Origin of the sequence: Microbacterium sp. NPDC086615, assembly GCF_040686055.1 — a bacterium.
GTDB lineage: Bacteria > Actinomycetota > Actinomycetes > Actinomycetales > Microbacteriaceae > Microbacterium.
This window is the reverse complement of sequence record NZ_JBFBJJ010000001.1, coordinates 1-181,488: the sequence shown is the minus strand read 5'-3', so window position 1 is coordinate 181,488 and position 181,488 is coordinate 1. Positions and strand designations below refer to the sequence as shown.

172 protein-coding genes, 4 tRNA genes, 1 other RNA gene, 1 pseudogene and 1 riboswitch are annotated in these 181,488 nt (G+C 69.9%); of the genes and pseudogenes, 94 read left to right on the top strand and 84 right to left on the bottom strand.

What is annotated here, in order from left to right:
• The first annotated feature begins 367 nt into the window (after positions 1–367).
• Both AB0O24_RS00890 and AB0O24_RS00885 read left to right on the top strand, forming a co-directional pair.
• A tRNA-Leu gene (locus AB0O24_RS00890) sits at positions 368–440 on the top strand.
• A 105-nt stretch (positions 441–545) separates the two neighbouring features.
• Entirely contained in the window at positions 546–1,115 is a 570-nt protein-coding gene (locus AB0O24_RS00885) for a LemA family protein (RefSeq protein WP_058624326.1), read from the top strand.
• Positions 1,116–1,151: 36 nt separating this feature from the next.
• On the opposite strand, the gene AB0O24_RS00880 is transcribed toward AB0O24_RS00885, so the two are convergent.
• Positions 1,152–2,393 carry a crosslink repair DNA glycosylase YcaQ family protein gene (locus AB0O24_RS00880; RefSeq protein WP_363371850.1) on the bottom strand — a complete coding sequence of 414 codons (1,242 nt, stop codon included), beginning with the start codon at positions 2,391–2,393 and terminating at the stop codon, positions 1,152–1,154.
• A 70-nt stretch (positions 2,394–2,463) separates the two neighbouring features.
• Between AB0O24_RS00880 and AB0O24_RS00875 the strand changes: the two genes are divergently transcribed.
• On the top strand, positions 2,464–3,654 hold the full coding sequence (locus AB0O24_RS00875) for an AI-2E family transporter (protein WP_307385768.1): 1,191 nt from the start codon (positions 2,464–2,466) through the stop codon (positions 3,652–3,654).
• Positions 3,651–4,880: a threonine ammonia-lyase gene (ilvA, locus tag AB0O24_RS00870; protein ID WP_363371847.1), complete on the top strand. Its 1,230-nt coding sequence runs from the start codon at positions 3,651–3,653 to the stop codon at positions 4,878–4,880. The genes AB0O24_RS00875 and ilvA overlap by 4 nt, the downstream gene beginning before the upstream one ends.
• 168 nt (positions 4,881–5,048) lie before the next feature.
• Here ilvA and greA read toward each other — a convergent pair whose 3' ends face one another.
• Complete coding sequence (gene greA / locus AB0O24_RS00865; protein WP_307385769.1) at positions 5,049–5,540, bottom strand: transcription elongation factor GreA; 492 nt, start codon at positions 5,538–5,540, stop codon at positions 5,049–5,051.
• 102 nt (positions 5,541–5,642) lie between these two features.
• Positions 5,643–6,038, bottom strand: a complete 396-nt coding sequence (locus tag AB0O24_RS00860) for a DUF4307 domain-containing protein (RefSeq protein WP_058597828.1) — start codon at positions 6,036–6,038, stop codon at positions 5,643–5,645.
• Positions 6,039–6,101: 63 nt separating this feature from the next.
• Between AB0O24_RS00860 and AB0O24_RS00855 the strand changes: the two genes are divergently transcribed.
• The gene (locus AB0O24_RS00855) at positions 6,102–6,377 is read left to right on the top strand and encodes a hypothetical protein (protein WP_275797780.1); all 276 of its coding nucleotides are present in this window, start codon (positions 6,102–6,104) and stop codon (positions 6,375–6,377) included.
• A 134-nt stretch (positions 6,378–6,511) separates the two neighbouring features.
• On the opposite strand, the gene AB0O24_RS00850 is transcribed toward AB0O24_RS00855, so the two are convergent.
• Positions 6,512–7,204, bottom strand: a complete 693-nt coding sequence (locus AB0O24_RS00850) for a hemolysin III family protein (protein WP_275797801.1) — start codon at positions 7,202–7,204, stop codon at positions 6,512–6,514.
• Between the two features lie 164 nt (positions 7,205–7,368).
• Here AB0O24_RS00850 and AB0O24_RS00845 point away from each other — a divergent pair, with 164 nt between their 5' ends.
• The gene (locus tag AB0O24_RS00845) at positions 7,369–8,142 is read left to right on the top strand and encodes an isoprenyl transferase (RefSeq protein WP_363372218.1); all 774 of its coding nucleotides are present in this window, start codon (positions 7,369–7,371) and stop codon (positions 8,140–8,142) included.
• A 212-nt stretch (positions 8,143–8,354) separates the two neighbouring features.
• Entirely contained in the window at positions 8,355–9,704 is a 1,350-nt protein-coding gene (locus tag AB0O24_RS00840; protein WP_058597825.1) for a PhoH family protein, read from the top strand.
• 292 nt (positions 9,705–9,996) lie between these two features.
• On the opposite strand, the gene AB0O24_RS00835 is transcribed toward AB0O24_RS00840, so the two are convergent.
• From AB0O24_RS00835 to xseA, 7 genes are read right to left on the bottom strand one after another with little or no spacing between them, the layout of a single operon-like run.
• Entirely contained in the window at positions 9,997–10,653 is a 657-nt protein-coding gene (locus AB0O24_RS00835) for a response regulator transcription factor (protein WP_363371843.1), read from the bottom strand.
• Positions 10,650–12,065, bottom strand: coding sequence for a HAMP domain-containing sensor histidine kinase (locus tag AB0O24_RS00830; protein ID WP_363371840.1), 1,416 nt, complete (start codon positions 12,063–12,065; stop codon positions 10,650–10,652). The genes AB0O24_RS00835 and AB0O24_RS00830 overlap by 4 nt, the downstream gene beginning before the upstream one ends.
• Before the next feature lie 41 nt (positions 12,066–12,106).
• Entirely contained in the window at positions 12,107–13,501 is a 1,395-nt protein-coding gene (locus AB0O24_RS00825) for a class II fumarate hydratase (protein WP_363371837.1), read from the bottom strand.
• A gap of 32 nt (positions 13,502–13,533) precedes the next feature.
• Entirely contained in the window at positions 13,534–14,220 is a 687-nt protein-coding gene (locus AB0O24_RS00820; protein WP_307385770.1) for a carbonic anhydrase, read from the bottom strand.
• On the bottom strand, positions 14,217–14,849 hold the full coding sequence (locus AB0O24_RS00815; protein ID WP_363371834.1) for a DUF4245 family protein: 633 nt from the start codon (positions 14,847–14,849) through the stop codon (positions 14,217–14,219). Before AB0O24_RS00815 ends, AB0O24_RS00820 begins: the two co-directional genes overlap by 4 nt.
• On the bottom strand, positions 14,849–15,079 hold the full coding sequence (locus AB0O24_RS00810) for an exodeoxyribonuclease VII small subunit (RefSeq protein ID WP_013586103.1): 231 nt from the start codon (positions 15,077–15,079) through the stop codon (positions 14,849–14,851). The genes AB0O24_RS00815 and AB0O24_RS00810 overlap by 1 nt, the downstream gene beginning before the upstream one ends.
• Positions 15,080–15,089: 10 nt before the next feature.
• The gene (xseA, locus tag AB0O24_RS00805) at positions 15,090–16,421 is read right to left on the bottom strand and encodes an exodeoxyribonuclease VII large subunit (RefSeq protein ID WP_363371831.1); all 1,332 of its coding nucleotides are present in this window, start codon (positions 16,419–16,421) and stop codon (positions 15,090–15,092) included.
• Positions 16,422–16,478: 57 nt separating this feature from the next.
• Between xseA and AB0O24_RS00800 the strand changes: the two genes are divergently transcribed.
• From AB0O24_RS00800 to AB0O24_RS00780, 5 genes are read left to right on the top strand one after another with little or no spacing between them, the layout of a single operon-like run.
• On the top strand, positions 16,479–17,540 hold the full coding sequence (locus AB0O24_RS00800; RefSeq protein ID WP_363334292.1) for a 4-hydroxy-3-methylbut-2-enyl diphosphate reductase: 1,062 nt from the start codon (positions 16,479–16,481) through the stop codon (positions 17,538–17,540).
• Positions 17,537–18,079, top strand: a complete 543-nt coding sequence (locus AB0O24_RS00795) for a DUF6264 family protein (protein ID WP_363371828.1) — start codon at positions 17,537–17,539, stop codon at positions 18,077–18,079. The genes AB0O24_RS00800 and AB0O24_RS00795 overlap by 4 nt, the downstream gene beginning before the upstream one ends.
• Before the next feature lie 54 nt (positions 18,080–18,133).
• A complete protein-coding gene (locus AB0O24_RS00790; protein WP_058614930.1) occupies positions 18,134–18,640 on the top strand; it encodes a sigma-70 family RNA polymerase sigma factor in 507 nt (168 codons plus the stop codon).
• Positions 18,637–19,338, top strand: coding sequence for a zf-HC2 domain-containing protein (locus AB0O24_RS00785; protein WP_363371825.1), 702 nt, complete (start codon positions 18,637–18,639; stop codon positions 19,336–19,338). The genes AB0O24_RS00790 and AB0O24_RS00785 overlap by 4 nt, the downstream gene beginning before the upstream one ends.
• Positions 19,339–19,347: 9 nt before the next feature.
• Positions 19,348–19,893: an MOSC domain-containing protein gene (locus AB0O24_RS00780; RefSeq protein WP_307385777.1), complete on the top strand. Its 546-nt coding sequence runs from the start codon at positions 19,348–19,350 to the stop codon at positions 19,891–19,893.
• A gap of 88 nt (positions 19,894–19,981) precedes the next feature.
• Here AB0O24_RS00780 and fbaA read toward each other — a convergent pair whose 3' ends face one another.
• Positions 19,982–21,010: a class II fructose-bisphosphate aldolase gene (fbaA, locus tag AB0O24_RS00775; RefSeq protein WP_275797077.1), complete on the bottom strand. Its 1,029-nt coding sequence runs from the start codon at positions 21,008–21,010 to the stop codon at positions 19,982–19,984.
• A 176-nt stretch (positions 21,011–21,186) separates the two neighbouring features.
• Here fbaA and glpX point away from each other — a divergent pair, with 176 nt between their 5' ends.
• Together glpX and AB0O24_RS00765 are read left to right on the top strand one after the other, a co-directional pair.
• Positions 21,187–22,176 carry a class II fructose-bisphosphatase gene (gene glpX / locus AB0O24_RS00770; protein WP_307385779.1) on the top strand — a complete coding sequence of 330 codons (990 nt, stop codon included), beginning with the start codon at positions 21,187–21,189 and terminating at the stop codon, positions 22,174–22,176.
• Positions 22,177–22,432: 256 nt separating this feature from the next.
• On the top strand, positions 22,433–22,642 hold the full coding sequence (locus tag AB0O24_RS00765; protein WP_058597811.1) for a hypothetical protein: 210 nt from the start codon (positions 22,433–22,435) through the stop codon (positions 22,640–22,642).
• A gap of 34 nt (positions 22,643–22,676) precedes the next feature.
• On the opposite strand, the gene AB0O24_RS00760 is transcribed toward AB0O24_RS00765, so the two are convergent.
• The gene (locus AB0O24_RS00760) at positions 22,677–24,023 is read right to left on the bottom strand and encodes a DNA recombination protein RmuC (protein ID WP_275797101.1); all 1,347 of its coding nucleotides are present in this window, start codon (positions 24,021–24,023) and stop codon (positions 22,677–22,679) included.
• Between the two features lie 53 nt (positions 24,024–24,076).
• Positions 24,077–24,673, bottom strand: a complete 597-nt coding sequence (locus tag AB0O24_RS00755; protein ID WP_275797102.1) for a 3'-5' exonuclease — start codon at positions 24,671–24,673, stop codon at positions 24,077–24,079.
• A 213-nt stretch (positions 24,674–24,886) separates the two neighbouring features.
• On the opposite strand from AB0O24_RS00755, the gene AB0O24_RS00750 reads away from it, so the two are divergent.
• From AB0O24_RS00750 to AB0O24_RS00720, 7 genes are all read left to right on the top strand, one after another.
• Positions 24,887–25,636, top strand: a complete 750-nt coding sequence (locus AB0O24_RS00750) for a methyltransferase domain-containing protein (RefSeq protein ID WP_363371821.1) — start codon at positions 24,887–24,889, stop codon at positions 25,634–25,636.
• 40 nt (positions 25,637–25,676) lie between these two features.
• The gene (gene ychF / locus AB0O24_RS00745) at positions 25,677–26,750 is read left to right on the top strand and encodes a redox-regulated ATPase YchF (RefSeq protein WP_363371818.1); all 1,074 of its coding nucleotides are present in this window, start codon (positions 25,677–25,679) and stop codon (positions 26,748–26,750) included.
• A 42-nt stretch (positions 26,751–26,792) separates the two neighbouring features.
• Positions 26,793–27,269, top strand: a complete 477-nt coding sequence (locus tag AB0O24_RS00740) for a hypothetical protein (protein WP_363371815.1) — start codon at positions 26,793–26,795, stop codon at positions 27,267–27,269.
• An 84-nt stretch (positions 27,270–27,353) separates the two neighbouring features.
• Positions 27,354–27,635, top strand: a complete 282-nt coding sequence (locus AB0O24_RS00735) for a type II toxin-antitoxin system RelE/ParE family toxin (RefSeq protein ID WP_275797085.1) — start codon at positions 27,354–27,356, stop codon at positions 27,633–27,635.
• Entirely contained in the window at positions 27,622–27,924 is a 303-nt protein-coding gene (locus AB0O24_RS00730) for a HigA family addiction module antitoxin (RefSeq protein ID WP_275797087.1), read from the top strand. The genes AB0O24_RS00735 and AB0O24_RS00730 overlap by 14 nt, the downstream gene beginning before the upstream one ends.
• Before the next feature lie 95 nt (positions 27,925–28,019).
• Positions 28,020–28,886: a hypothetical protein gene (locus AB0O24_RS00725; RefSeq protein ID WP_363371811.1), complete on the top strand. Its 867-nt coding sequence runs from the start codon at positions 28,020–28,022 to the stop codon at positions 28,884–28,886.
• Positions 28,887–29,040: 154 nt separating this feature from the next.
• Entirely contained in the window at positions 29,041–29,400 is a 360-nt protein-coding gene (locus tag AB0O24_RS00720) for a hypothetical protein (RefSeq protein ID WP_307385789.1), read from the top strand.
• 84 nt (positions 29,401–29,484) lie between these two features.
• On the opposite strand, the gene AB0O24_RS00715 is transcribed toward AB0O24_RS00720, so the two are convergent.
• The 3 genes from AB0O24_RS00715 to AB0O24_RS00705 all read right to left on the bottom strand — a co-directional run bounded on the left by AB0O24_RS00715 (position 29,485) and on the right by AB0O24_RS00705 (position 31,041).
• On the bottom strand, positions 29,485–29,751 hold the full coding sequence (locus AB0O24_RS00715; RefSeq protein ID WP_363371808.1) for a Txe/YoeB family addiction module toxin: 267 nt from the start codon (positions 29,749–29,751) through the stop codon (positions 29,485–29,487).
• On the bottom strand, positions 29,748–29,996 hold the full coding sequence (locus AB0O24_RS00710; RefSeq protein ID WP_058597805.1) for a type II toxin-antitoxin system prevent-host-death family antitoxin: 249 nt from the start codon (positions 29,994–29,996) through the stop codon (positions 29,748–29,750). Before AB0O24_RS00710 ends, AB0O24_RS00715 begins: the two co-directional genes overlap by 4 nt.
• Before the next feature lie 85 nt (positions 29,997–30,081).
• Positions 30,082–31,041, bottom strand: a complete 960-nt coding sequence (locus AB0O24_RS00705; RefSeq protein WP_363371805.1) for an ADP-ribosylglycohydrolase family protein — start codon at positions 31,039–31,041, stop codon at positions 30,082–30,084.
• A gap of 100 nt (positions 31,042–31,141) precedes the next feature.
• Here AB0O24_RS00705 and AB0O24_RS00700 point away from each other — a divergent pair, with 100 nt between their 5' ends.
• Positions 31,142–31,882 (top strand): hypothetical protein, encoded by a 741-nt coding sequence (locus tag AB0O24_RS00700; protein ID WP_363371802.1) that lies wholly within the window; start codon positions 31,142–31,144, stop codon positions 31,880–31,882.
• A gap of 9 nt (positions 31,883–31,891) precedes the next feature.
• On the opposite strand, the gene AB0O24_RS00695 is transcribed toward AB0O24_RS00700, so the two are convergent.
• Positions 31,892–33,205 (bottom strand): serine hydrolase, encoded by a 1,314-nt coding sequence (locus tag AB0O24_RS00695; RefSeq protein ID WP_363371800.1) that lies wholly within the window; start codon positions 33,203–33,205, stop codon positions 31,892–31,894.
• Positions 33,202–33,837: a hypothetical protein gene (locus AB0O24_RS00690; RefSeq protein ID WP_363371797.1), complete on the bottom strand. Its 636-nt coding sequence runs from the start codon at positions 33,835–33,837 to the stop codon at positions 33,202–33,204. The genes AB0O24_RS00695 and AB0O24_RS00690 overlap by 4 nt, the downstream gene beginning before the upstream one ends.
• A gap of 134 nt (positions 33,838–33,971) precedes the next feature.
• On the opposite strand from AB0O24_RS00690, the gene AB0O24_RS00685 reads away from it, so the two are divergent.
• Both AB0O24_RS00685 and AB0O24_RS00680 read left to right on the top strand, forming a co-directional pair.
• Entirely contained in the window at positions 33,972–34,142 is a 171-nt protein-coding gene (locus tag AB0O24_RS00685; protein ID WP_013586135.1) for a CsbD family protein, read from the top strand.
• Positions 34,143–34,227: 85 nt separating this feature from the next.
• Positions 34,228–35,196, top strand: coding sequence for an aldose 1-epimerase family protein (locus tag AB0O24_RS00680; protein ID WP_363371794.1), 969 nt, complete (start codon positions 34,228–34,230; stop codon positions 35,194–35,196).
• A gap of 60 nt (positions 35,197–35,256) precedes the next feature.
• Here the strand turns inward: AB0O24_RS00680 and AB0O24_RS00675 are convergent, their stop codons facing one another.
• Positions 35,257–35,664: a glucose-6-phosphate dehydrogenase gene (locus AB0O24_RS00675; protein ID WP_275796941.1), complete on the bottom strand. Its 408-nt coding sequence runs from the start codon at positions 35,662–35,664 to the stop codon at positions 35,257–35,259.
• A gap of 174 nt (positions 35,665–35,838) precedes the next feature.
• On the opposite strand from AB0O24_RS00675, the gene AB0O24_RS00670 reads away from it, so the two are divergent.
• Complete coding sequence (locus AB0O24_RS00670) at positions 35,839–37,269, top strand: flotillin family protein (RefSeq protein WP_307385802.1); 1,431 nt, start codon at positions 35,839–35,841, stop codon at positions 37,267–37,269.
• A gap of 11 nt (positions 37,270–37,280) precedes the next feature.
• Positions 37,281–38,105 (top strand): DNA-formamidopyrimidine glycosylase family protein, encoded by an 825-nt coding sequence (locus AB0O24_RS00665; protein WP_307385804.1) that lies wholly within the window; start codon positions 37,281–37,283, stop codon positions 38,103–38,105.
• 73 nt (positions 38,106–38,178) lie between these two features.
• Here the strand turns inward: AB0O24_RS00665 and AB0O24_RS00660 are convergent, their stop codons facing one another.
• On the bottom strand, positions 38,179–38,727 hold the full coding sequence (locus tag AB0O24_RS00660; protein WP_058628171.1) for a type 1 glutamine amidotransferase domain-containing protein: 549 nt from the start codon (positions 38,725–38,727) through the stop codon (positions 38,179–38,181).
• Positions 38,728–38,931: 204 nt separating this feature from the next.
• On the opposite strand from AB0O24_RS00660, the gene AB0O24_RS00655 reads away from it, so the two are divergent.
• Positions 38,932–39,054 carry a hypothetical protein gene (locus AB0O24_RS00655; protein WP_363371790.1) on the top strand — a complete coding sequence of 41 codons (123 nt, stop codon included), beginning with the start codon at positions 38,932–38,934 and terminating at the stop codon, positions 39,052–39,054.
• 21 nt (positions 39,055–39,075) lie between these two features.
• Here AB0O24_RS00655 and AB0O24_RS00650 read toward each other — a convergent pair whose 3' ends face one another.
• A complete protein-coding gene (locus AB0O24_RS00650; protein WP_363371787.1) occupies positions 39,076–40,554 on the bottom strand; it encodes an MDR family MFS transporter in 1,479 nt (492 codons plus the stop codon).
• Positions 40,555–40,750: 196 nt separating this feature from the next.
• Between AB0O24_RS00650 and AB0O24_RS00645 the strand changes: the two genes are divergently transcribed.
• Positions 40,751–42,694: an ABC transporter ATP-binding protein gene (locus tag AB0O24_RS00645; protein ID WP_363371785.1), complete on the top strand. Its 1,944-nt coding sequence runs from the start codon at positions 40,751–40,753 to the stop codon at positions 42,692–42,694.
• 250 nt (positions 42,695–42,944) lie between these two features.
• Here the strand turns inward: AB0O24_RS00645 and AB0O24_RS00640 are convergent, their stop codons facing one another.
• Genes AB0O24_RS00640 through AB0O24_RS00615 form a run of 6 tightly spaced genes read right to left on the bottom strand, consistent with a single transcriptional unit; the run spans position 42,945 to position 49,380 of the window.
• Positions 42,945–43,841: a glycosyltransferase family 2 protein gene (locus AB0O24_RS00640; protein WP_363371783.1), complete on the bottom strand. Its 897-nt coding sequence runs from the start codon at positions 43,839–43,841 to the stop codon at positions 42,945–42,947.
• Positions 43,838–44,968, bottom strand: coding sequence for a cysteine desulfurase family protein (locus AB0O24_RS00635; RefSeq protein ID WP_363371780.1), 1,131 nt, complete (start codon positions 44,966–44,968; stop codon positions 43,838–43,840). Before AB0O24_RS00635 ends, AB0O24_RS00640 begins: the two co-directional genes overlap by 4 nt.
• Positions 44,965–45,822, bottom strand: a complete 858-nt coding sequence (gene nadC / locus AB0O24_RS00630) for a carboxylating nicotinate-nucleotide diphosphorylase (RefSeq protein WP_307385812.1) — start codon at positions 45,820–45,822, stop codon at positions 44,965–44,967. The genes AB0O24_RS00635 and nadC overlap by 4 nt, the downstream gene beginning before the upstream one ends.
• Positions 45,816–47,306, bottom strand: a complete 1,491-nt coding sequence (gene nadB, locus AB0O24_RS00625; protein WP_363371777.1) for an L-aspartate oxidase — start codon at positions 47,304–47,306, stop codon at positions 45,816–45,818. Before nadB ends, nadC begins: the two co-directional genes overlap by 7 nt.
• Positions 47,303–48,634: a quinolinate synthase NadA gene (gene nadA / locus AB0O24_RS00620; RefSeq protein WP_363371775.1), complete on the bottom strand. Its 1,332-nt coding sequence runs from the start codon at positions 48,632–48,634 to the stop codon at positions 47,303–47,305. The genes nadB and nadA overlap by 4 nt, the downstream gene beginning before the upstream one ends.
• An 11-nt stretch (positions 48,635–48,645) precedes the next feature.
• Entirely contained in the window at positions 48,646–49,380 is a 735-nt protein-coding gene (locus AB0O24_RS00615) for an NUDIX domain-containing protein (RefSeq protein WP_275798511.1), read from the bottom strand.
• Positions 49,381–49,488: 108 nt separating this feature from the next.
• Between AB0O24_RS00615 and AB0O24_RS00610 the strand changes: the two genes are divergently transcribed.
• The 8 genes from AB0O24_RS00610 (at position 49,489) to gcvP (ending at position 58,368) form a co-directional block, all read left to right on the top strand.
• Positions 49,489–50,664, top strand: coding sequence for a MarP family serine protease (locus AB0O24_RS00610; RefSeq protein ID WP_363371771.1), 1,176 nt, complete (start codon positions 49,489–49,491; stop codon positions 50,662–50,664).
• An 86-nt stretch (positions 50,665–50,750) separates the two neighbouring features.
• Positions 50,751–51,089 carry a hypothetical protein gene (locus AB0O24_RS00605; RefSeq protein ID WP_363371768.1) on the top strand — a complete coding sequence of 113 codons (339 nt, stop codon included), beginning with the start codon at positions 50,751–50,753 and terminating at the stop codon, positions 51,087–51,089.
• Positions 51,086–51,712, top strand: coding sequence for a hypothetical protein (locus tag AB0O24_RS00600; protein WP_363371765.1), 627 nt, complete (start codon positions 51,086–51,088; stop codon positions 51,710–51,712). Before AB0O24_RS00605 ends, AB0O24_RS00600 begins: the two co-directional genes overlap by 4 nt.
• A 159-nt stretch (positions 51,713–51,871) precedes the next feature.
• Entirely contained in the window at positions 51,872–52,810 is a 939-nt protein-coding gene (locus tag AB0O24_RS00595) for a hypothetical protein (protein ID WP_363371762.1), read from the top strand.
• Between the two features lie 62 nt (positions 52,811–52,872).
• On the top strand, positions 52,873–53,307 hold the full coding sequence (locus tag AB0O24_RS00590; RefSeq protein WP_363371760.1) for a hypothetical protein: 435 nt from the start codon (positions 52,873–52,875) through the stop codon (positions 53,305–53,307).
• A 71-nt stretch (positions 53,308–53,378) separates the two neighbouring features.
• A riboswitch (glycine riboswitch) is annotated at positions 53,379–53,473 on the top strand.
• A gap of 160 nt (positions 53,474–53,633) precedes the next feature.
• Positions 53,634–55,121, top strand: coding sequence for a glycine cleavage system aminomethyltransferase GcvT (locus tag AB0O24_RS00585; protein WP_363371757.1), 1,488 nt, complete (start codon positions 53,634–53,636; stop codon positions 55,119–55,121).
• Positions 55,118–55,492 (top strand): glycine cleavage system protein GcvH, encoded by a 375-nt coding sequence (gene gcvH / locus AB0O24_RS00580; RefSeq protein WP_363371754.1) that lies wholly within the window; start codon positions 55,118–55,120, stop codon positions 55,490–55,492. The genes AB0O24_RS00585 and gcvH overlap by 4 nt, the downstream gene beginning before the upstream one ends.
• Positions 55,489–58,368 carry an aminomethyl-transferring glycine dehydrogenase gene (gene gcvP / locus AB0O24_RS00575; RefSeq protein ID WP_363371751.1) on the top strand — a complete coding sequence of 960 codons (2,880 nt, stop codon included), beginning with the start codon at positions 55,489–55,491 and terminating at the stop codon, positions 58,366–58,368. The genes gcvH and gcvP overlap by 4 nt, the downstream gene beginning before the upstream one ends.
• Positions 58,369–58,514: 146 nt before the next feature.
• Here gcvP and AB0O24_RS00570 read toward each other — a convergent pair whose 3' ends face one another.
• On the bottom strand, positions 58,515–59,180 hold the full coding sequence (locus AB0O24_RS00570; protein ID WP_363371748.1) for a hypothetical protein: 666 nt from the start codon (positions 59,178–59,180) through the stop codon (positions 58,515–58,517).
• A 605-nt stretch (positions 59,181–59,785) separates the two neighbouring features.
• Between AB0O24_RS00570 and AB0O24_RS00565 the strand changes: the two genes are divergently transcribed.
• Positions 59,786–61,498 (top strand): ABC transporter substrate-binding protein, encoded by a 1,713-nt coding sequence (locus tag AB0O24_RS00565; protein WP_363371746.1) that lies wholly within the window; start codon positions 59,786–59,788, stop codon positions 61,496–61,498.
• Positions 61,499–61,515: 17 nt separating this feature from the next.
• Here AB0O24_RS00565 and AB0O24_RS00560 read toward each other — a convergent pair whose 3' ends face one another.
• A complete protein-coding gene (locus tag AB0O24_RS00560) occupies positions 61,516–62,355 on the bottom strand; it encodes a CPBP family intramembrane glutamic endopeptidase (RefSeq protein WP_275801311.1) in 840 nt (279 codons plus the stop codon).
• A 163-nt stretch (positions 62,356–62,518) separates the two neighbouring features.
• Between AB0O24_RS00560 and AB0O24_RS00555 the strand changes: the two genes are divergently transcribed.
• The 3 genes from AB0O24_RS00555 (at position 62,519) to AB0O24_RS00545 (ending at position 67,090) form a co-directional block, all read left to right on the top strand.
• A complete protein-coding gene (locus tag AB0O24_RS00555; RefSeq protein ID WP_275801309.1) occupies positions 62,519–64,312 on the top strand; it encodes an ABC transporter family substrate-binding protein in 1,794 nt (597 codons plus the stop codon).
• A gap of 152 nt (positions 64,313–64,464) precedes the next feature.
• A complete protein-coding gene (locus AB0O24_RS00550; RefSeq protein WP_275800014.1) occupies positions 64,465–66,009 on the top strand; it encodes an ABC transporter permease in 1,545 nt (514 codons plus the stop codon).
• Positions 66,010–66,040: 31 nt separating this feature from the next.
• The gene (locus tag AB0O24_RS00545; protein WP_275800015.1) at positions 66,041–67,090 is read left to right on the top strand and encodes an ABC transporter permease; all 1,050 of its coding nucleotides are present in this window, start codon (positions 66,041–66,043) and stop codon (positions 67,088–67,090) included.
• A 20-nt stretch (positions 67,091–67,110) separates the two neighbouring features.
• Here the strand turns inward: AB0O24_RS00545 and AB0O24_RS00540 are convergent, their stop codons facing one another.
• Complete coding sequence (locus AB0O24_RS00540; protein ID WP_363371741.1) at positions 67,111–67,713, bottom strand: PH domain-containing protein; 603 nt, start codon at positions 67,711–67,713, stop codon at positions 67,111–67,113.
• Positions 67,714–67,775: 62 nt separating this feature from the next.
• Between AB0O24_RS00540 and AB0O24_RS00535 the strand changes: the two genes are divergently transcribed.
• Entirely contained in the window at positions 67,776–69,530 is a 1,755-nt protein-coding gene (locus AB0O24_RS00535) for an ABC transporter ATP-binding protein (RefSeq protein WP_275799411.1), read from the top strand.
• A gap of 134 nt (positions 69,531–69,664) precedes the next feature.
• Complete coding sequence (gene typA / locus AB0O24_RS00530) at positions 69,665–71,578, top strand: translational GTPase TypA (RefSeq protein WP_058597994.1); 1,914 nt, start codon at positions 69,665–69,667, stop codon at positions 71,576–71,578.
• Between the two features lie 246 nt (positions 71,579–71,824).
• On the opposite strand, the gene AB0O24_RS00525 is transcribed toward typA, so the two are convergent.
• Both AB0O24_RS00525 and AB0O24_RS00520 read right to left on the bottom strand, forming a co-directional pair.
• Positions 71,825–72,187: a DUF2200 domain-containing protein gene (locus tag AB0O24_RS00525; protein ID WP_275797664.1), complete on the bottom strand. Its 363-nt coding sequence runs from the start codon at positions 72,185–72,187 to the stop codon at positions 71,825–71,827.
• A 128-nt stretch (positions 72,188–72,315) separates the two neighbouring features.
• A complete protein-coding gene (locus AB0O24_RS00520) occupies positions 72,316–72,867 on the bottom strand; it encodes a helix-turn-helix domain-containing protein (protein WP_275797662.1) in 552 nt (183 codons plus the stop codon).
• Positions 72,868–72,932: 65 nt separating this feature from the next.
• Between AB0O24_RS00520 and AB0O24_RS00515 the strand changes: the two genes are divergently transcribed.
• From AB0O24_RS00515 to dapC, 5 genes are all read left to right on the top strand, one after another.
• Positions 72,933–73,661, top strand: coding sequence for an AzlC family ABC transporter permease (locus AB0O24_RS00515; protein WP_275797660.1), 729 nt, complete (start codon positions 72,933–72,935; stop codon positions 73,659–73,661).
• Positions 73,658–73,972, top strand: coding sequence for an AzlD domain-containing protein (locus AB0O24_RS00510; protein WP_275797658.1), 315 nt, complete (start codon positions 73,658–73,660; stop codon positions 73,970–73,972). Before AB0O24_RS00515 ends, AB0O24_RS00510 begins: the two co-directional genes overlap by 4 nt.
• A gap of 47 nt (positions 73,973–74,019) precedes the next feature.
• On the top strand, positions 74,020–74,442 hold the full coding sequence (locus AB0O24_RS00505; protein ID WP_275797656.1) for a histidinol dehydrogenase: 423 nt from the start codon (positions 74,020–74,022) through the stop codon (positions 74,440–74,442).
• 67 nt (positions 74,443–74,509) lie between these two features.
• Positions 74,510–74,830 carry a ferredoxin gene (gene fdxA / locus AB0O24_RS00500; protein WP_013586172.1) on the top strand — a complete coding sequence of 107 codons (321 nt, stop codon included), beginning with the start codon at positions 74,510–74,512 and terminating at the stop codon, positions 74,828–74,830.
• 3 nt (positions 74,831–74,833) lie between these two features.
• Positions 74,834–75,937, top strand: a complete 1,104-nt coding sequence (gene dapC / locus AB0O24_RS00495; RefSeq protein ID WP_275797652.1) for a succinyldiaminopimelate transaminase — start codon at positions 74,834–74,836, stop codon at positions 75,935–75,937.
• Between the two features lies 1 nt (position 75,938).
• On the opposite strand, the gene AB0O24_RS00490 is transcribed toward dapC, so the two are convergent.
• Genes AB0O24_RS00490 through AB0O24_RS00465 form a run of 6 tightly spaced genes read right to left on the bottom strand, consistent with a single transcriptional unit; the run spans position 75,939 to position 83,191 of the window.
• The gene (locus tag AB0O24_RS00490; protein ID WP_275797650.1) at positions 75,939–77,693 is read right to left on the bottom strand and encodes an ABC transporter ATP-binding protein; all 1,755 of its coding nucleotides are present in this window, start codon (positions 77,691–77,693) and stop codon (positions 75,939–75,941) included.
• A complete protein-coding gene (locus AB0O24_RS00485; protein ID WP_275797666.1) occupies positions 77,690–79,249 on the bottom strand; it encodes an ABC transporter ATP-binding protein in 1,560 nt (519 codons plus the stop codon). The genes AB0O24_RS00490 and AB0O24_RS00485 overlap by 4 nt, the downstream gene beginning before the upstream one ends.
• Positions 79,250–79,251: 2 nt before the next feature.
• Positions 79,252–80,055, bottom strand: a complete 804-nt coding sequence (locus AB0O24_RS00480) for an ABC transporter ATP-binding protein (RefSeq protein WP_363371735.1) — start codon at positions 80,053–80,055, stop codon at positions 79,252–79,254.
• A complete protein-coding gene (locus AB0O24_RS00475) occupies positions 80,052–81,080 on the bottom strand; it encodes an iron chelate uptake ABC transporter family permease subunit (protein ID WP_363371733.1) in 1,029 nt (342 codons plus the stop codon). Before AB0O24_RS00475 ends, AB0O24_RS00480 begins: the two co-directional genes overlap by 4 nt.
• The gene (locus AB0O24_RS00470) at positions 81,077–82,129 is read right to left on the bottom strand and encodes an iron chelate uptake ABC transporter family permease subunit (RefSeq protein ID WP_363371731.1); all 1,053 of its coding nucleotides are present in this window, start codon (positions 82,127–82,129) and stop codon (positions 81,077–81,079) included. Before AB0O24_RS00470 ends, AB0O24_RS00475 begins: the two co-directional genes overlap by 4 nt.
• Before the next feature lie 6 nt (positions 82,130–82,135).
• Entirely contained in the window at positions 82,136–83,191 is a 1,056-nt protein-coding gene (locus AB0O24_RS00465) for an ABC transporter substrate-binding protein (RefSeq protein ID WP_363371728.1), read from the bottom strand.
• An 83-nt stretch (positions 83,192–83,274) separates the two neighbouring features.
• On the opposite strand from AB0O24_RS00465, the gene AB0O24_RS00460 reads away from it, so the two are divergent.
• From AB0O24_RS00460 to AB0O24_RS00430, 7 genes are all read left to right on the top strand, one after another.
• On the top strand, positions 83,275–84,111 hold the full coding sequence (locus tag AB0O24_RS00460; RefSeq protein WP_363371725.1) for an AraC family transcriptional regulator: 837 nt from the start codon (positions 83,275–83,277) through the stop codon (positions 84,109–84,111).
• Positions 84,104–84,865, top strand: coding sequence for an AraC family transcriptional regulator (locus tag AB0O24_RS00455; RefSeq protein WP_275799276.1), 762 nt, complete (start codon positions 84,104–84,106; stop codon positions 84,863–84,865). Before AB0O24_RS00460 ends, AB0O24_RS00455 begins: the two co-directional genes overlap by 8 nt.
• A gap of 107 nt (positions 84,866–84,972) precedes the next feature.
• A complete protein-coding gene (locus AB0O24_RS00450) occupies positions 84,973–85,950 on the top strand; it encodes an ABC transporter substrate-binding protein (protein ID WP_363371721.1) in 978 nt (325 codons plus the stop codon).
• Positions 85,947–86,978: an iron ABC transporter permease gene (locus AB0O24_RS00445; RefSeq protein ID WP_275799271.1), complete on the top strand. Its 1,032-nt coding sequence runs from the start codon at positions 85,947–85,949 to the stop codon at positions 86,976–86,978. The genes AB0O24_RS00450 and AB0O24_RS00445 overlap by 4 nt, the downstream gene beginning before the upstream one ends.
• Positions 86,975–87,991 (top strand): iron chelate uptake ABC transporter family permease subunit, encoded by a 1,017-nt coding sequence (locus AB0O24_RS00440; RefSeq protein WP_363371718.1) that lies wholly within the window; start codon positions 86,975–86,977, stop codon positions 87,989–87,991. Before AB0O24_RS00445 ends, AB0O24_RS00440 begins: the two co-directional genes overlap by 4 nt.
• Positions 87,988–88,824 carry a siderophore-interacting protein gene (locus tag AB0O24_RS00435; protein WP_363371715.1) on the top strand — a complete coding sequence of 279 codons (837 nt, stop codon included), beginning with the start codon at positions 87,988–87,990 and terminating at the stop codon, positions 88,822–88,824. Before AB0O24_RS00440 ends, AB0O24_RS00435 begins: the two co-directional genes overlap by 4 nt.
• Before the next feature lie 262 nt (positions 88,825–89,086).
• Positions 89,087–90,382, top strand: coding sequence for a citrate synthase (locus tag AB0O24_RS00430; protein ID WP_275799263.1), 1,296 nt, complete (start codon positions 89,087–89,089; stop codon positions 90,380–90,382).
• 175 nt (positions 90,383–90,557) lie between these two features.
• On the opposite strand, the gene dapD is transcribed toward AB0O24_RS00430, so the two are convergent.
• Positions 90,558–91,469: a 2,3,4,5-tetrahydropyridine-2,6-dicarboxylate N-succinyltransferase gene (gene dapD / locus AB0O24_RS00425; protein WP_275799261.1), complete on the bottom strand. Its 912-nt coding sequence runs from the start codon at positions 91,467–91,469 to the stop codon at positions 90,558–90,560.
• 44 nt (positions 91,470–91,513) lie between these two features.
• Between dapD and dapE the strand changes: the two genes are divergently transcribed.
• From dapE to AB0O24_RS00410, 3 genes are all read left to right on the top strand, one after another.
• Positions 91,514–92,590 carry a succinyl-diaminopimelate desuccinylase gene (gene dapE, locus AB0O24_RS00420; protein WP_275799258.1) on the top strand — a complete coding sequence of 359 codons (1,077 nt, stop codon included), beginning with the start codon at positions 91,514–91,516 and terminating at the stop codon, positions 92,588–92,590.
• Positions 92,572–93,810: a hypothetical protein gene (locus tag AB0O24_RS00415; RefSeq protein WP_363371710.1), complete on the top strand. Its 1,239-nt coding sequence runs from the start codon at positions 92,572–92,574 to the stop codon at positions 93,808–93,810. Before dapE ends, AB0O24_RS00415 begins: the two co-directional genes overlap by 19 nt.
• A gap of 93 nt (positions 93,811–93,903) precedes the next feature.
• Complete coding sequence (locus AB0O24_RS00410) at positions 93,904–94,077, top strand: DUF3117 domain-containing protein (RefSeq protein WP_013586186.1); 174 nt, start codon at positions 93,904–93,906, stop codon at positions 94,075–94,077.
• Between the two features lie 97 nt (positions 94,078–94,174).
• Here the strand turns inward: AB0O24_RS00410 and AB0O24_RS00405 are convergent, their stop codons facing one another.
• Positions 94,175–94,813 (bottom strand): class I SAM-dependent methyltransferase, encoded by a 639-nt coding sequence (locus tag AB0O24_RS00405; RefSeq protein ID WP_058598008.1) that lies wholly within the window; start codon positions 94,811–94,813, stop codon positions 94,175–94,177.
• A gap of 71 nt (positions 94,814–94,884) precedes the next feature.
• Between AB0O24_RS00405 and AB0O24_RS00400 the strand changes: the two genes are divergently transcribed.
• Positions 94,885–95,256: a twin-arginine translocase TatA/TatE family subunit gene (locus tag AB0O24_RS00400; protein WP_058613503.1), complete on the top strand. Its 372-nt coding sequence runs from the start codon at positions 94,885–94,887 to the stop codon at positions 95,254–95,256.
• Between the two features lie 27 nt (positions 95,257–95,283).
• Here the strand turns inward: AB0O24_RS00400 and AB0O24_RS00395 are convergent, their stop codons facing one another.
• The 3 genes from AB0O24_RS00395 to AB0O24_RS00385 are packed head-to-tail and all read right to left on the bottom strand — an operon-like array spanning position 95,284 to position 98,281.
• Complete coding sequence (locus AB0O24_RS00395) at positions 95,284–96,438, bottom strand: Mrp/NBP35 family ATP-binding protein (RefSeq protein WP_275799249.1); 1,155 nt, start codon at positions 96,436–96,438, stop codon at positions 95,284–95,286.
• Complete coding sequence (locus tag AB0O24_RS00390) at positions 96,435–96,962, bottom strand: DUF1003 domain-containing protein (protein WP_058613505.1); 528 nt, start codon at positions 96,960–96,962, stop codon at positions 96,435–96,437. The genes AB0O24_RS00395 and AB0O24_RS00390 overlap by 4 nt, the downstream gene beginning before the upstream one ends.
• Entirely contained in the window at positions 96,962–98,281 is a 1,320-nt protein-coding gene (locus AB0O24_RS00385; RefSeq protein ID WP_058613506.1) for a CBS domain-containing protein, read from the bottom strand. Before AB0O24_RS00385 ends, AB0O24_RS00390 begins: the two co-directional genes overlap by 1 nt.
• A 72-nt stretch (positions 98,282–98,353) precedes the next feature.
• Between AB0O24_RS00385 and AB0O24_RS00380 the strand changes: the two genes are divergently transcribed.
• The gene (locus tag AB0O24_RS00380; protein WP_363371706.1) at positions 98,354–99,109 is read left to right on the top strand and encodes a general stress protein; all 756 of its coding nucleotides are present in this window, start codon (positions 98,354–98,356) and stop codon (positions 99,107–99,109) included.
• A complete protein-coding gene (locus tag AB0O24_RS00375; RefSeq protein WP_363371704.1) occupies positions 99,106–99,777 on the top strand; it encodes an alpha/beta family hydrolase in 672 nt (223 codons plus the stop codon). Before AB0O24_RS00380 ends, AB0O24_RS00375 begins: the two co-directional genes overlap by 4 nt.
• Positions 99,778–99,780: 3 nt before the next feature.
• Here the strand turns inward: AB0O24_RS00375 and AB0O24_RS00370 are convergent, their stop codons facing one another.
• From AB0O24_RS00370 to AB0O24_RS00345, 6 genes are all read right to left on the bottom strand, one after another.
• Complete coding sequence (locus AB0O24_RS00370; RefSeq protein ID WP_307385881.1) at positions 99,781–100,266, bottom strand: hypothetical protein; 486 nt, start codon at positions 100,264–100,266, stop codon at positions 99,781–99,783.
• Positions 100,263–101,990 (bottom strand): hypothetical protein, encoded by a 1,728-nt coding sequence (locus tag AB0O24_RS00365; RefSeq protein ID WP_363371701.1) that lies wholly within the window; start codon positions 101,988–101,990, stop codon positions 100,263–100,265. Before AB0O24_RS00365 ends, AB0O24_RS00370 begins: the two co-directional genes overlap by 4 nt.
• Entirely contained in the window at positions 101,987–102,340 is a 354-nt protein-coding gene (locus tag AB0O24_RS00360) for a hypothetical protein (RefSeq protein ID WP_363371699.1), read from the bottom strand. Before AB0O24_RS00360 ends, AB0O24_RS00365 begins: the two co-directional genes overlap by 4 nt.
• An 82-nt stretch (positions 102,341–102,422) precedes the next feature.
• Positions 102,423–104,204: a gamma-glutamyltransferase gene (locus AB0O24_RS00355; protein WP_363371698.1), complete on the bottom strand. Its 1,782-nt coding sequence runs from the start codon at positions 104,202–104,204 to the stop codon at positions 102,423–102,425.
• A complete protein-coding gene (locus tag AB0O24_RS00350) occupies positions 104,201–105,658 on the bottom strand; it encodes an aminopeptidase P family protein (RefSeq protein ID WP_363371695.1) in 1,458 nt (485 codons plus the stop codon). Before AB0O24_RS00350 ends, AB0O24_RS00355 begins: the two co-directional genes overlap by 4 nt.
• 89 nt (positions 105,659–105,747) lie before the next feature.
• Positions 105,748–106,770, bottom strand: a complete 1,023-nt coding sequence (locus AB0O24_RS00345; protein ID WP_363371693.1) for an endonuclease/exonuclease/phosphatase family protein — start codon at positions 106,768–106,770, stop codon at positions 105,748–105,750.
• 141 nt (positions 106,771–106,911) lie between these two features.
• Here AB0O24_RS00345 and AB0O24_RS00340 point away from each other — a divergent pair, with 141 nt between their 5' ends.
• On the top strand, positions 106,912–107,772 hold the full coding sequence (locus AB0O24_RS00340) for a PHP domain-containing protein (protein ID WP_363371690.1): 861 nt from the start codon (positions 106,912–106,914) through the stop codon (positions 107,770–107,772).
• A 191-nt stretch (positions 107,773–107,963) separates the two neighbouring features.
• Here AB0O24_RS00340 and AB0O24_RS00335 read toward each other — a convergent pair whose 3' ends face one another.
• Positions 107,964–109,430, bottom strand: coding sequence for a DEAD/DEAH box helicase (locus tag AB0O24_RS00335; RefSeq protein WP_363371688.1), 1,467 nt, complete (start codon positions 109,428–109,430; stop codon positions 107,964–107,966).
• A 150-nt stretch (positions 109,431–109,580) separates the two neighbouring features.
• Here AB0O24_RS00335 and AB0O24_RS00330 point away from each other — a divergent pair, with 150 nt between their 5' ends.
• A complete protein-coding gene (locus AB0O24_RS00330; RefSeq protein ID WP_058596627.1) occupies positions 109,581–110,297 on the top strand; it encodes a ferritin-like fold-containing protein in 717 nt (238 codons plus the stop codon).
• Positions 110,298–110,351: 54 nt separating this feature from the next.
• Here the strand turns inward: AB0O24_RS00330 and AB0O24_RS00325 are convergent, their stop codons facing one another.
• On the bottom strand, positions 110,352–110,639 hold the full coding sequence (locus AB0O24_RS00325; RefSeq protein ID WP_363371686.1) for a hypothetical protein: 288 nt from the start codon (positions 110,637–110,639) through the stop codon (positions 110,352–110,354).
• Positions 110,640–110,649: 10 nt separating this feature from the next.
• The gene (locus AB0O24_RS00320) at positions 110,650–110,874 is read right to left on the bottom strand and encodes a DUF3107 domain-containing protein (RefSeq protein ID WP_058596625.1); all 225 of its coding nucleotides are present in this window, start codon (positions 110,872–110,874) and stop codon (positions 110,650–110,652) included.
• Positions 110,875–111,074: 200 nt separating this feature from the next.
• On the opposite strand from AB0O24_RS00320, the gene AB0O24_RS00315 reads away from it, so the two are divergent.
• On the top strand, positions 111,075–114,197 hold the full coding sequence (locus tag AB0O24_RS00315; RefSeq protein ID WP_363371683.1) for an ATP-dependent DNA helicase: 3,123 nt from the start codon (positions 111,075–111,077) through the stop codon (positions 114,195–114,197).
• Complete coding sequence (locus AB0O24_RS00310; RefSeq protein WP_363371681.1) at positions 114,194–117,481, top strand: ATP-dependent DNA helicase; 3,288 nt, start codon at positions 114,194–114,196, stop codon at positions 117,479–117,481. Before AB0O24_RS00315 ends, AB0O24_RS00310 begins: the two co-directional genes overlap by 4 nt.
• 16 nt (positions 117,482–117,497) lie before the next feature.
• Here the strand turns inward: AB0O24_RS00310 and AB0O24_RS00305 are convergent, their stop codons facing one another.
• Positions 117,498–118,925, bottom strand: a complete 1,428-nt coding sequence (locus AB0O24_RS00305; RefSeq protein ID WP_363371678.1) for an aminoglycoside phosphotransferase — start codon at positions 118,923–118,925, stop codon at positions 117,498–117,500.
• Between the two features lie 64 nt (positions 118,926–118,989).
• On the opposite strand from AB0O24_RS00305, the gene nudC reads away from it, so the two are divergent.
• Positions 118,990–119,916, top strand: coding sequence for an NAD(+) diphosphatase (nudC, locus tag AB0O24_RS00300; RefSeq protein ID WP_363371675.1), 927 nt, complete (start codon positions 118,990–118,992; stop codon positions 119,914–119,916).
• Positions 119,913–121,667 (top strand): ATP-dependent helicase, encoded by a 1,755-nt coding sequence (locus AB0O24_RS00295; RefSeq protein ID WP_307385902.1) that lies wholly within the window; start codon positions 119,913–119,915, stop codon positions 121,665–121,667. The genes nudC and AB0O24_RS00295 overlap by 4 nt, the downstream gene beginning before the upstream one ends.
• A gap of 746 nt (positions 121,668–122,413) precedes the next feature.
• Here AB0O24_RS00295 and AB0O24_RS00290 read toward each other — a convergent pair.
• Positions 122,414–123,823 (bottom strand): zinc-dependent metalloprotease, encoded by a 1,410-nt coding sequence (locus AB0O24_RS00290; RefSeq protein WP_363371672.1) that lies wholly within the window; start codon positions 123,821–123,823, stop codon positions 122,414–122,416.
• A gap of 126 nt (positions 123,824–123,949) precedes the next feature.
• Here AB0O24_RS00290 and AB0O24_RS00285 point away from each other — a divergent pair, with 126 nt between their 5' ends.
• Positions 123,950–125,089 (top strand): S16 family serine protease, encoded by a 1,140-nt coding sequence (locus tag AB0O24_RS00285; RefSeq protein ID WP_363371670.1) that lies wholly within the window; start codon positions 123,950–123,952, stop codon positions 125,087–125,089.
• A gap of 42 nt (positions 125,090–125,131) precedes the next feature.
• Positions 125,132–128,044, top strand: a complete 2,913-nt coding sequence (locus AB0O24_RS00280; protein ID WP_193754803.1) for a UPF0182 family protein — start codon at positions 125,132–125,134, stop codon at positions 128,042–128,044.
• A gap of 264 nt (positions 128,045–128,308) precedes the next feature.
• Here AB0O24_RS00280 and AB0O24_RS00275 read toward each other — a convergent pair whose 3' ends face one another.
• Genes AB0O24_RS00275 through idi form a run of 7 tightly spaced genes read right to left on the bottom strand, consistent with a single transcriptional unit; the run spans position 128,309 to position 133,896 of the window.
• Entirely contained in the window at positions 128,309–129,202 is an 894-nt protein-coding gene (locus AB0O24_RS00275; protein WP_363371667.1) for a prenyltransferase, read from the bottom strand.
• Positions 129,199–129,516 carry a lycopene cyclase domain-containing protein gene (locus AB0O24_RS00270; protein WP_363371664.1) on the bottom strand — a complete coding sequence of 106 codons (318 nt, stop codon included), beginning with the start codon at positions 129,514–129,516 and terminating at the stop codon, positions 129,199–129,201. Before AB0O24_RS00270 ends, AB0O24_RS00275 begins: the two co-directional genes overlap by 4 nt.
• A complete protein-coding gene (locus tag AB0O24_RS00265) occupies positions 129,513–129,860 on the bottom strand; it encodes a lycopene cyclase domain-containing protein (protein ID WP_363371662.1) in 348 nt (115 codons plus the stop codon). Before AB0O24_RS00265 ends, AB0O24_RS00270 begins: the two co-directional genes overlap by 4 nt.
• Before the next feature lies 1 nt (position 129,861).
• Positions 129,862–131,418, bottom strand: a complete 1,557-nt coding sequence (gene crtI / locus AB0O24_RS00260) for a phytoene desaturase family protein (RefSeq protein WP_363371659.1) — start codon at positions 131,416–131,418, stop codon at positions 129,862–129,864.
• Positions 131,415–132,284, bottom strand: coding sequence for a squalene/phytoene synthase family protein (locus AB0O24_RS00255; protein WP_275801585.1), 870 nt, complete (start codon positions 132,282–132,284; stop codon positions 131,415–131,417). Before AB0O24_RS00255 ends, crtI begins: the two co-directional genes overlap by 4 nt.
• Positions 132,281–133,348, bottom strand: coding sequence for a polyprenyl synthetase family protein (locus AB0O24_RS00250; RefSeq protein ID WP_363371655.1), 1,068 nt, complete (start codon positions 133,346–133,348; stop codon positions 132,281–132,283). The genes AB0O24_RS00255 and AB0O24_RS00250 overlap by 4 nt, the downstream gene beginning before the upstream one ends.
• A complete protein-coding gene (gene idi / locus AB0O24_RS00245; RefSeq protein ID WP_363371653.1) occupies positions 133,345–133,896 on the bottom strand; it encodes an isopentenyl-diphosphate Delta-isomerase in 552 nt (183 codons plus the stop codon). The genes AB0O24_RS00250 and idi overlap by 4 nt, the downstream gene beginning before the upstream one ends.
• 72 nt (positions 133,897–133,968) lie before the next feature.
• On the opposite strand from idi, the gene AB0O24_RS00240 reads away from it, so the two are divergent.
• Positions 133,969–134,439 (top strand): MarR family transcriptional regulator, encoded by a 471-nt coding sequence (locus AB0O24_RS00240; RefSeq protein ID WP_363371650.1) that lies wholly within the window; start codon positions 133,969–133,971, stop codon positions 134,437–134,439.
• A gap of 17 nt (positions 134,440–134,456) precedes the next feature.
• Here the strand turns inward: AB0O24_RS00240 and AB0O24_RS00235 are convergent, their stop codons facing one another.
• Positions 134,457–135,107 carry a formylglycine-generating enzyme family protein gene (locus AB0O24_RS00235; protein ID WP_363371648.1) on the bottom strand — a complete coding sequence of 217 codons (651 nt, stop codon included), beginning with the start codon at positions 135,105–135,107 and terminating at the stop codon, positions 134,457–134,459.
• Between the two features lie 209 nt (positions 135,108–135,316).
• On the opposite strand from AB0O24_RS00235, the gene AB0O24_RS00230 reads away from it, so the two are divergent.
• Entirely contained in the window at positions 135,317–135,967 is a 651-nt protein-coding gene (locus AB0O24_RS00230) for a TetR/AcrR family transcriptional regulator (protein WP_307385912.1), read from the top strand.
• Between the two features lie 49 nt (positions 135,968–136,016).
• Here the strand turns inward: AB0O24_RS00230 and AB0O24_RS00225 are convergent, their stop codons facing one another.
• Together AB0O24_RS00225 and AB0O24_RS00220 are read right to left on the bottom strand one after the other, a co-directional pair.
• On the bottom strand, positions 136,017–138,461 hold the full coding sequence (locus AB0O24_RS00225; RefSeq protein ID WP_363371644.1) for a hypothetical protein: 2,445 nt from the start codon (positions 138,459–138,461) through the stop codon (positions 136,017–136,019).
• Positions 138,462–138,610: 149 nt separating this feature from the next.
• Positions 138,611–138,684, bottom strand: a tRNA-Met gene (locus AB0O24_RS00220).
• Positions 138,685–138,767: 83 nt separating this feature from the next.
• Between AB0O24_RS00220 and AB0O24_RS00215 the strand changes: the two genes are divergently transcribed.
• The 3 genes from AB0O24_RS00215 (at position 138,768) to AB0O24_RS00205 (ending at position 140,438) form a co-directional block, all read left to right on the top strand.
• A complete protein-coding gene (locus AB0O24_RS00215) occupies positions 138,768–139,265 on the top strand; it encodes a DUF6328 family protein (RefSeq protein ID WP_363371641.1) in 498 nt (165 codons plus the stop codon).
• Positions 139,262–140,068 (top strand): carbon-nitrogen hydrolase family protein, encoded by an 807-nt coding sequence (locus AB0O24_RS00210; RefSeq protein ID WP_275798209.1) that lies wholly within the window; start codon positions 139,262–139,264, stop codon positions 140,066–140,068. The genes AB0O24_RS00215 and AB0O24_RS00210 overlap by 4 nt, the downstream gene beginning before the upstream one ends.
• A gap of 73 nt (positions 140,069–140,141) precedes the next feature.
• Positions 140,142–140,438 (top strand): helix-turn-helix transcriptional regulator, encoded by a 297-nt coding sequence (locus AB0O24_RS00205; protein WP_363371638.1) that lies wholly within the window; start codon positions 140,142–140,144, stop codon positions 140,436–140,438.
• On the opposite strand, the gene AB0O24_RS00200 is transcribed toward AB0O24_RS00205, so the two are convergent.
• The 3 genes from AB0O24_RS00200 to AB0O24_RS00190 form a co-directional block, all read right to left on the bottom strand.
• A complete protein-coding gene (locus AB0O24_RS00200; RefSeq protein ID WP_058595220.1) occupies positions 140,435–140,764 on the bottom strand; it encodes a hypothetical protein in 330 nt (109 codons plus the stop codon). The two genes, AB0O24_RS00205 and AB0O24_RS00200, sit on opposite strands and share 4 nt — an antisense overlap.
• A gap of 121 nt (positions 140,765–140,885) precedes the next feature.
• Positions 140,886–141,122 (bottom strand): hypothetical protein, encoded by a 237-nt coding sequence (locus AB0O24_RS00195; RefSeq protein ID WP_058612963.1) that lies wholly within the window; start codon positions 141,120–141,122, stop codon positions 140,886–140,888.
• Between the two features lie 135 nt (positions 141,123–141,257).
• Entirely contained in the window at positions 141,258–142,463 is a 1,206-nt protein-coding gene (locus tag AB0O24_RS00190) for an aminotransferase class I/II-fold pyridoxal phosphate-dependent enzyme (protein ID WP_307385922.1), read from the bottom strand.
• A 172-nt stretch (positions 142,464–142,635) separates the two neighbouring features.
• Here AB0O24_RS00190 and AB0O24_RS00185 point away from each other — a divergent pair, with 172 nt between their 5' ends.
• Genes AB0O24_RS00185 through AB0O24_RS00175 form a run of 3 tightly spaced genes read left to right on the top strand, consistent with a single transcriptional unit; the run spans position 142,636 to position 147,018 of the window.
• On the top strand, positions 142,636–144,249 hold the full coding sequence (locus AB0O24_RS00185; RefSeq protein WP_307385924.1) for a trypsin-like peptidase domain-containing protein: 1,614 nt from the start codon (positions 142,636–142,638) through the stop codon (positions 144,247–144,249).
• A gap of 52 nt (positions 144,250–144,301) precedes the next feature.
• Positions 144,302–145,579 (top strand): CDP-glycerol glycerophosphotransferase family protein, encoded by a 1,278-nt coding sequence (locus tag AB0O24_RS00180; protein WP_363371634.1) that lies wholly within the window; start codon positions 144,302–144,304, stop codon positions 145,577–145,579.
• Positions 145,576–147,018 carry a CDP-glycerol glycerophosphotransferase family protein gene (locus AB0O24_RS00175; protein ID WP_363371631.1) on the top strand — a complete coding sequence of 481 codons (1,443 nt, stop codon included), beginning with the start codon at positions 145,576–145,578 and terminating at the stop codon, positions 147,016–147,018. The genes AB0O24_RS00180 and AB0O24_RS00175 overlap by 4 nt, the downstream gene beginning before the upstream one ends.
• Here the strand turns inward: AB0O24_RS00175 and AB0O24_RS00170 are convergent.
• Positions 147,015–148,109 carry a glycosyltransferase family 2 protein gene (locus AB0O24_RS00170; protein ID WP_363371629.1) on the bottom strand — a complete coding sequence of 365 codons (1,095 nt, stop codon included), beginning with the start codon at positions 148,107–148,109 and terminating at the stop codon, positions 147,015–147,017. The genes AB0O24_RS00175 and AB0O24_RS00170 overlap by 4 nt on opposite strands.
• A gap of 43 nt (positions 148,110–148,152) precedes the next feature.
• On the opposite strand from AB0O24_RS00170, the gene AB0O24_RS00165 reads away from it, so the two are divergent.
• Entirely contained in the window at positions 148,153–149,400 is a 1,248-nt protein-coding gene (locus AB0O24_RS00165; protein WP_363371627.1) for a CDP-glycerol glycerophosphotransferase family protein, read from the top strand.
• A gap of 115 nt (positions 149,401–149,515) precedes the next feature.
• Here the strand turns inward: AB0O24_RS00165 and AB0O24_RS00160 are convergent, their stop codons facing one another.
• The 3 genes from AB0O24_RS00160 to AB0O24_RS00150 all read right to left on the bottom strand — a co-directional run bounded on the left by AB0O24_RS00160 (position 149,516) and on the right by AB0O24_RS00150 (position 152,619).
• Positions 149,516–150,853: a phosphotransferase gene (locus AB0O24_RS00160; protein ID WP_275798226.1), complete on the bottom strand. Its 1,338-nt coding sequence runs from the start codon at positions 150,851–150,853 to the stop codon at positions 149,516–149,518.
• A 71-nt stretch (positions 150,854–150,924) separates the two neighbouring features.
• On the bottom strand, positions 150,925–151,878 hold the full coding sequence (locus tag AB0O24_RS00155; RefSeq protein ID WP_275798228.1) for a hypothetical protein: 954 nt from the start codon (positions 151,876–151,878) through the stop codon (positions 150,925–150,927).
• A 48-nt stretch (positions 151,879–151,926) separates the two neighbouring features.
• Positions 151,927–152,619 (bottom strand): NTP transferase domain-containing protein, encoded by a 693-nt coding sequence (locus AB0O24_RS00150; protein WP_058612971.1) that lies wholly within the window; start codon positions 152,617–152,619, stop codon positions 151,927–151,929.
• A gap of 438 nt (positions 152,620–153,057) precedes the next feature.
• Here AB0O24_RS00150 and AB0O24_RS00145 point away from each other — a divergent pair, with 438 nt between their 5' ends.
• Genes AB0O24_RS00145 through AB0O24_RS00135 form a run of 3 tightly spaced genes read left to right on the top strand, consistent with a single transcriptional unit; the run spans position 153,058 to position 156,596 of the window.
• Positions 153,058–154,731, top strand: a complete 1,674-nt coding sequence (locus AB0O24_RS00145; RefSeq protein ID WP_363371623.1) for an ATP-binding cassette domain-containing protein — start codon at positions 153,058–153,060, stop codon at positions 154,729–154,731.
• An 8-nt stretch (positions 154,732–154,739) separates the two neighbouring features.
• Positions 154,740–156,269, top strand: a complete 1,530-nt coding sequence (locus AB0O24_RS00140; protein WP_345799708.1) for a hypothetical protein — start codon at positions 154,740–154,742, stop codon at positions 156,267–156,269.
• A 60-nt stretch (positions 156,270–156,329) separates the two neighbouring features.
• Entirely contained in the window at positions 156,330–156,596 is a 267-nt protein-coding gene (locus AB0O24_RS00135) for a DUF3039 domain-containing protein (RefSeq protein ID WP_043363140.1), read from the top strand.
• Between the two features lie 27 nt (positions 156,597–156,623).
• Here the strand turns inward: AB0O24_RS00135 and AB0O24_RS00130 are convergent, their stop codons facing one another.
• Positions 156,624–157,958: a nicotinate phosphoribosyltransferase gene (locus AB0O24_RS00130; protein ID WP_275798231.1), complete on the bottom strand. Its 1,335-nt coding sequence runs from the start codon at positions 157,956–157,958 to the stop codon at positions 156,624–156,626.
• Positions 157,959–158,148: 190 nt separating this feature from the next.
• Between AB0O24_RS00130 and murI the strand changes: the two genes are divergently transcribed.
• From murI to AB0O24_RS00105, 5 genes are all read left to right on the top strand, one after another.
• Positions 158,149–158,967: a glutamate racemase gene (gene murI / locus AB0O24_RS00125; protein ID WP_275798232.1), complete on the top strand. Its 819-nt coding sequence runs from the start codon at positions 158,149–158,151 to the stop codon at positions 158,965–158,967.
• 36 nt (positions 158,968–159,003) lie between these two features.
• Positions 159,004–159,729, top strand: coding sequence for a ribonuclease PH (rph, locus tag AB0O24_RS00120; protein ID WP_363371619.1), 726 nt, complete (start codon positions 159,004–159,006; stop codon positions 159,727–159,729).
• A gap of 1 nt (position 159,730) precedes the next feature.
• Entirely contained in the window at positions 159,731–160,327 is a 597-nt protein-coding gene (rdgB, locus tag AB0O24_RS00115; RefSeq protein ID WP_307385940.1) for an RdgB/HAM1 family non-canonical purine NTP pyrophosphatase, read from the top strand.
• A 17-nt stretch (positions 160,328–160,344) separates the two neighbouring features.
• Positions 160,345–161,163 carry a glycosyltransferase family 2 protein gene (locus AB0O24_RS00110; RefSeq protein WP_363371616.1) on the top strand — a complete coding sequence of 273 codons (819 nt, stop codon included), beginning with the start codon at positions 160,345–160,347 and terminating at the stop codon, positions 161,161–161,163.
• Between the two features lie 82 nt (positions 161,164–161,245).
• Positions 161,246–162,163 carry a cation diffusion facilitator family transporter gene (locus AB0O24_RS00105; RefSeq protein WP_363371614.1) on the top strand — a complete coding sequence of 306 codons (918 nt, stop codon included), beginning with the start codon at positions 161,246–161,248 and terminating at the stop codon, positions 162,161–162,163.
• Positions 162,164–162,343: 180 nt separating this feature from the next.
• Here AB0O24_RS00105 and AB0O24_RS00100 read toward each other — a convergent pair whose 3' ends face one another.
• Complete coding sequence (locus AB0O24_RS00100; RefSeq protein WP_363371611.1) at positions 162,344–164,764, bottom strand: ATP-dependent DNA ligase; 2,421 nt, start codon at positions 164,762–164,764, stop codon at positions 162,344–162,346.
• Positions 164,765–165,078: 314 nt separating this feature from the next.
• Between AB0O24_RS00100 and AB0O24_RS00095 the strand changes: the two genes are divergently transcribed.
• A complete protein-coding gene (locus AB0O24_RS00095; protein WP_275797424.1) occupies positions 165,079–165,933 on the top strand; it encodes a Ku protein in 855 nt (284 codons plus the stop codon).
• On the opposite strand, the gene AB0O24_RS00090 is transcribed toward AB0O24_RS00095, so the two are convergent.
• The 3 genes from AB0O24_RS00090 to AB0O24_RS00080 form a co-directional block, all read right to left on the bottom strand.
• Positions 165,930–166,673 (bottom strand): VTT domain-containing protein, encoded by a 744-nt coding sequence (locus AB0O24_RS00090; RefSeq protein WP_058615207.1) that lies wholly within the window; start codon positions 166,671–166,673, stop codon positions 165,930–165,932. The two genes, AB0O24_RS00095 and AB0O24_RS00090, sit on opposite strands and share 4 nt — an antisense overlap.
• Before the next feature lie 52 nt (positions 166,674–166,725).
• A tRNA-Leu gene (locus AB0O24_RS00085) sits at positions 166,726–166,807 on the bottom strand.
• A 51-nt stretch (positions 166,808–166,858) separates the two neighbouring features.
• Positions 166,859–168,469 carry an amidohydrolase gene (locus AB0O24_RS00080; RefSeq protein WP_363371606.1) on the bottom strand — a complete coding sequence of 537 codons (1,611 nt, stop codon included), beginning with the start codon at positions 168,467–168,469 and terminating at the stop codon, positions 166,859–166,861.
• A gap of 72 nt (positions 168,470–168,541) precedes the next feature.
• Here AB0O24_RS00080 and AB0O24_RS00075 point away from each other — a divergent pair.
• Positions 168,542–169,565: pseudogene (locus AB0O24_RS00075) on the top strand (NADPH:quinone reductase).
• Here the strand turns inward: AB0O24_RS00075 and AB0O24_RS00070 are convergent.
• The 3 genes from AB0O24_RS00070 to AB0O24_RS00060 form a co-directional block, all read right to left on the bottom strand.
• The gene (locus AB0O24_RS00070) at positions 169,549–170,208 is read right to left on the bottom strand and encodes a DUF1275 family protein (RefSeq protein WP_275797417.1); all 660 of its coding nucleotides are present in this window, start codon (positions 170,206–170,208) and stop codon (positions 169,549–169,551) included. The pseudogene AB0O24_RS00075 and the gene AB0O24_RS00070 overlap by 17 nt on opposite strands.
• 129 nt (positions 170,209–170,337) lie before the next feature.
• Complete coding sequence (locus tag AB0O24_RS00065; protein ID WP_363371602.1) at positions 170,338–172,137, bottom strand: M20/M25/M40 family metallo-hydrolase; 1,800 nt, start codon at positions 172,135–172,137, stop codon at positions 170,338–170,340.
• A 203-nt stretch (positions 172,138–172,340) separates the two neighbouring features.
• Positions 172,341–173,555 carry an MFS transporter gene (locus tag AB0O24_RS00060; protein ID WP_363372214.1) on the bottom strand — a complete coding sequence of 405 codons (1,215 nt, stop codon included), beginning with the start codon at positions 173,553–173,555 and terminating at the stop codon, positions 172,341–172,343.
• Between the two features lie 70 nt (positions 173,556–173,625).
• On the opposite strand from AB0O24_RS00060, the gene prfB reads away from it, so the two are divergent.
• From prfB to smpB, 4 genes are all read left to right on the top strand, one after another.
• Positions 173,626–174,738 (top strand): peptide chain release factor 2, encoded by a 1,113-nt coding sequence (gene prfB, locus AB0O24_RS00055; RefSeq protein WP_013586257.1) that lies wholly within the window; start codon positions 173,626–173,628, stop codon positions 174,736–174,738.
• 100 nt (positions 174,739–174,838) lie between these two features.
• Positions 174,839–175,855, top strand: a complete 1,017-nt coding sequence (ftsE, locus tag AB0O24_RS00050) for a cell division ATP-binding protein FtsE (protein ID WP_307385954.1) — start codon at positions 174,839–174,841, stop codon at positions 175,853–175,855.
• A complete protein-coding gene (gene ftsX / locus AB0O24_RS00045) occupies positions 175,852–176,769 on the top strand; it encodes a permease-like cell division protein FtsX (protein ID WP_058615205.1) in 918 nt (305 codons plus the stop codon). The genes ftsE and ftsX overlap by 4 nt, the downstream gene beginning before the upstream one ends.
• Positions 176,770–176,820: 51 nt before the next feature.
• On the top strand, positions 176,821–177,297 hold the full coding sequence (gene smpB, locus AB0O24_RS00040; protein ID WP_363371598.1) for an SsrA-binding protein SmpB: 477 nt from the start codon (positions 176,821–176,823) through the stop codon (positions 177,295–177,297).
• 6 nt (positions 177,298–177,303) lie between these two features.
• Here the strand turns inward: smpB and AB0O24_RS00035 are convergent, their stop codons facing one another.
• The gene (locus AB0O24_RS00035; protein WP_363371595.1) at positions 177,304–177,954 is read right to left on the bottom strand and encodes an SIMPL domain-containing protein; all 651 of its coding nucleotides are present in this window, start codon (positions 177,952–177,954) and stop codon (positions 177,304–177,306) included.
• Between the two features lie 400 nt (positions 177,955–178,354).
• Here AB0O24_RS00035 and ssrA point away from each other — a divergent pair.
• Positions 178,355–178,724: a transfer-messenger RNA gene (gene ssrA / locus AB0O24_RS00030) on the top strand.
• A gap of 74 nt (positions 178,725–178,798) precedes the next feature.
• Here ssrA and AB0O24_RS00025 read toward each other — a convergent pair.
• Positions 178,799–179,338 (bottom strand): YaeQ family protein, encoded by a 540-nt coding sequence (locus tag AB0O24_RS00025; RefSeq protein ID WP_058626347.1) that lies wholly within the window; start codon positions 179,336–179,338, stop codon positions 178,799–178,801.
• A gap of 159 nt (positions 179,339–179,497) precedes the next feature.
• Between AB0O24_RS00025 and AB0O24_RS00020 the strand changes: the two genes are divergently transcribed.
• On the top strand, positions 179,498–179,764 hold the full coding sequence (locus AB0O24_RS00020) for a hypothetical protein (protein ID WP_275799891.1): 267 nt from the start codon (positions 179,498–179,500) through the stop codon (positions 179,762–179,764).
• A gap of 4 nt (positions 179,765–179,768) precedes the next feature.
• On the opposite strand, the gene AB0O24_RS00015 is transcribed toward AB0O24_RS00020, so the two are convergent.
• Positions 179,769–180,338, bottom strand: a complete 570-nt coding sequence (locus tag AB0O24_RS00015; protein ID WP_275799893.1) for a hypothetical protein — start codon at positions 180,336–180,338, stop codon at positions 179,769–179,771.
• Entirely contained in the window at positions 180,335–181,153 is an 819-nt protein-coding gene (locus AB0O24_RS00010) for an inositol monophosphatase family protein (protein ID WP_275799895.1), read from the bottom strand. The genes AB0O24_RS00015 and AB0O24_RS00010 overlap by 4 nt, the downstream gene beginning before the upstream one ends.
• Before the next feature lie 103 nt (positions 181,154–181,256).
• On the opposite strand from AB0O24_RS00010, the gene AB0O24_RS00005 reads away from it, so the two are divergent.
• Positions 181,257–181,329, top strand: a tRNA-Lys gene (locus tag AB0O24_RS00005).
• Positions 181,330–181,488 lie beyond the last annotated feature (159 nt).

Sequence of the window (181,488 nt, the reverse complement as noted above, 5' to 3'; positions counted from 1 at the left end):
GCGGTGCCGTGGGGGTCTGGGTGGTTCCGGATGCCGCGGCACCGGTGCGGTGGCATCGGGTGCCGTCGTGCGGAGTTGATGGTCGACCCGCCGCTCGGCGCCGTCGTGTGGCGGCGTGTCGGGTGCGGACTCCGCCGGACGGTACAGCGGTGCCGTGGGGGCTCGAGTGGTTCCGGATGCCGCGACCTCGGCGCGGTGGCATCCGGTGCCGTCGTGCGGAGTTCATGGCCGACGCGCCGCCCCGGTACGCCCGCTGGCGGCGTGTCGCGACCGATGTCCGCCTGACGGCCCGCCGCGCGTATGCCCGAGCCCTGGGGCGTTCCTCTTACCGGTACCCGGAGCTACCCGCGATACGGTTGAGCCTCGGGCCCCCGTAGCCCAATGGCAGAGGCAGGCGACTTAAAATCGCTTCAGTGTGGGTTCGAGTCCCACCGGGGGTACTGGCCCTGATCCACATCCGCTGAGAGTCCCCGCCACACCCCGGTTCCCCGCCCCGGGCCACAGTTACACTGAAGGGCAATCTTCCGAACGGAGTGTGGGGACTTATGTGGGAGTGGCTCGTACCGGTCTTGGTGATCGTCGGCATCGTGGTGATCGCCGGCATCTACCTGTGGGCCACCTACAACTCGCTCGTCGCGCTGAACGTGCGCGTCGACGAGGCGTGGAGTGACATCACGGTCCAGCTCAAGCGCCGCGCCGACCTGCTCCCGAATCTCATCGAGACGGTGAAGGGGTACGCGGCCCACGAGAAGGCCGTGTTCGAGAACGTCACGCGCGCTCGTGCCGAGACGCTCGCGGCTGAGAGCCCCGCGGCCGCCGGTGTCGCCGAGGGGCACATGCAGCAGGCTCTGAAGTCGCTGTTCGCCGTCGCCGAGGCGTACCCGCAGCTTCAGGCGAGCCAGAACTTCTTGCAGCTGCAGCACTCGATCGTCGACACCGAAGACAAGATCCAGGCCTCGCGTCGCTTCTACAACGGTGGTGTCCGCGAACTCAACACGAAGATCAAGGTCTTCCCCAACAACCTGTTCGCCCGGCAGCTCGGCTTCAGCGAGCGGGAGTTCTTCGAGGTCGTCGACGGCGCGGCCATCGCCGAACCACCTCGCGTCCAGTTCTGACCGAACGCGCCCCCTCCGGATCGGAGGGGGCGCGTTTCAGGTCGAGCGCCCGTCGGGATGCTCGTGGCGCTCCGCGCTGAGCGCGCCCGCCAGGGCATCCGCGGCGTCGCCCCACCGGGAAACGGTCACGCGGTCGAGGTCCTGCCAGCGCGCAGCCGTGAGCAACTCCGTGGCGAGTCGCTCGGCGGCATCCGGGGGCGCGCCGTGCTCCCACCACGCCGACTGCACGCGCAGGGCGTTGGACGCGCGGTCGGCCTTGAGATCGACGCGACCCACGACGTCGTCGCCGATGATCACCGGGAGCGAGTAGTAGCCGAACCGGCGCTGGGGAGCCGGCGTGTAGATCTCGATGCGGTAGTCGAAATCGAACAGCCGCTCCGCGCGGTCGCGGAACCACACGACCGGATCGAAGGGCGTCAGGATCGCCGCCGCATCCACGCGGCGGGGGCGCGCGGCATCCCGATGCAGCCATGCTTTCGCGGGTCGCCCAGCCACCTGCCATCCCTCGACCTGCACGGGGATGAGCTCACCGGCGTCGACCAAGTCGTGTACGGCGGCCATCACCGCCGGCCGGTCGCGGATGCGCCAATAGTCTGCGAGGTCGGCCGCCGTCGCCACCCCGTACGCCACCGCGGCCCGCCGCACGAGCTCGGTGACGGCTACCTGGCGCGCCACGGTGGTCTCGAGCGCCGAGGGCGGAAGGACATCGGATGCCAGCGCATACCGCCGCTCGAACCCCCGTCGCCCCGCGATCGCGACGTCGCCGAAGAGCCAGAGGCGCTCGAGGCCGTTCTTGACGTCGTCCCAGCCCCACCACGACCCTCGAGAGCCACGGCGAGCATCGTGCTCGATCTCGGCCGGCCGCAGCGGGCCGCGCGCGGCGAGCTCGTCGCGCAGCCACTGCATCAGCGGCTGATTGGCTGCGGCCCAGGCATCGCTGCCGTACTTGTCGCGGAGCGCGTCGCGGCGGAACTGCAGCAACGGCCAGTCGTCGACGGAGACGAGGGATGCCACATGCGCCCAGGACTCGGTCCACTTCGGGCGGCGCGAGAAGGCGAGCTTGTCGAGCAGGGCCGTGTCGTACGCGCCGAGGCGCGCGAAGAGCGGCATGTAGTGCGAGCGTGAGAAGACGTTGACCGAGTCGATCTGCAGGATCCGCATGCGGTGCAGCGCCGCCGTGATCTGACGCGTGCCGACCGTCTCGGGGCGAGGGCGGGCGAAGCCCTGGGCGGCCAGGGCGATGCGGCGTGCGTCGGCGCGGCGGAGCGTCGTGATCATGCGTCTCACCGTAGCCACAGCCTCCGACATCACGGCGATCGCGCAGGGAGCGCGGCGGTAGGCTGACAGGATGACCGGACCCGATCCCGAGCCTCGCGGGTCGTTCCTCGACGCCCTCCGACGGCGCACGGTTTCGAGCGATCTTCAGCCTCCGATACCCCCGGCGCTCCGGCAGACCACGGCGTACGCGTGGCGGCTGCTCGTCATCGCCGCGGCCGTCGGCGTCGTCATCTGGGTCGTCATCCAGCTGAAGCTGCTCGTGATCCCTCTCCTGGTCGCGATCCTCGTCACGGCGCTCGTCTGGCCGGCGTTCTCGTTCCTGCAGCGTCACCGCTGGCCCAAGTGGCTCGCCATCGTCGTCACGGTGCTCGGGACCATCGCGATCATCTCGGGCCTCGTCTGGCTCGCTGTCTGGCAGATCTCGCGCGAGTTCGCCTCGGTCCAGAACCGCACGGTGCTCGCGGTCGAGCAGTTCCGCCAATACCTCATCGACGGCCCCCTGCATCTGAGCGCCCAGCAGATCGACGACGGGCTGACCCAGGCGGGAACTTTCCTGCAACAGCAGGCGGAACTCCTGTGGACCGGTGCCCTCGCCATCGGTACGACTCTCGGCCACGTCGGCACCGGGGTGCTGCTGACGCTCTTCATCCTGCTGTGCCTGCTCGCCGACGGTGGCGGCATCTGGCGCTGGACCACGCGCCTGTTCCCGCGCGTCGCGCGCCCGGCCGTCGACGGCGCGGGCCGGGCCGGATGGCGCACGGTCAAGAGCTACGCGCGCACGCAGCTGCTCGTCGCGACGATCGACGCGATCGGTATCGGCCTCGGCGCCTTCCTTCTCGGTGTGCCGCTGTCGATCCCGATCGGGGTGCTGGTCTTCCTCGGGGCGTTCATCCCGTTCGTCGGAGCCGTGGCCACCGGCGCCCTCGCCGTGTTCATCGCGCTCGTCTACAACGGCCCGCTCATCGCGCTGTTCATGCTCATCGTCGTCCTGGGTGTGCAGCAGGTCGAGAGTCACATCCTCCAGCCGATTCTCATGGGCTCGGCCGTGAAGGTGCACCCGCTCGCCGTCGTCCTGGTCGTCGCCGGCGGAGCCATGATCGGCGGGATCGCCGGTGCGCTGTTCGCCGTGCCCCTCGCGGCGTTCGTCAACGTGGTCGCGGTTTACCTCAGTTCCAAGGCCTGGGAGCACGAGGGCCAGCCACTGGCGTCCCGCGATCTCATCTGGCAGACCGTCCCGCGCGAGCGCGGAAGGAGATCATGAACGACACTCCCACCCTGGCCGAGTTCGAGGATGCCGCGTATGCTCTGCGCGGCATCATCACGCGGACTCCGCTCGACGAGTCGCTGCACCTCACCGAGCTGCTCGGCGTTCCCGTCAACCTCAAGCTCGAGAACCTGCAACGGACCGGCTCGTTCAAGATCCGCGGCGCCACCTACCGTCTGTCGCGTCTGACGGCGGAGGAGCGCGCGCGCGGAGTCGTCGCCGCGTCCGCCGGCAATCACGCGCAGGGCGTCGCGCTGGCGGCCCAGCAGCTCGGGATACCCGCGACGATCTTCATGCCGCTGGGCGTCCCCGTGCCGAAGCTGCTGGCCACGCGCGGGTACGGTGCCGAGGTGATCCTCGAGGGCGCCACCGTCGAGACGCCGCTGCGCCTCGCCGCCGAATTCGCCGAGCGCACGGGGGCCGTGCTGATCCACCCGTTCGACCACCGCGACATCATCGTCGGGCAGGGCACGCTCGGGCTCGAGCTCGTCGAAGACATGCCCGACCTCGAGACGATCATCGTGGGTATCGGCGGGGGAGGGCTGGCGGCCGGCGTCGCCGCGGCGGTCAAGGCCCGCGCCGCGGCGGAGGGTCGCGAGGTGCGCATCATCGGCGTGCAGGCGCACAACTCCGCCGCGTACCCGTCGTCGCTCGCCGCCGGGTACCCGATGCAGGTCGAGACGACCCCGACGATCGCCGACGGCATCGCTGTCGCGCGTCCCGGCGATCTGCCGTTCGAACTCATCCGGCAGTACATCGACGAGGTCGTCACCGTCACCGAGGACGACATCGCGCGCGCTCTGCTCGTGCTCCTCGAGCGGGCGAAGCAGGTCGTCGAGCCCGCAGGAGCCGTCGGGGTCGCCGCGATCCTCGCCGGCAAGATCCAGGCGACCGGACCGACCGTGACGATCCTGTCCGGAGGGAACATCGACCCCCTGCTGCTGCAGCGCGTCGTGGCGCACGGTCTCTCGGCATCCGGTCGATACATGTCGCTGCGGATCCCCTTGCCCGACCGTCCCGGCCAGCTCGCGCGCGTCTCGGAGCTTCTCGCGCAGGTGGGCGCGAACGTCATCGAGGTGCTCCACACGCGTCACGGACAGGGCCTGCAGATCAGCGAGGTGATCCTGCAGCTGAGCGTCGAGACCCGTGGAGCCGAGCACCGCGCGCTGGTCATCCAGACGCTCGAGGACGCCGGCTTCATCGCCACGGTCGTCCCCGACTGAGGCTACCCGGGGTTTGGGGCGCGTTCTGCCGTTTGGGGCGGGGGATTTCGCGCCCCAAATGGCAAAATCCGCCCCAAACCGGCACGCGCACCCCTGCGCGCGCCCCCGACCACGCAGACGCCGCGAGCCGCTCACCCCGAACGGGGGAGCGGCTCGCGATCGTGGGGCTTACTGACCGGAGTAGGTCTCGACCTTGAGGATCTCGACCGAGATCTCCTTGCCGTTGGGGGCGGTGTACGAACCCTTCTCGCCCTCCTTGAGGCCGATGATCGCCGCACCCAGCGGGGAGGCCTCGCTGTAGACATCGAGCTCGGAGTTCGCCGCGATCTCGCGGTTGCCGAGCAGGAACTTCTCCTCGCCGCCGGCGACGACGGCGGTCACGACGGTGCCCGACTCGACCACGCCGTGGCTCTCGGGTGCCTCGCCGACCTTCGCGTCCTTCAGGAGCTGCTGCAGCGTGCGGATACGTGCTTCCTGCTTGCCCTGCTCGTCCTTCGCGGCGTGGTAGCCACCGTTCTCTTTCAGGTCGCCCTCTTCGCGGGCGGCTTCGATGCGCTTCGCGATCTCTTCACGGCCGGTGGTCGAGAGGTGCTCGAGCTCCTGAGCCAGACGGTCGTAGGCGTCCTGGGTGAGGAACGTCACCTGAGCGTCGTGGGACACGATTACTCCTTCGTCGAGGGCGAGCGGCGTTCATCGAGTGTGCCGCCCGGGTATATGTCGAACGCCCCGGCATCGAGCCGGGGCGCGTCATCTGAGGCTATTTTACGGCACCCAGCAAGAGTTGACAAAACCCGTGGTCGCCAGCGCGAGGGTCGGAATCTCCTCCGTGAAGGCCCGGCTGTGATCTTCGGATGCCGGGTACTCGACGACCCGCCATCCGACCGTTCCGTGATCTTCGTCCTGCGCCTCGATCGCGCATGCCACGGGTTCACCGACGGGGGCCGTGAACTGGAAGGAGATCGTGACGGCGCTCGCATCCGTGACGGTGAAGCCCGTGTCGGTCGCCGTGACCGACCGCAGGGTGTTCGACACGGTGGTCCACCCCAGCAGCGCCGTGAGCGTCAGCGCGACGACGCCGACGATGCTCCACAGCACGATCCGGCGGCGGGGTGACGTGCGCCGACCGTAGCGCTCATCGAGCATCTCCTGCGTCGTCATGGTCTCTCCGGGCTTTAGGCTGGAGTTCCAGGCTACGCGCTTCCGCCCGGACCGAAGGACTCCATGCTTCCCGTGCTCGTCGCTCTCGCGACCACGCCCACCCCGGCCAACACCCCCGACGACTCCCTCGTCACGCCCGGACCGTTCGGCTTCGGCGCGATCGCGTTCATCGGTGTCGCGGTGTTCCTCCTCGTCTGGGACATGCTGCGTCGCATCCGTCGCGGGCGCTACCGCGAAGAGGTCAACGCCGAGCTCGACGCCGAGGAGCAGGCGCGCGCCGCTGCCACGACCGCCGCGCCGAACGACGACGACACCGACCCGGCCGCTCCCCGCCGCTGAGCGCGGTCTCGAGGTCGCGGCATCCGCGATCGGGGTCGTCGCAGAATCGGAGAAATCAACCGGATTCGGAGAGCTCGGGGCAGCGCAACCGACTGTGTTCCGCTCGTCCGAATCGGCGTGAGCGGGCGGGCCCCTCAGCCGCCGTGGTACGCCGGAGCGAGGGCGATCAGCAGGCACGCGGTCCAGTGGCAGAGGAACGCCAGGACCGTGCACACGTGGAAGATCTCGTGGAAACCGAAGTGCCCCGGCCACGGGTTCGGCCGCTTGAGCGCGTAGACGATCGCCCCGGCGGTGTAGAGCAGGCCGCCCACGACGACGAGCACCATCATCGCCGGATTCGCCTTGAAGAGGTCGACGATGTACATCACCGCGGCCCAGCCCAGGGCGAGGTACAGCGCCACGTACAGCCAGCGCGGGGCGTTGATCCAGAACACGCGGAACAGGATGCCGAGCAGCGCTCCGCCCCAGACGATCGACAGCAGCAGGACGGTCTGCGGGGTATCGAGGGCCAGGACCGCGAGCGGCGTGTACGTGCCCGCGATGAGCAGCAGGATGTTGGCGTGGTCGATGCGCTTGAGGACGGCCTTCGTCTTCGGCTTCCAGTGGAAGCGGTGATAGAGCGCCGAGTTGCCGAAGAGGAGGAGTGAGGATGCCGCGAACACGGCGCATGCCCATTTGGCCGGGGCACCGTGCGCGAGGACGATCAGCACGATGCCGGCCGCGATCGCCACGGGGAAAGTGCCCGCGTGTATCCATCCGCGCCAACTCGGCTTGACTTCGTCTTGGGCGCCGACGGCAGATGCCTCGAGCAGGGGAAGCTGGGGCATCTCCACACCGTCATCAGGGATCGTCGGGGTCACGGGAAAAACCCTACGCGTCCGCCCATGCCGCAGACGGAACGCGGGAAGATGCTCACCCTTTCCGCAGGTGCATGCCGCCCACACGAAGCGGCGAATCGCCCCGCGCGCGGTAGCGTAGGCGGGTGGCGCGGATGCGAAGGAACGAGGGGCGCGGCCCCCTGTACCGTCTGTACGCCTCGCGGTTGCGTCGACGGATGCCCGCGACCGTTCCGCACCACGTCGCCATGATGATCGACGGCAACCGCCGATGGGCGCGCCAGCTCGGCTACGACAGCGCGGCGCACGGCCATCGCGCGGGCGCGGCGAAGATGCACGAGTTCCTGCGGTGGTGCGACGACCTTGGCATCGGCGTCGTCTCGCTGTACCTGTTGTCCAATGACAACCTCCTCAAACGCGACAGCCGCGAGCTGGGCGACCTGCTCGAGATCATCGCCGAACTCGCCCGTGAACTGTCGCTCGAACCCGACTGGCGCGTCCAGCACGTGGGCCGGGCAGAAGGGCTCCCCTCCGAGCTCGCCGAGGTTCTGCGCGAGGTCACTGAGCGGACGCGCTCGCACACCGGCCTGCACGTCAACCTCGCGGTGGGGTACGGGGGTCGGAGCGAGATCGTGGACGCCGTGCGCAGCATCATCGCGAAGCACGACGCGTCGGGCGGTTCTCTCGAGGAGCTCGCAGCCAGTCTGACGCCCGAGCAGATCGGCGAGCATCTGTACACGGGCGGCCAGGCGGACCCCGACCTCGTCATCCGCACCTCGGGCGAGCAGCGTCTCAGCGATTTCCTCCTCTGGCAGTCCGCTCATTCCGAGTTCTACTTCGTCGAGGCGCTCGGGCCGGATCTGCGAGAGGTCGACTTCCTCCGGGCCATTCGCGATTTCTCCGCCCGGGACCGGCGTTTCGGTCAGTAAGGCTCACGGTCCGGCAACCCTCACCACGAGGGTGGGACTTGTTCACACACTTGTCATTTTGGTGGCGTGTTAACGACCCTCGGATGCCGCTGGGCATCGTACGGTGATCACATCGGGCACGGAGCCCGATCGAGTCGGCCTTCGGATTGCGACTCGTGACCCACAGGTCGACTCGTGACAGCCGGGTGAGACACCCGGGTCGGGAGTGGGTTGTGACTGCACGAGCACCATTCGACCAGCGTCACGTCGACGAGAGCAGCGTCTCCGAACAGGATCTGCGCACCTATGTTCTGGACACGTCTGTCCTTCTGAGCGATCCGCGGGCATTCTTCCGCTTCGCGGAGCATTCGGTCGTGATACCCGTGGTGGTGATCACCGAGCTCGAGGGCAAGCGCCACGACCCCGAGATCGGGTACTTCGCTCGGCAGGCGCTCCGTCATCTCGACGAGCTCCGGATCGAGCACGGTCGCCTCGACTTCCCCGTCCCCGTCGGCAACGACGGGACTCTCCGTGTGGAGCTGAACAACACCGACCAGATGGTCCTGCCCTCGGGCATGCGCACCGGCGGCAACGACAGTCGCATCCTCGCCGTCGCGATGAACATCGCGAAGGACGGCGCCGAGGTCACCGTCGTGTCGAAGGATCTGCCGATGCGCGTCAAGGCCGCGTCCCTCGGCCTGACGGCGGAGGAGTACCTGGCCGAGCAGGCGATGGACTCGGGATGGACGGGCATCGCGTCTCTCGACATCTCGGGCGACGACCTCAGCGACCTTTATGAGAGCGAAGTGGCCACGAGCGACGAGGTCGTCGGTCTGCCGGTGAACACGGGGCTGATCATCCACTCCGAGCGCGGCTCGGCGCTCGGCCGTGTCACGGGCGACGGCGAGTTCCGACTCGTCCGCGGAGACCGAGACGCCTTCGGGTTGCACGGTCGATCGGCCGAGCAGCGCATCGCCCTCGACCTGCTGCTCGACCCCGAGGTCGGCATCGTGTCGCTCGGCGGACGGGCGGGCACCGGCAAGTCGGCGCTGGCGCTGTGCGCGGCGCTCGAGTCGGTGCTCGAGCGGCAGCAGCAGAAGAAGATCATCGTGTTCCGGCCGCTGTTCGCCGTCGGCGGGCAGGAACTGGGGTATCTACCCGGCGACCAGGCCGAGAAGATGGGCCCCTGGGGGCAGGCGGTCTTCGACACGCTGGGCTCGGTCGTCTCGGGCAACGTCCTCGAGGAGGTGCTGGCTCGTGGTCTTCTGGAGGTGCTGCCTCTCACGCACATCCGCGGTCGTTCCCTCCACGACGCCTTCGTGATCGTCGACGAAGCCCAGTCTCTCGAGCGGAACGTGCTCCTCACGGTGCTGAGCCGCATCGGGCAGAACTCCCGCGTCGTGCTCACGCACGATGTGGCGCAGCGCGACAACCTGCGCGTGGGGCGCCACGACGGCGTCGCCTCGGTGATCGAGACGCTGAAGGGCCACGCGCTCTTCGGCCATGTCACCCTGACGCGTTCGGAGCGTTCGGCGATCGCCGCTCTCGTGACCGATCTTCTGGAGGCCGGCGAACTCTCCTGACGCACATACACAACGGAGGGCTCGGGCGGACCGCTCGAGCCCTCCGTCGTTTCCTAGATGAGAGCATTCTCATCCTCGGCTCCTGTGGCTTTCATATGCACACGGCAGACTGGAGCCATCGACGAGGGAACAGTCTCGTCACCGCCCCCGGCGGTTCCCCCTGAGAAATGAACACGAGATCCGCTCTCAACGGGCTGGTCGCTGCATTTCGGGTAAGTCAGCAGACCCCCGGAGCAGGATCTCCCCACAGCCCCCGGTTTCCCCCCGCCGGGGGCTTTCGGGTTGACGGCGACTACTCCCAGCGGTAGCCGGCTCCGCGCACGGTCGCGATGCGGCTGGCGCCGAACTTCGCGCGAAGGTATCTCACGTACACGTCGACGACGTTGGAGCCGGGGTCGAAGTCCATGCCCCAGACGCGGCTGAGGAGCTGCTCGCGGCTGAGGACCTGCCCCGCGTGGCGGAGGAACTCCTCGGCGAGGGCGAACTCGCGCGCGCTCAGGTCGACGTCGCGTCCGTTGATGCTCGCCCGTCGCCCGCGCACGTCGAGCGTGATGTCGCCGTGCGAGATCGAGATGGTGTGGGCCGTGAGCGGTTCGCGCAGTCTCAACCTGACGCGCGCGAGCAGCTCATCGAACTTGAAGGGCTTCGCCATGTAGTCGTTCGCTCCCGCGTCGAGACCGTCGACGGTGTCGCGTGTGCTGGTGCGCGCGGTGAGCATGATGACGGGGATCGCGGACCCCTGTCCCCGGAGGGTGCGAAGCACCTCGAAGCCGTCGAGCGTGGGCAGTCCGACATCGAGCAGCACGAGGTCGATGTCGCCGGACAGGGCGGCACTGAGGGCTTCGGCGCCGTCGTCCACGGTCGCGGTCTGATAGCCCGCCGCTTCCAATCCTTTCGCGACGAACGCGGCGATGCGCTCTTCGTCCTCGGCGATGAGGATGCGAGTCATCCGGTGGCCTCTCTCTGCATCACGACGTCTCCGGCGCGCACGGGGGTGGGGAGGTCGGCGGCGGAGTGCGACCGACCGAGGGGGAGATGCAACGTGACGGTGGCACCGCCACCGGGGGTGTCGCTCACGCTGCAGTAGCCCTCGTGGGCTTTGGCGATGGCATCCACGATCGACAGGCCGAGTCCGGAACCCTCGACCCCGCGCCGCGTCGAGATGCGGTCGAACCGGCGGAAGACGCGGTGGCGCGCAGCGGGAGGGATGCCGGGACCGTGATCGCGCACCCACAGTTCGGCGCTGCTGTCACCGACGCTGCTGCCGATCTCGATCGGCGTCCCCGGTGGGGTGTACTTCGCAGCATTGTCCGCGAGCTGCAGCCACGCTTGAACGAGGCGGTCGTGGTCGCCGTGGATCGTCCCGCGACCCCGGGACTCGATCGTCCATGTGTGGTGAGGTATCGCGCTGACGAGCTCGCCGACGCGATCCGTCAGAGCCGCGACCTGGATGACTTCGGTGGTCAGAGAACCGGCCTCGACCACAGCCAGGGCATCGATGTCGTCGACCAGACGCGAGAGGCGGTCCAGCTCGGCGATTCCGAGGTCGCGCGTCTCGGAGACATCGTGCGGGTCGGCGGGGTCCATCATCTCGAGGTGCCCGCGGACGATCGTGATCGGCGTCTTGAGCTCATGCCGCACGTCGTCGAGCAGCTGTCGCTGGGCTTCGACGGACATCGCGAGACGATCCAGCATCGAGTTGACGGAGGAGGTGAGGTCGGCGATCTCATCGTTGCCCTGCGGCGGCAGACGCGTGCCCAGATCCGCCAGGGTGATGGCATCCGTCGTGTCGCGGAGCCGCCGGAGGGGCGAGAAGAGCAGGCCGGTCACGAACCAGCCCGCGACGGCCACCGCGAGCAGGACCACGGTGCCCGCGATGGCGAACGTGGTGGTCGAGAGGGTGACCAGCTCCATCCGTTGGTCGATCGAGATCGCCTGGACGACCGAAGCCCCGTCGAGCGGGACGGCGGCGTACAGAACCGGTCCATGCTCGCTGTCGACTCGCCCGCGTAGTTCTCCGCGCGCGATCGCGTCGCTGACGGCCGAGACGAAGCGCGTGTCGTTCGAGAGGGAGAGCCCCGGCGGCGAGGGCGTGCCCGCGAGCATCGTCGTGCCCGACAGGGCGACGGTGCCGTCGGTGCGGCCGGGGATGGTCGCAGCGACGAGGTCGACGGCATCCGTTGCGCTCGACGGGGCGGTGCTCGAGAAGCCGTCCAGCTGACGTTCCGCGTTGGCGATGACGCGTTCGCTCTGGACGAGGAAGGTGACCCCTCCCGTGATGATGAGCCCCAACAGCAGAACACCGAGGATCGCGCCGAGGAGTCGCGCGCGCACCGAGACGGGTCTCGGTGCGCGGCTCATCCTTCGATTATGGCGCGCCTCGGCGTTCGATCCTGCGGAGCTCAGCCCGGGTGGGTCATCGAGAGCAGGTCGAGCTTGGCGTCCAGCACCTCTTCGGTGATCTCGCCGCGCTCGACGTACCCGAGGTCGATGACGGCCTCACGCACGGTGATGCCCTTGGCGACGGCATGCTTCGCGATCTTCGCGGCCGCCTCATAGCCGATGACCTTGTTGAGGGGCGTGACGATCGACGGGGACATACCGGCGAAGGCCTCAGCGCGAGCCACGTTGGCCTTGAGGCCGTCGATGGTCTTGTCGGCGAGCACCCGCACGGCGTTGGAGAGCAGGCGGATCGACTCGAGCAACGCCGTACCCATGACGGGGATCGCGACGTTCAGCTCGAACGAACCCGATGCGCCCGCCCAGGCGACCGTGGCGTCGTTGCCGATGACGCGTGCGCAGACCATGAGGGTGGCCTCGGGGACGACGGGGTTGACCTTGCCGGGCATGATCGACGAGCCGGGCTGCAGGTCGGGGATGTGGAGCTCGCCCAGGCCCGTGTTCGGGCCCGAACCCATCCAGCGGATGTCGTTGTTGATCTTCGTGAGCGACACCGCGATCGTGCGGAGGGCCCCGGATGCCTCGACGAGACCGTCGCGGTTGGCCTGAGCCTCGAAGTGGTCCTTGGCCTCGGTGATCGGGAGCTGCGTTTCGGCGGCGAGGATCTCGATGACCTTCTGCGGGAAGCCGAGCGGTGTGTTGATGCCGGTGCCGACGGCCGTCCCGCCCAGGGGGACCTCGCCGACGCGGGGGAGGACGGCCTCCACGCGCTCGATGCCGAGACGCATCTGGCGGGCGTAGCCGCCGAATTCCTGACCGAGCGTGACGGGCGTCGCGTCCATGAGGTGCGTGCGGCCCGACTTCACGATGCCCTTCCAGGCATCGGCCTTGGCCTCGAGGGCGACCGCGAGGTGGTCGAGCGCGGGGATGAGGTCGGTGATGAGCGCCTGGGTCACGGCGATGTGCACGGACGTCGGGAAGACGTCGTTCGACGACTGCGAGGCGTTGACGTGGTCGTTCGGGTGGACCGTCGAACCGAGGATGCGCGTCGCGAGGGTCGCGAGCACTTCGTTCATGTTCATGTTCGACGACGTGCCGCTGCCGGTCTGGTATGTGTCGACGGGGAAGTGGGCGTCGTGCACCCCGGTGACGACCTCATCCGCAGCCTGGGCGATGGCATCCGCGATCCGACCGTCGAGGGTGCCGAGATCCTTGTTCGCGAGGGCCGCGGCCTTCTTGATCCGGGCCAGTGCCGCGATCTGCGTCGATTCGAGCCCCGAGCCCGAGATCGGGAAGTTCTCGACCGCGCGCTGGGTCTGCGCCGCGTACAGGGCGTCCTTCGGCACGCGCACTTCACCCATGGTGTCGTGCTCGATGCGGTACTCGGTGTCGGTCACGTCGTCGTTCCTCCAGGTCGTTCGTTCGGTTCTCAGTTGCGGGCGTCCGCGAAGCGGGGGTCGTCGACCCGGGGGTCGTCGACATCGCCCACGATGACGACGGGGAACGCTTCCCCCTCGTCGAGTCGGTAGTTGGCCCCGACGACCGCGGTGCGGCCCTCGGCGACGGCTTCGCTGATCAGCTCGGATGCGCGGAGCAGCTCGCCGACGGTGTGGCGCAGGTGCTCACGCCCCACGAGCTCGGGGTCGACGTGGTCGGGCAGGTGTCCGTCCACAGCGGTCTGACGCTGCACGCGGCGCACCGCGGGCACGATCGGCGCGATCTGGCGCCAGATGTACGCCGGCAGGGTGGGGGCGTCGACGCCGGTGCTCTCGATCGCGGCCCCGACGGCACCGCACGCGTCGTGCGCGAGCACGACGATGAGAGGCACTTCGAGGACGCCGACGGCGTACTCGAGGCTGCCGATCACGGAGTCCGAGATGACCTGGCCGGCGTTACGGACCACGAAGAGGTCGCCGAGTCCTTCGTCGAAGATGATCTCGGCGGCCAGGCGCGAGTCGGAGCACCCGAACAGGGCGGCGGTCGGATGCTGCGAACCCGCGAGTTCGGCGCGGCGCTCGACGTCTTGACGCGGGTGCGCGGGCGCTCCGGTCACGAACCGGCGGTTGCCTTCGACCATCTGCTGCCAGACCTGGCCGGGGGTCAGGGGTGCGCTCACGGGATCTCTTTCAGCTGCTTCACCTGCGTGGACACCGACGCCGCCGCGAGTGCCGCGGTCTCGGGCGCGGCGTCACCGTAGACGAGCACGTAGTCGGGGCCGGCGGGAGTCGCCAGCGCATAGTCGATGTTGCCGGTGCCGGACGGGTTGGCCGGTCGGTAGACGTTCCAGGTGATCCCGTCGATCTCGGTGGTCTCGGTGCTCCGTGTGCCGTCGAGGACCTGAGCGACCCAGGCCTCATCGGTGTCGAAGCCCTGAGCGACACGGAGGAATCCGGACTCGCCGGACCGGACGTAGACCATCGTCCAGGCCTCGGTGCCTCCGATGCCTTCGACCGTGGCCTGGTTGACCCGCCAGCCCTCGCCGAGCGAGGGGGTCAGCACCGGGCGGCCGCGATCGGTCTCGAGGTCGGCGGCCAGCGCGGGGACATCCGGCTGGGGGCGGGGGACCGGCTCGCCGCGCGGGACCGCGGCGACGACGACGAAGACGACCGCGACGGTCACCAGCAGCGCCGCGATCAGGTTGCGGAAGGTCTTGCTCGAGCGATAGCGGCGGGACGACTCGGCCTTGCGGGCTGCGGTCTCCTCCGGAGTCTCGGGGCGGCCGAGCTCGGCGACGATGCGGGCCATCAGGCGTCCTCGCCCTCGCCGCGGGCGGCGTCGAGACGGCGCTTGGCCCCGAGCAGCCACTCTTCGCAGCGCGCGTAGAGCTGTTCGCCGCGCTCCCAGAGGGCCAGCGACTCCTCGAGCGTCGGTGCGCCCTGCTCGAGCTCGGACACGACGCGGACGAGTTCGTCGCGTGCCTGTTCGAAAGAGAGGGTCGCGACGTCCGCCGAGGGCCCGGGAGTCGTCGCGGTCATGGCATCCATCTTAGGCGGGACCCACCGACACGCCGTCGCCCGATGCCTCGCCGTCGAGCGGAGCGGCGGGCGTCTCGTCGATCTCGCCTTCCGAGCGCGCCGTCAGCGACCCACGTGCGACCGTGATGGTGAGCCCGGTTCCGGCGGGGGCTTGGCTTGCGTCGCGCACGATCGCACCGCCCTCGACCTGGGCGATCGCGTATCCGCGTGCGAGTGTCGCGAGGGGCGAGAGTGCGCGCAGGGACGCGCTCAGCTCGCGTGTCCGGCGCTGTTCGCCCTCGAGTCGACGATCGACGATGTCGCGGCCGCGGTTCGACAGCATCCACAGTTCCTGCGCCCGCGAGGTGAGCATGGCGTGCGGGGTGCGCAGCGACGGACGCGAACGGATCTGCTCGAGCTGGGCGATGTCGTGCAGCACGCGCTGCGTGAGGCGTCCGGTCAGCCGGGCGCGCAGCTGCGCGACGAGAGCCCGCTGCTCGGCGACGTCGGGAACCACGCGTTTGGCGGCGTCGGTGGGTGTGGAGGCGCGGAGGTCGGCGACCTCGTCGAGCAGGGGTCGGTCGTTCTCGTGGCCGATCGCGCTGACGACCGGCGTGGATGCCGCGGCCACCGCGCGCAACAGGCGCTCGTCGCTGAAGCCGAGAAGGGTCTGCGGATCGCCGCCCCCGCGGGCGATGATGATGACGTCGACCTCGGGGTCGGCATCCAGCGCCTTCAGCGCGGCCAGGGTCTCCGGGACGCAGCGGTCGCCCTGGACCGCGGCGTACTTCGTCCGGAAGTTCACCCGCGGCCAGCGCAGCTCGGCGTTGCGGTGCACGTCTTTCTCGGCGTCCGAGTTCTCGCCCGTGATGAGGCCGATGCAGTGGGGGAGGAAGGGCAGCTTCTTCTTGCGCACCGGGTGGAAGAGGCCCTCGGAGCGCAGCTGCACGCGTAGCCGCTCGAGTCGCTCGAGCTGTTCGCCGAGGCCGACGTGACGCATGGCGGAGATCGCGAACGAGAAGTCGCCGGTGCGGGGGAAGTAGTCCGCCTTGACGCACGCCACGACGTGGTCGCCCACCTGGAAGTCCTTGGGGAGGCGCGCGAGCGTGCTCGACCAGATACGGAACGCCACCGTGGACTCGGTGTTGAGGTCTTTCAAGCGACCGAAGACGTTGCCACCCCGACGGTTGAACGAGGTGATCTCGCCCTCGACCCACACCGAGCCCCAGCGTTCGATGAATCCGCGGATCGTGTCGTTCAGCCGCGACACCGACGTGGGGGTGTCGGTGCGCGAGTCGCGAGGGTGCACCGAGTCGGCGGGGGGTGCCTCGCCGGCTACCGTCTCGGGGTGGAACGAGGTCATGGGCTCCAGTCTGAGGGGTTCGGCCGTCGTCCAGGGGCGCCCCGGTAGAATCGAGGGGTGAGCACACCTGTCGTCCAACTGCCCGTTCCCCGGATTCCGGGTCGACGTGGGCGGCTCCAGGATATCCCGGTCAAAGGCCAGAAGAAGGTGCTGCTGGCGGCACCGCGCGGCTACTGCGCCGGTGTCGACCGCGCCGTCGTCGCCGTCGAGAAGGCCCTCGACCGCTACGGCGCCCCCGTGTACGTGCGCAAGCAGATCGTGCACAACATCCACGTGGTGACCGAGCTCGAGAAGAAGGGCGCGATCTTCGTCGAAGAGGTCGACGAGGTCCCCGAGGGCTCGCACGTCGTCTTCAGCGCGCACGGCGTGTCTCCCGCTGTGGTTTCCGCGGCGTCCGACCGCGGCCTGCAGGCCATCGACGCCACGTGCCCCCTCGTCACCAAGGTGCACCGCGAGGCCGTGCGCTTCGCGCGCGACGACTACGAAATCCTGCTGATCGGCCACGACGGCCATGAAGAGGTCGAGGGCACCGCCGGTGAGGCTCCCGAGCACGTCACCGTCGTCAACTCACCCGAGCATGCCGACACCGTCGAGGTGCGCGACCCGTCGAAGGTGGTGTGGCTCTCGCAGACGACGCTGTCGGTCGACGAGACGATGGAGACGGTTCGCCGACTCCGCCTGCGCTTCCCGCACCTGCAGGACCCGCCCTCCGACGACATCTGCTACGCCACCCAGAACCGTCAGGTCGCGATCAAGAAGGTCGCCGTCGGCGCCGACCTCGTCATCGTCGTGGGCTCCGCGAACTCCTCCAACAGCGTGCGCCTCGTCGAGGTCGCGCTCGAGCACGGCGCCAAGGCCGCTTACCGCGTCGATTACGTCGACGAGGTCAAGCAGGAGTGGCTCGACGGCGTCGAGACGGTCGGCGTCACCAGTGGCGCGTCGGTGCCCGAGGTGCTCGTGACCGAGGTGCTCGAGGAGCTCGCCGGTGCGGGTTACCGCAACGTCGAAGAAGTGCGGACCGCCGAGGAAGACCTGATCTTCTCGCTCCCGAAGGAGCTGCGTCAGGATGCCGCCGGCCAGCGCGACCAGCGGGCGCTGGGCGGCCGGGGTCGTTCGTGAGCGACGCCGACCCGCGGCCGCGTCCGCAGTTCGGGGAGTACGCGACGCCCGAGGAGCAGCAGGCTCGCATCCAGCGTCCGGAGGTGACGGAGGCGCTCGACGCGGGCGTCGCCCCGCAGCCGGCCGCTCCGGCGTCGGCCACCGGCGCACCGGCGCCGGCCCGCGGGCCCCTGGCCGACCGCGTCATCACGCTCATGCTGCTCGTCTACGGGCTGTTCTCGGTCGTCACGACGATCGTGCAGGTGCTCGACTTCCCCCACTACGCCGAGCAGGCGGCGAAGGTCCTGGGCGTCGACGCGACCTACTCGAACTTGGCCGCCGGTTTCGTCTGGGGTGCGGTGGCCGCCGTTGTCTACGGAGTCGTCTACCTCGTCACCGCGCTGCTGACCTGGCGTCGGCTCAAGCGCGGCCGCATCGCCTTCTGGATCCCTCTCGTCGGCTTCGCCGTGGCCGCGCTCGTGGGCAGCACCTGCATCGCGATCGCCGTCGTCAGCGACCCGGCCTATCTCTCCGCACTGATGGACGGCATCTCGAAATGAACCGACGGGGCCGGCATCCCGTGTTCTTCTGAGAACCCGAGAGAGGAGCCGGCCGTGGTGCGAGAAGATCACGCGCGTCTGACCGCGCTCTACGACGCCCACGCGGCCCCCGTCTGGCGGTACGTGGTCAGTCTCACGGGCGACCATGCGGGGGCGGACGACGTCGTGCAGGAGACGCTGCTGCGCGCCTGGCGGTCGCCGCGCATCATGAGCGACGATCCAGGATCGCTGCGGTCGTGGATGTTCACGGTGGCCCGTAACCTCGTCATCGACGAGGCACGCAGCGCCCGTCGGCGCCACGAGCTGGCCGTCGACGAGGTCCCGGACGCGGGGCGCGACGACGACACGGATGCCATGTTCGACGCGTTGCTCGTCGAGGAGGCGCTCTCGACCCTGACGCCCGATCACCGCGCGGTCATCGTCAGCGCGTACTACGGCGGTCGGAGCGTCGCACAGACGGCCGAGGAGCTCGGCATCCCGGCGGGGACCGTCAAGTCGCGACTGCACTACGCGGTGCGAGCGCTGCGGCTCGCCCTGCAGGAGAGGGGGGTGACGCGATGAGCGCCGATCACTCACGGATGTCCGAGTGGGACGGAGCCTACGTTCTGGGTGCCCTGTCGGCGGCGGATCGCGCGGAGTACGAGGGGCATCTCGCGATCTGCGCGGAGTGCCGGACCGCGGTCGCCGAGCTCGCGCCCACGGCGGGCCTGCTCTCGCGACTGTCGGCTGACCGCGCCCGGGCTATCGATGCGTCGAGTGGTCCGGTACCCATCGTCATGCCGCACCCCTCACTTCGGACCCGGGTCGTGCAGACCGCTCGTCGGCGTCGCGCCCGGCGGATCACGGCGTGGACACTGGCGGCATCCCTCGCCGTGGTCGCCGTGGGTGTGCCGACCGTCGTCACGATCGCCAACGCCTCCTCGTCGTCGGGGACGACTTACGCGCTCGACGAGGTCGGCGGGGCTCCGCTCGAGGCGTCGGTCAAGCTGACCCCGGTCGCGTGGGGCACCCGGATCGACCTCGTGTGCCAATACACCGGTGAGGTGCTCGACGCGCCACCCGGCGGTTGGCCCTACGCTCTGGCGGTGACCGACGACTCCGGCTCGACCTCGGTGCTCTCGACCTGGCGCGCCGGTCCCGGGGCCACGACCGAGCTCAGTGCCGGGACCGATCTCGAAGCGTCGAGCATCGGCTCGATCGAGATCCGTTCCGTCGACGGCGATCGGGTGGTCATGCGGCGAGACTTCTCGGCCCCGTAACATCGACGGATGCCACGCCTCGTCGCCGTCTGCGCCGTCCACCAGCTTCACCCGGACGCGGGGTCCGTCGGAGTGACCGCGATCGACAAGCGGGCGCTCGACGGTCCCGTTCGCCTGGGCCCGCTCGGCGTGCGCGCGGATGTCCAGGCGAGCCGCAAACACCACGGCGGGCGTGAGAAGGCGGTGTACGCCTACTCCGAGGCGGACGCCGCGTACTGGGAGGCCGAGCTGGGCCGTGATCTGCACCCGGGGTGGTTCGGTGAGAACCTCCGGGTGGAGGGCATCGACGTCAACGCGGCGCGCATCGGCGAGATCTGGCGTATCGGCGACACCGTCGAGGTCGAGGTCACCATGCCGCGCACGCCGTGCGCGACGTTCGCGCGCTGGGTCGGCGGACGCGACGCCCGAGGGTGGGTGAAGCGCTTCTCCGACGAGGGACGCCTCGGCGCTTACCTCCGGGTCCGCCGCGCGGGAGATGTCCGGGCGGGGGATGCCATCGAGGTGCTGTCGTCCCCCGAGGGGGCGCCCACGGTGCTCGAGGTTTACCGCGCCTGAGCCGGGCCCTCAGCGCCCGCGCGGGCGCGGCATCCGGGAACGACGAATGCCCCGGCCGGAGCCGGGGCATTCGCGGGAGAGAGATCGGTCAGCTCTTCGACTGGCCGTACGAACCCAGCTGCTTGGTGGCTTCGACCACGCGGACGGCCATGGCCGACTCGGCGACCTTGCCCCAGGCGCGGGGGTCGTACTGCTTCTTGTTGCCGACCTCGCCGTCGATCTTCAGCACACCCTCGTAGTTCGAGAACATGTAGCCCGCGATCGAACGGGTGAAGGCGTACTGCGTGTCGGTGTCGATGTTCATCTTGACGACGCCGTTCGCGACCGCGAGGGCGATCTCTTCGTCGCTCGAGCCGCTGCCGCCGTGGAAGACGAGGTCGAGGGGCTTGGGGCCGGTGCCGAACTTCGCGGCGATGCCCTCCTGGATCTCACCGAGCAGCTCGGGACGGAGCTTGACGCCGCCGGGCTTGTACACGCCGTGGACGTTTCCGAACGTGAGGGCCGAGATGTAGCGGCCGTTCTCGCCGAGGCCGAGGCGCTCGACGGCCTTGGTCACGTCCGCGACGGTCGTGTAAAGCGCCTCGTTGGAGCCCTCGTGCTGAACGCCGTCCTCTTCGCCGCCGACGACGCCGACCTCGATCTCGAGGATGGCGTTGATGTTCTTCATGCGGGGGAGGAGCTCGGCGGCGATGTCGATGTTCTCGTCGAGCGGAACGGCCGAGCCGTCCCACATGTGCGACTGGAAGATCGGGTTGCGGCCGGCCTTGACCTCTTCTTCGGAGGCTTCGAGCAGCGGAAGGACGAAGCCGGGCAGGGCGTCCTTGGGGCAGTGGTCGGTGTGGAGAGCGACCGTGATCGGGTAGTTCTTGGCGACCTCGGTGACGTACTTGGCGAAGGCGAGCGCGCCGGTGGCGCGGGCCTTGACCGTGTGGCCGGCGAAGTAGTCGGCGCCGCCGGTGGTGACCTGGAGGATGCCGTCAGAACCGGCCTCGGTCAGGCCCTGGAGCACCGAGTTGATGGTCTGCGAGCTCGAGACGTTGATCGCGGGGTACGCGAAGCTGCCGGCCTTGGCGCGGTCCAGCATCTCGGCGTACTGCTCAGGGGTGGCGACGGGCATTGTGCTCCTTGTGTCGTTGCGGGGACACCGTCAGCCTAGCGAAGGTGCTGGATCGTGCTGAGGCTGTCTGAAGAGGAACTGGCGGAGTATGCGCCAGTGATAAAAATCGCGATTCCTTCGTCGGCGAGCGCCGGAAATTGCCCGATTGTCACATCTCGCGTGGCTACAGTGGCCACATGGTGAGCCTGACATCCGATATGAGTCCGTTGCACCCCGATCGGAACCTGGCTCTCGAGCTGGTTCGCGCGACCGAGGCGGCATCCATCCGGGCAGTCCCCTTCATCGGTCGTGGTGACAAGGAAGCGGCGGACGGTGCGGCCGTCGACGCCATGCGCGCGTTCTTCAGCACGGTCGACTTCGACGGCACGATCGTCATCGGCGAGGGCGAGAAGGACAACGCCCCGATGCTCTACAACGGCGAGCGTGTCGGAAGCGGGCGCGGACCGCGGTGCGACGTCGCGGTCGACCCGATCGACGGCACCTCGCTCACGGCGGCGGGGCGTCAGAACGCCCTCTCGGTGATCGCCGTGTCCGACCAGGGAACGATGCTCGACGCATCGAGCGTCTTCTACATGGACAAGCTGGTCACCGGACCTGCCGGCGTCGGGGTCGTCGACATCCGGCTCCCCATCGGCGAGAACATCCGCTTGCTCGCGAAAGCCCTCGGCAAGCCCGTCGACGAGATCGTCGTGTCGGTGTTGAACCGTCCGCGTCACGAACAGCTCATCGCCGACATCCGCGCGGCCGGTGCGGGCACCCGCCTCATGAGCGACGGCGATGTCGCCGGCGGCATCAACGCGGCCCGACACAATGCCCGGACTGATATGTGCGTCGGTATCGGAGGCAGCCCGGAAGGCATCGTCACCGCGTGCGCGATCAAGGCGCTCGGTGGGCACATCCAGGGCGTGCTCGCTCCGCGCAACGACGAGGAGAAGCAGAAGGGCGTCGACGCCGGCCTCAAGGTCGACGGGACGGTCTACGAGGCCGACGACCTCGTCAAGGGCAAGAACACGATCTTCGTGGCCACCGGGGTGACGGACGGCCAGCTGGTGCAGGGCGTGCGCCGCGACGGCGACTTCATCTACACCGAGAGCGTCGTGCTCCGCGGCGCGTCGGGAACGCTTCGTCGTATTTCGTCGGAGCACCTGACGTCCAAGTGGCTCTGAATCGGTAGCGCTCCGTCTCGCTGAGCACAGCCGCCGCCCGGCCGTGCTCAGCGAGACGGCACTGACCCGGTAGTGCGTCGCGCTTGCTCGGCGGCGGAGCTCCGGCGGGAGGCGCGGCGACGGACGCGGAACGCACACCTACAGCCGGGCGTGTCGTGACGCAAGCGTGACCGGTGTCGCGGGGGTGGTCTGGCAGAATCGTGTGCAGTGTCAACGGCGACGCTGTGTTCTTCCGAGACCCGAAGGGGGATCGTCCATGGCAACTCCCACGAACCAAACCGCACCCCAGACCGGGGCGCAGGCGGTCATCGCCGACGCCGTTGACCCTGCGCGCCGCCCTGATGTGCTGCTTCGCGTCCGTCGCGACGACGGTCACGAGATCAGCGCCTGGTGGATGGTCGGCGCATTCGTCGGTGTATCCGCCGCTGTCGTCAGCCTCCTGAGTTGGGTTCCCGGCGGCTCTTGAGCCACCCCGCAGCCTCTTTGGTCATCGGTTCCGCTTAGCGCTCCTCCGCCTCGAGGCCCGCGCGGATCCGCACGTCGCCCAGATCGGCTGAGGCGACGCTTCTCTTTTCCCCGTCAGCTGCGCGGTCGGACGTCGGGCCGTCACCGATCGGTCCCGTCGCTGCGGAGTCGATGAACTCGGCGGCCGCCCAGCGACGCGGCGTCGCCTCGATCGGGGCGGGAGGGGAGACGGCGTCGAGCTTCGTTTCGTCAATCCCCGGGAATTTCCGCGCCGTCACGAGCACGCGCGACTCGAGCGATCCGGCGAACTTGTTGTAACTGTCGACCGTGCGCTCGATTGCCCGGCGGAGGTCGCCGGCGTGCCCGGCGAGGACCCCGACGCGCTCGTACAGCTCGGATCCGAGGGCGAAGAGCGCGCGCGCTTCGTCGGAGACGTCTTGCTGAGTCCACGTGAACGCGACGGTCTTCAGAACCGCCCACAGATTCACCGGTGAAGCGAGAGCCACCCGACGGGAGAACGCGTAGTCGAGAAGCGTCGGGTCTTCGTCGAGAGCCGAGGCCAGGAGCGATTCGCTCGGGATGAAGCACACCACGAACTCCGGGCTGCTCTCGAGGCCCGCCCAATAGGTCTTGCGAGCGAGAGCGTCGACGTGGCCCCGAACCGCCTTGGCGTGGCGGGTGAGCAGCGTCGCACGGCGCGCTCCCTCCTCGCCCTGCGCGGTCACCGGGATCGCGCTGGCCTGAAGATACGCGTCGAGGGGGACCTTGGCATCCACCGCCAAAGCCTTGCCACCCGGGAGCCGGACGACCATGTCGGGTCGACCCGCACCCGCGTCGGAGGTGATGGAGGCCTGCAGATCGAAATCGACGTATCGCGTGAGTCCGGCGGCCTCGACGACCCGACGCAGCTGCGTCTCTCCCCAGACGCCGCGCGTGCTCCCGGACCGCATCGCCGAAGCGAGGGCTTCTGTGGTGGCCCGCAGTGCCTCGTCGGCCTCGCGCGACATCCGCAGCTGCTCGCCGAGCGCGGAGTACTGCTCGACGCGGTCGCGCTCGAGTCCGTCGACCTTGCGCTGCATCGCCTCGAGGGTCTCGCGCACGGGGTCGAGGGCGCGCAGCACCGTCTGATCGCGACGTTCGCGTTCTTCTCGCGCGGCCTGGTCGGTGCGGGATTGCCCGACGGCCTCCCTGTAAAGGGCCATCTGATGGTCGAGTTGCGTCTGAAGTCCTGCGCGCGCGGCGTCGGCGGCGGCGACGCGGGCGAGGAGGTCGGCTCGTTCGGCGGCGGCGGTCGCGGAGGCCCGCGCGGATCCGAGGAGCCACCCACCGGCGACGCCGAGCGCGAGGGCGAGGATCACGAGAACGAGGGCGATGGCATCCATGAGGTCAGCATGCACCAGACCTCCGACATCGCCGGAAAGACGGGCCGCGAGCGTCAGGCGACGGCGCGCTCCGTCACGGGCTCGACGGCGATCTGCGACACACGGACGCCCAGGTGGGCGGCGAGGGCGTGGACATCGCCGACCCCGGCGCGGCGCGCGCAGTCGATCGTGATCTCGGCGCACGCGACCGCGTCGGCCAGCGCGTCGTGGTGGGCGAAGGGCGAGCATCCGGCTTCTTCGGCCACCAGGGGGAGGCGGTACGAGGGGAGCGTGTAGGTCTTCCGCGACATCTGCACGCTGCAGAGGTATCGATAGGGCGGACACTCGTCACCCGTCGCCGCGCACGCGCGACGCAGAACCGACATGTCGAACCCGGCGTTGTGGGCCACCAGCACGTCGGCGCCGGCGAACGCGGTGAGGCGCGCGAGCTGGGCGCTCCAGTCGGGCGCGTTCACGACATCGGCCGCCTGGATGCCGTGGATCCCCACGTTGATCGGAGCGAAGTGATCGTGTCCGGGCGGCGGTTTGATGAGCCACGCGGCGGTGGCGACGACGCGACCGTCGCGAACGCGGGCCAGACCGACCGCGCAGGCCGACGCGCCGCTGGAATTCGCCGTCTCGAAGTCGATCGCCGTGAAGTCCAGTCCCACGTGTCCACTCTGACCCGCCACGGCGACGACCCGAAGAGGCGCGCCGAGGGGCTCGGCATCCGGTGTCGGAGCCGTGCGCGACATGTCGTGCCGTCACGCGGAGTTCGTGTGCAACACGCCGGCGACACGTGTGCGACACCCCGAGGTGGTGCGACGAACTCCGCAGGACGGCACGGGGCTGCTCATGTCGGAGGCGCGGCGTAGGGTCGGAACATGAGCGCCCAGCACAAGTCGAGGTCGTTCGGACAGGCAGCAGCCGCTTACGAGTCGGGGCGGCCGGGTTACCCGCCCGAGGCGGTGGCCTGGCTGCTGGATCCCGTGCGGGAGCCGGGTCGCGCGCTCCGCGTCGCCGATGTCGGCGCCGGAACCGGCAAGCTGACTCGCACCGTGGTCGAGCTCGGCGCCGATGTGGTGGCGGTGGATCCGGATGCCGACATGCTCGCGACCCTTCGAGAGAACGCGCGCGGCGTACCCACTTTCGTCGGCACGGCCGAGCAGCTGCCACTGCCCGACTCGGGTCTCGATGCCGTCGTGATGGGCCAGGCCTGGCACTGGGTCGACGTCGAGGCGGCCTCGCGCGAGACGGCACGGGTCTTGCGCAGCGGGGGAGTGCTCGGGCTGATCTGGAACATCCGCGACGACGCTGTGGACTGGGTGCGGCGGCTCACCGAGGCCATGGGTGGCTCGAATGCCGAGGTGCTTCTCGCCACGACCGGTCCGCGCGTCGCCGAGCCGTACGAGAGCCTGGAACACCGCGAGTGGCGCTGGGAGCGACGGATCACTCTGCCCCAACTGCGCGACCTCGTCGTCTCGCGGAGCGACATCATCACGGCCGACGCCGAGCGGCGAGCAGCCATCGATGCGGCGGTCGACGGGGTGCTGGCATCCGTTCCCGGACTCGCCGACGGCGGCTCGGTTGCGCTGCCGTACGTCACCCACGCGTTCCGGGCACGACGACCGTGACGCGGGTGAGCGGGCTCCGGGCCGGGTAACCTGGACTCCCGTGGCTCTTACCATCGGAATCGTCGGCCTTCCCAACGTCGGAAAGTCGACCCTCTTCAACGCCCTGACCAAGAACTCGGTACTCGCGGCGAACTACCCGTTCGCGACCATCGAGCCGAACGTCGGGGTCGTGAACCTTCCCGATGTGCGCCTTCAGCAGCTCGCCGATGTCTTCGGCAGCGAGCGGCTCGTTCCCGCCGCGGTGTCGTTCGTCGACATCGCCGGGATCGTGCGCGGCGCGAGCGAGGGCGAGGGCCTCGGCAACCAGTTCCTCGCCAACATCCGTGAAGCGGATGCCATCGCCCAGGTCGTCCGCGGCTTCGCCGACGACGACGTGGTCCACGTCGACGGAGCGGTGAACCCCGCGAGCGACATGGAGACGATCAACGCCGAGCTGCAGCTCGCCGACCTCCAGACGCTCGAGAAGGCGATCACCCGGTACGAGAAAGAGGTCAAGGGCAAGAAGCTCGACCCCTCGGTGCTCGACGCCGCCAAGGCCGCGCAGGACGCCCTGCAGCGCGGCGTGCTGCTCTCGGCATCCGGTCTCGACCTCTCGCCGATCCGCGAGCTGGGTCTGTTGACCGCGAAGCCCTTCATCTTCGTGTTCAACGTCGACGAGGCCGTGCTCACCGATCAGGCGAAGAAGGACGAGCTCGCCGCGCTCGTCGCTCCCGCGAAGGCCGTCTTCCTGGATGCCAAGATCGAGTCCGAGCTGATCGACCTCGACCCCGAGGATGCCGCCGAGCTGCTGGCATCCACCGGCCAGGACGAGTCGGGCCTCGACCAGCTCGCGCGCATCGGCTTCGACACTCTGGGGCTGCAGACCTACCTCACCGCGGGCCCCAAGGAAGCGCGGGCGTGGACGATCCCGAAGGGCGCCAAGGCGCCTCAGGCGGCCGGCGTCATCCACACCGACTTCGAGAAGGGCTTCATCAAGGCCGAGGTCATCTCGTTCGCCGACCTGATCGAACTCGGCTCGGTCGCCGAGGCCCGGGCGAAGGGCAAGGCTCGCCTCGAGGGCAAGGACTACGTCATGCAGGACGGCGACGTGGTGGAGTTCCGCTTCAACAACTGAGTGGACCCGCGCCACGCGGGCGGAGTCGACGAGAATGGCCCAGTGAGCGATGACACTTCGCCACTGACACGTCGGCGCTGGCGTGAGGAGCACCAGCCGGCCGTCCGGCACTGGCGGCACGGATTCTTCACGAGCTTCCGGCGGAACGATCCCGTCTTCGTCGTGGCCTCGTACCTTCTCATGACAGCGGGCGCGGGAATCGGCTCAGGCGCGTTCGGCGGCGCAGGAGCGACCCGGATCACTCCTGACGAATCGGCGATCGTCATCGCCGTGAGCGCGGTTCTGATGTCGGTGGCGTTGCTGGCCGTGGCCGTCCGCCTCCCGTTCACTTCGGATCGGTCGCCGCTTTCGCTTGGCGGTACGGTCTTCGTGGGCTGCATGAGTGCGATGTCCGTGACCGTCGTCGTCGCGCGCGCCGAAGGCGTCCTGTCTTCGGCGATGTGGGCGATGTTCGGTGCCATGCTCTTGTGTGCGGTCGTCGCGGCCGTGACCCTGCCCTTTTGCTTCGTCGCCCGCTGAGCAAGCGGCCGGTAGCGCACCCAGGCAGTGAATGATCAGGTTAACGCCTCGCGTTATTAACGCTGTGCGTTATATCATGACGGGGTGATCAGGTCGTTCGGGAGCAAGGAGACCGAGCGGCTGTGGCGTCGTGAACGCGTGCCCTCGATCGATCCTCGGATCCATTCGACGGCATTGCGAAAGCTGCGTCAGGTGGGATCTGCCGAGTCGCTGGACGATCTTCGGGTTCCACCAGGAAACCGGCTCGAGGCTCTCAAGGGTGCTCGAGCGGGGCAACACAGCATCAGGATCAACGACCAGTGGCGGGTCTGCTTCGTGTGGACCGACGCTGGGCCAGAGGAGGTGGAGATCGTTGACTATCACTGACAAGATTCCTCCGGTCCACCCCGGTGAAGTTCTTCTGGAGGACTTCATCAACGGGCTGGGGATCACGCAGCACAAGCTCGCTGTCGCCATCGGGGTTCCGCCACGGCGGATCAACGAGATCGTGCACGGCGCTCGCGGGATCAGCGCGGACACCGCGCTTCGATTGTCGAGGTACTTCGGTACCTCGGCGGAGTTCTGGATCAATCTCCAGAGCTACTACGAACTCGATCGCGCCGAAGATCTCGCGGGGGAACAGATCGCCGCGATCACACCCCTCCAAGTGGCGTGACGCCGGCCGAGGGATCCGGGCGCTCGGCCCGCGTCATCGAGTGAGCGCACGCGCCTCGACGCGGAAGCCTTTTCCTCTTCAACGTCGGTGAGGCCGTGCTCGCCGATCAGGGCGGCAACCGTGTCGGTGTCGTCGCCGCCGCAGACGGCTCGTTCGATGGAATCCAGGGGTCCCGTCAGCGCGCCCTCACGAGCCCCACGGAGTACGCGGGACAGGCCTGTGTGGCGGTCCAAGCCTCAGCCGTGCCGGGCTTGACGCCCACACAGAATGCGCGCCTCGTGGACGAATGGTGTGACTTCTTCTCGGCGGGGCCGACTGGCATCCGGGATCTTTCCTTCCCCATGCGCATGCCTAAGCGCTTGTTCGCCGCTCTTGCCAGTCAAACGCAGTTGCGACGTTTGGCGGTGCTCACCGGCGTCTACGACGATCTCTGCCCCCTTGCCGCGATGACTGAACTGTGGGAACTGGAGCTCGAGTCGGCGACCTCCGTGACGTCCCTGGAGCCGGTTCGACACCTCGCGAGGCTCGAATCGCTCCGTATCGGCGGTTTGCATAGGTTGCGGGACTACTCGCCTGTGGCGGACATCACAGGGTTGCGTCAATTGGAGCTGGGCTTCGCCTACGGGCAAACCTACGCCGACTCGTACGAATTCGTCCGAGATCTCGGCTCTCTACGGATGGCGCGGCTCTGTTTGATTCCCGCCGGTCTGAGATACGAACCACTGCTTGCGCTGACTCACGTCGAGGATCTCGCCGTTTATGTGGGTGCGCGGAACCAGCGGAAGATGACTCCGACGCTCATCGACCTGGAGTGGGCGCTCCCCGGGATTCAGCGATGCAAGGCAGACATCGTCGCACGGCGGACCTATGAGTGGCGGCGCGGAGAGCGTATCGGACATTGGATCTCGGACGATGAGGGGACAGCGACTCTGGTCCGCTACGACCCGCCGAGCCTCGACTGAAGAGCGACGACGTGGTCGAAGGTGTCAGACGGCGGAGTCCGGCATAGGAACAGATCCGGCGGAGCCGACGAGATCAACGGGGCCGATTCACGAAGACCACATCGTGGAGGTCCGCTTCAACAATTGAGCAAGGGCTCGACGTAGGATCGCCGGCATGAGCGGGACCCCTCCGACCAGGCGTGTCATTCGGCTCTTCCCGGATTACGGGCGGGACTGGCCGTTGTGGGAAAACTCCACACCGACGTGGGACGTCGGATACACGACGACGCCCGCCGAGTACGGGCTTTCGAGTGCGCTGACGAGGGACCTCGCGGAGTGGAACACTCTGTGGGAGGCGAACTTCGATCCCTTCGAAGGGTGGAAGAACGAACCCGCTCGGGAGTCCTGGCGAGAATCCGGTGACCGGATCGCGACACGTCTGCAGGAGGAAGTCCGCGACTTCGCAGACGTCCAGTACGAGCCGTGGCCGCTCGGCGGCGAGCACGGTCCGTGGGGCTCGACGATCGATGGATGACGCGCGGCGTTAGTCCGTGCGCATTGGAGGTCGACGCGAGCGTCGGCGCAAACCGCCCAGGGCAGTGAGGAGGCCGGGAAGAGGTCAGTAGTGGTAACGCGCCTGCAAGATCGTGATGTGGGTGTCATTCGCGACGTAGACGAGGCGGTTCGCCTCGTCGATGCGGCGTGACCAGGCGCCGGCGAGGGCGTGTTTGAGGGCTTCGGGCTTGCCTGTTCCCTCGAACGGGTCGTCGCGGAGGATGTCGGCGATGAGCTGATTGATGCGGCGGAGGGTCTTGCGATCCTGCGTCTGCCAGTACAGGTAGTCGTCCCACCCCTCAGCTGTCCAGGCCAGCTTGCGGCCGCTCACGGCTCGACGAGGTCGTGTTCTTCGATCGCGTTGTCGCGAGCGCTTGCCAGGGCACTCAGCAGACGACGGGCGTTCTCGGGGGAGCGGAGCAGATAGCTGGTCTCGACGAGGGAGTCGTACTCGTCCTTCGACATGAGAACGGCGGAACCGCGCTTCGAGGTGATCTCGACCTCCGTGTGGTCGAGGTTGACGCGCTCGATGAGGCCGAAAAGGTCGCGGCGTGCTTCGCTCGTCGTGATGGCCATGAGTCCTCCGAAGTCGTACCAGAAATGGTACCACTCAGAGGTTTGGCGGAGGCCGCCGGGGTGAGCCGCGGAGCGCGACGACCCGCTAGCCCCACGCCGAGACGGCCGACGCCCCCACCGCGAGCCGCGCGCGCCGGGCGAGCTCTGCCGCGTCGATACCCGGCCACCCGTGCAGAACGGCCGTGTGCGAGTCGGGGAGTGCTTCCGCGCCCCAGACGGCGCCGGCGAGAGAACCGGCGATCGCCGCGACCGTGTCGGTGTCGTTTCCGCCGCGGACCGCGCGCTCGATGGCATCCAGGGGTCCGTCGGCACCGGAGACCGCGGCCAGCGCACCCTGGAACGCGCGCACGACCCAGCCGTTCGCATCCCGGAAGTCGCGCGGGTGACGGCCGGAAACCAGGGCTTCGTCGATCAGCGCCGCCCACCGGTCGCGACGGTCCTGCGGCACGACGTCGAGCTGTCCGCGCATGTCGAGTTCGCCGGTCAGGATGGCATGACGGATGGCCGCGCCCCACAGGGCGCACGCATCGACGTTGTCGTCTTCCCAGTGCGTGAGTTGCGCGACCGCCGCCGCCGCGGCGGTCAGATCGGGACGGTCGAGGTAGCCGAGGGCGACGGGACCGGTTCGCATCAGCGACCCGTTGCCGCCGCTTCGTCCTGTCTCGTCATGCACGGCGCGAGCGGCTGTGCGGATGGCATCCATCGTCGGGGGCGACGGGATACGGCCGAGGACGTGCCGGGTCTGCGCACCCACGTCGAGGGCGCTCTCAGCCCAGCCCTGCCACGCTGCGACGATGCGCTCGAGTGCGGCAGGGTCGGTGAGTCGGCGCCCCGCGGCCAGCTCGTCGAGCACCGGGATCGCCATGCTCGTGTCGTCGGTCCACTCTCCGGCTCCGTGGCCGAAGTGCCCGACGCCGAACTCGGGGGTGACCTCGTCGGGGAGTGCCGGGCCGAACTCGTACGCCGAGCCGAGAGCATCGCCGGCGGCCGACACGATGATGGTTCCGACGGCGCGATCCATCTGGGCGGGGGAGAGGTGTGCCATCGTCCCAGCGTACGAGCACCTCTGCGCGCGGGCGCTGCGTCCGAACGGACACCTTGTCCAGCCCCGCCGAGGACCCGCGCGCTTTCGTAAACCGGCGGCCGTGAATGCGCCGAACCCCCGCACCGCCTTCATCCCGCCCGGGTGGGCGACTCCCTTCGCCTCGCGGAAGCGCCTGCAGTTGCTTCCCGCGGAGATGTTCAACCGCACCTTCGAGCGCGCGCCGGACGACTGGCTGCACGTCGCACCTTTGCGGCGGCCACCGCTGATCCTCACGATCGCGTTCGGCCTCATCACCCTCATGTGCGGGTGGATCGTATGGGGCGTGCTCGCGCAGGCAGGGACGACCCCGTCGATGCAGGGGCCCATGCCCTACGTGATCGCCGTGATGTTCGGCATCCTGGGTCTGTTCGCCGTGATCGTGTTCCTCAATCTGATCGCTGCCTCGCGCAGCCGCGCCTCGTGGGGCAACCGCCAGTGCATCGCGGTCGGACGCAGCGGAATCGCGGTGCGCTACCAGGGGGTGGCGGTGAACATCCCGTGGGACGAGGTGACGGGCATCTGGGCCACGACGACCAACTCGACCGGTGTGTCGCAGGCCGGCCTGATCAAGACGCCGGTCCTGCGCATCGAGCGGGACACGGGCGACGGCACGGAGGGCGTGCTCGGTTCTTGGAACATCGCGCCTTTCGTTCTGGATGCCGCGCCCCAGGCGACCTACGCGGCCGTGCACTTCTCCCGGCTCACGCCCGCCGCGCGTCACGAGCTCGGGACGACCCTCGGTCAGCAGAGGATCGACGGCTTCGCGGGCTACGCACCCACCACGGTCGCGCCACGGGGATAGTCTCGAGCGTCAGCCGCCGAGCTCGGAGGGATGAGTCAGCCGCCACCACAGCGTCGGCTCCTCGATCGCCCCCGAGATCTTCACGTCGGCCGAGGCGGTGTTCGGCCCCGCCGTCCAGGTGATCGTGCCGACCTTCTCTCCGTCGGCGTACTTCTCCGGCGTCGTCGTGTCGAGCGAGGTGGCCACGGGCGTGTCCGACCACGTCATGATCGAGGCGTTCTGCGCCATGACGACCTTCGCCGACGATCCCCAGGGGGTCGTGATCTCACCCACCTCGGCGCCGGCCGTCCCCACCTGAAGCGTGTGGAATCCATCCCGGATGCTCTCGAGAAGGACGACGACGTCCTGATTCGCGCTCGCTCGGGTCTCGCCGCCGAGCCGGACGCCGAGGACGTGCAGCGGCGCCCCGATGCCGACGTCGAGAACCGACGTGAACAGAAGATTGAAGGTGCCGTCGCCGAGGTTGCCCGTCTTCAATCCCGTGACGCCCGAGGTGCCGAGAAGGGCGTTGGTGTTCTCGATGTTCCCGGGGCCCGCGGGCAGGTCGACCCACGGCGTCGCGGCGATGGCGGCGATCGTCGGGTTGGCCGCGGCGATCCGGCCGAGGGCGAGGAGGTCGCTCGGCGTGCTCGTGTTGCGTTCGTCGATGCCCGTGGCATCCACGATCCGCGTCGAGTTCAACCCGTTCCGGCTCAGCCAGGAGCGTGCGGCGTCGACGTAGGCGCCTTCCGAGCCGTAGGCCCAGCGGGCGATCGCTGTGGCGTAGTTGCTCGCCGACGGCAGGAGCATGGTCTCGAGCGAGTCGTGCAACGACAGCTTGAGCCCGTCGGGCATCCGCGCGATCGTCGCGCCGCGGACGTAGTACTGGTCGTAGAGGTCGGTATCGGCTTCGGTGTAGGCGATCGTCGGCCCGGGATCGTTCGCGTCTGCCAGCGGGTGAGCGTCGAGCACGACGAGCGCGGTGACGAGTTTCGCGATGCTCGCGATGGGTCGCGCATCGTCGCCCCCCGACGACAACCATGCGCCGGCGGCATCCGGTCCGAGGTAGGACTCACCACCCGCGACACTGACGAGCATCGAGCCGGAGGCGGGGAGCCTCACCTCGGCCTTTGCGCCGGGGGTGACGCTGGGGGCGGAAGACGTGACCGTCGGGGCAGCCAACGGCGCCGCCGAAGCCCACCAGACGTAGCCGCCGCTTCCGCCGAAGACCACCAGCACGAGGACGAGGAAGACGATCAGGGCGATGCGTCCACCGCGTCCGCTCGGGCGTTCGACCTCATTCGCGCCGTCGAGCAGATCGCCGAAAGGACTGTCCTCGCTCATTGCCCACCGAAATCGTTCGCCGGGACGCGAATGGATGCCACGGTGTCGCCGTCCATCTCGAGGGCGATGAACTTCGTCCCCACGCTGTCCGGTCGCTCCGAAGAGGACGTGCCCGGGACCTCGCGAACGTCGATGCGCAGCTCGTGCCCGGAACCCGGGAGGGCCCCAGCGGCCACGGCTTCGGCGCGCGTCGACCCGACAGCAAGGCCGTGGGCGGTGCGGACGGGGTGCCCGTTCACCTCGGCTGCGGTGATCGACACCGAGCCTTCGTCAGCTGCCAGGAGCAGCCGCAGTCCGGGCCAGTCGTGGGCGACGATGCCCTCCGCCGAGGGCGAATCGGACCTCGCCGGGTCGGCGCCGAGCGCCGACCGCCAACCGTCCACGGCCTCAGCTTCATAGCCCAGTGGTTCTTGCGCGGTGCCGCCCTCGACGGTGGCGTGCTCGAGCCCGACGACGATCGCGGATGCCACCGAGACGACCTCGACGGCGGGAAGCGCCTCCGATCGAGCGGTGGGAAGGGTGGCGACGTCCATCAAGCCGGAGGAGGTCGGCTCCGAGGTACACGAGACGTGCGTGAGCGTCAAACCGAGGAGTGCGGTGGCGCCGGCGAGAGCGGTTCGAAGGGGACGCACGGTTTCGAACCTAGTCGTGCATCGCCGTCTGTTCCCCACTCGATCCGGAAATTCAACCCCCCTGAAACATGACATCGAGCGACATAGCCTGGCCGCATCGGGAAAGACCCGAGAATGACGCGGGAGGAGCCGACATGGGACTCGACGACAAGATCAAGAACGCCGCTGAAGACCTCACCGGCAAGGCGAAGGAAGCCTGGGGCAAGGCCACGGACAACGAGCGACTCGAAGCCGAGGGCCAGGCCGAGCAGAGCAAGGCCAACGTCAAGAAGGCCGGCGAGAACGTCAAGGACGCCTTCAAGTAAGTCGCCCTCCCCGAATGCCCCGACCCCGGCGGTCGGGGCATTCGTCGTTTCCGCCGCTCGTCGTTTCCCCCGCGATAATGGCGGAATGACCGATGCTGTTCCCACCGAGACCCCCACTCCGGTCTCGGGTACCCCCGTCGTCCTGCGTGCCCACGGCTACGAGGCCGCGATCGCAAGCGTCGGGGCCTCGTTGCGCTCCCTCACGTTCGACGGTCGCGATCTCGTCGTCCCCTTCGCTGAGGACGAGGTCCGCCCCGCGTACCGGGGAACGACCCTCGCGCCGTGGCCGAATCGCGTGGTCGACGGCATCCACCGTTTCGGCGGCGACGAGCACCAGCTCGCCCTGACCGAACCCAACCGGGCGCACGCCCTGCACGGGCTTCTGTCGTGGGTGAGCTGGAACGTCCTCGACGCCTCTGACGATGCGGTGACGCTCACCGCGACCGTTCCGGCTCAGGCCGGGTACCCCTGGTGGCTCGTCGTGTCGACGACGTACCGCCTGGATGCCGACGGTCTGACACAGACGGTCCGGGCGACGAACCTCGCGGACACGCCTGCTCCGTGGGGCACGGGTCCGCATCCCTACCTCGTCGCGGGGCCCGCGACGCTGGACGAGTGGACGCTGGAGCTTCCCGCCGACACCGTCCTGGAGGTGACGCCGGACCGCCTCGCGCCGGTGGGACTGGCATCCGTCACCGTCGACGCGGAGCGTTTCGACTTCCGCGAACCGCGCGTGCTCGGCGCGGTCGAGATCGACCACGCGTACACGGGGTTGATCCGGGATGCCGGCGCTCGCGCGACCGTCACGCTCACCGACCCCTCGGGAACCGGCGTGGCGATGTCGTGGGACGAGTCCTGCCCGTGGGTGCAGATCCACACCGCCGATCTTCCCGCGGGACCCGGAACCCCGGGGCACCGCGCGGGACTCGCCGTCGAGCCCATGACCTGCGCTCCCGATGCCTTCAACGACGACTCCTACGACTACGACACCGGGCTGATCGCCCTGGCTCCGGGCGCTTCGTCCGAGGCCGGGTGGACGATCTCGGCGCGCTGAGGCGCTCTCACGAAGAACCGCCCCGACGCTCTCGCGACGGGGCGGTTCTTCGTGAGCGGGTCAGACGACCTGTGCGCCGCACATGCCGCAGTCGCCGCCCGCCGAGACCTCGACGAAGCAGTCGGGACACATGGTCCGCATCGGGCGGTCGGTGACCGCGACGGCCTTCGGGCTGCTCGGGCGCCGCTCCGCGCGGGGTGCCGCGGTGCGGGCGCGCTTGACGTCGACGGGTGCCGGCGGCGGGGGAGCGGCGGCGGGCTTGTGCGTCTCGCAGTAGAAGCGTACGAAGCCGCCGTGGTGCTTCGGATGGCGGTGCTTGACCGCCCAGAGCTCGGTGCGTTCGATCAGTTCGCCGGCCGTGCCGCACGCCACGCAGCGCGTGGGTTCGCCGGGAACCACGTCGGCAACGAGGACCGGAACGTCGAAGGCGATGGCATCCCTCCAGTCGGAGGAGGACACGATCTTCATGGGGGGCCCTTCCGGAGGCGGTTCGGGCCGCCTTCCTCTTAACGGTACGCCCCCGCCCGGGCCCGGTGCGACGGTCTCTCCTCCCTGAGGGGGTGGACATCGCCTCGGAGGCGGCCGATAGGTTGGAAAGAATTCCCCCGTACCGCTTCGTGCGGTGCCTGTCGAAGGAGAACCATGGAAATTGCTGCTCTGGGGGCGATCGGCATCGTCGTGGTCATCGCACTCGTCGTCGTCATCGTCGTCTTCCTCATCATCGCGGGGCTGATCCGCGGCTGGTACCGCGTCGCCAAGGCCGATGAAGCCCTGGTCATCGTGGGTAAGCGCCAGAGAGGCGCGGACGGCGAGTCGTCCCGCATCACCGTCATCACCGGTGGCGGCGCGATCGTCAACCCGCTCACGCAGCGCGGCGAGATGATCTCGCTGCGGGCTCGCCAGATCAAGATGGAGCCGACCGCTCAGTCGTCCAACGGCGTCACCGTCAACGTCAGCGGCGTCGCCCTCGTGAAGATCGGCTCGGACCCCGAATCGGTGCGTCGTGCGGCCGAGCGTTTCGCTTCGCAGGACAAGGCCATCGAGCAGTTCACCACCGAGCAGCTCGAGGGTGCGCTCCGTGGCGTCGTCGCCACGCTGACGGTCGAGGAGCTCATGCGCGACCGTCAGCGTCTGTCGGATCAGATCGCCGAGGGCATCAAGGGCGACCTCTCGTCGCAGGGCCTGATCCTCGACTCGTTCCAGATCCAGGGCGTCACCGACGGCAACGGCTACATCGCCGCGCTCGGCGCGACGGAGGTCGAGCGCGTGAAGCGTGAGGCCGAGGTCGCCCGCATCAACGCCGTGCGTGAGATCCGCGCGCGCCAGATCGCGACCGACGAGGCGAACCTCATCGAGCAGACGAAGCTCGACAAGAACAGCGCCGCGGCCAAGGCCGAGGTCGGTCGCGCCAACGCGGAGGCCGAGCAGGCCGAGGCGCTCACGCGCGCGGAGCGGCGCCAGGCCGTTCTGCAGCAGGAAGCGCAGAACACGCAGGCGCGTCTGGAGTCCGAGGTCGCCCGCGTCGCCGACGCCGACCTGTACCAGCGCCAGAAGGATGCCGACGCCGAGGCGTACGCGCAGATCAAGGCGGCCGAGGCCCGCGCCCAGATCGCCGAGCAGGAAGCGGCCGCCGTCCGCGTGCGTGCCGAGGCCGACGCCCAGGCCGTCCGTTTGGCCGGTGAGGCCCGCGCCGAGGCGATCCGCGCCGAAGCCGAGGCGCTCTCGCACAACCAGGAGGCCCTGCTCGCGCAGCGCGCCCTGGAGTCGCTGGTGCCGATGATGGCGGAGTTCGCCAAGGGCTACGACCGCGTCGGCAACATCACGGTGCTGGGCGGAGAGGGAGCGAGCGGCCACCTGGCGACGGAGTCGGCAACGGGTCTGCGGTCGTCGTTCGAGGCGGTTCGGGCAGCGACCGGCATCGACCTGACGCAGATCATCCAGGGCCGCGCCGTCGCGGATGCGTTCGCGACGGCCCAGCGATCGGGGGAGAAGGCGCCGGCCGCTGCGCCGTCGTTCCCGGCCCCGACCACGGACCCCACGGCGGCGGCGACCGCGCCCGAGACCGAGGGCTGAGAGGCCGGATCGTGCCCGAGGCACCCGAAGTCGAGGCGCTCACGCTGTTCCTGCGTGAGCGCCTCGGCGGTCACATCGTCCGCGAGGTCGACCTCGTGGAGGGCCGCGCGTTGAAGACCCGCGGTCGGCCGCTCACCGAACTGATCGGACGCCCCGTCACGGGAGCGACCCGCCACGGGAAGCACCTCGACCTCGATCTCGACGGCGTGCACCTCGGGATCGGTTTCGGTCGCGCCGGATGGGCGACGTGGCGCGAGCTGTCGGACGCGGATGCCGAGTCGCCGGCGCCCGAGATCGCCCGATTCGTGTTCGATCACGGCATCCTGGGCATCACCGATGCGGGCGAGTGGCTCTCTGTGCAGCTCCACGTCGTGGATGCGCCCGACGACGTGCCGGCGGTGGCGAAGCTGGGACCGGATGCCATCGACCCGGGCTACTCGCGGGGAATGCTCGCGGAGGCCCTCGGGGGCCGCCGCAAACAGCTCAAGGCGCTGCTTCAGGAGCAGGAGACGCTGGCGGGGATCGGCAACGCGTACTCGGACGAGATCCTGTATGCGGCGCGGCTCTCGCCGACGGCGCACGCCTCGGCCCTGAGCGAGGACGACATCACGAGGCTGCATCTGGCGCTGCACGACACGCTCACGGCCGCGGTGATCGCGCGTCGCGGAGTGCCCATCGCCGAGCAGAAGGCGGCGAAGGTCGCGTCGATGCGGGTCCACGGTCGGACCGGTGAGCCGTGCCCCGAGGGCGACGGCGTGATCGAGGACATCCCCGGCACAAAGGGCGCCGGCCAGTGGTGCCCGTCGTGCCAGGTCCTGCCCGACGGCTCGGCGTGACGGCTCGCCGTGACGGCTCGGCGTGACGACAACGGCCCCGCACCGAGGTGCGGGGCCGTTCTGCTCGGGAGGGTCAGGCCGTCTGGCCCGCGTGGCGGCCCTCAGCGACCTCTTCCACGAGCTTGGCGTTGAACGCGGGCAGGTCGTCGGGGTTGCGGCTCGAGACCAGACCCTGGTCGACGTGGACCTCCTCGTCGACCCACGTCGCTCCCGCGTTGCGCAGATCGGTCTGCAGCGTCGGGTAGCTGGTCAGCGTCCGACCCTTGAGGACGTCGGCCTCCGTGAGGATCCACCCGCCGTGGCAGATGACGGCGACGGGCTTGTGCTGCTCGAAGAAGTCGCGAGTGAACGACACGGCATCCGTCACGATGCGGATGTCGTCCGCGTTCTGGACGCCACCGGGAAGCACGAGGGCATCGAAGTCGCCGGCCGACGCCGAGGAGACGTCCAGGTCGACCTTCTGCTCGTGGCCCTTCTCACCCGTGATGCTGCCCTCGCTCGGCGAGACGAGCACGGCCTCCGCGCCCGCCGAGGTCACGGCCTCCCAGGGGCTGGTGAGCTCGCTGTCTTCGAAACCGTCGGTGAGCAGGAATGCGATGCGCTTGCCGCTGAGATCGGTCATGGTTCGACTCTCTCTTTCTCGATCGGGGTCTCTCCGCGCGGTGGACCGCGGGACCATCCCGACCGGGTTCTCGATCGGGGTGTTCCCACGCTATGAACGGCGGGACCGCCTCGAACGGGGGTTGCGGATGCCGAGAGCCGGCGTTACGGCGCGGCCCCGCCTCGCGCGCACGGGCGTAGCATGGAGCGCATGTCCGGTGACACCATGTCTGACACGACCTCCGCTTCCAAGCCCGTTCTCACTCTCCTGAACGGCCCGGGCGACGAGGCGCAGAAGTCGTCCCGTCCCGCGTCGCAGTGCTGCGGCGGGGGTTCCTGCTCGCTCTGAGCAGACGGCGTTCGCCTCGCGTCAGTGGCCGACGGAAGCGGATCCCTCGACCTGATCCGCGGGCTTGCGGATGACGAAGGCACCTGCGATGAGCGGGAGCGAGATGATCGCGGCGATCATGAACGCGGTGCGCGTGCCCGTGGCATCCGCCTCGATCCCCTCGCCGGTCGCGGCCGACACGGACGACATCACCGTGATCAGGAGCGCGATGCCCGCCGCTCCCGCCACCTGCTGCACGGTTCCGACGACGGCCGAGCCGTAGGAGTAGAACCGCGGCTCGAGCGAGCCGAGCGACGCCGTGAACAGCGGCGTGAACGACAGGGCGAGACCGATCATCATCACCGTCTGCACCACGATGAGCAGAGCGAACGACGTCTCGGTACCGACCGTCGTGTAGAACCACAGCGTGGCGCTGACGATGACGGCGCCGGGGACGAGCAGCACCTGCGTGCCGAACCGGTCGTAGATGCGACCGATCACCGGGCCGGCGAGACCCATCACGAGCGAACCGGGCAGGACCGCGAGACCCGTTTCAAGCGGGGTCTTGCCGAGCACCGTCTGCAGGTACAGCGGCAGGAGCGTGATCGCGCCGAAGAACGCCAGCGACATCACACCCAGCTGTGCGACGGTCAGCGTGAAGGCACCCGAGCGGAACACCCGGAGATCCAGCAGCGCGGAGTCGGTGCGCTGCAGGCGGATCTGACGCCAGATGAACGCGCCGAGACCGAGCACCCCGATCGTCAGGGCGGCGATCAGGGACACGAGCGAGGTCGAGGCGGCATCCGGGTCGCCGCCGTGACCGCCGCCGATCTGGCTGAGCCCGAAGACGAGGCCGCCGAAGCCGAGAGCCGACAGGATCACGGATGCCACATCGATCGGGGCCGTGCGGGTCTCGCCGAGGTTGTGGATCCAGCGCGCGCCGACGAAGAGCGAGACGAGGGCGATCGGCAAGACGATCCCGAAGATCCAGTGCCAGCCGAGGGACTGCAGGATCAGGCCCGACATCGTCGGACCGATGGCCGGCGCGAGCGCCATGACGATGCTGACGCGACCCATCATGCGGCCGCGGTGCTGCGGCGGCACGATGGTCATGATCGTCGTCATCAACAGCGGCATCATGATCGCGGTACCGGATGCCTGGATCACCCGCGCGACCACGAGGAGCTCGAAGCCCGGCGAGAGGAATGCCACGAGGGTTCCGGTCGAGAACAGCGTCATCGCGGTGATGAACACCTGTCGCGTGGTGAAGCGCTGCAGCAGGAATCCCGTGATCGGGATGACGACGGCCATCGTCAGCATGAACGCGGTGGTGAGCCACTGCGCGGAGACCGCGGTGATGCCGAGGTCGCGGATGAGGAACGGGATCGCGACGTTCATCGTCGTCTCGTTCAGCATCGCCACGAAAGCGGCGGTGAGCAGCAGCCAGATCACGCGGCTCTGCGCGGTCGTGACGCCCGAGGCGGTGGACGGGGGTGCGGTGGTGGTGCCGGTGGCGGCCATGACGAGGTCCTTTGCGTGCGGGGGGCTTCGTGGCGCCAGAACGGCGACGTGCTCCGGTGGCAACGGTGCCCAGCGGCGAGATATTCCACCGTCGAAGAAATTCGAGGAAAGAGATGCGGGTCACCGAGCCTAGCCGCCGGGGCCACGGGCCGAGCGGCGAGAGCCGATGTCGGTGAGCGGACGTAGGCTGGCCCGCATGGGCCCAGGTGGAGTCGGCGGAAGCATGTTCCGCGGTGTCGATGCGGCCGAGCAGCGTCGACGCAACGCTCAGGCGCCCCGTGTCGCGAATCTCGGTAAGCGCGTCGTCGACCTCTTCCGGCCGTACCGGGGGCGAATCGCGATCACGGTGCTGCTCGTGATCGTGGCGTCGGCGGTCGGCGTCATCCCGCCCCTGCTCGTGCAGCGCATCTTCGATGACGCGCTCTTCCCGATCGACGGCACGCCGCCGGATCTGGCTCTGCTCAGCCTTCTCGTGAGCGTGATGATCGCGTTGTTCCTGCTCTCGGCGGGATTGAACGTGGCGCAGACGTGGTTCACCGCCACGGTCGGGAACCGTGTCACGGGTGATCTGCGTACCCGGCTGTTCGATCACCTGCAGGCGATGGAGCTCGGTTTCTTCACCCGCACGAAGACCGGTGTGATCCAGTCGCGGCTGCAGAACGACGTCGGGGGTGTGTCCGGTGTGCTCACCAACACCGTCACGAGCATCCTGGGCAACGCGGTCACCGTCATCGCCTCGCTCGTGGCCATGATCCTCATCGATTGGCGGCTCACACTGATCGCCGTCGCCCTCATGCCGTTCCTCATCTTCGTGCAGCGGCGCGTGGGACAGGTGCGCGCGCGGATCGCGGGAGAGACCCAGGAGTCGCTGTCCGAGCTGTCCGCGATCACGCAAGAGACGCTGAGCGTGTCCGGCATCCTGTTGTCGAAGTCGTTCAACCGGCAACGAACGGAGTCGGCCCGCTTCGACGCCGAGAACGACAACCAGGTGCACCTCCAGGTCCGGCGCGCGATGAGCGGCCAGGGCTTCTTCGCGGTGGTGCAGGTCATCATGTCGAGCGTCCCCGCCGTGATCTACCTCGTCGCCGGCTTCCTGATCGCCGGGGGGACCGGGGCGATCACCGCGGGCACCATCGTGGCGTTCACGACGGTCCAGGCTCGGCTGCTCATGCCGCTCATGGGGCTCATGCGCGTGGCGCTCGACGTGCAGACGTCGTCCGCGTTGTTCGCGCGCATCTTCGAGTACCTCGACCTGCGCCCCGCGATCGTCGACGCGCCCGACGCGCTGCCCGTGTCCGCCGCCCCCGGGCCGGTGGGGCGGATCGAGTTCCGCGATGTCGAGTTCCGCTACCCCGATGCGCCCGTGCATGCGCGTCCCACTCTCGACGGTGTGTCGTTCACGGTCGAACCCGGCCAGCACGTCGCCTTCGTCGGACCATCGGGTGCGGGCAAGACGACGATCCTCTATCTGACCCCCCGGATGTACGAGGCGAGCGCGGGATCGGTGATGTTCTCGGGAGCGGATGTGCGAACGCTCGACCGGGCGTCGATCATCGACGAGATAGGAATCGTGTCGCAGGAGACCTACCTCTTCCACGCGACCGTGCGCGAGAACCTCCGCTACGCGCGCCCCGACGCGACCGACGACGAGATCGAGGCCGCGTGTCGCGCGGCGAACATCCATCACGTGATCGCCGGGTTCGAGGCGGGATACGACACCGTCGTCGGAGAGCGCGGATACCGTCTCTCCGGCGGAGAGAAGCAGCGCATCGCCATCGCGCGTGTGCTGCTGAAAGACCCCCCGGTGCTTCTCCTCGACGAGGCGACGAGCGCTCTCGACACGGTGTCGGAGCGGATCGTGCAGGAGGCGCTCGAGACCGCCTCCCATGGCCGGACGACCCTGTCGATCGCCCATCGGTTGTCCACGGTGATCGGTGCGGATCGAATCCACGTCGTGGACGCGGGGCGCATCGTCGAGTCGGGCACGCACGCCGAGCTCCTCGCCGCGGGCGGTCTGTACGCGAGCCTCGCGGCCGAGCAGCTCGCGGCGACGTTCGTGCTCGCGGAGGAGGAGCGGGATGCCGCGGGCCTCGCCCGCGCGGCGCTGCCCGCGCGTCGTGCCGACGAGGCGCCCGCCTGAGCTGTGGCGCGCGGGTGACTTCGAGCCGGCGAAAGGCCCGGAGCGCGGTGTGGACCGGTGGCTTCGACAGGCTCAGCCACCTGTGTGGGCTCAGCCACCTGTGTGGGCTCAGCCACCTGTGTGGGCTCAGCCACCTGTGTGGGCTCAGCCACCTGTGTGGGCTCGGCCACTTGTGCGCGAGTCCCTGACAGCGGGCGTTCTGGGCCTCCTGCGAGGTCCCTGAGCCTGTCGAAGGGACCGCCCCGCGGCGTCAGCCGGGCAGCGTCTCCAGGAACGCCTCGAGAGCGATGCGATACGCGGGATCCGGGTGCGTCTCGGCGATGCGGAGCAGCGGAGGGAGGTCGAGCGTACGGATCAGCGCTCCCCGCTGCGCGATCGCCGCGTCCGCCCCGGCCGCTCGCAGCACCGCGATACCTTCGCCGAGGGCTTCGAGGTAGTCGCGCAGCACGTCGAGCTCGCCGAGGCGCTGCGTGATCGAGCCTCCGTCGCGGCGCTGCCGCCACTCGACGACGACGTCGGGGATCACGTCGAAGGCCTCGGCGCGCGTGTACATCCGCTGCGCCAGCACCTGATCCTCGTAGTACCGCCCCTCGGGGAAGCGGAGATCGTGCTCGCGCCAGAAGGCCGTGCGGCTCAGCTTCGACCACGCGACGATGTTCCCGGATGCTGCGGGGTGCGCCGCGAGCGTGGTCCGCTCCCGCGCCGGGTCGGTGGCGGCCGCGACCCAGGGCTGGACCTCGCCCGCGGTGTAGCCCGGGCCCTCGGCATCCGGTCGGAGGCGCACGTATGCCCCCACCACGAAATCGCTGCTCGTGCGATCGAGCGTGTCCGCCAGCCGGGTCAGGGCGTCGGGTCGCAGGAGGTCGTCGGCGTCGAGGAAGGCCGTGTACGGCGTCTCGACCCGCGCGAGCCCGGTGTTCCGCGCCGCGCCGAGTCCGCGTTGCGTCTCGTGGCGGACGACGCGGAAGCGCGGGTCGGCGGCTGCCGCGTCCGCGAACAGGTGCCGGGTGTCGTCGGTGGACGCGTCGTCGACGAGCACCGCGGTCCACTGTCGATGGGTTTGCGCGCAGAGGGAGCCGAGGGCCTCTTCTGCGTAATCGGCGACGTTGAAGCCGGGAATGATGACAGTGACGCCCGTGGTGCTCACTCGGGCGATCCTACGGCGGTCACGGCAGCCTGGACCGCTCGAGCGACCGGTTCCAAGGAAGCCGTCAGCCCGTGCGGGAGGGTGAACCTGACCGCGGTGCGCGCCTCGTCGTGGGGGAGGCCGAGCGCCAGGAGGACGTGCGAGGCTTCGTCGCTGCCCGCAGCGCATGCCGACCCGCTGGACGACACGATGCCGCGACGTTCCAGCTCGAGCAGGACGGTTTCGCCGTTCGTGCCCGGGAAGACGAAGCTCGCGGTGGCCGGAAGGCGCCGAGACGGGTGTCCGGTGAGCCGCGCACCCGGGACCAGGTCGAGCACCCGCGCGGTGAACTCGTCGCGCAGACCCGAGACGCGCTCGGCCTCGTCGGCGCGTTCGGCCTCGGCGAGTTCCAGCGCGCGGGCGATCGCGACCGCGCCCGCGACGTCGGGGGTGCCGGATCGGCGTCCGCGTTCCTGCCCCCCGCCGTGCAGCAGCGGTTCGAAAGGGAGACGCCCCCGCACGGCGAGGATCCCCGTGCCCTTCGGGGCGCCGATCTTGTGCCCGGCGACCGTGAGCGCGTCGGCCCCGAGTCCCGCGAGGGGAAGCCACCCCGCGGCCTGGACGGCGTCGAGGTGCACGGGGACGCGGCGGTCGTGGGCGACGGCGACGAGGGCGGCGGCATCCTGCACCGTGCCGATCTCGTTGTTCGCGTATCCGACGCTCACCAGTGCGGTGTCATCGCGGAGCGCGCCGGCGAGCGTATCCGGAGTCAGGGTGCCGGTCGAGTCGACCCGGGCGTGCGTGACGTCGACTCCGTGCAGACGAGCGAGGTAGTCCGCTGACGCGAGGACGGACTCGTGCTCGATCGCGGTCGTGACGAGGTGCTTCTTGCCGGAGCCGAGGACGAGTCCCTTGATCGCGGCGTTGTTGGACTCGGTGCCGCCGGAGGTGAAGAGAATGTCGCTCGTCCGCATCCCGAGCACTCCGGCGACGCGTGATCGCGCGTCGTCCAGGGCGGATGCCGCTGCCTCGCCGACCTCGTGATGGCTCGACGGATTACCGAAGAACCGCGTGAGGTAGGGCGCCATGGCCTCGAGCACTTCGGGGCGCACGGGGGTTGTGGCGGCGTTGTCGAGGTAGAGGCTCACGCCGTCTCGATCTGGATGTCCAGGCCCAGGTCGAGCGCGGGAGCGGAGTGGGTGAGAGCGCCGACCGAGATGACGTCGACGCCCGTTTCGGCGATGGCGCGGACGGTGTCGAGCGTCACGCCGCCCGAGGCTTCGACCTGAGCGGCGCCGGCGATGCGGGCGACGCCGAGACGCAGGTCGTCGAGGGAGAAGTTGTCGAGCATGATCGTGCCGACGCCGGCGGCCAGCACCGCGTCGATCTGGTCGAGCCGGTCGACCTCGACCTCGACGTGCGTGGTGTGGGGGAGGCGGGCGATCGCCCCTTCGAGCGCCTGCGTGACGGACAGCCCTCCGGAGGTGAGCACGGCGAGGTGGTTGTCCTTGGCCATGACCGCGTCGGAGAGCGAGAAGCGGTGGTTGTGTCCTCCGCCGTCACGCACTGCCTGGCGCTCGATCGCGCGAAGGCCCGGTGTGGTCTTGCGCGTGTCGACGATGCGTGCACCGGTGTGCGCGACTTCGGCGACGTACCGGCTGGTGAGGGTCGCGATGCCGGACATCCGCTGCACGAAGTTCAGCCCGATGCGCTCGGCGGTGAGCACGGCGCGCGCGGGACCCGAGACCGTCGCCAGCGTGTCGCCCGGGGCGAACCGCTCGCCGTCGGCCACGTGCTGCTCGACGACGATCGAAGGATCGGTGAGGGTGAAAGCGGCCGCGAACACCGCCGCGCCGCTGAAGACACCGTCGACGCGGGCGACGAGGGCGGCGCGGGCGACGGCATCCGCGGGGATGAGCGTCTCGCTCGTCAGGTCGCCCCAGGGGGCGTCCTCGGTCAACGCGGCTGAGACGACGCGTTCGATCGCGGCACGGGTCAGCATGCGAAGGCCTCCTGAACGGGCGGGACGGATGCCGTGGCGGGAGCGTCGGCGCGGAAGTGCGCGCCGACCGAGGCGGTGCGAGAGCGCGCCGCGGCGACGACGTGACGGGCGACGAGCAGAAGGTTGGCGTCCTCGATCGAGCGAGGGGACGGGGAAGCGGCCCAGGCGGCGAGGAGCCCGGACGCGTGGTCGAGGCCGGCAGTATCGCGCACGAGCCCTGCGTGCGCCCACATCACCTGCTGGAGGGCTTCGCGCGAGAACGGGGGAGCGTCCGCGGCGGCTTCGACGTGCTCGAGAGCGGCCGATGCCGGCGCGACCGGCCACGTGCCTTCCTCCGTCACGGCCTCCCCGGCCCGCGCGCCGAACACCGCCCCTTCGAGCAGGGAATTGGATGCCAAGCGGTTCGCGCCGTGGACGCCCGTGCGCGCCGTCTCGCCGACCGCGTACAGACCGGGGACGCTCGTGCGCCCGTCGAGGTCGGTGACGATCCCGCCCATGAGGTAGTGCGCGGCGGGCGTCACGGGGATGGGCTCCCGCGCCCAATCGAGCCCACGTGCGCGGACGGCGGCATCGATCGTGGGGAAGCGCTGCGCGAGCCGCTCGGCGCCGAGTGCCGTGGCATCCAGGCGAACCGGCCGGTCGCCCTGCGCGGCCATCGCCCGGGCATTGGCGCGGGCGACGACGTCGCGGGGCGCCAGCTCGCCGTCGGGGTGCGCGTCGAAGCAGAATCGCCGCCCGGCGTCGTCGATGAGGACGGCACCTTCGCCGCGGACGGCCTCGGAGACGAGGAACGGAGCCCCAACAGCGAGGGCGGTGGGGTGGAACTGGACGAACTCGAGATCCGCGACGGCGGCACCGGCGCGCAGGGCCGCCGCGATCCCGTCCCCGGTCGCACCAAGCGGGTTCGTGGTGTGCGCGTACAGCTGTCCGGCGCCACCGGTCGCGAGGATCACCGCGTCGGCGTCGAGACGCTCGCCGCCGTCGAGCACGATCCCCGTGACGCGACCGCCTTCGACCACGAGGTCACGCAGAAGGGCATGTTCCCGCACGGGTAGATCGGCGGCGCGCACCGCGGCGCCCAGAGCCGCCTGGATCTCGGCACCGGTCGCGTCCCCGCCCGCGTGCAGCACGCGCGGAACGCTGTGCGCGGCTTCCAAGCCGCGGGCGAAGTCGCCCTCCGGCGTCCGGTCGAACGTCACCCCGCGCGAAACGAGTTCGAGGATCCGTGCCGGTCCCTCGCCGACGAGGACGTCGACGGCAGCGGCGTCGGTGAGCCCGGCGCCCGCGGTGTGCGTGTCGGCGGCGTGCGAGACCACGCTGTCGGCGGGGTGGGTGACCGCCGCGATCCCGCCTTGGGCCCACCGCGTGTTCGTGTCGGGAAGAGCGCCCTTCGTCACGATCGTGACGTGGCATCCGTTCTCCGCCGCGTGCAGCGCCGCCGTGAGACCGGCGATACCGCTGCCCACCACGACGACCGTGGTCATTTCACGGCACCGTTCGGCTTGGCCGCGAGCATGCGCTCGAGGGCGACGGTGGCGGGCTCGGCGACATCGGCCGGGACCGTGATGCGGTTGACCACCTGGCCCGCCACGAGCGACTCGAGCACCCACGCGAGGTAGCCGGGGTGAATGCGGTACATCGTCGAGCACGGGCACACGACCGGGTCGAGGCAGAAGATCTCGTGCTGCGGGTATTGCGCGGCCAAGCGCTGCACGAGGTTGATCTCGGTGCCGATCGCGAAGGTCGTGGGCTCGGTGGCGGCGGCGATGGCCTTGCGGATGATGTCGGTCGATCCCGCCTCGTCGGCGGCATCCACCACGTCCATCGGGCACTCGGGGTGCACGATCACGCGAACACCGGGGTGCTCGGCGCGCGCCTTCTCGATCTGGTCGACGGTGAATCGGCGGTGCACCGAGCAGAACCCGTGCCACAGGATGACGCGGCTGTCCTCGATGACCTCGGCCGTCGATCCGCCGAGCGGCTTCCGCGGGTTCCACATCGGCATCTGCTCGAGCGGAACGCCCATGGCCTTCGCCGTGTTGCGGCCCAGGTGCTGATCGGGGAAAAAGAGCACGCGGCGACCGCGGGCGAAAGCCCACTCGAGCACGGTGCGCGCATTCGAGGAGGTGCAGACGATGCCGCCGTGACGGCCGACGAATCCCTTGATGGCGGCGCTGGAGTTCATGTACGTCACCGGGATCACCGGCACCAGGCCGTCGGCATCCGGGGTCTCCAGATCGCCGAGGACGTCTTCGAGCTGCTCCCAGCACTCCTCGACCTGGTCGATGTCGGCCATGTCGGCCATCGAGCATCCGGCTGCGAGGTTCGGCAGGATGACGGCCTGCTCGGGGCGCGAGAGCAGGTCGGCCGTCTCGGCCATGAAGTGCACACCGCAGAACACGATCGCCTCGGCTTCCGGCCGCTCCTTCGCGGCGTTGGCCAGCTGGAACGAATCGCCGACGTAATCGGCGTGGCGGACGACCTCTTCGCGCTGGTAGAAGTGGCCGAGCACGACGACGCGATCGCCGAGGGTCGCCTTGGCGGCGCGGATGCGCTCATCGAGTTCGTCGTCCGACGCCTCTCGGTACTCGGCGGGCAGCTCGCCCTGTCGCGGGGCGCCCGTCGGGATGACGTCGCCCATCGATGAGCCCGGACCGTACCCCGGGCGGGTGTCGAAGTCCCAGGGACCCACGGCGAGGTCGGTGGTGCAGGTGGCGTCGGTCGACGCGCCCGAGACGATCGCCTGAATCGCGTGGTCGACGCTCGGGTCGATCGCGGGGCGGGGCTGCAGGGTGATGAGGGTGGCGGACATGGGCGTTCCGATCAGTGACGGGAGGGGAGCGGGCCGCGGTCGGCGAGCTCCACATCGCGGTTGTAGCGGTACAGGCGGGCGGGACGGTGGCTTCCGGTGCGGAAGCGTTCGGTCGGGATGAGGGTGTTCGAGGTGTCGACCTGACGGCGGAAGTTCGCGGGGTCCAGGCGCTTGCCGAGGATCGTCTCGTTCACCTCGCGGAGGTCGGCGAGCGTGAACTCGTCGGGGAGGAGGCCGTGCGCGATCCGGCTGTAGCCGACCTTGTTGCGCAGACGCCAGAGGGCGTACTCGACGATGTCGTTGTGGTCGAACGCCAGCGGCGGGAGGTCGGTCGCGTCGAACCACTCGACATTCTCGGGCGCGTCGCCCTCGCGTTCGTGCGCGGCGACCTGGGCGTCGACCTCGTCGGAGCGCAACAGCGCCCAGTACACGATCGACACGACGCGGGTGGGGGAGCGGTCGACCGCACCGAACGCGTAGAGCTGTTCGAGGTAGCTGGGGGTGAGGCCCGTCGTCTCGGCCAGGGTTCGGGATGCCGCGGTGTCGAGCTCTTCAGCGGCGTCGAGCCAGCCCCCGGGCAACGCCCACCGACCGTCGAACGGGTCGCGCGTGCGGCGGACGAGGGGGAGGGACAGGACCGGTTCGTCGTGCGCGTCGCGGCGGACGCTGAAGATGACCGTCGAGACGGCGACGCGCACGTCGGCGTCTCGGGACTCGGGGCGAGGGGTTCGTGTCATGGTGACCATATCTCCATCGACGATCTTAATGTCATTGTGACCCGAAGCGCAAAACGCGCGTCGAGGGGTTCTCCCAGGACCGGCGACGTACCCTGATCGCAGACCTCGGAGGTGCGGGTGGCTGTTGTCGACATCGTGTTGATCGTCGTGCTGGCGATCGCGCTCCTCGTGGGCCTGTCGCGTGGTTTCCTGGCCACGATCGGCTTCTTCGCAGGGCTGGCGCTGGGAGCGCTCGCCGCCTTCTGGGTGACGCCTCTCGTCGGTCAGTGGGTCACCGAACCCGCGTGGCGTGGACCCGCCATGGTCGGCGCGGGTGTGCTCCTCCTGCTGCTCGGGGCCGGTCTCGGCAGCGCCGTGGGGCAGATGTTCCGACGTGGTGCCGACCGCATCAAGCTGCGCATCCCCGAGCGACTCCTGGGCGGGGTCGTCAACGTCGCCGCAGCGGCCCTCGCCATCTCGTTCGTGTCCGGCTCGTTGATCCCCGCCGGGATGCCGGTGGTCTCCGCCGCGCTCGGGTCGTCGGCCGTCGTCCGCACGATCGACGACATCACCCCCGCCCCCGTCCGCGCGGCGATCGCGGAACTGCGCGGTAACGTCCTCGCCGACGGCCTTCCGCGGCTGGGCCAGCTGATCCAGATCGGTCCGGTGCCGACGGCTCCCGACATCGCGCTCGACGACCCCGCTCTCACGGAAGCGGCGCAGTCGGTCGCCCGCATCTCCGGCACGGCCTACGCGTGCGGTGTCACCTCGAGCGGATCCGGGTTCGTGGCGGGCGACGGCCGACTGATCACGAACGCCCACGTGGTCGCGGGTGTCGACACGCCGCTCGTCGAACTTCCCGGTCAGCCCGCGCGTGAGGGCCGAGTGGTCTACTTCGACCCGACCGACGACCTGGCCGTGGTGGCGGTCGACGGCCTGGATGCCAAGCCCCTCCCGGTCGTCTCCACTCTCGACGTGGGAGCCGCCGCCGTCGTCCAGGGGTACCCGTACGGCGGGCCCTTCACCTCCGGCAGCGCGCAGGTGCTGTCGGTGGGGAGCGTGCCCGTTCCGGACATCTACGACGGGCAGTCGACCCCGCGCGAGATCTACGCGCTCGGCGCGGTGATCCGCCCGGGCAACTCGGGTGGCCCCCTCCTCACGCCGACCGGCGATGTGGCCGGCGTCGTCTTCGCGCGGTCCGACTCCGACGAGAACGTCGGATACGCGATGACGCCCGCCGAGCTCGAGCCCGTGATGGCCCAACTCGACTCGCTGTCGACGCCCGTGGCATCCGGAGCCTGCATCCCGCGCTGACGTTCGCTCGCCGACTTCTCCTCACCAGGGCGGCGTCTGTGGAGAGGTTTTCGGGGTCTCTCGGCGATCCAGCTAACGTCTCGCGGATGACCGACCGCTACGCCATCGACGTCCCCGGCTTTCTCGGGCTTACCGGCGACACGGCACGGCGTCTCGATGACCTGACGGACGCGGTCGGAGCGACCGTCCAGGCGCTGTGGGGGATTCGGGATGCCATGGCCCCGGTGCCCGAGCTGTTCCAGGCGTTCTGCCGTGTCATGGACCCGTGGGAGGCGAAGGCGGGCGGATCGATCGCTCACGCCGGTTCGGTCCTGACGGTCGCGGAGCAGGTCGTGGCGGAGTACTGCCGCGCAGATGTGGTGATGGCCGTCACGGCGGCGCAGCTCGAAACGCGTCAGGGCGCCGGACGGTGGCGGGTCGCGTGAGCGCGGACTTCGGCGTGATCCCCGAGATTCCGGTGGACGCCGCCGCGCTGGGGCGCCTCGCTGAAGAGCTGCGAGCCAAGGCGGCCCTCCTCCCCGAGGCGGGAAGCGCGGTCGTCTCCCGGTGGGACGGCCTCGAAGCGGTGTACGAGGCGCCGGAAGCGGCCGCCGTCGCCGCGAAGATGCGGCCTCTCGCCGTGGTCGCCGCCGACGTCTGCGAGGCTCTGCTCCGCGCGGCCGACATCGTCGATCGTCTGTCCGACGACCTCCTGTGGTTGGCGCTGCGCCGCCGGGGTCTCGTCGAGCACGTCGCGGAGTTCGCGCGCGCAGCCCGGGGGATCGATGACCGCGACCGTTCCGTCGAACTCACGCGCGAGATCGACGGGTTCGCCGCGGACGTCGATGAGCGGATCGACCAGGCGCGTGGCGATCTCGCCGCGATCCCGCTCCCTCCGACATGGGAGGTCGCGATCCCGGATGCCGCCGTACCACCCCTCGGCCCCCGGCTCACGTGGGCTGTGCGCACCGAAGAGATCGCGACCGAGCTCGTCACGGCGCCTCTGCTCGCTCTCGCGCGCTCGGGGACGTCCCGGGTCGCCCGTCTCGTCGCCGCTCATCCCGAGTAGGCGGATCTGCTGCGCGAGCATCCGCCCGCTCCCGACGCCGTGCGCACCTGGTGGGACTCCCTCTCACCGGCAGCCGCTGCCGCCCTCATCGACGGCGCTCCGGCTCTCGTCGGGGCCCTGGGCGGCGTGCCGCCTCTCGCGCGGGTCGCGGCGAACCGGGTGACGGCGCGCTCGCGCCTGGGTGAGGTAGAGGCTGAGCTGGCGGCGTGGGAGCGACTTCGCGGTGAGGGGGCGAGCGCGGACCTGCAGGCGGAGAGGCGTGCTGCGTGGGACGCGCTGCGAGCGGAGCGCGACTATCTCCGTGGCGTCGAGACCGGCAAGGTGCAGCTGTACCTCTACGAGCCCGCGGACAACCGGATCATCGAGATGTTCGGCACGCCGGGGACGGGGACGACGCGGGTTTTGACCTATGTGCCCGGAACGTTCACACGGGTCGACAGCTTCTATCGAGGAGAAGTTCAGGGTGTCTCTCAGTGGATGACCGAGCAGGAGAGCGGCATGGTCGCGTTCGTGTGGAAGGGTACAGACTTCCCTGGCGACGACGAGTATCCCGGACAGACAGGATTCGGCATCGGCCTCCTCGAAGCCAACGGCCCCGACAGGGCCGCTCCCGCGGGTGAAGCGCTTGCACGTCTTCACCGCGAGGTAGCCAGCGATCCGACGCTCGCACACTGTCGGCAGATCGCCATGGGACACAGCTGGGGGCTCGTCCCTGTCACGGCCTCCGAGGTGCAGGGGGCGCACTATGACCAGGTTCATTCGTTGTCCGGTGCCTGGGTTCCCGAGGGCTGGACGCCCGACGCGTCGACCAGTTACTCGCACTGGAGCTACACAGATGCGCTCTCGATGGCTCAGGACGCGATGCTCGTGGGAGCAGGGCGAGCGCCAGACGCGGTCCCGGCGTTCGAGAGCCACATCTACGAGAGGCCGACGGACGTCGATGTCCTGCTGGGCGGCGACCTCGCTCCGTTTGTCACCCCGGACGGTCCCTCTCAGCGCGTGTCTCTTTCGCCGCTCGCCAACCACAGTCTGATCGCGGGAGTCAGCGAGGAGAACAAGAACGCCTTGAATGATCTCAAAGAGAGGCTGCTCAAGTGAGGCGGCGGGTTGTTGGAGGACTCGGCGTCTTCGCCCTGGTTTGTCTGTTGCTCACGGCGTGCGTGCCCACCGGCGACATCGTCGATGAAGATCTGAGCGTCGACGACGCGAAGAGGCTCGCTCAGGAGGTTGAACGAGAAATCTCGGCCGTGCTCCCCTCCTCGATGCTGAGAGACATCGAGCAACAAGAGAAGGGCGCTCTCCTGGGGTGCACCCGAGACGGCGCACGGCAGTGGGCCGGCGGCCTTACTGCCACCGTGGTGGGAGACCCGCCACCCGAGGAAGTCATCGGAGTCATTGCGGACCACTACAACAACGGTGGCAACTATCGCGTCGGGCTGCGGCAGGACCAGGGGGACTCGCTCGTCAACATTGCCGGAGAGTACGGATCGCTCTGGATTGTTCGATACATCCGTGATCGCGCGGAGCTCGATGTTGATTCCTTCTCTCCGTGCATCCGCCTCCCCGAGGGCGTCTGGCCCGGCGGCTCCTACTGATTCCCAGGCGATGCAGGCTGTATCCAGCGCCCCCACCCGCTAGGCTGACCCCACAAGTCCACACCGGCCCCATGATCGATGCGGGAGAGCTCCGGCGAACGCAGCCGGGCACCGAAGGAGCAAGCCTCCCCGCCAATCTCTCAGGTACGCGTACCGCGTCGATCGGGCCACTCTGGAAAGTGATCCGGGTGCACCGCGCCGGATCCGCCGACGGTGAAAGCTCGACCTCCCTCACGAGGGCGCGAGCGAAACTCTCAGGCCCATGACAGAGGGGGAGTTCTCAGGCGCCGGCCGGCGTCTGACCGTCATCGCGAACGGCAGAACTCATGACCGAAACCCCCGCTCCACCGCGCACGTCGCCGCTGCACGATCGGCACGAGGCCCTCGGTGCCTCGTTCACCGACTTCGGCGGCTGGAACATGCCCGTGCGCTACACCTCCGATCTCGCCGAGCATCACGCTGTGCGCACGGCCGCAGGGCTGTTCGACATCTCCCACATGGCCGAATTCGTTGTCGAGGGCCCGCGAGCCGCGGCCTTCCTCGACTACGTGCTCGCCGGCCGCCTGTCGACCATGAAAATCGGCAAAGCGAAGTACTCGCTCGTGCTCGCCGAGTCGGGCGGCATCGTCGACGACGTCATCGTCTACCGCACGGGAGAGCAGCGCTTCCTCGTCATCTCGAACGCCGGGAACCGGGATGCCGTGGCGGCGGCGTTCGAAATCGCCCAGGCGACGTGGCGCTCCGCGTCGGACGCTTCGACGGGCTCAGCGACCGACGCTTCCGCTGCAACCGAGGTCCCTGAGCTTGTCGAAGGGACCGGAACCCTCGCGTCGGACGCTTTGGCGGGCTCAGCGGCCGACGCTTCCGCTGCAACCGAGGTCGCTGAGCTTGTCGGAGGGACCGGAACCCCCGCGTCGGACGCTTCGACGGGCTCAGCGGCCGACGCTTCCGCTGCAACCGAGGTCCCTGAGCTTGTCGAAGGGACCGGAACCCCCGCGTCGGATGCTTTGGCAGGCTCAGCGGCCGACGCTTCCGCTGCAACCGAGGTCCCTGAGCCTGTCGAAGGGACCGGACCCCACTCCTTCGCCTTCGTCGCCGGCTCTACCGGCTTCCGCGTCGAAGACGTCACCGACCACTTCGCCCTCATCGCGCTGCAAGGCCCTGAGGCACGTGGCATCCTGAGCTCCACCCCGGGGGTCGAGATCACCGGCACCGCTCTCGACGAGCTCGGCTACTACGCCTGGACCGAGGGCACCTTCGACGAGGCGCCGCTCTTCGTCGCCCGCACCGGCTACACCGGCGAGGACGGCTACGAACTGATGATCCCCACCGCGCGGGCCGCGGCCCTGTGGGATGCCGCGCTCGCCGCGGGTGCCGACCGCGGGCTCGTCCCGTGCGGACTCGCCGCGCGCGACACTCTTCGCCTCGAGGCCGGCATGCCGCTGTACGGCCATGAGCTGTCGCGCGACATCGTGCCCGCCCAGGCCGGTCTCGGCCGCGTCGTCGCCGTCGACAAGGAGTCGTTCGTCGGCAAGGACGGCCTGTCGTCCGGACCCGCGGACGCCCCCGTGCTCGTCGGCCTCGTCTCGGAGGGGCGTCGCGCCGGCCGCGCGGGCTACGCGGTGCTGCACGGCGACGACACCGTCGGCGAGATCACCAGCGGTGCCCTGAGCCCCACCCTCGGCCACCCCGTCGCGATGGCGTTCGTCGCGCCCGCGGCATCCGCACTCGGAACCGAACTGACCATCGACGTGCGCGGAACTCGCATCCCCGCGACCGTCACCGCCCTTCCCTTCTACCGGAGAAACGCATGACCGACCTCAACGCCCTCAGCTACACCTCCGAGCACGAGTGGATCGCCCTCGAGGGCGACATCGCCACCGTCGGCATCACCGACTTCGCCGCCGACAAGCTCGGCGACGTCGTCTTCGTCGAACTCCCCGGCGCGGACTCCGCGGTGACCGCGGGCGACGTCTGCGGCGAGATCGAGTCGACCAAGTCCGTCGGAGAGCTCTACGCGCCGATCACGGGCACCGTCGTCGAGGTCAATGAGGCCGTGGTCGACGACCCCTCCCTGGTCAACGCCGAGCCCTTCGCCGGCGGGTGGCTCATCAAGATCCGCGTCGAGGGCGAGCTTCCCGCCGACCTGCTCGACCGCGCCGCCTACGAGGACCTCACCGCATGACCTCCGTCCTTCCTTCCCGCACCGAGGCTGGCGCGCCGGTCGCGTTCACCGACCGCCACATCGGAATCGGTGCCGACGCGCAGGCCCGCATGCTTGAGGTCGTCGGGTACGACAGCGTCGAGGCGCTCGTCGAGACCGCCGTCCCGGCATCCATCCACGTCCGTCCCCGCGAGACGAGCGACATCCCCGTCGCCGCGACCGAGGCCGAAGCGCTCGCCGAGCTGCGTGAGTTGGCGACGGCGAACCGTTCCGCGCGGCCGCTGATCGGCCTCGGCTACTACGACACCTTCACTCCGTCGGTGATCGCCCGGAACGTCCTCGAGAACCCGTCCTGGTACACGGCGTACACGCCGTACCAGCCCGAGATCTCGCAGGGCCGCCTCGAGGCGCTCATCAACTTCCAGACGATGGTGACCGACCTCACGGGTCTGGCGACGGCGAACGCGTCGATGCTCGACGAGTCCACCGCCGTCGTCGAGGGCATGCTCGTCGCGCGTCGCGCGTCGAAGGCGAAGACCGACGTCTTCCTCGTCGACGTCGACGCCCTGCCGCAGACGAAGGCCCTGCTGCACCATCGTGCGGCGGCCGTCGGCATCGAGGTCGTCGAGACGTCGTTCGAGGGGGAGATCCCCGCCGCGTTCGGCGCGTTCGTGCAGTACCCCGGCGCGACCGGGCGCATCTGGGACTTCTCCGCCGTCGCCGAGACCGTGCACGCGAACGGCGGCCTGATCGTCGCCGCGGCGGATCTGCTCGCGCTCACGCTGCTGCGCTCGCCCGGGTCCCTCGGTGCCGACGTGGCGGTCGGAACGACCCAGCGCTTCGGCGTGCCTCTCGGGTTCGGCGGACCGCACGCCGGCTACATGGCCGTGCGCGCGGGCCTCGAACGACAGCTCCCTGGTCGCCTCGTCGGCGTGTCGCAGGATGCCGTCGGCGCCCCCGCCTACCGCCTGTCGCTGCAGACGCGCGAGCAGCACATCCGTCGCGAGAAGGCGACGTCGAACATCTGCACTGCACAGGTGCTGCTGGCCGTCATGGCCGCGATGTACGCGGTCTACCACGGGCCCGACGGGCTCCGAGCGATCGCGACGCGGGTCGCGCGCAAGGCCGATGCCCTGGCATCCGCTCTGCGTTCGTACGACCTGACCCTCGTGAGCGACGCGTTCTTCGACACCGTGCGCGTGCACGTGCCGGGGCGCGCGCAAGACGTGGTCGACCGTGCGCGCGAGCGCGGCTATCAGCTGCTCTGGGTGGACGATGCGACGGTCGGTGTTTCGGTGGACGAGACGACGACGGATGCTGACATCGCGGCGGTCCTCGACGCATTCGGTCTGGCCGCCGGCGAGCTGCCCGAGGGCGAAGCCCTGCGGGGCGTCGCCGACGCACTGCACCGCGACGACGAGTACCTCACCCACCCCGTCTTCCACGCGCACCGCAGCGAGACGGCGATGATGCGGTACCTCAAGACCCTCGCCGACCGCGACTACGCGCTCGACCGAGGCATGATCCCGCTCGGATCGTGCACGATGAAGCTCAACGCTGCGACCGAGATGGCGGCGGTGTCGTGGCCCGAGTTCTCGCGCGTGCACCCGTTCGCGCCCGAGGCCGACGTGCGCGGCTACCTCGAGATGATCGAGCAGCTCGAGCGTTGGCTCGCCGAGGTCACCGGCTACGACGCGGTGTCGCTGCAGCCGAACGCCGGCTCGCAGGGCGAGCTCGCGGGCCTGCTCGCGATCCGCGGCTACCACCTCGCGAACGGCGACACCGAGCGCACGGTGTGCCTGATCCCGTCGTCGGCGCACGGCACCAATGCGGCGTCGGCGATCCTCGCGGGCATGAAGGTCGTCGTCGTCGCGTGCGACGAGGCGGGCAACGTCGACCTCGGCGACCTGCGCGCGAAGATCGCGCAGCATGCGGCGGAGCTCTCGGCCCTGATGATCACCTACCCCTCGACCCACGGGGTGTACGAGCACGACGTGCTCGAGATCACCCAGGCCGTGCACGACGCCGGTGGCCAGGTGTACGTCGACGGCGCGAACCTCAACGCCCTGCTCGGCTTCGCGCGCTTCGGCGACCTGGGCGGCGACGTCTCGCACCTGAACCTCCACAAGACGTTTGCGATCCCTCACGGCGGTGGCGGACCGGGCGTGGGTCCGGTGGCGGCGAAGGCGCACCTGGCGCCGTACCTGCCGTCGCACCCGTTCTCGCAGCGTGCCGAGCACGCCGGCGGCGTGTTCGACGGAGGACCGGTGTCGGCGGCCCCCCACGGCTCCGCCGGCATCCTGCCCATCTCATGGGCGTACGTGCGCATGATGGGAGCCGAAGGACTGCGTCAGGCGACCGCCGCTGCGGTGCTCTCGGCCAACTACATCGCCACGCGCCTGCGCGAGCACTACCCGGTGCTCTACGCGGGTGAGGGAGGTCTCGTCGCGCACGAGTGCATCCTCGACCTGCGCCCCCTCAAGGAGCAGACCGGTGTCACCGTCGACGACGTGGCCAAGCGTCTGATCGACTACGGCTTCCACGCCCCGACGATGTCGTTCCCGGTCGCCGGCACGCTGATGGTCGAGCCGACCGAGAGCGAGGACCTCGCCGAGCTCGACCGATTCGTGGATGCCATGATCGCGATCAAGCAGGAGGCCCTCGCGGTCGCCGCGGGGGAGTGGCCCGCCGACGACAACCCTCTGGTCAACGCCCCGCACACCGCCGAGACGGTGGTCGTGGGGGAGTGGGCGCACCCGTACTCGCGCGAGACCGCGGTGTACCCCGTGCGATCGATCATCCGCGGCAAGTACTGGCCCCCGGTGCGCCGCATCGACCAGGCCTACGGCGACCGCAACCTCGTGTGCTCGTGTCCGCCGCCGGAGGCGTTCGCCTGATCTCCGGCCCGGCCTCACTCGCTGTGAAGGAGGCCGGGCCGTTCGTGCGCCACAGGAGACCCCGAGACTGCAGACAGCTGACAAACCCACTGCTCGCTGCAATGGGTTTGTCAGCTGTGTGCAGTCTCGGTCTTAGATTGCTCAGTTCACGGAGGCTCGGAGCCTTTGGGTCGAGCGCGGAGCGTGGTGCGGAGCGTGGCCAGACGCGCAAGGTCGGGTGGGTGATCCGGAGAAAGACCGACGGACATCAATAGGGCTCGCAACGCATCGCCGTCGGTGAGGTCATCCCAGCCCCAGTGGACGACAGCCCGGGCTCCGCGACGCAGAAGACGGCGATCGCGGTCCTCTCTTGCCCTGAGCGCGGCGGCCGGGTCCCCGAATCGACCGTCGTACTTGATTCGACCGTCTGCCTCCCCCGCGACTCGTCGCACCGACCACCATATGTCCGCGCGATCACCGCCGGCGCCGTCGGCGCCGATCCACTGTTGAAGTTCGGGCGGCGGAAATCCCCACCATTCGATCGCCGCGCGGCTCAGAGACTCGAAGGCTGATTCGGCTCGCCCGTCCGCTCGGCTCAGCGCCCATCGCGCCGCCCGTCGACCTCGCGCGGACATCCTCTCCTCATTCAGCGTCACCAGGGAGAGCGAGTCGATCGTCCGATCCGCACCGACTGCTGCGTCCGCCGCGACGAGGCCGATGCCGGGATGCCGGTGGCGTGCGATGTCGACGCAGGTGTCCGCGCGCGAGGTCAGGCGTATGCCGTGAATCTCTTCGATGATGCGATCGGCATGCGCGCTCGTATGCACCTGCACCCCACCCGAGTGTCGCGAAGTCGCTGTATCCGGAGCAAGGACGTGGACAGGATGACCAGCCCCCACCGTCGGCAGTCCCCACAGCAGCGCAGCTGACTCCAGACACAGGACATCGTCCGGTGCTACCAGGAGGTGCGCGTGGACTCGCGCCAGATCTCGTTCCCACCCTGCGAGCGACTCCCACTCCACGCGTGGCGCGTAAACGCCTCGCCCGACCGGCACGATCTCTCCACGCCGCACGCTGCGCGTCGAGTGGGTCAGGGCGGACGGCCGGAGGAGGGGGAGAGGGGAGATCGTCGGCATCCGCATCATTCGCCCACCTTTGCCGACAGCACCCGAGCGCGCGTCGTGGCTGAGCTCGTCGGTGGTCAAACCCCGAACTCGCCCTGCTGTGCAGGACGGGCGGCCCTTCGCGAGACTGCATTCAGCTGACATCTCCACTGCAGCCTGCAATGGGGATGTCAGCTGAATGCAGTCTCGGAGCACGGGGCGCCGAAAGCGACGCGCAAGGGCGAGCGGAAGCGCGGGCGGCGCGCACAGGCAATCGCACAGCACGGGTTGGGTAAGGTTCCCCTGTGCACCCTGGCCAGTCTCACGCTCCTCGATTGACCACACGTTCCCGGAGTCTGCTGCGCGCCGCCGCGCTCATCGTGACCGCGACGATCGGACTCTCCGCGTGCTCCGCGCCCGAACCGGCCCCCGAGCCCGAGAAGCCGGTACGCACCAGCCTCACGGTCGGTGTCGTCGGTGCGCTCACGAGCTTCAACGCCGCCACCGCGCAGGGGGCGACGCCCGCCAACCGAGCGGTCTCGTCGCTGCTGGACGAGCGACTCGGCTCTCTCGACGGAGACCTGCAGGTCGTCCCGAACAACGGGATGGGCCGCATCACGCGCGTCGAGGGCGATCCGCTCACGGTCAGCTACGAGCTCTTCCCCGACCGCACCTGGTCGGACGGCACCGCGGTCAGCCTCGACGACCTTCTCTTCGGCTGGGCGGTCTCGTCGCACTTCTTCGACGACGCGACCTACGACGCTCAGGGGCAGGTGGTCTCGGGCACGCGTTACTTCCAGACCGCCACTGCTGCCGATCCGAATGCTCGGACCGAGCGGCCGACGCTCAACCGGGCGAAGGACACCCTGACGCTCGTCTACGACGAGCCCTTCGCCGACTGGAACCGTCAGTGGATGCTGGATCGCCCCGTCCACGTGATCGCCGAGAAGGCCGGGGTCACCGTCCAGCAGCTGATCACGGCCATCTTGACGACGCCCGAGGGCGACCCTTCCGCGCCCGTGGCGCCCAACCCCGTCCTCGCCGCCGCAGCCGCCGCCTGGAACACAGGCTTCGACGCGCCGGCCGGAGGGGTGCCCGACGCCGCCTCGGCGATCGCCGCGGGGCCGTGGAAGGTCTCCGGCGTGACGGCGGACGCCCTCACTCTGGAGCGACGCGACGACTACCAGGGCGCCCACTACCCGGGTCTGACCGGGCTCACCGTCCGGTTCTTCCCCGACCGCGCGACGCAGCTGGCGGCGATGACGGCGGGCGAGATCGACATCGCCAACGTCGGTGACCTCGACGCGGAGCAGCTGAAGGCCCTCACCGACGCGGAGGTGCAGGTCACCACCGGTCCCACCACGCAGACGCTTCAGCTGCGCTTCGCCGACGGCACGCCCGCGGATCTCCGCGAGGCGGTCTCCCTGTCGCTCGACCGCGACGCGCTCGTCAAAGAGCTGCTGCAGGAAGTCCGCCCCGAGGCCCGGCCCCTGCAGTCGTTCCTCTCTTCTCCGGCAACAGGGCAGCTGTACACCGACCTCACCTCGGGGAACAACGCTCCGGCAACATCGGCGGATCCGGATGCCGCGCGCTCCGCGCTCGAGGACCGTGCCGCCGTGCTGCGTGTCGCGTACGACAGCACCGACGATCTGTCGAGCGCGGTCTTCACGAAGCTGGTGACGATGGGCGCGAAGGCGGGGATCGCCGTCCGCGCGGCCACGGCCGAGGAAGAACCCGACGCCACGCTGTCGTGGGTGGGGGAGGACGAGAGCCTCTATCGCTCCGCGCGCGACCGTCTGGCCGAGGGCGTGGACGGTCCGGATGCCCAGCGCACCTTCCGCAAACTCACCACCGACACGGACCCCGTCGACGTGCTCGCCGGTGCGAAGGAGATCGATCGCGCCCTGTTCACGGCCTACGCAGGCGTCCCGCTCTTCGAGCGCACCGGCGCTGTCGCCGTGGGCAAGGGGGTACAGGGCGTCGCGTACACCTCGGAGCCCGAGGGTGTGCCCCCGTCCTTCTGGACGTGGTCCGTCACGACGCCCTGATCGATCCTTCGAGCGGGTCAGGGCGTTCCGCTGGGCGTCGGGGTGGGCGTCGGACCCGGCGTCGGGGTGAAGATCCCGGGCCACCAGGCGGCCGCCAGGGGATAGCCGACGAAGGCGACGATGTCGATGACCGTGTGGGCGATCACCAAGGGCATGACACGGCCCCAACGGCGGTAGCACCAGCCGAACACCAGGCCCATCACGACGTTTCCGAGCGCCGATGGCCATCCCTGATACAGGTGGTAGCTGCCGCGCAGGAGCGCGGTCGATACGATGACCCACGTCCACGACCACCCGAGTCGGCGGAGGCGATCGAACAGGTAGCCGAGGAAGATCACTTCCTCGGTCAACCCGGCTCGCAGCGCGGCGAGGATCAGCAGACCGATCACCCACCACGATGAATCGAGGGGCGCGGGAATGACGGCGATGCTCTGCCCGAGCGCCCGCCCCGCCGCGTAGACGCCGATGCCGGGTGCTCCGATGACCGCGACGAGAAGCAGTCCCCGGGCCGCGTCGCCGCCGAAGCGCCGGAAGTCGAGACCGATGCGGCGCAGCGCGCTCAGGCCCGGCTCCCAGAGGAGGTACACGACCAGCGCGACGAGACCGAGCGAGAAGAAGATGTCGAGGAACTGGTAGATCGCGTCCCACAGCGGCTCGGCGCTGCGGGAGGGGTTCAGCTGCGTCTGCTGCTGCGAGATCGGTGCGCGCGTCGCTGCTCGGATGAAGGACACGACGGAGTAGATCGCCGACTGTCCGACCGACACCAGGAGCACGAGCGCGATCTCCCACGGCAATCTTCGGCGGCGGAAAGTGTCTTGTTCGATCCCGGGTTCGTAAAAGGCCGAGGCGCGGATCATGTTGTCAGATTGCCACATTCAACCGCTTCCGAATTAAAGGTATGTAACGGTTTCCCCAGGAGTTTTGACCAACGCAGAGCGTTTACTTATCGTTTCCGTATCCACGGCTCCCCCTGCTGACGTCTGTTGCGCGGGGAATCGCCAACCTTGCACTGGAGGCAAAGTGTCTGAAAAGACTCGGCGCGCACGCGCCCTGACGGTGGGAGCTGGTGTCGCCGTTGCGGCGCTCGCCCTCGCCGGCTGCACCACGACGGCAGCACCCGAAGGCGGATCCTCCGCCTCCGGCGGCACCATCACGATCGCCACGACGAACGCGTTCACCTCGTTCAACGGCGACACCCCCGAGGCCAACCTCGACACCAACGGCATGGTGGGCTACCTCACCGGTGTCAGCGGCGGTCTGGGCCTCGGTGGCTTCCAGCGCCTCGACAAGGACTTCAGCGTCCTCGACAACACCGACTTCGGCACGTACGAGAAGGTGTCGGACGACCCGCTGACGGTGAAGTACACCATCAACGAGGGCCTGACCTGGTCGGACGGCCAGCCCATCAACGCCGATGACATGCTCGTCAACTGGGCCATCAACTCGGGCTACTACGACGACGCGAAGCTCGACGAGAGCGGCGCCGTCACCAACGGCGGCACGCAGTACTTCACCCTCGCCGGCAGCACCGCGGGCCTCGACACCACCGCGTTCCCCGAGATCAGCGACGACAACATGTCGATGACGCTGACCTACTCGGAGCCCTTCGTGGACTGGGAGCTCGTCAACCCCATCGGCAAGCCGGCCCACGTGCTCGCCGAGAAGGCCGGTGTCTCCGAGGAAGACTTCATCAAGCTCCTCAAGGACACCCCCAAGGGCAACCCGGACGCGCCCGTCGCCCCTAACGCGACGCTCAAGGCCGCGGCCGACTTCTGGAACACGGGATACGACGTCACGGCCATGCCGACCGACGCGAGCCTCCTGGTCGCGAGCGGTCCGTTCATCGTGACCGACTTCACCCCCGAGCAGAGCATCACGCTGGGCAAGAACCCCAACTACAAGGGCAAGATGTCGCCCTCGTACGACCAGCTGATCATCCGCTTCATCGGTGACGCCAACGCGCAGGTCACCGCCCTTCAGAACGGTGAGGTCCAGGCCATCCAGCCGCAGCCCTCCGCCGACACGCTCACCGCGCTCGAGAACGCCAACGCGAAGGTCCACGCCGGCAGCCAGCTGTCGTACGACCACGTCGACCTGAGCTTCGGCGGCGTGTTCGCCGACGCCAACGTCCGCGAGGCGTTCCTGAAGACCATCCCGCGTCAGCAGATCCTCGACTCGATCATCAAGCCGATCAACCCGGATGCCGAGGTCCTGAACTCGCAGATCTTCCTGCCCACGGACGGCGACAAGTACACCACCGCGGTCGCCGCGAGCGGGTACGACACCTTCACCGAGCCCGACATCGAGGGCGCCAAGGCGCTGCTGAACGGTGCGACCCCGACGGTCCGCATCCTCTACAACACCAACAACCCCAACCGTGTCGACAGCTTCCGCGCCATCCAGCAGTCGGCGCAGCAGGCGGGCTTCAACATCGTCGACGCCGGTTCGCCCGACTGGAGCAAGCTCCTCGGCAGCGGCAGCTACGACGTGTCGATCTTCGGCTGGATCTCGCCCGGTGCCGGTAACGCGGCTCTCCCGCAGATCTTCAAGACCGGCGGCGGCGGAAACTACAACAACTACAGCAACGCCACCGTCGACACCCTCGTCGACGAGAGCCAGGTGACCACCGACACCACCAAGCTCGACGACATCAAGGTGAAGATCGACGCCGAAACGGCCAAGGACTACTACGGTCTGCCGCTGTTCCAGCTCCCCGGTCTCTTCGCCGACAACGGTTCCATCCAGGGCGTCGACTACTTCGGCGGCCAGACGGGCATCGTGTGGAACGCGCAGGAGTGGACGTTGGCGGGTTGATAACCCGTTGATCCCTCGCGAGGCGCCGGAGTCGCCCGACTCCGGCGCCTCGTTTCGCGTGTGCGCGTGCGCCGAACCCGGACCGCTCGCGACTATCCTTTCCTGGGCACCTACAGGTGCCTTTCCACCCGATCGAAAGAAGTCCTCCCGCGATGGTCGGATTCATCCTCAGGCGCATCGCCGTCTCGATCCTGGTTCTGCTCGCAGCATCGTTCATCATGTACGTGCTGGCCGCCAACTCCGGCGACCCCCTGCAGGACCTGCGCGACAGCTCCGCCGCAAACCGTGACCAGCTCATCGCCGCCCGTGTCGCGGCGCTCGACCTGAACGTCCCGGTGCCCCTGCGTTACTTCCTCTGGCTCGGCGGTGCCGCCGGCTGCCTCGTTCCGTTCACCGGTGCCTGCAACCTCGGCCTCACCGTCTCGAACGCGGCCGTCCTCGACATCCTCCCGACCGCCATCGGCTCGACTCTCCAGCTCGTGACGGCGTCGTTCGTGCTGGCCATCGTGCTCGGCATCGTGGTCGGCGTGGTCTCGGCCCTGCGCCAGTACAGCGGATTCGACTTCGGCATCACGCTGCTCAGCTTCTTCCTCTTCTCGCTGCCGTCGTTCCTCGTCGCCGTCCTCCTCAAGGAGTTCATGGCGCTCGGGTTCAACAGCTTCCTCGAGTCGGCCACGTCCATCCCGATCTGGCTGATCGTCCTGCTGGCCGTGATCACCGCCGTCATCTGGCAGGCCATGATCGGCGGCGACGTCCGTCGTCGCGTGATCGTCGCTGCGGTCTCGGGTCTCGCGACCGTCGCCCTGCTGGTGTACTTCAACGTCACCGACTGGTTCCGCAACCCGGGTCTCGGGCCCGTCGGTCTCCTCCTGCTGATCGCCGGGATCGTGGTGATCACGACCGCTCTGATCGCGGGTCTGCAGAACCGCCGCGCTCTCATCGTCGCCGCGCTGAACGGCGCGATCGCGTACGCGTGCTACTACGCGCTGCAGGGACTCTTCGACATCTCGACGTTCAACACGATCATCATCCTGGGCGTCGTCGCGGTCGCCGTCGGTGTGATCTCGGGCTACGTCCTGGGTGCACCCGATCGGGGTATGGCCGCGCGCATCGGCGCCCTGGTGGCCTTCCTCTCCGGCGCCCTCGTCGTGCTCGACCGCTACATGCAGTCGTGGCCGCAGTACGTCAACAACCCCCGCATCAACGGGCGTCCGATCGCGACGGTCGGTGCGAGCACGCCGGGGTTCACCGGTGACATGTGGATCACCGGCATCGACACGTTCACCCACCTCCTGCTGCCGACGGTGTCGTTGCTGCTCATCTCCTTCGCGGGATACACGCGGTACGCGCGTGCCGGAATGCTCGAAGTGATGAACCAGGACTACATCCGCACGGCGCGCGCGAAGGGCCTCCCCGAGCGGACCGTCATCCTGCGCCACGGGCTGCGCAACATGCTGATCCCGATCGTGACCCTCGTCGCGACCGACATCGGCGCACTCCTGGGTGGTGCCGTCATCACGGAGAGGGTCTTCGCGATCTCGGGAATGGGAGCGCTGTTCGTCACGTCCATCCAGCGCGTCGACGTCAACCCGGTGATGGGCTACTTCATCGTCATCGCGATCACCGCGATCGTCTTCAACTTCCTGGCTGATCTCGCCTACGCCACGCTCGACCCGCGCGTGCGAGTGGTCGCATGATCGCCGTCATCCGAATCCCGGAGGTCCTCCGATGACCCAGATGCTTCCCGAGCCGGCCAACGTCGACGCTCCGCCGCCCGCGGACGAGCGCAACACGGTCGGGGTGAGCCAGGGACGGCTCATCCTCCGGCGCTTCCTCTCCAACAAGGTCGCCGTCGTGTCAGGCATCCTGTTCATCCTCGTCGCCGTCTTCTCGGTCTCGGCGATCGGTCTCGGCCCCATCCCCGGGTGGTGGAAGTACGACTACACGACCCTCAACCCGCAGAACGACGGAGGGGCGCCGACGCTGTCGATCTGGCCCTTCTCGGTCGGCGAGCACCCGTTCGGTCAGGACCGCATCGGCATCGACTACTTCGCGATGACGATGCGCGGCATCCAGAACTCGATCCTCGTGATGATCGTGATCAGCTTCGTGGGCACGGCCGTCGGTACCGTCATCGGTGCTCTCGCCGGGTACTACCGCGGCTGGGTGGACTCGGTCCTCATGCGCATCACCGACGTGTTCATCGTCATCCCGATCATCGTGATCGGTGCCGTCGTCGGTCGCGCGACCGGTGGTCTCGGCGTGATCCCGCTGGCGTTCTTCCTCGCGATGATCTCGTGGACCACGATCGCGCGCCTCGTCCGCGCCGAGTTCCTGACGCTGCGCGAGCGTGAGTTCGTCGAGGCGGCTCGTGTTGCGGGGGCGAGTGATGCGCGCATCATCTTCAAGCACATCCTGCCCAACGCCATCGGCGTGGTCATCGTCGCGGCGACGCTGCTGGCGGCATCCGCGATCCTCCTCGAGACGGCCCTGAGCTACCTGCAGCTCGGTGTGCGTCCGCCGGACGTCTCGCTCGGCCTGATCATCTCCGACAACCAGTCGGCGTTCCAGACCCGCCCGTGGCTCTTCTGGTGGCCCGCTGTCTTCATCGTTCTGCTCGCGGTCCTCGTGAACTTCGTCGGTGACGGCCTGCGCGACGCCTTCGACCCGCGTCAGAAGCGCTTCTCGCTGCGCCGCACGAAGGAGCAGCCGGCGTCGTCGACGACGGCCCCGGCGAGCACGCAGGCGCGGGTGCACCCGGAGACGCCGTCGTCATGACGACCGTCTCTCGGCGGGTGTCAGGCCAGTGCGACGGCCAGCACCATTCCGGCGACACCCGCGATCAGCAGCAGCAGGTTGTCGACGCGCGGGCTGACCGCCACGCGAACCGACTCGGCGATGCCGGCCTCCACACGGCCGGCATCGCGGAGGGCATGCCAGCGCGAGCGAACGAGTTCGGCCGCGTTGCCGGAGTCCGTCCCGGGCAGCTCGCCCGGCCGGGTGTTCGGTGCCGTCACACCCTCACTGCGTCGGTGGGCGCGCATCGCGCGCAGCGATCCGGTCGCGCCCGGGGCCGGTGCGGCGGTGACACCGATGCGTCGTCCCGGGGTGTGCAACTGCAGGGCGTAGCGGGTGTCGACGTGGATGAGCGCAGCCCACGGCACGCGGTATCGCAGGGCGATGTTGTCGACCTGCACGGCCTCGTCGTCGACGCAGATCGAGGGCGACCAGAGCACGGCGGTCACGACGGCCGCCGCGCCGAGGCCTCCGACGATCACGAGCGCGGGCGCGTCCGAGGCGCCGGGCACCACCAGCAGGCCGATCGCGACCACGGCGATGATCGCCCACGCGATGACGCACAGGATGCGGGTGAACGTCGAACGGAACGTCTGGCGTGGCATCCTCCGATTCTTTCATTTTCCGATCACTCACTCCCGCTGAGCGGGACCGAGAGGACAGTCTCATGAGCACGACCGAGACGGCGGGCGTCCCCGCCCTCCAGATGACCGACCTCAGCGTCGACTTCGCCGTCGACGACGTCTGGGTTCCGGCCGCGAAGAACCTGAACTACTCGATCGCGCGCGGTCAAGTGGTCGCCGTCGTCGGCGAGTCGGGTTCGGGAAAGAGCGTGAGCTCGATGGCCGTGCTCGACCTGCTTCCCAAGAACAGCCGGGTCACCGGAAGCATCAAGGTGAACGGTCGCGAGATCACCGACCTGTCGGGTCGACAGATGCGTGAGCTGCGCGGTCCCGAGGTCGCCGCCATCTTCCAGGAGCCGATGACGGCGCTCAACCCGGTGCTGACGGTGGGGTCGCAGATCATCGAGGCTCTGCGCGCGCACACCCCCATCGCTCCGTCCGCGGCCAAGGCTCGTGCTCTCGAGCTGCTGGGCATGGTCGGCCTGCCCGACCCGGCCAAGGCGTTCGCGTCGTACCCGCACCAGCTCTCGGGCGGTCAGCGCCAGCGCGCGATGATCGCGCAGTCGATCAGCCTCGAGCCCGCCCTGCTCATCGCCGACGAGCCGACGACCGCGCTCGACGTCACGGTCCAGGCCGAGATCCTCGACCTCATCCGCGACCTGCGTGACCGCCTCGACTCGGCCGTGCTGCTCATCACCCACGACATGGGTGTCGTCGCCGACCTCGCCGACTGGATCGTCGTGATGAAGTCGGGCGAGATCGTCGAGCAGGGTCCTGCCGCGGTCGTGCTCGGCGACCCGCAGGACGACTACACGAAGGAACTGCTCGCGTCGGTCCCGCGCCTCGGCGAGACGCTCGAGGGTGAGGCGACGGTCGACATCGTCGAGGCCCTCGCCGCCGCGGTGGCCGAAGGTCCCGCGCACACCGAGGAGATCTCGCTCGCCGCCGAAGCGCCTGTCATCGCCCACCCGGTGCTCGAGCTCGAGCACGTGTCGATCGAGTACGGCAAGAAGGGCCGTGTCGCCGCGTTCCGCGCGGTCGACGATGTGACCCTCGGGATCGCCGAGGGCGAGATCGTCGGTCTGGTCGGCGAGTCGGGCTCGGGGAAGTCGACGATCGGTCGTGCCGCGATCGGGCTGCAGCCGATCGCCGACGGCCGTCTCGTGGTCGACGGCGTCGACATCTCGAGCGGCTCGCGCAAGCTCATCAAGTCGCTGCGTCGTCGCGTCGGCATCGTGTTCCAGGACCCGTCGTCGTCGCTGAACCCCCGCCTCCCGATCGGCGAGTCGATCGGCGAACCGCTCTTCCTCGCCGGTGAGGCGAAGGGCGCCGAGCTCGACGCCCGCGTCGAGAAGCTCCTCGACGAGGTGCGCCTCCCGCGCAGCTACCGCAACCGCTACCCGCACGAACTGTCCGGTGGTCAGAAGCAGCGCGTCGGCATCGCTCGCGCCCTGTCGCTTCAGCCGCGCCTTCTCGTGGCCGATGAGCCCACGAGCGCCCTCGACGTGTCGGTGCAGGCGCGCGTGCTCGAGCTTCTCAGCGAGCTGCAGAAGGAGCACCGTTTCGCGTGTCTCTTCATCAGCCACGACCTCGCCGTGGTCGACGCGATGGCTGACCGGATCGTCGTGCTCAACCGCGGAAAGATCGCCGAGCAGGGCACGCGTGACGAGATCCTGCGTGCTCCGAAGGAGCCGTACACGCAGCGTCTCATCGCCGCGATCCCGGTGCCCGACGTCGAGGTCCAGGCCGCTCGTCGCGAACTGCGTCACGAGCTGCTGAAGGACACGCCGGCATCCTGATCACGAACGGGAAAGGGCGGGGATCCCTCGGGACTCCCGCCCTTTCCTGGTGTCTGCCAGGGAAAGTTGCGGGCGCCCGGTAGAGTGGGAGTGCCCGATTCCGGGCGACACCCCAATTTTCCTGGAGACCCTCCATGGCGCACGCCCTTCGTCCTGACCTCCGTAACGTCGCGATCGTCGCGCACGTCGACCACGGCAAGACGACTCTCGTCGACGCCATGCTCCGCCAGACCGGCTCGTTCGGCGAGCACGCGCACGTCGAAGAGCGCGCGATGGACTCGAACGACCTCGAGCGCGAGAAGGGCATCACGATCCTCGCCAAGAACACGGCGATCGAGTACAACGGCATCCACACCGACGTGCCCGTCACGATCAACGTGATCGACACCCCGGGTCACGCCGACTTCGGTGGCGAGGTCGAGCGTGGCCTCTCGATGGTCGACGGCGTCGTGCTGCTCGTCGATGCGTCCGAGGGCCCGCTGCCCCAGACCCGCTTCGTGCTGCGCAAGGCGCTCGAGGCCAAGCTCCCCGTCATCCTGCTGGTCAACAAGACCGACCGCCCCGACGCGCGCATCGCCGAGGTCGAAGAGGAGGCGCACGACCTGCTGCTGGGTCTCGCGTCCGACCTCGTCGACGACGTGCCCGACCTCGACGTCGACGCGCTGCTCGACGTGCCGGTGGTCTACGCCTCGGGCCGCGCTGGTGCCGCGTCGCTCAACCGCCCCGACAACGGTGCGCTGCCCGACAACGACGACCTCGAGCCGCTGTTCGCCGCGATCCTCGAGCACGTGCCGGCTCCGGCCTACGACGACGAGGCGCCGCTGCAGGCGTGGGTGACGAACCTGGACTCCAGCCCGTTCCTCGGTCGCCTCGCGCTGCTGCGCGTCTTCAACGGCACGCTCAAGAAGGGCCAGACGGTCGCCTGGGTGCGCTCCGACGGCACCACGAGCAACGCCCGCGTGACGGAGTTGCTGAAGACCCGCGCGCTCGAGCGCTTCCCCGCTGAGTCCGCCGGCCCCGGCGACATCGTCGCCATCGCCGGTTTCCCCGACATCACCATCGGCGAGACCATCGCCGACCCCGAGGACGTGCGTCCGCTGCCGGCCATCACGGTCGACGATCCCGCCATCTCGATGACGATCGGCACGAACACCTCGCCCCTGATGGGCAAGGTCAAGGGGCACAAGCTCACCGCCCGCATGGTCAAGGACCGTCTCGACCGCGAGCTCATCGGTAACGTCTCGCTCAAGGTCGTCGACATCGGACGCCCGGATGCCTGGGAGGTCCAGGGCCGCGGCGAGCTCGCCCTGGCGATCCTCGTCGAGAACATGCGCCGCGAGGGCTTCGAGCTCACCGTCGGAAAGCCCCAGGTGGTCACCAAGCGCGGCGAAGACGGGAAGCTCAAGGAGCCCTTCGAGCACCTCACGATCGACGCCCCCGAAGAGCACCTCGGCGCGATCACGCAGCTCATGGCCGCCCGCAAGGGCCGCATGGACAACATGACCAACCACGGCACCGGCTGGGTGCGTATGGAGTTCGTCGTCCCCTCGCGCGGTCTCATCGGCTTCCGTAGCGAGTTCCTGACGATCACGCGCGGCACCGGCATCGCCAACGCGATCTCGCACGGCTACGACGACTGGGCCGGTTCGATCACGACCCGTCAGAACGGCTCGATCGTGGCCGACCGCATGGGTGTCGTCACCCCGTTCGCCATGATCGCCCTGCAGGAGCGCATGAGCTTCTTTGTGCAGCCCACCGAAGAGGTCTACGAGGGCATGGTCATCGGCGAGAACTCGCGCGCTGACGACATGGACGTCAACATCACGAAGGAGAAGAAGCTCACGAACATGCGTTCGTCGACCTCGGACTCCTTCGAGTCAATGACGCCCCCGCGCGTGCTCACGCTGGAGGAGTCGCTCGAGTTCGCGCGCGACGACGAATGCGTCGAGGTCACGCCCGAGAAGGTGCGCATCCGCAAGGTCGTGCTCGACGCGACCGAGCGTGGTCGCGCCGCCTCGCGTTTGAAGCGTCAGGATGCCAACGCCTGAGCGTTGAGTCCGAGAACGGCCCCATCGAGTTCAGGCTCGGTGGGGCCGTTCTGTTTCGCCGCGCAGGTGGCTGAGCCTGTCGAAGCCACCGGACCCTTCGACGGGCTCAGGGTCCTCCCGCGCGCGGCGATGAGGGCGGCCGGGTCCTTCGACGGGCTCAGGGTCCTCCCGCGCGCGGCGATGAGGGCGGCCGGGTCCTTCGACGGGCTCAGGGTCCTCCGTCGTGAGCGGTGGGGCGAGACCCCCTCAGGCGGCGGGAGTGGGTGCCTGTTCCCGGAGCACCTTCGCGAGGGGGCGCCCCTTCGCGAGCTCGTCGACGAGCTTGTCGAGGAGGCGGATGCGGTACATCAACGGGTCGTCGATCTGCTCGACGCGGATGCCGCAGACGACCCCCGTGACCTGATCCGCCCGCGGGTTGAGCGTCGCCTCGCCGAAGAATTCGCGGAGAGTCGTGGTGCCTTCGGCGTGCCGGGTGACCGCGGCCTCGTCGAATCCGGTGAGCCAGCGGATCACGGCATCCAGTTCGTCCTTCGTCCGCCCCTTGCGCTCGACCTTCGTCACGTACAGCGGGTAGACGGAGGAGAAGGTCATGTCGAAGACGCGGGACATGCCCCGAACACTACGCCGCGCGGCGCGGCGGCGCGATGGGCACCCGATGACGTCCGTCGAATGCTGACCGTGAGGCCGTTCGGGCGTGCATTCGGCGCAAGTCAGCGAGGACGTCGGGGGACCCCGGGTCAGTGCGACTCGACCACGCAGACCGCGCTCATCCCGGGGGTCAGTGCCTCGAACACGTGCGGGGCGTCGCCGGGATACGAGAGGTAGTCGCCGGGGGACAGCTCGTACGGGTCGTCGGCGGGACCGACGCGCCCGCGGCCGGTGACCATCACGAGATGCTCGACCGTGCCCCGCGGGTGCGGCTCTGAGACACGCGGGGTCCCGGGTTCGGCGCTCAACAGGTAGATGTCGCGGCGCGCGTGCGGTGGACTCGCCGACAGGAGAACGGCGAGATACTCGGATGCCGCCGAGGGCACGGCCGTGGCCGCTTCTCCGGCGCGGATCAGCGTGGGGGAGCGGACGCCCTCGTCGACGAGGACCGCGAAGGGGACCTCGAGCGCCGAAGCCAGGGCCCACAGCGTCTCGACGCTGGGATTGCCGCCGCCGTTCTCGAGCTGGGAGACGGTGGCTTTCGCGACGCCGGCGCGTCGCGCGAGCTCCGAGACGCTGAGGTCGCGACGCTCGCGTTCGCGCCGCAGGCTCGCCGCGATGCGGTCGCCGAGATCACTCATGTGTTCATTATGCTCGCCGATCGTTCGACTTGACGAACGAACGAGCATCGTTCAGCATGATGTCCATGCGTTCGTTATCGCGAACACCCGAGGGTGTCGCCGCCCGACAGGGCCTCGCCGTCGCCCTGGCGACCAGCGCGTACGGCATCTCTTTCGGGGCGCTGGCCGTGGCATCCGGGCTCGATGTCTGGCAGACGTGCGTGCTGAGCCTCCTGATGTTCACCGGCGGCTCGCAGTTCGCCTTCGTCGGCGTGATAGCGGCCGGGGGACTCGCCGCCGCCCCCGCCGCGATCGCTTCGGCGGCCCTCCTCGGCGTGCGCAACGCGGCCTACGCGATGCGCATGGCCCCGATCGTCGCCGGCGGGTTCTGGCGCAAGGCCGCCGCGACGCCCTTCACGATCGACGAGTCGGTCGCGGTCGGGCTCGCGCAGGACGAGCCTCGGGCGCGGCAGGCGGGCTTCTGGGTGACCGGCGTGGCGATCTGGGTCGGCTGGAACCTGTCGACGCTCCTGGGGGCGCTGCTCGGCGACGTGCTGGGCGACCCCCGCGCGTACGGGCTCGATGCGGCTGCTGCCGCCGCCTTCCTCGCCCTCCTGTGGCCCCGACTTCGCGGTCGTCAGCCGCTCGCGGTCGCGGCGGGGGCCGCCGTCGTCGCGGCGCTGCTGACCCCGGCGCTGATGCCGGGCATCCCGGTGATCGCCGCCGCCGGGGTCGCCGTGGTCGTGGGGCTCTTCGATCCGCGCCCGCCCGCACCCGAACCCGTCGACGTCGCCGAGCAGAAGGGCATGCCATGACCCTGTGGACCGCCGTGCTCCTGGCATCCGTCCTCTGCCTCGCGCTGAAGGCGGTGGGCTATCTCCTTCCCGCCCGGTGGCTCGAGGCCCCGCGGCCGGCGCGGATCGCCGACCTGCTCACGGTGGCGTTGCTCTCGGCGCTCGTGATGGTCCAGACGCTCGGCGCGGGTGCCGCGATCGTCGTCGACGCGCGGGTGCCGGCGGTCGGGGTGGCGGCGCTGCTGCTGTGGGCGCGCGCACCGTTCCTGGTCGTGGTGGCAGCCGCCGCGCTCACCGCTGCCCTCCTGCGCCTGTGGGGGTGGGCGGCCTGATGCCGGTTCTCCGCTGCCGCATAGCGACCCGCGCCTAGACTGACCCGATGAGCTCTGGCATCCTGCGCGTCGTCGGCTGGGTCGTTGCGCTGCTCATCGGCGCCTTCTACGGCGCGGCGGGCACGATCGGCCAGGCCTTCCGTCTCGGGCCGGTGCCGCTCGGACTGCTTCTCGCGACGATCGGCAGCGCCGCGCTACTGGTCGCGCTGCGCACGCTGACGGGCGACCGCGTCAACGCCCTCGCGGGCGGGCTCGGCATCTCGCTCGCGACCTACGTCTTCTCTCAGCCCGGCCCCGGTGGATCGGCGATCGTGGCCGCCCCCAGCCCCGGGATGGAGTGGATCCCGGTGGTGTGGACGATCGTCGGCCCCGCGCTGATGGTCTTCGTGGCGTTCTGGCCGTCGTTCTCGCATCTGCCGCAAGGGACGAGCGCGAACGCCGAGGCGGACGCCCCCGCACACGTCCGCTGACGCCGGGGATCATACGCCCGACGGCGCGCGGCGAAGCCCTTCCGGTGAGCGCGATTAGACTGGTCCCGTGACTTACGTGATCGCCCTCCCGTGTGTCGATGTCAAAGACCGCGCCTGCATCGACGAGTGTCCGGTCGACTGCATCTACGAAGGCGAGCGGTCGCTCTACATCCACCCCGACGAATGCGTCGACTGCGGTGCGTGCGAACCGGTGTGCCCGGTCGAGGCGATCTACTACGAAGACGACCTGCCCGAAGAGTGGTCCGACTACTACAAGGCGAACGTCGAGTTCTTCGACGACATCGGCTCGCCCGGCGGTGCCGCCAAGGTCGGCGTGATCGCCAAGGACCACCCCGTCATCACCGCTCTTCCCCCGCAGAGCCACTGACCCGTGGGCGTCGCCGACCTCGCCGACTACCCCTGGGACGCCGTCGCCCCCTACGCGGAGCGCGCGAGGCGTCACCCCGCCGGCATCGTCGACCTGTCGATCGGCTCGCCCGTCGACCCGACGCCCGCCGTGGTCGCCGAGGCTCTCGCCGACGCGACCGACGCGCACGCGTATCCCCAGACCGCAGGAACGCCCGCTTTGCGTGAGGCGATCGCCGACTGGTACGCCCGTCGACGCGGCGTTCCGGGCCTGACAGCCGCGAACGTCCTGCCCACCGTCGGCTCGAAAGAGCTCGTCGCGTTGCTCCCTCTGCTCCTGGGCCTCGGCCCCGGCGACGTCGTGGTGCACCCGCGCGCGGCGTACCCGACCTACGAGGTGGGTGCCCGTCTCGTGGGCGCCGAGGCGGTGGCATCCGATGATCCGGCCGACTGGCCCGCGAACACGAGGCTCGTCTGGGTCAACTCGCCGGGAAACCCCGACGGCCGCGTCCTGTCGGTGGCCGAGATGACGGATGCCGTGTCCCGGGCGCGAGAGCTCGGAGCCGTTCTGGCGTCGGACGAGTGCTACGCCGAACTCGGGTGGGACGCTCCCTGGGACGTCGAGCGCGTGCCGAGCGTGCTCGATCCCGCCGTGGTCGGCGACGACCTAACCGACGTGCTGTCGGTGTACTCGCTGAGCAAGCAGTCGAACCTCGCCGGGTACCGCGCGGCGTTCCTGGCCGGTGACGCCGCGCTCGTCGCGCGACTGCTCACCGGACGCAAGCACCTCGGCCTCATGCCTCCCGCTCCCGTGCAGCGCGCGATGACCGTGGCTCTCGGCGACGACGCGCACGTCGCGGAGCAACGCGAGCGGTACGCCCGTCGTCGGGCCGTGCTGAAGCCCGCGGTCGAGGCGGCCGGCTTCACCGTCGACCGCAGCGAGGCCGGTCTGTACCTGTGGGCCACCGAGGGGCGCGACGCGTGGGAGAGCGTGGGGCGGCTCGCCGACCTCGGCATCCTCGTCGGCCCGGGGCACTTCTACGGCACGCACTTCCCGAACCACGTCCGGTTCTCGCTGACCGCGACCGATGAGCGGATCGCCGCGGCGGCAGAGCGGCTCGCGCCCTGATTCAGCGCGAACGACTCCACGCGTCCCACAGGCGCGCGTAGGCCCCGCCCGCGGTGCGGAGGTCGTCGTGAGTGCCCTCCTCGCGCACACGACCCGCGTCGAGCAGGACGACACGGTTCGAGGCCGCGGCCTGGCTGAGCCGATGCGCGACGACCAGAGCGGTCCGGCCCTCGATCGCCGCCAGGGCCGCGTCCTCGAGCCGTCCGGCCTCGGCGGAGCCGGCCTCGGCCGTGGCCTCGTCGAGCACGACGAACGCGGGGTCGGCGAGCAGCACGCGCGCCAGCGCGAGATGCTGGGCCTCGGAGGGCGAGAGGGGAGTGCCCGATGCCCCGACCGGTTCATCGAGGCCGCGGGTCAGGCGCGCGGCGATGCTCTCGCCGCCCACGCGCCGCAAGGCGGCACGCACCTCGTCGTCGGTCGCCTGCGGGGCCGCGAGGGTGAGATTGTCGCGGAGGTCGGCGTCGAAGACATGTACCTCCTGCGTGACGAGGGCGACGGATCGCGGTCGGTCGACCTGGCCGACGAGGGGATCGTGAACGCCGGCCGCGATCGCGGCGAGCGTGGATTTCCCCGCACCCGACGCTCCGACCACCGCCACGCTCTCGCCTGCCGCGATCCGCAGTGACACGTCGTTCAGCACGGCGTGATTGGCCTCGTACGCGTGAGTGATGCCGCGCAGGTCGACGTCGCGCGGTTCGATGTCGCGTGGTTCGATGTCGCGCGGCTCGACCGCGTTGTGCTCGCGCGACGGTTCGCCCGCGGCATCCCGAGGCGCCGCCGTACGGATGACGCCGACGATGCGAGAGAGCGACGCCAGGGCCGACTGCAGGTCGTCGACGACGAAGAGCAGCTCGTTGATCGGCCCGAACAGGCGGAGGAACAGCAGCATGGCGGCGGTGGTCCCACCCACACTGCCGTGCCCGTTCGCGACGAGGATGAACCCCACGACGAGCAGACCCGCCATGCCGAGGAACTCCGCCGCGTTCAGCCGGGCGAAGAACAGGTTCTGGATTCCGCGTGCGCGCATGCTCCACCGCACGACGGCCCACGACGCGGTCGAGATACGGTCCAGGTGCGAGGGGGCCGTGCGGTAGGCGCGGACGGTCTCCAGCCCGCGCAGCGTGTCGAGGAGATGCTGTGCGCGCTCGGCCATCGCGGCGCGCTCCGCCGCGTAGACGCCGGGGGCGTGACGCAGATAGCGACGCACCGCGAACACGTGCAGGGGCGTGATGGCCACCAACGCCACCGCGTACCAGGGATCGATGACCGCCATGCCGACGACGGTGACGGCGATCGTGAACGCGGCACCGACGAGGGCCGGGACGACGCGGGGGATGGCATCCGACACCTGGGCGACATCGTCGCCGGCACGGGCGATCAGATCGCCGGTGCCGGCGCGCTCGACGCGAGCCGGAGGCAGGTGCAGGGCGGTGTCGACCATCCGCTCACGGAGGTCGGCGAGAGCGGTCTCGAACAGCTGCGAGGCCGAGACCATACCGACGGCGGTGAGCACGGCCCCGGTCACGACCGCGCCGGCCATCACGGCGGCGAGCGTCCACGCGAGCGGCGGTGCGTCCTCGCCCGCGCCGATCGCGTCCACGACGACCCCGAGGGCGAGCGGGCCCACCACTCCCGACGCCGCAGCCGCGAGCACGACCACGATGAGCGACGGCAGACGCCACCATCCACGCGGAAGGGACCTCCGGAGTTCGTGCGCGACCTCCCGGGCCGACGCGAGCGGGAGGGCGACACTCATTCGTCCGCTCCCTCGGGCATGCGGATCACGCGATCCGCGATGGCGGCGAAGGCCGGTGCGCGTGTGATGACGACGGTGCGCCGATGACGCCGCATCTCGCGGACCCGCTCGGCGATTCGCGCTTCGGTGACGGCGTCGACGGCGGTGGTCGGATCGTGCAGCACCAGCAGTTCGGGGTCATGCGCGAGAGCGCGCGCGAGGGCGACCCGTTGACGCTGACCGCCCGAGAGCGCGCTGCCGTTCTCGCCGACGCGGCTGTCGAGTCCGGCGGGAAGCGCGGTGGCGAGTTCGTCGCACACGGCGGCGTGAAGGGCCGCTGACAGGGCTGTGGCATCATCCGGCGGGGTGACGTTGTCGGCGACCGTCCCGGTGAACAGGTGCGCAGCGTGCGGAGCATGGAGGGCTTCGGGATGCCGTGCCCGCAGGGCCGCGGTCACCTCGGCGGCCCGGTCGCCGCCGCACGCGACGACCACGAACTCTCCGGGCCGGATCTCCGGCGCCCGCTGTGCCGCCGGGCTCGGCGGCGCGACGACCGCGACAGGTTCGGCGTCGCGGAGGACATCGAGCACCCGCGCCGCAGAGGCCGTCGCCGACGCCCACCACGCTCCGGTGTACAGCGCGAGCGCGCGCAGCGGCTCGAGGAGGAACTGCGCGAGTCCCACGACCGCGATGAACTCGCCGAGGCCGAGGCTTCCCGACAGCGTGAGCAGCGCCGCGGCGACCGCGACGGCGGTGAGGAACAGTCCCGTGACGACGCTCATGGCCCCGCCGAAGACCCCCTCGGCACGTCGGGCGCGCATGGTATCGGTGAGGGCGTCACGGCTGGCGCGACGGTAGCGGCGGCTCGCCTCGGCTTCGGCGCCGATGCCGCGGATCACGCGGTATCCGCTCATGAGGTCGGCGGCCCGACCCGCCGCAGCGGCCGCGGCTTCCTGCTCCTCACCGCTGCGGTCGCGCAGTCGTCGGCCCGCGCGCTCCGTGACCCACAGCAGGATCGGCGCGCCGAGCAGGACGGCGAGGCCCAGCGGCCACGAGACGGTGACGAGCACGGCTCCGCCGAAGAGTACCGCGGCGAGCTGGCCCACGGGGTAGACGCCGATCTCCACGGCCTCCGCGAGCCTGTTGGCGTCGGACGTGGCGATCGAGAGGGCGACACCCGGCTGCTCCGACGGACGCCCCGGTCGTGGTGGTCGCCCGAGAAGGTGGGTCGCGACGGTGATGCGGAGACGGTGTTGGACGGCCAGCATGCCCAGTTCCGCGAGACGCGATCCGAAACGCCAGGAGAAGGACAGCAGGACGAAGTCGGCCGCGAGCACACCGAGCCACAGCAGGAGCTGAGCGGGATCGCCGGTCGTGACCGCGCGTTCGATCGCGAGCCCCATGACGATGGGGACGAGGGCTTCGCCCACCTGGTGGGTGATCGAGAGCACGGCGGCCGGAACGGTGTAGCGCGGCGCGGCGCCCATCGCCCGCAGCGCCAGCGAGCGCGGGGTCGTTCGATCGGTGACCGACAGATCTCGGGTGCGAACGGGGTCGGCGGGAGCCTGGAGCAGCATCTTCACGGACGGACCGCCCGGTCTCGACCGAGGGCCGAGACCGCGGGCGTCCCCGCCACGGGGTCGGGGGTCACCACGCAGCGCAGACCGAAGACGTCCTCGACCATCTCGGCCGTCACGATGTCGGCCGGGGCGCCTTCGGCGACGATCCGCCCATCTTTCACGGCGATGAGGTGGCTCCCGTATCGCGCCGCCTGGTTCAGGTCGTGCAGTACCGCCACGAGCGTGCGGCCCTGCTCGTTCAGGTCGGTGAGCAGCTCCATGAGCTCGATCTGGTGGGCGATGTCGAGGAAGGTCGTGGGTTCGTCGAGCAGCAGGATCGGCGTCTGCTGCGCCAGCGCCATGGCGATCCAGACCCGTTGGCGCTGGCCGCCCGACAGCTCCGCGACGAGACGTCCCGACAGATCCGCCGTGCCGGTGGCATCCAGAGCTTGCCGCACCGCCGCCTCGTCGTCGACGGACCACTGCCGCAGAAACCCCTGGTGGGGGTACCGTCCGCGGGCAACCAGGTCGATGACCGTGATGCCGTCGGGAGCGAGAGACGTCTGCGGAAGCAGGCCCACGGCGCGCGCGAGCTCTTTGGGTTGGTATTCCCCCAACGGACGTTCGTCGAGCCGCACCTCGCCCGATACGGGTGAGAGGAGGCGGGCGAGAGCGCGCAACAGCGTCGACTTGCCGCTCGCGTTGGCGCCCACGATAACGGTGAAGGAGCCGTCGGGAATGGCGACCGACAGCTTTTCCGAGATGATGCGGCGGTCGTAGCCGATGGTCAGATCATGAGCGGCGAGGCGGACGGGAGCGGTCATGCGCGTCTCCGGGTTTCGTGGATGAGGAGCCAGACGAGGTAGAGGCCGCCGACGACGACGGTGACCAGGCCCACGGGAAGCGGCGTGGGCAGCGTGTGCTGAGCGACGATGTCGGATGCCAGGAGCACGACCGCCCCGACGAGCGCCGACGGCGCGAGGGCGATGCCGGCCGTCCGGGCCAGCCGCCGTGCGATCTGCGGTGCGGCGAGGGCGACGAAAGCGATGGGGCCTGCGGCCGCGGTGACCACCGCGGTCAGGGCGACGGCGCAGACGACCAGACCGAGCCGGGACCTCTCGACGCGGACTCCGAGCGCCCGCGCCGCATCGTCGCCGAGTTCGAGGCGCGAAAGGGCACCGGTGAAGACGGCGAGGGCAGCGAGGGAGACCGCGATCACCGCGGCGGCGGGGAGGAACTGCCCCCATCCGACCGGCGACAGCGAGCCCGCGCCCCACACGGCGGCGACCATCGCCACTTCGATCTTGGCTCGCAGCACGAGGTAGGTGCTGAGTGCTTGGAGCATCGCCGAGACACCGATTCCGACGACGATCAGACGGAACCCCTGGATGCCGCGTCGGTAAGCGAGCGCGTACACCAGAGCCGCGGCGGCGAGGCCTCCCGCGATCGCCCCCGCGGAGACGGGAGCAGTGCCCGCAGCCGCCCCGAAGAGAATGATCGCGCTCAAACCGCCGGCGTAGGAGCCGGCCGAGAGCCCGATGACGTCGGGGCTGGCGAGCGGGTTCCTGGTGAGCGACTGGAAGACCGCTCCCGACACGCCCAGAGCGGCGCCGAAGACGAGAGCGGCGAGCACGCGCGGAAGCCGCCACTCGCGGACGACGGTCGCCGTGAAGCCGTGGTCAGCGCCGAGAAGGGCACCCCCGACCTGGGCAGGGGTGAGCGGCAGGTCGCCGAGACAGAGGGCGAGGACGGCGAGGATCGCCGCGATCACGGCGACGACGACCCCCGTCGTGAGCGTGCGCCCGCGGAAACGCAGCGACACCGGCCCGCGGCGGATGACGAGGCTCACAGGCTGCTCGCTCTCGCCCGACGCACCAGCGCGATGAGCACGGGTGCTCCCACGAAGGCGGTGACGATCCCCACCGGCACTTCGCTCGGCCACAGGACCACTCGACCGATCACATCGGACACCAGGAGCACCGTCGGTGCGATCACCATCGTGTACGGGAGGATCCACCTCTGGTCCGGCCCGACGATCCATCTCGCGACGTGCGGAGCCATGAGGCCGACGAAGGCGATCGGACCGGCGATCGCCGTCGCCGATCCCGCGAGGACGGTGATGGCCGCGATCGAGAGCACACGGGTGCGCGCGAGTCTCGTGCCGAGGGAGGAGGCGAGTTCGTCGCCGAGACCGAGAGAGTTGAGCGACCGCGCGCAGGCGAGGGCCACGACGACGCCGCAACCGACGAAAGGGAGGACGGGGAGGATGACGTCCCACCCGCGTTCCACGAACGAACCCGCGTTCCACCCCCGCAGGCGCGCGAAGGTGACCGGATCGAGGAGCATCATCGCGCTCGTGACGCCCATGAGCACGGCTCCGACGGCGACCCCGGCCAGGGTCAACCGCACGGGATCGGGTCCGCCGCGTCCCGCTCCGCCGATCGCGTAGACGGCGATGGTGACCACGAGGGCGCCGCCGAACGCCCAGGGGAGGAACTGCACGGCGGTCACAGCGCCCAGGACGACGCCGATCGCGACGAAGAGGGCGGCGCCGGCATCCACTCCCAGGATGCCGGGATCGCCGAGCGGATTCCGGGTGAATGCCTGGATCAGCGCGCCGGCGAGTCCGAGGGCGACCCCGGCGACAACCGCGGCGATCGTGCGGGGGACGCGCAGGTCACGCACGATCTGATCGGCGACCGCTCCGTCGGGGGTGGCCAGGGCATGCCAGATCTCGGCGGGGGAGAGGGCGTTCGAGCCGATCGCGACGCTGAGGCCCGCCGCCACGGCGAGGGCGATCACGGCGACGACGAGACCTGCGGCGCGGCGACGAGGGGAGGCGGAGGGGCGGTCGCGCCGCGCGGCAGGGCGCGACGCGACCGCAAGGGGCGAGATCACCGCGGGTCAGCCCTCGACACTCTGCGGGGAGGTGCCGGCGACGGCCTTCTCGAGGCGGGGGACGAGCTTGTCGATGACGTACTTCTGGCTCAGCGGCGTGAGGAAGTAGATGGCGCCCGCGAGCTCGGCGTCAGTGTAGACGGCGCGTCCTCCGGTGACCGCCGACAGCGACCGCGTCGTTCCGAAGTCGAGCAGCGCAGGCAGCGAGCCGGCGCTCTCGGTGGCGAAGACGATGACGTCGGCGTCGATGAGCGACATGTTCTCGCCCGAGATGAGCGCCTGCGCGCCCTTCTGCTGAACGTACTTCTCGAGCCCCGGGGTGATCACGAAGCCGAGGTCGGTGAGGAAGTCGGTGTTCAGGCCGTCGGGATACACGTAGATGCTGCCCTCCCAGGGGCCGCCCTGCGAGAACGACGCCGTCTTGCCGGCGAACTCGGGGTGGGCGGCCGCGGCCGCCGCGTACTGCTCTTCGATGCCGGTGATGAGCTTCTCGCCCTCGGTGCTGCGTCCCATCGCCTGCGCGATCTGCCGGGTCTGACCCTTCCAGTCGGAGAAGTAGCGCTCGCTGCCGGGGACGCTCGCGATCGTGGGAGCGATCGCGCTGAGCTTGGTGTAGTCGTCGGCCGTCATGTTCGCGTTCGTGCCGACGATGAGGTCGGGCTCGAGCGAGGCGATCTTCTCGAACTCGAAGCCGTCGGTGGCCGACAGCACGGTCGGCTCGGCGCCGTTGAGCAGATCGGTCGCCCATGGCCAGACGGCGTACGGCTGTTCCCCGTACCACTCGGTCGTGGCGATGGGGGGTGTGCCGAGTTCGAGGAGGATGTCCTGCTCGGTGAGGCCCACGACGACGACGCGCTGGGGTTCCGCCTCGACCGTGGTCTCGCCGAACTGGTGGGTCACGGTGACGGGGAACGTGTCGCTCGGTTCGGTCGAATAGGTCGTGTTCTCGGCGACCGCCGTGGCGGTGCCGCCGCAGCCGGCGAGGAGGGCGGCGGTGACGGCGAGGACGGTGCCGAGCGCGGCGAGGCGCGCGGGACGGGAGCGGTGCAGGGTGACGGACATGGAGGCTCTCGGGTAGACGGGTAAGGGCGCCGCTAGGTTAGCCTTGCCTTACTTTGCTCGCCATCGTCGTGAGGAGACACTCCGTGCTGATCGAGGACACGATCATGTCGCTTGGCGAACACGTTGACCGCGTGGATGCGGCTGTCTCCCCGCCGCATGTTCGCCAGTGGACATTCGCCGAGTTCGCGGTCACGTCGACATTCGTCGACGGCGACAGTGGATTCACGTTGCATCGTCACGAGGAGGACCAGCTCGCGTGGATGGCATCCGGGTCCATGGAGGTGTCGGTCGGCTCCGATCGGTGGCACCTCCGTCGCGACCACGCGGCGTGGATCCCCACCGGGGTGCTGCACGAGATGCGCTTCACCGAGCCGGGGGAGCTCGTCAGCGCCTACGTGGATCAACGGCACCGACCGAGTCCGGAGGGGTGGAATCGGGCGCGCGTGCTCACGCTTGATCCGCTCGCCGGGGCGCTCCTGCGGTACCTCGCCGCCGAAGGGCGGCGCGAGACGCGACGGCAGGAGTGTTTCGGCCTCCTTAGCGATCTGATCGCCGAAGCGCCCGTCTCGCGCGAGGTCGTCGCCCTTCCGCAGGATCCGCGCGCCCGCGCTATCGCCGTCGCACTCCTCGCCGCGCCCGACGACGATCGGGACCTCGACGCGTGGGCGGCCCAGGAGGGGGTCAGTGCGAAGACCATCGCCCGTGCCTTCGTCTCCGACACCGGGCGCACGTTCCGCGAGTGGAGAGTGCGGGCGCGCCTGCACGTCGCCGTCGGGCTGCTCGTCCAGGGTGCGCCCGTGCACGAGGTCGCGCTCGCGGTCGGTTACGACTCGGTGAGCAGCTTCATCTCGGCGTTCCGCTCGAGGTTCGGCATGACGCCGGCTGCCTACGCCGGACGCACGCAGGAGATCGATGTCTGAGTCGCCGCGCTTGGAGTCGATCGAGATCGTGACCCCTGCCGACGCCGGGGAGCGGTGGCCGACGCACGATCACCCGGACCATGAGCTCTTGTCCTCCATCACCGGGGTCGTGACGGTCTCGACCGAGCGCGCCGTCTTCGTCGTCCCTCGGGGCGCGGCGATCTGGATCCCCGCCCGTGCGTCCCACGAGGTGCATGCGAGTGCGGGCAACACCATGCGCTGCACGTGGTTCGCGCGCGGTGCCGTCCCCGACGCCCTGGTGCGTCCGACGCTGCTGACCACGTCGACGTTGCTCGACGATGTCCTCACGCACCTCGACGTCGAGCATTCCGGCCCCGCCGGCACGACGGAGCGCGCCGGCGAACGCCGCGCGCGGGCGGAGTCCTTCGCGCTCGACTTGCTCTCCGTCGGCGCGCGGCCCGATGCGGGGTTCGCGCACCCTCGCACGCCCTGGCTGCGGCGGGTCACTCACGCGCTCGCCGCGGACCCCGGCGACCCCCGCACGGTGGAGGAGTGGGCGCGGCATTGTGCGGTGAGCACGCGGACTTTCACGCGGCGCTTCCGTGACGAGACGGGCGAACCCTTCTCTCGCTGGCGTTCGCGGCTCCGTATGCAGGCGGCGATGGCGGCTCTCGCGGCGGGGCAGGCGGTGGGCGTGGTCGCGCATCGCGTCGGGTACGACTCGGCGGCGGCGTTCTCGACGGCTTTTCGGGAAGCGGCGGGGGTGAGTCCGCGCGAGTTCGCCGCGCGTTGACCGATCTGCGAAAGAACTCGACTGATTTGCGGAGGTTTGTGCTCTCGAGCGCCGTTGACCCCTCGCGATAATTAGGTATCCCTTACCTAAAAAAGAGGAGCTTTTCCGTGCTCACACGCCGCCGCGCCGCCCTGTCGGTCTCCGCCGCCGCGCTCACCCTCGCCCTGCTCTCGGGGTGCGCCGCGACAGCTCCGTCTTCGGCATCCATCGCCTCCACCACCGTCGAGTCGGCGTACGGTGAGGTCACCGTGCCCCAGCAGCCCGAGAGGATCGCCGCGGTGTCGTACGACACCCCGTGGCAGCTGATGTCGCTCGACGTGAAGCCCGTCGCCACGATCGACTACTCGCGGTGGGCCGACAGCTTCACGACCGCGCAGATGGACTGGATCTCGGATGCCGCGACCGTGGGAACTTTCGGCGAGATCAACTTCGAGGCCCTCACCGCCGCCCGCCCCGACGTCATCATCGGCACGGCGGATGAGATCGATCAGGCGACGTACGAGAGGCTCAGCGCCATCGCCCCGACCGTCGTGACCGGCGGCGTCGATCGCGGCGACTGGCAGAGCATCACTCGGCAGACCGCCGCCGCCACCGGGACGACCGCGACCTGGGAGGCCGAGAAGGCCGCGTTCGAGAAGCTCCGCGACGACACCAGGCAGACCTACCGCGACGTGATCGAGGGGAACCGCTGGATCAACTTCTCGTTCGGCGACGAGCCCGGGCAGTTCTCGGTCCAACTGCCCACCGGCTCGACCGGCGATCTCGTGGTGAACGAGATGGGACTCGCGTATGGCCCCGGTGCGGCTTCGCTGCCCGACACCGACGGCCGCGGATACACGGCTCTGCCGCTCGAGCAACTGCCGACGGTGTTCGACGGCGTGACCGTCGCACTCACCTTCTCCTCCGCGGACGGCACCCCCGATCCCACCGTCAGCGAGATCGTGAATTCGCCGCTCTTCCAGACACTGCCCGTCGCGCAGAGCGGTCACGTGTACGGGATGCGCTCGACCGTGACCGACTACGTCACCGCGCAGGATTGGGTGCACGAGCTCGTCGACACGGTGCTCGAGCCGTTGCAGAAGTGACCGGTGCGGCCGTCCGGGAACGCCCGGGCGTTCGGCGCCCTCGGGCAGCGCGCGTCGCCGTCGGCACCGCGATCGTCCTGGTCGGTCTCGCGCTCGCGGTGGCCGAGCTGTGCGTCGGTGAGCCGATGCTGACGCCGGCTCGTGCGCTCGGTCTTCTCGTGCATCCCGACGGATCGCAGACCGCGCTCATCGTGCACACGCTGCGGCTCCCGCGGCTCGTGCTGGCGGTCGCCGTCGGCGCGGCTCTCGCGATCTCCGGCGTGGTGATGCAGGCGCTCACGCGGAACCCCCTCGCCGAGCCGGGCATCCTCGGGGTCAACGCGGGAGCGTCGCTGGCGGTGACCTTCGCCTTCGTCGTCCTGGGCCTGCGCGGATTCGGTGTGACATTGGCGGTCGCCGCGGTGGGGGCGGCGGTGGCCGGCCTGCTCGTCGCTCTGCTCGGCGGCGTCGGGCGCTCGGCATCCGCGGCACGGCTCGTGCTGGCCGGCGTCGCCTTCACCGCCGTCGTCTCGGGTCTCACCCAGGCCGTGAGCCTCGTCGACCCCGGGCAGTACGCTCGCATCCGCGTCTGGGAGGCCGGATCGCTCGCGGCTCGCGACACACCGACGGCCCTGCTGGTGACGGGCGTGATCGCTGCGGGGGTGATCCTCGCTCTGTCGATCGGGCCCGGGCTGAACCTGCTGATGCTGGGCGACGACACCGCTCAGGCCCTGGGCGGACGAGTGACGCGCGTGCGCGTGGCGGGTCTCGTCGCCGTCGTGGTGCTGTGCGGAACGGCCACCGCGGCGATCGGGCCCGTCGCCTTCGTCGGGCTCCTCGTCCCGCACGCCGTCCGGGCGTTCACCGGTGCCGATCAGGTGCGCGCTCTCTGGGCGAGTCTCGCCGCCGGGCCCGTGCTGCTGTTGGTCGCCGATCTCCTTGCCCGGACGGTCGCGGCGCCAGCGGAAGTACCCCTCGGGGTTGTCACGGCGTTTCTCGGGGCTCCCGTCCTCATCGCTCTGGTGCACAGATATCGGAGACCGGTGTGACGGCCATCGTGCGCGTGCCCCCGCGTCTGCGTCGACGGCGACTGCTCGCCGCGGTCGTCGTCGGGGGAGTCCTCGTCGCGTCGGTGTTGGGCACGCTGACCCTCGGCGACCTCGGGGTTACTCCCGCTGGAGCGCTGGCAGCACTGGTCGGCGCGGGCGATGCGGGCACGGTGCTCGTCGTGCAACAGTGGCGTCTGCCCCGGGCGGTGCTCGGCATCGTGGTCGGCGCCCTCCTCGCGCTCTCGGGTGCGCTGTTCCAGACGGTGACGCGCAATCCCCTCGGAAGCCCCGACATCCTCGGCTTCTCCGTCGGCGCGTTCACCGGGGTTCTCGCGGTCACCCTCGCGGGCGCGACCTCGGTCCTCGCGTTGACGGGCGGTGCTATCGGGGGCGGCTTGGCGGCCGCCGTCCTCGTCTTCGTCCTCTGTGCGCGTGCGGGATTCGGGGGTGTCGCGGTCGTGCTCACCGGCATTGGCGTCAGCGCGATGCTCGCCGCCGTCAACGTGGTCCTCGTGGTACGTCTCGACGACGTGCGCGCCCGTGCTGCAGCTGTCTGGGCGACGGGCTCGCTCAACGGGGTCAGCGCCGACGGCATCCTCCCCGCGGTGCTGAGCCTCGCGTCCGGGGCCCTCGTCATCGCGGCCCTGGCGCGTTCCCTGCATCTGCTCGAATTCGGCGACGAGCGGGCCACGAGTCTGGGCGTTCGCCCGACCTGGCTGCGGTGGGCGGCCATGGTGATCGGGGTCGCGCTCATCGCCGTGGCCACCGCCGTCGCCGGCCCCGTCGGATTCATCGCCCTGGCCGCTCCCCAGATCGCGCGTCGCGTCTGGCTCACCGGCACGATCCCGTTTGCCGCCTCGGCGTTCGTGGGGGCCGCGCTTCTCGGCGCGAGCGATCTGATCGCCTCCCGCGCGCTTGCCCCCGTCATGCTGCCGACGGGCCTCGTGACGGTCTGCCTCGGAGGCGTCTATTTGGCCTGGCTGCTCACCTCGCGAGAAAGGACCCGTCGATGACTGTTCGAGACGATCGCCCAGGATACGAGGCGCGTGTGGTCGCCGTGTCCCGGGTCACGCCGCACATGGTGCGCGTGACCCTCGGAGCGATCCGCGGTCTCGACGGATCCCGGCTGCCGGATGCCGGGCCGGCGGACGAGTTCTTCGGTCTCTGGGTGCCCGTTCCCGGCGCGCACCCGGTCAAGAGGTATTACACCGTGCGAAATCACCGCGCGGACCGTGGCGAGATCGACGTCGACCTGCTCCTGCACGGCGCGGGCCCCGCGACGGAGTGGGCCGCCCGCGCCGCTGTCGGAGACACCGTCGCTTTCGACGCCCCGCGCGGGCATTATGCCCCGCCGCCCGATACGTCGAGTCTGCTTCTCTGCGGCGACGCGACGGCGCTCCCGGCGCTCGGGCGGATTCTCGAGGAACGGCGACCGCATCGCGTTGCGCCCCCGGCGACGCTCGTCATCGGCGTCGATGATCCCGCCGACCGCTCCGACCTGGCCGTACGCCCGGGCGACGACGTTCTGTGGTGCTCGTCGGAGGACCTCGTCGACGAGACGCGACGCCGGTGCGGATTCGATCCGACCGCGTACGTCTGGTTCTCGGGAGAGGCCGCCGACATGAGGGCTGTTCGCGCGCGGCTGCGCCGAGAGCTCGGCATCCCTGCCCAGCGGTGGACGACGATGGGCTACTGGCGTCGTGACAGCGAGCGCTGGTCTGCCCGTCTCGACGCGGCAGGGCCCGCGTTCAAGGCCGCGATCGACGAGGTGCTCGCGGCACCGGTCGACGAGGAGACGCAGGCCGACCTCCTCGAGGAGCTGCTGTCGTCGAAGGGTCTGTTGTGACGCCGGATGCCGGTGCGGACGGCGTCGCGGCGCATCACGGGAGCGATGAGGAGGATCCCTCCATTCGATGGGGGCATCCTTTGGCCTTGTCATCTGTACGTGCCCCGGCCTACTAGGCTGTAAAAGCACTGTGCTCGGGCATCCCTCCGAGCGCGTGTCGACCGTGAGGCCGCACTCGTGGCATCCACCGGTCGAGAAGACCGCGGGTGCCTCCGCCCCCGTGGCCGAACAAATGGGCGACCAGAAATCGCAAGGAGGCGCGGTGAGCGACGCGGGAACGCAGAACGACAAGGCCACCCTCACGGTGGGGGGCACCACCGCCGAATTCCCGGTGCTCCGGGGAACCGACGGCATCCCGAGCATCGACATCGCGTCGCTGACGAAGCAGACCGGCCACACGACGCTCGACTACGGCTTCGTGAACACCGCGTCGACGAAGTCCGACATCACGTACATCGATGGCGACCAGGGCATCCTGCGCTACCGCGGGTACCCGATCGAGCAGCTCGCGAAGAACAGCACCTATCTCGAGGTGGCCTGGCTGCTGATCTACGGCGAACTGCCGTCGGCATCCGAACTCGCCTCGTTCGACGAGCGCATCCGTCGTCACACGCTTCTGCACGAGGACCTCAAGCGGTTCTTCTCGTCGCTGCCCCCGACCGCGCACCCGATGTCGGTGCTGTCGGCGGCCACCGCGGCGCTCTCGACCTACTACGAGTCCGAATCGGACCCGCACAACCCCGAGCACGTCGAGTTGAACACGGTTCGCATGCTCGCGAAGCTCCCGGTGATCGCGGCCTACGCCCACAAGAAGAGCATCGGGCAGGCTTTCCTGTACCCCGACAACTCGCTCGGCTTCGTCGACAACTTCCTCAAGCTCAACTTCGGTGTGCTGAGCGAGATCTACGAGGTCAACCCGGTGATGACGAAGGCGCTCGACCTTCTCCTCATGCTGCACGCCGACCACGAGCAGAACGCCTCGACCTCGACGGTGCGTCTGGTGGGCTCGACCGGCGCCAACCAGTTCGCGTCGATCTCCGCCGGCATCCAGGCGCTCTCCGGCCCCCTTCACGGCGGCGCTAACGAGGCCGTGCTGCAGATGCTCGGCCGCATCCGCGACTCCGGCGAGAGCGTCGAGCGCTTCGTCGAGCGGGTGAAGAACAAAGAAGAGGGCGTCAAGCTCATGGGCTTCGGCCACCGGGTCTACAAGAACTACGACCCGCGCGCCAAGCTCGTGAAAGAAGCGGCGGACGAGGTCCTCGAGGCCCTCGGCGTCAGCGACCCACTGCTCGACCTCGCGAAAGAGCTCGAGCAGATCGCCCTGCAGGACGACTACTTCAAGGAACGTCGTCTGTACCCGAACGTCGACTTCTACACCGGCGTGATCTACAAGGCGATGGGCTTCCCCACGCGCATGTTCACCGTGCTGTTCGCGATCGGGCGCCTGCCCGGCTGGCTCGCCCAGTGGCGCGAGGCCATCACCGACCCGCAGACCAAGATCGGCCGCCCGCAGCAGCTGTACACCGGGGCTGCCGAGCGCAACTACCCCGGCATCTGACCCCGGCGCTGACACGCCCCGTCCCTCTCGCGAGGGGCGGGGCGTTCCGCTTTGCGGGCCAGCGCGGGTAGGCCCAGCGCGGGTAGCGCGCGCATAAACGCGATCCACGCGCAGAAACACGGGGAGAGCGCGTTTCTGTGCGTGGATCGCGTTTATGAGAGGGGAGTGCCGCGGCTCAGGCGTGCAGCGCTTCGTTCAGCGTCACGCCGACACCCGCTCGCGCCGAGGCTTCGACGGCGCCCGTCAGCGAATTGCGCCGGAACAGGATGCCGTTGCGCCCCGACAGCTCGCCCGCCTTGACGACCTCGTCGCCGACCTTCACCTTCGTACCGGCCGTGACATAGAGGCCCGCCTCGACGACGCAGTCGTCGCCGAGCGAGATGCCGATGCCCGCGTTGGCACCCAGCAGCGTGCGCGCACCGATCGAGACGCGGTGGGTCCCGCCGCCGGAGAGGGTTCCCATGATCGAGGCGCCGCCGCCGATGTCGGTGCCGTCGCCGATGACGACGCCCTGCGACACGCGCCCCTCGATCATCGAGGAGCCGAGCGTGCCGGCATTGAAGTTCACGAAGCCCTCGTGCATCACGGTCGTGCCGGGGGAGAGGTGCGCGCCGAGGCGAACACGCGAGGCGTCGGCGATCCGGACGCCGGCGGGCGACACGTAGTCCGTGAGGCGCGGGAACTTGTCGAGCCCCTGGATCTGGATGCCGTGCCTCTGGAGCGCGGGACGCAGGCGCGCCGCGTCATCGGGGTGGATCGGGCCGGCGTTGGTCCACGCGACGTTGGGGAGGTGCCCGAAGATGCCGTCGAGGTTGATCTCGTTCGGGCGCACGAGCAGGTGCGACAGCGCGTGGAGGCGCAGATAGGCGTCGACCGTGGACGTCGGGGCCGCGTCGGCATCGATGGTCAGTGACACCGTCTCGATACGGACATTGCGGCGCTCATCGGCCCCGGCCTGGGCCTCGAGATCGGTGGAGACCTCGGGCTCGCCGCCCAGGGACGGCTTCGGGAACCACGCGTCGAGCACGGTCCCTCCCTCGGCGATGGTCGAGAGTCCGGCAGCGCTGATACGTCGTTCGTTGCTCACGGCTCCAGGCTACCGGCGGCACCGCGCTGGATAGGATCGGGGGCATGCCGTCGCTCGATCTCACGTCGTCCTCGCTCGATCTCACGCGCGCCATCTGCGACATCCCGAGCGTGTCCGGCGACGAGACCACTCTCGCGGATGCCATCGCCGCCGCCCTGGCCGACTACGACCACCTCGAGGTCATCCGGGACGAGGACACGATCGTCGCGCGCACCGACCTCGGCCGCGCACGTCGGGTGGTGATCGCCGGGCACATCGACACCGTGCCCATCAACCGCAACCTCCCCGTCGAGGACCGCGACGTCGACGGCGAAGCCGTGCTCTGGGGCCGCGGGACCGTCGATATGAAGGCGGGGGTCGCCGTGCAGCTCAAGTTGGCCGCAGAGCTCGTCGCGCCCCCGGTCGACATCACGTGGATGTGGTACGACCACGAGGAGGTCGACTCGTCGCTGAACGGTCTGGGACGACTCTCGCGCAACCGGCCCGATCTCTTCGTCGGAGACTTCGCGATCCTGGGGGAACCCAGTAACGGCGAGGTCGAGGGGGGATGCAACGGCACGCTTCGCGCCGTCATCCGAACCGACGGCGTCCGCGCGCACAGCGCTCGGTCGTGGATCGGTGAGAACGCGATCCACAAGGCGGCGCCGATTCTCGCGCGCCTCGCCGAGTACCGCGCTCGTGAGATCGAGGTCGAGGGGCTGCTCTATCGCGAAGGTCTCAACGCCGTGAAGATCTCCGGGGGAGTCGCGGGCAACGTGATCCCCGACGCGTGCGAGGTCGAGGTGAACTACCGCTTCGCCCCGAGCCGCGACGCCGCGGGTGCCGAACGAGTGGTCCGCGATGTGTTCACCGGTTTCGACGTCGAGATCGTCGACGTCGCCGAGGGCGCGCGTCCGGGTCTCGATGCGCCGCTGGCGCAGGAGTTCGTGGCGGCGGTCGGCGCCACACCCCGTCCGAAGTACGGATGGACCGACGTCGCCCGGTTCTCGGCGCTCGGCATCCCGGCCGTCAACTACGGCCCGGGCGATCCGCACCTCGCGCACCACGACGAGGAGCGCGTTCCCGTGGCGCAGATCGACGCCGTGGAACACGGCCTGCGAGCGTGGCTGAGCGGGTCGTGACCACCGAGGTCGCGGCATCCGGAACCGTCCGGGGATGGGCTCGTCTGCCCGTGCCGTGGCGTATCGCCCTGATCTACGTCGCGGCCCGCGTGGTCACGACGGTCTTCTTCCTGCTCGCGGCGGGGATGTCGGGACCGGCATCGCGTTACGGCGTCGACCCGTCGCTGGGGGAGCTCGCCCTCGGGTGGGACGCGCAGTGGTACTGGCTTGCGGCCGTGTCGGGGTATCCGTCCGTGCTGCCCGTCAACGCCGAGGGGGCGGTGTCGGAGAACGCGTGGGCGTTCCTTCCGCTGTACCCGTACCTCTCGGCGGGGCTGGGGGCTCTTCTGGGGTCCTGGGGTGCCGGGGCGGTCACGATCTCGCTCCTCGCCGGTTACGGCGCGAGCCTGACGCTGCACACGCTCTTGCGTGATCGCGTGGGCGATGCGGCGGCCACCTGGGCGGTGGTCTTCTTCGCCGCCGGTCCCTTGGCCGCGCTTTTCCAGGTCGGATACGCCGAATCGCTGTTCCTGTTCCTCCTCTTCATGGCGCTGCGCTGCGTACAGCGACGGCGATGGGGGTGGCTGTACCTCCTCGTCCCCGTCATGGGGTTCACCCGGCCGGGAATCCTCGCTTTCGCGCTGTTCCTCGCCCTGTACGGCATCCACCGTTTCGTCCGGCGTCGCAGCGATCCGCTCCCGCGACGCGAGAGTGTGCACATCGTCGCCCTCGGGCTCGTCAGCGTGGTCGTCGGCTTCGCGTGGCAGACCATCGCGGCGATGGTCACGGGCGACGCGGGCGCGTACCTCGCGACGGAGCTCGCGTGGCGCCGCAACTGGATCGCCGATGCGAGCGGCCATTTCATCCCGATCGAGGGTTGGGTGCAGGCTGCCGCGTTCTGGTTCACCCAGTGGGGACTCGGGGCCTGGCTCGGCTACGTCGCGCTGGTGGTCCTCGTCGTGGGGGTCTCTCTCGCGCTGTGGTTCCTCGGTCCGGTTCGACGGCTCGGTGTCGAGGTGCGCCTCTGGTCGGCCAGCTATCTGATCTACCTGCTCCTCGTGTTCTTCCCGCAGTCGAGCATCTTCCGGTTGCTTCTTCCCGTGTCGCCCCTGTGGGGAGCTCTCGCGGTGCCTCGGTCCACCGCCTGGCGCATCGGGGTCCTCGCCCTGGCTTTGCTCGGGCAGTGGTGGTGGATCTACAACATGTACGCACTGGCCAACACCTACTGGCAGATCCCCTGAACGGATGCCGTGCCGCCGCTCGCCGCGCCGGACGACGCGCGACGCGCGCTACCGGTAAACTGTCAGGAGACCAACGACGAAAAGGGGGCCGCGATGGCAGCCATGAAGCCGCGAACCGGTGACGGACCGATGGAGGCCGTGAAGGAGGGCCGGCTGATCATCGTGCGCGTGCCGCTCGAGGGTGGCGGGCGACTCGTCGTCTCGGTGAACGATGCCGAGGCGAAGGAACTGCACGACGTGCTCGGTGGTGTCGTCAACGCATCCTGACGGAACTTCACGAGAGAAGGCCGGTCCCTGACGGGGCCGGCCTTCTCTCGTTGGTGAGTGTCGCGGTGCAGCGGATGAATCGCGGGGTTATGCCCGCTCAGGACGTCGGCGAGACGGTCGTCAGCTGAAGGAGCCCTTCGCCCGTGGTGGACAGGGCTCCGAAGACGGCGGGTGAGGCCTGCACCTCCTGGATGAGGGAGCGGTACGCCGTCGTCACCGCGTCGCGGCGAACGGGATCGGCGACGGCGCCGCCCGCGAGGACGCGCGGGATGAGCACCGTGCCGCCCGCGCGCACGAGGCGCAGGCCGTGCTCGACGTATTCGATGACGCCGTCGGGGTCGGCGTCGATGAAGACGATGTCGTACGACGCCTCGTTCATGCGGGGGAGGACTTCGGCCGCACGACCGGTGATGAAGCGTGCTCGAGCCGCAGGAATCCGCGCATCGGCGAACGCGGCACGCGCGGCTCCGAGATGCTCCGGCTCGCTGTCGATGGTGGTCAGCGTGGCGCGCGGAGAACCGTGCAAGAGCCAGAGTCCCGAGACGCCGCCGCCCGTGCCGACCTCGACGACGTTCAGCGCGCGCGTCGCGGCCGCGAGAAGCGCCGTCTGCGCGCCGACCGCGGGGCTGATCGGGGCGGCACCCAGCTCGAGCGCGTGCGCGCGAGCCCGGGCGATGTGCTCCGGCTCCACCGTCGATTCCTGCACGAACCGTTCGTTCGCCTCGTAACCACTCACCTGGACCTCCGTGCCCAGGCTAGAGGGCGGGGTCGTGCCGGAGGCCGAGGCGCGGCGGGTAATCTGAACTCATGTTCTTCGGGCTCACCATCGAGAAGCTCATGCTGATCGGTGTGGTCGCCGCACTCGTCATCGGCCCCGAGCGCCTCCCCAAGTACGCCGAAGCCCTCGCGAAGCTCACCCGTCGCGCGAAAGAGACGCTGCAGGGAGCGAAATCGCGCATGCGCGAGGAGATGGGGCCGGAGTTCGACGAGGTCGACTGGCGCAAGCTCGACCCGCGTCAGTACGACCCGCGTCGCATCGTCCGCGAAGCTCTCCTCGACGACACCCCGACGGCGACGATGCGCGCCGCCGGTGCCGCCGCCGTCGCCGCGCGTGTCACACCCGAGAAGCCGCCCTTCGTTCCCGGGTCGGTTCCCCCGTTCGACGACGAGTCCACCTGAGACGCGCCGCCCGTCAGCGGGCAGTGGTCACGCCGACGGGGTGACGCGGAGCGCTCGTCCCGCGAGCCCGCGCGGGTTGACCGCGAGAGCCGCCGCCGCCGCGTCGATGGCACGCGACGCGGGATCGTCGGGTGCGCCGAGCACCACGGGGTGGCCGTCGTCTCCGCCTCCGCGCAGTGCCGGGCTCAACGGCACGGATGCCAGGAGGGGCACGTCGGAGTCGGCGGTCGACAGGGCGCGAGCCACGGCCTCGCCGCCGCCGGAGCCGAACAGGTCGAGCGAGCTGCCGTCCGGGAGCGTCATCGCGGCCATGTTCTCGATGACCCCGATCACGCGCTGCCCCGTCTGACGGGCAACCGTTCCGGAACGGACCGCGACATCAGCCGCCGCCGCCTGCGGAGTGGTCACGACGAGGACGTCGGCGTGGGGGAGCAGCTGGCCCACGGAGATCGCCACGTCGCCCGTTCCGGGCGGCATGTCGAGCAGCAGCACATCGAGGTCCCCGAAGAACACGTCGGTGAGGAACTGCTGCACGGTGCGGTGCAGCATCGGACCCCGCCAGGCGACGGCGCCCGCGGCATCCTCTCCCGGACGACGGAGGAACATACCGATCGAGATCACCTTCACCCCGTAGGCCACAGGCGGCAGGATGAGCTCGTCGATCCGCGTCGGGGCGGGCGGAAGGCCGTCGGCATCGATCAGGCCGAGCAGCCCGGGGATCGAGAAGCCGTGCACATCGGCGTCGATCAAGCCGACGCGGAGGCCTCGGGCCGCGAGAGCGACCGCGAGATTGGCCGTCAACGTCGACTTCCCCACACCGCCTTTGCCGCTGGTGACGGCGATGACGCGCGTGAGCGAGTCCGGGCCGAAGGGCATCTCCCGCTTCGCCCGACCGCCACGGAGCTTCTCGGTGAGGGCTCTGCGCTCGTCGGGCGACATCACCCCGACGCGCACGTCGACCGCATCGATCCCGGCGACCGAGGCCGCGGCATCCCGGACATCCCGCTCGATGCGGTCCGCGGCGGGACATCCGACGATCGTCAGCGCGATCTCGACGTCGGCCGTGGAGCCGTGGACGTCGATCTCGCGCACCATGTCGAGCTCGCCGAGGGGTCGCCGGAGCTCGGGATCGGTCACCGCGGCGACAGCCGCGCGGACACGTTCGGCGAGTTCGACCGTCACGGCGCGGGCCGTGACTGCTCGTCGTGGTCGTCGAGTCGTTGGAGTGCGGCGCGCAGCTCGGCACGCAGCGTGTCCTTCGTGATGACCTCGTCCGTCAGGTCGCGGACGGCCATGCGCAGGGCGACGATCTCGCGTGCGAGGTACTCGGTATCGGCGAGATTGCGCTCGGCGCGCTGACGATCCTGTTCGATCTGCACGCGGTCGCGATCGTCCTGGCGGTTCTGCGCGAGCAGGATCAGGGGGGCCGCGTACGACGCCTGCAGAGAGAGCACGAGGGTCAGAGCGGTGAAGCCGATCGCGGCGGAGTCGAAGCGCCAGTCGTCGGGGGCGATGGAGTTCCATCCCATCCACAGCACGCAGAACAGCGTCAGCGACAGGAGGAAGGTCGGCGTGCCCATCGCGCGCGCCACCCATTCGGTGAATCGGCCGAAGCGATCGCGAGACGGCTGCGGCGTACGCGGGGCGAGAACGCGGCCGCGACCGCGGGGCGCGTCGAGAGCGGGCTGGCGGTTGTTCCGAGCCATCAGCGCCTCCTCGGGGTCGGTGGGGTCTGGACGGGGATGCTCTGCGTCGCGGTCGGTCTCAGTGTGACCTTGGGCGTCGGATCATCGCTGTCGTGGGTGCGCCAGTCGTCGGGCAGGAGGTAGTCGAGGACGTCGTCGACGCTGACGCAGCCGACGAGCCGGTGCGCCTGGTCGATGACGGGCAGCGAGACGAGGTTGTAGCTCGCGAGCAGTCGCGCGACCTCGGCGGCCGTTGCGTCGGCGGGCACCGGCTCGAGCGTGTCGTCGATGATGGCGCCGAGGCGCTCGTGCGGCGGGTAGCGGAGCATCCGCTGGAAGTGCACGGTGCCGAGGAGCCGCCCCGTCGGCGTCTCGTAGGGCGGCAGGGTGATGAAGACGGATGCCGCGAGAGCGGGGTGCAACTCGTGGCGGCGGATGAGGGCCAGGGCCTCGGCCACGGTGGCATCCGCCGACAGCACGATGGGCTCCGGGGTCATGAGACCGCCGGCGGTGTCGGGGCCGTACTGAAGAAGGGCGCGCACGTCGTCGGCCTCTTCGGGCTCCATGAGCTCGAGCAGCTGCTCCGAACGGGACTCGGGCAACTGGCCGAGGAGGTCGGCCGCATCGTCGGGCTCCATGGCATCCAGGATGTCGGCGGCGCGCTCGTCGCCGAGCTGCTCGAGGATGTGCACCTGCTCGTCTTCGGGCATCTCTTCGAGGGCATCGGCGAGACGGTCGTCGCTGAGCTCTTCAGCGACCTCGATGAGGCGCTCCTCGGGCAGGTCGAGCAGGGTGTTGGCGAGATCGGCCGGCTTGAGCTCGGAGTACGTCGCGACGAGCTGCTCGGCCGACTGCGCTTCGCCCGGCGTCTGGTTCTCGCGCACCTCGGTCCACGCCGCGAACGTCGTGGCCCCTTTCGCGAACGGGGAGGCGCTCGTTCGCGGGCGACGAAGGAACAGCTGGCCCACGTCCCATTCGCCGAGGCGGTTGCGCTCGATCGCGACGTCCTCGATGACGGCTGTGCCGGAGCCGTCGACCAGGCTCACGCGGCGGCCGAGCATCTCGGCCATGACGCGGACCTCGCCGCCGCGCTGCTGGAATCGGCGCACATTGATGAGGCCGGTCGTGATGACCTGACCGGCCTGGATGGAGGTGACGCGCCCGATGGACACGAACACATGTCGGCGCCCGGGAATCTCGACGACGAGCCCCACGACGCGCGGCGCGGCTGACGCGCGGTAGATCACCACGACGTCTCGCACCTTCCCCAGGCGGTCGCCCGCCGGATCGAACACCGTGCAGCCCGCCAAGCGGGCGACGAAAACCCTTTGCGTGCTCACCGGTACAGCGTAGTCCGCAGCTCATCGCGAACACCTCGGTGACGCCTCAGGAGCGCGTGACAAGATGGTGAAATGAGTATGTTGACGGGGCGGCCGGGAGCCGGGCGCGACGAGGTCGGCGAGAAGGTCGCGTCGTTCCCGACGTACGAGCAGGCCCAGAAGGCCGTGTCCTCCCTCATCGCCGGCGAGGTACCCGCGCGCGACATCGCGATCGTGGGGACCGGGCTCCGGTCCGTCGAACGCATCACGGGCCGTCTCGGATACGCCACGGCCGCGCGATCCGGGGCGCTGAACGGTCTGATGATCGGTCTGCTCTTCGCCTTCATCTTCGTGCTCGGTCAGCCCACGGCGCAGGTCGCGACCTTCCTCGGCGTGCTGCTCGTGGGTATGGCGCTCGGGATGCTGTTGAGCCTCGGCACCTACTCGATCATCCGCCGTCGACGGGACTTCGCCTCGGTCATGCAGGTCACCGCTGACCACTACGACGTCTGCGTGGCGGCCCCCAGCCTCCACAAGGCCCGCGGAGTGCTCGGACCCACCGGCACCTCGCGCACCGTTGTCGCGCGTCCGCCCGTCTCGGTGGACGACGCCCCGCCGCAGTACGGCGAGCGGGTGGCCCCGGGTACCGCCTCGCCGTCGACCCCGCGTCCCGCCGCTCCGAGTTCTGCGCCCGCGTCGGACGAACCGCCGCGCTACGGGGAACGCATCGTTCCGCCCACGCCGCAGGCCCTCCAGGACGAGTCGGCAGGCACAGGGTCCGCGGATGCGGATGCTGCCGCCGGGGAGCCGCGAGGCGCCGCCCCCGAGGCTCCGCGCGACGAGCGGTGACCGCCGAGCACGTCCGGATCCCGGTCGAGTTGCCGGGCGGCGCGTCGAGCGTGTCGGGGCTCTGGGAAGCGCCCGACGGCGCGTCCGCCACGATCGCGGTCGCCCACGGGGCAGGCGCGGGAATGACGCACCCATTCCTCGAGGGCCTTGCCGCGGCCCTCGTCGAAGACGGATTCGCCGTGCTGCGGTTCGTTTTCCCGTACGTCGAGGCGGGACGACGGATGCCGGGACCCGTCGCCGCGGCCACGAGCACCTGGGTGGGTGTGCAGTCATGGTGCGCCGAGGCCTCGACACCGGGGATCTTCGTCGCGGCAGGGAAGTCGTACGGCGGGCGCATGGCCTCCGTCGCCGCGAGTGAAGGACTGCTGAGCCCCGCCGGACTCGTCTACCTGGGCTATCCCCTGCACCCTCCCGGTCGACCGGACAAGCCGCGGGTCGAACACCTGCCTCGGGTGAAACCGCCGCAGCTGTTCGTCGAGGGAGAGAACGACCCCTTCGTCGACCCTCACGAGCAACTCATGGAGGCGGTGGCCTCGTGCTCGGATGCCCGCGTGCACTGGATCGCCGGCGCGAACCACTCGTTCGAGGTGAAGGGCGCGCGGCGCCCGGCGGACGCGATCGGTGCGGGATTGGCGCCGGTGCTGGCGGAGTTCGTCCGGTCGCTGTGAGGGTTATGGGCGCTGGTCTTCGGACAGGGTGCCGCAGCGGGAGATGGCGAGGAGGTCGATGGCTTTGCGGCCGTCGATTGTTCTCTCGCTCATGCCGAGCGACATCCGGGGGGAGTCACGGACCATATAGATTTGCGCAAAGTTGACGGGCACGCCCAGATCGTGGGCTCGCCAACCGTCACCGACTGCGTCGGGGAATCGCGCGATGAATGAGGAAATGTCAAACGAGTCGTCGACGTATACCTCCCACTGACCTGTGTAAAAGCTGCCGCGGCCAGCTCCGAACGTGAGGTTGTCGCCACAACTGTACGGCTCGAAGGATTCATTTGGAACGATCTCTTTCGGGTCGGGAACAAGATCTGCCACTTGCCTCAGAACGTCATTCGTCTCAGCGCGCACCTGATCGTACGTAGGGGGAGAGTCTGCGCAACCGCTGAGCATCAGCGCGCCGGCGGTCGTCAAGGCGAGGAGAGCGAGAGCCGCTTTCATAGTTGCTTCCCTTGCGTGAGGAGGAGCGAGTAAACGGAATAGAGAACCGGTCCGTTTATCGACTCGTCGTCGCTCATCAGTGCGTTGTGATGTTCCACGCTGTCCGAAAGGATGCCCACTGGGCCGCCGATAATGACGTTCCGCGGGTTGAGCCCCGGGAGTTCCGTGTCGACGATCTGTACGCCCGGAAAGGACTCCGGGGGCACGCTGAACCCGAGATCTGCGAGGCTCAAACCCGCGTAGTAGCGGTTGATATCGTCCGGTGCCTGCGCGGCGAAGTAACGCGTTTGCGGATCGGGCGTGTACGGTCCGATGGCGCCGACTGTCGCGGCCATGAAGCGCGCATCGACGGTTCCGCCGTATGCCTCTGCTGCACTGCCGATGGCACCGGCGTACGAGTGCTCATAGCTCATGGTCCACACACCGGGTGCCGTGGCCTCGACCCCTTGGACGAAGTTCGCGTACTCCGGCGCCCGCTGCGAAGCGTATGTGCTGAGCTGGGGCCCACCCCCGAGGGGGATCTCGCTCAGTTGCGGCATTGGTCCCGTCATGACGGTGAAGCTCATGACGGATCCCTGCCCGGCTCTCGTCTGCCAGTTCGCGAACCGCGTCACCGGCTCATCGCCGAAGAACGACTCCGCCCGCGTGTTCGTCCCCGGTACGACGAACAGCGCCGAGGTCGCTGTCGCCGGATCGCCCGACATCTCGATGAGCGAGCCATGGTCGGGGTTCCACGCGTAGAGCTGCTTCCGTCCGTCCTGGACAGCCTGGAAGTAGGCGATCTCCCGATCGAGGTCGCTCACCCGGCGGTTCGCCTCCGCAAGCGGGATCCGAAGGGAGTGTCCGAGGTCATCGACGACGCCGACGGCGTCCAGCCGCTGGCGGCGGAGTTCTTCGACCCGCGACGCGGCCCGCGCGCGATTGGCGGCGACGCGGGCCGCGATCGCCACGCCGTCGAGGTTCCCGATCACCGCGGGGATCGCTGCGGTCAGCTGTGCGGCCGTGGCGACGGGCAGGGCATTCCACCAGGCGGCCACGGCCGCCGGGCGGGTGCGATGAAGGATGCCGATCCACTCCGGGTGCGCGGTGAGGAGAGCGGCTGCGCCCGAGCCCCCGTGCTCCGCCAACCGGGCGAGAAGCGGTAGGGCCGCGGCATCCGTGATCGATGTCGACGCTTCGGCGACGAGTTCTTCATCGATACTCAGAACATTCGACAGCGACCAGGGAATCTCGGGGATCGCCCGCAGCGACGCCGTGCATGCCTCGACCGCAGCGTCCCATCTGTCGACGAGGGACGCGCAGTCGCGACGGAAAGCGGCTTCCTCGTCTGCGCGCACGGCGTCCGCCACGGCCCGACCGAAGCGATCATCGGGAAGGGGTGCCTGGTGCAGACCGGTGACCGAGCGCCGCGCGATGCGCTCGACCAGCGCATCGCGCTCGCGTTCGATCGCCTCGAGCTCGTCCGCCAGCGTTTCGATCGCGGTGCAAGCCAGGCCGAGTCCCGTCGCGATCTCGACCGCCGCCGGGCCGATCGTGATCAGCGCGTCCTGCAGATCCTGTGCCTCCGGCGCGCGGTACACCGCGGGGAGCATCCCCCAGGCGAGCAGGACGTCCTCGGTGGTCAGTCGCAGAGGCGCGACCGCGTGGCGCACTGCCTCCGCGCAGCGGCGGAGCTCTCCGGGGCTCGCGGGGCCGACCGGAATCGCTGCGGTATCGATGGTCATGACGGGTGCGCACCGAATCGCGAGGGGTCGAACAGGGGTGCTGCGGTACCTCCATCGGCCGCGGAGGTGGTCGTCGCCATCTGGTCGTCGGCCGTCACGTAGGCGGCGATGATCCGGCGAAGAGCCGCCGCGGCGGCGAGACCGTGCGAGACCATCCCGCGCGACAGCCGCACGCGAGGCTCCGCGCCGTCGCCGAACGCCGCGTGCGCCGACGTCGCTCCCGACAGGGCGGTGCTGAGCGTGTCGACGGCGTCTCGGAGCGCATCGGAACACGCGAGCGTCTCGTCGAGGGCACGTCGCAGTCGGTCGGCGATCCCGATGACCTGGTCGGGCTGCAGCGCATAGGACATGCCGGGATGTTAGGGACTTTCGCGGCGCGCGATTTTCACCCTGTGGACAGCTCGACGACGTTTCACCCGCCGCGCCGGACGGTCATCGTCCGGCGGCGTAGCCCTGCATCCCGCGAGGGTTGGCGGCTGCCCAGAGCAGTCCGCTCGCGTCCCGACCGACGGCACTCACCCGGCCCAACGCCCAGTCGCCGGCCACGGTCACCCGGTGGCCCCGGCGCTCGAGTTCCTCGATCACCGCGTCGCCGATCCGCCTCTCGGCCATCGCCCCCGCCGGAGTCCACGTGCGCGGCCAGAACGAGTCGGCGATCGCCGTCGTGTGCAGGGTGGGGGCGTCGATCGCCTGCTGCGGCGTGTATCCGCCGACGAGCATGCGCAGGAGAACCGGCAACTGCCACTGGTCCTGCTGGTCGCCACCCGGAGACCCGAGGGCGGTGACCTCGTCTCCCCGCGTGAGAAGGGTCGGCGTCAGAGTGGTTCGGGGCCGTCGCCGCGGGGTGAGCGAGGCGGGGTGACCTGGAACGAGCCAGGTCATCTGCAGGCGGGTACCGAGGCAGAACCCGAGTTCGGGGACGGTCGGAGATGACTGCAACCACCCGCCCGACGGCGTCGCCGAGACCGCGTTTCCCCAGCGGTCGATGACGTCGATGTGGCAGGTATCCCCGCGCGTCTGCCCTGAACGATCAACCGTGGGTTCACCCGTTGCTCCGGCGGCGACACCCGCTTCGGTCCGCAGAGGAGGAATCACCGGATGCCGTCCCTCGGGCGCCCCGGGACGGAACTCGCGCGACGCCTCGTCGCCGATCAGACCCCGCCGCTGCGTGACGTAGTCGTCCGCCAGCAGGGCAGCGGGGGAGACCGTTCCGTCGCCGTCGCCGAACCACGCATCGCGATCCGCGTAGGCGAGCTTCTGCGCCTCGAGGACGGTGTGCGCACCGAGCCCCGTGCCGATGTCGAGTGCGTCGTCGTCGAACGGCTCGAGGAGCTCGAGGGTCTGCAGCAGCGCGGGACCTTGCGTCCACACCCCCGGCTTGTAGACGTCCCACCCGCGGAAGCGAGCGGACACGGCGGCTTCGAAGTCGGCGCGCCAGTCACGGACGTCGTCGGCACTCAGGACACCGCGGTGCTCTCCGCCGTCGGAGTGCGCGTGCGGTCGGGAGAGGAACGCCGCGGCCGCGGGCAGGACGTCGCCGGCCCATCGGTCGCGAGCGGCGTCGATGCGCTCTTCCCGGGAGTCGCCCGAGCGACCAGCCTGGACGAGTGCCTCCAGGACGCCGGCGTACGCCGGGTTCCGCACGACGGTGTCCGGCGCGGGAGCCTCGCCGTTCGGCATCCATCGCGCGAGGGAAGAGGGCCAGTGATCGTGGAACAGCGCGGCGACGCGGCCGATCGTCATGGCCGCGCCCGCGACCAGAGGATGACCGTCGCGGGCGTAGCCGAGGGCGTAGGCGAGCACATCGGCGAGCTCCCACGTTCCGTGGTCGCGGAGCAGCAGGAGCCATGCGTCGACGGCACCGGGCACCGTCGCGGCGAGCCCGCCGGCGCCGGGGACGAGGTCGAGGCCGAGACCGGTCATGTGGGCGATCGTGGCGGCGGCGGGGGCCGGCCCCTGACCCATCAGGACGACGGGCTCAGGTGCCCCCGCGGGACGAACGAGCGCGACCAGGTCACCGCCGGGTCCGTTGAGATGAGGCTCGACGATGTGAAGCACGAAGGCGGCGGCGACGGCGGCATCGAACGCCGTGCCCCCGCGCTCGAGGACCGCCTGCGCGGTCGCCGTGGCGGTCCAGTGGGTGGATGCCGACATCCCGAACGTTCCCCGGAGGGTCGGGCGCGTGGTGAACGACGCCGGGGGAGTGAACGTCACCGCGACAGCCGAGCGATCCAGTCCTCGACCTCGTCGGCGGTCCGCGGGATACCGGCCGAGAGGTTGACGGGCCCGTCCGAGGTCATGACGATGTCGTCCTCGATGCGCACGCCGATACCGCGATACTCCTCGGGGACGGTGAGGTCGTCGATCTGGAAGTAGAGCCCGGGCTCGATGGTGAACACCATCCCCGGCTCGAGTAGACCGTCGTAGTACATCTCGCGACGAGCCTGAGCGCAGTCGTGTACGTCGATGCCGAGGTGATGGCTCGTGCCGTGGACCATGTAGCGGCGGTGCTGGCCGCCGGTGTCGGCATCCAGGGCCTCTTGCGCCGTGACGGGGAGCAGGCCCCACTCGGCCACGCGAGCCGCGATGACCTCCATCGCGGCTTCATGGACGCGGCGGAACGGCACACCGGGTCGCGCTGCCTCGAACGCCGCGTCGGCCGCTTCGCGAACCGCCTCGTACACCCGGCGCTGCACCTCGGTGAAGCGCCCCGAGACGGGGAGCGTGCGGGTGATGTCGGCGGTGTAGAGGCTGTCGACCTCGACGCCGGCGTCCACGAGGATGAGGTCCCCCGGCTTCACCGCGCCGTCGTTGCGTGTCCAGTGCAGGTAGCACGCGTGGGGGCCGGATGCCGCGATCGTGTCGTACCCGACCGCGTTGCCGTCGGCGCGGGCGCGCTGATGGAAGACCCCCTCGACGACGCGCTCCCCGCGGGGATGCTCGATGATGCGCGGGAGCTCCGCGACGATGTCGTCGAAGCCGCGAGCGGTGACCTCGACCGCGAGGGCCATCTCGGCGAGCTCGAACTCGTCTTTGACCAGACGGAGCTCGGACACGAAACGCGTCAGCTCGTCGTCCTCGCCGACCGTGCGGTCGGCGTCGGAGGCCACGAAATCGGAGACGTGCGCCGTCGCCAGACCCAGGTCGGCCGCGACGCCGTCGAGGGCCGGGCGTGGCCCGATCCAGAACTCGCCCACGGACGCATCGGCGTAGAACTCGGGGGTGGTGCGGTCGGCCCGCTCGCGGAAGTAGAGCACGACCTCGTGACCCTCGTCACGCGGCTCGAAGACGAGCACGGAATCAGGCTCGGCATCCGATGCCCACCCGGTCAAGTGGGCGAAGGCCGAGTGCGCGCGGAACGGGTAGTCGGTGTCGTTGCTGCGCTGCTTCAGTCCGCCGGCCGGGACCACGAGCCTCTGGCCGGGGAAGGCCGCAGAGACCTTCGCTCGACGGCGTGCCGCCCACGCCGCCTGCTCGCGCGGGCTCGGCAGCGAGTCCTCACGCTCGGCCCAGCCCGTCGAGATGGTCTCGAGGAAGCCCTTCGGGAACGGGGCCTTGCGGTTCGTCGTCGAGTTCGCGGGTGCGTCGGTCGCCTGCGGCTCCGCGGTGACGGGGGTGACGGACTGCTCGGAGGGGGCGATCGTGTCGCCGGTGGCGGGGGTGTCCATTCCTCCAGTTTCGCACCGCTCGCGGGCGTCCGCTCGGGCTGCGCCCAGCGTGTCCTCGGCGCCGGGTGCGCGGCATCCGGAATCGTCCGTCAGCCGGCGGTGCGTTCGAGCTGGACGACGAGCGGACGATGGTCACTGCCCGAACCGTCGAGGGTGCGCATGACGATCGAACCCGAGACGGTCCAGTCCGGCGTCGCCATGACGTGGTCGATCGGGGCGCCGAGCATCGCGGGGATGTCCGTCGGCCACGTGCCCACGCCGCCGTTGCCGCTTGCGGAGGTGGTGTCGCGACAGCGGCCGAGGGTGCCGCCGTCGACCCCGAGCCCGTTCATGTGGTCGATCGTCGCGTTGAAGTCGCCCGCGAGGATGACGTTGTCGCTCGCGCACTGGTCGGCGAGCCAGGTCAGATCCGAACGCCACTGCGTCATGTAGTCCTCGCGTGGGGCGACGGCGTGCGCCGCGACGATGATGGGACCGTCGCCGGAGACGGGCATCGCGACGGCGCTCGGGACGGTCGAGGTGTTGCTCGAGCCGTCGAGCGAGGAGTCGATCACGGAGTAGTCGCCGAGCTCCGGCCGGATGAGGACGGTGGTCGAGGTGGCGCCCCAGCCGGTGCCGCCGTACTCGGCGTGATGGGCCCACATGGGCCGGCCCATGTCGCGCATGAGCTCGGCGACGCGCGTGCCGGTGTCGATCGTCGTCTCGGGCAGCGTGACGACGTCGGCCTGCATGTCGACCGCGAACTGCGCGATGGACTCGGCCGAGGTCGCGGCACCCGCGGTGTTCCACGTCATGACGCGCAGACTCGTCGCGGTCTTGTCGGGGAGGGTCTCATCTCCCGTACCGCGTTGGACGATCATCAGGCCGTTCGCGGCCGCGGCCACGCCGAAGATCACCACCGAGGCGAGGGCGAGCGCGCGGAGCGGGCGGATGAGGGCGAACAGCAGCGCCAGCACGGCGGCCGCGGCGAGAGCGGCGCCCAGAGCGGCGCGGAAGGAGATGATCTGCGCGAGCGGGAAGGTGCGTTCAAGACCGAACACGCCGGGCCACGTGAGCACCGCGGCACCCGCAGCGAACACGAGCGCGACGATGACTCCGAACAGGCGACGCACGCGCTCGACCCTAGGCGAAGCGCCTGAGAGATCCACGGATGCCACGGCACCGGCGCATCGTTCGCGCCCGCGGTTTCGCCCGTGCATTCGCCCGCGTGGTCGCGCCCGGCCCGCAGCGCGGAGCCGCGCTAGGCTCGACGGGTGGAGCATGAGCGTCGATTCGAGGGGCCGAGCGACCTGCACCTCCACTCGACGCACTCCGACGGCACGGAGTCACCGGCTCTGGTCATGGCGGCCGCGCACCGGCACGGTCTGCGGACCGCGGCGCTCACGGATCACGACACCACGTCCGGATGGGCGGAGGCCGCCGATGCCGCCACCTCGCTCGGGATGACCTTCGTGCCGGGGATGGAGCTCTCGGCTCGTCATCGGTGGCGCAGCGTCCACGTGCTCGCCTACCTCGTCGACCCCGACGACGCGGACCTGCGGGCGATGACCGATCGCATCCGCTCGTCGCGTCTGGACCGCGCGCAGATCATGGCGGAGCGGATTTCGCGCGACTACGACATCGCGTGGGACGACATCGTCGCGCAGACGACGGATGGTGCGACGGTGGGCCGACCGCACATCGCGGATGCGCTCGTGGCCCGGGGAATCGTCGCCGATCGAACCGAGGCGTTCGCGGGCATCCTGCATCCCGCGAACGACTACTACGTCGCTCTGTACGCACCCGACCCGGTGACCGCCGTCGAACTGGTGGTCGCCGCGGGCGGGGTGCCGATCGTCGCGCACCCGGCCGGTCGTTCACTGCTGCCCGACAGCGTCACCGCGGCGATGCTCGACGCCGGACTCGCCGGGTTCGAGCTCGCCCATCGCGAGAACCTCCCCGAACCGACCGCGCTGCTGGCCGAGCTCGCCACCGAGCGCGATCTGATCGTGACCGGCTCGAGCGACTACCACGGCCTCGGCAAGCCGAACGTCCCGGGGGAGAACACCACCTCCGACGAGATGGTCGCGCGCATCTTCGCGCTCGGTCGCGGCACGGCGCCGGTCTTCCCGTAGCCGTCGAGGTTTGGCCGGCCCGGCTCACGCATAAACGCCGTTCACTCACGGAAACGCGTGGAGCACGTGTTTCTGTGAGTGGATCGCGTTTATGGGTGCATGGCGGGGCGCCTGCGGCGCGGCGGGCGGATGCCAGGGGCCGGGCACGCGAACGGCGCCGGTTCGTGAGGGACCGGCGCCGTGTCGGGGCGTCAGGCGACGGGGGCGGACGGAGCGCCGGAGCTCCCGCCGCCGCTGCGGCGGCGACGGCGGCGGCGCGGAGCCGCGTTGCCGTCGTGGTGCTCCTTGCCAGCACCGTCGTGCGTGCCGGCTCCGCCGTCGGCGCGCGACACACCCTCGGAGTCGGAACCCGCAGCGGCAGCCGTTGCGCCGGACGATCCGCCGCGACGGCGGCGACGACGCGGAGCGCGTTCGCCCTCGGCATCCGGAGTGTCGTTCTTCTTCTCGGCCCTCGGGGCGACGGCCTTGGGAGCCGTCACGAGGCGACCCTTCGTGCCCTCGGGGATGTTGAGGTCGGTGTAAAGGTGCGGGCTCGACGAGTAGGTCTCGGTGGGCTCGGGCTGACCGAACTCGAGCGCGCGGTTGATGAGCGCCCACTTGTGCACGTCGTCCCAGTCGACGAAGGTCACGGCGATGCCGGTGCGGCCCGCGCGGCCGGTGCGGCCGGCGCGGTGCAGGTAGGTCTTCTCGTCGTCGGGGATCGTGTGGTTGATCACGTGGGTGACGTCGTTGACGTCGATGCCGCGGGCGGCGACGTCCGTGGCGATGAGCACGTCTTTCTTGCCCGCCTTGAACGCGGCCATCGAGCGCTCCCGAGCCTCTTGGCTCATGTCGCCGTGGACGGCCGCGGCGTTGAAGCCGCGGTCGCCGAGCTCATCGACGAGCTTCTGTGCGGCGCGCTTCGTGCGCGTGAAGATGACGGCCTTCTCGCGCCCCTCGGACTGCAGGATGCGGGCGATGACCTCGTCCTTGTCGAGCGAGTGCGCGCGGTACACAAGGTGCTTGATGTTCGCTTGCGTGAGGCCCTCGTCGGGGTCGTTGGCGCGCATGTGGATGGGGTTCGACATGAAGCGGCGGGCGAGCGCCACGATCGGACCCGGCATGGTGGCCGAGAAGAGCTGCGTGTGACGCACGGCCGGAACCTTGGAGAAGATCTTCTCGATGTCCGCGAGGAAGCCGAGGTCGAGCATCTTGTCGGCCTCGTCGAGGACGACCTCGGTCGCGTGCGAGAGGTCGAGCAGGCGCTGGTTGGCGAGGTCGATGAGGCGGCCCGGGGTGCCGACGACGATCTGCGCGCCGGCCTTGAGCTGGTCGATCTGGCCCTCGTACGCCTTGCCGCCGTAGATCGCCACGACGCTGGTGGGGCGGTTCGAGGTGAGCATGTCCATGTCTTCGAAGACCTGGACGGCCAGCTCACGCGTCGGGACCACGATCAGCGCCTTGACACCGGGCTCGGGGTTCGGCCCGAGGCGCTGGACGACCGGGATGCCGAATCCGAACGTCTTGCCCGTACCGGTCTTGGCCTGACCGATGATGTCCTGGCCGGGGAGGCCGAGGGGGATCGTCTGCTCCTGGATCGGGAAGGCCTCGGTGATGCCTTTGGATGCCAGGGCATCGACGATGTCCTGATCGACGCCGAGGTCGGCGAATGTCGTCATGAGCGTGCCTGTTCCGGCGGTGAGAAACCGCCTGGGGAGTCGGATCCACGCCCTCCACTCGTCCACAGGCGCGGGGCCCCGATCCATCGCCGGGGCGTGTCCACTCTACCCAACAGTGTTTCGCACGCCCCCGACGCCTAGGCTGTAGGCGTGTTCGAGTGGTTCCGTCGTCGTCAGCGCCCGGTCGGTCGAACGCTGCAATTGCGCTCGCGCGGAGACCTCGGCGAGGCCCTGCGCGTCGATTTCGCGGAGCTCGCTCCCGAGATCGAGACCTTCCTCGGACAGGCCGCGTACCTGCAGCTCGGGTTCTTCGAGACGCTCAGCGAGCTCATCGCGCTCACGCCGGAGCTCGCCGAGAAGGAGTCGCTCTCGCGTGCAGCCGGCGCGGCGCTGATCAAGCATCAGGAGCTCGTGGGGCTGATCCGCGAGCGGGGAGCCGACCCGACGCAGCTCATGCTGCCGTTCCGCGAGTCGCTCGACGCCTTCCGGCGCAACACGCACGGGGTGCGTCCGCAGGAGACGATGCTCTCGGTCCACATCACGGCCGGCATGCTCGACGACTTCTACCTCGCGCTGTCATCGAGCTACGGCGACACCGGCCGCCGCGTCGCGCGCATCTTGCAGGCGGACGACGACCGGCAGGCCATCGTGGACATCCTCGGCGCGGCGATCGAGAGCGACGAAGAGTGGCGCTGGCTGCTCGCGCTCTGGGGGCGGCGCCTGGTGGGGGACACCTTGCTCGTCGCGCGGGCGGCGCTGCGGCATCCGCGACTCGACCGGGCCGAAGAAGCGAAGGTCGAACCCGTGTTCACCGAGCTCATGGGCGCCCACGCGCGACGAATGGATGCCATGGGCCTGGCGGCCTGAGGCGGGGAGATCCGGCTTCGGTCGACGTTTCGAGAAGACGCCTGCGACGCCGAGTCAGATGCCCAGGCGGGCGCGATCGGCGTCGTCGCGCCGAAGGCGGATGCGAGACACCAACGGCACGAGCACGATGGTCGTCAGCACGGGTGCCGCGATCGCGGCGAGCCACAGGATCGGTGACTCGACGGTGAGCCCCGCCCATGTGAGCGCGGTCCACGTCACACCCGATGCCGCCGCACCCGCGAGGGGCGCCAGGGCGACACCCCGCACGTCGCGGTGCGGCAGCGCGAAGTGGACGCCGAGGCCGACGACCGCTCCGATGATCAGGCCGAGGAGGATCTGCATGCGGCGGGTGTCAGGCGACGAAGCCCACGCGGCGGGACTCTTCGGTGCCCAGCTCGACGAAAGCGAGGTTCGCGGTCGGCACGATGTAGGAGTTGCCCTTGACATCGGTGAACGTCACGTGGCTCGCGGAGCTGTCGAGGGCGGAAGCGACCGACGACTTCACGACATCGGAGCTCTCGTTGGTCTCGAAGCTCAGCTCGCGGCCGGTGTTGGTGATGCCGATGCGGATCTCCACGATGCGTCCTTTCCACCCGGGTCGCGGTCGGCCCGGCGTGCTCTTCGACTCTAGGGCAGCCCTCCGACAGGGAGCCGCGCCCGAGGCGTCGCTTCGCGGACGGCGAACGCACGCTCGTGAAGACGCGGGGTGCGGGCGTGCGACCCGGTCCGGAGCGTGGGGGAAAGTCGATGTCGGAAGCCGCGGCTAGCGTGGAAGACATGCTCGATCGCGACACCTCGCCGCCCGTCCTCGACCGGGATCAGCGTGAGGTCGTCGAATGGGACGCCGCGCGGAGCGGGGTCGTCGTCGGTGCGCCCGGATCGGGCAAGACCTCGACGCTCGTCGCGCGCGTGCGGCACCTCGTGGAATCCGGGGTGGATCCGGATCACATCCTCGTCTTGACGCCGACACGGCCCGCAGCGACGGCGCTGCGTGACCCCCTCGCCCTCGCGGTAGGGCGAGCGACTTCGGGAGCGCTGGCGCGCTCGCTGGCCTCGTTCGCGTTCCAGCTGGTGCGCGGAGCAGAGGTGCGCCGGGGCGATGAGCCGCCGCAGTTGCTGACCGGCGGAGACGAAGACCAGATCGTGAAAGACCTGCTCGACGGCGACGCCGCAGACGAGGCCGAGGGCTTCTCGCGCTGGCCGGACTGGCTCGGACCCGCGATCCGGGCGACCCGCGGCTTCCGCGGCGACCTCCGTGCCTTCCTCGCGGAGTGCACCAATCTCGGTCTCAGCCCCGACGACCTGTCGGCCCTGGCCGCGCATCACGACGTGGAGGTGTGGGAGTCGTTGGCCTCGTTCACGCGTGAGTATCGCCATGTCCGGCGACGGATGCGCGGTGCGCACCGGGACGCCGCGGATCTCGCGCGCGAAGCCGTCGGCATCCTGAGCGAGGCGGTGCGCGATCGCGAGATGCTGGGGCGGTTCGCGGCGCTCCGATGCATTCTCGTGGACGATGCACAGGAGCTCACCAGCGGCGGGGTCGACCTCCTGCGGGTGTGCCGTGCGCTCGGGATCGGCGTGGTCGCGTTCGGCGATCCCGATGTCGGTTCGGGAGCGTTCCGCGGCGCGACGCCCGAGAACTTCGCGCGGCTCACCCGGGAGCTGGGAGACCTCGCGACGCTCGGGACGGTGCACAGGGGAACCCCCGAACAGGTCGATCTCGTGCGAACGGTGGCCGCGCGCATCGGTGCCGCGGGCATCGTGGCGCACCGGCGCGCCCCTGATGGTGCTGCGCCCACCGGCTCCGTCCGCACATTCCTCCTGCGGTCCCCGGCTGAAGAGGCCGACGCGATCGCGCGCCTCCTTCGTGAACGTCATGTGCTCGGCGGAGTGCCGTGGGGGGCGTGCGCCGTGATCGCCCACGATTCGCGGCAGGTCGCCGCACTCGAAGCAGAACTCGCCGCTCGAGAGGTGCCGGCACGGTCGAGCGGCCCGGGCGTCGCTCTCGGCGCCCAGCGGCCCGTACGCGATCTCGTCGCACTCGTCGAGCTGGGTGCGGCGGACCCCCTCGACTGGTCGCCGGAGTCGATCGGCGATGCGCTGCTCGGGACCTTCGGCGGCTTCGACCCCATCGAACTCCGTCGACTGCGCACCGAACTCCGGCACCGGGAGCTGCAGAAGGGCGGTACCCGCTCGGCGGGCGAGGTTCTCGCGTCGGGCCTTCGGCATCCCCTCGAGTTCGCGTCGATCGACTCGCGAGAGGCGCGCCGGGCGGCCCGGCTCGCGGAGACGCTCGCGGTCCTGCGGAGACAGTCGGCGGAGCACGCGACGGCGCACGAGCTGCTGTGGACGGCGTGGGAGCGCAGTGGGCTCGCGCGCTCGTGGCGCGAGACGGCGCGCGGGCAGGGGCCGCTCGCGGAGCAGGCGGATCGCGACCTGGACGCGGTGGTGGCGCTGTTCCAAGCGGCGAAACGCTTCACCGAACGCGAACCCGACGGAGAAGCGGCCGTCTTCCTCCGGGCGATCCTCGACAGCGACGTCGCCGAAGACCGCATCGAGCAGCCCGCGGTGATCGACGCCGTGCGCGTCCTCACGCCCGCGGCCGCCGCGGGAACCGCGTTCGACACCGTGATCGTGGCCGGCGTGCAGGACGGGATCTGGCCGAACACGCGTTTGCGTGGCGGACTGCTGGAGACGTGGCGTCTCGCCGAAGCGGTGCAGTTCCCCGACCTGCCCGCGGCGGGCATGCTCGACCGCCGTCGGTCGGCGATGCACGACGAACTGCGGCTGTTCGTCCGCGCGATCTCCCGCGCCGGGACCCAGCTCATCGTGACCGCCGTCGACGACGACGACACCGGGCCGAGCGTGTTGTTCGAGATGCTGCCCACGCCGGAGCCGGCATCCGCGATCCCCGAGCATCCGCTGTCGCTGCGGGGACTCGTCGCCCGGCACCGTCGGGCGCTGACCGTGCCTCGCGTCCCGGCCGCGGAACGTCGCCACGCCGCCGGTCAGCTCGCGCTGCTCGCCGCCGCCGATGTCGCGGGGGCCGCGCCGGAACAGTGGTACGGCGTCGCCGCGCCCACCTCGACGGCACCCCTGCGAGACCTCACGCGCGAAGACGTGCGCGTTTCGCCCTCGCGGCTGCACACGCTCGAAGAGTGCGAGCTGAACTGGGTGATCGCCGACCTCGGCGGTGACCGCAGCGGCACGACGGCGGGCATCGGCACGATCATCCACGCGGCCCTCGAGACGGCGGCATCCACGTCCGAGGACGATCTCTGGGCGGTGGTCGAGGAGCGGTGGGGAGAGCTGGTCTTCGATGCCGCCTGGCGGGAGCGCGCCGAGCGGACGCGCGCACGCGACCTCGTCAGGCGCCTTGCGACGTATCTTCGTCGCTTCGACGATGCCGGGGGTCGGCTCATCGGCGCGGAGCGCCACTTCGAGGTTCCGATTCCGATCGACGATGCGGGTGTACACGGTGCGGTGGTCAGTGGCGATATCGACCGTGTCGAGGTGTCAGCGTCCGGACAGGTGGTGATCGTCGACCTCAAGACGGGGAAGAACGAACCGCAGACGGATGCCAAGGTCGCCGACAACCCGCAGCTGGCGGCGTACCAGTTGGCGTTCGCCTCGGGGGCGATCGAGAACACCGAAGGTCTGGCGCCCGGAGGTGCGAAACTCCTCGTCCTGCGACCCAGTGCGGTCACGAAGGACTACGCCGAGCCGCTTCAGCCGCCATTCGACGACCAGGCGCGCACCGCGTTCGTCGAGCGGGTGCAGAGGGCGGTCGGCGTGATGAGGGGCGGAACGTTCGCCGCTCCCTACGAGGTCCACTGCCGCGATGAATTCTCGTACGGACTCTGCCGCATCCACACGGTGTCGGCGGTGAGCGCCTCGTGAGCCCGACACTCTCCGCAGCGACGATCGCCGCGGCGCTGGGTCAGTTTCCGCCCACGCCCGAGCAGACCGCCGTCATCGAATCGCCGTTGGCCCCGGCGCTCGTCGTGGCCGGAGCGGGAAGCGGAAAGACCGAGACGATGGCGGGGCGCGTCGTCTGGCTGGTCGCCAACGGCATCGTCCGTCGTGACGAAGTGCTCGGCCTGACCTTCACGCGCAAGGCGGCGGGCGAACTGGCCGAACGCATCCAACGGCGCCTCCAGAGGCTCTCGGAGTTCGAGACGCGCGGTCTTCTGCCCCTGCTGCCGCACCTGCATGCCGCCGGGCGCCTCGCGGTCTTCGCCGAGCTCGCCTCTCGGGACGGAGCGCGGGGCGACGCGGCGCGACGCGAGGTCCTCGATGCCCTCGCCGACGAGTTCGCGGCACCCGCCACGGGCGACGGCGACGGCGACCAGCTGCTGCACCGTCCGACCGTCTCGACCTACAACAGCTTCGCCGATTCTCTCGTTCGCGAGCACGGGCTGCGGATCGGGCGCGACGCCGAGTCCGCGATCCTCTCCGAGTCCGCGGCGTGGCTTCTGATGCGACGAGTGGTCTTCATGTCCGACGACCCGCGACTCGAGGAGCGGCAGGAGTCGCCCCGCACCCTGATCGACGCCGCGCTACGCATCGCGCGCGACGGAGTGGACAACCTCGTCGACCTCGAACGCCTCGCCGCCTTCCCCGATGAGTTCGGCCGTATCGTCGAGCGACCCTCCACTTCGGCGCGTGTCACCGTCTACAAAGACGTCGCCGACGCGGCCGCGCGCGTGTCCGCGCTCGGTCTGCTCGCGACCCTCGCCGCGGACTACGACCGAGAGAAGACCCGGCTGGGTGTCATGGACTTCGCCGATCAAGTGGCCGGTGCGCTGCGGATCGTCCGAGAGCACCCCGCCGTCGTGTCCGAACTGCGGTCGCGTTACCGCGTCGTTCTCCTCGACGAGTACCAGGACACGTCGGTCGTCCAGACAGATCTGCTCTCGACCCTCTTCGCGGGCACGGGCGTGATGGCCGTCGGCGACCCCCATCAGGCGATCTATGCGTGGCGTGGCGCGAGCGCCGGCAACCTGGGCGGATTCCCCGCCGCGTTCTCTCCGGACGGGGGATGCCGACACTTCTCGCTGCTGACCAGTTGGCGCAACAGCGCGCGCGTCCTCGACGTCGCCAACGCCGTCCTCGCTCCGCTCGCGGACCGATCGCCCATCGCGGTCGAGGCGCTCCGTGCGCGCCCGGGTGCGCCGGACGGCCTGGTCGAACTCGTCTTCGAGAACGATCTCGACACCGAGGCGGATCGCGTCGCGTCGTGGTTCGCCGGCGTGCGCGCTGCCCGACAGGCTCAGAATCTCGGCACGACCGGAGCAATCCTGTTCCGCAGCAAGAAGCACATGGTGCGTTTCGGCGACGCGCTCGGACGCCGTGGCATCCCGCACCGGATCCTCGGGCTCGGCGGCCTGCTGACGACGCCCGAGGTCGTCGACGTCGTGTCCGCCCTGCGCGTGATCAGCGACCCCGAGGCGGGTTCCGCGCTGATCCGCCTGTTGTCCGGACCGCGGTGGGCGGTGGGCCTGGCGGACCTGCGTGCGCTCGCCCAGCTCGCCCGGCGTCTCGCGACGCACGACGTCGCTCTGCGTCCGCTCGAGCGCGATGTCGTCGAGCGGCTGCGAGCCACGCCCGGTGGAGACAGCGCATCTCTCGTCGATGCGCTCGACTTCATCGCCCGGCAGAGTGACGATCACGGTTGGCTCTCCGACATCACGCCCGAAGGGCGGTCGCGTCTGCGCGAGGCCGGGGCGGTCTTCGCGGGCCTGCGGCGAAGCATCGGCGCCCCCATTCCCGAAATCATCCGCTTGATCGAAGCCGAACTCCGTCTCGACATCGAGCTCGCCGCCAACGAATCGCGCGGACCCGCGCGCATCGCCTCGGCGCAGTTGCGCGCGTTCGTCGACGAGATCCGCGGGTTCCTCGCCGCCGACGAGTCCGGTTCGGTGACGAGCCTCTTGGCCTGGCTCGACCACGCCGAACAGGCGGACGAGTTCGCGCCGCGCACCGAGCCGCCCGAAGACGACGTGGTCCAGCTCCTGACCATCCACGGGTCCAAGGGGCTGGAGTGGGATGCCGTCGCGGTCGTGCGTCTGGTCACGGACGAGCTTCCCTCGCTGCCGCGCGACACCAAGGGGTGGTTGGGGTTCGGCATCCTGCCCTCCGACTTCCGCGGCGATGCGGCGTGGCTGCCCGTTCTCGGGTGGAGGGGTGCCGAAACACAACAGGAGCTGAAGGCGGCCATCGACGACTTCGTCGCGGCGAATCGCGCTCGTCAGCTCGACGAGGACCGTCGTCTGGCCTACGTCGCCTTCACTCGCGCGCGCGATCACCTGCTGCTGTCGGGGTCCACGTGGTCGGGCACGAAGAAGCCGCGCCGGCCGAGCGTGTTCCTCGACGAGGCCGCGGAGGCCCTGGAGCTCGATCTCTCGGTGGACGACGCGGGAGAAGACCCGTACGACGGGGAGCGGCGCCTGCTTCACTGGCCGCTCGACCCCCTCGGGTCTCGGCGCACGGCCGTGACGGCCGCGGCTGCGGACGTCGCAGCAGCGCGTAGCGCGGCGCCGGCAGAGCCGGATGCGGACCTCGCCCTACTCCTCGCCGAGCGCGCCGCGCGCTTGCAGCCGCTCCACGCCCCGGCGCCGACGCGTATCCCGGCGTCGCGATTCAAGGACTTCGTCGCCGACTACGGCGCGGCCGTCGACGAGGTCCGACGGCCGATGCCCGAGCGTCCGTACCGGCAGACGCGTCTCGGAACGCTGTTTCACGCCTGGGTCGAGCAGCGCTCAGGACTCGTGGGTGCCGGCCTCGGCCTGGACGACGGAGCCCTGTGGGATGACGACGAGTTCGGAGCGTCCGCCGCCGATGCGGCGGAACTCGCGCGGTTGCGCGAGTGTTTCGAACGGTCCGAGTGGGCGACCCTGCAGCCCCTCGAGGTCGAGACGGAGATCGACTTCGTCACGCGGCGCCTCGACGGCCGCGAACACGTCGTGATCTGCAAGCTCGACGCGGTCTACCGACGCGGCGACCGCTACGAGATCGTCGACTGGAAGACGGGGAAGCCGCCGGCCACGGCTGAGGACCGGCGGTCCCGCATGGTCCAGCTCGAGCTCTATCGGGAGGCGTATCACGCGAAGCACGGCATTCCATTCGATGCCATCGACGTCGTGCTGTTCTACGTCGGAGACGAGCTGGTCCTCCGCGGGTGATCTGCGCGCGATGCGCTCAGACGTTGTCGCCCGTCACGCCCCAGCGACGCAGGGCCGCGCGGCTCGCGCGCGCGGCGTCTTCCTCGTCGTCGTGTGCCACGGCGTCGTCCGCGGCGGCGGCGTCAGCGCCGTCAGCAGCCGCGGCGTCGCCGCGAACGTCGAGTCCAGGGGCGTCCTTGGCCGAAGACTCGGCGTCCGACCGGTCCGTGCGCCACGGCGCGTCGGTCCACCCGTCGAGGTCGATCGGCGCGGTCGGACCGGGTTCCTCGCTGAGGGCCGGGGGCAGATCCACGGCGTCGGACGGGGCCGTCGCCCGGGGGAAGTCATCGTCTGCCAGAGCGGCGGCGAGACCGGCGGCCGCCGCCTCGCGGTCCCGCTCCGCGGAGAGGTAGAGCGAGAGAGCCTCGGGATCGTACGCGTCGGTCTGCATCGACGTGTCGACGCCCCCGATCACCGCCGGGGGGACCTTCTCGACGAGGGCGAGCGCGTCGTCGATGTCCGTGCGCGAGTCGGCCACGATGTGGTCGCCGCGGACGCCCTCGACCAACGCCTCCAGGAGGGCGACGGCGTCCGACACGACCGCCGCGTCGCCGGCGTCGTACCCGTGGACGAGCCAGCGCGCGAACTCGAGCTCGGCGTACAGGCGCGCTCTCTCGCGAAGAAGGGCGTCGGGGGAGCGGTCACCGGCGGCGGTGTAGCCGGCGAAGACATCGTCGGCGGCGAGGGGGGCGGATGCCAGCCACCGCAGGTCGACGGCGGGATCGCCGACGCTCAGCCCCGACCACTCGAGCACGCCGGTCACGTGCGGAATCTCGTCGTCGTCGTCTTTCAGCAGCACGGAGGAGCTCGTCCCACCCCCCAGGACCACGGCCGATTCGAAGCGCCACAGCTCGTCTTCGCGGAGCGCCTGCCGCCATCGCAGCATGAGACCGTCGGGAACGCGGTCCGTACCGTCGGCGCGGTCGAGCAGGCGGGCCGTGTCGTCGCGCACCTGCTCGGGGGAGCGGACCGGAAGGCCGTCGGTGCGGACGATCGAAACGGGGAGCGCGTGAACGGCCGCGAACGCGCCGCCGATGGCCGGAGCGTAACCAGGACCCTTGGGCAGGTGCGCGGGGTCGATGCGATAGCCCTCGAGGTGGGTCGTGACGAGGACGCGGTCGATGCCGGATCCGTTCTCGCCGAGCACTTCGGGAACGGCGAAGGGGAGGAGGGCCCGCACCCCGGGGGTCAGCGCGTGCAGCGCGCGAGACTCGGCGGCGAGGTCCGACGCGAACTCCTCCGCGGAGGGGCGGCGCACGACAGCGGTCCGTCCGTCGTCGAGGTGGACGAGCGCGGCGTCGAAGCGGCCCGCGGCGTTCTCGGTGAGCGCTCCGACGCGCGTCACGCCGATCCGGGGGAGGGCCGCCGTCACCGACGCGGCTAGAGTGAGGGGCGAGCGGGCCATGCACCCAGGGTAGGTCGCGTGCTCGCTCCTTCCCCTTGCGCCACGCCCTTGAGAGAGGTGTTCGATGCCGCTGCCCGTTCCGGTGCCGCCCGATTCCCCGTCTCCCGCTCGATGGCCGGGCGGCGCGCTCGACAGGCGCGGAGACGAGCGCACCGCCGAGGATCTCCTGTCGCGCGAGCGCTCGGCATCCGGAACCCGTGTCCTGGCCGTGCGGGCAGACGCGACGCCCGTCGACGACGGGCGTCTGGCGCTGCTCCGCACCGATGAGGTCGGGCAGGCGATCGAGTGGGCCTTTCTGGGGCGCGACGGGAACGATGACGCCCTCCTTCTCGCCGTCATCGATGACGACGACGACCTGCACCTCTCCCCGTCCGTCGAGTGGGGCAGACTCCGCAGCGTCGGGGGCGATCTGCCCGCGGACGAGTCGGAGATCTTCGCCACCGCGGTCGCCCTCGCCGGGTGGCTGCGCGACGCGCCGTTCTGCCCGGCGTGCGGAACGCGCACCGAGCTTCGTCATGCCGGGTGGTCGCGTCACTGTCCTCGCTGCGGACGGGAACACTTCCCGCGCACCGACCCCGCGGTGATCGTGCTGCTCTCGTCGGCGACCGATCCCGACCGGATCCTCCTCGGCGCGAATGCCGCGTGGGGCGGGGGTCGATACTCGTGTTTCGCCGGGTTCGCTGAAGCCGGTGAGTCACTGGAGGACGCGGTCGCGCGCGAGATCCTCGAGGAGGCCGGAGTACGCCTGCAGGACGTTCAGTACCGCGGCTCGCAGGTGTGGCCGTACCCGCGCTCGCTCATGCTCGGCTTCCGTGCCCGCATCCTCGACGACACCGAGGTCCGCGCCGACGGCGAGGAGATCGTCGAGGTCCGCTGGTTCGATCGGGAGCAGATCGGCGCGGCGCTGAGGGGGGAGGATGCCGTGCAGTTGCCCGGAACCTCTTCCATCGCCCGTCGGTTGATCGAGGACTGGTACGGGGGCGCCGCGTGACCTCCGACGCGCTGGACGGACTCGACGAGCACCAGCTGGAGGCGGCACGCGCTCTCCGCGGGCCGGTGTGCGTGCTGGCCGGGGCGGGAACCGGAAAGACTCGCGTGATCACGCGTCGCATCGCCCACGGTGTCGACACGGGTGCCTATTCGCCGCAGCGAGTGATGGCCGTCACCTTCACGGCGAAGGCCGCCGGTGAGATGCGCGGACGACTGCGAGCCCTGGGGGTCAACGGGGTGTCCGCTCGCACCTTCCACGCCGCCGCTCTCGCTCAGGTGAACTACTTCTGGCCGACGCTGGCCGCCGATCAGGCACCGTCGATCATCGACAACAAGGTGCGTATGCTCGCTCACGCCGCGGACGGCATCGGGCTCGCGCCCGACACCGCGACCCTGCGCGATGTGGCCGCTCAGATCGAGTGGCGCAAAGTGACGATGCGGTCCATCGAGCAGTACGCCGCGGCGCGTCCCGATGGGGTCGGACGACTGCGCGTGGAGCAGGTCGTCGACCTTCAGCGGGCGTACGAGAAGTTGAAGGACGAGCGCCGGCAGATGGACTTCGAGGATGTCCTCCTCACCTGCGCCGGCATGATCGAGGCGGAACCCCGTGTGGCCGCGGCGGTTCACGAGCAGTATCGACACTTCACCGTCGATGAGTTCCAGGACGTCTCGCCCCTGCAGAACCGTCTGCTCGAACTCTGGCTCGGCGATCGACGTGATCTGTGCGTCGTCGGTGACGCGAGCCAGACGATCTACTCGTTCACCGGGGCCGACGCCCGCTACCTCCTCGAGTTCGACCGGACGTACGACGACGCTCGTGTCGTCCGGCTCGAGCGCAACTACCGCTCCACCAGCGCGGTGCTCGCGGTGGCGAACGACCTCATGCGCGGCCGTGCCGGTGCGCTCGAGCTCGTCGCGGCGCACGACGGCGACGCCCCTGTCCCCGCGGTGTTCGCGTATGAGGATGACGAAGCCGAGGCCGCCGGGATCGCCGCCGAGGTCGCCGGGATCATCGCCGCCGGTGCCGATCCCGACAGCATCGCGATCCTCTATCGCTCGCACGCGCAGTCCGCGGTCGTCTTGAACGCTCTTTCGTCTCGTGGGATTGCGGCCACGGTGCTCGGCGGCCGCAAGTTCTTCGACATGCCGGAGGTGCGGCAGGCCTTGATGGCGCTGCGCGCCGCTTCCGTCGCTCCCGTGGAGACGGGCTTCCTGGCGACGGTCCGCGACGTCCTGCGCGGGGTCGGTCTGACGGACGATCCGCCGCAGGCGGGTGGGGCGCTCCGCGACGGCTGGGAGGCCCGCGCGGCGCTGCTACGTCTCGCGGAGGAAGCGGCTCCCGGCACCGACCTTCGTTCGTTCACCGATGATCTGCAGGCGCGGGCGCGCGACCAGCACGAGCCCGCGACGCGCACCGTCACCCTTTCGACCCTGCACGCGGCGAAGGGACTCGAATGGGAGCACGTCTTCCTCATCGGCGTGAGCGAGGGCCTTCTCCCGATTTCGTATGCCACCACGTTCGAAGCCGTCGACGAGGAGCGTCGTCTCGCGTACGTCGGTGTCACGAGAGCGGCGCGATCGCTGACGGTGAGCTGGGCTCGAGGTCGTGGCCGGGCGGATCGGGAGCCGTCGCGTTTCCTTCGAGAGATCGGCACCGGCAGTCTGCGCTCGGCCGATGGTCTTCCCAGACACGCCGGAGCGAGTCGACGCGCAGGCGCAGCGAGCGGGACGGGACGGCAGGCCGCGCGCTGAGCAGGTGCCGAGCGGCGCGTCCTGCCTCCGCGGCCAGAGCGACATCGGCGGTCGCGCACGGGCGGGCGAGCAGTTGCGCCGCGAGAAGCGGCCATGACCCGTCGAGGCGCTGTGCCGTGGCATCCAGACACGACAAGCACGCCGTGCGTCCGGGGTGGACGACCGGACCGATGGTCGCGCTGGCTCCGTCGAGAACCAGGGGCAGGTGCACGACACCCTCGCGGAGGAGGGCTGATGCCCGGCGAGGATCCACGCGATGCGCCGCGAGGAGCACGACGCGCGAGCCGGCCGCGACCGGCGCCGTGTCGGCGCCCGCCCACGCGACCAGCCGGCTCCGCGCCGGTAGGGCGGCGAGCACCGCGCGGACGGCGGCCGGGGGCAGGTCGTCGGCGGTCTGCACCACGAACGTCCCGGGGCGTCGGGAGCGCACGAGCGCGGGGGAGAGCGTCGTGAGCAGCGCATCGGCGTCGGCGTCCGCGTTCGGTGCGCGATGCAGGCGAGCGAGTGCGCGGAGTTCGCTGCGCGTCGTCCCCGCCTCGAGCGCGTCGATCGCGCGTTCCACCCACGGCGCCGAGTACTCGACGCGAGCGCGGGCGGGCGCGCCGAACTGCACGGTTCCGTCGGAGCGGAAGAGCGGGGGAGCGGCCTGGTCGAGTCGGATCATCCACCGATGATCTCGGGCTCTCCCGCGCCGCGCCCGCTTGTCCACACGCCGCGGGACTGCGGCGGCTGCTGGGGAGGAGGAGTCAGACCGGACGCTGGTCGCCCGGTGTCCCCTCGTCGCCGTCGGACTCCTCACGGCCCGGAGCGCCGTCACGGTCCTGGTCGGCGAGGTTCTCCTCCGCCAGCAACTGGGCGAGCGCGTCGTCCATGGCATCCGTCGGGGCGGCTTCACCGCGCGACGTGGCGACGACCCGTTCCACGAGGCGTGCCGGATCGTCGATGTCCTCCGCCGACGGCATGAGGTCGGGGTAGTCCCAGAGGGCGTCGCGGCCGGCCACCCCGACCGCGTCGGTGACGGCGCGCCACATCGCGGCGGCCTCGCGCATACGGCGCGGACGCAGTTCCAGCCCGACGAGCGAACCGAGAGCCTGCTCGGCAGGACCGCCCACCGCGCGGCGACGTCGCACCGCCTCGGCGATACGCGCCGCGGCGGGGAGGCGGGACGTCGCGTCCTCCGTGACGACGTCGACCCAGCCCTCGATCGTGGCGAGCAGATTCTCGAGGCGCGTCAGCGCCGCGGTCTGCTCCTCCGAGCGCGCCGGCAGCAGGGCACCGCTCTCCAACGCGCTGCGGAGTTCCTCGGGCTGCGAGGGGTCGAACCGTGACGCGAGGTCTTCGAGAGCGTCGGTGTCGACGCGGATACCGTGCGCGAAATCGCGCACCTGAGAGATCACGTGCAGTCGCAGCCAGCGCGCGTGCCGGAAGAGACGTGCGTGGGCGAGTTCGCGCGTCGCGAGGTACAGCGCGAGCTGGTCGTCGGGGATCTCGAGGTCGCGGCCGAAATCGGCGAAGTTCTGCGGCAGGATCGCGGCTTCGCCGTCGGGCATGACCGGGATGCCGACATCTCCGCCGCCGACGACCTCGGTGGAGAGTCGACCCACGACGTGCCCGAGCTGTGTCGCGAACAATGAGCCGCCGACCGTGCGCATCAAGCGTCCCGCACCCGCGATCATCTCCTGCATGTCGTCGGGTGCCTGCTGACCGAGGGCGTCGGTCAGCGCGTCGGCGATACTCGTCGCCACCGGCTCGGCGAGCTCTTGCCAGACGGGAAGCGTCGCGCTGACCCACGCGCCACGCGTGACGGCGCGTGCGGGCTGGGGGAGGTCGGCGATGTTCGTGGCCTCGCCGAGCCAGAGGTTCGCGAGGGCGAAAGCCTGAGACAGGTCGCTGCTCTGACCCGCGGTGACGCCCAGACCGTCCTGATTGGCGATGTGCAGCGCCTGGCGTTCGGCCAGGCTCCAGTCCACACCCTCCTGCGTGCCCGCGAACGCGCCCTGCAGCTGGCTCATCACGGCCTGCAGCATCGCGGGGTCGATCTGCATGCCCGACAGCCGGGAGAGCTGTTCGGGATCGATGCCGGTCATGTCGCCCGACATCAGGCGACGCATGAGCTCCTGGAACTCTTCTTCAGGGTTCCGGTCGTCGTCTGCCACTTCTTCGCCTCTCAGCCAGGTCAAGGGGAACGGGATCTACGCTAGTCGCACGTTTCCTCGCTCTCCCCGGCTCGGCTCCACGCCGCTTACGCCGCGCGCGAACGATCCCCGGTAAAGGTAGGACCCGTGACCCTGTTCGACGAGAACGTCTCCGTCGTGCCCGCTCCCGCACGCCGACGGTCACGCACCACCCTGTTCGGGTTGTGGTCGCTCGCCGTCGCGGTCGTCGTGCTCTTCGTCCTGACTTTCCTGCCGACCGCGTACGTGATCCAACAGCCCGGACCGGTGCTTGACACGCTCGGAACGTCGAAGAACGCCGACGGTGTCGATGTGCCGCTCATCTCGGTGCCGGACGAGAAGGGCGACCCGACGACGGGGCAGCTCGACCTGCTCACCGTTCAGGTGAACGGCAACCGCGACCGCACGCCCACCTGGATCGAGCTGGCTCTCGCCTGGTTCGACCCCTCCCGCGCGGTCATCCCGATCGACCGGATCTTCCCCGAGGGGCAGACGACCGAGCAGCGCAACACCGAGAACGCCGCGCTGATGACCGACTCGCAGCTCGAGGCCTCCGCGGCCGCGCTGCGCCAACTCGGCTACGACGTCCCCCAGCGCATCGTGGTGGGGAGCGTCACCGGTGATGGTGCCGCCTCGGGCCTCCTCGAGGCCGGCGACGTGATCGAGTCCGTCGACGGAACCGCCACCCCGACGGCGGACGACGTCAAGGCCGCCATCCAGGCCGCGGGAGGTCAGCCCGTGACCTTCGGGGTCGACCGGGACGGCACTCAGACGACGGTGACCGTCACCCCGCGCCAGGGCGAGGTCAACGGGCAGCAGCAGTGGCTCGTCGGTATCGTGCTCGCCATCGGCTTCGATCTCCCCGTCGACGTCAAGATCCAGCTCAACGACATCGGCGGCCCGAGCGCGGGCATGATGTTCGCCCTCGGCATCATCGACAAGATGTCGCCCGGCGACCTCACCGGCGGACAGCACATTGCCGGCACCGGCACGATCGACGAGCAGGGTCAGGTCGGTGCGATCGGCGGCATCCGTCAGAAGCTCTACGGGGCTCGGGATGCCGGTGCCACCTGGTTCCTCGCCCCGTCGGCCAACTGCAACGAGGTCGTGGGCCACGTGCCGAACGGCATCCGGGTGTTCTCGGTGTCGACCCTCTCGGACTCCCTGAAGGTGCTGGAGACGATTCGCGAAGGCGGCGACCTCGACGCTCTGCCGACCTGCGAGGCGGGCAACAGCACGGGATCGTAGTATCCACGGCTCACCCACAGTGGTCGCGCCTAGGATGAGGTGGTGACCACGACCTCAGCGCCGAACCAGGCCACGCCGCCGAACCGCTCCCGACGAATCATCTCGATCAGCTTGGCGATCATCGCCGCGCTGGTCGTTGCCTTCTTCGTGTTCGCGAACCTCTACGCCGACTGGATGTGGTTCGCGCAGCTCGGGTTCACGACCGTGCTGACCACGCAGTGGATCGCGCGGGCCGTGATGTTCGCCGTCGGATTCGTCGCGATGGCCGTCCCGGTGTGGGCGGCGATCCAGCTGGCGTACCGGCTGCGTCCCGTCTACGCGCGGCTGAGTTCCCAGCTCGATCGCTACCAGGAGGTCGTCGAGCCCCTGCGGCGCCTGGCGATGTGGGGAATCCCGATCTTCTTCGGCTTCTTCGCCGGCTTCGCGGCCTCCGCGCAGTGGGAGACGACCTGGCTGTGGGCGAACGGGGTGCAGACCGCGGTGACCGACCCGCAGTTCGGGCTCGACACCGGGTTCTACATGTTCGCGATGCCGTTCTACACGGCGGTCCTGGGCTTCGCGTCCGCCGTCGCCCTCGTCTCTCTCCTCCTCACCGCCGTGGTGTCCTACCTCTACGGATCCGTTCGGGTGGGCCAGCGCGAGCTGCGCATCTCGAAGGCCGCGCGCATCCAGCTGGCGGTCCTCGCCGGCCTCTACCTGCTCCTGCAGGGCGCCAGCCTCTGGCTCGACCGCTACCGCACGCTCATCCAGCCCGACGACCGCATCACGGGTCCGGGTTACGTGGGTGCGAACGCGGTGATCCCCGGCCAGACGATCCTGGCGATCGCCGCGGTGATCGTGGCGTTGGCCTTCTTCGTCACCGCGTTCATCGGCCGGTGGCGCTACCCCCTGATCGCGACAGCGCTGCTCGTCGTCTCGGCGATCGTCGTCGGTGCTGCGATCCCGTGGGCGGTGAACACATTCCAGGTGCGCCCGAACCAGCTGTCGCTCGAGAGCCAGTACTACCAGCGCAACCTCGACAGCACGAAGACCGCGTACGGCATCGACAAGGTCGAGAAAGAGAACTTCGAGGCCACGACGACGGCGCAGGCCGGTCAGCTGCGCAACGATGCGGCATCCACCGCCCAGCTGCGCATCATGGACCCGGCCATCATCGGCCCCACGGTCCGCCAGCTCGAGCAGTACCGCTCGTACTACCAGTTCGCGGAGCCGCTCGACGTCGACCGCTACCAGATCAACGGGCAGAGCCAGGATGCCGTCGTGTCGCTCCGAGAGCTGAACACGAGTCAGCTCGGCGACGCCAACTCGTGGCAGAACTCCACCCTCGTGTACACGCACGGGTACGGCATGGTGGCCGCGGCGGGAAACGAGCGCACGGCCGACGGTGACCCCGTCTTCCTCGAACGCGCCATCCCGGGAACGGGCTTCCTCACGGACCTGAACTACGAGCCCCGCGTTTACTTCGGTGAGCAGTCGCCGCAGTACTCGATCGTCGGCGGGCCCGAGGGGGGCGAAGACATCGAGCTCGACTACCCGCTCGGCGCCGACGGAGGCACCGAGACGCGCACGACGTTCCGCGGGAACGGCGGTCCGAGCGTCGGCAACGTCTTCAACCGCCTCATCTACGCGCTGAAGTTCCAGTCGGAGCAGATCCTCTTCTCGGACTACGTCAACGCAGACTCGCAGATCCTCTACGACCGCAACCCCAAGGAGCGCGTGCAGAAGGTCGCGCCCTACCTGACGCTCGACAGCGACCCCTACCCGACCGTCGTCGACGGGCGCATCAAGTGGGTCGTCGACGGGTACACGACGAGCGCGAACTACCCGTACTCGACCGGTGTGTCGCTCTCTCGGGCGATCGCCGACTCGAACAACCCGGCTCCGACGTACGCACTGGATGACATCAACTACATCCGCAACTCGGTCAAGGCGACGGTCGACGCGTACGACGGCAGTGTGACGCTCTATGCGTGGGACGACCAGGACCCGGTCCTGCAGACCTGGCAGAAGATCTACCCGTCGACTCTCCAGCCCTGGAGCGAGATGTCGGCCGACCTCATGAGCCACGTCCGCTACCCGACCGACCTCATGAAGGTGCAGCGGTCGATGCTCGGCGTGTACCACGTCGACGACGCCCGGTCCTTCTTCCAGCAGGACAACCGTTGGGCGACGCCGAACGACCCGCAGAACGCGAACGAGCTCCAGCCGCCGTACTACCTGACGATGAAGATGCCGAGTCAGGATGCGCCGTCGTACTCGATGTTCACGAGCTTCATCCCGGCGTCCCAGGGCGGTCAGGCGCGGAACGTGCTGACGGGCTACCTCGCGGTCGATTCCAACGCCGGTGACGAAAAGGGCACGAAACGCGACGACTACGGGCGATTGCGCATGCTCGTGATCGACGCGGCGACGACGGTGCCCGGCCCCGGCCAGGTGCAGAACACGTTCGACTCGGATACGAACGTGTCGTCGCAGATCAACATCCTCCAGCAGGGGCAGTCGCAGGTGCTCAACGGCAACCTGCTGACGCTCCCCGTGGGCGGTGGTCTGCTGTACGTGCAGCCCGTGTTCGTGCAGTCGTCCGGTGACACGAAGCTGCCGCAGCTCCGCCGCGTCCTGGTCGCCTTCGGTGACAAGATCGCGTTCGAGAACACGCTGAGCGAGGCGCTCGACGCCCTCTTCGGCGGAGACTCGGGAGCCGACACGGGAGACGAGTCGGTGACCCCGACGGATCAGGCGGAGAACCCCACTCCGTCGACCCCGTCCGCCCCGGCCGGCGACTACGCCGCGGCGCTGCAGGAAGCGCGCGACGCGCTGACGGCGCGCCAGCAGGCGCTCTCGAGCGGAGACCTCTCGGCCTTCGCCACGCAGGACGCGCGACTCACCGCAGCGGTCCAGCGCCTGCTCGAGCTGCAGGCGCCCTCCTCGGGAAGCACCGAGAACCAGGGCGGCTGACCTTCGGTCCACGACGAACGCCGGTGCCCCGCTTCCGCGGGTACCGGCGTTCGCCGTTCGCGCCGCGCCCCGCCTCGCGCGGCCCCGTGCGCCGCGCCCCGGCATCCATCACTCCCGTCGAGTGTCCAAGACACGCCGTAACCGGCACCGGGATAACGGCGTGTCTTGGACACTCGACGGGGATGCCACCGCACGCGTCGGGCGCCGCGTGCGCCGGGCATCGCGAGCGCCGGGCACGCGAGCTCGGCGGCCCCGACCCGCCCGTCAGGCCGTCAGGAACCACCACCAGATCAGCAGCATCGTCGTGCCGAAGCCGGCGATCTGGTTCAGCCAGAGGAAGCGATTCCACCCGGCGGTCGCGCGGTCGCTCTCGGCATCCGTGACGTTCCGGTACGGCCAGCAGACGACGAGGTAGGGGATCACCAGCACGGCTGCCAGAGGTCCGGGCCACGCCGTGAACAGCATCGCCACGCCGGCGAGGGCGTAGGCGACCAGCGCGAAGCGCACGGTCCAGCGCGCCCCCCGAGCGGTGGCGATCGACGAGATGTCTGCGGCACGGTCCGCCTCGACGTCCTGCACCGCCCCGAACGCGTGCGAGGCGATTCCCCAGAGGGCGAAGGCGACGAACACGAACACGAGCTGCCAGGTCCAGGCCGCGCCGGCGAGCACGAGACCGTAGACGGCGGGCGAGAAGAAGTGGATGCTGCTCGTCACCGAGTCGGCGAAGGGGCGCTCTTTCAGACGCAGCGGGGGCGCGGAGTAGAGCACGACGAAGAACAGGCTCAGCGCCAGGACCAGCCACGACAGCGGCGAACCGACGACCACCAGATACACGACGAACGGCAGGCACGACAGCACCGACGCCCAGAGGGTGATCGGATGCATCCGCTTGTCGAGCACGGCTCCGTGCGTTCCGCCCTTGCGGGGATTGCGCAGGTCGGACTCGTAGTCGAACACGTCGTTCACCCCGTACATCGCGAGGTTGTACGGCACGAGGAAGAACAGGATGCCGACGATCAGCGTCGCGTCGATCTGCCGCGTCGTGAGCAGATAGGCGGCGGCGAAGGGGAACGCGGTGTTGATCCAGCTGACCGGTCGCGACGACACGAACAGCTCCCGCAGAACGCGGCCGGGAGTGAGAGCGGCGGGGGCGGTCATGCGACATCCTTCGGGGACGGGTGAGGGGACAGCAGCGTGAACACCGCCGGTACGAGGAAGGCGGCGCACAGCGGGTACGCGAAGTCCTCGATCGGGGCCAGGCCGAGGCGCAGACCGCTGAGGTGCTGCTCCGGGTACGAGAAGAGGTCGACGGCGATCATGAGGTTGTCGAAGACGAGGGTGAGAGCGATGAGGACCAGGGCGACGAGCATCGAGGATGCCATGCGCTGCCGGAAGCGCGGACGGGCGAGCGTCGCGAGGGTCACCGCCGCCGTGAGGATCACGAAGGGAAGCACGATCAGGGGGTAGGTCATGCGTCCTCCTGAACACGGGCGCGGTCACGGATCCGGGCGCGTGCTCGCCGCTCGAACACGGCGTACATGACGACCGCGAGGTAGCTGAGGAAGAGGAGGAAGAAGACTTCCTCGAGCGGCAGGTGCGGTGCCAGCTCGACGCCGATGAAGAGCGGACTCTCGCCCTTCACGAAAACGCCCGTGACGATGCCCACGGCATCCCACACCAGGAAGAACACGGTCGCGACGAGGACCGAGGCGATCGTCCGAACGGGCGCGACGCGCAACGCCAGCGAGAACTTCACATCGATCGCGATCATCCCCGCGAGCGAGAACAGGATCGCGCCCAGGTAGATCCCGGGCACCTCAGACCGCCGCGCGCACGGGTTCTGCCAGGGGGCCGGGGGAGGTGTCTCCGGTCAGACGCTTGACGACGAGCTCGGCCGAGATGAGGCACATCGGCAGACCGATGCCCGGGAGCACCGACGTGCCCGCGTAGTAGAGGTTCTGCACCTTTCGCGACCGGTTCTTCGGCCGGAAGATCGCACTCTGATTCAGCGTGTGCGCGAGACCGAGCGAGTTACCGTGCCAGGCGTTCAGGTCGTTCACGAAGTCCTCGGGGGCGATCGTCCGCCGCACCACGATGCGGTCGGCGAGATCCGGGATGCCGGTCCACTCCGCGATCTGCGCGATCACTCGGTCGGCCGCCTGCTCGATGCGCTGATCGCCCGATCCGTCGACGCCACCGCGGCCGCTCACGGGGTCCGCCGGGACGGGGACGAGGACGAAGAGGTTCTCGTGCCCCGCGGGGGCCACGGAGTCGTCCGAGGCGCTCGGCCGGCAGATGTAAATGGACGCCGGGTCGGGGATCTTCTTGTCCTCACCGAAGATCGCGTCGAAGTTCGTGTGCCAGTCGTCGGTGAAGAGCAGGGTGTGGTGCGTGAGCTGGGGGAGTTCGCCCTTCACCCCGAGCAGCAGCAGCAGTGCTCCGGGGCTCGGGACCTTGTCCTTCCACCACTTCTCGGGGTACTGGCGGTCCTTCTCCTCGAGCAGGTGATTCTCGGTGTGGTGCAGGTCGGCGCCGGACACCACGGCATCCGCGGCGATCACTCGCCCGTCCGCGAGCCGCACCCCGCGGGCGAGACCAGACTCGGTGATGATCGCGTCGACGGGGGCCGAGGTCTCGATCTGCACACCGCGCTCGCGAGCGAGCTTCTCGATGGCGGTGATGATCTCCGTCATCCCGCCCTTCGGGTAGAGCACGCCGTCGCCGAGGTCGAGGTGACTCATGAGGTGGTACAGGCTCGGCACCTCGAAGGGCGAGCCGCCGAGGAAGACCGCGGGATACGCGAGGATCTGCTGAAGCCGCGTGTTCTGGAAGTCCGTCGTGACGCGCTTCCACAGGGTACGCGTGAGCAGCGGGATGAGCGTGGGGAGGCGCTTCACGAGCGCCGGGTCGCGCAGCCCTCTCGTGGACGAGTACGGGTCGTAGAGGAACTTCGACGTCGACAACTCGTAGGCGTCCTTCGCCGAATCGAGGTAGGCGTCGATGTTGTCGCCCGATCCGGGCTCGTGCTCCTCGAAGAGCGCCCGCACGGCCTCGCGTCCCGACACGATGTCGATCGGCTCGCCCTTCCCGGGAGGACCGTAGACGCGGTAGGCCGGGTCGAGGCGGACGAGATCGAGCTGCTCATCGGCACTCGTGCCGAGCAACCGGAAGAAGTGGTCGAACACCTCGGGCATGAGATACCAGCTCGGCCCGGTGTCGAACCGGAAGCCGTCGGCCTCCCACGACCCCGCGCGTCCGCCGAGGGCGTCGCGGGCCTCGAAGAGGTGGACGTCGTGGCCGCGGTCGGCCAGCAATGCGGCGGTTCCCAGACCGGCGATTCCGCCTCCGACGACGACGATGCGCTGGGCGCTCATGAGCGGGGACCTTTCGGTGGACGCCCCAGGAGGGCGCGGGCAGCGAGGGTGGCTTTGACGCCGTCGGGCACGCGGACGCGCGGAGCGCCGGCGGGCGAGAGGCGCAGTCGTCGTGACAGCTCGGCGAAGAGGTCGTGCGCGGCGGTGACGGCCGCCCGACAGTCGGGCGGAAGGTGCGGAATGACGGATGCCGCGGCGGCGAGGTCGGCGTCGATCCGATCGAGCACGGCGATGCGTCGTTCGTCGTCGGCTGCGCCGTCGAGGTAGTCGCGGCCGAGACGGTCGGCGTCGTCGGCGAGGTCGCGGAGGAAGTTGACGTCCTGGAACGCGGCCCCCAAGCGACGTGCGCCCTCGACGAGGTCGGCGGCGGGGCGCGCGGGAGCGGACATCCCGGCGTTGAGGAACACCTGCAGGCACATGAGCCCGACGACCTCCGCGGAGCCGTACACGTACGCGTCGTGCGACAGCTCGTCGTGCGCGGCGGTGTCGATGTCCGTGCGCATCGAGGCGAAGAACGGCGCGATCAGCTCGGCACCGATGCCGCACTCCCGCGCCGTGCGAGCGAAGGCGTGCACGACGAGATTCGCGCTGAAACCGGTGGCGATGGCATCCATCACCTCGGTCTCGAGGGCGTCGAGCACGGCGCGCTCGCGTTCGACCGTCAGGCCCGCGTCGTGGGCCGGCCCGTCGACGATCTCGTCGGCGACGCGCACCAGCGCGTAGATGTTGCGGACGTGCGGGCGAGGGCGCCGGCCGAGCAGGCGCGCAGCGAGGCCGAACGAGGTCGAGTAGCGCTGGATGACGGCCGCGGCCGCGTCGTCTGCCGTCCGCGAATACAGGGCGAGTCCGGTGGGGCCGGTGCTCACGGAACGCGCTCCTGCACGGCGTCGACGAGGTCGAGGAGCATACCCTGACACTCTTCCGGCAGCGTCGAGGCGGCGACGATGCCCCGTGCCTCGTCGAGGGTGTCGCGCACGAGGTGCTCGAGTCGGACACGCGCCCCCGACGCGGACAGCGCACTCTGCGCGGCACGGATCGCGACCGGCCCGGTGTGGGCGTTCGCGAGGGCGTCGCTCACCTCGGGCCAGTGCTCGCTCTCGCGGGCGAGCACGATCAGGTGCGTCTTCTTCGCCTCGCGGAGGTCGGAACCCTCGTCCTTGCCGGCGGTGGCGGCGCTTCCGAACGCGCCGATCAGATCGTCGACGAGTTGGAACGCCAGACCCAGACGCTGACCGAACCGCTCCAGAGCGTGCCGCACGGGCGCCTCCGCGCCCGCGAGCACCGCGCCCGCCTCGAGAGGCGCCGAGAACGAGTAGACGGCGGTCTTGTCGTGGGTCGTGCGCAGGATCGTGTCGGCATCGATGTCACCCGCCGAGACCGCGTTCTCGACGTCGGCCAGTTCGCCGGCGGCCGAGACGAGGACGGCGTCTTCGACGAGCAGGAGCAGGTCGCGGCGCACGTCCGCCGGGATCTCGGCCATCGCGACGAGCCGCGCGGCCTCGTGCAGCAGGAGGTCTCCCGCGAGGATGGCCGCCGCATCGCCGAGGAGCGCCGCCCCCGCGGCATCCGCCCCGCGCTCGGTCCCGCGAGAGCGGAACTCGCCGCCGACGTTGGGCATTCCGCGTCGCTCGACGTCGTGGTCGATGACGTCGTCGTGGACGACGAAGGCGGTGTGGAGCAGCTCGAAGGCCGCGGCGACCTGGTACAGCGCCGGCCGTGCGATGTCGGGCCCGCCCAGCGTGTCGAAGGCCGACACGACCAGGAGCGGACGGAAGCGTTTGCCGCCTTCCGCCGCACGGCGGATGGCGGATGCCAGGGCCCGGGCGCCGTCGCCGAGTTCACCGAGGCGTCTGTCGAGGCGCGCGAGGGCGCCCTCGATGGCGGAGTCGATGTCGTGGCGCGCTGCCGGGGTCGTGGCCAAGGCGATCACGATGCCCGCCGGATGGCTGGAGGGGGACTGAAGAGGTGGAGCTGCTGTGCCTGCAGGACGAGCCAGGGGCTGAATGCCCACGGTGTGGACTCGAGGGAGGCGGCCAGATCGAGAGGATCGACCCAGCGGTACTCCGCGACCTCGCTCGGGTTGGGGTGCGGCTCCTCGTCGGTGACGGCGATGTACACGGGGCAGATCTCGTTCTCGACGATGCCGCTCGCGTCGACCGCGCGATACCGGAAGTGGGGGAGGGCGAGTTCGAGGTCGCGGACCCGCAGCCCCACCTCGAATGCGGCGCGACGATGGACCGCGTCGGTCAGGGGCTCGGCGGGCGCGGGATGTCCACAGAACGAGTTCGTCCAGACGCCCGGCCAGGTCTTCTTGTCGAGCGCGCGCCGCGTGACGAGCACCTGTCCGTCGGCGTTCACGACGTGGCACGAGAACGCGAGGTGCAAAGCGGTGTCCGCACCGTGCACACTTGCTTTCGGTGCGACGCCGATCTCGTCACCGTTCTCGCCCAGAAGGACGACGTGTTCAATCTCGCTCATCGTGCCTCCTGTTTGCTAGTTTAGCTAGCGATGTGAGCTTCAATATACCGACGCCGAAAGGGGGTGTCCACCGTGACGGATACCACCACTCGTTCTGGTAAAAGGCCCGCCGTCGTCGAAACGCTGACCGCCGTGCGGGCCCTCAGCGACGCCCTCGACCGCATGCACAGCGGTATGAAGGGCGACATGGACATGAACGCCAGCGACCTCGCGACCCTGCGCATGCTCATCATCCGCGAACAGCGCGGAGAGATGGTCAGCCCGCACGACGTGGCGAGACACCTCCGCATCTCGACCGCGTCGACGACGAAGCTCATCGACCGGCTGGCGGCGTCCGGCCATGTGGAGCGTCGCGCCCACCCGTCGGACGGCCGCGCGCGCGTCGTCGTGCTCACCGACAAGTCGCGGAGCGAGTTCTTCCACCACCTCGGCGGGCACCTCGGGGCGATGCGCGATGTCGCCGCGAACTACAGCGATGACGAGCTCGCCACGATCTCCGGCTTCCTGCACTCCCTCACCGAGGCGATCACGACGACGGACTGAGCGGTGGCCGCCGGCGGTCACGAATCGCGCGCTCCGCGGGCGACGCGGACCCCGACGTCGTCGAAGCCGTCTCGCGGGCCGCCGCCCCGGCGGGTCGAGGCGCGTACGATGGCGGGGGCGTCGTTCCATCCTCCGCCGCGGAAGACGCGGGCGTTGCTCCGTTCCGGATCGACGAGGTCTTCGCACCACTCGGCGACGTTGCCCAGGATGTCGAACAGCCCGAAGAGATTGGGCAGACGGGCCCCGACATCGACCGGCGCGCGGAGACCGTCGGCCGCCGTCCATGCGATCTCGCGGATGGGTCCGTACGTCGACCCGGTGGCGCCGGCGCGGCAGGCGTACTCCCACTCGTCCTCGGTGGGCAGGCGGAACCCGTCGCTCTCGGCATCCGCGTGCACCTCTTCTCCGTCGAACCGATAGACGGGGTCGAGCCCTTCCCACTCCGACAGGGCGTTGCACAGGCGGATCGCGCGGAACCAGCTGAGATCGACGGCCGGCCGACGAGAGTGCCGAGCCGGGATCCCGAGAAGCTCCGCGACCTGCTCCTCCGTCACCGGGTAGACGCCCATCTCGAACGGGGCGACGACGATCTCGCGTCGTTCGGCACCGCGCATGTCGCCGCGCAGCACGCGACCGGCCGGGATTCTCGCCATCTCCATGTCGGTCATTCCGGTCCCCGTCCGGGAGGGGTGGCGGCCCGGTCGCCCCGGGTGGAGTGGAGGGTTCCATCGGTCATGCGTCCAGTCAAGCGCGGGTCGGCGAACTCGGACGAACGGGTTGACGGCCGGGTGAGGATCCCCGCTCGAACGTCAAGCCCTTTCCGAGCTCGGACACGAATGATTGGATGGACCCTCCAATCGATCGAGGAGAACCCGAGATGAGTCCCCGGCGCTATGCCTCCCCCCTGCGCAAGGCGGAGGCGGCTCGCACCCGTGCGGCGATCCTCGATGCGGCGTCCGCGTTGTTCTCTCGCGACGGTTACGCCGCGACGACGATGAAGGGGATCGCCCTCGAGGCCGGGGTGTCGGTGCAGTCGGTCCACTTGGCCGGATCGAAATCGGCGTTGCTCGTCGCCGCCTTCGAGCGCGCCTTCTCGGGCGCGGAGGCTCAGGATTCCCCGACGCACCCCCCGCTGATCGTCGCCGCGCTGGAACGACTCGAGGTCGACGAGGCGATGCGCGTCTGGCTCGACGGCATCGCCCGTGCCCACGAGCGCTCCGCCGGGCTCGCACGGGCGATGGTCATCGCGGCGGAGACGGATGCCGTGGCGGCCGCGGCCCTGGTCGACTTCGATGCGCGTCGCCGCGTCGGCATCCGCGTCGCCTCGGACTGGCTCGTCGGTCGGGGCCTGCTGCACGGGGAGGACGCGGACGAGGTGGCGGATGAGCTCAGCTACCTCGTGGGCCCCGAGACGTACGCGTTCTTCGTCACGCGGTCCGGATGGTCGCCCGCGCGGTACCGGGTCTGGCTCGAGCGCACGCTGCGCGATCTGCTCGCTCGCCGGACCACCGACGTTCCCGTCTCGTGAACGAGGCGGCGGCGCGAAGGTATCCGCGCCGCCGCCCTTCGTACTCGGTTCAGCGGGCTCGACGCGTCCGCACGCGGCGTCCGAGGACGAGCGCCGTCCCCAGCGCCATCAGCCCGAGTGCGCCGCCGGCGAGAGTCGGGGCGAGCGAGGCGTCCGCGCCGGTCTGTGCGAGCCGACCGTCACCCGCGGGGACGGGAACCGGGGTCGGCGTGGCGGTGGCGCGGGGACTCGTCGTCGGGGTCGGTGTGGGCGACGGCCCCGGCAGCGGGGGAGTGTCCACGGTGACGCTGACGGCCGGGCCGTTCTCAGCGGTCCCTCGTGCGGTCGCGGTGACGGTGAGCGCCGTACCGGCGGGCAGGTCGCGGAAGGTGGTGGCATCCACTCCCTCGGCGAGGTCGGCGGCGGCGAGGACGTCGCTCCCCGAGAGCACTTGCACGGTCGTTCCGGTCGAACCCTTGGCGTTGGTCCACGTCACCGCCAGCGACGTCGGCGACAGTGCGGTGGCCCGCAGGTCGGTCACGGCGCGCGCGGGGAGTGCCGTCAGCAGGGCGTGCGCGTCGATGAGGCCGGCGCCGAACAGCTGTTGGTCGGTGACCGACGACGACGTCGGGTTCTTCAGGGGACCGGCCGTCGCGAACGCGGTGCGAGCGATGTCGGCGGCGGAGTCTTGCGGCGCGTACTCGAGGGCGAGCGCGTGCACCGCGGCCGCGGTGGGTGCCGCCGCGGAGGTGCCGAAGAAGTACCAGTCGTTGTCCAGCGAGGGCACGCGCTGCGCGAAGAAACTGGTGCGGATGCCGTCGACCGACGCGATCTGCGGACCCATCACCCGCAGCGGCTCGGGGTAGGCGGGCGACACGACGGGCGTTCCGTCGACGAACCGGACCGGTTCGAAGAGCACGGTGGTGTCGCCGGCCGAGGTGAAGCGCTCCGGGACATCGGGCTCGAGGCTGAACGCCGCCGCCACACCGATACCGGAGCCGTCCGCCGGGTGTCCGACCGAGGTGAGACCGACAACGTCTCCGCCCTTCGAGCGGTCGTATTCGATCTCGGACAGGCCGGGGCTCCAGAACGACATCGAGAACGCCGGAGTGGAGGTCGAGCCCGTCGAGGTGTCGCGGAGGACGACGACGTCGAGATCGCCGGCCGAGACGACGTCCGTCGCCGTGGTGTAGACGGTCGGCGTGATGCCGTCGAGGTAGGACTCGCTGACGAGCTTCTCGTCGACGTAGAGCTGCGGAACCAGGGCCGTGGTCAGCCCGAACAACGGGTCGCCCCACTGCGCGACGAGACTCGGCACACCGTCCTCGGGGAAGGTCGCCGTGTCGGTGGCATCCTGACCGGCTGACGGGTCGAAGTCCAGGCAGTCGTAACTGGTCATCCCCTCCGGCGGGGTGACCCAGCTCGGGCAGTCCATGGGGCGGTAGGCGGGGGTCCGCCAGCCGTTGATCTGGAGTCCCGCGCTCTCGGTGCCCTTCGCGCCGATCTCGGAGCCGTTCCCGGCCGAGGTGTAGTACGCGACTCCGCGTGACTGAACCTGCGTGATCGCCGTCGAGATCCAGCCCTGCTGGTACAGAGGTTCTTCGCTCCAGCCGAGGTCATCGACGATGACGGTCGCCCCGGCGTCCGCGAGAGCCACGATGCCCTTCGCCATGTCCTGAGAGCTGCGCCAGCCGGTGTAGAAGACGATGCGGGCGCCCGGAGCGATGCCGTGGACGAGCTGGGCCATCGCCCGTCCCTCGTCGCCGCCGCCCTCGTCGGGCTCGATGTCGGAGAGGACCGTGACGGGTGTCTCGTACCCGCACGGGTTGCCCGGGCCGGGGAGCAGGCCCGCCTTCACATCTTCTTCGGGCGTCGTCTCCGCGTCCGGTGCGGCATCGTACGAGTCGGAGAGGATGCCGATGGTCACGCCCGTGCCGTCGACGCCGAAGTCCTTGCGCGCTTCGGCGGTGTGCAGGGGTGCGTCGGCCGTGCTCGGGAAGGCGCGACAGGACTTCTCAGCCGCCCCGCGCTGCTGCGCCGAGGGGATGTCGTCGACCGCCGGCGGGACGACGGGAATGGCGACCGGCTGCACCACGGGGTTCACCGCGCGGATGCCGTCGAGGCCGCGCAGGTCCGCCAGGGCGTCCGGGGCGACCCACGCCGTCGCCGACGACGTCAGCTCCTGCACGCTCACGATCTCGGCGAGCCGGCCGACCGCATCGAGCTGTGCGGTGTCGGGGCTGCGCGTGAACGTGATGGTCACGGAGAGGCGGCCCCGGTCGTCGAAGCGGAGTGAGCCGCGGCCCGAGCCGGGCGTGCCGACCGCCGAGGTGATGGCATCCGGAGAGTCGGCCCCGGCCTCGACGGCTTTCACGACCGCGTGGGTCAGTGTGAGGGCCGCCGGGATGTCGGTGGTGTCGGGCGTGCTCGGCTGGGCCGAGGCGGGCAGTGCGGCGGTGCTCAGCGAGCAGATCACGGCAGCGGTGATCGCCACCGCGCGGAATGCGCGATTCATCGTTGTTCGTCGTCCCCCAGTTTTCGGTCAGTGTAGGGGGCGAGATGCGGCGAGCGCGAGAAGAATCTTTCGGCCGATCAAGCCGGGGTTCTCGTGGACTTCGGAAAAGCAGAAGGCCCCGGATCGATCGATCCGGGGCCTTCATTTTGTTGCGGGGACAGGATTTGAACCTGCGACCTCTGGGTTATGAGCCCAGCGAGCTACCGAGCTGCTCCACCCCGCGGCACAAGAGAAAACATTACGCCGAGATGAACGACGGCGCAAATCCGGGCACACCGCCCGGGAGTGTCGCGACAGAATGGCCCGGTGAGCAGCACCATCGACGATCGCGGCGACGGACGCCCCGAGAGTCCCGCGCAGCGCGCCGACCGCAACTGGACCGACGTCCTGCAAGAGCTTCGCGTGCTGCAGACGGGCACGCAGATCCTCACCGGGTTCCTTCTCGCGCTCGCTTTCCAGCCGGCCTTCGGCGACCTCGACGCGGGCTGGCGTGCGTTCTACCTCGGCCTGGTTGCTCTCTCCGCGCTGAGCGCGGTCGTCGCTCTCGCCCCTGTGGCTCTGCACCGCGCCGTCTTCCGACTGGGGATCAAGCCCTCCGTCGTGCGCTTCGGTCATCGCGCGCTGCGTGCCGCTCTGGTGCTCGTCTCGTTGCTGCTCACGGGCGTGGTCGGGTTCGTCTTCGGTGTCGTGGTCGGCGTGGGCGCCGCCGTCGCGGGTGCGGTCGTCCTCGCGGTGACGATCCTCGTACTGTGGGTGATGGTGCCGGTGATCCTCCGTCACCGCGGGCGAAAGGATGACGAGTGACAGACCGCCGATTCGGACTCGCCGTCGCGCAGTTCGCCCCCAGCGCCTCCCGGGAGTCGAACCTCTCGGCGATCGAGGAGGCTGTCGGGGTGGCCGTCGCGCGCGGCGCGCAGCTGATCGTCTTCCCGGAGTACTCGAGCTACTTCGTCGACCCCTTCGACGACACCCTCGCGCAGAACGCCGAGGATCTCGACGGTCCCTTCACCGCCGCGCTCCAGTCCCTCGCCGCGCGACACGGCATCGTCGTCGTGGCGGGTCTCCTCGAGCGGGCCGACGACGGCCGGCGCGTGCGCAACACCGTCGTGGCGGTGGCGGGGGATGGCATCCGGTCCGTCTATCGCAAGCTGCACCTGTACGACGCGTTCGGTCAGCGCGAGTCGGACTGGGTCGCGCCGGGCGAGATCGCTCCGCCCGACACCTTCGAGGTCGACGGACTGCGATTCGGTCTGATGACCTGTTACGACCTGCGCTTCCCCGAGGTCGCGCGCACCCTCGCGGACGCCCAGGTCGATGTGGCCCTGGTGCCGGCCGAGTGGGTTCGTGGTCCTCTCAAGGAGGATCACTGGCGCACGCTCGTCCAGGCTCGCGCGATCGAGAACACCTTCTTCGTCGCGGGAGCGGATCATCCGCCACCGCTGGGTGTCGGGCATTCGATGATCGTCGACCCGCAGGGTGTCGTCCTCGCGGCGGTCGGCACGACGACCGACGTCGCCGTCGCTCACATCGATCCGGATGCCATCGCCCGCGTGCGCCGGGTGAATCCCGCGCTCGATCTGCGACGTTTCCGGGTGACTCCGCGCTGACGTTTCGTCTCGGCTGCGCACCGTTTTGCGCCGTTTCGATGCCCTTGGCCGTCCGATGACGCAAGCTGGAAGAATGACCGGTCTCGCGTTCGACTACCCCTGGATGACGTATATGAGCGAGCTCGGGGCGAATCTGCGCGCGGCGCGCCTCGCCACGGGGCTCACGCAGGAGGACGTCGCCGTGCGTGCGCGCATCTCGCTCTTCACGTACCAGAAGCTCGAGAAGGGCGAATCGAACCCCGGGACGCCCGCCAATCCCCGTCTGCAGACGCTGCTGGCGCTGTCGGCGGTGCTCGAGGTCTCGATTCAGGACCTCGTGCCCGACCTCGACCGGATCCGCGAGGGCGAGCCGGGGCCGAGCGACGTCTAGGGGAGGTCGTCCAACAGCGCGGTCACCGCGCGCATCAACCGCTTCGTCGTCTCGATGCTGAGCACCGTGGACTGCCGCGCGAACTGATCGGAACCGAACCACACCCACGTCTCGCCGCGGGTCTGCTCCAGTCCGATCGTGATCTCGGTGACGCCGATCGCGTGGATGTCGCCGTTCGGGTGAAGGCTGCGCTCGACGCCGGGGACGGTGATGCCTTCGCTGCGGTGCGAGACGTCGGCCGCCGCATGGTCTTCGTGCTCGCCCGCGCACCAGGAGGGGCACGGGGATGACGGTTTCAGCGCGCGTGGCGGGTCGGGCCAGCTCATGGATGTCTTCCTCGTGACGATCGTGCAGGGACGTCCTCGACGATACGAGCCGGACGCGCCCCTCGGGCGAGGCGCGAGCCACCCGTTCCGGTGGTTGACGTCGAGAGGTGGCGCTGCCTGGTCAGGGCAGCTCGCTCGACGGCTGGATGCGCTGCACGTACCGGATCAGCGAGATGGGTCGGGCGGATCGCCACCCCGACCGGGTGAGTGCCATCGTGTACCCCTCCGCGCGCAACTGCATGGCCGTCTCCGGCGTGAGCAACGTCCGTCCCGGCACCTTCGTCCACCGCAACGCTGTCCCGTAGACGTGCGTGATGCGGGGCGGGCGGGATTCGAGCGGGTGGCGCGGGCGTGGCATGGAACTTCCCGGAGGGTGGGCGACGGGAGTCGCGGGCGCGATCGCCGGCTTGCGATCACTCGAACAATACCATGCATACATGGTATGTCGCCGGTGTGACGGCGAGTTCTCCGCCGTGTGTCACGCTTCGGCCGGTCAGGCTCCCGACAGGCCCGCCAGGCGTTCCGCTGCGTCGCTCAGCACCTCGACGCGTTTGCACGCGGCGAAGCGCACGAGGGTCGCGTAGCGATCCCGCCGAGCGGGGGAGACGAACGCGGTCAGAGGAATGCCGACCACCCCGGCACGGGCGGGCAGCTCACGGCAGAACGTTCCCGCGTCCGTGGCGCCGAGCGGGGCGGCATCCACGACCGTGAAGTACGAGCCTCCGGGAGACGAGACGTCGAAGCCGGCTGCTCGGAGCCCGGTGCCCAGCACCTTCGCCTTGGCGGCCATGGTCGCTGCGACGGAGGCGAAGAACGCGTCGGGCAGTCGCAGGCCGGCCGCGATCGCCGGTTGGAACGGCGAGCCGCCGACGTAGGTGAGGAACTGCTTGACGGCCAGCACCGCGGTGACCAGCTCGGCGGGACCCGTCACCCACCCGGTCTTCCATCCGGTGAGCGAGAACGTCTTGCCGGCGGAGGAGATCGACAGAGTCCGTTCGGCTGCGCCCGGCAGGGTGGCGATCGGAACGTGCGGTCCGTCGAACACGAGGTGCTCGTACACCTCGTCGGTCACGATGATCGCGTCGTGGAGGTGGGCGAGACGCACGACCTCGTCGAGCACCTCGCGAGAGAACACCGTGCCCGTCGGGTTGTGGGGGTCGTTGACGAGGATGACTCGCGTCCGGTCGTTGACGGCGGATGCCAGGTCGTCGAGGTCGGGCTGGAAGTCGGGCCAGCGCAGCGGGACGCCGACGAGCCGCGCTCCGGCCAGCGCGACACTCGCGGCGTACGAGTCGTAGTAGGGCTCGAACACCACGACCTCGTCGTCGGGACCGTCGATGAGGGCGAGCAGAGTCGCCGCGAGCGCCTCGGTCGCCCCGACCGTCACCAGCACCTCACGCGCGGGATCGAGCTCGAGACCGTAGAAGCGCTTCTGGTGCTCGGCGATCGCGGTCAGCAGCTCGGGGAAACCGCGCCCCGGGGCGTACTGGTTGACCCCGTCGGCGATGGCGCGCCGCGCGGCTTCGAGGACGACCTCGGGGCCGTCCTCGTCGGGGAACCCCTGGCCGAGGTTGATCGCGCCGGTCGAGGTCGCCAGGGCGGTCATCTCGGCGAAGATCGTGGGGACGGCTCGGCCGTCGGCGGAGAGGAGACCGGCTCCTCGGGCGGTGCGCTGCCAGGCGCCGGGGATGGTGTTCATCGGGGAAGTGCCTTCGAAGGGGTGCGTGGGCCGGAGGGCCGATAGGTTCTCACCGTAGGCCATCGGCCTTGCGGGGCGTTGGTGTGAGACCCATAGAGGCGGCTCACCCGCGTCATAGGCAGCGCACAGCATTCGGGGTCATCGTTGAAGCGCCTGGAAGAAGGAGCATCACATGAGCGACAACACGGACAACCGCCCCGAGGGTAACGACATCAGCTCGAACACTGACGCGACCGCGCAGAACGCCGTGCCCGCCTCGCCGAACACCGACCACACCGCGACCGGGAACGCGAGCGACGCCGCCGCCACCCCCGGCGCCGTTCCGCCCGTGCCGACGCGTTCGCCCGCCGCCGCCGCGGCCGCGTGGCCGCCGCCGGCGCACAACCCCGCCGCGGGGACGCACGCGTCCGGTTCCACCCACGACGGAGCCACCCGCCCGCAGGCCTACGCCGCCGCGCCGTCCGGCGCGACCGGCCCCACCGGCCACGCGTTCGGCCCGGCCGCGGGCGGTCACGACCCGCACGGACAGCACCCCACGCTGAACCTCGGCGGGACGCCGACCGCCACGCAGCCGCGCAAGAAGAGCTCGGCCCCCAAGGTCGCCGCTCTCCTCGTCGCCGCAGCCCTGGTCGGCGGCGGCGCGGGCCTCGGTGGCACGTACGCCGGTCTGTCGCTGTGGGGCGGGTCGAACTCGGCCGCCGTCGCGGGTCCGACGGCCGTCACGGTCAACAACCCCGAAGACGTCAACAACACCACCGCTGTCGCGGCCAAGGTCGTGCCGAGCGTCGTGACGATCCAAGCGATGGAGGGCCAGACCGGCGACACCGGCTCGGGCGTGATCCTGAGCAAGGACGGCTACATCCTCACCAACAACCACGTCGTGACCATCGGCGGCAAGTCCGCCAACCCGACGGTGTCGGTCACCACGTCGGACGGACGCGTCTTCTCCGCGAAGATCGTCGGCACCGACGCGACCTACGACCTCGCGGTGATCAAGGTCGACAACGCCTCGAACCTCACCCCGATCGAATGGGCGGACTCGTCGCAGCTCAACGTCGGCGACAACGTCTCGGCGGTCGGCGCTCCGCTCGACCTGCCCAACACGGTCACCACGGGAATCGTCAGCGCGCTGAACCGATCGATCCTCGTCGCCTCGTCGGCCGCCCCCAAGGACGGCACCGAGTCGGAGGACGGCTCGGGCTCGGGCGGCAACCAGAACCCGTTCTACTTCGACTTCGGCGATGGACAGCAGAGCCAGCAGCAGGCGACCGACTCCATCAAGATCGCCGTCATCCAGACGGATGCCGCGATCAACCCCGGCAACTCCGGTGGCGCGCTCGTCGACGACGAAGGCAAGCTGATCGGCATCAACGTCGCCATCGCCAACGCCGGTGGATCGTCGTCCGGCGGTCAGTCCGGCAACATCGGCGTGGGCTTCGCGATCCCGTCGGACATCGCCAAGCGCATCTCGCAGGACATCATCGACAACGGCGCCGCCACGCACGGTCTGCTCGGCGCCAACGTCCAGGATGCCGGCAGCATGCAGGGCGCGACCACCACGGGCGCCTACGTCGCCGTCGCGGTCGACGGCGGTGCCGCTCAGGCAGCGGGGCTGCAGAAGGGCGACATCGTGACGAAGTTCAACGGCGTCCCGATCACCAACTCCGCCGACCTGACCGCACAGGTCCGGGCGCTCGCCGCCGGGACCAAGGCTGAGATCACCTACGTCCGCAACGGGCAGGAGAAGACCGCCGAGGTCACCCTCGGACAGATGCCCACCAACTGACGCTCCGCCTGACGCTCCGGCGTCGGACGCCACCCCGCGATAGGCTCGCGGGGTGGCGTCTTTCTCGTTCGGGGCGGGAAACGCGCGAAAACTCCGCCGGATCCCGCTCTACCTCGCGGGTCGTCTCCTCACCGCTCTGGTCCCGCGATCGCGCGAGCGCTGGGTGTTCGGGTGCGCGGTCGGCGTGACCGACGGCGCTCTCGCCCTGTGGCGATTCGCCGCCGAGCGCGGAGAACGGGCGCTCTGGCTCGTCGCCGATGAGACTCAGGAGCGCGAGGCTGGACGCCTCGGCATCCCGTCGGTGAGGAGAGACTCCGTCCGCGGTCTCTGGGCCACCGCGCGAGCCCGAGTGATCGTGGTGACCCATGGGTTCGGCGACGTCCAGCGCTACGCGGTGACCGGGGCGTTCATCGTGCAACTCTGGCACGGCATCCCGCTCAAGCGCATCGGCCTCGACTCTCCCGAGACCACACGCGCCGGGTCGACGCGCGCCGGGTCCACCGTGGCGCGTCGGGTGCTGGCGGTCCTGTACCGTCGAACGACCCGTCAGATCTCGATGCTCCCCGCCGCATCGCACCTCGTGCGCGGGCGACTCGAGACCGCTTTCGGCCTTCCCGACGCGCGCCTTCCCGTCACGGGCGAACCGCGCGTCGACGTCCTCTCCCAAGGCTCCGCTGATGAGCGTCGCCACGCCGCCCGCGCCGCTCTCGACGAGGCGTGCGGCCGCCCGCTCGGCGATACCCGGGTCGTCCTGTACGCACCCACGTGGCGCGACGGCGAGCCCGACCCCGCGGTGCCCGACGCGGAGGAGTGGGATGCCATCACCGCCGCTCTCGACCGTCTCGACGCCACACTGCTCATCCGCTCGCACCCGCTCGGTGCCGGCGACTACACGCCGCGCGTGTCGCACGACCGGGTCGGGGCACTCGGGAACGATCGGGTGGCCGACATCACCCCGCTGCTCCCCGGGATCGACCTCCTCGTCACCGACTACTCGTCGCTGGCGTTCGATGCCGCACTCGTTCCGCTGCCGGTGCTGTTCTTCGCGCCCGACCTCGAGGCGTACAGCGCGCGGCGCGGACTGTACGGGACCTACGCGAGCGTCGCCGGCGCCGACCCCGCGCGCACCTGGACGGACGTGCTCGCGTGGGTGGGTGGCATCCTGGACGATCCGACCGAGGCGCTCACAGCCTCCCGCCGTCGCAGCGAGACCGTGCACGCGCACCGGGACGGGCGGAACACCGAGCGCGTGTACCGCGAGATCCGCCGTCGCCTCGAGCGGGCGAAACCGACCGACGCCCGGTGGGGCGCGAGAAGGGCGCCGCGATGACCGACGCACGTTTCCTCGACGACGGGGGTGTTCCCGTGTTCGAGATCAGCGGCACGGGAGTCCGTCCGGCATCCGTCACGCTCATCGGACGACGCGCTCGCGTCTCGGCGCGGCTGTACGGACGAGGGCGCACCTGGCGCGCCGAGGTGCCTTTGCGTGCGGCGCGGTGGGGCGGACCCGAGCTGCCCTTGCCGACGGGGGAGTACCGGCTCTCGATCGAGGCGGGGGACGCGACGGATGCCGCGCCTCCGGGTGAGGCGATCTCCCTCACGGTCCTCCCGGGCCTGCGTGCCGCGTGGACGGGGGCGACTCTGCGCGTGGGGCCGCCGGTCGATACCGCTGAAGCGCAGGCCGCGCTCGAGAAGGAGTACGCCCGGCGGCGCGAACCGCTCGAGAACGCCGTCTTCTTCGAGAGCTTCTACGGACGCAACGCGAGCTGCAACCCGCTCGCGATCGATCGGGAGCTCGCGCGCGTCGCTCCCGGGGTGACGCGGTACTGGAGTGTGGTCGATCTCTCGGTGCAGGTCCCGCCGGGGGCCGTCGCGGTCGTCGAGGGGAGCCCGGAGTGGTGGCGCGCCCGCGGCGCCGCGCGACTGCTCGTCGTCAACGACTGGCTGCGGAGGCGCTTCGTCCGCCGCCGCGGGCAGGTGGTGCTGCAGACCTGGCACGGCACGCCCCTCAAGCGCTTGGCGCTGCACCGCCCGGGCTTCGATCCTCGGCGCGCGGCCGCCGTGGTGCGCGAGGCGCTGCGCTGGAACGTCCTGCTCGCGCAGAGCCCCTACGCGGCGCGCGTCCTCACCAAGGCCTATGCCTTCCTGCGCCGCCCGGTGTGGATCGAGGGGTACCCGCGGAACGATGTCCTCCGCACGGACGACGGAGAGCGTACCCGTCACGCCCTCGGCATCGGCGCGGGCGAGCGGGTGCTCCTGTACGCGCCGACGTGGCGCGACGACCGGGAGGCCATCGTCGACTTCGTCGACCCGACCGCCCTGGCCCGGGCGACGGACTCCGTCGTGCTGGTTCGCGGGCATTCCCGCACGCTCCTCCCCGGGGAGGACGCGCGCGGCCCGCGCGTGATCGACGTCACGGGATACCCGGACACGGCGCGACTCCTCGCTGTCGCCGATGCGCTCATCACCGACTACTCGTCGGTCATGTTCGACTTCAGCATCACGGGCAAGCCGATGTACTTCCTCGTGCCCGACCTCGAGCACTACCGCGGAGCGCTCCGCGGCTTCTACTTCGACCTGGTGGACGCGGCTCCCGGTCCCGTCGTCCGGACGCAGGACGAACTCGCCCGTGCGATCGACGAGGTCGATCCGTCGATCTTCGCCGAGCGTTACGCCCGGTGGCAGCGCATCTTCAACGCCCGCGACGACGGCCGCGCGAGCGAGCGCGTCGTGGCGCGCATTCTCGATCAGGGGTTCGTCGACCGCTAGGGCAGCGGCGTGTTGCGCCCCTCGAGCCGAGAGGTGTCGACGGTGTCGTGCGCGCCCCGCGCGACTCCCCACAGGAAGCCCGATCCCCACGAGAGATGCATCGAAGGCAGGACCGCTGCCGTCCACGCGCGGTCGCGCCAGCCGCGACCACCGCCGCGCCCGAGCGAGACCACGGCGACCAGCAGCGCATACGCCGCGACGGGAAGGTGGAGGACGGATGCCACGGCCGAGCGGCGGCGGCGCGTACGACGAGCCGTCTGCCACAGACCGGCGGTGGTCGAGAGCACGACGGCCACGACGAGAGCGGGAGGGGCGAAGAATCGCAGCGAGTTGCGCCGGCCGTATCGTCGGACGAGTTCGCCGCGCCACGCTCCGGTCGCACGGAACTGCCGCACGAGCCGTGTCCAGCTCTCGCGAGGCCAGTAGACGACCGAGAGGGCGGGGTCGAACCACACCCGATAGCCCGCGCGCCGCAGCCGGAGGTTGAGCTCCCAGTCCTCCCCGCGGCGGATCGACGGATCGAAGCCGCCCACCTCATCGAGCGCGGCGCGGCGCATGACGCCGAGGTAGGCCGATTCGGCCGGACCCTCGACCGCACCGCCGTGGTACGCACCGCCGCCCAGTCCGGCTCGCGAGTTGTACGCGCGAGCGACCGCGCGTTGGAAGGGAGAGCGACCGTCCGCGCGCATCACACCGCCGACGTTCGCCGCCCGTGTGCGGGCGAGGGTCGCCAGGGCGCGGCGGGTGTACCCCGGAGAGAGCTCGGAGTGAGCATCGACGCGCACCACGGTCGGGTAGCGACTGGCGGCAAGAGCGAGGTTGAGGCCGACCGGGATATCGGCATCCGGGTTGTCGACGAGCACGATGCGCGGGTCGCCGTCCGCCAGCTCACGGGCGATCGAGGTGGTGCCGTCGGTCGACGGGCCGAGGGCGAGGACAATCTCCACGGGTCCGGGAACGTCCTGCGCGAGGGCGGATGCGACGGCGTGCCGCAGGTACCGCTCCTCGTTGAGGACGGGCATGACAAAGCTCACGCCGGCGTCGTCGGGGGGAACGGGCGCGTCTCTACCGCCGGGGGTCGGGAGGGGCATCCCTCGATCCTTTCACGGTGCACCTGGCCGCTACCCTGGAACGATGCCCCTCGTCCGCGACGCCCGACTCGCCGTCGGCCTGCTGCGCAAGGCGGTCGCGACCCGGGGTGCCCGACGCGACCTGCACCGCGCGCTGGCCGCGCGGGGCCCCCTCCCCGAGAACGCGTTCCGCATCGCGGTGTACTTCGCCGACGGCGCGGTCAACATGTACCAGATGCGCCAGTGGTACGCGCCGCTGCGCGAGCTGGCGCGCACCTGGCCGGTCGTCGTGATCAGCCGGACGATCCGCGGTTCCGACGCGTTGCTGAAAGACGGCGAGCTCCCGGTCGCGTTCGCGCCGACCGTGCGCGACGTCGAGCGAGTGCTCGCCGAGCAGGACATCCGGCTCGTGTTCTATGTCAATCAGAACACCCGGAACTTCCAGATGTTCCGCTACGGGCGCCGCTGGCACGTGTTCATCAACCACGGCGAGTCCGACAAGATGTACATGACGACGAACCAGTTCAAGGCGTACGACTACGCCTTCGTCGCCGGAGACGCCGCCCGCGCCCGCCTCTCACGCGCACTGTGGGACTACGACCTCGACCGCCGGACGTTCTCGATCGGGCGTCCCCAGGCCGACCACGCGGTGGGGGAGGCGCCGTTCGCTGACGATGATCGCACCGTCGTGCTGTACGCCCCGACCTGGGAGGGCGACCGCCGGTCGGCACACTACGGCTCGGTCCGCACGCACGGCGAGGCATTGGTCGCCGCCCTGCTCGCCACGGGTCGTCACCGCGTCGTCTACCGCCCGCACCCGCGCTCGGGAGTCGTGGATGCCGAGTACGGCGCCGCGAACGCACGCATCATCGCGGCCCTGGCCGCCGCGAACCGGGCCGATCCGTCGGCGCAGCACGTCTACGACACCTCGCCCGCGCTCGGGTGGCAGCTGCGGTCGGCCGACCTCGCCGTGCTCGACATCTCCGCGATGGTCTATGACCGACTCGCCTTCGCCGCCCCGTTGCTCATCACGCGGCCGAGCGATCCCGAGGCCGAGGTCGATGAGGCGGGCTACCTCTCGGCGTGCGAGTGGTTGGATGCCGCCTCCTCGGGCGACATCGTCGCAGAGACGGATCGCGTGCTCCGTGACCCCGAGGCTGTCGCTCGCCTGCGGCACTGGGTGCAGCACTACTTCGGCGACACCACGCCGGGCGCGTCCACAGCGCGCTTCCACGCCGCTGTCGCAGAGCTCATGCGCCGCTGGGACACCTGGCACGCGCGCGAGGGCGATCGGGCGTCGCGGCATTCATAAACGCCATCCGCGCACAGAAACACGTGGAGAGCGCGTTTACGTGAGCAAACAGCGTTTATGGGCCCGGCCCGGCGCACGCGCCCGACAGGCGCCGCCCGCCGCCGCCCCCCTGCGGCTAGCCGGCGTGGGTGAGGCGCCCGATCGCCGCGAGGGGGATGCCCAGCCAGTCCGGACGATTGCGCGTCTCGTAGATCGCTTCGTAGACGGCCTTGTCGAGCTCGAACGCGGCGAGGAGATCGCCACCGCCGGCTATCTCGCCGCCGGCCGCGGCCGCGTAGCCCTCGAGGAACGACTGCTGTGCCGCGATGACCCACGCGCGGACGGCCGCTCCGTCGTCGTCGGCGATCGCTCCCGAGACGTAGTCGAACGAGCGCAGCATCCCCGCGACGTCACGTACGGCGAGGTCGGGGAGGAGACGTTCCGCCATCGGACGCAACGGTTCGCCCTCGAAGTCGAGCAGCACCCACCCGTTGCTCGGCGTGTGCAGCACCTGCCCCAGGTGCAGATCGCCGTGGACGCGCTGAAGCGCGGGCCACGGCGCCGCCGCCGCGCGGGCGTAGACGGCACGGATGCGATCCACCAGCGGTGCGAGCGCGGGCACCTCGCTCACCGCGATCGCGAGTCGACGCTCCCACGCACCGGTGACGGCGGCACGGTCAGCGGCATCGGGCTCGCGCGTGGGGAACGCGGCGGCGAGCGCGACGTGCATCCCCGCCACGGCCTCGCCGAGGGCGCGCGCCGGTTCTCGGAAGTCCTCGTCGGCGCCCGCGGCGTTCAGCGCGACCCGCCAGGCGTCCTCGACACCGTCGAAGAACTGCTGCGCGAAGGCGAGGGAGCCGGTCACCGTCTCGCCCGTCGAGGCCGTCCACGTTCCCCGCAGCTCGCCGATCGCGGCCGGGACGAACGTCGCTCCACCGGCGGCGAGGGCGGAGGGGAGCTCCACATCGGGATTGCGCCCGCCGTTGACCTGGCGGAAGAGCTTGCAGATGACCGGGAGGCCGTCCTCGTCGGGGCGGAAGATGATCGACGTGTTGGACTGCTCACCGCTCAGCACCCGCGCCGTCGCCCGTGAGGCGGGTGTGCTGAGGTGCGGAGACCACAGCGCGAGGGCCTCCAGACCGGTCTCGGTCGACACGTCGATGCCGCCGACCGTGACAGCTCGGTAGAGCAGATCGGTGAACGCCTCGTCGGTGGTGGCATCCGCCCACACGCCGCCGTCGATCTCGGCACCGATCAGGCTCCCGGGCGGGACGGTGCCGGCCGGCCGCTTCACGACCGGTACCTGGTACACGATCGCGGGAACGGCGGCGTCGTCGCGCACGAGGAGCAGCCGCATGTCCGGTTCGACAAGCGGCCACGACGCGACGAGGGAGAGCCGGGGGTCGCGGCCCTTGGTTCCGTACCAGCGCTGCCGCGGCATCCATACCGCGAGGAGATCGAGGAGGTCGCCCATGCGGCGAGAGTAGCCCGCCGACGTGATCGTCGCGCGGGTCTTGCGTCCCGGGTCGGCGAGATGAGAAGGGCTCAGGATGCCGCGTTCTCGGGCGAGGAGTCTCCGGTGCTCGATTCCACGCCCTCGGCGTCTCTCTTCCGTCGCGGGAGCGCCTTGCGCGCGATCGCGCCCGTCCGGCGGCCGGCGCCGCCGACGGCACCCGCGAGGACGTCGCCGACGCGCGCCACTCCGTTCGCGGCGGTCCTCTCGAGCCGCTCGGCGCCGGGCCGTGGCTCGAGGTCGGCCGGGAGTGTCGGCGGCGGGGGACCGAACGCGCGCCGCGCGTTCGCGAGGACGCGTCGTCCGAGAATGTGGTTGCCGGCGCCGCCGACGACGGCTCCGATGCCGAACGGGAGCGCCTTGCCCAGCCACGACGCCCCTCCGCGCGCCGCGAACTGGCGGGCGAACGAGGTCTTCAGCCGATCGACCAGGGGGCCGACCGCAGCGCGGGGGAGCGTCTTGGTGACGAGATCGCCCCAGTACGTCGAGCGACTTGCGCCTCGGCCCGCGGCCTGCGCGGCCAACTGGGCCACCAGGTCGGTGCCTTCTTTGCCCAGCATCAGCGTCAGTACGAGGGCTCGGGCACGATCCGGGTCATCGACCGCGACACCGTGCACTTCGGCGACCGACTGGGCATAGAGCGCCGTCGCCTCGAGGAAGCCGAGGGTCTCGACTCCGCTGAGCGCGAGGGTGATCCCGGTCGTGATCCCGGGCACGACGGCGGTCGCGCCGACCGCCGCGCCGCCGGTGGTCACGGCCGCGAGGTAGCGACGTTCGAGGATTCCGAGGATCTCCTGCGTGTCGGCATCCCGGTGCCGGAGTCGGATGCTGCGCAGGTGAGCGAGCACGACGGGACGCTGCACCGCGAGGGCACGGTCGAGCAGGCGAATCGCCGCGGGATGTTCTTCGGAACCCACGGGCGGGAGCCCGCCCTTCCACGGGGCGTCCTCGGGGAGGGAGTGGATGCGATGCACCTTCTCAGCCATGACGTCATCTTCTCCCGAGACCGTCCGCGGTCGCGGCGACTTGACGGATCAGACGAAGAGGTTCGCGCGCTCGAGGTCTTCGGCGAAGTCGACCTCGACCGCGTAGAGGTCGGAGATGTCGAGCGGCTCGACCCGCAGACCGTCGTGGACGATGCCGAGCTCGATGCCGCGCTCGAAGTAGTCCTGGTCGTTCACGCGCTGCAACTGGCGCATGAGCGCCTTCTTGTCGCGAGACGACACGTAGTTGATGCCGACGGCTTCACCGACGCCGCCGACGACGGTCTTCGACAGGTTCTTCACGAAGCCCTCGGCGTCGACCGTGTACTTCACCTCTTCGTCGCCCACGCTCGCGGTGTCGACCGTGACGAACGACCGGTCCGCCTCGATCAGCTCGGTCGCGCGACCCAGCACGCGCGGGTCGAAGACGACGTCGCCGTTCATCCACAGCACGCCGGAGCGCCCCGTCTTGGCGAGCGCACGGAGGAGGCTCTTCGAGGTGTTCGTCTGGTCGTAGCGGTCGTTGTAGACGTAGTCGACGTCGGGGAAGGCGTCGACGATCGTCTCGGCGCGATAGCCGACCACCGTGGTGATGCGAGCGTGGTGGCCGAACGCGGCACGGATGTTGTCGTGCTGCTGCTGCATGATGCTGCGGCCGTCCGCGAGCGGGGTGAGGGGCTTCGGTAGGCTGCGGCCGAGGCGCGAGCCCATGCCCGCGGCGAGAATCACGATCTGAACAGTCAAGGCTGGCTCCTGGGGGGATGAGTCGTCATGTCCGGTTCACCGGAATGTCACGCCTTCGTGTGCTGATGATGCTAGCGAAGACCCCGCCCGGGGTGGCATGATTCGCCCCACTCGTTGTGGTTTCGTGATCGGTTACACCGTCTTGCGTCCCGCTGCCTCGCGTACAGCGGTGTCGGAGGGGCTTGCTAGTTTGGAGTGATGACAGCGTCGCTGCCGCAGCCCCAAGACTCGTCCGCCCCTCGGTCGGACGGCGACGCGGTGAGCGCCGATTCCACGCCCGACACGCCCCCGACGCCGAAGCCGCGCGCGCCGCGCGCGCCTCGCACGACCACCCCGAGGGCACCACGGACGTCCACCGCTCGCACGCCGCGCAAGCCCACATCGACGGCCGACACGCCGGAGGCGGGCGAAACCAGTAGTTCGTCGGTCGCGCCGCGCGTGACGAAGAAGCCGGCGGCGAAGAAGCCCGCCACACCGCGCAAGCCCGCGGCACCTCGCAAGCCCGCGGCTCCGCGCAAGCCCGCAGCATCTCGGCCGGCTCCGTCGACGGCGGCGGTTGCCGCCGAGACCGCATCGACTCCCGCCCTGCCCGACGACATCGTCGTTCCTCCGCGCCCGCCGCTTCCCGTCGCGGCCCCCCGCGTCGAGGACGCGGACTCCGCCGCCGACTCAGCGTCCGCGGGCGATGTCGCTGAACGGTCGCCGTCGGCCGGGGCTGCGGTCGAGCCCGCGACGGCAGCGAATGCCTCACTCGACGAGCAGACCTCCGCGGATGTCGCGGCCGAAGACCCGGTGCCTGCTGACGCCGCGGTCGACGAGCACGCACCCACTGAGCAGGCTTCGAGGGATGCGGTGGCGGATCCGGAACCCGCTGACGCTGCGGCCGAAGACCCCACTCCCGCTGACGTCGCGATCGACGAGCCGGTCGTCGCTGACGACCAGCCCGTCGTCGCTGACGCCGCGCCGATCGTCGACGAGTCGGCGAACGATGCCTCGCCGACCGTCGAGGCTCTCGTCGACGAGCCGGTCGACACCTCGGCCGACACGGTCGTGGAAGATCCCGCCCCCGCAGATGTCGCCGTCGAGGAACCCGCGCTCGTCGACGAGGGCGACGGTGCCCCGGATGCCGGGGCGGAGGCCGTGTCGCACACCGTCGAGGAGCCCTCGGGAGATTCGGGCGATGCCCTCGACGAGCTGCTGACGGCCGAGGCCGACGAGCCCGTGGCCTCCGCCGATCGTGTCGAGGACGCTACGCACGCCGACGACGAGCCGACCGCCGCGGTGTCCACGGGCGCCGCGATCGGCGCTGCGGCGCTCGACGGCGCCCCCTCGTCGACGGACGTGGACGAGGCGATCCCGGCTCTCGCTCTCCGCAACGTCACCAAGACCTTCGGTGAGCTGCGGGCCGTCGACGGCATCGACCTCACGATCCCCGCCGGATCGTTCTACGGCCTGGTGGGTCCGAACGGTGCCGGCAAGACGACGACGCTGTCGATCATCGCGGGGCTCCTGCGTGCCGACGCGGGCACGGTCTCGATCAACGGCGTCGACGCCGCGAAGAACTCGCGCGCGGCGAAGAAGATGATCGGCGTGCTGCCGGACCGCCTTCGCACGTTCGATCGCCTCACCGGGCGACAGCTCCTGTCGTACTACGGTGCCCTGCGCGGTCTGCCGGCCGCTCTCGTCGAGAGTCGCTCCGCCGATCTCGCGCGTGCCTTCGATCTGGTCGATGCCCTCGCGCGCCCCGTGTCCGATTACTCGGCCGGCATGACGAAGAAGGTCATGCTCGCCGGTGCGATGATCCACTCGCCTCGACTGCTGGTACTCGACGAGCCGTTCGAAGCGGTCGACCCGGTCTCGAGTGCGGTGATCCTCGACATCCTCGGCGCCTACGTCGGCCACGGCGGAACGGTCATCCTTTCCAGCCACGGAATGGAACTGGTGGAGCGCGTGTGCTCGCGTGTCGCGGTCATCGTGTCGGGGCAGGTTCTCGCCGAGGGCACGGTCGACGAGGTACGTGGCGAGGCCAGCCTCGAACAGCGCTTCCTCGAGCTCGCGGGCGGTCTCGGCGACGTGGAGGGCCTGGAGTGGTTGCACACGTTCTCCGGCTGAGGCTGGCCATGATGCTCGGCGCCCTGCGGGGCGACCGAGACGACGTCCTCCGCCGAGTTGTGGGCCTCGTGGTGCTCGTCGCGGGCACCGTTTTCGCGGCCGTGAACGCGAGCGGTCTGGGCGAGGTCGATCGCCTCACCGCCGGTGTGGTGACGGTCCTCGCGGGTTCCGCCATCACGCTCGGTTTCGCGGTCGCACCGCCGGTCACGGCATCCGTCGATCCCCTCGATCCGCGTCGGTTCGCCGTCGTCGGACCGGAGCCTCGACCCCTCGCCGGTGCGCTGCTGCTCGCCGGCTTCCTGAGCGTCCCGGTGTTCGCGGTGCTGGTGCTCGCCATCAGCGTCGCCATCGCGTGGAGCGAGCAGGGCGTGGGGGCTCTCGCGAGCGTCGTGTCGATCGCGCTCGGGCTCACGACGTGCGTGCTGCTCGCGCGCGTCAGCATGGCGCTCGGAGCCCTGGTGAAGCGTCCCCGGCAGTCGCGTGAGCTCGCGGGGGTCTACCTCGTCGCCGTGCTCGTGGTGGTCGTGCCCGTCGCGGTCTTCCTCGGCTCTCTCGAGTGGCAGGGGACCGTTCCTTCACAGCTGGTGTCCGCCGCCGAAGCCCTGGCCTGGACGCCCGTGGGCGCCGCCTGGGGGATCGCTCTCGCGCCGACGCCGAGTGCCGCCTTCGGGAGCGCCGTCGTGGCTGTCGCCACGGTCGCCGCTCTCACGGCCGTGTGGTTCATCCTCGTCCGCATCCTGCTCACGACCACGCCGCGGCCCGTGGCCGTGCGCGAGCGGGGCGGCCTCGGCTGGTTCGCCCTGCTCCCCGGCACGCCCGGGGGTGCCGTCGCCGCGCGCAGCCTCTCGTACTGGCTGCGGGATCGCCGATACCTCGTCAACATCGTGGTCGTGCCGATCGCGGCCGTGCTCTCGATGGTGCCTCTCGTCGTGGCGGGTGTCCCCCTCGAGATGGCGGCTCTCCTGCCGGTGCCGATCATGGCGCTGTTCTTCGGATGGCTGCCCCACAACGACCTCGCGTACGATTCGACCGCCCTCTGGATGCACATCGCCAGCGGCGTCCGTGGGCTGTCCGATCGGATCGGGCGACTGGTGCCCGTGCTCCTCATCGGACTCCCGATCCTCGCGGTCTCGATCCCGCTCGCGATCGTCGCTCACGGGCGGTGGGCCTTCCTCCCGGCCTTGATCGGCGTCTGCGCTGCCCTGTTCCTCTCTGGTCTGGGCTTGTCGAGCATCTCTTCGGTCGTCGCGCCGTACGCCGTGTCGCGACCCGGCGACAGCCCGTTCCAGCAGCCTCAGCGGACCGGCTCGGGCGGGGTGATCGCGCAGGCGCTCGTCATGCTCGGCTCGCTCCTCGCCGCGTCACCGGCGATCTGGCTCGCCGCGAGGGCGTTGGCATCCGACACGGAAGATGCTCTCGGCGCGCTCTGGGCCGGCCTGGCGGCCGGAGGGATCGTCCTGGTGGTCGGCATCGCGGTCGGCGCGCTCTTGTTCGAGCGCCGCGGAACGCGGCTGATGGAGTTCGCCGAAGCCACGTGATCGGGCGCCGTCGATCGCGACCGGTCCGCACGGTGCGCTCCGCGGCTACACTGGCAGACCATGAGCACGCCTCTCGACAGTCCTGACAGCGGGGGCCTTGCGACCCTGGATCGTGAGCTCGAGGAGCTCATCCGCGAAGAGAACATCGAGCCGGGTGACCACGAGCGCTTCTCGCACTACGTCAAGAAAGACAAGATCCTCGAGTCCGCCCTCACCGGCAAGCCGGTGCGCGCGCTCTGCGGTAAGAAGTGGACGCCGGGTCGCGACCCCGAGAAGTTCCCCGTGTGCCCGCAGTGCAAAGAGATCTACGAGTCGCTGACCAAGTAGCGGCTGAGCGACTCGCTCACCCGGGGCTCAGCCTCGGGGCGTCGCCTCGCGATACTCCGTCGCCAGGGCGGGGTCGGCCTTGCTGAGAGCGAGTGCTCGCACGGGGAGCTCTTCACGCACGCGCGCGTGATGAGCCCGCGCGGCCTCGACGCCGGCGGGGCCGAGGGCCGCGGCATCCGCCTCTCCGTCCACCATGAGCGCGACCTGCAGCGATCGTGCGTCCGGGTGCTCAGCGGCGGTGGCGAGTTCTTCGAAGCCGTCGCTGACGATGATCAGTTCCGACGTGGCCGTTCCCTGATCGAGCGTCCGGAAGGCGGCCTTACGTCCCCCGTGCGATGCCTTCTGCGTCGACGCCTTCGCGACGGCGACCCACGATCCGTCGGTGGCTTCGCGGGCGACGAGCTTGAAGACGAGACCCGCCGTCGGAACGCCCGAGCCGGTGGCGACGGAGGTGCCGACGCCGTACGCGTCGACGGGGGAGGCGGCGAGGGCCGCCAGGGCGTACTCGTCCAGGTCGCTCGTGACGGTGATCCGGGTTCCCGTGGCGCCGAGCTCGTCGAGGAGGGCGCGCACTTCGCCCGCGACGATCGGGAGGTCGCCCGAATCGATGCGGACGCCGCCGAGCTCCGTTCCCGCCACGCGGACCGCGGTGCGGACCCCCTCCGCGATGTCGTACGTGTCGATCAGCAGGGTCGTGTCGGTGCCGAGCGCCTCGATCTGGGAGCGGAACGCGTCTTCCTCGCTGTCGTGGAGAAGTGTCCACGCGTGCGCCGCGGTCCCCATGGTGGGCACGCCCCAGCGCCGGCCGGCTTCGAGATTGCTGGTCGCCGAGAAGCCGGCGATGTAGGCGGCGCGAGCGGCGGCGACCGCCGCCTCCTCGCTCGCGCGCCGCGAGCCCATCTCTGCCAGGGGGCGGTCGCCGGCGGCCACGCTCATGCGGGCCGCCGCCGTCGCGACGGCGGAGTCGTAGTTCAGGATGCTGAGGGCGAGGGTCTCCAGCACCACGGCATCGGCGAACGTGCCCTCGATCGTCAGCAGCGGTGACCCCGGGAAGTAGACCTCGCCCTCGCGGTAGCCGGTCACCGAGCCCGTGAAGCGGTAATCGGCGAGGTGGTCGATGGTCGTGGCATCCACGATCCGGTTGTCGCGCAGGAACCGGAGTTCGTCGTCGCCGAAGCGGAAGTCCCGGATGGCGTCGAGGAGTCGACCGGTGCCGGCGACGACGCCGAACCGACGACCGCCGGACAGTCGGCGACCGAACACCTCGAACACGCAGCGGCGCGCGGCGGTGCCGTCGCGGAGGGCCGCGTCGAGCATCGTGAGTTCGTAGCGGTCGGTGTGCAGGGCGGTGCTACGCGTCATGGCGTCAGCCTATTGCCGCGGTACGTCCGCGTCGGCGCGCCGCGGCGCCGTGCGAAACTCCTGAGTTCTCGATCGATTCGTGGAGCAGAACAGGAACGTCGCAGCATCGAGCCCCCATTCTCAGGAGTTTCGCCCGCGGGGCGGGCGGGCGCCGCGGCCGCGCGGCGGCCGACGGGTAGGCTGAGTCGCGATGAATGACGCGCCGATCGGGATCTTCGACTCGGGAGTCGGCGGTCTCACCGTCGCCCGGGCCGTGTCGGCACAGCTGCCGCGCGAGTCGATCCTCTACATCGGCGACACCGCCCGCTCGCCGTACGGCCCGAAGCCGATCGCCGACGTCCGCCGCTACGCGCTCGAGGTGCTCGACACGCTCGTCGAGCAGGGCGTGAAGATGCTCGTGATCGCGTGCAACACGGCATCCGCGGCGATGCTCCGCGACGCGCGCGAGCGCTACGACGTACCCGTCGTCGAGGTGATCGGCCCCGCCGTCCGCACCGCGATGTCGACCACGCGCAACGGCCGCATCGGCGTGATCGGCACCGTGGGCACGATCGGTTCGCGCGCCTATCAGGACATGCTCGAGGTCAACGAGCGCCTGACGGTCTTCGCCGAGGCCTGCCCGCGCTTCGTGGAGTTCGTCGAGGCGGGTATCACCGACTCGCCCGAGGTCCTCGCCACGGCCGAGCAGTACCTCGCTCCTCTGCGTCACGCAGGCGTCGACACGCTCGTCCTCGGCTGCACCCACTACCCCTTCCTCAAGGGAGCCATCAGCTACGTGATGGGACCCGAGGTCAGCCTCGTCTCGAGCGACAGCGAGACGGCGAAGGACGTCTATCGTCAGCTCGTCTCGCGCGACCTGCTCGCGAGTCCGGATGCCGTCCCCACCTCCCGCTACGAAGCGACCGGTTCTTCGGCCGACGACTTCGTGCGCCTGGCGCACCGCCTCATGGGCCGGGAGGTGCGCGAGGTACAGCTCGTGCAGACCGGCGCCATCGACCTGCCGCGCTGAGGCGTGGCATCCACTCCCCGTTCCTCAGGAGGACCCATGACCCGCAAAGACGGTCGCACCACCGACCAGCTCCGCCCCGTGACGATCGAGCGCGGCTGGTCCGCGCACGCCGAAGGATCGGCGCTCATCACGTTCGGGGGGACCAAGGTGCTGTGCACCGCGTCGTTCACCAACGGCGTTCCCCGCTGGCTCACCGGTAAGGGCAAGGGCTGGGTCACGGCCGAGTACGCGATGCTCCCGCGCGCGACGAACAGCCGCAACGACCGCGAGAGCATCAAGGGCAAGGTCGGCGGGCGCACGCACGAGATCTCGCGTCTGATCGGCCGCGCCCTCCGCGCCGTCGTCGACACCAAGGCCCTCGGCGAGAACACGATCGTCATCGACTGCGACGTGCTGCAGGCCGACGGGGGCACGCGCACCGCGGCGATCACCGGTGCGTACGTCGCCCTCGCGGATGCCATCGCCTGGGGTCGTGAGAAGAAGTTCATCGCGCAGCGCTCCGAGGTTCTCATCGACTCGGTCTCGGCCGTCTCGGTCGGGATCATCGACGGCGAGCCGATGCTCGACCTCGCCTACGTCGAGGACGTGCGCGCCGAGACCGACATGAATGTCGTCGTGACCGGTCGGGGCCTGTTCGTCGAGGTGCAGGGCACGGCCGAGGGCGCGCCGTTCGACAAGGCCGAGCTCGACCGTCTGCTCGAGCTGGGTGTGAACGGCTGCGCCGAGCTCCGCGGCATCCAGATCGCCGCTCTCGAGGGCTGAGATGCCTCGCGTCGTTCTGGCCACGCACAACGCGCACAAGGTCGAGGAGTTCCAGGCGATCGTCGCCGCGGTGCGTCCCGACCTCGAGGTCGTCGGCTACGACGGGCCCGAACCCGTCGAGGACGGGGTGACCTTCGCCGCGAACGCGCTCATCAAGGCGCGCGCGGCCGCGGCGCACACGGGGCTGCCCGCTCTCGCCGACGATTCGGGTATCGCCGTCGACGTGCTCGGCGGGTCGCCCGGGGTGTTCTCGGCGTACTGGGCGGGGCACAAGAAGGACTCGACCGCCAACCTCGAGCTGCTCCTCGACCAGCTCTCCGACGTCGCCGACCCGCACCGGACGGCGCAGTTCGTCTCGGTGATCGCGCTTGTCCGGCCCGACGGCCCCGAGGACACGGTGGAGGGACGCTGGCCCGGGCGCCTGGCGACGGCGCCCGCCGGACCGGGTGGGTTCGGGTACGACCCGATCTTCATTCCCGACGGGCAGGCGTCGGGTGAGGAGCGGACCGTGGGGGAGTGGTCCGCGGATGAGAAGAACGCGCAATCCCACCGCGCGCGGGCGTTCCGTCACCTCGTGCCCCTTTTGGAGACACTCTGACCGTGTAGGAAGGAAGCGTGAAGCCGCTCCCGTCGGTATCGATCATCGTGCCCGCCTTCAACGAGGAGGCGGTGATCGCGCAGTGTCTCGAAGCGATCGTCCGGCAGACGGTGCCCGCCACCGAGGTGCTCGTCGTCGACAACCGGTCGACGGACGACACGCGGGCCGTGGTCGATCGGTTCATCGCGGAGCACCCGCGTTCCGGCATCCGTCTCCTGCGTCAGGACGAGCGGCAGGGCCTGGTGCCGACCCGGAACCTGGGAATGGATGCCGCGACCGGCGACGTCCTCGGACGCATAGACGCCGACACCGCGATCAAGCCCGACTGGGTCGCTCAGGTGTCGCGGGTGTTCGCGTCGGGCGAGGTCGACGCCGCCTCGGGGCCGGTGGAGTACTACGACCTGCCGCTCCGGGCGATCGGCCAGCAGGTCGACGATGCGTTCCGTCGCCTCCAGGTGCGTCTTGCGGGGGACTTCGTCTTCCTCTTCGGGAGCAACATGGCCGTGCGGGCAGACGCCTGGCACGACGTGCGAGAGTACCTCTGCGACGACGAAGAAGACATCATGCACGAAGACCTCGACATCGCCGTGCACCTCGCCCTCGCCGGCCGCCGCATCGGGTACTTCTCGAACATGGTGGCCGGTATCGGAGCGCGGCGTCTCGACGACCGGCCCCGCGATTTCCGCCGCTACATCGATCGGTTCGAGAACACGTACTCGGCTCACGGCATCCGTGACATGCGTCTGCGCGCGCCGATGGCGATCTTCCTCGGGGTCTACCCTGCGTTGCACGCGCACCGGCGCATCCAGGCGCAGCTCGCGGGCCTGCGCCGCTGACCAGCCGAGAGCGACACCCGTTCTCATTCCCGACTACCGCGAAAAGACGCGGGCGATCGCGCCTCCCACCTAGCCTGGAGCTATGCACGATCACGCTCCCGCCGGTGGCATCCGCGATGCCAGCAACCGGCGTCTGCTCGCCACCGCCCTGACGCTCACCGCGTCGGTGATGGTCGTGCAGATCGTCGGCGCGATCCTGTCGGGCTCCCTCGCGCTGCTCGCTGACGCCGCGCACATGTTCACCGACGCCGCGGCGCTGGTCGTCGCCCTCGTCGCGACGGCGATCGCCTCGCGCCCCGCCGACGACCGCCGCACCTTCGGGTATCAGCGCGCCGAGGTCCTCGGGGCGCTCGCGAACGGCGTGATCCTGATCGTCCTGTGCGCCTGGGTCGGGATCGAGGCCGTCCAGAGGCTGCTGGCCCCCGCCGAGGCGGAGGTCCGGGGCGGGCTCATGCTGGTCGTCGCCGCGGTCGGCATGGTCGCGAACGCGATCTCGATGTGGCTGTTGGGCCGCGCGCAGAAGCGGAGCATCAACGTCCGCGGCGCCTACCTCGAGGTCCTCGGCGACCTCGTGGGGTCGATCGCGGTGATCATCGCAGCGATCGTGATCGTGACCACCGGGTTCACACGGGCGGATGCCATCGCCTCGCTGCTCATCGCGATCCTCATCGTTCCGCGGGCGTTCGGCCTGTTGCGCGAGGTCGTCGTGGTGCTGACGGAGTCGGCACCGGTCGACGTGCAGGTCGCGGAGATCCGCCAGCACCTGCGCGATACGGACGGTGTGGTCGATGTCCACGACGTCCACGTCTGGCAGCTCACGCGGGGGGCACCGGTCTTCAGTGCCCACGTGATCGTCGATGATGCGGCGCTGACCGACGGGCGCGCGGCGCGGATCCTCGAGTCCCTGCAGGGGTGCCTCGCCGACCACTTCGACGTGGAGCACTCGACTTTCCAGCTCGAGCCGGCCGGCCACGTCGAGCACGACTCGCGCCACGCGTAGAACGCGCACGCGCGGCCACGGTGGCTTCGGCGGGCTCAGCCACCTCGCTGTGGGCCGGGTTCCGGTGGCTTCGACGGGCTCAGCCACCTCTCCGCGGCAGGGCCCTTGCGCCTGTCGAAAGGGTCAGCGACCTCCCGCGGCGGAGGTCCCTGAGCCTGTCGAAGGGTCCGGTACCCCCTTTCAGCCCTCCCGCGCCACCTCATCCGGGCTCTTGTCCGGCCGCAGCCCGCGCCAGCGGGCCTGGCGGAGGATGCCGTCCGGAGTGAACTCCGCGAACTCCACCTCGGCGACGAGTTGCGGTCGCACCCAGATCGCATCCCGGGCGTCGGCCGCCGGCACGCCCACGAACGGGTCGGTGTCGCTCCCGAGCGGTCCGAGGAGCTCGCTCAACCGTCCGAGGGTCTGCTCCGTGAAGCCCGATCCGACGCGACCCGCGTAGCGAAGCCCGTCCGCGCTCGGCACGCCCACGAGCAGCGAGCCGATCGTGCCGCGGCGATTGCCCTTGCCCGGACGCACTCCACCGATCACGACCTCCTGCGTCCGGGTGTGCTTGACCTTGAGCCACTGTTCCGATCTTTCGCCGCGGCGGTACGTCGATCGCGGGTCTTTCACCATGACCCCCTCGAGACCGAATCGGCCGCTCGTCGCGACAGCGGCAGCCACGTCGTCGAACACCGGCGGAACGACGATCGGAGGCCGGACGTCTCGCGTGAGCTCCTCCAGGATGCCGCGGCGTTCGGCGAGCGGCAGGACCGAGACGTCGCGCCGGTCCGCGGCGACCACGTCGAACAGGTACAGCTGTACGGGGGTGCGGTGCGCCTCGCGCTCGATCTCGCGTGGTTGGGCGAGGTTCATCCGCTTCTGCAGCAGCGGGAAGCTCGGCCGCCCCTGCGCGTCGAGGGCGACGATCTCCCCGTCGAGGATCGCAGGATCGGGACCGAGGTCGAGGTCGACGGCGGTGAGGTCGGGGTACGTCGCGGTGAGGTCGTTGCCGTTGCGTGAGCGCAACCGCAGGCGATGGCCGTCCCAGAGACCGATCCCGCGGATGCCGTCCCACTTCATCTCCACCCACGCGCGGCCCCACCGCTCGGCGGCGGCGCGGGCGATCCCGGGTGTCGCCGACACCGCGAGCATGGGGCGGAGATCCGCCGCGGCGGGAACGGTCGGTTCCGAACGAAGTGCGTCGCCCTCGCCGTGGTCGAGGGGGACGACCGGCTCGCCGTCGCTCGGCGGCCGGCCCGTGGCATCCGTCTTCATTCGGTGAAGCAGCCACTGCGACTTCTCGCCGCGCCCCTCCGTGCGGATCAGCGCGAGGCGCACCCGGCCGAGGGGACCGTCGTCGCGGCCCTGAAGGGTGGCGATCACCTCGTCGTCACGCCACTTCTCGAGCTCGTAGGTGCCCGTGTCCCAGACGGTCATGATGCCCGCGCCGTACTCGCCGCGGGGGATCTCGCCGGCGAAGTCGAGGTACTGCATCGGGTGGTCCTCGGTCATGACGGCGAGGCTGTTCTTCGCCGTCGTCGGTGGAACGCCCTTGGGGACGGCCCAACTGACGAGCACGCCGTCGTGTTCGAGCCGCAGATCCCAGTGCAGGCGCGAGGCGTGGTGCTCCTGGATGACGAAGCGGGGGAGTCCCTCCGCCGCGGGCTCTGCGTGCGGGGCGTCCGGGACGGGTTCGGGGGTCCGGGCCGCCGTGCGCTTGGAGATGTACGAGCGCAGGGGTCCGGCGTCGCGTTCGACCGCTGCGAGCGGATCGCCCGTGCGTTCGAGAACCTCGGTGAAGAGCAGGTGTCGGAGCCCCGGATCGTCCAGTTCTTCCCACGTGCGCGGAGCGGCGACCGTCGGCTGGGCGCGTCCGCGGAGCGAGTAGGGCGCGATGGTCGTCTTCGACCCGTTGTTCTGGCTCCAGTCGATGAACACCTTCCCCGGACGTGCTGCCTTCGACATCTGGCTCACGACGAGGTCGGGGTGGTCGGCCTCGATCGCCCGCGCGAGCTCCTTCGCGATCGCGCTGGCCGCCTCACTCGTCGGTCGACCGTCGAGGTGGGCGTAGAGGTGGATCCCCTTGCTGCCGCTGGTGACCGGCAGAGGGTCGATACCCATGTCGTTCAGGATCGCTCTCGCCCACCGGGCGACCTCGGCGCACTCGGCGAGACCGACGCCGGGACCGGGATCGAGATCGAGCACCAGCCGGTCGGGGTTCTGTCGTTCGCCCTCGGGCGAGAACCGCCATTGCGGCACGTGCAGCTCAAGACTCGCGACCTGCGCGAGATAGACGAGCGTGGGGAGGTCGTCGACGAGGGGGTAGTCCTTCGCGCCCGACGAGTGGTCGATGGGAAAGCGGCGCACCCACGCGGGAGCGCCGGGCTCGAGGGCTTTCGCGAAGAACGGTTCAGCCGGATCGGCCTCCGTGCCCACGCCATCCGGCCAGCGTTTGCGGGTGACGGGCCGTCCGGAGACGTGGGGGAGCAGGCGCGCGGCGATGCGCGAGTAGTAGTCGATCACCTCGCCCTTGGTCGTCCCGGTCTCGGGGTAGAGCACCTTGTCGAGATTCGACAGGCGTAGGCGATGCCCGCCGATCCGCACCGTCTGCTCCGCCATCGCCCCAGCGTAGAGCGAGGGGGGAGCCGGATGCCGAGGGGGTTGCGGCGGCCGCGGGTGCCGGTGGCTTCGACGGGCTCAGCCACCTGGCGCGCGCGTGCCTCAGCGTGTCGACGGGTGCCGGTGGCTTCGACGGGCTCAGCCACCTGGCGCGCGCGCGCCTCAGCGTGTCGACGGGTTCCGGTGGCTTCGACGGGCTCAGCCACCTGTGTTGTGCCTCGGACGTGAGGTCCCTGAGCCTGTCGAAGGGACCGGTGCCCTGCCGCGGCGCAAGGGTCTCGGCATCCACCCCTCTTTCGGTGTTCACTGGACCCATGCGATCGATCTGGAAGGGCGCCCTGACGTTCGGCCTCGTCAACGTGCCCGTCAAGGTGTACTCGGCCACGGAGGACCACGACGTCTCGCTGCACCAGGTGCACAACAAGGACGGTGGACGCATCCGCTACCAGCGCATCTGCGAGATCGACGGGGAGGTCGTGCCCTACAGTGACATCGATCGTGCGTACGACGACGGCGAACAGACGGTCGTGCTGACGAAAGACGACCTCGCCTCGCTGCCGAGCGAGCGGAGCCGCGAGATCGAAGTCGTCGAGTTCGTGCCGAGCGACCAGGTCGACCTGCTCACGCTCGACAAGGCCTACTACCTCGAGCCCGACTCGTCCTCGCCCAAGGCGTACGTGCTGCTGCGCAAGACGCTGGAGCAGACCGATCGCACCGCGATCGTGCGTTTCTCGCTGCGGCAGAAGACCCGTTTGGCCGCGCTGCGGGTGCGCGACGACGTGCTCGTGCTGCAGACGCTTCTCTGGGCCGATGAAGTTCGGGAGGCAGCCTTCTCCGCTCTCGAGGAGGACGTGCGCATCTCGGCGAAGGAGCTCGAGATGTCGGCATCCCTCGTCGACAGCTTCTCGAAGGACTTCGACCCTGAGGAGTTCACCGACGAATATCAGCAGGAGCTGCGGACCCTGATCGACGCGAAGCTCGAGCAGGGCGACGCGATCGACACGGATGCCACCTTCGGCACGCAGGAAGACGAAGACGGCGGCGAAGTCATCGACCTGATGGAGGCGCTGCGGGCGAGCGTCGAGCGCACCCGCGCAGCGCGCGCCGAGAAGGACGAGCCCGCGAAGAAGAAGGCTCCCGCCAAGAAGAAGAGCTCGAAGGCGTCTTAGCGCGTGGGCTGATCGCCGTCTTCGAGCGTCTTCGGGTCGAGGGCGAGCGACGCGGCCTCGTCGTGGGTGACCGTTCCCTCGCGCTTCGCAGCAGCCCGCTCACGGAAGTAGTGGATCGCGATGAAGAGTGCCGTGCCCGCGACGGCGGCGAGCAGGATCACGTCGATGTACTCGGTGACGATGTCCCGGATGAAGGGGATGTAGCCGACGGCGTAGCCGAGCATCGTGAGACCGATGCCCCAGATGACGGCACCGATGAAGTTGTACAGCGTGTACTTGCGCCACGGCATGTGGCCGACACCGGCGGCGATGGGGGCGAAGGTGCGCACGACGGGGACGAAGCGCGCGAGGATCACCGTCAGTCCGCCGAAGCGCTCGAAGAACGCGTTGGTGCGTTCGACGTTCTTGCGGCTGAAGATGCCGGAGTCCTTGCGCTCGAAGATCGACGGCCCCGCCTTATGGCCGATGTAATAGCCGACCTCACCGCCGATGAAGGCGGCGAACCCGATAGCGAGAGCCACCCACCACGCGTTGATGCCGAACACGCCGTTCGGCGCCGCGGGCGTCGAGTGCGACAGCAGGCCGGCCATGATCAGCAGGGTGTCGCCGGGAAGCAGGAACCCGATGAGCAGGCCGGTCTCGGCGAAGATGATGAAGCAGACGACGAGCAGGGCCCAGGGCTGCGAGTTGGTGATGATCGTCGCGGGGTCGAGCCACGGGAGCAGGGCGGTGGGGTGCATCACATCGGTCCCGTCGGGTCGGAGAGGTCGTGCTCGGGTACGGCAGTCGTCGTGCGGAAGGGGGGACTTGAACCCCCACGCCCGAAGGCACAGGAACCTAAATCCTGCGTGTCTGCCAATTTCACCACTCCCGCGAGTGGGTTCAGTCTATGCGCGCGCGAGGCTCGCACGATGTGAACCAGCCGTCAACCCCCGGCGACGTCACCCGCGACGACGGTCGTGACATTCCGGGTCTCGTGGATGCCGTCGGGTCGGCCCGCGAAAGGGTTGCGATCCGCGATGGCGAGGTCGGCCGGCGCGCCCGGAGCCAGGGTTCCGGGACCGATGCCGAGCAGGTCGGCCGAGCCGCGCGTGTATGCGTCGAGCGCCTCGCCGAGCGACAGGGACTGCGCGGCGCCCAGGGGCTCGGCATCCGATTCTCCCGGCGGCTGACGGGTGACTGCCACGTGAACGCCGAGCCACGGGTCGAAGGTCGAGACGGGCCAGTCCGATCCCATCGCGAGGCGCGCCCCCGCGGTGCGCAGGGAGGCGAACGGGTACAGCTCGTCGGCGCGTTCGGAACCGAGAAGCGGGAGCGTCACGTCGCGGACGAGGTCGTTGCGACACGCCCAGTACGGCTGGCAGTTCGCCGTCACCCCCAGCGCCGCGAACCGCGGGAGGTCGGGCGGGGTGATCAGCTCGAGGTGGGCGATGTGGTTGCGCACGCGGGCGCGATCGGCGGAGGGGACCGCGGCGAAGCCGTCGAGGGCGTCGCGGACCGCCGCGTCGGCCAGCGCGTGGACGTGCACGGCGAGTCCCGCGGCGTTAAGAGCGGGCACGAGCAGGCGCACGATCTGGGGGTCGAAGTAGGCCAGGCCGTGCGAGCCGTCGGGGTAGGGCGCGCAGACGTGAGCGGTGCGCGTCTCGATGATCCCGTCGAGCATGAGCTTGGCGGTTCGCGTCGGGAACCCGGCCGCCGTGTTCACGCGTGCGCGCTCCACGCACTCCCGGACGAACGCGTCGACGGTGTCCACGGTGAGGTCGCGGGGCACCCAGATCGCGCCGGTGGCTCGGCCGACGAGGTCACCGGCCTCCGTGAGGGCGCGGTACGCGTCGGAGAAGTCGGGGTACCCGGCGTAGGTGCCGAGGGCTGCCTCCTGCCAGCCGGTGATGCCCGCGGCGAGCACGTCGCGAGAGATCGACAGGAGCGCTTGAGCGATGTCGGCGGTGGCGGACGGCGGGACCAGGGGGGCGACGAGCTGCATCGCCCCCTCACGGAGAGCCCCGCTGGGGGCGCCGTTCGACGAGCGTTCGATCCTCCCGTCGAACGGGTCCGGTGTCGACTCGTCGATCCCCGCCGCGCGCAGGGCGGCGCTATTCACCCACGCGCCGTGGTGATCGGCGTCGAGGAAGAGGGCGGGCCGATCGGGGACGAGCGCGTCGAGGTGGGCGGCCGTCGGACCAGTCGTCGGGAACAGCGTGGGGTCCCATCCTCCGCCGACGATCCATGCCGCGGTCGTCCCGGCGGCGAACGTCCGGACGCGCTCGTCGATCTCCGCGAGGGAGGCCGCCCCGGCGAGGTCGCAGCGCAGCGCGTCGACGGACCCACCGCCGAGGTGGATGTGCGAGTCGACGAATCCGGGGGTGACGAGGCCTCCGCGCGCGTCGAGCTCGTCGGCATCCGGTCCGATCGCGTCGCGGACGTCGCGTCGGGGTCCGGTCGCGACGATACGACCGTCGCGGATGCCGACGGCGTCGCCCTCGAGCACCGATCCGCCGGAGAACAGGACGCCGTTCGCGACCACGAGACTGCTCATCCGCCCAGTGTGGCGGCTGGCGGGTCGACACGCCGAGGGAATGCGTGCGCGCCGAGCCCGCTTGTCCTCTCCATGCGAGCGATCACGTACTCCCAGACCGGTGACTCCTCCGTCCTGACGCTCGGTGAGCGTCCCGTTCCCGAACCGGGACCCGGCGAGGTGCGCGTGCGCATCGCCGTCTCGGGCGTGAACCCGACCGACTGGAAAGCGCGTGAGGGTGGTCGGCCCTTCTCGTTCACCGAGGTGACGCCGAACCAGGACGGTGCGGGAACAGTGGATGCCGTGGGCGAGGGCGTGACGTCGGTCTCGGTGGGGCAGCGGGTCTGGGTCTACCTCGCCCAGCACGAGCGTCCGACGGGGACGGCGGCCGAGTTCGCGGTGATCCCCGCGGAGCGCGCCGTTCCGCTCGCTGAGGGGGCGTCCTTCGCCCTCGGCGCGAGCCTCGGAGTGCCCGCGATGACCGCGCACCGCGCGCTCACCGTCCACGAGGACGGCCCGTCGCGCCTCGCGCCGGGAGCCCTCGCCGGGAGGACGGTTCTCGTCCAGGGCGGCGCGGGGGCGGTGGGTCACGCGGCGATCCAGTTGGCGGTCTGGGCCGGTGCCACCGTGATCGCCACCGTGAGCAGCGATGAGAAGGAAGCGCTGGCCCGGGCGGCGGGCGCCCACCACGTGTTGCAGTACCCGAGCGAGACGTTGGCCGACGGCATCCGGGAACTGGCCCCTGAGGGCGTCGAACACATCGTCGAGGTGGCGATCGCCGAGAACGCGGCGCTCGACGTCGAGGTCATCGCCAACCACGGAAGCATCGGCTACTACGCCGACAACGGCGGAGACAGCTTCACCGCGGCGGTGCGGGCGAGCTTCGCCAAGAATGTCCGCTGGCAGGGGCTGCTGCTCTACACGGTGGGGGAGACCGCCCTGACCGCTGCCGCCGAGGATGTCTCCGCGGCCGTCGCGGACGGTGCCCTGCCCGTCGGCGAGGAAGCGGGCCTCCCGGTCACGTGGTTCCCGCTCGATGAGACGTCGGCTGCGCACGACGCCGTCGCCGCGGGGGGCGACAGGGAAGGTGCTGATCCGGGTCAGCGACGAGGACTGACGCCACTCGCTCGACCGCGGACGGCGATCACCGTCGAGGCGGCGCCGAGCGCGAGTGCTGCGATGGCGAGCGCGGCGGGGCTGCCGAGGCGGTGGGCGACCCCGCCGATCACCGCTCCGGCGACGAGCGATGCCCACAGGAGCAGGGGGCGTCGCCACGCCGTCCGCGAACGCCCGGTGAGCAGGGATGCAAGGCCCAGTCCCAGGCTCACGAGCGTCCCCGTCGCGTAGGTGATGGCCACCCGCGCGCGACCCTCCGCGAGGAAGAGCGTGTTGAGCGCCCCCATCGCGGCGGCGAGCAGTCCTGCTCGCCAGAGCGTCGCGTCGCCGGCCAGGGCGAGTCCGGCCGCGATCCCGACGGCCACCGCAGCGCCCGCGACCACGCGCGCGAGGGGGCGCGACGCGTGCATGCCGGCGGTGGCCCCCGCCGTCACGCCGATCACGAACGCGGCGATGATCCCGGCCGAGATCAGCGCCACCCGCGCTCCGCCGTCGAAGAGGTCCACCGCACCCTGCGTCGAGTTGCCGCTCATGAACGAGACGAAGAGGCCGCCCGTGTCGAGGAACCCGATCGCGTCGACGAACCCCGCGACGCCGGCGAGAGCGGCCGAGAGGGCGAGCGAACCGCGGTCCACGTCTTTCACAGCGCCCTCCCGTGCGTCTCGCTGATCGCATCTTCGTGCGCGGGACGCACGCGAGCAAATTCTCGAGAGCGAAATGGCCGCCGGGGCCGCGTGCGCGTGGCACCCGACCCCGACGGCCTTTCTCAGGGGTTACTCCTGCGGGCGTCGACGGGCGACGATGGTCCCTGCGGCGATGAGCGCGCCGATGACGAGCATTCCCGCGCCGATCGCGGGGAGCGGGGAACCTTCGGCGTTCGACCCCGTCTTGGCGAGGTCGTTGCGGGAGCCAGGGCCCGCGGTCGCGCTCGGCGACGGGACGGGCTGCGCGGTCGGCTCCGCCGTCGGCTGCGCGGTGGGCTCAGCGGTGGGCTCCGTCGTCGGCTCGACGGTGGGCTCGGGCGAGGGCTCCGTCGGCTCGGGCGACGGCTCGGCCGCCGCGTCCCAGGCCAGGGCGACGGCGGCGTGACCGATCGCCGGGGCGAAGATGTCGATCGAGTCGCGGTTGACGTTCGCGAGGCTGTCGTTGATCGTGTGGTAATTCCGGTCCATGTAGACCCCGGCCGTCCCGCCGAACAGTGCGGCCTGCTCCTCGGTCTTGATGTCATCGGCGCCGGAGAACAGTCCGCCCGCGGGCACGCCGTTGTCGATGAACGCCTGGTAGTCCGAGCGACCCGAGTACTCGGTGTCGATCCACGGCTGCTCGATGGTGTCGAAGTAGTCGGTGTAGAGCTTCTCGATCTCCACGGACCCTTCGGGGATGTTCACGCCCTCCGCCGGGAAGGTGGAGCGGTCGGCGTCGTACACGCCGACGGTGAAGTTCTCGGAGCCGATCATGTCGTAGTTCAGGTACGACGAGATGCGGTCCCACTCCGCGGGGTCGTTCGCGACGAGGTCGTTGACGTACGCGGTCGAGCCCAGCAGGCCGATCTCCTCGGCACCCCAGAGCGCCAGGCGGATCCGCTTGTCGTTCGGAACCTCGGATGCCGCGATCTTCTCCGCGAGAGCGAGGACGGCTGCGGAGCCCGAGCCGTTGTCGTTCACGCCCGGTCCCTCGGCGACACCGTCGAGGTGCGCGCCGATGACGACGGTGTCGTCGGGATCGCCCGCGATGCTGTCGGCGATGATGTTGAAGGACTGCCCGACGAGGAACTGCTTCTCGATGACCGCGGTTCCCTCGACGGGAGCGTCCACCGGCGCCGCGGTGACGAGCGCGGCGAGGGCGTCGCCACTGGCCTGCGGGAGCGTGGCGGCGGGTGAGTCCTCTTCGTTGCGCGGGCCCGAGGCGACGTTGGTCAGCTGATCGTCCGGCGAGACGCCCTCCTCAGCGGGGCGCTCGTTGTTGTAGACGAACACCGCCCCGGCCCCCGCCGCGGTGGCGTTGTCGATCTTGGCCTCGAACGTGCAGTCGCCGCGCTGGACGAGAACGATGGCTCCCGCGGGGACGTTCGCGAAGTCGGTGGGTTCGCAGCCGAGCCGACCGCCGTCCGCGGACTCGGGCAGGGCGAGCGCCGCGGTCACCGGGGAGTCGGTGCCTTCGCTGTTGTCGAAGTGCGAGCCGGTGTAGGTCGTTCCGTCGACCGTCAGGGAGGCCTCGCCGAACTCCGAATACGGTACGTCGAACGCGTGCCGTGACACCGTGAAGGCGCCGGTCGCTTCGAGTACCTGCTCGGCGTACTGCGCGGCGGCCTCGTAACCGGGGGAGTTCCAGGAGCGGTACCCCTGGTCGGCGAACGACTCGCTGATGTCGGACAACTCCGTCAGGTGCGTCATGACGTCGGCACCGGTCAGACCGAGATCGTTCGGCGCGTCGCCCGGCGCGGGGGCAGCGAACGCCGCCGGAGCGATCAGGAGCGCGCCCCCGACGAGGGCGCTGGTGGCCAGGACGGCCGAGGCGCGCCGGGCGCGCGAAGCGGCGCGCGGCGCAGGGGAATGCGGGGTGTTACGGGGCACGGTGAAGGTACCTCTCCGCGGGCGGCGTCGCCCGCTTCATCCGGGGGAAATGACACGTCGCCTAGAGGGTGGCGGACGTGTGATCGATTCTCAGGGCAAACTCATCAAATGACCAGAGCCGACCGGATTTTTTACGGCGCGGAAACACGCCGCGGTGCGTTTTGCCCCGTCTTTCCCGGGCGAATCAGGAAGATCCTAATCCGTCAGGAACGCGATCTCGGCACGTACCGCGGGACCCAGCGGACGAAGCCGAAGGCGCCGAGCGCGGCGATCACTCCCATGGCGGCGACGGCCCCCGAGAGCGACACCAGCGCCGTCAGTGCCGAGATCACCACGGGAGCGATCGCACCTCCGGCATCCGTCAGGGTCCGCCACGATCCCAGGAAGGCCGCCGGCTCGTCGGCGGGCGCCAGATCGGCGCCCAGGGTGAGCAGGATTCCGCTGGAGAGCCCGTTTCCGACCCCGAGCACCGCGGCGAACATGGCGAACCACATCGCCGAGCTGTCGAGATCGTGCGTGAACGACAGGGCAAGGAAGCCGGCCCCCATCAGCACCATCGCGGGAAGGGCCGCCCACAGGCGGCCGAAGCGGTCCATGACCTGTCCGCTCGCGTAGAACAGCGCGAAGTCGATGGCTCCCGAGACGCCGACGACCACCGCGATCGTCGAGGCGTCCAGCCCGAGCGACACGCCCCACAGGGGAAGGACCACCTGTCGCGCCGAGCGCACCGCCGACAGTGAGGCGGCGGCGAGGCCGAGACGCGCCAGCACCGCGCGGAATCTCCACATCGTGCGGAAGACGCCGACGCGCTCGACGGTGGGGATCGCGCCCGTCACGGGTTCGCCCGTGTCCTCGGCCTCCCGGGAATCGCCGCCGACCGGCACGGCCTTCTCGGGGTCGGGGCCGAAGAAGACGAGCAGGATCGTCGCCACCTGGCAGACGGCGAAGAACGCGATGGATGCTTTCTCGTCACCGAAGATGCCCAACAACGCCGCGGAGATGAAAGGGCCGACGAACATCCCGAGCCGGAAGGTCCCACCGAGAAGCGACAGAGCCCGGGCGCGGAAATGCAGGGGAACGCGCGTCGTCATGAAGGAATGCCGGGCGAGCGCGAAAGAAGCGGCGCAGAAGCCGATGAGGAAAACGGCGGCCGCGAAGATCGCGAGCGTCCCGGCGAAGACCACGCCCACCAGGCCGCCGAGGATGACGATCCCCGCCACGCCCATGGTGATCCGCTCGCCGAACCGCGCGACCGCCCACCCCGCGGGGATGTTGCCGCACAGCTGTCCGACCACGAGGGCGGCCGCGACCAGGGCGGCCAGGGCCACGTCCGCGCCGAGCCGGTTCGCGATGACGGGGATGAGGGGGATGACGGCTCCCTCGCCGATCGCGAAGAGCAGGGTGGGCCCGTAGATCATGGGTGCGAAGCGCACCAGCACGCTCCGGGGAGAGTCGGCGGTCACCGTCTCCACGATAGGCTGATTCCAAATGCTCGAACTCGATTTGACCGCCGACATCCAGGCGCTGCGCTCGACCTTCGCCGATATCCAGGCCGTGGTCGACGTCGACGCACTCAAAGCCGACATCGACCGCCTCAGCGAAGAGGCGGGCGCTCCCGACCTCTGGGACGACGTCGACAACGCCCAGAAGGTGACCAGCCGGCTCAGCCACCGTCAGGCCGAGCTCAAGCGCATCACCGAGATCGAGCAGCGCCTCGACGACCTCGAGGTGCTCGTCGAGCTCGCGATCGAGATGGACGACGAAGACAGCGCCGATGAGGCCCGCCGTGAGCTGGCCTCGCTGAAAGACGTGATCGGTCAGCTCGAGGTCCAGACGCTGCTCGACGGCGAATACGACTCCCGATCGGCCGTCGTCACGATCCGCTCGGGAGCGGGCGGCGACGACGCCACCGACTTCGCCGAGATGCTCCTGCGCATGTACCTGCGCTGGGCCGAGCGTCACAAGTACCCCGTCAAGGTCATGGACACCTCCTACGCCGAAGGCGCGGGCATCAAGTCCGCCACCTTCGAGGTCGATGTGCCCTACGCGTACGGCACCCTGTCGGTCGAGGCCGGCACCCACCGCCTCGCGCGCATCAGCCCCTTCGGCGGTGCCGACAAGCGCCAGACCAGCTTCGCCGCGGTCGAGGTTATCCCCGTCATGGAAGAGGCCGTCGAGGTCGAGGTTCCCGAGGGTGACATCCGCGTCGACGTCTTCCGCTCGTCCGGTCCCGGAGGCCAGTCAGTCAACACGACCGACTCCGCCGTTCGCATCACGCACATCCCCACCGGCCTGGTCGTCTCGATGCAGAACGAGAAGTCGCAGATTCAGAACCGCGCCGCGGCCATGCGCGTCCTCCAGACGCGCCTGCTCCTGCTCAAGCGCGAAGAAGAAGCGGCCAAGAAGAAGGAGCTCGCCGGGACGATCACCGCGAGCTGGGGCGACCAGATGCGCTCGTACTTCCTCTACGGCCAGCAGCTCGTCAAAGACCTGCGCACCGGCTACGAGGTCGGCAACCCCGCCGTCGTGTTCGACGGGGACCTCGACGGTCTCATCGCGGCCGGAATCCGCTGGCGCAAGCGCAAAGACGACGACGACTGAGACGGATGCCGCGGTCCTCGGCATCCATAGGGTTTTCCCGGATGCCGACACGGCGCGTCCTGTCGGGCTCTTCGGAACGCGCGCTTAGGCTCGTCGAGCCATGATCCGGTTCGAGAATGTCACCAAGCGGTATCGCGGCACCACGAAGCCCGCGCTGAGCGCAGTCGACTTCGAGGTGCAGCGCGGAGAGTTCGTCTTCCTCGTCGGCGCCTCGGGTTCGGGGAAGTCGTCGTGCCTGCAGCTGATCCTGCGGGCCGAGACCCCGAGCGAAGGGCGTGTCGTCGTGCTCGGCCGCGACCTCCGCACCCTGTCGAACCGCAAGGTTCCCTATTTCCGTCGCCACATCGGGTCGGTGTTCCAGGACTTCCGGCTGCTGCCGAACAAAACGGTCCACCAGAACGTCGCTTTCACGCTGCAGGTGACCGGCGCCTCGCGCGGCTTCGTCCAGCAGGCGGTTCCCGAGGTCCTCGCGCTGGTCGGTCTGGACGGCAAAGAGAAGCGTCTGCCGCACGAGCTGTCGGGCGGTGAGCAGCAGCGTGTGGCGATCGCCCGCGCGCTCGTCAACCGCCCGCAGGTGCTGCTGGCCGACGAGCCGACGGGAAACCTCGACCCCGGTACGTCGATCGACATCATGCGCCTCCTCGCGCGCATCAACGCCGGCGGGACCACGGTCGTCATGGCCACGCACGAGGCCGGATTCGTCGACCAGATGCAGCGCCGCGTGATCGAGCTGCGCGGTGGCGAGATGGTGCGCGACGAGCGCCACGGTGGCTATGGCGACCGTTCGGGGCTGCCCGTGCTCGCACCCGAGGTCGAGAAGGGCGCGGCCGCGGTCGCCGCGCTCACGGCCGTGCTCGAGGTGCAGCGCGAGGTCACGAACATCACCGGGCCCGTCGAGCCGCTGCGCGGACCGGAGGGGTCGGAGCAGGTCTCCGCCGCCCCCGTCGAGCCCACGTCGCCGTCGGTCACCACCGCTCCGGGGGAACGCCGCGAGCCCGGGACGAACACGCGCTCCATCCCGGTGAGCAACCCCGAGGTCGACGCGCTCGGCCTCGCCGACAGGCTCGGTCTCGCCGAGAAGAAAGACCGCGACGACGAAGTGGGACCCACGTCATGAGGTTCGGGCTCATCCTCTCGGAGGCCTTCACGGGTCTCCGCCGTAACGCGTCGATGGTCATCTCGGTCATCCTCGTCACCTTCGTGTCCTTGACGTTCGTCGGCGCCGCGATGCTCATGCAGATGCAGATCGGCAAGATGCAGTCGTACTGGGCGGATCGCGCGCAGGTCGCGGTGTTCATGTGCTCCACCGTCTCCGACAAGCCGACATGCAACGCCGGCGAAGCCGCCACGCAGGAGCAGATCGACGCGGTGCGCGCGACGCTCGACGGCGAGGCGCTCAAGCCGCTCATCCGCGATTACACCTTCTCGACCAGCGATGAGGCCTACCAGAACGCTCAGGGGTTGCTGTCGTCCGACATCGCCGGCGTCGTCACGGCCGACCAGTTCAACGCGACCTTCAACATCAACCTCGTCGACCAGAATCAGTCCGACGTGATTGCGGAGGCGTTCAGCGGACAGGCCGGCGTCGAAGAGGTGACCAATCAGATGCAGTACCTGGAACCGCTGTTCCAGTCGCTCACGGTCGCCACCTACGTCGCCGTCGGTATCGCCGGTCTCATGCTCATCGCCGCGGTGCTCTTGATCGCCACGACGATCCGTCTCTCCGCTTTCGCGCGGCGAAGAGAACTCGGCATCATGCGTCTCGTCGGAGCGTCCAACCGGTTCATCCAGACGCCGTTCATCCTCGAGGGCGTGCTCGCCGCGCTGATCGGATCCGCTCTCGCGAGCGTCGCCGTGTGGGCCATCGTGCAGGTCGGGGTCGAGAGGTACCTGCGCGATCGGATCAGCTTCATCACCTCGTGGGTGAGTCTCTCGGACGTCGCGATCGTGGTCCCCGTGATCGTGGTGATCGGCGTCGTCCTGGCCGCGTTGAGTGCCGGCTTCGCCATTCGGCGTTGGCTGCGCGCCTGATCGCGTAGACTGAGGGGCTCTGTGTGCCCGTGATCATGAGGAGGTGGCACCATGCCTCGTGAGCAGGGGGAGAAGCTCATCGCGTCCAACAAGAAGGCGCGACACGACTACGCGATCGAGAAGACGTACGAAGCCGGTCTCGTGCTGACCGGTACCGAGGTGAAGTCGCTGCGCCAGGGGCGTGCGAACCTCACCGACGGCTACGCGTACATCGACGGCGGTCAGGCCTATCTCGACGCCGTGCACATCCCGGAGTATTCGCAGGGCCACTGGACGAACCACTCGGCCAAGCGCACGCGGAAGCTGCTGCTGCACAAAGAAGAGATCGTGAAGCTCTCGCACGCCGTCGCGGCGGGCGGCTACACGCTCGTTCCGTTGCGTCTGTACTTCCTTGACGGGCGTGCGAAGGTCGAGATCGCGGTGGCCAAGGGCAAGCGCGAGTTCGAGAAGCGGCAGACGATCCGCGAGCGCGAGGACAAGCGCGAGGCCGAGCGGGCCATGCGGACGAAGAACCGCCTCGGCGACTGAGCCCCGTCACTCCGCGCGGAAGCGTCCTTCTACGGTCGAGCTGACGACGATCTCGGGCGGCTGCAGGCTGAACGACGGCCCGCTGTCGGCGGACATCGTGCGCGCGGCGAACACCGGCGGGTTCTCGGGCCGCGCCGCCAGGAGTCCGGCATCCGCGATCTCGACGGCGGTGACGGATGCCATCCCCAGGGCATCCGCGTAGGCGGTGGCGCGCTCGACCGCGACGTGGACCGCGTCGGCGGCGACGTCTCGCTCGACGCGGGCGCGTGTCTCCTCGGAAAGGCGCCACTCCACCGCGGTCACCTGGACGTCGTCGGACTCGGCGACGTCGCCGAGCCACCACGACAGCGCTCCGGCGTCGGTGAAGGTGGCCGACAGTTCGACCGCGGCGTGATGGACGAGGGGGAGTTGGGCGCCCTCGTTGTTCCACGGCCGGTCGGACCAGACCGACACGCGCGCGCTCGACCACTCGGACACCTCGCCCGAGCGCAGGTGCGCGACGAGCCCGTCCTGGACGGATGAGGCGCGCTCCTGCGCACGCTCGACGACCGGGCCGCGAGCGGGTCCGTCCGTCACGACGCTGACTCGCACCGCGGCTTCCTCGGCGCGCACGCGGGCGCTGCTCTCGCCGCGGACGGTGATGACGACCTCGCTCATGCCGCGAGCCTACGGGAGGCCGGTCCTCCGAGGCCGGGCGGGCGCGGTCGGGGCGGACCGTCCGGCGGAGTTCGTTGTGGACACGCCGGTCGATGGCCGCCCCGCACGGCGTGTCGCGGCCGAACTCCGCGTGACGGTCCGCGGGGCGGAGGTCGGCGGGGCGGACCGTCAGGCGGACCCTGTGGCCGACACGCCGTGGGGCGGGCTGTGGCGACCGGTGTGTCGCGGCCGAACTCCGCGTAACGGTCCACGGGCCCGCGCGACGGCCCGCCGCCCCACCGTGGGAATCACCGGGCCCCTCGATACGTTGTAGACTGTGATGCTCGGGTGCCGCTGATGAAGACGGCGACCGAGGTGGTAATTCAACAGCGTGACAGTGGCCACTCCGAACGGAGTTCCCGGGGCTGATCGGTTTCGACAGCGCCTGCGAACCCGCGAGAAGCGGGCCGAGGATGTGGGGTTATCTCGTAAACGCTCCCTGCAAAACAATAAGTGCCGATGCTAAGCGCACTGACTTCGCCCTCGCTGCGTAAGCGAGCCCGATAGTCCGTCAGACCGTGTGTGACCCCGCCACGGATCCTGGCGTCATTTAGGGGTCTTGCTGCGTGACGGCGTCTGGACGTCACGCGGGACTTTTCCCAGGCTGGGCTTGTCGACTTAGGTGTCTGTGACAAAGGTCGGAGCCGAGCAGAACGTTTTCACAGACTGCGCCCGGAGAAAACGCGGAGACCCAGCGTTGGACGGGGGTTCGATTCCCCCCAGCTCCACGAGCCACTGTCACCTCGACGACGCCCCCGCTCCCACCCGTTTCGGTGGGGCGGGGGCGTCGTCGTTTCCGCCGTCGTCAGGCGGCCGAGCGCGTGTGGATGTCGCTCTCGCCCGAGACGCCGTTGAGCTCGAGGTATACCCGGCCCTCGGTGCGGGTGAGCGTGGCCGTGCTGCGTCGTTCGATGTGACCGGCCATGCGCTCCACGAACCCCGCGTCGAAGCTGTGCAGGAGAACGTCCTCACCCCGGTGGATCCGCTTTCCGGCCCACGGTGCGGCGACCTTGTCGGGGTCGCGGTGCGTGTACACGGCGGTGCGCGCGGCCTTCATGCTGCCGGTGTGCAGGCGGGCGGCATCCGGGGCTCCCACCTCGATCCACGCCACCAGCGCGCCCGTGAGGTCGCGCACGAGCACAGCGGGTTCGTCCGTGGCCGAGATGCCCTCGCTGAAGTCGATGCCGTCCTCGTACTCGAGGCAGTAGGCGAGCACACGGGTCAGCATGTAGGCGTCGGTCTCGGACGGATGCCGAGCGACGCGGATCGACAGCTCGTCGTAGACGCCGCGGTCGACGTCGGAGAGCTGCACCGTGAACGTGTGAATGGTCGCGCCGATAGCCACGAGGGTCGAGCCTACGTCGTCTGCGCTCGCCTGCGCGTTCGCGCACCCCGTTGAGTTGCGCCGAATGGTCGCCGCGAAGCCTCCCGAGCGGACATTCGGCGCGAGTCGCCGAGTGTGGCGCGCTTGTCGGGGCGCGAACGCAGCGCATAGCGTCGAGGGATGCCAGATCCCCGCGCACTCCGCATCGATGTCGGCCCGTTCCGCCTGGAGCCGACGCCCGACGCCGGCATGTGGACCGCCGTGCCGCGCGATGCGGACGGGGGAGTGGCATCCGGGATCACTGCCGCGTGGAGCGACTGGGTCGCGTTCGCGGAGAAGGTGCGCCGGGCCGACGAGTTGTGGCGCGAGCGCGAGTCGCGCGGGGACGCGTGGGACGAGGGTTTCGTGGCCGCGAGGGATGCCGCAGCGATCAACCCCTACCGGTGACGGGTCAGGAGGGTCCGTCGACGAGCACGAGACTCTGACGGGTGTCGGCCATCTTCACCCAGCCGTCGCCGAAGAGGTACGTGATGCCATACCCCTCGCTGTCGCCTCGGCCACCCACCCACGCGGAGTTCTCCGTCACGTAGGTGCCGCCCGGCCCGTCCTCGCGGCGCCAACCGGAGGCGATGAGCTCTCGCTCAGCCTTGGCCGCGGTGGCGTCGTCGATCGGAGCCCAGCCGAACACCTGGACGCGGTCCGTCGTGATCCGCTGGTCGCCCCACTTGCACTGGATCCCGCCGTCGATCTCGGTCGCCCCGATGCGGAACGGCTCGGAGCTCACGCTCCACCCGAGGCTCCGGAAGTCGTCGGCGGTGCTCTTCGGGATGATCGTGTCGCACGTGGGGTCGGCAGCGGGCTCGGGGGTGCCGTCGGAGGTCGGTTTCGGGGTGGAGGTGCCGGGGGCGTCGCTCGGCACCTGCGCGGCCGCGGTCGGCGTCGGTGCCGGAGCGGAGCAACCGGCGAGCAGGATGCCGGCTAGCGCGACGGTCGAGATGACGAGCCCGAGACGGCGGCTCACGCGGTGCCCTCGTCGTGCGTGAGGCGGAAGAAGTCGTCGTGCAGGATGCCGTTGGTCGCGAACGACGAGCCGGCGTCGAGGCGGTCGGATCCGTCGAAGGCGGTGAAGCGGCCGCCCGCTTCGCGCACGATCGGCGCGAGGGCGGCGACGTCGTACTCCTTCACGCCGAACTCCGCCACGAGCTCGAGGCGGCCCTCGGCGAGCCACATGTAGGGAAGGGCATCGCCGTACCCCCGGTCGCGCCAGACGGCGCGGGTGAGTCGGTCCAGGGCCGGGAGGAGGTCGACGTCGCGCCACTGCTCGACGCTCTGGAAGCTGACACTGGCCTTCGCCACATCGTCGATGTCGGAGACCCGGATGCGGCGGGGAGCGCCGGACGGGGTGTTCGTCCACGCCCCGTGGCCCGTCGCGGCCCACCAGCGGCGCCCGAGGGCCGGCTGGCTCACCACTCCGACCACGGGAACCTCACCGACGCTGAGGGCGATCAGCGTCGCCCAGATCGGGATGCCGCGCATGTAGTTGTGCGTGCCGTCGATCGGGTCGATCACCCAACGCCGCGCGGTGTCACCCGACGTGCCGTACTCCTCGCCCAGAACGGCGTCGCCGGGGCGCTCGGCATCCAGGATCTCTCGGATCGCCCGCTCGGTCGCGAGGTCGGCTTCGGTCACGTGCGTCCGGTCGGCCTTCGTGTCGATGCGCAGGTCGTCGGCGTCGAAGCGCGCCATGGCGACCGCGTCGGCGGCGTCCGCCAGTCGCAGAGCGAGCGCGAGGTCGTCGGCGAGGGTGGGGAGGTTCTCGTCGGGAGTCGGGGACACGGCTCCAGGATAACCGGCGACCCCGGGCCGATTTGGCGCGGTCGCGTCACGCCTGGTAACGTAATCCCTCGGTTCGCCAAGCAAATCTGAGGCGGATCAGCCTGCACCTCTAGCTCAATCGGCAGAGCAACTGACTCTTAATCAGTGGGTTCTGGGTTCGAGTCCCAGGGGGTGCACGCACCGGGCCTCCACCTTCGGGTGGGGGCCCTTTCTCGTGCGGGCGGACATTACTCCACGGTCGGCTTATAGGCAAGAACGTGTGGATGGCTCGGGCGTGTCAGCTCCGTCCTGCCCATCCGGTTCGGATCCAGAGGCCTTCCTCGGCGGTGACGGCG

What these genes read in the sequence shown, in the direction of transcription:
- nudC (WP_363371675.1), top strand. Translation starts at nt 118,990, where the DNA reads ATGCCGCTGCCCGTTCCGGTGCCGCCCGATTCCCCGTCTCCCGCTCGA.
- AB0O24_RS00140 (WP_345799708.1), top strand. Translation starts at nt 154,740, where the DNA reads ATGATGCTCGGCGCCCTGCGGGGCGACCGAGACGACGTCCTCCGCCGA.
- AB0O24_RS00200 (WP_058595220.1), bottom strand. Translation starts at nt 140,764, where the DNA reads ATGAGCTGGCCCGACCCGCCACGCGCGCTGAAACCGTCATCCCCGTGC.
- AB0O24_RS00305 (WP_363371678.1), bottom strand. Translation starts at nt 118,925, where the DNA reads ATGGCCCGCTCGCCCCTCACTCTAGCCGCGTCGGTGACGGCGGCCCTC.
- AB0O24_RS00230 (WP_307385912.1), top strand. Translation starts at nt 135,317, where the DNA reads ATGAGTCCCCGGCGCTATGCCTCCCCCCTGCGCAAGGCGGAGGCGGCT.
- AB0O24_RS00520 (WP_275797662.1), bottom strand. Translation starts at nt 72,867, where the DNA reads ATGAGTGATCTCGGCGACCGCATCGCGGCGAGCCTGCGGCGCGAACGC.
- AB0O24_RS00510 (WP_275797658.1), top strand. Translation starts at nt 73,658, where the DNA reads ATGACCCTGTGGACCGCCGTGCTCCTGGCATCCGTCCTCTGCCTCGCG.
- AB0O24_RS00880 (WP_363371850.1), bottom strand. Translation starts at nt 2,393, where the DNA reads ATGATCACGACGCTCCGCCGCGCCGACGCACGCCGCATCGCCCTGGCC.
- AB0O24_RS00020 (WP_275799891.1), top strand. Translation starts at nt 179,498, where the DNA reads ATGCCAGATCCCCGCGCACTCCGCATCGATGTCGGCCCGTTCCGCCTG.
- AB0O24_RS00705 (WP_363371805.1), bottom strand. Translation starts at nt 31,041, where the DNA reads ATGGCACACCTCTCCCCCGCCCAGATGGATCGCGCCGTCGGAACCATC.
- AB0O24_RS00160 (WP_275798226.1), bottom strand. Translation starts at nt 150,853, where the DNA reads ATGGGCGACCTCCTCGATCTCCTCGCGGTATGGATGCCGCGGCAGCGC.
- AB0O24_RS00545 (WP_275800015.1), top strand. Translation starts at nt 66,041, where the DNA reads ATGACCCAGATGCTTCCCGAGCCGGCCAACGTCGACGCTCCGCCGCCC.
- AB0O24_RS00095 (WP_275797424.1), top strand. Translation starts at nt 165,079, where the DNA reads ATGCGATCGATCTGGAAGGGCGCCCTGACGTTCGGCCTCGTCAACGTG.
- AB0O24_RS00815 (WP_363371834.1), bottom strand. Translation starts at nt 14,849, where the DNA reads ATGGCCCGCATCGTCGCCGAGCTCGGCCGCCCCGAGACTCCGGAGGAG.
- AB0O24_RS00315 (WP_363371683.1), top strand. Translation starts at nt 111,075, where the DNA reads ATGCTCGATCGCGACACCTCGCCGCCCGTCCTCGACCGGGATCAGCGT.
- nadB (WP_363371777.1), bottom strand. Translation starts at nt 47,306, where the DNA reads ATGACCACGGTCGTCGTGGTGGGCAGCGGTATCGCCGGTCTCACGGCG.
- AB0O24_RS00760 (WP_275797101.1), bottom strand. Translation starts at nt 24,023, where the DNA reads ATGGATGCCATCGCCCTCGTTCTCGTGATCCTCGCCCTCGCGCTCGGC.
- AB0O24_RS00550 (WP_275800014.1), top strand. Translation starts at nt 64,465, where the DNA reads ATGGTCGGATTCATCCTCAGGCGCATCGCCGTCTCGATCCTGGTTCTG.
- AB0O24_RS00455 (WP_275799276.1), top strand. Translation starts at nt 84,104, where the DNA reads ATGTCTGAGTCGCCGCGCTTGGAGTCGATCGAGATCGTGACCCCTGCC.
- ilvA (WP_363371847.1), top strand. Translation starts at nt 3,651, where the DNA reads ATGAACGACACTCCCACCCTGGCCGAGTTCGAGGATGCCGCGTATGCT.
- AB0O24_RS00400 (WP_058613503.1), top strand. Translation starts at nt 94,885, where the DNA reads ATGTTCTTCGGGCTCACCATCGAGAAGCTCATGCTGATCGGTGTGGTC.
- murI (WP_275798232.1), top strand. Translation starts at nt 158,149, where the DNA reads ATGAATGACGCGCCGATCGGGATCTTCGACTCGGGAGTCGGCGGTCTC.
- ftsX (WP_058615205.1), top strand. Translation starts at nt 175,852, where the DNA reads ATGAGGTTCGGGCTCATCCTCTCGGAGGCCTTCACGGGTCTCCGCCGT.
- glpX (WP_307385779.1), top strand. Translation starts at nt 21,187, where the DNA reads ATGGTGAGCCTGACATCCGATATGAGTCCGTTGCACCCCGATCGGAAC.
- xseA (WP_363371831.1), bottom strand. Translation starts at nt 16,421, where the DNA reads ATGACCTCGTTCCACCCCGAGACGGTAGCCGGCGAGGCACCCCCCGCC.
- AB0O24_RS00370 (WP_307385881.1), bottom strand. Translation starts at nt 100,266, where the DNA reads ATGAAAGCGGCTCTCGCTCTCCTCGCCTTGACGACCGCCGGCGCGCTG.
- AB0O24_RS00560 (WP_275801311.1), bottom strand. Translation starts at nt 62,355, where the DNA reads ATGATCCGCGCCTCGGCCTTTTACGAACCCGGGATCGAACAAGACACT.
- AB0O24_RS00380 (WP_363371706.1), top strand. Translation starts at nt 98,354, where the DNA reads ATGAGTATGTTGACGGGGCGGCCGGGAGCCGGGCGCGACGAGGTCGGC.
- AB0O24_RS00205 (WP_363371638.1), top strand. Translation starts at nt 140,142, where the DNA reads ATGACCGGTCTCGCGTTCGACTACCCCTGGATGACGTATATGAGCGAG.
- AB0O24_RS00515 (WP_275797660.1), top strand. Translation starts at nt 72,933, where the DNA reads ATGCGTTCGTTATCGCGAACACCCGAGGGTGTCGCCGCCCGACAGGGC.
- AB0O24_RS00480 (WP_363371735.1), bottom strand. Translation starts at nt 80,055, where the DNA reads ATGACCGCTCCCGTCCGCCTCGCCGCTCATGATCTGACCATCGGCTAC.
- AB0O24_RS00605 (WP_363371768.1), top strand. Translation starts at nt 50,751, where the DNA reads ATGACCGACCGCTACGCCATCGACGTCCCCGGCTTTCTCGGGCTTACC.
- AB0O24_RS00390 (WP_058613505.1), bottom strand. Translation starts at nt 96,962, where the DNA reads ATGGCTCGGAACAACCGCCAGCCCGCTCTCGACGCGCCCCGCGGTCGC.
- AB0O24_RS00170 (WP_363371629.1), bottom strand. Translation starts at nt 148,109, where the DNA reads ATGCCCCTCCCGACCCCCGGCGGTAGAGACGCGCCCGTTCCCCCCGAC.
- AB0O24_RS00270 (WP_363371664.1), bottom strand. Translation starts at nt 129,516, where the DNA reads ATGACCTACCCCCTGATCGTGCTTCCCTTCGTGATCCTCACGGCGGCG.
- AB0O24_RS00100 (WP_363371611.1), bottom strand. Translation starts at nt 164,764, where the DNA reads ATGGCGGAGCAGACGGTGCGGATCGGCGGGCATCGCCTACGCCTGTCG.
- AB0O24_RS00525 (WP_275797664.1), bottom strand. Translation starts at nt 72,187, where the DNA reads ATGTCCCGCGTCTTCGACATGACCTTCTCCTCCGTCTACCCGCTGTAC.
- AB0O24_RS00435 (WP_363371715.1), top strand. Translation starts at nt 87,988, where the DNA reads ATGACTGTTCGAGACGATCGCCCAGGATACGAGGCGCGTGTGGTCGCC.
- nadA (WP_363371775.1), bottom strand. Translation starts at nt 48,634, where the DNA reads ATGTCCGCCACCCTCATCACCCTGCAGCCCCGCCCCGCGATCGACCCG.
- AB0O24_RS00845 (WP_363372218.1), top strand. Translation starts at nt 7,369, where the DNA reads ATGCGAAGGAACGAGGGGCGCGGCCCCCTGTACCGTCTGTACGCCTCG.
- AB0O24_RS00650 (WP_363371787.1), bottom strand. Translation starts at nt 40,554, where the DNA reads ATGGCCGCCACCGGCACCACCACCGCACCCCCGTCCACCGCCTCGGGC.
- AB0O24_RS00675 (WP_275796941.1), bottom strand. Translation starts at nt 35,664, where the DNA reads ATGAAGATCGTGTCCTCCTCCGACTGGAGGGATGCCATCGCCTTCGAC.
- AB0O24_RS00165 (WP_363371627.1), top strand. Translation starts at nt 148,153, where the DNA reads ATGCCCCTCGTCCGCGACGCCCGACTCGCCGTCGGCCTGCTGCGCAAG.
- AB0O24_RS00885 (WP_058624326.1), top strand. Translation starts at nt 546, where the DNA reads ATGTGGGAGTGGCTCGTACCGGTCTTGGTGATCGTCGGCATCGTGGTG.
- AB0O24_RS00780 (WP_307385777.1), top strand. Translation starts at nt 19,348, where the DNA reads ATGCCACGCCTCGTCGCCGTCTGCGCCGTCCACCAGCTTCACCCGGAC.
- AB0O24_RS00535 (WP_275799411.1), top strand. Translation starts at nt 67,776, where the DNA reads ATGAGCACGACCGAGACGGCGGGCGTCCCCGCCCTCCAGATGACCGAC.
- AB0O24_RS00490 (WP_275797650.1), bottom strand. Translation starts at nt 77,693, where the DNA reads ATGAGTGTCGCCCTCCCGCTCGCGTCGGCCCGGGAGGTCGCGCACGAA.
- AB0O24_RS00585 (WP_363371757.1), top strand. Translation starts at nt 53,634, where the DNA reads ATGACCGAAACCCCCGCTCCACCGCGCACGTCGCCGCTGCACGATCGG.
- gcvP (WP_363371751.1), top strand. Translation starts at nt 55,489, where the DNA reads ATGACCTCCGTCCTTCCTTCCCGCACCGAGGCTGGCGCGCCGGTCGCG.
- AB0O24_RS00155 (WP_275798228.1), bottom strand. Translation starts at nt 151,878, where the DNA reads ATGGCTGAGAAGGTGCATCGCATCCACTCCCTCCCCGAGGACGCCCCG.
- AB0O24_RS00130 (WP_275798231.1), bottom strand. Translation starts at nt 157,958, where the DNA reads ATGACGCGTAGCACCGCCCTGCACACCGACCGCTACGAACTCACGATG.
- AB0O24_RS00335 (WP_363371688.1), bottom strand. Translation starts at nt 109,430, where the DNA reads ATGACGACATTCGCCGACCTCGGCGTCGATCAGGACATCGTCGATGCC.
- AB0O24_RS00540 (WP_363371741.1), bottom strand. Translation starts at nt 67,713, where the DNA reads ATGCCACGCCAGACGTTCCGTTCGACGTTCACCCGCATCCTGTGCGTC.
- AB0O24_RS00410 (WP_013586186.1), top strand. Translation starts at nt 93,904, where the DNA reads ATGGCAGCCATGAAGCCGCGAACCGGTGACGGACCGATGGAGGCCGTG.
- AB0O24_RS00860 (WP_058597828.1), bottom strand. Translation starts at nt 6,038, where the DNA reads ATGACGACGCAGGAGATGCTCGATGAGCGCTACGGTCGGCGCACGTCA.
- AB0O24_RS00175 (WP_363371631.1), top strand. Translation starts at nt 145,576, where the DNA reads ATGACCGACGCACGTTTCCTCGACGACGGGGGTGTTCCCGTGTTCGAG.
- typA (WP_058597994.1), top strand. Translation starts at nt 69,665, where the DNA reads ATGGCGCACGCCCTTCGTCCTGACCTCCGTAACGTCGCGATCGTCGCG.
- smpB (WP_363371598.1), top strand. Translation starts at nt 176,821, where the DNA reads ATGCCTCGTGAGCAGGGGGAGAAGCTCATCGCGTCCAACAAGAAGGCG.
- AB0O24_RS00185 (WP_307385924.1), top strand. Translation starts at nt 142,636, where the DNA reads ATGAGCGACAACACGGACAACCGCCCCGAGGGTAACGACATCAGCTCG.
- AB0O24_RS00090 (WP_058615207.1), bottom strand. Translation starts at nt 166,673, where the DNA reads ATGCACCCCACCGCCCTGCTCCCGTGGCTCGACCCCGCGACGATCATC.
- AB0O24_RS00195 (WP_058612963.1), bottom strand. Translation starts at nt 141,122, where the DNA reads ATGCCACGCCCGCGCCACCCGCTCGAATCCCGCCCGCCCCGCATCACG.
- AB0O24_RS00275 (WP_363371667.1), bottom strand. Translation starts at nt 129,202, where the DNA reads ATGACCGCCCCCGCCGCTCTCACTCCCGGCCGCGTTCTGCGGGAGCTG.
- AB0O24_RS00855 (WP_275797780.1), top strand. Translation starts at nt 6,102, where the DNA reads ATGCTTCCCGTGCTCGTCGCTCTCGCGACCACGCCCACCCCGGCCAAC.
- AB0O24_RS00720 (WP_307385789.1), top strand. Translation starts at nt 29,041, where the DNA reads ATGAGCGGGACCCCTCCGACCAGGCGTGTCATTCGGCTCTTCCCGGAT.
- AB0O24_RS00360 (WP_363371699.1), bottom strand. Translation starts at nt 102,340, where the DNA reads ATGTCCTATGCGCTGCAGCCCGACCAGGTCATCGGGATCGCCGACCGA.
- prfB (WP_013586257.1), top strand. Translation starts at nt 173,626, where the DNA reads ATGCTCGAACTCGATTTGACCGCCGACATCCAGGCGCTGCGCTCGACC.
- AB0O24_RS00785 (WP_363371825.1), top strand. Translation starts at nt 18,637, where the DNA reads ATGAGCGCCGATCACTCACGGATGTCCGAGTGGGACGGAGCCTACGTT.
- AB0O24_RS00685 (WP_013586135.1), top strand. Translation starts at nt 33,972, where the DNA reads ATGGGACTCGACGACAAGATCAAGAACGCCGCTGAAGACCTCACCGGC.
- AB0O24_RS00850 (WP_275797801.1), bottom strand. Translation starts at nt 7,204, where the DNA reads ATGCCCCAGCTTCCCCTGCTCGAGGCATCTGCCGTCGGCGCCCAAGAC.
- AB0O24_RS00680 (WP_363371794.1), top strand. Translation starts at nt 34,228, where the DNA reads ATGACCGATGCTGTTCCCACCGAGACCCCCACTCCGGTCTCGGGTACC.
- AB0O24_RS00080 (WP_363371606.1), bottom strand. Translation starts at nt 168,469, where the DNA reads ATGAGCAGTCTCGTGGTCGCGAACGGCGTCCTGTTCTCCGGCGGATCG.
- nadC (WP_307385812.1), bottom strand. Translation starts at nt 45,822, where the DNA reads ATGCTGACCCGTGCCGCGATCGAACGCGTCGTCTCAGCCGCGTTGACC.
- AB0O24_RS00750 (WP_363371821.1), top strand. Translation starts at nt 24,887, where the DNA reads ATGAGCGCCCAGCACAAGTCGAGGTCGTTCGGACAGGCAGCAGCCGCT.
- AB0O24_RS00645 (WP_363371785.1), top strand. Translation starts at nt 40,751, where the DNA reads ATGGGCCCAGGTGGAGTCGGCGGAAGCATGTTCCGCGGTGTCGATGCG.
- rph (WP_363371619.1), top strand. Translation starts at nt 159,004, where the DNA reads ATGACCCGCAAAGACGGTCGCACCACCGACCAGCTCCGCCCCGTGACG.
- dapE (WP_275799258.1), top strand. Translation starts at nt 91,514, where the DNA reads ATGCCGTCGCTCGATCTCACGTCGTCCTCGCTCGATCTCACGCGCGCC.
- AB0O24_RS00235 (WP_363371648.1), bottom strand. Translation starts at nt 135,107, where the DNA reads ATGACCGACATGGAGATGGCGAGAATCCCGGCCGGTCGCGTGCTGCGC.
- ftsE (WP_307385954.1), top strand. Translation starts at nt 174,839, where the DNA reads ATGATCCGGTTCGAGAATGTCACCAAGCGGTATCGCGGCACCACGAAG.
- AB0O24_RS00035 (WP_363371595.1), bottom strand. Translation starts at nt 177,954, where the DNA reads ATGAGCGAGGTCGTCATCACCGTCCGCGGCGAGAGCAGCGCCCGCGTG.
- AB0O24_RS00655 (WP_363371790.1), top strand. Translation starts at nt 38,932, where the DNA reads ATGTCTGACACGACCTCCGCTTCCAAGCCCGTTCTCACTCTCCTGAAC.
- AB0O24_RS00810 (WP_013586103.1), bottom strand. Translation starts at nt 15,079, where the DNA reads ATGACCGCGACGACTCCCGGGCCCTCGGCGGACGTCGCGACCCTCTCT.
- AB0O24_RS00060 (WP_363372214.1), bottom strand. Translation starts at nt 173,555, where the DNA reads ATGATCTACGGGCCCACCCTGCTCTTCGCGATCGGCGAGGGAGCCGTC.
- idi (WP_363371653.1), bottom strand. Translation starts at nt 133,896, where the DNA reads ATGAGCGAGATTGAACACGTCGTCCTTCTGGGCGAGAACGGTGACGAG.
- AB0O24_RS00105 (WP_363371614.1), top strand. Translation starts at nt 161,246, where the DNA reads ATGCACGATCACGCTCCCGCCGGTGGCATCCGCGATGCCAGCAACCGG.
- gcvH (WP_363371754.1), top strand. Translation starts at nt 55,118, where the DNA reads ATGACCGACCTCAACGCCCTCAGCTACACCTCCGAGCACGAGTGGATC.
- AB0O24_RS00830 (WP_363371840.1), bottom strand. Translation starts at nt 12,065, where the DNA reads ATGAGCCGCGCACCGAGACCCGTCTCGGTGCGCGCGCGACTCCTCGGC.
- AB0O24_RS00670 (WP_307385802.1), top strand. Translation starts at nt 35,839, where the DNA reads ATGGAAATTGCTGCTCTGGGGGCGATCGGCATCGTCGTGGTCATCGCA.
- AB0O24_RS00225 (WP_363371644.1), bottom strand. Translation starts at nt 138,461, where the DNA reads ATGAATCGCGCATTCCGCGCGGTGGCGATCACCGCTGCCGTGATCTGC.
- AB0O24_RS00765 (WP_058597811.1), top strand. Translation starts at nt 22,433, where the DNA reads ATGGCAACTCCCACGAACCAAACCGCACCCCAGACCGGGGCGCAGGCG.
- AB0O24_RS00135 (WP_043363140.1), top strand. Translation starts at nt 156,330, where the DNA reads ATGAGCACGCCTCTCGACAGTCCTGACAGCGGGGGCCTTGCGACCCTG.
- AB0O24_RS00485 (WP_275797666.1), bottom strand. Translation starts at nt 79,249, where the DNA reads ATGCTGCTCCAGGCTCCCGCCGACCCCGTTCGCACCCGAGATCTGTCG.
- AB0O24_RS00505 (WP_275797656.1), top strand. Translation starts at nt 74,020, where the DNA reads ATGAGCTCTGGCATCCTGCGCGTCGTCGGCTGGGTCGTTGCGCTGCTC.
- AB0O24_RS00325 (WP_363371686.1), bottom strand. Translation starts at nt 110,639, where the DNA reads ATGCAGATCCTCCTCGGCCTGATCATCGGAGCGGTCGTCGGCCTCGGC.
- rdgB (WP_307385940.1), top strand. Translation starts at nt 159,731, where the DNA reads ATGCCTCGCGTCGTTCTGGCCACGCACAACGCGCACAAGGTCGAGGAG.
- crtI (WP_363371659.1), bottom strand. Translation starts at nt 131,418, where the DNA reads ATGAGCGCCCAGCGCATCGTCGTCGTCGGAGGCGGAATCGCCGGTCTG.
- AB0O24_RS00465 (WP_363371728.1), bottom strand. Translation starts at nt 83,191, where the DNA reads ATGTCCGTCACCCTGCACCGCTCCCGTCCCGCGCGCCTCGCCGCGCTC.
- fbaA (WP_275797077.1), bottom strand. Translation starts at nt 21,010, where the DNA reads ATGCCCGTCGCCACCCCTGAGCAGTACGCCGAGATGCTGGACCGCGCC.
- AB0O24_RS00660 (WP_058628171.1), bottom strand. Translation starts at nt 38,727, where the DNA reads ATGACCGATCTCAGCGGCAAGCGCATCGCATTCCTGCTCACCGACGGT.
- AB0O24_RS00615 (WP_275798511.1), bottom strand. Translation starts at nt 49,380, where the DNA reads ATGGTCACCATGACACGAACCCCTCGCCCCGAGTCCCGAGACGCCGAC.
- AB0O24_RS00835 (WP_363371843.1), bottom strand. Translation starts at nt 10,653, where the DNA reads ATGACTCGCATCCTCATCGCCGAGGACGAAGAGCGCATCGCCGCGTTC.
- AB0O24_RS00365 (WP_363371701.1), bottom strand. Translation starts at nt 101,990, where the DNA reads ATGACCATCGATACCGCAGCGATTCCGGTCGGCCCCGCGAGCCCCGGA.
- AB0O24_RS00350 (WP_363371695.1), bottom strand. Translation starts at nt 105,658, where the DNA reads ATGGACACCCCCGCCACCGGCGACACGATCGCCCCCTCCGAGCAGTCC.
- AB0O24_RS00710 (WP_058597805.1), bottom strand. Translation starts at nt 29,996, where the DNA reads ATGGCCATCACGACGAGCGAAGCACGCCGCGACCTTTTCGGCCTCATC.
- AB0O24_RS00695 (WP_363371800.1), bottom strand. Translation starts at nt 33,205, where the DNA reads ATGAGCGAGGACAGTCCTTTCGGCGATCTGCTCGACGGCGCGAATGAG.
- AB0O24_RS00875 (WP_307385768.1), top strand. Translation starts at nt 2,464, where the DNA reads ATGACCGGACCCGATCCCGAGCCTCGCGGGTCGTTCCTCGACGCCCTC.
- AB0O24_RS00190 (WP_307385922.1), bottom strand. Translation starts at nt 142,463, where the DNA reads ATGAACACCATCCCCGGCGCCTGGCAGCGCACCGCCCGAGGAGCCGGT.